Annotated in this window: 169 protein-coding genes, 13 tRNA genes, 1 rRNA gene, 2 pseudogenes and 1 riboswitch; of the genes and pseudogenes, 152 read left to right on the top strand and 33 right to left on the bottom strand. The window is 52.2% G+C overall.

The features are described 5' to 3' along the window. From B5E77_RS06845 to B5E77_RS06830, 4 genes are all read left to right on the top strand, one after another. Nucleotides 1-96: ribosomal RNA gene (locus B5E77_RS06845) — 23S ribosomal RNA — on the top strand; the annotation flags it as partial. Nucleotides 97-210: 114 nt separating this feature from the next. Beyond that, nucleotides 211-282: transfer RNA gene (locus B5E77_RS06840), tRNA-Asn, on the top strand. A gap of 253 nt (nucleotides 283-535) precedes the next feature. Next, nucleotides 536-1,042: a MarR family winged helix-turn-helix transcriptional regulator gene (locus B5E77_RS06835; RefSeq protein WP_087164614.1), complete on the top strand. Its 507-nt coding sequence runs from the start codon at nucleotides 536-538 to the stop codon at nucleotides 1,040-1,042. After that, a complete protein-coding gene (locus tag B5E77_RS06830; protein ID WP_087164613.1) occupies nucleotides 1,043-1,567 on the top strand; it encodes a flavodoxin domain-containing protein in 525 nt (174 codons plus the stop codon). A gap of 132 nt (nucleotides 1,568-1,699) precedes the next feature. Here the strand turns inward: B5E77_RS06830 and B5E77_RS06825 are convergent, their stop codons facing one another. From B5E77_RS06825 to B5E77_RS06800, 6 genes are all read right to left on the bottom strand, one after another. Next, on the bottom strand, nucleotides 1,700-2,125 hold the full coding sequence (locus B5E77_RS06825; RefSeq protein ID WP_087164612.1) for a GtrA family protein: 426 nt from the start codon (nucleotides 2,123-2,125) through the stop codon (nucleotides 1,700-1,702). Continuing rightward, complete coding sequence (locus tag B5E77_RS06820; protein WP_087164611.1) at nucleotides 2,122-3,726, bottom strand: xylulokinase; 1,605 nt, start codon at nucleotides 3,724-3,726, stop codon at nucleotides 2,122-2,124. The genes B5E77_RS06825 and B5E77_RS06820 overlap by 4 nt, the downstream gene beginning before the upstream one ends. A gap of 67 nt (nucleotides 3,727-3,793) precedes the next feature. Next, the gene (locus B5E77_RS06815; RefSeq protein ID WP_087164610.1) at nucleotides 3,794-4,435 is read right to left on the bottom strand and encodes a TetR/AcrR family transcriptional regulator; all 642 of its coding nucleotides are present in this window, start codon (nucleotides 4,433-4,435) and stop codon (nucleotides 3,794-3,796) included. Next, nucleotides 4,429-5,622: a class II aldolase/adducin family protein gene (locus B5E77_RS06810; RefSeq protein WP_087164609.1), complete on the bottom strand. Its 1,194-nt coding sequence runs from the start codon at nucleotides 5,620-5,622 to the stop codon at nucleotides 4,429-4,431. The genes B5E77_RS06815 and B5E77_RS06810 overlap by 7 nt, the downstream gene beginning before the upstream one ends. A 14-nt stretch (nucleotides 5,623-5,636) precedes the next feature. After that, complete coding sequence (locus tag B5E77_RS06805; RefSeq protein WP_087164608.1) at nucleotides 5,637-7,121, bottom strand: aspartate aminotransferase family protein; 1,485 nt, start codon at nucleotides 7,119-7,121, stop codon at nucleotides 5,637-5,639. A 261-nt stretch (nucleotides 7,122-7,382) separates the two neighbouring features. Beyond that, complete coding sequence (locus tag B5E77_RS06800; RefSeq protein WP_087164607.1) at nucleotides 7,383-8,276, bottom strand: helix-turn-helix domain-containing protein; 894 nt, start codon at nucleotides 8,274-8,276, stop codon at nucleotides 7,383-7,385. Nucleotides 8,277-8,388: 112 nt separating this feature from the next. On the opposite strand from B5E77_RS06800, the gene B5E77_RS06795 reads away from it, so the two are divergent. From B5E77_RS06795 to B5E77_RS06695, 22 genes are all read left to right on the top strand, one after another. Next, on the top strand, nucleotides 8,389-9,633 hold the full coding sequence (locus B5E77_RS06795; protein ID WP_087164606.1) for an MFS transporter: 1,245 nt from the start codon (nucleotides 8,389-8,391) through the stop codon (nucleotides 9,631-9,633). 202 nt (nucleotides 9,634-9,835) lie between these two features. Then, a tRNA-Glu gene (locus B5E77_RS06790) sits at nucleotides 9,836-9,907 on the top strand. Between the two features lie 4 nt (nucleotides 9,908-9,911). Next, nucleotides 9,912-9,985 (top strand) — tRNA-Ile (locus tag B5E77_RS06785). A 41-nt stretch (nucleotides 9,986-10,026) separates the two neighbouring features. Beyond that, nucleotides 10,027-10,100: transfer RNA gene (locus B5E77_RS06780), tRNA-Asp, on the top strand. A 20-nt stretch (nucleotides 10,101-10,120) separates the two neighbouring features. Further along, nucleotides 10,121-10,206, top strand: a tRNA-Leu gene (locus B5E77_RS06775). A gap of 148 nt (nucleotides 10,207-10,354) precedes the next feature. Beyond that, nucleotides 10,355-11,431 carry a tetratricopeptide repeat-containing glycosyltransferase family 2 protein gene (locus B5E77_RS06770; RefSeq protein ID WP_162609665.1) on the top strand — a complete coding sequence of 359 codons (1,077 nt, stop codon included), beginning with the start codon at nucleotides 10,355-10,357 and terminating at the stop codon, nucleotides 11,429-11,431. A 100-nt stretch (nucleotides 11,432-11,531) separates the two neighbouring features. Further along, entirely contained in the window at nucleotides 11,532-12,299 is a 768-nt protein-coding gene (locus tag B5E77_RS17070; protein WP_242963648.1) for a complement C1q tumor necrosis factor-related protein, read from the top strand. A gap of 249 nt (nucleotides 12,300-12,548) precedes the next feature. Beyond that, nucleotides 12,549-12,622, top strand: a tRNA-Arg gene (locus B5E77_RS06760). Between the two features lie 189 nt (nucleotides 12,623-12,811). Continuing rightward, a complete protein-coding gene (locus B5E77_RS06755) occupies nucleotides 12,812-13,306 on the top strand; it encodes a DUF1700 domain-containing protein (protein ID WP_087164604.1) in 495 nt (164 codons plus the stop codon). 146 nt (nucleotides 13,307-13,452) lie between these two features. After that, nucleotides 13,453-13,611, top strand: coding sequence for a hypothetical protein (locus B5E77_RS17065; protein ID WP_204248024.1), 159 nt, complete (start codon nucleotides 13,453-13,455; stop codon nucleotides 13,609-13,611). A gap of 153 nt (nucleotides 13,612-13,764) precedes the next feature. Next, entirely contained in the window at nucleotides 13,765-14,082 is a 318-nt protein-coding gene (locus B5E77_RS06750; protein WP_087164626.1) for a rhodanese-like domain-containing protein, read from the top strand. Between the two features lie 143 nt (nucleotides 14,083-14,225). Beyond that, nucleotides 14,226-15,383, top strand: coding sequence for a THUMP domain-containing class I SAM-dependent RNA methyltransferase (locus tag B5E77_RS06745; RefSeq protein ID WP_087164603.1), 1,158 nt, complete (start codon nucleotides 14,226-14,228; stop codon nucleotides 15,381-15,383). Then, nucleotides 15,380-16,759 carry a lectin like domain-containing protein gene (locus tag B5E77_RS06740; protein WP_087164602.1) on the top strand — a complete coding sequence of 460 codons (1,380 nt, stop codon included), beginning with the start codon at nucleotides 15,380-15,382 and terminating at the stop codon, nucleotides 16,757-16,759. Before B5E77_RS06745 ends, B5E77_RS06740 begins: the two co-directional genes overlap by 4 nt. Then, on the top strand, nucleotides 16,756-17,358 hold the full coding sequence (locus tag B5E77_RS06735; protein WP_087164601.1) for an XTP/dITP diphosphatase: 603 nt from the start codon (nucleotides 16,756-16,758) through the stop codon (nucleotides 17,356-17,358). The genes B5E77_RS06740 and B5E77_RS06735 overlap by 4 nt, the downstream gene beginning before the upstream one ends. 13 nt (nucleotides 17,359-17,371) lie before the next feature. After that, entirely contained in the window at nucleotides 17,372-17,854 is a 483-nt protein-coding gene (locus B5E77_RS06730; RefSeq protein ID WP_087164600.1) for a metallophosphoesterase family protein, read from the top strand. A gap of 163 nt (nucleotides 17,855-18,017) precedes the next feature. Continuing rightward, nucleotides 18,018-18,092: transfer RNA gene (locus B5E77_RS06725), tRNA-Pro, on the top strand. A 41-nt stretch (nucleotides 18,093-18,133) separates the two neighbouring features. Continuing rightward, nucleotides 18,134-18,204, top strand: a tRNA-Gly gene (locus B5E77_RS06720). A 48-nt stretch (nucleotides 18,205-18,252) separates the two neighbouring features. Beyond that, nucleotides 18,253-18,326: transfer RNA gene (locus B5E77_RS06715), tRNA-Arg, on the top strand. 56 nt (nucleotides 18,327-18,382) lie between these two features. Then, nucleotides 18,383-18,456, top strand: a tRNA-His gene (locus B5E77_RS06710). An 18-nt stretch (nucleotides 18,457-18,474) separates the two neighbouring features. Further along, nucleotides 18,475-18,546: transfer RNA gene (locus B5E77_RS06705), tRNA-Gln, on the top strand. A gap of 66 nt (nucleotides 18,547-18,612) precedes the next feature. Then, nucleotides 18,613-18,685: transfer RNA gene (locus B5E77_RS06700), tRNA-Lys, on the top strand. Between the two features lie 400 nt (nucleotides 18,686-19,085). Beyond that, nucleotides 19,086-19,787 (top strand): metallophosphoesterase, encoded by a 702-nt coding sequence (locus B5E77_RS06695; RefSeq protein ID WP_087164599.1) that lies wholly within the window; start codon nucleotides 19,086-19,088, stop codon nucleotides 19,785-19,787. Between the two features lie 10 nt (nucleotides 19,788-19,797). Here the strand turns inward: B5E77_RS06695 and B5E77_RS16800 are convergent, their stop codons facing one another. Then, on the bottom strand, nucleotides 19,798-20,076 hold the full coding sequence (locus B5E77_RS16800; protein WP_143468590.1) for a hypothetical protein: 279 nt from the start codon (nucleotides 20,074-20,076) through the stop codon (nucleotides 19,798-19,800). A gap of 220 nt (nucleotides 20,077-20,296) precedes the next feature. Here B5E77_RS16800 and B5E77_RS06690 point away from each other — a divergent pair, with 220 nt between their 5' ends. The 33 genes and pseudogenes from B5E77_RS06690 (at nucleotide 20,297) to B5E77_RS06530 (ending at nucleotide 55,503) form a co-directional block, all read left to right on the top strand. After that, nucleotides 20,297-20,875, top strand: a complete 579-nt coding sequence (locus tag B5E77_RS06690) for a hypothetical protein (RefSeq protein ID WP_143468589.1) — start codon at nucleotides 20,297-20,299, stop codon at nucleotides 20,873-20,875. 123 nt (nucleotides 20,876-20,998) lie between these two features. After that, entirely contained in the window at nucleotides 20,999-21,514 is a 516-nt protein-coding gene (locus tag B5E77_RS06685) for a metallophosphoesterase family protein (protein WP_087164597.1), read from the top strand. A gap of 170 nt (nucleotides 21,515-21,684) precedes the next feature. Continuing rightward, entirely contained in the window at nucleotides 21,685-22,809 is a 1,125-nt protein-coding gene (gene nadD / locus B5E77_RS06680; protein WP_162609664.1) for a nicotinate (nicotinamide) nucleotide adenylyltransferase, read from the top strand. Nucleotides 22,810-22,838: 29 nt separating this feature from the next. Then, a complete protein-coding gene (locus tag B5E77_RS06675; RefSeq protein ID WP_162609663.1) occupies nucleotides 22,839-23,543 on the top strand; it encodes a class I SAM-dependent methyltransferase in 705 nt (234 codons plus the stop codon). 75 nt (nucleotides 23,544-23,618) lie between these two features. Next, entirely contained in the window at nucleotides 23,619-24,431 is an 813-nt protein-coding gene (locus tag B5E77_RS06670; RefSeq protein ID WP_204248023.1) for an RNA ligase family protein, read from the top strand. Nucleotides 24,432-24,481: 50 nt separating this feature from the next. Beyond that, nucleotides 24,482-25,666 carry an AAA family ATPase gene (locus B5E77_RS06665; RefSeq protein ID WP_087164594.1) on the top strand — a complete coding sequence of 395 codons (1,185 nt, stop codon included), beginning with the start codon at nucleotides 24,482-24,484 and terminating at the stop codon, nucleotides 25,664-25,666. A gap of 72 nt (nucleotides 25,667-25,738) precedes the next feature. Continuing rightward, the gene (locus B5E77_RS06660) at nucleotides 25,739-27,886 is read left to right on the top strand and encodes an ADP-ribosylglycohydrolase family protein (RefSeq protein WP_087164593.1); all 2,148 of its coding nucleotides are present in this window, start codon (nucleotides 25,739-25,741) and stop codon (nucleotides 27,884-27,886) included. 885 nt (nucleotides 27,887-28,771) lie between these two features. Further along, nucleotides 28,772-29,653 carry a hypothetical protein gene (locus B5E77_RS06650; RefSeq protein WP_143468588.1) on the top strand — a complete coding sequence of 294 codons (882 nt, stop codon included), beginning with the start codon at nucleotides 28,772-28,774 and terminating at the stop codon, nucleotides 29,651-29,653. 465 nt (nucleotides 29,654-30,118) lie between these two features. Then, on the top strand, nucleotides 30,119-31,660 hold the full coding sequence (locus B5E77_RS06645; protein WP_242963646.1) for a sensor histidine kinase: 1,542 nt from the start codon (nucleotides 30,119-30,121) through the stop codon (nucleotides 31,658-31,660). Further along, nucleotides 31,653-32,288 carry a response regulator gene (locus B5E77_RS06640; RefSeq protein WP_087164590.1) on the top strand — a complete coding sequence of 212 codons (636 nt, stop codon included), beginning with the start codon at nucleotides 31,653-31,655 and terminating at the stop codon, nucleotides 32,286-32,288. The genes B5E77_RS06645 and B5E77_RS06640 overlap by 8 nt, the downstream gene beginning before the upstream one ends. Further along, nucleotides 32,263-32,925, top strand: coding sequence for a zinc ribbon domain-containing protein (locus B5E77_RS06635; protein ID WP_162609662.1), 663 nt, complete (start codon nucleotides 32,263-32,265; stop codon nucleotides 32,923-32,925). Before B5E77_RS06640 ends, B5E77_RS06635 begins: the two co-directional genes overlap by 26 nt. 88 nt (nucleotides 32,926-33,013) lie before the next feature. Further along, nucleotides 33,014-34,825 (top strand): dynamin family protein, encoded by a 1,812-nt coding sequence (locus tag B5E77_RS06630; protein WP_087164588.1) that lies wholly within the window; start codon nucleotides 33,014-33,016, stop codon nucleotides 34,823-34,825. Then, entirely contained in the window at nucleotides 34,818-36,890 is a 2,073-nt protein-coding gene (locus B5E77_RS06625; protein ID WP_087164587.1) for a dynamin family protein, read from the top strand. The genes B5E77_RS06630 and B5E77_RS06625 overlap by 8 nt, the downstream gene beginning before the upstream one ends. Then, the gene (locus B5E77_RS06620) at nucleotides 36,883-37,869 is read left to right on the top strand and encodes a M48 family metallopeptidase (RefSeq protein WP_087164586.1); all 987 of its coding nucleotides are present in this window, start codon (nucleotides 36,883-36,885) and stop codon (nucleotides 37,867-37,869) included. The genes B5E77_RS06625 and B5E77_RS06620 overlap by 8 nt, the downstream gene beginning before the upstream one ends. 12 nt (nucleotides 37,870-37,881) lie before the next feature. Next, nucleotides 37,882-39,648, top strand: coding sequence for a dynamin family protein (locus B5E77_RS06615; RefSeq protein ID WP_087164585.1), 1,767 nt, complete (start codon nucleotides 37,882-37,884; stop codon nucleotides 39,646-39,648). Next, a complete protein-coding gene (locus B5E77_RS06610) occupies nucleotides 39,648-40,337 on the top strand; it encodes a hypothetical protein (RefSeq protein WP_087164584.1) in 690 nt (229 codons plus the stop codon). The genes B5E77_RS06615 and B5E77_RS06610 overlap by 1 nt, the downstream gene beginning before the upstream one ends. Before the next feature lie 20 nt (nucleotides 40,338-40,357). Beyond that, entirely contained in the window at nucleotides 40,358-40,747 is a 390-nt protein-coding gene (locus tag B5E77_RS06605) for a zinc ribbon domain-containing protein (RefSeq protein ID WP_087164583.1), read from the top strand. Nucleotides 40,748-40,870: 123 nt separating this feature from the next. Continuing rightward, nucleotides 40,871-41,458 carry a zinc ribbon domain-containing protein gene (locus B5E77_RS06600; protein WP_087164582.1) on the top strand — a complete coding sequence of 196 codons (588 nt, stop codon included), beginning with the start codon at nucleotides 40,871-40,873 and terminating at the stop codon, nucleotides 41,456-41,458. Nucleotides 41,459-41,604: 146 nt separating this feature from the next. Then, nucleotides 41,605-42,159: a zinc ribbon domain-containing protein gene (locus B5E77_RS06595; protein ID WP_204248022.1), complete on the top strand. Its 555-nt coding sequence runs from the start codon at nucleotides 41,605-41,607 to the stop codon at nucleotides 42,157-42,159. A gap of 88 nt (nucleotides 42,160-42,247) precedes the next feature. Next, on the top strand, nucleotides 42,248-42,571 hold the full coding sequence (locus B5E77_RS06590) for a hypothetical protein (protein ID WP_087164580.1): 324 nt from the start codon (nucleotides 42,248-42,250) through the stop codon (nucleotides 42,569-42,571). 1 nt (nucleotide 42,572) lies between these two features. After that, nucleotides 42,573-42,728 (top strand): annotated as a pseudogene (locus B5E77_RS17780) (zinc-ribbon domain-containing protein); the annotation flags it as partial. 6 nt (nucleotides 42,729-42,734) lie between these two features. Next, nucleotides 42,735-43,100, top strand: coding sequence for a hypothetical protein (locus B5E77_RS06585; protein WP_242963644.1), 366 nt, complete (start codon nucleotides 42,735-42,737; stop codon nucleotides 43,098-43,100). 128 nt (nucleotides 43,101-43,228) lie between these two features. Then, on the top strand, nucleotides 43,229-43,846 hold the full coding sequence (locus B5E77_RS06580) for a zinc ribbon domain-containing protein (RefSeq protein WP_087164578.1): 618 nt from the start codon (nucleotides 43,229-43,231) through the stop codon (nucleotides 43,844-43,846). A gap of 202 nt (nucleotides 43,847-44,048) precedes the next feature. After that, nucleotides 44,049-46,754, top strand: coding sequence for a helicase HerA domain-containing protein (locus B5E77_RS06575; RefSeq protein ID WP_087164577.1), 2,706 nt, complete (start codon nucleotides 44,049-44,051; stop codon nucleotides 46,752-46,754). An 86-nt stretch (nucleotides 46,755-46,840) separates the two neighbouring features. Continuing rightward, entirely contained in the window at nucleotides 46,841-47,269 is a 429-nt protein-coding gene (locus B5E77_RS06570) for a hypothetical protein (protein WP_087164576.1), read from the top strand. A 57-nt stretch (nucleotides 47,270-47,326) separates the two neighbouring features. Next, nucleotides 47,327-48,013: a C39 family peptidase gene (locus tag B5E77_RS06565; RefSeq protein ID WP_087164575.1), complete on the top strand. Its 687-nt coding sequence runs from the start codon at nucleotides 47,327-47,329 to the stop codon at nucleotides 48,011-48,013. Between the two features lie 3 nt (nucleotides 48,014-48,016). Continuing rightward, nucleotides 48,017-48,490: a hypothetical protein gene (locus tag B5E77_RS06560; RefSeq protein WP_140393093.1), complete on the top strand. Its 474-nt coding sequence runs from the start codon at nucleotides 48,017-48,019 to the stop codon at nucleotides 48,488-48,490. Continuing rightward, complete coding sequence (locus B5E77_RS06555) at nucleotides 48,487-49,206, top strand: LytR/AlgR family response regulator transcription factor (protein ID WP_087164573.1); 720 nt, start codon at nucleotides 48,487-48,489, stop codon at nucleotides 49,204-49,206. The genes B5E77_RS06560 and B5E77_RS06555 overlap by 4 nt, the downstream gene beginning before the upstream one ends. An 18-nt stretch (nucleotides 49,207-49,224) precedes the next feature. Next, nucleotides 49,225-50,991 (top strand): Hsp70 family protein, encoded by a 1,767-nt coding sequence (locus B5E77_RS06550; protein WP_087164572.1) that lies wholly within the window; start codon nucleotides 49,225-49,227, stop codon nucleotides 50,989-50,991. 81 nt (nucleotides 50,992-51,072) lie between these two features. Then, the gene (locus tag B5E77_RS06545; RefSeq protein ID WP_087164571.1) at nucleotides 51,073-53,556 is read left to right on the top strand and encodes an Hsp70 family protein; all 2,484 of its coding nucleotides are present in this window, start codon (nucleotides 51,073-51,075) and stop codon (nucleotides 53,554-53,556) included. A gap of 188 nt (nucleotides 53,557-53,744) precedes the next feature. Further along, nucleotides 53,745-54,407 (top strand): vWA domain-containing protein, encoded by a 663-nt coding sequence (locus tag B5E77_RS06540; protein WP_087164570.1) that lies wholly within the window; start codon nucleotides 53,745-53,747, stop codon nucleotides 54,405-54,407. Continuing rightward, nucleotides 54,404-54,982 (top strand): O-acetyl-ADP-ribose deacetylase, encoded by a 579-nt coding sequence (locus B5E77_RS06535; protein ID WP_087164569.1) that lies wholly within the window; start codon nucleotides 54,404-54,406, stop codon nucleotides 54,980-54,982. Before B5E77_RS06540 ends, B5E77_RS06535 begins: the two co-directional genes overlap by 4 nt. 17 nt (nucleotides 54,983-54,999) lie before the next feature. Next, nucleotides 55,000-55,503, top strand: a complete 504-nt coding sequence (locus tag B5E77_RS06530; RefSeq protein WP_087164568.1) for a hypothetical protein — start codon at nucleotides 55,000-55,002, stop codon at nucleotides 55,501-55,503. Between the two features lie 358 nt (nucleotides 55,504-55,861). Here B5E77_RS06530 and B5E77_RS06525 read toward each other — a convergent pair whose 3' ends face one another. Beyond that, on the bottom strand, nucleotides 55,862-56,650 hold the full coding sequence (locus B5E77_RS06525; protein ID WP_087164567.1) for a hypothetical protein: 789 nt from the start codon (nucleotides 56,648-56,650) through the stop codon (nucleotides 55,862-55,864). A gap of 488 nt (nucleotides 56,651-57,138) precedes the next feature. On the opposite strand from B5E77_RS06525, the gene B5E77_RS17775 reads away from it, so the two are divergent. Continuing rightward, nucleotides 57,139-57,360: a hypothetical protein gene (locus B5E77_RS17775; protein ID WP_087164566.1), complete on the top strand. Its 222-nt coding sequence runs from the start codon at nucleotides 57,139-57,141 to the stop codon at nucleotides 57,358-57,360. Between the two features lie 46 nt (nucleotides 57,361-57,406). Here the strand turns inward: B5E77_RS17775 and B5E77_RS06515 are convergent, their stop codons facing one another. From B5E77_RS06515 to B5E77_RS06505, 3 genes are all read right to left on the bottom strand, one after another. After that, the gene (locus B5E77_RS06515; protein WP_162609661.1) at nucleotides 57,407-58,588 is read right to left on the bottom strand and encodes a DUF1266 domain-containing protein; all 1,182 of its coding nucleotides are present in this window, start codon (nucleotides 58,586-58,588) and stop codon (nucleotides 57,407-57,409) included. Nucleotides 58,589-58,769: 181 nt separating this feature from the next. Next, nucleotides 58,770-59,255, bottom strand: a complete 486-nt coding sequence (locus B5E77_RS06510) for a hypothetical protein (protein ID WP_087164564.1) — start codon at nucleotides 59,253-59,255, stop codon at nucleotides 58,770-58,772. Nucleotides 59,256-59,459: 204 nt separating this feature from the next. Beyond that, a complete protein-coding gene (locus tag B5E77_RS06505; protein ID WP_087164563.1) occupies nucleotides 59,460-60,080 on the bottom strand; it encodes a TetR/AcrR family transcriptional regulator in 621 nt (206 codons plus the stop codon). A 397-nt stretch (nucleotides 60,081-60,477) separates the two neighbouring features. On the opposite strand from B5E77_RS06505, the gene B5E77_RS06500 reads away from it, so the two are divergent. Further along, nucleotides 60,478-61,863: a radical SAM protein gene (locus B5E77_RS06500; RefSeq protein WP_087164562.1), complete on the top strand. Its 1,386-nt coding sequence runs from the start codon at nucleotides 60,478-60,480 to the stop codon at nucleotides 61,861-61,863. A 512-nt stretch (nucleotides 61,864-62,375) separates the two neighbouring features. Here B5E77_RS06500 and B5E77_RS06495 read toward each other — a convergent pair. Both B5E77_RS06495 and B5E77_RS06490 read right to left on the bottom strand, forming a co-directional pair. Beyond that, nucleotides 62,376-62,708, bottom strand: coding sequence for a CGGC domain-containing protein (locus B5E77_RS06495; protein ID WP_087164561.1), 333 nt, complete (start codon nucleotides 62,706-62,708; stop codon nucleotides 62,376-62,378). A gap of 45 nt (nucleotides 62,709-62,753) precedes the next feature. Further along, nucleotides 62,754-63,197, bottom strand: a complete 444-nt coding sequence (locus B5E77_RS06490) for an Rrf2 family transcriptional regulator (RefSeq protein WP_087164560.1) — start codon at nucleotides 63,195-63,197, stop codon at nucleotides 62,754-62,756. 148 nt (nucleotides 63,198-63,345) lie between these two features. Between B5E77_RS06490 and B5E77_RS06485 the strand changes: the two genes are divergently transcribed. From B5E77_RS06485 to B5E77_RS06450, 7 genes are all read left to right on the top strand, one after another. Then, on the top strand, nucleotides 63,346-64,335 hold the full coding sequence (locus B5E77_RS06485) for an NAD-dependent protein deacetylase (RefSeq protein ID WP_087164559.1): 990 nt from the start codon (nucleotides 63,346-63,348) through the stop codon (nucleotides 64,333-64,335). A gap of 16 nt (nucleotides 64,336-64,351) precedes the next feature. Beyond that, on the top strand, nucleotides 64,352-65,227 hold the full coding sequence (locus B5E77_RS06480; RefSeq protein ID WP_242963642.1) for an NAD-dependent protein deacetylase, SIR2 family: 876 nt from the start codon (nucleotides 64,352-64,354) through the stop codon (nucleotides 65,225-65,227). Further along, nucleotides 65,224-65,577 carry an FAD-binding protein gene (locus tag B5E77_RS06475; protein WP_087164558.1) on the top strand — a complete coding sequence of 118 codons (354 nt, stop codon included), beginning with the start codon at nucleotides 65,224-65,226 and terminating at the stop codon, nucleotides 65,575-65,577. The genes B5E77_RS06480 and B5E77_RS06475 overlap by 4 nt, the downstream gene beginning before the upstream one ends. Continuing rightward, nucleotides 65,505-66,461: an FAD-binding protein gene (locus B5E77_RS06470; protein WP_087164557.1), complete on the top strand. Its 957-nt coding sequence runs from the start codon at nucleotides 65,505-65,507 to the stop codon at nucleotides 66,459-66,461. The genes B5E77_RS06475 and B5E77_RS06470 overlap by 73 nt, the downstream gene beginning before the upstream one ends. Then, on the top strand, nucleotides 66,458-67,210 hold the full coding sequence (locus B5E77_RS06465) for a 2Fe-2S iron-sulfur cluster-binding protein (protein WP_087164556.1): 753 nt from the start codon (nucleotides 66,458-66,460) through the stop codon (nucleotides 67,208-67,210). The genes B5E77_RS06470 and B5E77_RS06465 overlap by 4 nt, the downstream gene beginning before the upstream one ends. Beyond that, nucleotides 67,176-67,841, top strand: a complete 666-nt coding sequence (locus tag B5E77_RS06460) for a DUF3786 domain-containing protein (protein WP_087164555.1) — start codon at nucleotides 67,176-67,178, stop codon at nucleotides 67,839-67,841. Before B5E77_RS06465 ends, B5E77_RS06460 begins: the two co-directional genes overlap by 35 nt. Before the next feature lie 331 nt (nucleotides 67,842-68,172). Beyond that, entirely contained in the window at nucleotides 68,173-68,823 is a 651-nt protein-coding gene (locus B5E77_RS06450) for a DUF3786 domain-containing protein (RefSeq protein WP_087164554.1), read from the top strand. On the opposite strand, the gene B5E77_RS06445 is transcribed toward B5E77_RS06450, so the two are convergent. Further along, nucleotides 68,795-69,388 (bottom strand): TetR/AcrR family transcriptional regulator, encoded by a 594-nt coding sequence (locus B5E77_RS06445; protein WP_087164553.1) that lies wholly within the window; start codon nucleotides 69,386-69,388, stop codon nucleotides 68,795-68,797. The genes B5E77_RS06450 and B5E77_RS06445 overlap by 29 nt on opposite strands. Nucleotides 69,389-69,683: 295 nt before the next feature. On the opposite strand from B5E77_RS06445, the gene B5E77_RS06440 reads away from it, so the two are divergent. From B5E77_RS06440 to B5E77_RS06390, 10 genes are all read left to right on the top strand, one after another. Further along, on the top strand, nucleotides 69,684-70,454 hold the full coding sequence (locus tag B5E77_RS06440; RefSeq protein WP_087164552.1) for an ATP-binding protein: 771 nt from the start codon (nucleotides 69,684-69,686) through the stop codon (nucleotides 70,452-70,454). Nucleotides 70,455-70,513: 59 nt separating this feature from the next. Then, nucleotides 70,514-70,990 carry a DUF3786 domain-containing protein gene (locus tag B5E77_RS06435; RefSeq protein ID WP_143468587.1) on the top strand — a complete coding sequence of 159 codons (477 nt, stop codon included), beginning with the start codon at nucleotides 70,514-70,516 and terminating at the stop codon, nucleotides 70,988-70,990. A 37-nt stretch (nucleotides 70,991-71,027) separates the two neighbouring features. Continuing rightward, a complete protein-coding gene (locus B5E77_RS06430; RefSeq protein ID WP_087164551.1) occupies nucleotides 71,028-71,228 on the top strand; it encodes a hypothetical protein in 201 nt (66 codons plus the stop codon). Next, on the top strand, nucleotides 71,225-71,980 hold the full coding sequence (locus tag B5E77_RS06425) for an ATP-binding protein (RefSeq protein WP_087164550.1): 756 nt from the start codon (nucleotides 71,225-71,227) through the stop codon (nucleotides 71,978-71,980). Before B5E77_RS06430 ends, B5E77_RS06425 begins: the two co-directional genes overlap by 4 nt. 830 nt (nucleotides 71,981-72,810) lie before the next feature. Next, on the top strand, nucleotides 72,811-74,328 hold the full coding sequence (locus B5E77_RS06415) for an RNA-binding domain-containing protein (RefSeq protein WP_087164548.1): 1,518 nt from the start codon (nucleotides 72,811-72,813) through the stop codon (nucleotides 74,326-74,328). A gap of 622 nt (nucleotides 74,329-74,950) precedes the next feature. Beyond that, a complete protein-coding gene (gene licT / locus B5E77_RS06410; RefSeq protein WP_162609660.1) occupies nucleotides 74,951-75,787 on the top strand; it encodes a BglG family transcription antiterminator LicT in 837 nt (278 codons plus the stop codon). A 156-nt stretch (nucleotides 75,788-75,943) separates the two neighbouring features. After that, nucleotides 75,944-77,794, top strand: coding sequence for a glucose PTS transporter subunit IIA (locus B5E77_RS06405; RefSeq protein ID WP_087164546.1), 1,851 nt, complete (start codon nucleotides 75,944-75,946; stop codon nucleotides 77,792-77,794). Nucleotides 77,795-77,807: 13 nt separating this feature from the next. After that, nucleotides 77,808-79,244, top strand: a complete 1,437-nt coding sequence (locus tag B5E77_RS06400) for a glycoside hydrolase family 1 protein (protein WP_087164545.1) — start codon at nucleotides 77,808-77,810, stop codon at nucleotides 79,242-79,244. 20 nt (nucleotides 79,245-79,264) lie between these two features. Next, nucleotides 79,265-80,119, top strand: a complete 855-nt coding sequence (locus tag B5E77_RS06395; protein WP_087164544.1) for an MBL fold metallo-hydrolase — start codon at nucleotides 79,265-79,267, stop codon at nucleotides 80,117-80,119. Nucleotides 80,120-80,205: 86 nt separating this feature from the next. Further along, nucleotides 80,206-80,955: a ChbG/HpnK family deacetylase gene (locus B5E77_RS06390; RefSeq protein WP_087164543.1), complete on the top strand. Its 750-nt coding sequence runs from the start codon at nucleotides 80,206-80,208 to the stop codon at nucleotides 80,953-80,955. A gap of 97 nt (nucleotides 80,956-81,052) precedes the next feature. Here B5E77_RS06390 and B5E77_RS06385 read toward each other — a convergent pair whose 3' ends face one another. The 3 genes from B5E77_RS06385 to B5E77_RS06375 are packed head-to-tail and all read right to left on the bottom strand — an operon-like array spanning nucleotide 81,053 to nucleotide 84,072. Further along, a complete protein-coding gene (locus B5E77_RS06385) occupies nucleotides 81,053-81,814 on the bottom strand; it encodes an SDR family oxidoreductase (protein WP_242963641.1) in 762 nt (253 codons plus the stop codon). A 41-nt stretch (nucleotides 81,815-81,855) separates the two neighbouring features. Next, nucleotides 81,856-82,851, bottom strand: a complete 996-nt coding sequence (locus B5E77_RS06380; RefSeq protein ID WP_087164541.1) for an aminomethyltransferase family protein — start codon at nucleotides 82,849-82,851, stop codon at nucleotides 81,856-81,858. 18 nt (nucleotides 82,852-82,869) lie between these two features. Beyond that, nucleotides 82,870-84,072 (bottom strand): hypothetical protein, encoded by a 1,203-nt coding sequence (locus B5E77_RS06375; protein ID WP_087164540.1) that lies wholly within the window; start codon nucleotides 84,070-84,072, stop codon nucleotides 82,870-82,872. 198 nt (nucleotides 84,073-84,270) lie between these two features. Between B5E77_RS06375 and B5E77_RS06370 the strand changes: the two genes are divergently transcribed. Further along, nucleotides 84,271-85,830, top strand: a complete 1,560-nt coding sequence (locus B5E77_RS06370; RefSeq protein ID WP_087164539.1) for a PucR family transcriptional regulator — start codon at nucleotides 84,271-84,273, stop codon at nucleotides 85,828-85,830. A gap of 94 nt (nucleotides 85,831-85,924) precedes the next feature. On the opposite strand, the gene B5E77_RS06365 is transcribed toward B5E77_RS06370, so the two are convergent. From B5E77_RS06365 to B5E77_RS06350, 4 genes are all read right to left on the bottom strand, one after another. Next, nucleotides 85,925-86,140 (bottom strand): hypothetical protein, encoded by a 216-nt coding sequence (locus tag B5E77_RS06365; RefSeq protein ID WP_087164538.1) that lies wholly within the window; start codon nucleotides 86,138-86,140, stop codon nucleotides 85,925-85,927. A 211-nt stretch (nucleotides 86,141-86,351) separates the two neighbouring features. Then, nucleotides 86,352-86,963, bottom strand: coding sequence for a metallophosphoesterase family protein (locus B5E77_RS06360; protein WP_087164537.1), 612 nt, complete (start codon nucleotides 86,961-86,963; stop codon nucleotides 86,352-86,354). After that, a complete protein-coding gene (locus B5E77_RS06355) occupies nucleotides 86,960-88,936 on the bottom strand; it encodes a BMP family ABC transporter substrate-binding protein (protein ID WP_087164536.1) in 1,977 nt (658 codons plus the stop codon). The genes B5E77_RS06360 and B5E77_RS06355 overlap by 4 nt, the downstream gene beginning before the upstream one ends. 13 nt (nucleotides 88,937-88,949) lie before the next feature. Next, nucleotides 88,950-89,810: an AraC family transcriptional regulator gene (locus tag B5E77_RS06350; RefSeq protein ID WP_087164535.1), complete on the bottom strand. Its 861-nt coding sequence runs from the start codon at nucleotides 89,808-89,810 to the stop codon at nucleotides 88,950-88,952. A 217-nt stretch (nucleotides 89,811-90,027) separates the two neighbouring features. On the opposite strand from B5E77_RS06350, the gene B5E77_RS06345 reads away from it, so the two are divergent. From B5E77_RS06345 to B5E77_RS06315, 7 genes are all read left to right on the top strand, one after another. Then, nucleotides 90,028-91,320: an ABC transporter substrate-binding protein gene (locus B5E77_RS06345; protein WP_330394631.1), complete on the top strand. Its 1,293-nt coding sequence runs from the start codon at nucleotides 90,028-90,030 to the stop codon at nucleotides 91,318-91,320. 11 nt (nucleotides 91,321-91,331) lie between these two features. After that, nucleotides 91,332-92,228, top strand: coding sequence for a carbohydrate ABC transporter permease (locus B5E77_RS06340; RefSeq protein WP_087164534.1), 897 nt, complete (start codon nucleotides 91,332-91,334; stop codon nucleotides 92,226-92,228). Between the two features lie 13 nt (nucleotides 92,229-92,241). After that, nucleotides 92,242-93,081, top strand: a complete 840-nt coding sequence (locus tag B5E77_RS06335; RefSeq protein ID WP_087164533.1) for a carbohydrate ABC transporter permease — start codon at nucleotides 92,242-92,244, stop codon at nucleotides 93,079-93,081. A gap of 32 nt (nucleotides 93,082-93,113) precedes the next feature. Beyond that, nucleotides 93,114-95,309, top strand: coding sequence for an alpha-galactosidase (locus tag B5E77_RS06330; RefSeq protein WP_087164532.1), 2,196 nt, complete (start codon nucleotides 93,114-93,116; stop codon nucleotides 95,307-95,309). Nucleotides 95,310-95,325: 16 nt separating this feature from the next. After that, nucleotides 95,326-95,784 carry a DUF6106 family protein gene (locus B5E77_RS06325; RefSeq protein ID WP_087164531.1) on the top strand — a complete coding sequence of 153 codons (459 nt, stop codon included), beginning with the start codon at nucleotides 95,326-95,328 and terminating at the stop codon, nucleotides 95,782-95,784. A 30-nt stretch (nucleotides 95,785-95,814) separates the two neighbouring features. Next, nucleotides 95,815-97,650, top strand: coding sequence for an amylosucrase (locus tag B5E77_RS06320; protein WP_087164530.1), 1,836 nt, complete (start codon nucleotides 95,815-95,817; stop codon nucleotides 97,648-97,650). A 134-nt stretch (nucleotides 97,651-97,784) separates the two neighbouring features. Next, nucleotides 97,785-98,897, top strand: coding sequence for an ABC transporter ATP-binding protein (locus B5E77_RS06315; protein ID WP_087164529.1), 1,113 nt, complete (start codon nucleotides 97,785-97,787; stop codon nucleotides 98,895-98,897). A 40-nt stretch (nucleotides 98,898-98,937) separates the two neighbouring features. Here B5E77_RS06315 and B5E77_RS06310 read toward each other — a convergent pair whose 3' ends face one another. Together B5E77_RS06310 and B5E77_RS06305 are read right to left on the bottom strand one after the other, a co-directional pair. After that, nucleotides 98,938-99,966 carry a hypothetical protein gene (locus B5E77_RS06310; RefSeq protein ID WP_087164528.1) on the bottom strand — a complete coding sequence of 343 codons (1,029 nt, stop codon included), beginning with the start codon at nucleotides 99,964-99,966 and terminating at the stop codon, nucleotides 98,938-98,940. Nucleotides 99,967-100,129: 163 nt separating this feature from the next. Next, nucleotides 100,130-100,357, bottom strand: coding sequence for a hypothetical protein (locus tag B5E77_RS06305; RefSeq protein ID WP_087164527.1), 228 nt, complete (start codon nucleotides 100,355-100,357; stop codon nucleotides 100,130-100,132). A gap of 454 nt (nucleotides 100,358-100,811) precedes the next feature. Between B5E77_RS06305 and B5E77_RS06300 the strand changes: the two genes are divergently transcribed. The 3 genes and pseudogenes from B5E77_RS06300 to B5E77_RS17770 all read left to right on the top strand — a co-directional run bounded on the left by B5E77_RS06300 (nucleotide 100,812) and on the right by B5E77_RS17770 (nucleotide 101,957). Further along, complete coding sequence (locus B5E77_RS06300; protein WP_242963640.1) at nucleotides 100,812-101,513, top strand: helix-turn-helix domain-containing protein; 702 nt, start codon at nucleotides 100,812-100,814, stop codon at nucleotides 101,511-101,513. After that, nucleotides 101,500-101,730 (top strand): annotated as a pseudogene (locus B5E77_RS06295) (EamA family transporter); the annotation flags it as partial. The gene B5E77_RS06300 and the pseudogene B5E77_RS06295, both read left to right, overlap by 14 nt. Beyond that, nucleotides 101,721-101,957 (top strand): tyrosine-type recombinase/integrase, encoded by a 237-nt coding sequence (locus B5E77_RS17770; RefSeq protein WP_087164526.1) that lies wholly within the window; start codon nucleotides 101,721-101,723, stop codon nucleotides 101,955-101,957. The pseudogene B5E77_RS06295 and the gene B5E77_RS17770, both read left to right, overlap by 10 nt. A 121-nt stretch (nucleotides 101,958-102,078) precedes the next feature. Here B5E77_RS17770 and B5E77_RS06285 read toward each other — a convergent pair. Both B5E77_RS06285 and B5E77_RS06280 read right to left on the bottom strand, forming a co-directional pair. Beyond that, nucleotides 102,079-102,149 (bottom strand) — tRNA-Gly (locus tag B5E77_RS06285). A 169-nt stretch (nucleotides 102,150-102,318) separates the two neighbouring features. Next, nucleotides 102,319-103,347 carry a LacI family DNA-binding transcriptional regulator gene (locus B5E77_RS06280; RefSeq protein ID WP_087164525.1) on the bottom strand — a complete coding sequence of 343 codons (1,029 nt, stop codon included), beginning with the start codon at nucleotides 103,345-103,347 and terminating at the stop codon, nucleotides 102,319-102,321. 316 nt (nucleotides 103,348-103,663) lie between these two features. Between B5E77_RS06280 and B5E77_RS06275 the strand changes: the two genes are divergently transcribed. From B5E77_RS06275 to B5E77_RS06185, 19 genes are all read left to right on the top strand, one after another. After that, entirely contained in the window at nucleotides 103,664-105,892 is a 2,229-nt protein-coding gene (locus B5E77_RS06275) for a PTS transporter subunit IIBC (protein ID WP_087164524.1), read from the top strand. A gap of 14 nt (nucleotides 105,893-105,906) precedes the next feature. Further along, nucleotides 105,907-106,803 carry an endonuclease/exonuclease/phosphatase family protein gene (locus B5E77_RS06270; protein WP_087164523.1) on the top strand — a complete coding sequence of 299 codons (897 nt, stop codon included), beginning with the start codon at nucleotides 105,907-105,909 and terminating at the stop codon, nucleotides 106,801-106,803. Then, complete coding sequence (gene malQ / locus B5E77_RS06265) at nucleotides 106,800-108,302, top strand: 4-alpha-glucanotransferase (RefSeq protein WP_087164522.1); 1,503 nt, start codon at nucleotides 106,800-106,802, stop codon at nucleotides 108,300-108,302. Before B5E77_RS06270 ends, malQ begins: the two co-directional genes overlap by 4 nt. 285 nt (nucleotides 108,303-108,587) lie before the next feature. Next, on the top strand, nucleotides 108,588-109,466 hold the full coding sequence (locus B5E77_RS06260; protein WP_087164521.1) for an aldose 1-epimerase family protein: 879 nt from the start codon (nucleotides 108,588-108,590) through the stop codon (nucleotides 109,464-109,466). 2 nt (nucleotides 109,467-109,468) lie between these two features. Beyond that, entirely contained in the window at nucleotides 109,469-110,938 is a 1,470-nt protein-coding gene (locus B5E77_RS06255; RefSeq protein ID WP_087164520.1) for a UDP-N-acetylmuramoyl-L-alanyl-D-glutamate--2,6-diaminopimelate ligase, read from the top strand. Next, nucleotides 110,935-113,265: a replication restart helicase PriA gene (gene priA / locus B5E77_RS06250; protein ID WP_087164519.1), complete on the top strand. Its 2,331-nt coding sequence runs from the start codon at nucleotides 110,935-110,937 to the stop codon at nucleotides 113,263-113,265. The genes B5E77_RS06255 and priA overlap by 4 nt, the downstream gene beginning before the upstream one ends. 16 nt (nucleotides 113,266-113,281) lie before the next feature. Next, complete coding sequence (gene def / locus B5E77_RS06245; RefSeq protein ID WP_087164518.1) at nucleotides 113,282-113,761, top strand: peptide deformylase; 480 nt, start codon at nucleotides 113,282-113,284, stop codon at nucleotides 113,759-113,761. 4 nt (nucleotides 113,762-113,765) lie between these two features. Next, complete coding sequence (fmt, locus tag B5E77_RS06240) at nucleotides 113,766-114,719, top strand: methionyl-tRNA formyltransferase (protein WP_087164517.1); 954 nt, start codon at nucleotides 113,766-113,768, stop codon at nucleotides 114,717-114,719. A 77-nt stretch (nucleotides 114,720-114,796) separates the two neighbouring features. Then, a complete protein-coding gene (locus B5E77_RS06235) occupies nucleotides 114,797-115,504 on the top strand; it encodes a zinc metallopeptidase (protein ID WP_087164516.1) in 708 nt (235 codons plus the stop codon). Then, the gene (gene rsmB / locus B5E77_RS06230) at nucleotides 115,497-116,888 is read left to right on the top strand and encodes a 16S rRNA (cytosine(967)-C(5))-methyltransferase RsmB (RefSeq protein ID WP_087164515.1); all 1,392 of its coding nucleotides are present in this window, start codon (nucleotides 115,497-115,499) and stop codon (nucleotides 116,886-116,888) included. The genes B5E77_RS06235 and rsmB overlap by 8 nt, the downstream gene beginning before the upstream one ends. A 6-nt stretch (nucleotides 116,889-116,894) precedes the next feature. Continuing rightward, nucleotides 116,895-117,947 carry a 23S rRNA (adenine(2503)-C(2))-methyltransferase RlmN gene (rlmN, locus tag B5E77_RS06225; RefSeq protein ID WP_087164514.1) on the top strand — a complete coding sequence of 351 codons (1,053 nt, stop codon included), beginning with the start codon at nucleotides 116,895-116,897 and terminating at the stop codon, nucleotides 117,945-117,947. Nucleotides 117,948-118,025: 78 nt separating this feature from the next. Then, entirely contained in the window at nucleotides 118,026-118,751 is a 726-nt protein-coding gene (locus B5E77_RS06220; protein WP_087164620.1) for a Stp1/IreP family PP2C-type Ser/Thr phosphatase, read from the top strand. 72 nt (nucleotides 118,752-118,823) lie between these two features. Next, a complete protein-coding gene (gene pknB / locus B5E77_RS06215; protein WP_087164513.1) occupies nucleotides 118,824-121,268 on the top strand; it encodes a Stk1 family PASTA domain-containing Ser/Thr kinase in 2,445 nt (814 codons plus the stop codon). Nucleotides 121,269-121,280: 12 nt separating this feature from the next. Next, the gene (gene rsgA / locus B5E77_RS06210) at nucleotides 121,281-122,159 is read left to right on the top strand and encodes a ribosome small subunit-dependent GTPase A (RefSeq protein ID WP_087164512.1); all 879 of its coding nucleotides are present in this window, start codon (nucleotides 121,281-121,283) and stop codon (nucleotides 122,157-122,159) included. 1 nt (nucleotide 122,160) lies between these two features. Beyond that, the gene (gene rpe, locus B5E77_RS06205; RefSeq protein ID WP_087164511.1) at nucleotides 122,161-122,817 is read left to right on the top strand and encodes a ribulose-phosphate 3-epimerase; all 657 of its coding nucleotides are present in this window, start codon (nucleotides 122,161-122,163) and stop codon (nucleotides 122,815-122,817) included. Beyond that, a complete protein-coding gene (locus B5E77_RS06200) occupies nucleotides 122,814-123,467 on the top strand; it encodes a thiamine diphosphokinase (protein ID WP_087164510.1) in 654 nt (217 codons plus the stop codon). The genes rpe and B5E77_RS06200 overlap by 4 nt, the downstream gene beginning before the upstream one ends. Nucleotides 123,468-123,809: 342 nt before the next feature. Beyond that, nucleotides 123,810-124,037, top strand: coding sequence for an HPr family phosphocarrier protein (locus tag B5E77_RS06195; protein ID WP_087164509.1), 228 nt, complete (start codon nucleotides 123,810-123,812; stop codon nucleotides 124,035-124,037). Nucleotides 124,038-124,519: 482 nt separating this feature from the next. Then, the gene (gene tyrS, locus B5E77_RS06190; RefSeq protein ID WP_087164619.1) at nucleotides 124,520-125,749 is read left to right on the top strand and encodes a tyrosine--tRNA ligase; all 1,230 of its coding nucleotides are present in this window, start codon (nucleotides 124,520-124,522) and stop codon (nucleotides 125,747-125,749) included. Between the two features lie 82 nt (nucleotides 125,750-125,831). Continuing rightward, complete coding sequence (locus B5E77_RS06185) at nucleotides 125,832-126,920, top strand: S-methyl thiohydantoin desulfurase domain-containing protein (protein WP_087164508.1); 1,089 nt, start codon at nucleotides 125,832-125,834, stop codon at nucleotides 126,918-126,920. 343 nt (nucleotides 126,921-127,263) lie between these two features. Here B5E77_RS06185 and B5E77_RS06180 read toward each other — a convergent pair whose 3' ends face one another. Genes B5E77_RS06180 through B5E77_RS06170 form a run of 3 tightly spaced genes read right to left on the bottom strand, consistent with a single transcriptional unit; the run spans nucleotide 127,264 to nucleotide 129,760 of the window. Continuing rightward, nucleotides 127,264-127,533: a DUF6092 family protein gene (locus tag B5E77_RS06180; protein WP_087164507.1), complete on the bottom strand. Its 270-nt coding sequence runs from the start codon at nucleotides 127,531-127,533 to the stop codon at nucleotides 127,264-127,266. Continuing rightward, nucleotides 127,530-128,057, bottom strand: a complete 528-nt coding sequence (locus B5E77_RS06175) for a nitroreductase family protein (protein ID WP_087164506.1) — start codon at nucleotides 128,055-128,057, stop codon at nucleotides 127,530-127,532. The genes B5E77_RS06180 and B5E77_RS06175 overlap by 4 nt, the downstream gene beginning before the upstream one ends. A 14-nt stretch (nucleotides 128,058-128,071) precedes the next feature. After that, nucleotides 128,072-129,760, bottom strand: a complete 1,689-nt coding sequence (locus tag B5E77_RS06170; protein WP_087164505.1) for an OPT/YSL family transporter — start codon at nucleotides 129,758-129,760, stop codon at nucleotides 128,072-128,074. Nucleotides 129,761-130,012: 252 nt separating this feature from the next. Between B5E77_RS06170 and B5E77_RS06165 the strand changes: the two genes are divergently transcribed. The 6 genes from B5E77_RS06165 (at nucleotide 130,013) to B5E77_RS06140 (ending at nucleotide 136,549) form a co-directional block, all read left to right on the top strand. Further along, the gene (locus B5E77_RS06165; protein ID WP_087164504.1) at nucleotides 130,013-130,957 is read left to right on the top strand and encodes a DUF1177 domain-containing protein; all 945 of its coding nucleotides are present in this window, start codon (nucleotides 130,013-130,015) and stop codon (nucleotides 130,955-130,957) included. Between the two features lie 12 nt (nucleotides 130,958-130,969). Beyond that, on the top strand, nucleotides 130,970-131,644 hold the full coding sequence (locus B5E77_RS06160) for an AroM family protein (protein WP_087164503.1): 675 nt from the start codon (nucleotides 130,970-130,972) through the stop codon (nucleotides 131,642-131,644). A 10-nt stretch (nucleotides 131,645-131,654) separates the two neighbouring features. Then, a complete protein-coding gene (locus B5E77_RS06155) occupies nucleotides 131,655-132,596 on the top strand; it encodes an aminopeptidase (protein WP_087164502.1) in 942 nt (313 codons plus the stop codon). A 104-nt stretch (nucleotides 132,597-132,700) separates the two neighbouring features. Continuing rightward, on the top strand, nucleotides 132,701-133,363 hold the full coding sequence (locus B5E77_RS06150; RefSeq protein WP_087164501.1) for an aspartate/glutamate racemase family protein: 663 nt from the start codon (nucleotides 132,701-132,703) through the stop codon (nucleotides 133,361-133,363). A gap of 193 nt (nucleotides 133,364-133,556) precedes the next feature. Further along, nucleotides 133,557-135,911, top strand: coding sequence for an ATP-dependent DNA helicase (locus B5E77_RS06145; RefSeq protein WP_087164618.1), 2,355 nt, complete (start codon nucleotides 133,557-133,559; stop codon nucleotides 135,909-135,911). Next, nucleotides 135,911-136,549 carry a hypothetical protein gene (locus B5E77_RS06140; RefSeq protein WP_087164500.1) on the top strand — a complete coding sequence of 213 codons (639 nt, stop codon included), beginning with the start codon at nucleotides 135,911-135,913 and terminating at the stop codon, nucleotides 136,547-136,549. The genes B5E77_RS06145 and B5E77_RS06140 overlap by 1 nt, the downstream gene beginning before the upstream one ends. 51 nt (nucleotides 136,550-136,600) lie before the next feature. Here B5E77_RS06140 and B5E77_RS06135 read toward each other — a convergent pair whose 3' ends face one another. Together B5E77_RS06135 and B5E77_RS06130 are read right to left on the bottom strand one after the other, a co-directional pair. Beyond that, nucleotides 136,601-137,479, bottom strand: a complete 879-nt coding sequence (locus B5E77_RS06135) for a LysR family transcriptional regulator (protein ID WP_087164499.1) — start codon at nucleotides 137,477-137,479, stop codon at nucleotides 136,601-136,603. Between the two features lie 2 nt (nucleotides 137,480-137,481). Further along, entirely contained in the window at nucleotides 137,482-139,737 is a 2,256-nt protein-coding gene (locus tag B5E77_RS06130; protein WP_087164498.1) for an LPXTG cell wall anchor domain-containing protein, read from the bottom strand. Nucleotides 139,738-140,000: 263 nt separating this feature from the next. Between B5E77_RS06130 and B5E77_RS06125 the strand changes: the two genes are divergently transcribed. The 6 genes from B5E77_RS06125 to B5E77_RS06100 all read left to right on the top strand — a co-directional run bounded on the left by B5E77_RS06125 (nucleotide 140,001) and on the right by B5E77_RS06100 (nucleotide 152,772). Continuing rightward, entirely contained in the window at nucleotides 140,001-143,750 is a 3,750-nt protein-coding gene (locus tag B5E77_RS06125; protein ID WP_087164497.1) for a phosphoribosylformylglycinamidine synthase, read from the top strand. 73 nt (nucleotides 143,751-143,823) lie between these two features. Further along, the gene (locus tag B5E77_RS06120) at nucleotides 143,824-146,931 is read left to right on the top strand and encodes a glycosyltransferase family 39 protein (protein ID WP_087164496.1); all 3,108 of its coding nucleotides are present in this window, start codon (nucleotides 143,824-143,826) and stop codon (nucleotides 146,929-146,931) included. Next, the gene (locus B5E77_RS06115; RefSeq protein WP_087164495.1) at nucleotides 146,918-148,465 is read left to right on the top strand and encodes an ArnT family glycosyltransferase; all 1,548 of its coding nucleotides are present in this window, start codon (nucleotides 146,918-146,920) and stop codon (nucleotides 148,463-148,465) included. Before B5E77_RS06120 ends, B5E77_RS06115 begins: the two co-directional genes overlap by 14 nt. Then, nucleotides 148,443-150,011, top strand: coding sequence for an ArnT family glycosyltransferase (locus tag B5E77_RS06110; RefSeq protein ID WP_087164494.1), 1,569 nt, complete (start codon nucleotides 148,443-148,445; stop codon nucleotides 150,009-150,011). Before B5E77_RS06115 ends, B5E77_RS06110 begins: the two co-directional genes overlap by 23 nt. A 37-nt stretch (nucleotides 150,012-150,048) precedes the next feature. Continuing rightward, a complete protein-coding gene (locus tag B5E77_RS06105) occupies nucleotides 150,049-152,361 on the top strand; it encodes a hypothetical protein (protein ID WP_087164493.1) in 2,313 nt (770 codons plus the stop codon). A gap of 90 nt (nucleotides 152,362-152,451) precedes the next feature. Then, nucleotides 152,452-152,772, top strand: a complete 321-nt coding sequence (locus tag B5E77_RS06100) for a DUF1540 domain-containing protein (RefSeq protein ID WP_087164492.1) — start codon at nucleotides 152,452-152,454, stop codon at nucleotides 152,770-152,772. An 8-nt stretch (nucleotides 152,773-152,780) separates the two neighbouring features. Here B5E77_RS06100 and B5E77_RS06095 read toward each other — a convergent pair whose 3' ends face one another. Next, nucleotides 152,781-153,155: a TIGR04086 family membrane protein gene (locus tag B5E77_RS06095; protein ID WP_087164491.1), complete on the bottom strand. Its 375-nt coding sequence runs from the start codon at nucleotides 153,153-153,155 to the stop codon at nucleotides 152,781-152,783. Between the two features lie 228 nt (nucleotides 153,156-153,383). Here B5E77_RS06095 and scfA point away from each other — a divergent pair, with 228 nt between their 5' ends. The 32 genes from scfA (at nucleotide 153,384) to B5E77_RS05935 (ending at nucleotide 189,201) form a co-directional block, all read left to right on the top strand. Next, entirely contained in the window at nucleotides 153,384-153,527 is a 144-nt protein-coding gene (gene scfA / locus B5E77_RS06090) for a six-cysteine ranthipeptide SCIFF (protein WP_087164490.1), read from the top strand. A gap of 144 nt (nucleotides 153,528-153,671) precedes the next feature. Then, on the top strand, nucleotides 153,672-155,105 hold the full coding sequence (gene scfB, locus B5E77_RS06085) for a thioether cross-link-forming SCIFF peptide maturase (protein ID WP_087164489.1): 1,434 nt from the start codon (nucleotides 153,672-153,674) through the stop codon (nucleotides 155,103-155,105). Continuing rightward, the gene (gene recJ / locus B5E77_RS06080; RefSeq protein ID WP_087164488.1) at nucleotides 155,102-156,820 is read left to right on the top strand and encodes a single-stranded-DNA-specific exonuclease RecJ; all 1,719 of its coding nucleotides are present in this window, start codon (nucleotides 155,102-155,104) and stop codon (nucleotides 156,818-156,820) included. The genes scfB and recJ overlap by 4 nt, the downstream gene beginning before the upstream one ends. 338 nt (nucleotides 156,821-157,158) lie before the next feature. Further along, complete coding sequence (locus B5E77_RS06075; RefSeq protein WP_087164487.1) at nucleotides 157,159-157,683, top strand: adenine phosphoribosyltransferase; 525 nt, start codon at nucleotides 157,159-157,161, stop codon at nucleotides 157,681-157,683. Between the two features lie 48 nt (nucleotides 157,684-157,731). Next, nucleotides 157,732-160,029, top strand: a complete 2,298-nt coding sequence (locus B5E77_RS06070) for a RelA/SpoT family protein (RefSeq protein WP_242963649.1) — start codon at nucleotides 157,732-157,734, stop codon at nucleotides 160,027-160,029. A 28-nt stretch (nucleotides 160,030-160,057) separates the two neighbouring features. Further along, nucleotides 160,058-160,756 carry an MBL fold metallo-hydrolase gene (locus B5E77_RS06065; RefSeq protein WP_330394628.1) on the top strand — a complete coding sequence of 233 codons (699 nt, stop codon included), beginning with the start codon at nucleotides 160,058-160,060 and terminating at the stop codon, nucleotides 160,754-160,756. A gap of 3 nt (nucleotides 160,757-160,759) precedes the next feature. Then, nucleotides 160,760-162,229, top strand: a complete 1,470-nt coding sequence (gene hemZ, locus B5E77_RS06060) for a coproporphyrinogen dehydrogenase HemZ (protein ID WP_330394627.1) — start codon at nucleotides 160,760-160,762, stop codon at nucleotides 162,227-162,229. An 8-nt stretch (nucleotides 162,230-162,237) separates the two neighbouring features. Next, nucleotides 162,238-162,855 (top strand): HD-GYP domain-containing protein, encoded by a 618-nt coding sequence (locus tag B5E77_RS06055; RefSeq protein WP_087164485.1) that lies wholly within the window; start codon nucleotides 162,238-162,240, stop codon nucleotides 162,853-162,855. Beyond that, on the top strand, nucleotides 162,852-164,093 hold the full coding sequence (gene hisS / locus B5E77_RS06050; RefSeq protein WP_087164484.1) for a histidine--tRNA ligase: 1,242 nt from the start codon (nucleotides 162,852-162,854) through the stop codon (nucleotides 164,091-164,093). Before B5E77_RS06055 ends, hisS begins: the two co-directional genes overlap by 4 nt. Nucleotides 164,094-164,233: 140 nt before the next feature. Further along, complete coding sequence (aspS, locus tag B5E77_RS06045) at nucleotides 164,234-166,006, top strand: aspartate--tRNA ligase (RefSeq protein WP_087164483.1); 1,773 nt, start codon at nucleotides 164,234-164,236, stop codon at nucleotides 166,004-166,006. A 131-nt stretch (nucleotides 166,007-166,137) separates the two neighbouring features. Next, nucleotides 166,138-166,366, top strand: a riboswitch (cobalamin riboswitch). 183 nt (nucleotides 166,367-166,549) lie between these two features. Continuing rightward, on the top strand, nucleotides 166,550-167,287 hold the full coding sequence (locus tag B5E77_RS06040; RefSeq protein WP_087164482.1) for a tRNA threonylcarbamoyladenosine dehydratase: 738 nt from the start codon (nucleotides 166,550-166,552) through the stop codon (nucleotides 167,285-167,287). A 122-nt stretch (nucleotides 167,288-167,409) separates the two neighbouring features. Next, the gene (cobI, locus tag B5E77_RS06035; protein WP_087164481.1) at nucleotides 167,410-168,102 is read left to right on the top strand and encodes a precorrin-2 C(20)-methyltransferase; all 693 of its coding nucleotides are present in this window, start codon (nucleotides 167,410-167,412) and stop codon (nucleotides 168,100-168,102) included. A gap of 97 nt (nucleotides 168,103-168,199) precedes the next feature. Then, complete coding sequence (gene cobM / locus B5E77_RS06030) at nucleotides 168,200-168,958, top strand: precorrin-4 C(11)-methyltransferase (RefSeq protein WP_087164480.1); 759 nt, start codon at nucleotides 168,200-168,202, stop codon at nucleotides 168,956-168,958. Further along, nucleotides 168,955-170,142 carry a glutamyl-tRNA reductase gene (gene hemA / locus B5E77_RS06025; protein ID WP_087164479.1) on the top strand — a complete coding sequence of 396 codons (1,188 nt, stop codon included), beginning with the start codon at nucleotides 168,955-168,957 and terminating at the stop codon, nucleotides 170,140-170,142. The genes cobM and hemA overlap by 4 nt, the downstream gene beginning before the upstream one ends. Before the next feature lie 15 nt (nucleotides 170,143-170,157). Next, entirely contained in the window at nucleotides 170,158-170,895 is a 738-nt protein-coding gene (cobJ, locus tag B5E77_RS06020; protein WP_087164478.1) for a precorrin-3B C(17)-methyltransferase, read from the top strand. 49 nt (nucleotides 170,896-170,944) lie between these two features. Next, nucleotides 170,945-173,365, top strand: a complete 2,421-nt coding sequence (gene hemC / locus B5E77_RS06015) for a hydroxymethylbilane synthase (RefSeq protein ID WP_087164477.1) — start codon at nucleotides 170,945-170,947, stop codon at nucleotides 173,363-173,365. After that, complete coding sequence (cobD, locus tag B5E77_RS06010) at nucleotides 173,352-174,455, top strand: threonine-phosphate decarboxylase CobD (RefSeq protein WP_087164476.1); 1,104 nt, start codon at nucleotides 173,352-173,354, stop codon at nucleotides 174,453-174,455. Before hemC ends, cobD begins: the two co-directional genes overlap by 14 nt. Then, on the top strand, nucleotides 174,448-175,965 hold the full coding sequence (locus tag B5E77_RS06005) for a cobyric acid synthase (protein WP_087164475.1): 1,518 nt from the start codon (nucleotides 174,448-174,450) through the stop codon (nucleotides 175,963-175,965). Before cobD ends, B5E77_RS06005 begins: the two co-directional genes overlap by 8 nt. Further along, nucleotides 175,959-176,591: a precorrin-8X methylmutase gene (locus tag B5E77_RS06000; protein ID WP_087164474.1), complete on the top strand. Its 633-nt coding sequence runs from the start codon at nucleotides 175,959-175,961 to the stop codon at nucleotides 176,589-176,591. Before B5E77_RS06005 ends, B5E77_RS06000 begins: the two co-directional genes overlap by 7 nt. A 75-nt stretch (nucleotides 176,592-176,666) precedes the next feature. Then, the gene (cobT, locus tag B5E77_RS05995; protein ID WP_087164473.1) at nucleotides 176,667-177,725 is read left to right on the top strand and encodes a nicotinate-nucleotide--dimethylbenzimidazole phosphoribosyltransferase; all 1,059 of its coding nucleotides are present in this window, start codon (nucleotides 176,667-176,669) and stop codon (nucleotides 177,723-177,725) included. 251 nt (nucleotides 177,726-177,976) lie between these two features. Then, nucleotides 177,977-178,813, top strand: coding sequence for an alpha/beta fold hydrolase (locus B5E77_RS05990; protein ID WP_087164472.1), 837 nt, complete (start codon nucleotides 177,977-177,979; stop codon nucleotides 178,811-178,813). 162 nt (nucleotides 178,814-178,975) lie between these two features. Further along, the gene (gene cbiD, locus B5E77_RS05985; RefSeq protein WP_087164471.1) at nucleotides 178,976-180,106 is read left to right on the top strand and encodes a cobalt-precorrin-5B (C(1))-methyltransferase CbiD; all 1,131 of its coding nucleotides are present in this window, start codon (nucleotides 178,976-178,978) and stop codon (nucleotides 180,104-180,106) included. Nucleotides 180,107-180,143: 37 nt separating this feature from the next. After that, nucleotides 180,144-181,190 carry a cobalt-precorrin 5A hydrolase gene (locus B5E77_RS05980; RefSeq protein ID WP_087164470.1) on the top strand — a complete coding sequence of 349 codons (1,047 nt, stop codon included), beginning with the start codon at nucleotides 180,144-180,146 and terminating at the stop codon, nucleotides 181,188-181,190. Between the two features lie 15 nt (nucleotides 181,191-181,205). Continuing rightward, nucleotides 181,206-183,317 (top strand): precorrin-6A reductase, encoded by a 2,112-nt coding sequence (gene cobK, locus B5E77_RS05975; protein ID WP_087164469.1) that lies wholly within the window; start codon nucleotides 181,206-181,208, stop codon nucleotides 183,315-183,317. Between the two features lies 1 nt (nucleotide 183,318). After that, nucleotides 183,319-184,683, top strand: a complete 1,365-nt coding sequence (locus B5E77_RS05970; protein ID WP_087164468.1) for a cobyrinate a,c-diamide synthase — start codon at nucleotides 183,319-183,321, stop codon at nucleotides 184,681-184,683. Beyond that, a complete protein-coding gene (locus B5E77_RS05965) occupies nucleotides 184,677-185,216 on the top strand; it encodes a bifunctional adenosylcobinamide kinase/adenosylcobinamide-phosphate guanylyltransferase (protein ID WP_087164467.1) in 540 nt (179 codons plus the stop codon). Before B5E77_RS05970 ends, B5E77_RS05965 begins: the two co-directional genes overlap by 7 nt. Continuing rightward, nucleotides 185,213-185,974: an adenosylcobinamide-GDP ribazoletransferase gene (gene cobS / locus B5E77_RS05960; protein ID WP_087164466.1), complete on the top strand. Its 762-nt coding sequence runs from the start codon at nucleotides 185,213-185,215 to the stop codon at nucleotides 185,972-185,974. The genes B5E77_RS05965 and cobS overlap by 4 nt, the downstream gene beginning before the upstream one ends. Before the next feature lie 11 nt (nucleotides 185,975-185,985). Then, complete coding sequence (locus B5E77_RS05955; RefSeq protein WP_087164465.1) at nucleotides 185,986-186,369, top strand: bifunctional adenosylcobinamide kinase/adenosylcobinamide-phosphate guanylyltransferase; 384 nt, start codon at nucleotides 185,986-185,988, stop codon at nucleotides 186,367-186,369. After that, the gene (locus tag B5E77_RS05950) at nucleotides 186,366-187,040 is read left to right on the top strand and encodes a histidine phosphatase family protein (RefSeq protein WP_087164464.1); all 675 of its coding nucleotides are present in this window, start codon (nucleotides 186,366-186,368) and stop codon (nucleotides 187,038-187,040) included. The genes B5E77_RS05955 and B5E77_RS05950 overlap by 4 nt, the downstream gene beginning before the upstream one ends. Then, the gene (cbiB, locus tag B5E77_RS05945) at nucleotides 186,997-187,965 is read left to right on the top strand and encodes an adenosylcobinamide-phosphate synthase CbiB (RefSeq protein WP_087164463.1); all 969 of its coding nucleotides are present in this window, start codon (nucleotides 186,997-186,999) and stop codon (nucleotides 187,963-187,965) included. The genes B5E77_RS05950 and cbiB overlap by 44 nt, the downstream gene beginning before the upstream one ends. A 94-nt stretch (nucleotides 187,966-188,059) precedes the next feature. Then, a complete protein-coding gene (locus B5E77_RS05940; protein WP_087164462.1) occupies nucleotides 188,060-188,587 on the top strand; it encodes a cob(I)yrinic acid a,c-diamide adenosyltransferase in 528 nt (175 codons plus the stop codon). 161 nt (nucleotides 188,588-188,748) lie between these two features. Continuing rightward, the gene (locus B5E77_RS05935) at nucleotides 188,749-189,201 is read left to right on the top strand and encodes a DUF342 domain-containing protein (RefSeq protein ID WP_143468586.1); all 453 of its coding nucleotides are present in this window, start codon (nucleotides 188,749-188,751) and stop codon (nucleotides 189,199-189,201) included. A 208-nt stretch (nucleotides 189,202-189,409) separates the two neighbouring features. On the opposite strand, the gene B5E77_RS05930 is transcribed toward B5E77_RS05935, so the two are convergent. After that, nucleotides 189,410-191,767, bottom strand: coding sequence for an ABC transporter permease (locus B5E77_RS05930; RefSeq protein ID WP_087164460.1), 2,358 nt, complete (start codon nucleotides 191,765-191,767; stop codon nucleotides 189,410-189,412). A 12-nt stretch (nucleotides 191,768-191,779) separates the two neighbouring features. Continuing rightward, nucleotides 191,780-194,188, bottom strand: coding sequence for an ABC transporter permease (locus B5E77_RS05925; protein WP_242963638.1), 2,409 nt, complete (start codon nucleotides 194,186-194,188; stop codon nucleotides 191,780-191,782). Nucleotides 194,189-194,286: the final 98 nt, after the last annotated feature.

Genomic DNA, 194,286 nt, shown 5'->3' with positions numbered 1-194,286 from the left:
TAAGACCCCTTGAAGACGACAAGGTAGATAGGGCAGAGGTGGAAGCACGGTAACGTGTGGAGCTGACTGTTACTAATAGGTCGAGGGCTTGACCAAAAAGCGAAGAAAGCGAAAGCACTTTGCAAAGCGTCATAGGATAGAAAAAAGTCTTAAAAATGGATTGACAGTATATAGTTTTGAAGGTATAAGGGAAGAACTTATGCCAGATAATCCTCGATAGCTCAATGGTAGAGCACACGGCTGTTAACCGTGGGGTTGTAGGTTCGAGCCCTACTCGGGGAGCTTCAGAGGAGAGAGACCTGTGAGCAGAATGCTTGCAGGTCTTTTTATTGTGGGTTGCGGCTCATAGTTTTTATGTACAATATGGTAAAGTGTTGCTTCTCTTTTTATTGACAGATTAAAGCAATCCTGCTATTCTAAAATAGGAAACTAGTTACCTAATCAACTGCCAAACGGCCGGCTGCTGTCTGTTTAAGAGCAGAAACAGTATCCGGACAGAAACAGGCAGGAGAAAGCAGAATTTCAGAAAACAGATATGAAAGATTTAAGAATACAGGAACTGATTACGCGGTTTTCTGATACCAGGGAAAATCAGGAGAAAGCAGTATTCAGCACTCTGTTCATTGCTGGAAACAGGCTGCAGACTGTTTTTGACAATCATATCCCGGAGATATCCTTGAAGCAGTTTATGCTGCTGTCGATAGTCAGACAGTTGCCAGAGCAGCTGACGTTTACGCAGCTGGGTGATATTCTGGGCTGTTCCCGCCAGAATATAAAGAAGCTGGCGGACGCACTGGAGAAAAAGGGATTTATTACGATTCAGCAGAGTTCCTCTGACGCAAGAGCTATGTGCATCTGTCCTGCGAAGAAAGCAGAGGAATATTTTCAAGAGGAGTTTTCTGTGTATCAGAAAGAATTGAAATATCTTTTTGAGGTGTATACGGAAAAAGAATTGGAGCAGTTTTTCCGGCTTTTGATGAGGCTGTACGCAGGAATAGAAAATCTGCAGAGGAGCATAAGAGAAGAGGAGAGGGAAAAATAGATGAAAACGGCAGTCATTTATCATTCACAGACAGGTTTTACGAAACGCTATGCTCAGTGGACAGCGGAGGCGGTAAAAGCGGATTGTTTTGAATTGTCAGAAGCCAGGGAAAAAGATTTGTCCGGGTATGAAGCAGTTGTGTTTGGGAGCTGGGTGTGCGCCGGAAGTCTCAGCAAGTTCGGCTGGTTTAAAAGCAATATGGACAAATGGAAGGATAAAAAGCTTGCGGTTTTTTGCGTCGGAGCAAGTCCGGCGGATAATCCGGAGGTCCAGGATTTCCTGAAGCAGAATTTTGGAGGACCGGAATTTGCAGGAGTCAGGGTATTTTACTGCCCAGGCGGCTTTTGCTATGAGAAGATGGGGATGAAGTCGAAGTTTATGATGAAGGTGTTTATGAAAGCGCTGAAGGCGAAAAAGGAGAAGACAGAAGCAGAGAAAGAGATGATAAGATGGATTTCTTCTTCTTATGACATTTCTAACAGAAAGTATATTGAGCCTGTGCTGGAATATCTGAAGGAATTATAAGAATGGCTATAAAGAAAAGACTGAATGGATGGGAGCTTTCAGTTTTGCCCCTGCCATTCAGTCTTAATATAGGAATGACCAAAATGGATTGACTGTTAAAGAACCGTCATAGCGGTGTAAGGGAACGAGAAATCAACATTCGTTCTCTTTTTTCTGCGTTTCTCTCGTATCGATGGAATCCCGGAAGACATAGAAACGGTCGTACAGGAATTCCAGAGTCAGGTTGCAGACCATGTTCAGCGCAGTTACCAGATATTCGTTCCAGTGGAGTGTATCGGCCAGATAGCTGCCCGCAATGGTGGAGACCGGGGTGAACACGCAGTAGAAGGCGAAGACCTTCAGCATGGCCACGGGCACGTTGCTGGCGGACTGGAAGGTGTACCGGCGGTTTAGTGTGAAGTTCCAGAGAACCGACAGGATCAGGGCTATCAGGTAACAGGGCCAGTAGCTCCAGCCGGTCAGTTCGTTCAGCAGGGAGAAAGCAATGATTTCGATGAGCCCTGCTGAAATGGAAAACAGTACGAATTTCAGGGTGCGGAGCAGTTCTTTATGCTTCATGCGTGAGCCTCCCCTCTTCGGCGCAGGAGCCGGAAGTTGTCTTTATTGGCTGCGTACAGCTTCTTGAAAATTTCATAGGAATGATTGTAGAGGGCATGTTCTGCCGGATTCGGCGCATAGCGGCTGTGGATGGGGATGAAGTCCCGTATCCTGTCCAGGTCGGGAATCAGGCCCAGACCGACGGCTGCCACAGCCGCGGCGCCTACGGAGCCCACATTCTGCGGACTTTCTACCACCTCAATCGGATGTCCCGTGATATCGGCCAGAATCTGTGAGGTGACAGGGGAAAGGGCGCCTCCCCCCACGAAGCGGATGGTGTCGGAGACGCTTATCTTTCGGGCCTGACATTCCAGCATCCAGCGCAGGTGATAGCAGATACCCTCCAGAACCGCGCGGATAAGCTCTGTCTTTCCGGTCTCCAGGCGGATGCCGAAGAACATGCCGGCGGCTGCGGGGTCTTCAAAGGGACAGCGGTTGCCATGAAGCCATGGAGTGAAGATGACGCCTCCGGAACCTGCGGGAGCATTTTTCACAGTCTCTGTCATATAATCGTACAGGCTGCGGGCGACGGCCTCGGGACCTTCCGAGATGTCCTTCTTTTCCAGATAAATGCCGATTTCATCCAGAGCGAGATGATCCCGGACCCATTCCAGACATTTTCCGGCTGTCTCCATTTCCGCAAAGTAGTTGTAGCGGCTGCGCTGGGCGCCGACGATGGCCGCGATCATGGCGGATACGTCCACCAGCTGCCGGTCGGTCACGGTGCTGACCCAGCCGGAGGTGCCGCAGTAGATATGAGTGTCTCCCACGCGTGTGCAGCCGGAGCCCACGCCGATGAGGGAAGCGTCTCCGCCTCCGCCGAAGACGGGCGTGCCCGGGACAAGCCCCAGTTCAGACGCGGCCTGTTCGGTCAGGACGCCTGCCTGTTCGGAAGAAGAGATGATTTCCGGAAGATGTTCCATGCGGATGCCGAAGGTTCTGCATAAGGGCTCACTCCACATATGTTTTCTGGTATCGTAGAGCAGCGTGGCGAAGGCGGAATCTTCAGTCATCACAAAACGGCCCGTACAGCGGTGTATCAGATACTCTTTTACATCCAGCCATTTGTGGGCGCGGGCAAAATTTTCCGGCTCATGGGCTTCTATCCATTTGTATTTCCACATGGGGTCCTTGACGCTTGTGGAGACAGCTCCGGTGATCCGCAGGCTTTTCAGAAGCTTGAAGATGTTAGCCCCGGCAATTTGGATGCCGTAGGCGATACCTTTCCGGATTTCTTCCACGGCCCGCTGGTCCATATAGCTCATGGGACGGTGGACGGGAACGCCGTTTTCGTCTGTCAGCACAAGTCCCTGCATCTGGGAGCAGAAGGAGATTCCGGCTATCTGCTCCGGGGCGGTGCCTGTTCTTTTAAGAAGTCTTTCTGTGGTGCAGCACATGGCAGTCCACCATTCATCGGCGTCCTGTTCGGCTCCTCCGTCTTCTAAAATGTAGAGATTGTATCCTTCACTCTCTCCGGCCAGCAGAGTGATGCTGCTGCCGATCTCAAAAAGACAGGTTTTTACGCCTGTGGTTCCAATGTCGTAAGCAAGCACATATGTCATATTTCATTCCCCCTGTATGTAAATGTATATCATATCCCTCCGGCGATTCAGTACAGGCTGAATCAAATCACTTGTCCTGTTCTTCAAAAGTAAATGCAGACTCCAGAAATTTCAGCATTTCCTTTCTTATCGATGAATTCATGTCTTCGGGTTCTGCTCCGCAGTAGATGCGGAAACGTTCTCTGTAGTAATCGCAGCAGTAGGTAAACTGCAGCATCATCAGCAGATTGTCAAAGAAAAAAGCGAAGAGCCCTGGATCGGCGTCCCGGCGTATTTTTCCTTCCCGCTGGGCACGTTCTGTCATACTGGTGTATAGACGGGCGCTCAAGGATTCGATCTCCTGAGTCAGGGCGGGAACAAAGCGCGCGGCGCTTCCGCAGGTCAGTTCGTGGTACATACGGATATGGCTGGGATGTTCCCGGCAGTGCTGCTGGAGCGCCTGAATCAGGCGCTCCGCGTACTGCAGAAGCTTTTCCTCCCGGCTGGTGGTTTCAGACAGGGTGCGTTCCAGCTCCTGCATGCTTTTTTTCACGCAGGCCAGAAAAAATCCATCTTTGTCTCCGTAATATTTATAGAGTACGCCGACGCTGATTCCGGCCCGTCCCGCAACCCTGCTCATACTGGTTTTCTCAAAGCCCTGCTCGCCGAATTCTGTAATGCCGGCCTCCAGAATCTCCTCCAGTTTTTCTTCAGTCAGGCGTTTCAGCAAATCTCATCCTCCTCTTGACCGGAAGCTTCCCGGGACTGTGCCTGCCCTTCCTTTTTTCGGGAGTATTTGGTCTGATAAATCAGTCTCTGCAGCCGGGCGTCCACAGGATTCAGCGGCTCGCAGTCGCTCAGAAGCTTTGCGTACAGAGCGGCTTCACAGCCTTTTTCCAGAAGAAGGGCGGCCGCGGCCACATCATCAGCTGTTTTTCCGGTACAGAAGCCGCCGCAGTCTTCCAGAAGCGCAGCGTTCCGGCCTGTGAGCGCTTTCGCGATGGCCGCGGGCTGCCGCCGATTCTCCCAGTGCCTTGCGCAGCGGATGTCCGGTCCGGCGATCTGGGCCAGATCATCCAGATAGGGATAGACGGTTTTGCCCAGGATACTCATAGCCATAGTGGAGGCGGAGCGTACATGCAGAATAAACCGGGCGCCGCTGCGCCGGTAAATGGCTGCGTGGACGGCAGCCGGACGGTCAGAATCCTCCGGAACAAGCCGCAGATCGTAGATGCGGGTGACAGAGCCGGTCTTCAGTTTAAAATAATGGCCGCTGCGCTGGCTTCTGCCGTAGTCTGGCATGGGCCAGAGGGCGCGCTGCTCTGTGTACATCTTAAGTTCCTCGTCCAGTACCGCGCCGATCCGCTCTGCGCAGATTCTTTCCAGGGCTTCGGCAGCCTGGAAAGCGGTGTCACAGTCTGTCCCGAGACAGAGCGCGCCGTGGCCGCGCATGAGAATGGCCTGGGCGGATGGATTGGAGGAAAGCTGGTCCGCCACTGCCTGGCGGAGCTTATCCGTGGAAGGAAGCCCGTAGGCGGCGCAGGGAACCCGTTTTCCAAGGACGGGGTCGGAAAAGCCGCTTAAGGCCCAGCCGCGGATACCGTAGACGGAGGCTTTGTCCTGGTGGGTGTGAATCACGAAGTTTACCTCCGGCCTCAGCCGGTAGGCATCCGCATGGATGCCCTTTTCGCTGGAGGGCTTACGCTCTCCCTCATAACTTAAATCGGAAATATTTACAAGAACCAGATCCTCCGGCTGCATATGCTCATAGCCCAGGCCGCTGGGTGTAATGACAAATTGTTCCTCAGATACCCGGGCGCTTACGTTGCCCCAGGTACGGGCCACAAGGCCGGCCTCCGTCAGTCTGTGCACGGCGGAGATTATGAGTTCTCTGGCTTCTGTCTCTTTATAGGCCATAGGTCTGAACCTCCTTATACGTCGATTCTTCCGCAGTTTGCAAATACGCGGTCAAAGCGGGAGAGCACGTCGTCGATCATTTCCTCCGTGTAAGCGGCGCTGGTGTAGAGTCTGGAGCCGGCCAGAGTGACGATGCCCTCTGCCATATAAGCGGCGCCGATATGCTCCATCTCTTTCTGACGGATTCCGGTTTCTTTCAGCACGTGGGGAATCGTCCAGGGTTTTGACCAGTCTACAATGAAATGCATGGTTCCTACGCTGTCCAGGTGGCAGATGGAACCCTGGTTGAAGGCCACGAAGGGCAGGTCGTATTTTTTGATCAGCTTCTGAAGGCCCTTTGTCAGACGGTCGCCCATGCGTCCTGCTTTTTCGCAGGCATTCGTCCGCTCAATCTCACAGAGTGTGTAGTAACCTGCTACACAGGAAATAGGAGTCGCAGCCAGGGTGCCGCCGCACATGGCTTTGGAAACCTTCTTTCCGGAGGAATCAAGACCTGCTCCCAGATAAGCCATGCAGTCCTCATGGCCGCCGACTCCGCCTGCTCCCGGATAGCCGCCGGCGATGATCTTTCCGAAGATAGTCAGATCCGGATCTACGCCGAAATAGCTCTGGGCTCCGCCCGGTCCGATACGGAATCCGGTTACCACTTCATCGAAGACGAGAAGCGCTCCATATTTGTGGGCCAGCCATTCAGCACCTTTGATGAATTTTTTGGATACGGGACGGGTGCCGCTTTCCGGTCCTACCGGCTCGATATAGATGGCCGCTGTGCCGCCTGTGAGCTCGTTCATTTTCAGCTTCCGTTCCAGATCATCCAGATCACCCGGGAAAAATTCATTGGTATGCTTAAATACAAAGTTCGGAACGCCTTTGGACATCAGGCCCTTTGTTCCGGGTACACGGATGCCGTAGGCCAGCTGGTCGGACCAGCCATGGTAGGCGCCGCCCATCTTCAGAATGTTTTTCTTTTTCGTTTTCAGCCGGGCGATTCTGGCCGCGACCATGCAGGCCTCGGTTCCGGAGCCCAGCATACGGAACTTCTGGACAGAGGGAACCATCTCCGTGATCTTCTTTGCCAGCTTGTATTCATACTCGTGAAACAGGCCGGTGGAAGGGCCGCAGGTATTCAGAAGCTCGATGACCTTTTCCCGCACTTCCGGCATGTTGCTTCCGAGAATGGTGGGTCCGCCTGCCTGCAGCAGGTCATAGTAGCAGTTCCCGTCGATGTCGTAGAGCCTGGCGCCTTCCGCCTTTTCAATAACGATGGGGAACGGGTAATTGAAAGCCAGATTGTGCTGTACGCCTCCGGGAATGACCTTCTTTGCCTCGGTGATCATTGCCTTGGACTTACTGCACTTTTTTTCGAAATATTCTTCCTCGTACATTTTCAGCTTATCCGGACGCACGGAATAAACCGGTTTTTTGATCAGCTCATCCAGCTGTCTGGTGACTTCTGCCGCGTTCAGATACTTGTCGATTGCAAATCCATTGTATGCCATACCTTTTCCTCCTGTTCTGCTGGCTCATGGAAGCGCCGCTTCCGGTTTTGGGAAATCCGGTGCCGGCGCAGATGTAGGGTTCGCCTTGTGAATCTATGTTCACGTCTTGCCTCCATTTTACCATTCCGACAGGAAAGCTGTCAACGAAGGCGGAGAGAATTTTTCCCGTATATGGAGCGGCAGCTGCCGCTCAGGCCGGTTTCAGACATCTGCCCTTTTAAGACGCAGGGACAGGACTTGAGAACAGAACCGCGCAGGCTGTCAGCGGTATCTCCGCCGGTATTCGGAGGGAGTGCACCCTTTCTGCTCCCGAAAGATTTTCGTAAAATAGCTGGCGTCCTCAAAGCCGCACAAAGCGCCGATTTCTGCGACGCTTCGGGAGTCTGAAATCAGGAGAGAAGCTGCCTGGCGGATGCGGTACTGTCTCAGATAGTGGACAGGAGGGACGCCGATGGTGGCGCGGAAGCAGCGGAGCGCTTCACTTTCACTGACACCTGCGCTGGCGGCGATGTGGGAGACAGTCAGCGCCTCGGGGAAATGTTCCTGGATGTACTGCAGCATCTGCTTGGCTCTCCGGGTGTCTCTTAACGCTTTTTCCGAAGGCGGGAAGGCGTCTGCCGGCCTGTGGGAAAAGAGGAGAAAGAGCAGGCGTGACAGGGAGGAACGCACCTGAAACTCATAGCCGGGGGGCTCCAGAAAGCAGGCTTCCCAGGCATCTTTGACATTTTGAAGGGCTTCCCGGTGCCAGGAGAGAGAGCCGTCCAGAGGAGTATATTTCAGGGCCTCGTTCTGAATAAGCGGATGGACATAATTTTGCCAGAAAATACTGTCCAGGCTTCCTCCGATGAGCCTCGGGTGAAAAACCAGAGAGCGGAGACGGCAGCAGCTGTCTCCTGCGGCGCGGACGGCATGGAGAATGCCGGCGTTGATAAAAAAGCCCTGCCCTTGGGAGAGGGAAAAGCGGTCCGATCCGGCACTGAGAAGGGCGTTTCCTTCTGTGATAATGAGAACCTCCAGGTCTTCATGCCAGTGCCATGCTACCGGACTTAAACGCAGATCTTCATCATGACAGGAGACGGGGAAGAGGGAGGTTCCATGCTCGGTAAGTTCTTTTCCCTGCGGATCTGTCTGTACGGCGCAAAATGATATTGCCATAAGCCTGTTTCCTCCTGTTGGTGGAAATATTATAGAAAAAAGATGGTTTTCTTCTATCTGATAGTGATTTCTGATGATATAATTATACCAGTTTACGAGGAGGAATACCAGAATGTTTCATTTGCTTTTAGCTGTTATCTATCTGTCATTTATCAGCCTGGGACTGCCCGATTCTCTGCTCGGCTCAGCCTGGCCTTCCATGTATGGCGGGTTTGGAGTCCCGGTTTCTTACGCAAGCATTATTTTTATGATTATCTCGGCAGGCACAATTGTGTCCAGCCTGCAGAGCGACCGGCTTACAAGAAAGCTGGGAACGGGCAGGGTGACGGCCCTGAGCGTGGCGGTGACCGCGGCGGCTCTGTTTGGTTTTTCATTCAGCAGTTCTTTCTGGATGCTCTGTCTGTGGGCAGTTCCCTATGGACTGGGCGCGGGAAGCGTGGACGCGTCCCTGAATAATTATGTGGCGCTTCATTATGCCAGCCGCCACATGAGCTGGCTTCATTGTATGTGGGGGATTGGCGCTTCCATAGGGCCCTATATTCTGTCCTTTGCCATGACAGGAGGACAGGGCTGGAATATGGGGTACCGGTATATTGGCTTTCTGCAGGTAGCGCTGACAGTGATCCTTTTTCTGAGCCTGCCGCTCTGGAAAAACGGAAAAGCAGAGGCGGCAGCGCAGAAGAAAACTCCCTCCGGGCCGGAGAAAAGCCCGGCCGTACAGGAAAAGCCGGGCCGGGATAAGGCCTTAAGCCTGCCGGAAATCCTGAGGCTTCCGGCTGCAAAGGAAGCCATGCTGACATTTTTCTGCTATTGCGCGCTGGAACAGACCACAAGTCTGTGGGGGAGCAGCTATCTTGTTCTGCACTGCGGCATTTCCGCGGAAGCGGCTGCCCGGTTTGCCAGCTGGTTTTTCCTTGGTGTAACAGCCGGCCGTTTCGCCAGCGGTTTTCTGACTATGGCGCTTAACGATACCCGTATGGTGAGGCTTGGCCAGGGGATTATTTTTCTCGGATTTATCACGCTGACGATCGCGGGAACCAGTGCGGCGGCGCCTTTCGGCCTGATTCTCATAGGACTTGGCTGTGCGCCGATCTACCCCTGTCTTCTCCACTCTACGCCGGAACACTTTGGAAAGGAGCGCTCTCAGGCCGTCTTTGGAGTCCAGATGGCGAGCGCTTATGTGGGAACCTGTCTGATGCCGCCGCTGTTTGGGCTGATTGCGGAGCATGTGGCTATTCGTCTGTTCCCGTTTTATCTTCTGGGGCTCCTGGCGTTGATGGCGGTCATGCATGAAAGAGTGGTCCGGAAGACAAAGGGAGATGCTGCCGGCCGGCAAGACAGACAGGAAGCGGCATAGCAGAGAATGCTCCGGGAAGCAGGCGCGGAGCGGGGGTGAACAGAGGGGATTTTTTCTTGAGAGGATTCGGGATTCGGGGCAGAAAATCTGCAGATAAAAATAGAAAATCCCCTCTTGCCAAATTGGAAAAAATGTGATAGCATATCTAATGTTCAGGTTATCTCTGCGCAGATAACGGCCCCAAGGGGCAAAAAGAGAACAGGGCTCCTTGGTCAAGCGGTTAAGACATCGCCCTTTCACGGCGGTAACACGGGTTCGATTCCCGTAGGAGTCATTTTGGACCCATAGCTCAGTTGGTTAGAGCAACCGGCTCATAACCGGTCGGTCCTGGGTTCGAGTCCCCGTGGGTCCACTTTTTCATTTATTATTTTATTATCTTATCATTTTATTTTTGGCCCGATGGCTCAGTTGGTTAGAGCGCCGCCCTGTCACGGCGGAGGTCGTGGGTTCGAGTCCCATTCGGGTCGCTTATGCGCCAGGCGCATTTGCCGGCATGGCGGAACTGGCAGACGCACAGGACTTAAAATCCTGCGGGACTAATCTCCCGTACCGGTTCGATTCCGGTTGCCGGCAGATATTGAGAATTTCTTACATTTGTGAGAGATTCTCTTTTTTTATTCCCGCGGGCAGTGAGCCAGGCGGACGCGTTCCAGGCTGCCTCTATGTAAAACATTTCTGTGCTGCATATCATATAGGGATGAAACAGGAAAAGAGTCAGTCAATGATAGAAATCAGTCTCTGCATGATTGTGAAAAATGAGGAGGAAACTCTGGGCAGATGTCTGGAGAGTATGGAAGGGCTTGTGGATGAAATCGTAATTGTGGATACCGGTTCCTCGGACAGAACCAGGGAAGTCGCAGGCAGATATACGAAGAAACTTTATCACTATGTCTGGAGGGATGATTTTTCAGCAGCCAGAAACTTTGCCTTTGACAAAGCGGGAAAAGCTTACTGCATGTGGCTGGACGCAGACGATGTAATGAGCCTGGCCGGGCGGGAAGAGTTTCAGAATATGAAAAGGGAACTGACGGACAGCGCAGATATGGTCCTGCTGCCTTATCATACCGGTTTTGACGAGATGGGAAGACCCTCCATTACGTATTACCGGGAACGGATTATGAGAAACGCTGCCGGCTTCCGGTTTCAGGGCAGGGTGCATGAAGCGGTTGCTTTGAGCGGGAGCGTGGTGAAGGGAACGGCAGTGATTGAGCACCGAAAGGAAAGGAAGGGAGACAGATTTCGCAATCTGCGGATTTACCAGGATATGGAGAAGCGTAATGAAGAGTTTCTTCCCCGTGATCTTTATTATTATGGAAGAGAGCTGGTCTCACACAGACTGTATGAGAAAGGCAGGCAGGTTTTGCAGGCTTTTCTGCGGGACAGGGAGGGCTGGAAAGAAAATAAGATAGATGCCGCAAGACAGCTTGCCGTCTGCTGCTATGGGCTGGGGCAGGAAGAGGAAGCGCTTTTGGCTCTGCTTCAGAGCTTTGTCTATGATATGCCAAGAGGGGAAATCTGCTGTGATTTGGGAAGACATTTTCTGGACAGAGGGAGATATCGGGAAGCGGTATTCTGGTATGAGCAGGCGCTGGGATTGAAACCGGAAAGAGACAGCGGGGCATTTATACAGGAGGAATGTTATGATTTCCTTCCGGCTATTTCTCTGTGTGTCTGCTATGACAGGCTGGGAGAATGGGATAAGGCGGAAACATATAACAGACTGGCGGGCAGTTTCCGGCCGGATTCCCCCTGTTATCTTCAAAATCTGGAGTATTTTAAGAAACTCTGGCGGCCGTAGCCCGATGGAAGCTTTCTGGAAGCGCATGCTCATATTTTTTACAGCAGAAGGAATGCGGGAACATATAATAAAAGGAAAATGAAAAAGAAGGATGTATTTTATGTTCTGGTTTCAAAATCATCGTCAGGGAAACAGTGAACAGGGTGCCTGCGGGCAGGAGAAGGGATGCGGCTGCTCCTGCGGCCGTCCCTGCCCGCCGCCCTGTCCGGAAGGAGTTACGGGGCCTACAGGTCCGGCGGGAGCGACAGGCCCGGCGGGAGCGACAGGTCCGGCGGGAGCGACAGGTCCGGCGGGAGCGACAGGTCCGGCGGGAGCGACAGGCCCGGCGGGAGCAACAGGTCCGGCGGGAGCGACAGGTCCGGCGGGAGCGACAGGCCCGGCGGGAGCAACAGGCCCGGCGGGAGCAACGGGTCCCAGAGGAGCGACAGGTCCGGCGGGAACAGAGGTACGGGAAGCGCTGTCTGCATATTCTACGCCCGCGCAGGCAGGAAGCGATGGGCAGGGGCTGATATTTGACAGAAACGGAGTGATAGCCGGAACTGTGATTTCGCACACGGCGAATTCTGCTGTTTTTACGGTGAATCAGCCGGGAATTTATTATGCCGCTTTTCATGGCACCTTTGCTCCGGTCAGCAATTCTGCCTTTCCCATGGGGTTGTCCGTTTATCTTCAGCAGAATGGAGCAGCTGTGCCGGGGGCGGGAGCCCAGTATACATTCCAATCCGCATCAGGAATGGAAAACCTGTCATTTTCTCAAATGATTGAGATTACGGCAGTCCCGGCAGCGCTGCAGGTGACAGGAAGCGGTGGAAGATTTCTTTATGCAGATGTGGGGCTGACAATTCAAAGACTTGGCAGCGCATCCTGAAAATGCCTGGAAGCAGACGGGTTCAGGATGAACACAAAGAAAGCCTGAGATGGTAAGGGAAGTCCCCGGCCTGCAGCGGGAAGCTTCAGCCCGGGGATTTCCTGGAGAAAAGCCGTAAATAGAGTAAAACGCAAAAAAAGCAGCCTGTTTTATATTTTTGAAAAAAGTTCTTGATTTCTGTGAATGAATGTGCTATTATAATCAGGCAGTCAAAAACAGGATGTTTTGGACTGAAAGAAAATCATATGTGTGGGCATAGCTCAGCTGGATAGAGCGTTTGGCTACGGACCAAAAGGTCGGGGGTTCGAATCCTCTTGCCCACGTTGAAAAATAAGAGAAACCTTAGTTTGACAGGGTTTCTCTTATTTTTTATCATACATATGGAAGCTGTTGAAAATGAGCAGAAGCGATTGGCTATATTGACAAGCTGAAAGCAGATAAGCTATGATATAGGCATTATCTGGCGGATATGCGTTCTGCGGACGCTGCAGTATATTCGAAAGGAAGGAAGAATGGACAGAAATGAATTCGTAAGCACGCTCCGGGCAGTGCTTTCCGGAGAGGTGCCTGCCTCTGTGGTGGAGGAGAATGTATGTTATTACAATACCTATATTTCTCAGGAGATAGCTGCGGGAAAAAGCGAGAAAGAGGTGATGGACAGTCTGGGGGATCCAAGGCTGATTGCCAGAACGATCATCGATACCCAGGGACAGGCGGGCTGGCAGGCGCAGGATTACGGAAGCCATGAGGCGTACGGCGCAGATGAGGAGCCGGAACGGGAAAAGGGGTTTCACGCGGAATTCCGTGACGACGGAGGTGTGGATATCAAGTATAAGCGCTTCAATTTTAATACCTGGTATGGAAGGCTTCTGATTACAGCGGTGATTATTCTGGCGCTGGTTCTGATTGTTCTGATTGTAGGCGGTATTCTGTCCTGGGTGCTTCCGGTTCTGGTTCCGGTTCTCCTGATTGTCTGGCTGCTTAAGATGATTTTCGGAAATCGATGAAAGCTCCGGAGCGCCATGCGGAGGCATAGTAAAAAAGAAAGAGTTTGTTTTGATAAGCTTTCAAAAAATGGAAAAATATTTTGCGGGATGCGTGCCATACTATGACTGTAATAAGTTACACATCTTCAATACAGGAGGCAGTCATTATGGCAAACAATGCAAACAATGCTAACAGCGACAGCAAGAATTACAGCAATTCCAGCAAGAATTCCAATATGAAGAATTCTTCCAATGCGAAAAATTCTTCCAACGCGAAGAATTCTTCCAAAAACGCGAAGAACGAGTCTGAGAACTGCAACTACTAAGCGGGAAAAAGAAGGCGGCGCAGGTGCGCCGCTTTCTTTTTTTGCGGTACAGGCGCACTGCGGAACCTGTCACATATGAGGCTGAAATACATATCATATCTTATACCTGGCTCTGTCGGGCAGGGCAGGAAAACAAAAAAATCAGGTGAGGATATGGAGTTTGAAACTATTTCTCCACGGGAGATCGATGCCTTCCTGTTCAGGGAAGGGTACAGCGTTATCGATATACGGGAACCGCGGGATTTCAGAAGGCTCCATCTGAAGGGAGCAGTCTGTATTCCCTATGGACAGCTTGAGGAACGGGTCCGGTTTCTGAAGAATCAGACTCTGGTGCTTTACTGTGAGCGGGGAGGCGCAAGCCTTATGGCTGCCAGGGAGCTTGCGGATAAGGGCTACAGGGTAAAAACCATGATTGGCGGGATTCGGGCCTACAGGGGGAAAAACCTGGAAAGCTATGTAGATAAAAGATAAGGATTGACAGGGGGGGACCTGCCATATTAAGATAAAATAAGAAAAGGGGCCGGGTGAATTTCAAAGCCCGGTCTTTCTTTGCTTTCTTGTGAAGCAAAAGAAATTCCTGTAAGCGGCCCCCGGTTGTTGGAGAGAATCAGAGTATGGAAACATATACATTTCTTGCGCCCTGTCATTTTGGGCTGGAATCAGTATTGAAAAGAGAGCTTCAGGATCTGGGCTGTGAGATCAGTCTGGTGGAAGATGGACGTGTGACCTTTAAAGGAGACATGCAGACCCTGTGCAGGGCCAATATTTTTCTGCGGACTGCCGAGAGGGTACTGCTGCAGACAGGGAGATTTCAGGCAGAGAGCTTTGACGAGCTTTTTGAGAGGATCAAGGAGATTCCCTGGGAAGAGTATATTCCGGAGAATGGGAAATTCTGGGTGACTAAGGCGACTTCGGTGAAAAGCAGGCTGTTCAGCCCCTCAGATATTCAGTCTATTGTGAAAAAGGCAATGGTGGAGCGTTTGAAGCAGCACTATGGCGTGAGCTGGTTTCCGGAGGATGGCGCGGCCTATCCGGTGCGCATTACCTTTCTGAAGGACGAGGCGGTCGTAGGAATCGATACTTCCGGTGTTTCACTGCATAAGCGGGGGTATAGAAGGCTGGCAAGCAAAGCCCCGATTACGGAGACGCTGGCTGCCGCGCTTTTGATGCTGACTCCGTGGAAGAGCGATCGGATCCTGGTAGATCCGTTCTGCGGCTGCGGCACATTCCCGATCGAGGCGGCGATGATGGCGGCTAACATGGCTCCCGGTGTAAATCGGAGCTTTGCGGCAGAGGAATGGAAGAATCTTGTGGAGCGGAAGCTCTGGTATGAAGCTGTGACAGAAGCGAATGATCTGCTGGATGATGGGATTGAAACGGATATTCAGGGGTACGATATTGATCCGGCTATGGTGAAGGCCGCCAGGGAGAATGCCAGGGAAGCAGGAGTGGATCACCTGATTCATTTTCAGGCCCGTCCGGTCAGTGAGCTGCGTCATCCGAAAAAATATGGATTTGTGGTTACAAATCCTCCCTATGGAGAGCGGCTGGAGGAGAAGGAGGCTTTGCCGGCGCTTTACCGGGAAATCGGGGAGGCGTTTGAACGGCTGGACAGCTGGTCCATGTATCTGATTACAGGCTATGAGGATGCGGAGCGTTATATCGGGCGCAGGGCAGACCGCAACAGGAAAATTTATAACGGAATGCTGAAGACCTATTTTTATCAGTTTTTGGGGCCGAGACCGCCCAGGAGACAAAAACAGGAAATATGAAAAAAGGATTGAAGGTGCTGTTTATCACAGCTTTGGCCGTGGTGAGTGCGGCGGCAGCTCTGGATTTTGGCTGGAAGGTGGGGGAAGAAGGCGTGCAGGTTTCCGGCACGGCGTTTGACTCCGCTTTGTGCAGCAGGATTGAGCAGATTACGGAGACATACGCCATTGTTCCGGTGAAGGAAGAGGTACAGCTTCCGTCCTTCTATGATTACAGGGAGAACGGACGCAGTGTTCCTGTCAGGGATCAGGGCCAGTATGGAACCTGCTGGGCTTTTGCGGCCCTGACTGCGCTGGAAACATCCCTGATGCCAGAGAACCAGTATGATTTTTCCAGGGATCATTTAAATTTTCATAACGCATATCAGATGGAGACAGAAGAGGGAGGCTCTTACATCCTGTCTGTTTCTTATCTGACATCATGGGGAGGGCCTGTCCTGGAAGAGGAGGATCCTTATGGTGACAACATTTCTCCGGACGGGCTGCAGCCTGTGCTTCATGTGCAGGAGGTTCGGATGCCGGGCGACAGGGATTTTGAGGCGATTAAGCAGACGGTTTATCTGTATGGAGGAGTGGAGAGCTCCCTGTATATGGATCTTTCTGACCCGCGTCAGGATTCGGTATATTATAACAGGGAAAACGCCAGCTACTGCTATACGGGAGAAAATCTTCCCAATCATGATGTGGTAATCATCGGCTGGGATGACGACTATCCTGCGGAAAGCTTTAATGAGCAGCCGGAAGGAGATGGAGCCTTTATCTGCCAGAACAGCTGGGGAACGGGCTTTGGCGATGCGGGCGTGTTTTATGTCTCTTATTATGATGTAAACATTGGCCAGTATAATGTGGCGTATACAAGGGCGGAGTCAAACGATAATTACGACATTCTGTATCAGTCAGATCTTCTGGGCTGGTGCGGACAGCTGGGTTATAACTCTGAATATGCATATTTTGCAAATGTTTACGAGGCAGAAGATGCTCAGGAGCTCAAAGCGGCAGGCTTTTATGCCACCGGGGAGGATACGGAATACCGGCTGGCGGTGATTCCGGATTTTCATGACGCGCAGGATCTGAGCGACGCGCAGTTTACACAGTCGGGATACCTGCAGTATGCAGGATACTATACGATAGAGCTTGATACGCCGGTAAAAGTGGAAGCGGGCGACAGGTTTGCAGTGCTTGTGCAGATAAAGACGCCAGGGAGCCAGTATCCTATCGCGGTAGAATTTGCTTCCGATGAGCTGGCGGACAGAGTGGTGCTGGACGATGGTGAGGGGTATATCAGCTCGGATGGCGGAATGTTCTGGGAACGTGTGGAGACTGCCCAGAGCAGTAACCTCTGTCTGAAGGTCTATGCGGATCAGGAGGGAACAGAATGAAGAGAAAACTGGTATTTGCAACCGGAAATGAAGGAAAGATGAGAGAAATCCGGGAAATTCTGAAGGAACTGGATGTGGAAATCTATTCTCTGAAGGAAGCAGGCATCCAGCTGGATGCAGAGGAAAATGGAACGACCTTTGAGGAAAACGCGCTGATTAAGGCCCGTGCAGCGGCGGAGCATACAGATGCTATTGTTCTCGCGGACGATTCCGGTTTGGAGATCGATTATCTGGGAGGAGAGCCAGGTGTGTATTCTGCCCGTTATCTGGGCGAGGATACTTCCTACAGAATTAAAAATCAGAACTTGATAGACCGGCTTGAGGGAGTTCCGGAGGAAAAACGGACGGCACGCTTTGTCTGTGTGATTGCCGCTGTGCTGCCGGATGGAAGGACATTGACCTCCCGCGGAACCATAGAGGGAATCATTGGAACGGAAGAGCGGGGGGAAGGAGGCTTTGGCTACGATCCTATTTTCTTCCTGCCTGAATATGGCTGTTCGACGGCAGAGCTTTCCATGGAACAGAAAAATGAGATCAGCCACAGAGGCAGAGCGCTTTGTGAGATGAAGGAGATGCTTCGGAGAGAACTTCAGCTTTGAAGGAGGAACACAGATGAGAATACTGATAGTCAGTGACACACATGGGAAAAACAGAAACCTGGAGGAGCTGATGGAGCAGTTAAGGCCCATCGATATGCTGATTCACTGCGGGGACTCTGAGGGAAGCGAGGATTACATCCGCAGGCTGGCGGACTGTCCGGTTCATATTGTGGCAGGAAACAATGATTTCTTTTCCGAGCTGCCAAAAGAGGACGAGTTCTGCATCGGAAACTATCATGTGCTGATTACGCATGGACATTACTACTATATTTCCATGGGGACGGAGATGCTGAAGGAGGATGCCCGTGCCCGCGGCTTCAACCTGGTTATGTTCGGTCATACCCACCGTCCTTATCTGGAGCAGGATCAGGATATCACGATTCTGAATCCGGGGAGCCTGTCCTATCCCCGCCAGGAAGGACGCAAGCCCAGCTACATCCTGATGGATATCGACAAGCATGGAGAGGCGCATTTTGCAATCAATTATCTGAGCTGACGTCAGTATGCAGGAGCTGCTGGAGGATATTAGACCAGAAGAGAGCAGTTTTTTGGTTTGGATTTTGGAATTGGACAAATTTTTGAAAAAAGTGATTGACATTTAAACTTCCTTATAGTAGAATATGATGTGCGTCACGAAAGGATACAGAGGTGGACGGCTTCGGGGTGTGGCTCAGCTTGGCTAGAGCGCCTGGTTTGGGACCAGGAGGCCGCAGGTTCGAATCCTGTCACCCCGATGAAGCTTTTCGGTATCTGACAGAGCGGCACAGCAGAATATGCGGGTGTAGTTCAATGGTAGAACACCAGCCTTCCAAGCTGGACACGTGGGTTCGATTCCCATCACCCGCTGTCTTAAACAGATGCCTGTTCTGAATAGACGCACACAGAGAGATTCATGTGTTCGTAGCTCAGTTGGATAGAGCAACGGCCTTCTAAGCCGTGGGTCGGGGGTTCGAATCCCTTCGAGCACATTTGCGGAAGCCTGTTGGACAGGTGCCGCGTATGCCGGTTACTTGGCAGTATTATGGTGGGTATAGCGCAGCTGGTTAGCGCGCCAGATTGTGGCTCTGGAGGCCAAGGGTTCGAATCCCTTTATCCACCCTTGCGAGAGCAATCTTTTGGGCTATCGCCAAGCGGTAAGGCACAGGACTTTGACTCCTGCATTCGCTGGTTCGAATCCAGCTAGCCCAGTTAGGGCGGCTGCAGGAGAGCTTAAAACAGGAAGCTGTCTTTCCGAATCAGAATGATATGTTATATGGAGCATTAGCTCAGTCGGTAGAGCACTTGACTTTTAATCAAGTTGTCCGGGGTTCGAATCCCCGATGCTTCAGGAAAGAAAAGGCTGGAAACCTTGAACTGATAAGGTTTTCAGTTTTTTTGCGCTTAAAAATTTTATTTTGGTATGTTCATGGAACGTTAATTGTTGTGTTATTAAACAATTATTTCCAGGCATTGATTTCGGACGGTGTATCAGAGAGAGGAAGCGGAGACTTCGGGATTTACAGGGAAAGTATTTGTTGAAACGGCTGGCTTCCGAACTGTAGGGTGTCCGATATGGATTTCAAAAAAGAAAGGATTTCCAATGCCAATACAGGATTATATGAAACGAAAAGCATTTAGAGGCTATATACAGGAGATGATTCTTCCGGTAATGGAAACCCGGCCCGGTTCTTAAACAGTGGAATCCGGTTAAAATCAAAACCTGAAATTTATTGGGGGGATGTATCATTATGATTTATGCGATGAGCGACATACATGGCGATTATGCAAATTTTCGCCGAATCTTGAAAAAAGTCAGATTTTGTGATGCCGATACAATGTATATATTGGGCGATGTGTTTGATAAAGGGGACGAAAACCTCCGCCTGTATTACTGGATCTGTGGTCATTCCAATGCTTTCTGGATAAAAGGAAACCATGAATATCTGTGCGAAAGATATTTGAACGGAACAATAGACGCTCAATTGTGGGATGCCTGCGGAGGTATCAATACAAGAATGGAAGTAGACCGTCTGGATAAGGAAGAAAAAGAGAAACTGCTGGGCTGCCTGAAAGCGCTTCCGGTGTATCTGACAGTAAAGGTAAATGAGAGCGAATACTTTTTGACCCATTCAGGATATGATGCCGACTGCTGTGTCATGTCTCCTGAAAAAACGTCCGTGGATATTGCTGCTTCGGTCGAAAAGGCGGTCGCAATGAACCAGGAAAAGTATTTGTTTTCCAATGATATTCATTACATACCGGCAAATCTGTTTTTTGACAAAGAAATAATCGTAGGGCATTATCCAACGATCCTGCTGCCCGAATATCAGAAGGCTGAAATATACAAAGGCAGGAAATATATCAATATTGATACGGGAAATGACTGCAGAAGCCGGGGCGGCAGGCTTGCCTGCGTCAGACTTGATGACGGGGAGGCGTTTTACGTTTAAGAATCTATGTTTATTTCCTGGTCCATGATTCAGCAAGGGCTGCGGGAGTATTGCCGTGTTCAGCCGCCGGTACCATAACCGCCGGATTGGTGGATTTTAAAGATGTGCATTTGACAGACTGGTTTGGAAGCTGTTTAGCAAAATCCTTATTTAACTGGAAGCGAAATAATGGAGAGGCAAAATGCCAGAACTGTCCGTAAAACAGAGGATAGAAAATATCAGTGAGACGGATATCAGTGAGACGGATATCAGTGAGACGTGGTGTTTCGCAGATATCCGTTTTTTTCACAATACATCCGGCAGGCAGCCGCTGGCCTACATTAGCGGATATTTCCCATAAATTATGGGAAGCTGTTTTATTGTCTGACAGAATTCGAGTATGTTATCCTGAAAATTAGAAAATACCGTTCTGAGGGGGAAAAATACTCTTTGTGATTTGGACAGAAACGGACGAGAGATAATAAGAGCAGTATAATACTGACATTTGCCGGAAGAAATGAGGTGGCTTTTTGAAGAGTCTTGTAATGAAGGAAATGATTTACAGACGATGGGAAAAAATTTGCGGCTGGCTGGCTCTCCGTTTCCGGAAATTCCGAAAAGGAACGCCGGAAAACCAGAAGGCTTCACTGGAGAAGCAGTTTGTAGAGCGCTGGACTTTGGCACTGGCGGAAAAGGCAGACATATTCAACGGACTGTATGGAGCGCTTTTCAGAATCCAGGCCGGGACTGCCAAAAAGAAGGGGAAGGTATTGAGCGAATGGTGGAGCCGGACCCGGTATCAGTGGGAGGGGAAAGAGCTGGCTGCGTTCTGCCGGCCAGTATTTGAAAAGCTCCTGGCAGAAGATTCGGACGTGGAATACCGGAAATACGCGCGGCTGCTTCTTGAGGCCGCGTCAGCCGCAGGCATTACCCGGGACATGCCGGGAAAGGCCGTGCTGGATGAGCTTACAACAAATGCTTATATGGAATGGGAAGGTAAGCAGCTTTATCTGGGAGATCATGTGGAAATTCTGTTTCCAGCCTGGTATCAGAAAGGATGCGTAGTCGAACAGGGGAACTGCAGAAGTCTGGAGATGCAGGAGGGATAGACAGGATGTATTCGACAGTGCCACGGTGATTCAGAGTGAAGGAGGCTATCTGGGAGAACTGGGCGTTCAGGAAAAGACGCTCATCAGCTATCCAGTGAAATGGAGTGAGGAGACGAAAAATTTATGATACAGGCAGGCTCCGCAGAGCTCTCGAGTGGGCGGCAGAGGCTTGACTGGCAGCAGGACGAAAGCGGCGCCTATTCCGTCAGGCTGGGCCTGGTGGAAATTATTGGCCTGAACGCGGCGGGCCACTGGCGTAAGTTTCTGTTTCCGGAGGGAAGACAGCTCAGATTTCTGGAGGAACGCCTGCAAAAAGAAGAAGCGGAGCGCGGCAGAGACTGGAGAATGATTCTCTGCCATGCGCCGCTTCTGGCGCATAATCCACAGCGGAAGTCGGGCGGTACGCCCTATCTGAACCGGGACCGGGAGCTGCAGAGAATTATGGATGGACAGGAACAAGTCATTTTTATCAGCGGACACACACATTTTTCGCCAAATGTTCCTGAGGGCTGCGTGGAATACGAACCGGAAGCCAGGCGTCTGTATCTGAATGCCGGAAGCGTACGGCCCACTGAGATGGGAACGGGAAGGCCGCGCGCCGCCGCAGGGGATATTACTGTTTTTCGTGAGGAAGCTTGAAGGCAGGTATGCTTTTCCTCTGACAAAAATGCAGTTTTGGACGGTAAAACGGAAGGAAAAAGCCTGCAGGTTTTTGAACATGATATGCTTTCAGCAGGATGAAAGTCCGGGAATACGTTGAACAGATTTTTGAAGGCTTGCTGAAGCAGAAAGAAGAGGTGAAAGTAAGAATGAATGAGCCAAATAAGAAGATTCCATTTGCGGAGCCGAAGCCGGGAAGCAGACGGGTCGTGGTGATGGGAGGTTCCTTCAATCCTCCGACGCTGGCCCATCTGAGGCTGATGAGGGCCGCTGTGGATGCCCTCGGCGCGGAAAAGGGGATTTTCGTTCCCTCAAACCATGCTTACGTTGAAAGGAAGATGCGGCGCCAGCGGCTGGAAAAGGAGGTACTGCCGGAGGATACGCGCCTGGAAATGCTCGCCGCCATGTGTAAAGAGGACAGCAGACTGGCTGTGGATACCTGTGAGTATGGCCGGGACCTGAGCGCGAAGACATTTGAGACTATGGAAACGATTCAGGAAAAGTATCCGGAGACTGAGCTCTATTTTGTGGCGGGAGGAGATAAGCTGGCAGTCATCCCGCGCTGGCACAGAAAAGAAGAATTTCTCCAGAGATTCAGGCTTCTGGTAACCAGAAGAGAGGGAACCTCGCCGGAGAGCGTGATAGAGAAGCAGCCGTTTCTGAAGCAGCACGCAGATGCGTTTGTGCTTCTCGCGGAACCGGAAGGAATAGAAAATATCAGCTCTACGAGAGTCCGCAGCCTTCTGAGGGCCGGCGATGAGAGGGCGGCGGAACAGCTGCATCCACTTGTCTGGGAAATCCTGCTGAGAGAAGGAAGGCTGAACAGGAACGCTGATATCACAAGCTTTCGCGGCGCTTATGATTTCCTGAGTAATTTTTACGCCGCGCCTGTAGAATATGAAGGACTGGTTTATCAGAATGCGGAAGCCGCCTTCCAGGCGCAGAAATGTCTGGACCGCCCGGAGAGGGAAAGCTTCTGTGAGCTTCCGGCGAACAGGGCCAAAAGGCTGGGACGCCAGGTAAAGCTCCGCGGTGACTGGGAAGAAATCAAGACAGAGCTGATGCTGGAGATTGTCCGGGCCAAGTTCACGCAGAATGAGGAGCTTGCCGCGCGGCTGCTTGCCACAAGGGACCGCAGGCTGGTGGAGGGAAACACCTGGCATGACGTCTTCTGGGGCGTGGATCAGAAGACCGGGCAGGGCGAAAACCATCTGGGCCGGATTCTGATGCAGGTAAGGAACGAACTGAAAGAAAAAGCGGCCGGAGAAAAATGAGGGCAGAAAACTCACAGGAATCGGCAGAAATGCAGCGAAGGAAACTCACAGGAATCGGCAGAAATGTGGTGAAGAAAATCACAGGAAGAGAGGAAGCAGGGATGGATGAAAGAGAATATTATGAGCGCCTGGCAGCCGCCTATCTGAGAGGCAGAGCCGGACGGATTGGACAGAGTTCCACGGAAGAGGAGGAGCCGAAGCTGTATCCGTTCAAGCGCGGCCACAGAGAGCTTCCCCGGGTGAGAAAGGTCCTTGGCTTCCTGCATGCCGTCCAGCCGGAGAGCCTGCTGGATGTGGGAAGCGGAAGAGGAGTTTTCCTGTTTCCCTTTCTGGAAGAGTTTCCGGAGACAGAGACCGTGTCCATCGATGTGCTGCCGCGCCGGGTGGAATTTCTGCAGGATGTAAACCGGGGCGGAATCACGAGACTTCGGGCAGTGCAGGCAGATCTCTGCGGACAGCCGTTTCCGGACGGTTCCTTTGACGTGGTGACGGCGCTGGAGGTGCTGGAGCACATTCCCGATGTGGAAAGCGCGGTGCGGGCGGCGGTGCGGATGGCCAGACGGTATGTGGTGGTGACGGTGCCTTCAAAGCCGGACGACAATCCGGAGCACATTCATCTGCTGACAAAAGAGAGACTGACGGAGCTTTTTGAGGCGGCGGGCTGCCGCCGCCTGCATTTTGACGGAGTGCCGGGACACCTGTTTGTGGCTGCGCCGCTGGGAAAGGAAGGATGACGGAAGGATCTGCGGCCGGAAAGAAGAACTGCAGAAAACAGGAAGAGTATGGAGAAGGCAGGGAAAGGAGAGCATATGGAAAGACAGACGCAGTCAATGATCAAATATCCCCGGACGCCTCATCTGGAAGGCTCCCGGCTGCAGCCGGGAGACGAGGATCTGTCTCAGATTCCGTTTTCGGAGATTGCGGGGCGGAATCTGGCAGTGGAAGAAAAATGTGACGGAGCGAATTCCGCGGTTTCCTTTTCGGCGGATGGAGAACTGCTGCTCCAGAGCAGAGGCCATTATCTGACGGGAGGATACCGGGAGAGACATTATGCGCTGATGAAGCAGTGGGCCGCCGTCCACAGGGACGCTTTTTATCAGGTCCTGGGCAGCCGTTACATCATGTACGGCGAATGGATGTATGCGAAGCATTCGGTCTTTTATGACGCCCTGCCCCACTATTTTCTGGAGTTTGACGTGCTGGACAGGCAGACCGGGCGTTTTCTGGATACGTCTTCGAGACAGCGGCTTCTGGCAGGGCTTCCGGTGGTGTCGGTTCCGGTGCTGGCACAGAAAAGCTTTGCCAGGCGGGAGGAGCTGATGGGGCTTTTGGGCGTTTCCCGTTTTATTACTTCCGGCCACAGAGAAAGGCTGCGGGAAGTAAGCGGACGCCTTGGCCTTGACCCGGAGCTGCAGTGCCGGGAGACAGATCCCTCCGGGCTGATGGAGGGCCTGTATCTGAAGGTGGAGGAAAATGGGCAGGTGGCAGTGCGGCTGAAATATGTGCGGGCGTCCTTCGCCCAGTGCGTGGATGAGTCAGGCACACACTGGCTGGAGCGTCCCATTGTGCCAAATCAGCTCTGTGTGCCGCCTGAAAAGCTGTTTGAATCCTGCGGACAATGAGCAGCGGAGAGCTGGCAGACAGAAAGAAAGACAGGAGGAGGTGAGCGGCTGTGAAGAGCAGAGAGGAGCTCTTCCGGTGTTTTCCGGAAGGACCGGACTGGGACACAGGCTGGGAAGGGGTGGAGCGGCATTTCTGTATTCAGAAGTTTGCGGAGGGTATGAGGGGGACGCCTCAGGATCCTGTCTGGCACGGGGAAGGGGATGTGTGGACGCATACGAAAATGGTCTGCGAAGCCTTAAGCGCCATGGAAGCGTTCCGGGCGCTGCCCCGGCGGCAGAGGCAGGAGCTTTTTCTGGCTGCCCTGCTCCATGATGCGGGAAAGATACGCTGTACCAGGGTGGAAGACGGGCGCCTGAGAGCTCCCCGCCACGGGGCGGCCGGAGCGCATATGGCCAGGGAGCTGCTCTGGAGGGAACTCGGCATGGCCGGCACGCCGGAGCTTCAGAATTTCCGCGAAACGGTCTGTACGCTGATCCGGTATCACATGGAGCCCATACACCTGGGGGAGAATGAGGACAGACGGAAACTGATCCAGATCGCTGCGGCCGGAGAGCTGGCGGAAGATTTCCGGATCTCTCTGCTCTGCCTGCTCTCCAGGGCGGACGCCATGGGGCGGCTGGCAGAGGACACGGCGGAGCTGGCCGAACGGGCCGCCTTTACGGAGATTCTGGCCGAAGAGCTGGGATGCCTGGAAGGTCCGAAGGCTTTTTCCTCCCCATACGCCCAGAGAGCCTACCTGAAAGGAAAGCTTGCCTGGCCGGAGGGGGAGCTCTATGACGATACCTGGGGCGAAGTGGTTCTGATGTGCGGCCTGCCCGGCACAGGGAAGGACACCTGGATCCGAGAGCATTATCCGGGGCTGCCTGTGGTGTCGCTGGATGAGATCCGCCGGGAAATGAAGATCTCCCCTGCAGAGTCTCAGGGGCCGGTGGCGGCTGAGGCCCGGGAGCGGGCGCGGGCATATCTGCGGGCGCGGCAGCCCTTTGTGTGGAACGCCACCAGCCTGACGCCGGAGCTCCGCAGAAAGAATACGGAGCTTTTCGAGGCTTATAAAGCATCAGTGCGGATTGTATTTCTGGAGACAGGCTGGAAAGAAGGCCTGCGGCGCAACCGGGAGAGGGGACATGCAGACTCTTCCCAAACGGTGCCGGAGGGCAGTATCGTGAGGGTGCTGGAGAAGCTGACGCCGCCGGAGCGCCAGGAGGCGCAGCAGGTAGAGTGGAGAAGTACTTGACATCTTTGGATTTTCTGACCTGAAAGGACGCCTTTTAAAAATGGGATGTGCGTCAGAAAGGAGGAGCAGCGGATGACAGATAGAATAGATATGATTCGCAGCGGAATTTACGGAGTATGTGTGGGAGACGCGCTGGGAGTGCCTGTAGAATTTCGCAGCAGGGAGAGCCTAAAGCGGAAGCCGATCTCGGAGATGTCTGGCGGAGGGACATATGGACAGCCGGAAGGGACATGGTCGGACGATGGCAGCCTGACCCTGTGCCTGGCTCAGAGTATCGGGGAAACAGGGGGCGTCCATGCCCATGATATCATGGAGCGTTTCCTGGACTGGTATGAGAATGGGAAATACTCTCCGTGGGGGGAACGGTTCGACTGCGGAATTACAACGGCGCAGGCGCTGTTCCGGTATAAAGAAGGGGTGGAGCCTGTTCTGTGCGGTGGGAATAAGGTGTCCTCCAACGGAAATGGTTCTCTGATGAGAATACTTCCCGCAGCGTATTACCTTTATTCCAGATTCGGCGCGGATCTTACGAAGTCCCGGAAGGCGATGGACATTGTCCATAAAGCTTCCGCACTGACGCACCGCCATGCCATTGCGCTGTCTGCCTGCGGAATCTATGCCAATATCGCGGTTCGCCTGATGGAAGGCGTGGATCGGGAGACGGCTGTCAGAGATGGGGCTGGGGCAGCCCTCGGCTGGTACAGGCGGCATGAAAAATTTGCGGAGGCGCTGCCGATCTGGGAGCGGATCCGGGATACGGACAGCCTGGCGGAACTGCCGGAGACGGAGATAAAAAGCGGCGGCTATGTGGCGGATACGCTGACGGCGGCTCTCTGGTGCTTTCTTACCACGGGCAGCTACCGGGACTGCGTGCTGACGGCGGTTAATCTTGGAGAAGATACGGACACTACCGCCGCCGTAGCGGGAGGGCTGGCTGGGCTGGCCTACGGATATGGAGATATCCCAAAGAGCTGGCTGGCTGCGCTGAAGGGAAAGCCGGTCATCGAGGAAGCGTGCACTTCGCTGCTGCGGGGGATGGAGGGAAAGACTCCAGAAAACGGCGCCTGCGGCGTAAATACGGAGAAGGAAGCGCAGGCTGCTTATATGCTGAGAGAGAATCTGAAGGAGGCAAAGGCAGACAGGACAAGAGAAAAGATCATCGTGATGGGAGGTTCTTTCCATCCGCCTACCATCGCTCATTTTAAGCTGCTTCAGGCTGCTGCAGACGCAGTAGGGGCGGACAAGGGCATCTTCGCTCCGGCGTCAGGGAAATACATAGAACGCAAGCTGAAAAGGAGCGAGCCATCCTGTAAGCTCATGACGGATGAGCTGAGGATTCAGATGCTGGAGGCGGTGTGCAGGGAAGATCCCCGGTTTTCCGTAGAAACAGGAGAGATGGGGGAAGATGCAGGCAATCATGCGTATGATACTCTCTGCAGAGTACAGAAAAAATATCCAAATGCCAGGATTTTTTATCTGGCTGGCTGCGATAAACTGCAGATCATGCCGCGCTGGAGACATATCCGGGAGCTGCTGGAGCATTTTCAGGTTCTGACAGCGGCCAGAAGCGGGCAAAAGCCGGAAACGGTGATTGCGCGCAGCCGCTTCCTGTATGAAAACTGCGCAGGCTTTCTCTTCTTCCAGATGCCGGACGGCACGGAAGGGATCAGCTCATCCCGGCTGCGCAGATGCCTCCGCGATCATGACGAGCAGGCCAGGGACATGGTGACAGAGGAGGTTTGGGAGATCCTTGTGGAAAAGGGTTACGCAGATCTGGACTGTATCAGCCGATTTACAGGCAGATACGCGTTCCTTGGCAACTTTTATGACGCGCCTGTAGAATTTGGAGGAATCCGGTACAGGAACAGTGAGGCGGCTTTCCAGGCGCAGAAGTGTGAGGATGAGGAAAAGCGCCTCTGGTTCGCCGGACTGGCGCCGGGCAGGGCAAAGTCCCTCGGCGGCAGGGTCAGGCTCCGGGAGGATTGGGAAGAGGTTAAGACAGGCCTGATGTTGGAGATTGTCCGGGCAAAATTCACGCAGAACCCGGAGCTTGCCGAAAAGCTTCTGGCTACCGGCGGGAAAAGGCTGGTGGAAGGCACCGCATGGAATGATACCTGCTGGGGAATCGACATCCATACAGGAAAAGGGGAAAATCGGCTTGGGAAAATTCTGATGCAGGTGCGGGACGAGCTGAAGGAAAATCAATACTTTAGCTCATAAAATAGCCTACAGGCAGCATTGAAACCACATGTTAGGGCGTCCCGCATATATTGGGGCAGTTTCTGAATAAATCTGGCTGCCAAACAGCATGTATTTTGCAGGTTTTGGATATATACAGCATTTTCTCGTTCTGATATCCAAAAGTACCGTTATCATAGCTGAATATTGCTTTTCTTCCTCGATATCAGCTGCGGATTATACATATGGAGAAAAAGCAGCCTGCTATGTCCAAAATAAGTTCAATTGTTGGATATACACGACATATTTTCTCGTATATGTAAATAAGGGCGCTGCGCCAATGAATCTCCGGGAAATGCTTGCCATCTCACGCGGAAATTGGATGGCAGACACAATTTTTTATTGCATATATCCAAACGCCAGATCCGCAGCAGGTAGAATGGAGAATCACTTGACGTTTTTTTACATTTTTGCTATCTTTTCATTGTTCCGGAGCTGCCGGTTTTATGTTCTGGCAGCTCTGGCATATTTGTACATTTTGGACGACAGTGCAGAAGCTGTCCTGTTTTACCGGAAGCTTTGCTTCCATGCCGATCGGCAGAAGAGTGTAAAGATCTGATTTTCACAGCCCATATCGGGCAGCAAATCCAGGGATAACAAAAATAATACCCTCAGTTGACAAGAACACACACGGTCAGGACAGGGCTGTTTCAGCGTCCTGCTGCGTTGCTTTTCTCTCCGCGTACGTCCAGTACGCGTCGTTCAAGCGCCTTGCAGGGCACTGAAACAGCCGCTGGAGGCGAGTGTGTCCTTGTCAACTGAGGGTAGGAAAGGGGAAGCAGAAACTTTAAATCCGCTGTTGTCTGGCTGATGTAATTTATTTATAATATAGGTAGCTTCTGAAATATGTTTCTGCGAAGCATGTATATGGAGCAAAGAAACGCTTCCGGCAATTCCGGTAAGCATGGCAGCTACCCGCGGGAAGATCGCGCGCTGAAAGCGGCGGCTCAGCTGATGGGAGAGGAGCTGCTGGCCCTGATGGGGCTGGAAGGAAAAATCAAGAGAACCCTTCCGACAGAGCAGGTGCAGCTTAAAACAGAAGATTTTTTTGAGGATTTCAATTATGAGATGGAAGACGGAAAAATCCTGCATCTGGAATTTGAAAGCGACAGTATTACGAAGGATGATCTGAGACGGTTTCGCGTCTATGAAGCGATACTCAGTTACCAGTACAAAAGAGAAGTGACTACCTGTGTGCTCTGCACAGCCGACACAAGAAAACCTATGGAGCAGCTGGTAAATGGCATGAGCTGCTACCATGTCAGAGTTGTCTGCCTGAAGGATTGGGATGCAGATACGCTCATTCGAGACCTGGAAGAAAAACAGAAGATAAAGCGCCTGGAACGTGAGGAACTGTTGAAGGTGATTCTGACACCTTTGATGAGTGGAAAGCTGCCTCAGTCCGAACGTATCCGGCGGAGCCTTTTCCTTCTCCGGGGAGAGCAGGAAAATCAGGAGAAATCTGAACTGTTAAAAATGCAGGCAGTGCTTTACACGCTTGCGGAAAAATTTGTCCAGAAAGAGGAACTGGAGAAAGTGAAGGAGGAGTTTTATATGACGCGTCTGGGACAAATGATATTTGATGATGGAGTAAAGAAGGGAATGGAAAAAGGAATAGAAAAAGGAAGGGAGAGCGGCCTGGAGCTGGCCAAACAGATTCTCCGTCTGGCAGGAGAAAACGTTCCTGTGCAGGAAATTGCCAGACGGCTTTCTGCTACAGAAGAAGAGGTCAGGCAGATACTGAACTGAACATCGGAGATTTAGTGGGCGGAACGTTACGATTCACAGCCACCCGCCCGCATGCGCACTCGTCGCCTCTTTGAGGCTCCAGTTTCGCTCCTTATGGAGCTAAGACTGCTTATGTGGGCGGGGTGACTGCTTCACAGTCCTGATTCAGACATGGAAACAGATGCTTACGTGCCAGCACGACACATCTGTTTCCATGTCTGAATCGGCTGTGAATCGTAACGGCGGAACAGATTGAAAATACAGGAAAGACCCCGGGAGATATCCGTGTGTACGGATGTTTCCCGGGGTCTTTGCGTGTCAGTATATGAAATTGCACGGAAAAATACTTTCAGGTCAGGCAAAAATGCCTGGAGCCGTTTCGGACCCTGCGGACGGGTCATAATAGGGACATGACAGGAAGTCAACAGATTATTTTCCCATAAAATATGGGAATCCATTCCGTTGCCTGACAAAAGGTCCTATGTTATGCTGAAAATTAGAGAAATGTTGCTTTTTGGCGGCCAGAGCCGGCGCAGAAGCGCGGCGGAGCGGCTGAAGAGAGGGGAAGTCCTGAAAATCGAGGGAGAACGGAAGATGTTTGAGAATGGACTGCCGAATGTGGCACTGCTTTTATTTACAATGCTGATATGGGGACTTTACTTTATGATTCTGGTCTCAAGTCCCAGAAATAAAGTAAACCAGTGGTGCTTTATCGCAGGCTTTCTGCTCAGCGTGGGCGTGCTGAAGGAATACATCTATTACGGGGGCTTTCTGGCCGGCCGCCAGGTGGCGCTGCTGGGAGTCGTCTATGAGGCAGATGAGCTGCTGAATTCGATTCTGACGGCGGTTCTTTATTATATGGCCATGCCCTGCGCGGTGATCTGCGGCCTGTATTTTGCAAGGCTGGATCAGCGTTTTCCCAGGCTTTTCCACCTGGCGGAGCTGGCCCTCTTTCTTCCCATGCTGTGCTTCTGCATCGTCTATCCCTGGAGCCAGACAAGGGTGATTCCCCTTACGAATGACAGCGCTTATACCATCGTGGCTGTCTACAATCTGATATACGGAGTGCTGGCGACGATTCCCATTGCCTGTACGCTTGCCAGGGAAAGAAACAGCTATTCCTTCCGGCAGAGGCGTCTTGTGTCGGTCATTGTGCTTCTGCCGCTCTGGTACTGGCTGATCACTATCTTCGGGTTCCATCTGCTGGGACTGGAGGACCTTTACAAGGTCTGGCAGGGGAATGTGGTCATTATTCTCTGTCTGTTTGTCTATTATCTGTATCATCTGTTCCACGAAGGAATCTGGGGAATGCGGCTGAGCCGGGAACATTTTGACTGGTCTGAGGAGCCTGTAAAGATGCCGGAGAACACCAGATACATGGTGCATATGCTGAAAAATGAGATGGCGAAGCAGAGGCTCAGCGTGCAGTTCATCCGCGAGCTGGAGATTCCGGAGACGAGGGATGAGCTGAATATTATTGAGAGATCCATTGAGCATATTGAAAAGTTTGCGCAGAAGAGCACCGCCTACACAGGGGAAATTCATATAGAGGCGGAGCCTGTCAATATTCCGGAACTTCTGCGGACCGTGGCGGACGAGCAGACGGGGGCCTGGAGGGGGCAGGTGAAAATCGAAGCAGACGAGAGATACCCGGAGCTTATCTGCGATCCGGTACATATGCGGGAGGCCCTGGGGAATCTGGTGAGCAACGCGCTGGACGCCATGGGAGAGCAGGGAACGCTGACGCTTTCCTACCGGACGCCGAAGCGGGATGTGGCGCTGATTCGTGTGGCGGATACAGGGCGCGGGATTCCGGAGCAGGAGATAGGGAAGATATTTGAAATGTATTACAGCGGCTATTCTGATATGCAGCATTTCGGTCTGGGACTTTCCTACTGCCGAAATGTGGTAAAGGCCCACGGAGGCTATATTCAGATTCGCAGCAGTACGGAGCCGGAGCGGCATGGGACCGAGTTTACTCTGTGTCTTCCGCGGAGGAAAAGGGGAAGGAGGAAGCCAAATGAGTGAGGAATTCCGGAAAGGGCCTGTAAAGGTGCTGATTGTGGAGGATGACGGGGACTTTGCCTTTCTGATCCGGAAGCTCCTGAGAAAGCAGGAGGATATCCTTGTGGCCGGATACTGCGCGGAGCCGGAAAAGGTGATGAGGATGGTGCTGGAGACTGAGCCGGATGTGGTGCTGATGGATCTGAATCTGGGAAAGTCTTCCGCGGACGGGATCGGTCTTTCCAGAGAGATTCGGATTCAGACGGACGCCAAGGTCCTGATCCTGACAGCCATCAATACACCGGACATGATCATGCGGGCTGCCAGAGACGCTTTTGCGTCAGGCTATGTATTTAAGAATCAGCTTTCCCTTCTGGTGGAAAACATCCGTGCTGTCGCAAAGGAGTATACGGCGCAGGAATACCTGATCGCTTCCTCGGCCCTGTCCGTGCTCTCGGACGCGGAGATGGCCGTATTTCAGATCATGATGGGAAAGGAAAATGACTTCCACTCGTCGGCGAAGACGCTGGCGAACCAGAAGGGAAGAGTGATAAAAAAGCTGGGACTGAAGAATCAGAAAGAGGTTCTGCATGTGTTCCGGATGTTTCAGGAAAGGGGAGAAGAGCATGAGATGCCAGTATTGCGGAAATGAAATGAGAGAAGGGGCGCTGTTTTGCAGCCAGTGTGGAAACAGGGCGGTCTCCCAGGCCGCGCCTGTGAAAAAGATATGCCCGAACTGCGGAGAGGAGGGCGCGCCGGATATGCTCTTCTGTGAATACTGCGGGACGCGGCTTACAGAAAAGAGGATGCCGGAGCAGCAGCCCACGCCGCGGCCGGTACCGACACCGCAGCCTGTTCCGGTTCCACAGCCGGTTCCGGAGCCGGTTCCCGCGCCGCAGCCGGTTCCGGCTCCCAGGGGCCGCTTCCTGATGGAGCTGAATCTGATGTCTTACTATAAGGGGGAGCCTACTCTGGGAATCGCAAAGGCGACGGGCACTGTGAAGATCTATGACGACAGGCTGGAATTTCATAAAAAGATGGGGAACAGCGCTGCGTCCATGTTCGGAGCTGTGGGTATGCTGGCGGCGGCAAAGCAGGCGAAGAAGGACGGAGCTGTGGATGTCTACCGCTACCGGGATATGCAGAGCGCCAGGGAAGGAAGATACGGCGGTCTCTACCACACCATAGTCCTTGTCATGAAGGACGGACAGACACATTCCTTTGCCGGAACCCTGAACAGCGGGAAGATTCAGGAGGCAGTGGTGCAGATTGCCCGGAATCTGGGCTGACCGGCCGGGAAAGTCCGGCGTCTGGAAGAAAAGATCTTTCGGAAAAAGCCGGAAGAGACAGTACGAATGAGAGGAGCAGTCCGGAGCTATGGCAATCGATTATCAGTATTATGAATTTCAATCCTATGAATATCTGGTGAGGCTCGGACAGCTCTGGGAGGGAATGGAAGAGCTGACAGGAGTGCAGGAGCTTCTGGCGCAGATTCGTAAGGAGCAGGAGCTGATCCGCACACGGAAATTCCGGGTGGCAGTGGTGGGAGAATTCCGGAGAGGAAAGAGCACCTTCGTCAACGCGCTGCTGGGAAGGGAGATCCTTCCCACAGACGCGCTTCCCACGACAGCGACTCTGAACCGGATTACCTATGGAGCTGTGCCGAAGGCATATCTCTGCTACAGGGATGGAAGACGGGAGGACGTCAGAATCGAGGAGCTGTCCCGGTATGTGACGAAGCTTACCAGGGAATCGGAGAACGCGGCCGCCCAGATAGAGGAAGCCGTCGTGGAATACCCCTCGATCTTCTGCCAGAATCACGTGGACCTCATCGACACGCCCGGCATGAATGACGATATGGCGATGAACGACGTGACCCTGTCCCAGCTGGAGCACATCGACCTGGCCGTCGTGACCCTGTCGCCGGGAAGCCCGTTCAGCGAGACAGAAAGCCGGTTCATGGCAAAGCTTCTGGAGAGCGAAGAGATCTGTCAGATCATAGTGGTGGTGACGAAGATCGATGAGATACGCGGGGAGGAGCCGAGAAAGAAATTTCTCTCCTACCTGTCCTCACAGATTCCCGAAAAGACGTATGCGCGGCTGCAGGAGACCCATGGGGAAAACGAGCCTGTATTTGAAAAATTCCGCCGGATTTTAAAAGAGCCCATCCTGTTCGGCGTCTGCTCTCTGGACGCTCTGGAGGCGCGGCAGTACGGGGATGAGGAGCTGCTGGAAAGAAGCGGCTTTGCGGGGCTGAACAGCCGGCTGCCTCAGATTATCCTGGCCAGCCAGAATAACAATACGGTTCTGAGAGCGGTCCATACCGTCCGGAAAATTGCAGAGGACTATGAAAAATGGCTGCCGGCTCTGAGGGCAGAGTGCGAAGACCGAAAGGAAGGGCTGAAGGCGGGGAGAAAGGAATTTGCGGAGGCCTGCTATACGCTGGCAGACATAAAGACTCTGGACGCCCTGAAACAGAAGCTCTGGCAGATGACAGATGAATTTTCCCAAATACGGAATGAGACAGGGAAGGGCTTTGTCAGATGCCTGTCCACGGTGCGGGTGTTGGACGCAGATGTGATTGACCGGACGCTCCAGGCTCAGGCCGTAAAAAGTATGAAGGACCTGAACGCGCGAATCCAGGAAAGCTTTAGGCCGGAGCTGCAGAAGCTCTGTGCGCAGGCGCTCACAGTCTGGTATCAGGGACTGATGGATCAGATCTGCAGTCTTCCCATACTTCAGGAAAGCAGGCTGGAAAAGGTCAGAGAGATGGCGGAGGAGCTGCGCGGCTCACAGCCATTTTCCACAGAGCTTCCGATAAATCGCTTCAGCTGGACGAAAAGTCCGGTTCCCGCCAGAGCTCTGCTGCTGGCCCCGGATCTGATCGTCTATGTCCGGCAGGCAGTCTCCGACTCGGTGAATATCTGGTGTGTCGGGATGAAGATCCAGATCACGGAGAGCCTGAAGCAGGCCTCCTCTCAGGTCTCAAAAGATCTGAATAAGCTTGTGATGGCCCTGTACCAGGCGGAGAATGCCCGGATCGCGCAGTGGGAAGCCAGGGAAAAGAGGCTTCAGAGCCCGGAGCTTCTGGAGCGTCTCAGGAAGCTTGCCCAGGAAAACAGCCGCCTGGAGGCGGATTTTATAAAGGAGCTTTCAAATACTATGGAAGGGGAGAAAGGTTATGAATAATGACGCAAGATACACAAGCTATCAGAATATGGTGACGCAGGTAAATACCGGCCTGGTCCAGATGCAGAAAGCGGCCGCCAGAATGAATCTGGAGGAGACGGCAAAGCAGTTGGAGGCCAGCCGGGAAAAGCTGGAGAGGCGCAAGTTCGCGGTGGGGATTCTCGGAGAGTTTAAGAGGGGCAAGAGCACGGTGATCAATTCCCTTCTGGAGAAGGAAATCATGCCGGCGGATATTCTTCCCACATCAGCCACCATGAACCGGGTGACCTATGATATGACGCCCCATGTAATGCTTCAGATGAGGGATGGAAGCGAGATGGAAATCGGGATCGATCAGCTGCCGGATTATGTGACGAAGCTGGATGAGGAAAAGGAGGCCCAGGCGGCAAAGGTGGAGGAAGCCGTGGTGTATTACCCCTGCAAATTCTGCCAGAACGGCGTGGATATTGTGGATACGCCGGGGCTCAACGATGACGAGCGGATGAGCCGTATCACGGAGGAGATCATTCCGAAGCTGGACGTGGTCATCATGGTGCTGGTTCCGGACAATCCCTTCAGCATGAGCGAGGCGGATTTCGTGCTGAACAAGCTGATGACAAGCGATCTGGGGAGGCTTCTGTTCCTGGTCAACAAGATTGATACAGTCCGCCCGGCGTCGCGCCGGGAGGCCGCCGTGGAAAATATCAAAGAACGGATTCAGGAAAAGGTTCTGGAAAGCATAGAGAGAAACTATGGAGCCGGTTCTGATGAGTATGAGGATGCGAAGAGAAAGCTGGGCAATATCAAGGTCTTTCCGTTTTCGGCTCTGGACGCTCTGGAGGGAAAGATGGACGGCGATCTGAAGCTGATAGAGAAGAGCGGCACGCTGGCCTTTGAGCAGGAGCTGACGCGGATGCTGACCGAAGAGAGGGGAGCCCTGGAGCTTCAGATTCCCTTAAGCGTCATGGGACGCGGCGCCCAGGAGATCCTGAAGGCCATCGAGACGAGAAAGAACGCCCTCCAGATGAGCAGCCAGGAGTTCGAGCAGCAGCAGAAGGAGGCTCTCGAGCAGATCGAGACAATACGCGCCCAGAAGACGGAAGAAAAGAAGAGGCTCCGGAACAATGCCATTGCGGCCAGGGATCAGCTGACAGGGCAGGTGGCGGACTTTTATCCGACTCTTCGGGAGAGGCTTCTGGATACGCTGGACAATACTTATATAGACACGGGCACGCTTGGTACAAAGGGCGGGCAGGACGCTGCCGTGGCAGAGCTGCAGAAGGCAGTCAGCACGGAAATGGAAGCGTCCATGAGCGCTTTTTCGGAAAAGATAGAAATGCAGCTTCGTGATATCGCAGGAAAGGAGGCGGCCCGTCTGGGCAGCTTCGCCCAGGAGGTATCCAGCCGTCTGGATTCCCTGCGTTCGGGCATTGGAACGGGAGCTTCCTGGAAGACAGGAGATTCCTTGAGCATCGCGGCCGAGTATGCGCTGGCCATGACAGTAGGTGGCTTCGGCCTGGGCGGTATCATCGAGGGCTATAAGGAGGCAGGCTTCAAGGGCGCGGCTCTCGGAGGCGCGGCCGGTCTCGCGGCCCAGCTCGCCACTGCAGCGGCTCTGATGGCGATCTCCCTTCCTGCTCTTCCGCTGTCCCTGATCGCGCTGGCGGCAGGCCCTGTAGCCAGTAAATTCCTTGTGAAAAAAGTGTTTAAGCGGGATGTGGGAGAAAAGAAGCTGGCGGAGATCCGCGCCGCGATGAAGAAGAATCTGGACGACATGATCGCGGATATGGAAGCCAGAGGCGAGCTGGAGCAGTGGGTGCGCCAGAGAGTGTCCGGCGTATTTGAAAGCCTTACCGCGGCCCTGGAAGAGGAATGCGAGGTTATGCTGAAGGATACCCAGGGAACCATCGACGCCATCAAGGAGGATCTGCTCCAGAACGAGATGCAGCGCCAGAAGCTTCAGGAGGATTACGAGGAAAACCAGAGAACGGTAAAGCAGATTCTGGAGAAGCTGGAACCGGTATCCGCCAAGGTAGGAAAGGTGCTGAAGGGCGGCCGGATGGAGGAAGGAGAAGCCTATGCTTAGAGAAAATTACGCGGATCAGGAGAATCCGTCTCCGCTCCGCAGCATGGAGCACAGCTTCCGCGCCTACACGGCGAGGAGAAAGGCTGTGGAAGAGAGAAGAATGTCGGGAAACGGCCTTCCGGATTATGCCTTTTCCTCAGACTATGAGTACCGGAAACGGCTGGATGCGATTCCTCATTTTTACAGTGTGGCGAAGAAGATATGCGGGACCTACGCCAGCCGGACGCTGCAGGAGATCAACATATCGGGGCTGCTGGTAGGGCCGGAGCAGTATCCGGATGTCTACCAGATGGGCTGCGACTGTGCCAGAATCCTGGGAATCGGCATCCCCAATATTTATATCATCAATGATCAGACGCTGAATGCCCTTACGATATGTACAGATGATATCGAGCCGTTGATTATCATTCACAGCGGCCTGTATGAGAGAATGACGCCGGGAGAGCTGCGCTGCGTCATCGGCCATGAATGCGGCCATATTCAGAATCAGCATGGTATTTACGATATACTGAGACAGATTCTGGTGGCTGCGGGGACCTCTGCCGCGGGCCTGCTCTCCGTTCAGCTGATGAATCTGATGACCCAGGGCGTTCAGTTTCTTCTGAACGCATGGGACCGGGCGGCGGAGGTGACCTGCGACCGGGCAGGCATGATCTGCAGCGAGCGGGTGGAGGACGCTTACAGCGTAAACGCAAAGCTGCTCTACGGCGCGGCCATAGGCGATAAAGAAACGGTGAATCTGGAGGCCCTGAAAAAGCAGCTGGAGATGCAGATGGGCACGCTGGTGCGCCTGGAGGAGCTGTTCGCGGATCATCCTGCTGCTGTACGGCGGATCATGGCAGAGATGGAATTTGCCCGGTGCGAGGTATTTTACCGCTGGAGGCCGGAGCTGAAGGAAGCAGGACAGAGCGTCTGCACGAAGGAGGAGACGGACGAGCGCTGCCGCCGTTATGTGGACGTAATACGGAAAGGAAAGTAGAGGGGGAAGAGTATGGGAGCAGGAATAGAGAATCGAATTACATACGATCCGGATGAGATCACCCGGCTTCTGGAGAACCAGCTGGATAAGCTGAAGGTGTTCCGATTCGACAGCCGTTACCGCAGTCTTCTGGGAGAGAGCTTCATAAATCTGGCCGCCCGCTGGGAGAAGGACATTCTGAGCCGCCGGAACGACCCCTTTACCCTGGTGGTCTGCGGAGAGTTCAAGAGGGGGAAATCCTCTCTGATCAATGCCCTTCTCGGAGAGGACGTGACACCTGTCAATGTGACGCCGGAGACCGTGGCCCTGAACCGGATCATCTATGGCCCTCATTCCAATGAGGCGGTGCTTCCGGGAGGAAAGAAGCTGCAGCTGTCCGATGAGGAGATGCAGAGAGAAAATCTGGAAGCCCTGATGCGCCAGACAGGCTTTTCCTTCCGGCAGATAGAGCTCCAGAGACCCGTCGATTTTCTGAAGCAGACGGCTGTGGTGGACACGCCGGGTCTGGGAGACTCCATGCAGGATTTCGGCGGGCTGGTGGAGGAGGCTCTGGCCCAGGCAGACGCGGTGGTCTATGTGTTTTCTGTCAATTATCCGCTGTCCCAGACAGAACAGCTGTTTCTGAAGACCATGATTGTCCCGCAGAAGTACACGGATCTGCTTCTGGTGGGAAATTATCTGGATGTGCTGAACAGCGAAGAGGATTACGAGAGAATGAGAAGTCTTCTGGTTTCCCGGATTCAGAACCTGCTTCCGGGCCAGGAACCCTGGCTCTTAAGCGCCCTGGATGAGCGGTGCAGGCAGCTGAGAGAGGAGAGGCCTAATCCTCAGATGGAGGCGCAGCTGGGGGAGCGTTTTGACCGGTTCCGGGAGGAGCTGAACCGGCTGGTGGAGGCGAAGAAGGAGACGATTCTGCCGGATCGGATGCAGCGGCTGGCCCGGGGCATGATCGCGGAGCTCTCGGAGAGTCTGACGGCGCTGGAGGACGGGCTTTCCATGAGCAGCCAGGACGTGAAGGCTGCCATGGAGCGCGTTCAGGAGCAGAAGGAAAGCCAGATCCGGACGCAGGAGGAGACCGGACGCAGGATCGACCGTCTCATAGATTCCATGAAGGCTGAGAGCCGGATGTGGATGGGAGAGCTGCTGGACGATATGCAGCAGGAGGCAGGAACGCTCACAGACATACCGGCTGCGGAGCTGAGCAAATATTACACCTTTTACTGCATCGATACGATTCAGGAGGGAATGAACCGCTGTATCGAGCAGCATACCCTGTATCTCTACGATCTATTGGAAGAGATTTCGGCGGAACTGTCCGCAAAGCTTTCTAAAACCACGGTGAACAGCTCCTATGGTTTCCGTTTTACTCTGGACAACCGGACCTGGACGAAAGGCGACAACGTGAGCTATGTGGTGTCCAAGGTGGGAAGCCTTGCCCTTTTGAGCCTGGTGGCGGACGGCGTGGCAGGAGCCATGCGCCAGAAGGAGATGGCGGACAAGGCGCCGGATATCCTGCGTTCCATCGGCAGGCAGTATCCGGGGCTGCGGGCCTCTGTAAATCAGGCCATTGACTCTGTCTATGGAAAGCTGGGGGAAAACGCAAAGAAGCAGCTGGCAGAATATTACGGGGATAAGATCCGCACGGCTCAGGAGCAGGTGGAACAGTCCGCGATGGTAGCCCGCCAGGATGAGGAACGAAAAGCGGAGATCCGGACGGCAGTCTCTGAAATCCGGGAGATTCTGAGCCAGATTCAGACAGAACTGGAGGGAATGGCGTAATGGGTGGATTTACGGTAAACGGCTTTGGAGCGACAGACCGGTTCGTTCCCATCAGAAATCTGGGAACCTTCCAGTGTCCGCACTGTAAGCAGGAGCGCATGCTTCAGCTGATGGAGGTACAGAGGAAGGTAAGCCTTCTCTACATTCAGACAGTGACGATCAACACAAAGTACGCAATCGCCTGCGCGTCCTGTCAGAACGGCTATTACATAGAAGAACAGCAGAAGGACGATATCCTTTACGGCCGCGCGATAGCCACGATCACGGAGCAGGGCGCGGTTCTGTTAAAAAAAGAGAAGATCATAGACGCTCCGGAAAAGCAGGAAAAGCCGTCTCTGCTCCAAAACAGCCAGGCGGAGCGGCAGACTCAGTCTGCGCAGCAGAATACTCAGCAGGATACTCAGCAGGATACGCTGGCGGGGCAGCAGGCCCAGGCGGAGCGGCCCCGGCGCAGATTCTGCGGCCGGTGCGGCAGCTCCCTGGACGGACAGACCGGGCGATGCCCGGTCTGTGATGGCGCGGAAAACAAAAGCACAGCGGCGGATACCGGTGCGGCCGCAAATGCGGGCGTGGCGCAGAGTCTTGCCGGAAAGCTGAGCCGGAAGATCTGCCCGGTCTGCGGCTTGCTTTTTTCTAGTGATAAAACAACCTGCCCGGTGTGCGGAAGCGGTCTGGAAGACCGGAAATAGAATGAAGAGGGAGAAAACATATGACATATTGTGAAAACTGCGGCGCGCCGCTGGGAGAGAACGTAAAGTTCTGCGGTCAGTGCGGTGCGCCGGTGAATACCGGGACGAAAACGAGAAAGTATTGTAAGAATTGCCATACAGAGCTGGAGCCGGGGGCGATCTTCTGCCCGGAATGTGGTTACCGGGTGGTGTCGGACCCTGAGCCGGCGCCGGCTCCAAAACCAGATCCAAAGCCGGAACCAAAGCCAGATCCAAAACCAGATCCGAAACCTGAGCCGAAGCCGAATCCGGTGCCAGCCCCGGCTCCCCGGGGCAAGAAAACAGGATGTCTGGGGACGATTGTCAAATGGATATTCTGGTTTCTGATTTTTATGTTTATACTTTGGCTTGTGACAATGGCAGGTAAGTAAAGTGCTGTTGTGAAAGAATGGAAATATGCCTCGTATGGAGAAAAATCCCTGAAGAGCTGCGGCGGATGGTGCATTTTACGGATGCAGCTCTTCAAGGATTGACGCGGCAGAAAAGAGGAGTATATGGCATATTGTGAAAACTGCGGAGCGCCGCTGCCGGAAAATATCCGCTTCTGCGGAAGGTGCGGCGCTCCGGTAAATGTGGGAGCAGAAGTAAAAAGGTACTGTAAGAACTGCCATGCGGAGCTGGAGCCGGGAGCGGTATTCTGCTCAGAGTGCGGCTACCGGGCAGAACCGGAGCCGGGGCCAAATCCGGGCCCCACGCCGAATCCCGGTCCGGAACCGGAGCCTGTACCAGATCCGGAGCAGCAGCCATCCGGGGAACCGAGACTGATAGGGGAAGCGGCAGGGCCTTTCTTATATTTAAAAACAATAAACGGCTCGGGATTTTACAACAGGTATTTACTGATCTATGAGGACAGACTGGAGCTTCGTGACTGCAGAAAAAAGCAGAGGCTGGAGCCTGTGATCCTGTACATGCGTGACATCGGACTGGTGCAGGATGAGGAAAAAAGCTTCCGGAGGAATGGATATATTATGCTGGTTATGAAGAATGGGGAGCGCAGGTTTCTGTACATTGCAGACAGAACGAAGAAAGCAAGTCAGCAGATCCGGGAAACTGCTTCCCTGATCCGCAGCCTGCTGTCATAACGAGCCGTTCATGGAATGGAGTATTTTTGTCTGAGTCGAAGGAATAGGGAGATAGGTATGATAGAGATTAAGAGGAATACTTATGGATACCATAGAGAAGCAGGGGATCTCCCTGGAAGTACAGAGCATCGAGGTGAAGCATCAGAGTGAAACGTGAAATGTGCTGTAAAAACTGCGGCGCGTCATTGGGAGCTGGGGCAAAATTCTGCAGTCAGTGCGGCGCTCCGGTAAACGCAGGGGCAGAAACGAAGAAATACTGCAGAAACTGTCATTCAGAGCTGGAGCCGGGAGCGCTGTTCTGTCCGGAGTGCGGATATAGGGTGGTGGAAGAACCGGAACCGTCCAATCCAGACTCTTCCATATTGGAGCCGCAGAATGAGGCAAAGCTGCTGGGGCAGGCGGAAGGGCCGTTTGCATGCCGTATGCAAGGAACAGAAAATCTTTCGGAATTTGGCTTGAGTCTTTTGATTTATGAGGAACGGCTGGAACTCTGGAAAGGGATAAGAGAACAAAATCCGCGGCTCATTATTCAGATGCGCGATATCAGCCTTGTTCAGAACAGAAAAGTAAATGCCCTGACAAACGGCTGTATTCTGCTTCTTATGAAGAACGGAGAGAAAATCTCTCTCAATTATACGTCAGGAAGCACAAATCTACAGGCGGAGAATGCCGCGGCGCTGATTCGCAGTTGTCTTGGTTAGAAATCAGGATGGCATACTTAAAACCTGAATACAACTACAGTAAATCATGGAATATTTTTGTTTGAACCAAAGGAATGAGGAGGCAGGTATGATAGAGATTAAGATGAAGGTCGATGAAGTAGATTATGAAAGGGCGCTGGAGACATTGCTTCCTCTGCTGGCAGAGCATTTCTCCTCAAAGACGGATAACGCGTTGATTTCAGGAATCTTATCCAAGACGAAAGGGCTGCCCGTAGCGGCGGTAAAGGCGATGCTGAAGACGTTTCCCCAGGAGACAAAAGATGAGCTGGCCGTATTCTGCCTGAATTATTATGGGGAGAACATTTCCCATATGCTTACAGACACCTTAGAGAAGCAGGGGATTTCTCTGAAAGTGCAGAGTGTCGAGGTGAAGTATCAGGGGGAATCGTGATATGTACTGTGAAAACTGTGGGGCATCGTTGAGAGAAAACGCGAAATTCTGCGATCAGTGCGGTACGCAGGTGGATGCCGGAGCAGAGACAAAAAAATACTGCAGCAACTGCCATGCAGAACTGGAGCCGAGGGCGCTGTTCTGCCTGGAATGCGGATACAGGGTGGAGCCAGAACCGAGACCTGACCCAGAACCGCAGCCCTCGCCGAATCCCATTCCAGATTCAGAACTGCAGAAAGAAGAACGGCCTCTGAAAATCATAGCGGCTTCAACGGTGAGGCCTGTCTGGATTTTTAAAGATCGAATTGAAGTGCGGCATGCAAAAGGGAAAGAGCCTGACCGGGTAGTTGCCCGTATGAGGGACATTGCTTATGTTCAGTTTCAGAAAGGCTCTGTCTGGAAAAATCCCTGTATAAATTTGTTTATGAAAGATGGGAAAAAGATTCCTCTTATTTATGCAATGTATTCAAGCAAAGCAAAGCGGGAACTGGAGGAAATCGCGGCGCTGATCCAGAGCTGTCTTGGTTAGAAATCAGGACGGAATATTCAGAAAGAAGAGATCCTGAAAGAACTGCGCGAAGGCTGGTGGAGCGCTGCGAGAATAGACGCCGTCAGGTCAGCGCTTGCAGATACGTTGGAAAAGGAGACAGAGAGATTATGCAATATTGTGAAAACTGTGGGGCATCGTTGAGAGAAAACGCGAAATTCTGTGACCAGTGCGGCGCTCTGGTACATATCGGAGAAAAAGAATACTGCCAGCACTGTCATGCGGAGCTGGAGCCAGGAGCGCTGTTTTGTCCGGAGTGCGGCTACCGGGTGGTGGAGGAACCAGCCCCAGAGCCTGAACCTGTGCCTGATCCGACGCCCCCGCCAGCTCCAAAGACAGACTCAAAACCAGACCCAAAACCAGATCCGCTGGAACAGCAGAGCAGTACTTCGCTGCAGCCATTGCTGAATATTGGCGCGAATGCGTTCTTTGCGGCGGTGATAGCGGCGGGTATGTCCGCCTTGGGCGCTCTCTGGATGGCGGAAGAAAGCAGCTGGATGTATTTTGGAGAGGCATTTTTACTTATTGGAATAATGGGGCTTGTGGGCTGGCTGATAGCTGTAGGCTCTTTTGCAATTGCAAGAAATTACCAGAAGGCAGCCCAGAGGGAAAGTGATCCGCAGAGGCAGCGTCTTTTGAAAAGACAGGTAAATTTTTTGGTGTATCTGGGTTATCTTTTGGTGGTTCTTGCACCGTATGTGCTGGCTTTTGCATGTATATATTTGTGACAGGACAAGCCGGGGAAAGAGATTCTTCCATTTCGCCCCGCAAAAAAGCAGAACAGCCCCCGGATAACCGCAGGCCGGGTATGATATAGACAGTTCAGAGGCCGGAGCAGAGAACCGGAGCAGCGGATCAGAGCAGCGTGCCGCCCGGCGCGGGCAGAACAGCAGCAGCTTCCGAAAGGGAAGGAGGACACAGGAAACTATCATGGCAAAATTAAAAGAAGACATTTTGATGGACGTCAGGCCCCGGGATCTTCTGAAGAAGCTGAGCCTTCAGGATCAGAAGGTGGAGCTGGATATCCAGGTGCCGGATAATTTTTATCAGACCATGCTGGAGCAGCTTCTGGAACGGGATTACCTGAATTATACTTCTGAAAAAATATTTCAGCCGGAGACTTCCAGGCGGGCGAAGAAGATCCACTGGCTTCAGATCACCCGGCTGCCCATCCATCCCAACGAAAACGAGAGCTACGATCTGCTCTCACGCTGGCAGGGCGTTCTGTCCAGCCTGCACGCCTGGGATTACCGCCTGATTTTCCTTCTGCTGAGAAATCAGGGCGAGACGAAGCTCTTTCTGGGCACGGTGTCTTCCCGGCAGGAGGTGGCGGCAGAGGAGGCTATCGAGCAGATCCGGGAGGCGGCTTTTGGCTCCATGCCGGGCATGGGGCTGCGGACCCTGGATGAGAAAAAGGCTGTGGATGAGGTGAATCTGCCGCTGCTGGACATGAATTACATTGGCGCGGTGACGGGTATTCCCTCCTTCCGGGAAAATGAGAAAAAGGGTATGCTGCAGACTCTGGATCAGCTGGCTTTCGGCATCCGTGACATGTACGGCACGGAAAAGGATTACGCCATGCTGGTGATCGCGGACCCGATTCGGGATCAGGAGATTTCCGATATCATTTCCCGTTACCGGAGGCTGGGAAGCCAGATCCATACGGGAGTCCGGCTGACAGCGGGCCAGTCCCTCTCCAGGGGCGAGTCCATGTCGGAGCAGGGAGGCATCGGAATGGGGATTTCCATTCTGAGTACGGTGCTGGGGGCCATCGGCGGTTCGATGCTGGGCGGTATCATGGGAAGAAGCATCGGCATGATGATGGGCAGCCAGATCGGAGGAATGCTGAATAAGCAGAAGCAGGCTTCTGTCAGCGGCTCCGCCTCCACCAATCAGGAATATCTGGATAAATTTGCAGAATACGCGGAAGTGGTCACGGATCATCATGTGGCCCGCCTGAATGAGGGCAGAAATTTAGGATTCTGGAACACAGGCGTTTATGTGCTGGGCACCTCTCCCAGAGATGTGGTGACGGTTACGGGTATGCTCCGGTCGGTCTATTCCGGCGATACCACTTATTTCGAGCCCATCCGGCTCCATCTGTTCCGGCCTGATTCCAATGCCCTGCAGATCGTCCGCAACCGGTTCGAGCTGCTTCCGATGGCGGAACGGGCCTCCCGGCCTTCAGAGACAGAAAAGGAAAAAGGGACGGGCCGGGAAGAACAGAGGGCAGAGGAAAACTGGCATATTTTCGGAAGAGTGTACCAGTATCTGAGCACTCCCATCAATACCCGGGAGCTGAGCCTGGCTACCTCCCTTCCCCGCAGAGATGTGCCGGGCCTCCGGTTCGTGAAGACGGCTGTCCGATTTGCCAACAATCCTGCGGTGATCCGCGGGGACCGGATTACGCTGGGAAATATCGTGGACACCGGTATCATCCAGAATACGACCTACGACATCGACGTCAATTCCCTGGTGCGCCACGCGCTGGTGGCAGGCGGAACCGGAAGCGGAAAATCCACCACCTGCAAGCGGATTCTCTCGGAGGTGATCCGCCGGGATATTCCGGTCATGGTCATCGAGCCGGCCAAGGACGACTATGTGCGCTGGGCCATCGAGCAGAACAGGCATCTGCCGGACGAGAAGAAATTTACGATTTACATGCCGGGAGTCAGCGAGGTGGACGGAACGCCTGTGGAGGAGCTGCGCATCAATCCCTACGAGCCCGCGGCGGCTCCGGGGGCGAAGGTGGATCTGCTGCAGCACTGTGAAAATTTCGTGACCCTGCTGAACGCCTGCCTGCCTTCCGAGGAGGTCGTGCCGATTCTGATCGAAGAGGTGGTGGACGAAACGATCCGGGACTTTGCGGAACGCAATGACTGCGATTATGACGCCGGGATCACGGAGCCTCTGCCGAAATATCCGGACATCGACAGGATGCTGGAGAAGGCACGGGATGTGATGAAGCACAAGTCCTACGCGAATATGAACCGGGACAATCTGACCGAGGTGCTGCTCACCCGTTTCAAATCCCTGCGCAGGGGGATGCGGGGCCGGATTCTGAACGTGCCCAAATCAACGGATTACCATAAGCTGTTTTCCGGAAACGCCGTGATCAACATCAGCCGGCTGGCGGGCAGCAAGGATAAATCCCTTGTCATGTCGCTTCTGATGCAGGCCCTTTACGAGTACCGGATGTCACGCTACACCAACGATCCGGAATACAGGGCCAGGGCCCAGAAAAACAGTCTCTGCCACCTGACCCTTGTGGAGGAGGCCCACAACGTGCTTCTGAAGCCTCAGGTACAGAAGAGCAGCGGAAGCCCCCAGCAGGCGGCGGCCGACCTGTTCGACAACCTGCTTTCAGAGGTCCGGGAATACGGACAGGGGCTGGTGGTCGTGGATCAGGTACCCACGCGGCTCATCGAGGGAGCTGTCAAAAACACCAATTACAAGATTGTGCACCGGCTGACCGCGCCGGACGATCAGGAAATCATGGCCTCCTGCATGGCGCTCAGGGATGATCAGAAATATATTATCCCCGCGCTGGAGAAAGGAAACGCCATCATCTGCGGAGACGAGGACGACGCGGCGGCCTGGGTGAAGATGCCCGCGCCGGGCCAGGATGTGAGATAGAAACCTGCCGCAGGAAAAAGCCGGCGCAGGAATCCCCGGCAGGACCTGATGTATACAAAAGCGGACAGGGAAAGGAGGAAAGAGACATGAGCATGGAATGGATGGATTATGAGGAATACGAGAACGAAAAATATGAGAATGAAAAATATGAGAATGAAAAGACAGAAGAAGTTTCAGAACTGGCAGAAAACAGTCTGGAAGAGGCGGGGTGCACGCTGGGAAGCGGCGAGATGACGGAACAGGAGCTTCTGGAGGAGCAGAGACGCCAGGAACAGCTGGAGAAGCTTTACGACGAACGCAGCTATCTGCAGAGAAAGCTGAACGCGGCAAAAGACAATCTGGAGCATTCTGAAAAAGCGCTGGAACAGCTGGAATCGAATAAAGAGCAGGGTATGGAGGGCGTGGATTCAGCTATTTCCAGACGTGAATTCCAGGTAAAGGTATACACAAAAGAAGTGGCGGATCTGGAACGGGAGATCTGGTTCCTGGATGGAAAGATAGCGCTTCTGGAGTGATTTGGCCGGTGTTTTAAAGGGGCAGAGGGATAAAAAGGATTTTATGGAGGTGAAGCAATGTCACTGGAGATTTGGGATGACGATATGGCGGAGGCCATGGAGCAGGCGGAAGGACAGCAGGAGCTGGAAGAAGGCGTGCTGATGGAGAACATCGGGGAGATGCAGCAGGAGCTGGGCGGCCTGATGGAAAGTTTTAAGGATTTTTTTGAGGGAGATGATATTTCCGGCGATCCGGAGAAGGACATGGAGAACTGGCATCACCAGACAGAGCAGAATTCCTGTGCGGTGGCCTGCCAGGAGTTCGTGGCGGAGCAGCTGCTGGACCGGGAGTTCTCCGAGCAGGAGCTGATTCAGCTGGCCACGGAGCGGGGCTGGTACGATCCGGCCACGGGAACGCCCGTAGCGGATGTAGGCAACATTCTGGAGGAGCTGGGACTGGAGGTAGAACGGCAGAATGGGGTTACCCTTGCGGAGCTGGCCGAAATGCTGGATAATGGAGAAAAGGTGATCGTAGGGGTAAACAATATGGTTCTGGCCAATCCGGCCATGGCGAACCTTCCGGGCATGTCGGCCAATCATGCCGTACAGGTCATCGGAATCGACGGCACAGATCCGGACAACATTCAGATCATTCTGAATGATCCGGGGGTGGAGAACGGGCAGGGAATCCGCCATGATCTGAGTACCTTTATGACAGCCTGGAGCACCAGCGGAAATTATACAGTGTCCGCAGATAAGGAGTAAGCTATGATGAATTCAGAAAATATTGTAAAGGAACTGATGAACCATCCCGTAATCCGGACGGAGCTGCCCATGCAGATGCTGCTGGGGCTTCCCTGTCTGGAGAAAAAGGCAGGACGGCTCTGCATGAGCTTTAAACCCCACAGGGAGGAATATCAGGACGGTAAGGTAATTTATTATCCCCAGCAGTTTGAATTGAGCTTTGTATATCCCTTTAAGAGGCTGGTCTGCTTCCGCAATCTGATGTTCGAGCGGAAAATCGATATCACAGAGCCGGTCTGCAGCGTGGAGGCTGCGTGGCTTACAGAACGGGGCGCAGAGCTGATGAAAGAGCTGTACGCCGCCTGCGACAGAGTTCTGTCCTTCCAGGAGCAGGACGGCCGGGTCTCTGATATGAGCGTAGACAAATACCAGAAGACATACCGGGAGACAGTGGAAAAGCTGGGTCTTACGGGCCTGTACGGAGGAACGGAAGCATGATCTGCGCGGCAGTTTTTGAGACGGATGAAAGAGTGAGAGATCTTCTCCGGGAATGGACGGTGGAGTATCTGATCCGGGAGAACCGGGAGCTGAATCTGCTCTGGTTTACCCAGGAGGTGACGGAGCAGAAGCTGGAAAAGTACGCGAAAAGAATCAGCTTTGCGCTGATTTCCCTAGACCGGGACGCAGGGCGCAGGGCAGGAGAGCTGCTGTACCGCCTCAATCCGGAATGCAGGATTGCCTACTACCGCTGGGAGCCCTGCGCTCTGGAGCCGCTTCTTCCCACCCGCCCAGCGGCCTTCTTCCTCCGAAAGGACGACAGAGGAAAGGAAGAGCTGCAGAAAATCCTGGACAGGATTCTGGAGGAGCTCTCCGGCGCGGAGGACATCTTTTTCTACGAAGGGAGAAAGGGGATGTACTGCATTCCCCTTTCCCATATCCGGTATCTGCAGAGCGATCTGAAATATGTGGAGATTCATACGGCTTCCGGGGAAGGGCTGCGGCTCTTTTCCCGGTTATCGCCGCTGGAGCCCCAGCTGGACGGGCGGTTTGTGCGGATACATAAAAGCTATATTGTAAACAGCCGCTATGTGGAGACCCTGGACAAGGGGGCTCATCTGGTGCGGCTGTCAGGCGGAGAGACCCTTCCGATCTCGGACGCCTGGTACGGAAGAGCGCTGGAACGGCTGCGGGAGCTGAAAGCACAGAATAACTGACAGAGAGGGGATGGTGTTATGGCGGCGGAGCGTGTGATTGGGGTCGATTTCGGCACAAGCACCTCGGTGATCCGGGTGAAACGGTACCGCGGCGGGGAACCCGTAAGCCAGGAACGGCTGGTGGCAGAGGCCGTCGTATTCAATAACGGGATTCCCATGGTTCCGACTCTGATACAGAGGCTGGGAGAGAACGCCTATTTTGGCTGCGATGCGCAGACAGCCAAAAGGGGAGCTGTCCTGTATCACAGCTTTAAGGTGGATCTGGAAAGCCCGGACCCGGAAAAGCGGCAGAAGGCCCGGGAACTGACGCAGGAATTCCTGAAATATCTGGCGGGGGTATATAAAAGCCAGAGCGAGGGCGGCCATCTGGGAGAGGCGGACGACCGGGAACGGACGATCATCAGCTATCCGGTAAAATGGGGCAGCGGGACGAAAAAGTTCATGCTGGAGGCGGCCGGCCAGGCGGGCTTTCCCAATGTAGAGGGCATGGATGAGGCCCAGGCCGCCATCCATGCCGTGACTCTGCAGAGCGAAAGCTATCTGAAAAAAGAAGGCTATCTGAGGGAGGGACGGCCCTGCACCGTTCTTCTCATTGATATGGGCGCGGGGACGACGGACCTGGCCCTGTGCCGGTATATGCCCGGAGACAGTCCCGTGACAGAGACGCTTGTTTCCTGGCCTGTGGGAGGAAATGTGCTTTTCGGAGGCCGCGAGGCCGACGAGCTTCTGCGGGATTACGCCAGAACAAAGCTGCCTGAGGACATGGCAGAAAAGATCCTCTCAAAATGCAGCGCAGACAAGTTCAAGGCCTGGAAGGAAAACACCGTGTCGCCGGGACTTTTAAGAAATGATACGGTAGAAAATTTCCCGGATCTGGATATGATCGCAGAGCTCTATGACGTGGAGATGGAACCCTGGCATCTGACCCGGCAGACCTTCGAGGAGAAGGCAGAAGCCTACCTGAAAAAATTTCCTGCTCTCATCCGGGGCTGCATCGCCGCGTCCGGCGTAAAGGACGCGGACATCGAGCTGGTGATTCTGACCGGCGGCCACAGCCAATGGTATTTTGTAAAAGAGATTCTGACCGGCAGGCTGCCCGCGGTCTGCGGCAGCCTTCTGCCTCAGATCACAGAGGACCCGAACCGCATTCTCTCTGTGACGAGGCCCCAGGAGACGGTGGCGCTGGGCCTTGTCTACGCGCCGATGGCTTCCTTTTCAGGCTCTCCGGCCGGCCTGGCAGACGCGGAGGACATCACAGAGAATGTGTATGTTATGGATGCGGAGGGCTTCGGAGGTGCTTCGAAGTCTGCAGCCAGTCCGGTGGTTCTGCCGGAGTCTGCAGGCAGCTCTTCCAGTCTGCCGGAGCCTGCAGCCAGCTCTTTCAGCCTGTCAGAGCTGGCGGAGAAATTCACGGCAGGACAGGATTTTGTGCATCCCGGCCGGGGTGATTTCGCAGTGAAGAATATGACCCTGCTGCGGGAATATCTGGGGATTTCAGCAGGCGAAAAGGTTTATCTGGCCTGCGACACGACGCTTCTGGGAACCTGTAAATACGGCTATGCTTTCGCGGAAAGCGGAGTCTACAGCAGAAGATACGGGGGCATGGAATTCATTTCCTGGGAGATTTTTGCAGACAGCGGTTTCCGGCCCTTTGACATCGGGGAGTTTGGAATCGGCATCGGCCCTCTCACTCTCTGCCATACAAAGACCGGGGAGCCCGGGAACGCCCTGCGGTTCATTGAGGAGCTTCAGAAGTACCTGCGGCAGAACAGGAAACAGGGATAACACAGGCTGACAGGAACGGCCGTCCGCGCAGCTTCAGGGGAATCAGGGGAAAAAGAAATATCAGAAAGCGAGTGAAAGAAAATGGCGGCAGAACGTATCATAGGAATTGATTTTGGAACAAGCACCTCTGTCGTGCGCGTAAAACGGTACAAAGACGGGATGCCTGTGGAAGGCGGAAGTGTTCTGGATACGAATTCCGTCATTTTCAACGGGACATACCCGACTGTGCCTACGCTGATTCAGCGGACCGGGGACACTGCATATTATGGTTATGACGCGCAGGTGGCGAAGAAAAAGGCTATATTGTTTCACGGCTTCAAGACAGATCTGGAGAGCCCGGATGAGAAAAGGAGACAGGAAGCCCGGGAACTGACGCAGGAATTCCTGGTTTATCTTGCGGCAGTCTACAGAGCTCAGAGCGAGGGCGGTCATCTGGGAGACGCGGACGATCAGGAGCGTACTCTGATCAGCTATCCGGTCAAATGGAGTGCGGATACAAAAAGGTTTATGGTGGAAGCGGCGGAAAAGGCGGGTTTTCCCAGGGTAGAGGGGATGGACGAGGCACAGGCGGCGATCCATGCGGTGACGCTTCAGAGCCAGGATTACCTGCAGAAAAGGGGATATTTGAAAGATGGAAAATCCTGTACGGTTCTTTTGATTGATATGGGAGCGGGTACGACCGATCTGGTGCTCTGCCGCTACACGCCAGGGGAACGGGCAGAGACGGAGATTCTGTCCACATGGCCCGTAAGCGGTGATATCCTGTTCGGCGGCCAGGAGGTGGAAATGCTTCTGCAGGATTATATCCGGGAAAAGCTGCCGGAGAACATGGCCGGCATGGTTCTGAAGCGGTGCGGTTTCGACAAGTTCAAGACCTGGAAGGAGATGGTCGTTTCGCCGGCCCTGGCCCGAAACGAGCGGGTGGAGGGCTTTGCCGATCTGGATTTGATCACAGAACTTCTGGATCTGGAGATGGAGCCCTATGGACTGACGCGCAGTGTTTTTGAAGAAAACGCGGCAGAATATCTGAAAAAGTTTCCGGAGCTGGTGAACGGATGCGTCAATGCGGCCGGCGCCGCCGCCCGGGACATCGAGCTGGTGCTCCTGACCGGCGGCCACAGCCAGTGGTATTTTGTAAAGGAGATGCTGACAGGGAGGATGCCTGAGATCTGCGGGGAGCTGCTTCCGAAGATTGCAGAGAATCCAGAGCGGGTGATTCCTGTGACGAGGCCCCAGGAGACGGTGGCGCTGGGCCTGGTGTATACGCCCTTATCAGCAGAACTGAAGCCGGATGGAAAAAGCGTTTCATCAGTAAAGGCCGGATTGGATGAAAAAAACACTTCATCAGTAAAGGATGGCTCAGATGGGAAAGATATTTTTTCTGCGAAAGCCGGGCCGGATTCAGAAGAGCTGGGGAAGCGGTTTGATATTTATGAAAGCCGCCGGGCCGGAAGAAGCGGTATTCAGATTGTGGCTGTGGACGCAAAGGGAATACTGCAGAAGGCAGAGCTGAAAATGAACGGATCTGAGATTGCGGAAGATACTCAGATATTGGCAGATAACCGGGACAGGTATCATATGTGCAGCAGCGTTTCAGGAGAAGCCGTCCCGAAGGCAGTCAAAGAAATTGCAGCGCGCAGCCGGGCCGGAAGGTTTCAGCTCAGAGGCCAGGAACTCTGGTCAGACATTGTGAAGGTAGTGAATTATGATTATGGAGCAGAGGTGCTGGCGCGGCCGTTTGGCCTCAGAAAAGACGGTACTGTGGTGACAGTGAAATATTATGAGAAGGACAGTCTCGGAAATCTGAGTCAGCAGCAGAAAGACAGAGGACTCTGGAATATGCTCAGTCAGTGGGAAGGAATCACAGACCTTGATTATAAGAATAACTGGCTGATTGGATGGAGAAAAGACAGCTCCTGTGTGCTTCTGAATGATAACGGAGAGGGATGGAAACACGAAAATACCCTTGCACATGAAAAAGTGCGGTCAATAGATGCCAGTCTCAGCATGGCGGCGGCCATTCTGGAAGACGGAACAGTAAAAATCATACCGTCAGGCGGGCGTTTCGCGGACAGGGAGCTCATTCAGAAACTTATTGCACAGACAGCATACTGGAGAAATATAGAAAAGATATTCTGTACCCAGCATACGGTGGCGGGTATCCGCAGAAATGGAACTGTGGTTATAGCCGGCTGGAGAACAGCTGAGGTTGAGAGGGAGCTGTGTCTGTGGAAAGAAATTTCATCGATTGCAGTCAGCCCGGGAGGAGGCCAGATGCTTGGGCTGCGGAAGGATGGAAGAGTGGAAGGCACAGGTATTTTGAAAGAACTGACCAGAGAATGGCGGGATATTCTGTCGGTAAAGCTGTATCAGCATGCAGGCGCTGGCAAAGAGACTCTCTGTGCAGCAGGCGTCAGAAAGAATGGTGGTTTGATATATTCCATATGTGTGATCAGCTATCATACCGGAGAGAAGAAAACAAAAGGTCTCTTTTTCCGAAAAGCAGAGCCAATGCCTCCATCAGTCATGAAGAAAAATGGACTGATAAAATGGAAGATGCTTTAGAGCATACCAGAGATATTTTCGGAAAACTTCCTTCCTGCAGCTTAAAAATACCAGGATATCCGCATCAGGCTTTTTACGTGTTAAGCTTATTTCATCAGCAGACAGGAAGAGAAGAAAACCGGAAGAGCAGGAAACCGGAAGTCTGGCTGAGCAGAGTATAATCACAGAACGCAGGGAGGGAAAGAAAAATGAGAAAAGATTTGACAGAGCTTGTATTTATTCTGGATAAGAGCGGTTCCATGCAGGGACTGGAGGCGGATACTGTCGGCGGCTACAACAGCATGCTGGAAAAGCAGAAGAAAGAGCCAGGCAGCGCCAATGTGACTACGGTGCTGTTCAGCAGCGATATCAGCCTGCTTCATGACAGAGTGCCGATTGAAGAAGTAAGGGCGCTGACGGACCGTGAATACAGGGTCGGCGGCATGACGGCTCTTCTGGATGCCATCGGAGATACGGTGAACCGGATAGCTGCCGTACAGAAAGCGCTTACAGAGGATCAGAAGGCCGGAAAAGTGATCGTGGTCATCATTACAGACGGTTATGAAAATTCCAGCAGGGAATACAGCTATGACAAGGTAAAAGGACTGATAGAGCGCCTGAAGGCAGAGCGGGACTGGGAATTCCTGTTTCTGGGAGCAAATATGGACGCGGTGAAGGAAGCCCGGCGCTTTGGCATCGGGGCAGACAGGGCGTCGTCTTATGTCAATGACAGCAAGGGAATTGCCAGAAGCTTCGGGGCAGTCGGAGGAGCAGTTTCCAGCTTGCGGAACGCGCCCGGAGGATCGGCGGTCGGTGCAGAATGGAAGAGGGAGCTCGAGAAAGATGTAAAGGAAAGAGGAGGAGACTCATGAGAACTGCTGCAGAGGAAATCAAAAGGTTCGGACCGGTAAAGGGAATTCTGCTTACAAATGAAGATATCACCCGTCTGGAGGTGGACTGCATTGTAAACGCCGCCAACAAGACCCTGCTGGGCGGAGGCGGCGTGGACGGTGCGATTCACAGGGCGGCAGGACCGGGGCTGCTGGAGGAGTGCAGGACGCTGGGCGGCTGCGATACGGGACAGGCGAAGCTCACCGGAGGCTACAGGCTTCCGGCCAGATATGTCATCCATACGGTGGGCCCTGTCTATGGGCGGGACGATGAGGGATTGCTGGCTGTCTGCTACAAAAACTGTCTGGAGCTGGCGAAGGAGCATGGGATTCGTTCTATTGCCTTTCCGGCTGTCTCTACAGGAATTTACCATTTTCCGAAAAAAGAAGCGGCGGAAATTGCCGTGAGAACAGTGCAGAGATGGCTGAAGGCTAATCCGGATCAGCGGCTGGAAGTGGTGTTTTCCTGCGTGGACCGGCGCGTATACGATTGTGTTCTGGAAGAACTGGAAAAGTCCGGGGCGGTAGCCGAGGACGCTCCTGCTGCTGAAGACTGACAGAGAGGAGGGAGCTTATGGGTTTTTCACATTCTTACAGCTATGGTTTGAGGGAGAATCCGGAAATTATCTTTACCAGCGACCGGACTGGCCGGCAAAAAGCGATTACGGATAAGACGGGACGATTTGTCGGTTTCCCGGGGATCGTGAAGGAGAAAGAATGGACGTCGCATCTTACTGAAGAGGGCTGCCTGGAGCCTGTGATCCGCTACCGGACAGAATTTGGGAGGTTTGACGAGCACAGCTATATCATTCGATGGCAGGTTCAGCCGGACGGAATGTACTGGGCGGATGAAGACGGCTTCGGTATGACTTCGGATGAAGAAATTGTGTTATATGCCCTGCTGGATCTGGACGGAAATTATATTGGACCCTTCCGTGTATATAAGGTAGGCATAAAACGTTATCTGGAACCGCCTGCAAAGAGAGAACCGGTAAGACATCTGCAGCCGGAGAAAGAGGTGAAAGAAAAACCGGAAGGAAAAAGTAGATTTTGGCTTGGAAAATGGCGGAAGAGATAGGATATGAGGAGTAAAAATATAGATATGTTTCAGGACAAACCTCGTATATGGGAGAAGGAAACCTAACAGAAAAGCGGCAGTACAGTCATTGAGAAGCTCTTGACAAGAATCAGAGATAGATACAGATGAGCTGGCGTCAAGAGGCGTCCGCAAATACACTGTAAGAATCTGAGAGCAAAGAAAATGAAATGGCATGAGTGAATGGTATCCATTTGGTACTTTGTTTGGAAAAAGAATGAAACTATGCGAGTGGACTTGTGTGGAAGATAAAGGCAGCCGCTAGCTGGCCTTGAGCTTTCGACAGCCTTCATCTTCCACCACATAGCCGGTTGAGGCAAGGTAGATATACCGTTCTTGCCTACTCTCTCCCGTTCAGCAATTTTTTCATGGCTGAGTCAATATTCTTCTGCATGAATTCTTTCTGTTGAGAATCTGTGAACAGGGGATAGGACCGGGTCAAAATGGCGACGGCCCGGCTGGGATCATAGGGGATGTTTCCTTGCGAATCACGCACATCGTGGGTGTAATACATATAATAAAAACCATAGGCCGTGCGGATGATATCTTCTTCAAACAGTTGCAGCGGCGGCTTTGTGAATCGTTCATCCATCATTTGGAAGGAAGTAAATGCTGTGTAAAATTCGTTTATCCCCTTCTCCATAGTCAGCCGTAAAAGAACGGTTGCTGTCAATGCAAGATCTGTCACGCTTGCCCGCTCGGCGGGAATTTTCTTCAGCCACTCCCATGCTCCCCATAATTCGTCATTTGAATAGTCGCAATATGCGCAAATCAGCCAGACATTTTGCAGAAAGGTCATTGCTGTCTGCTGCTGGGCCGGATCTCTGCGCACAGCCTCAGAATTTAAATATTCCCGAAATGCTTGTTCCGATGCACGGGCATAGACGTAGGCTTCGCTGGGGCAGAAGTACTCATTGACATTCCACAGTGCCAATATGTGCGCATGCGTAGCTAAAACGCCCTCATAGGCATTGCAATGCTGCTGATAATATTCCATTGTTTTACTGTATAAAGACTCCAGTGCCTCTGCTGCTTCTTCAGAGTGCTCAGACAAATATTTCCCGGCCAGCTCTGTCACCTGCCGAGTGTGCTGCGCTGCCTGTGCCTCCAGTGAAGAGTATTCTGTCATTTCAATTCCCCCTTTTCCGTATTTCATTTGTTCAATAATTTAGGCTTCTACTGCTATCGAAAAACTGTCCTTACTCCACTCTTTCATAATTTTAGCCATGAAACTCACATCTGCTGTTATTCAAACGCTATATTTAAAGTAATTCAAAAGCCGTTTAACGTCATCTTTCTCTCCATAGGCTCGTCCCCCCTGTCATAAAAATGTACATTTCTGCAAATGTAAACATTTCCTTATAAATAACAATTATACACTTTAATGTGACAAAAATCCAGTGCCATCGATAGCTTCAGCAGAATGACAACTGGTGACTTGACATTCTATTTGCAAATGGGCGTTGATGATTGGTAAAAGGTTGATTTAGCGAAGCCGGCCGGGCTGGCTGGCCGCTCAAGATAAAGGGCGTATCTTCTTGAAAAATTAAAAAAAGTCTAGTATAAACAATATTTGTTAGATTAAACTAACTAATAAAGCATAAAGAAGGAAGCTCTATGTCTCTCATCAATAAAGAAATCGGAGAGTTTACTGTACAGGCTTACCATGAAGGCGCCTTCAAGACCGTTTCCAAGGCGGATGTACTTGGGAAAAGGATTGTTCAGACGGGAAAGAGCGGTGAGGTGTTGTCAAGTGAAATGAGACGGGAATTTTTTGCTGGTGTCGGTGTACCAAGGGCGCATTGCCCCTTGTACACCGATGTCAACATAGAGATATGAAAAAACAATTAGCGGCTGGTGAATAGCAGCAAATATTCAAAAAGATTTATAATGTGAAGCCAATTTTTCTCTGTGCAGGCCAGGGGCAGTCGCGCCATTGTCCGCTATCCTGCTCCGCTTTTCCGGTCAACAGGTCTGTGGCGGCGTCTGCAAGATAACCCAGGTAACTTCCTGCGGAGCTGTCACCGCACAGCAATTTCCACATCAGGCCGCCAAAAAGATAAGATTGAGCAAATTCGCGCCAGCTGTGCAGCTCCTCGACAACTTTTTGGGAGAGATCCCACAGAATACCAACAGCCTCGCTTTCCGTGATCCAGCCTAAATAGCATCCCCAGCGTGTCAGCATCGCTGCCCGGCCAATATCCCATCCAGCCATAAAACCGGGGGCATATTGAGCCTTATACCGCTGCGCAAACCTCCATGCCCGGCAAACGGACTCACGGTCATCTTCGTCCATAGTTTCGTCCATCAGTTCCTCCGGTGAAGACGCCTCACTATAAAGCTGGTACCGCAGGATATATCCCTCTTGAGCCAGATAGCGGATCATATCCAGCAGATCGCTCCGGCCATCGATTCCCCATGAGCGGCGCACAAGAGACACGATTTTCTGTTCCATAACAGGAATATGCTCCTCCACATCCATGTCATCCAAATCGTGGCTGTTGAGGGTCGATAAGATACCAGACAGCAGGATGCCAAAGCGTTTCCATTTTCCATCCTCTTTTTGATAGGGGAGCGGTTCTGGTTCGGGCATGGCCTCAATCCGGGCCATAGCCTCTTCCAATGTAATATAAAGGTTTTCTTCCAGTTCCAGATCAAATGAGCGTTCTTCTTCATCATCCGCATCTTCCATTTCCAGCGTTTCCAGAGCCGCCGCAAGAATCCCCATATCTTCTCCGAAAAGCTGCTCCATTAGGCCTCCGGCAGCAGCTGAAGCCGCTTCGGCGGCTTTATCATTTACCATCTTTTGCAGCAATTCCTCATTCGCAGCCATTTGAGCCATACTGTCCGGTCCAAATATCTGTCCGAGAATTTCTACTTGACGCTGAGTATTAGCGGCAATCTGTTCTTCTACTTCATCGGCAGATGCAGCTGTGTCCTTTTCAGAGCTGGAAACCTGGATTTTACTGATCCGTTCCTCGTTCTTTTCCATAGTTTCTTTCACAGAAGCGAGCGCCTGCTCTTTTGCCTGCCGTGCCTGTTTCAAAATCTCGTCTATATCTAACATTTTCAATCCTCCCTGTCCGGGGGGAGCGGATGCCATGCCGGAGGTTTTTTGTGACGTGTAAACGGCTTTTTAATCTGCCGCAGGATTGCTTCTACAAAATGAAACCATAAATTGCCGATTATAAACACGATCACAAGAAACAGCAGGAACGCTCCGATTTCTCCAATAGGCATCTTTTACCTCACTTTGTTGCAAAACGGTTTATAAAGAAGTCAGTAAAAGCGGCCAATTCATCTTCCTGTGATACATAAACATACAGCTTTTCATCTTCCAGCCAGTCGTAGGCATTGATGCCAATGTATCCTTTTTTATCCGGGTAAATAATGAAAGCATCGGTAGGGTATTTATTCCGATAGGCTTTCAGAATTTCAGAGCGGCGATAGTAAGTCGGATCACCGCAGCCGGAAAGATCGGGTACTGTGGGAACAACCACAATCGTCTGGCTGTTTTCGTTCCAGCCGACAATCAGATTGCCAATTTTGGTTTTACTTCCATGAACAAAGCCATAGTTAAAACGGCTCACATCTTCGGTATATCCGAAAATCAGTCTGTAATTGTCTCCGTTTTCTACCACCTGGTTAAATAGAGCGCGCATTTTCTTTGAGTTTGCATTGCTCTTTTCCATGTCAATTTCAGGCTCCTTAAATAACTTGCTGAAAAATCCCATAATCTTTTTTCCTCCTAAATGTTTGAATGTTCATTAGAAAAATCAAATACTTTCAGCGCATGCTCTTCTTTGCGGTTTATTCCGGGTTTTATTTCTTAAAATAAGAGCAAAAATCAAAATTTGTTTTTATTCTGGCTAAAATACAATCCGTCTGAATATATGGCCGAAACATGATATTCGGACGGATTATCTCATTCCAATCACTCAAACGGCAGGCACTGCTTTTAATTTCTCCAGGGCATCTACAATGGCGTTTATTTGAAAGTCAACTGTTTCATCGGCAGCTTCGGGAACAAACAGAGGTAACGTATCAGGGATTGCTCTGCGTACAACCATCGCTGTCAGACTCAAATTCGTAAATAAATTGATTCTTGCCGTGTCTGCCTTTATGCCAAAGCTTTCTAAAATTTCTCCAAAAAGGCGGCGCTGCTTTTGACGGAACAGTTGATAGCTTTCCTTTGACAAACGTTTGAAAATAAGCTGCTGTTCTTCAATCGTTAAAACAGCGATACCATTTTTCTCTCCGTAACAGCAGGCATAGAGAAATTGTTTCACGGCATCACGCCAGCTTAAAGCAGGATCGGCCATCAGTCTTTGCGCCTGTTCAATAATTTTAGGCTGCTGCAGGTACAGCGTTTCAACGATCAAATCTTCTTTCGTTGCAAAGAAAGAGTAAAAGAAAGTTCGTGAGATACCAACTTTTTTATATATTTGCTCCACAGTAGTATGCTGTATGCCCTGTTTTGCCATCAGTTCAAGACCAACTGCAACAAGTTCCATTCTAATGCGCTCTCTATCTTCCTCAGAATAAGCTACCCTTGGCATCCTGTCACCTCCTTCCCATAAAATAAAAACAAATTTTAAAATCTGACCTTATTCTAACATATCCAATAGTACAACACAAGAGTGAACTTGGGGGGGCGCCTATCCAGCAGCTCAGTCATTTGGAGGATTATTGGGAAGTGTCAGCATTAAGAAAAGCAAGCCTGAATCAAGCTCCGTCATGGACTGCCGCCGATAGAGATACAGTTTGATGAATTTTATGAGATCTGTGAGAAAAGGGCACAAATTCATATCTTAATAATTTTCAAACAAAACTGGAACATAAATAAAAAAATACGGCGGTAAAATCCCTGTATCATCATCAAACATAAAGGAGGACAATCAGAGACTAAAAACAGCAGGGATAAAAATATAAACTACAAAAGGGAAAGGAAAAATAATGACATTAAAAGAAAACGTAAGCGCATTTGCAGTAAAACAAATACTCTCTTATATGGACAAGGACCCGGAGAAGAATCTTCCAAAGCTTCTGGACTGGTTTGACAGATTCGACCGGAAGGACACCTTGAAGGCTCAGCGGGAAGCCATTCGCAAGGCAGTGATGGACAAGGACAACAACTGGCGCCAGCTCGTCATAAGCCTGTGGACGGATATCGATCCGGGCGTGCGGAACCGTCTGTTTGAAAACTTCATTCTCAATGGCTGCCTGCTCGGATATCAGAGACAGAATGAATACAAAAAGAAATATAACTGCAATATCCCCTGGGCGATTCTTCTCGATCCCACCAGCGCCTGCAATCTGAAATGCACCGGCTGCTGGGCGGCGGAATATGGAAATCATATGAATCTGGCTTATGAGGAGATGGACGACATCGTAAACCAGGGCGTCGAAATGGGTACATATGTGTATCTCTTTACCGGCGGTGAGCCGATGGTGAGAAAGAAAGACATCATCCGTCTCTGCGAGGATCATCCGGACTGTGTATTTTCCACGTTTACGAACGGAACGCTGATTGACGAGGCCTTTGCGGAGGAGATGCTCCGAGTGCAGAACTTCGTGCCTGCCATCAGCATCGAGGGGTTTGAGGAGGCTACAGATTCCAGAAGAGGAAACGGAACCTATCAGAAGATTATCCGCGCCATGAATATCCTGAGGGAGAAGAAGCTGCCCTTTGGAATTTCCTGCTGTTACACCTCGGCCAATGCAGAGGTAATCGGAAGCGAAGCGTATTTTGATCAGATGATCGATATGGGCGCGAAATTCGCCTGGTTCTTCACTTACATGCCGGTAGGCAAGGCCGCGGTGCCGGAGCTGATGGCGACAGCTGAGCAGCGTGAGATGATGTACCACAAGATCCGGGAGTACTGCCAGACGAAGCCGCTGTTTACTGTAGACTTCTGGAACGATGGAGAGTATGTGGGCGGCTGCATCGCAGGAGGACGGAGCTACTGCCACATTAACGCAAATGGAGATATCGAGCCCTGCGCTTTCATTCACTATTCCGATTCCAATATCAGGGAGAAGACTCTTCTGGAGGCTTACCGCTCTCCGCTGTTCATGGGCTATCACGACAACCAGCCCTGGAATGAGAACATGCTTCGCCCCTGTCCGGTACTGGACAATCCGGGAAGGCTGACGGAGATCGTGGAAAAGAGCCATGCCAGGAGCACGGACTATCAGAATCTGGAGACTGCAAAGGAGTTTTCCGACAAATGCGTGGATGTGGCTGCGAAATGGGCGCCGGTGGCAGACAGGCTCTGGGAGGAGTCTCACGGCGGCTGTGCTGCCTGCGGCGGGTGCAGAAGGGCCTCGGGAGAATCATAACAGGAAAAGGAGGGAGTTCTTCCGTACCTGAGGCCGGATGGAAAAGCGCAGGTAGATAGAAAAAGCCATGCCGGCCTGGTTGTTCTGCTGTGCCTGATACCACTGGCCAGAGGGCCCGCACAAAGACGAAGGGAAAGGAGGAGACAAAAGTGCTTAAAGTAGTCGCAGCTGCCATTGTGGTGGCAGTCGCAGCAGTTGTTGCTGCAGTTATAAGAAAAAAGAATTAAGGAATACATATTCCTTTCGAAGAAGAGGCCGTTTTGGACACAGGGAGCAGACAGGTGTTCAGAACGGCTTTTTTATGATCTCCCTCCATCTGCCGATACGTCAGACTGCTCGGCCAGCTCATCTTGGGTCAATGCGCGAATTACACGCAGGACACAACATGGAATTTCATGCAGATAAAACACCATTTGACTTGCGCGTGTCCGTCGGTCAAATGGTGTCTGAATATTATTGCAGAATCTAAGCGGCCCCTTTCTCCTTTTGAGCAATATTCCTGCAAAACACTGTTAATGAGTATACTCCAAAATCTGAACAGAAGCTCCAGCATTTTTTTCCGCAAGCTCTTTTATACGTTTCGCAAAGGGACAGGGATAGCCTATGGGTGTGCCCTTTTGAATACAAGAGGCGAAAGCGATAGTATCTGCTCCCCTTTTGATCAGCTCTCGTACACGCAAGGGAACCTTTTTTCCGGGACATCCACCGCAGTTGATAAATCCAATCAGTTCAATCTCTTCTTTTACTTGTTCAAAAGCGCCGGTTTTATTGCGGATTGCCATGAAATCCGTGGTCCCCGGACAATAATCTTCAGTCTGCATACAGCGGATAATTCCTACTTTCATCCCGCACTCTCCTTTCTGATTAAAGTAAATGGCAGTATCGCCTATTCAGCCGGTATGTCCGTCTGAATGCAATAGCTTTTCCTGATACCGCTCCAGAATTTCCTGAAGCGTTATCTTTTCCATCTCTTCTTCCGCGGTCCTCTGCACCTGATCGAAATAGTCCCGAAGCGACAGCTGAATATGGATGCCTACGCCGCATTCCGGGTTGGTGTGGGTATCCAGATGGAGCAGGGGCTTCTCGCCCTCTACGGCTTTATAGACGTCCAGCAGGGTGATGGCAGAGGGAACTTTGCTCAAAGACGGCTTTGGATGCCCTTTGACACTGAGCAGAAGCCCGGCCCTGCGCAGGGCGGACATGAGCTGGCGGACGCATCCTGGATTGGTATGCAGGCTTTCTGCAATGCTGTCGCTGGACAGAGAGCCCCTGGGATTCAAGACGATAAAGGCCAGGATATGAACGGCGTCGCTGACCTTTGTGGAATATTTCATGAAAGCTGGCCTCCTTTGGTGACTGCTGATAAAATTTAATGTTAATTTAATTATAACAGCATATTGACAGATGTGCAAGGGGATGATAGACTGATGATGTTAAAATAATATTTACAGCAATACCGGAAAGAGAGGACGCGAGAAAACTATGAGCTTTTATGAAAATCTTGTAATGCAGACACAGCTGAACTATTCCAGATATTATGGAGTATATGCCGCAGGAAAGACACCCTATGAGCTTGCGGATAAAAAAGCGCTGACTTACGAAAAGCAGATAGAGGCTCTGCTGCAGGAGCTGGAAGAGGCGGACTGCGTGGTAGTAGGGGGAGCTTCCGGTCTCTCCGCAGCGGGCGGTGGAGATTTTTACTATGGAAATACGCCGTCTTTTCAGAAATATTTTGGAAAATTTGCAAAAAAGTATGGATTTGAAGGAGCCTTTGCCGGTATGCAGTTCTCCTTTGCGGCGCGCGAGGAACGCTGGGGTTATATCGCCACTTTTTTGAATACCACTCAGAAGGCCCCGGTAAGGGAACCCTATCTGGATTTGGACAGGCTCCTCCAGGGAAAGGACTTTCACATCCTGACGACCAACCAGGACACCCAGTTCGTAAAGCTGTATCCGGAGGAGAAGGTCAGTGAGATCCAGGGAGATCACAGGTTTTTTCAGTGCTCCCGGTGTTGTGAGGACGACACCTGGGACGCGGTAAAGCCGGTAGAAGAGATGATCCAGGCTATGGGGGAAGGGACCTTCGTTCCCACAGAGCTGATTCCCAGATGTCCCCATTGCGGAGCGGAGGCATTTCCCTGGGTGCGTGGGTACGGGAACTTTCTCCAGGGCAAAAAGTATGACGGGGAATATCAGAAGATTTCAGAATATATCCAGAAGAACCGGGACAAAAAGATACTGTTTCTGGAGCTTGGCGTGGGGCGCATGACTCCGATGTTCATTCAGGAACCCTTCTGGAATCTGACTCTGAATCTGCCAAAGGCCCGGTATATTGCTGTGAACGACCGGTATGATTTTCTGCCAAAGGAGATAGAGGACAGAGGTATGGTGATCATGGGAGATATTGCCAGGGTGCTGAAAGACGCGGCAGAGTCTGTACCGGTGAAAAATGCGGGAAAAAAGCGGGCATAAGGAATGGAGGAAGAACATGTTGAAAGCAGCAGAAAAAAGGTCGGACATGTATGAGGACATTAAAAAGGTATGGAAATGGATAGATGGCGCGGATGCGGTTCTGATTGGAGCCAGCAACGGACTGTCTATCACAGAAGGCCTGCATCTTTTCGCTGATAATCAGGTGTTCGAGGAACTGTTTGGGGATCTGAAACGAAAATACGGGCTTCGCTGTATTCTTCAGGGCATGGGAGCCCGGTGGCCCACGGAAGAAGAAAAATGGGGCTTCTGGAGCCGCCTGGTACACCATTACTGCGGAAAATACCAGGAGACGCAGGTAATGTCAGATCTGAAAACGGTGATAGGGGACAAAGACTATTTTGTAGTTACTTCCAACGGAGAGTGCCATTTTGAGCTGTGCGGCTTTGCGCCGGAAAAGATTTATGAGGTGGAAGGAAACTGGCTGACCATGCAGTGCGCTGCCCGGTGCCATGACCGGGTTTACCCCTGGGGAGAGCTGGCGGAGAATATGGCGGCGGCAGAGCAGGGGGGAAGAGTTCCGTCCGGGCTGGTCCCCCGCTGTCCGGCCTGCGGCGGTCCCATGCAGGTTCACATGGAATTTGAAAACTTTATTCCGGAGACTGAAAGCCAGGAACGGCTGGAGGCTTTTCTGAAACAGTATCATGGGAAAAGGCTGGTGATTCTGGAGCTTGGCATCGGCTGGAGAAACCAGCTGATCAAGGCTCCCCTGATGCGGCTGGCGGCGGCAGAGCCTGAAGCCAGATACGTGACCGTGAATCTGGGAGAAATCTATATTCCCGGAGAAATCCGGGAAAAATCCTGCGGTCTGGACGGAGACCTGGCAGAAATTCTTCACAGGCTGGCGAAAGAGCGGATGGGAGAGACGGGATGAAGGAAAAACTGATCATTATCGGCTCCGGGCTGGCCGGACTGGCTGCGGCTCTTGCCGCAGCAGAGCAGGGACAGTCTTCTGTTCTGGTATCTGAACTGCCGCCAGAGCGTTCACAGTCGGTACTGGCAGAAGGCGGCATTAACGGAGAGCTGTCCGGGAAAACAGAGGATGTATTGCCCCACTGGGCAGATACGGTCCAGGCCGGGGCAGGACTGTCAGATCCTAACGCAGTCCGGGGAATGGTGGAAGCGCCGCGGCAGCGGTCTTCAGCCAGGGAGTGGAGTTTGGGAATCTGGAGTTTATTCAGTACCATCCCACCATGGTTCCGGTTTCGGGGAAAAATCTGCTGATTAGTGAAGCAGCCAGGAGTGAAGGAGGGCGGCTATACATAGAGAGGAACGGGGTCCCCTGGTATTTCCTTGAGGAACTCTGCGGACCGGAAGGAAATCTGGTGTCCCGCAACCTGGCTGTAAGAAAGATGTACGAGGTGTGTTCCAGGCCGGACTGCAGGCCGCCGGTGTATCTGGATATGAGAGAAATTCCTGAAGTTGCATGGCAGAAACGGCTGGAGGGAATAAAGGAAGAATGCGGGAAATTTTTGAACATAAACCCGGAAAAGACTCCAGTTCCGATAGAGCCGGCTGTCCACTATTTCATGGGCGGGATTCTGGTTGATGAACGGCACCGCGCCAATAAAAACTTTCTGTATGCCGTCGGAGAATGTGCCTGCCAATATCATGGAGCAAACCGGCTGGGAGGCAACTCCATGCTGGGAGCCCTGTATGGCGGGAAAGTGGCAGCCCGGACTGCTGTCGAAGAATTGGAAAAATACCGTGCCGCGGCATGCGGTTTTCAGGAAAAGGGGAATATTCCGGAGAAAAACTTTGAAACGCAGAGAGAGGACGGGGCTCTCAGGAGAAGGACAGAGGAGATTCTGTCCGGCTGCATGGGGACTGTCAGAGAAGAAACGGAGCTTCAGAAAGCAGTCAGAGAGCTTGAAAAAATGTGGAAGAGGGAACATCTGGCTCCGGAAGAAAGAAACCGAATCCTGCTGGTCTCCGCAATGGTGATGTCTGCACTGGAGCGGAGGGAGAGCCGGGGCGCTCATATCCGTTCGGATTATCCGGATGCAAGGCCGGAATTTCAAAAGAGTACAGCCGCATACTTTGATGGAAAGCAGGTAAGGATTCGATTCAGGGATATTCCGGCTGACAAAGAGGCAGGAAATGTATGAGGAAAACTATAAAAATACTTCGACAGCGAAAAGGTGAGAAGGAATCTTTCTGGCAGACCTTCCTCTATGAGTCCGAACAGGAGAATGTTACGGCAGCTCAGGCGTTATCAGAACTGAACCAGAGAAATCCTCTTCTGGACAGGGAAGGAAAAGCGGCTGCGCCTGTACAATGGGAGTGCAATTGCCTTCAGGGAAAGTGCGGAGCCTGCGCGATGCTGATTGACGGGTTCCCTGCCTTAGCCTGCGAAGAGAAGCTGAAAGATCATAAGGATACGATCGAACTGATGCCACTGCAGAAATTTCCGGTGATAGAAGATCTGGTGGCAGACAGAAGGGTGCTCTTTGAGCATTTGAAGGAAATGAAGGTGTGGACAGAACAGAAGCAGACTGCTGCGCCGGAAGACCAGGAAAAGGCATTTACTGCTTCCAGGTGTCTGCAGTGCGGATGCTGTCTGGAAATATGTACAAGCTACACAGATGGGAGAGATTTTTTTGGAATGGCGGCTTTGGTACCGGCTGCAAGAATTGTGACAGTGGGGAAAAGCTCTGCGAAAAAGGAACAGATTTTGGAGGAATACAGGAAGCACTTTTATGAATGCTGTGATGAGTTCCATGCCTGCGAGCATGTATGTCCGGCGAAGCTGCCCCTGACAGATTTAATGTCATATATGAACATGGAAATGAAAAAAGCGGGAGAGACAGGAGGAAAGAAGGATGTTTGGGGAAATCAATCTGGAAGAAAACAATAATTATGAAAAATGGTGCGAAGAGTGGAGAAAAAAATTCCTGAAGCTTAACCAGGAGGAACTGAAAAAGAAGCTTCCGGAATTAGAAGAGGAAGGAGACTGGCTGCTTATCCGTCATTTTGGGAGAAAGCTGGGTGTTCATAAGGAAGACGGGACAATTGAGGCCTTGGAGGATCAGGAGCCGCTGACCTGCTACGAAAGGTTAAATGTCTACACTCTTTTCGGGTACGTGTCTCCGCTGGCACACTATAAAAATGAATGGGTAAAGTTCGACAAGCTGAAGGATACCGCGCCATTTGCAGGGGCTTTTCGGAAGGGAATCATCGAACCGTTTTCCAGAATGTTTGTCTGCCATACGAAAGAGCTGGCAGAAGCATGCGAGAAGCTGGGCGGAACCAGGCTTCCCTGGTCAGACACAGGCTACGAGCTGAAAGCCTTTGAATGCATCCCGGTGCGTTTTCTGTTTTGGGAAGGAGATGAGGAGTTTCCGGCTCAGGGAAATATCCTTTTCGATGCCAGCGCGACAGACTTTATACATGGAGAAAGCGTAGTAACCATTGCGGTAATAGGACTTATGCGCCTTGCGAATCTGGCGGGAATTGCCATGGACCGCAGCGCGTTTCCTGTTTTTTGAATGAGGATAAGAACGCTTCCTTAATCAATCATTATTTTCACAGGGGAGCATTTTCCGCTGTTGCATCTGCTTTCGGAAACGCTGCCGTCCACGTTGATTTTCGTGTGCATGAACAAATTCACGGACGTAATGATGGAACGATGCTCTCCAAGCGCATGATTGATATTGTCGAGGCAGTTGGTGCCCTTTGCCGTTGCGATAGAAAAAGTCATATTCTATCACACAGGCCGCAGTAAGGCAACCAGTCGTCCGTAGGAATGATGAACTGATGATATTAAAATAATATTTACAACAACCAGAAAAGAGAAAAATAAAAGCGGAGGGCTCAGAGATGCAAAAGGAAAGAAAAAGCGACGCCTTTCAGGAAATGCTGGCGGTAGCGAAGGGCTGGCTTGCAGGGCGCAGCTCGGAAGAACTTGCGGAACTGGCCGGAGCGGAGTGGGAGCCGGAAACAAAGCATTTGAGCCTGCAAAGCCTGAATCAGCGGCTGGAGCTGAACGCAGGGGACTGGTCTGTGAGTCCGCAGCTGGAGAACTGGCATTATCTGATCCTGCTGCATTATCTTTCTATCGCTGATGGAACGCCGCTGTCTGATGAAATGACAACATTCGGAAATCTGAAGGATGGCCTCATCCGGGGGACAAAGTTCGACCGCACGGCAGACACGGCTCTTGCTGGATTTCTGAAGGGCAGAGAGCCGGAACAACTGAAAGAAGTCTGCAGATCCCTTGGCGCCGTGTTTCGAGACAGTAATGCAGATCTGTGTGCAGTATTTCCCTTTTTACCGCGTTATCCAGTCATAGTGAAGATGTGGTTTGCGGACGAGGAATTTCCAGCCTCTGGAAAGATGCTCGTATCAGGCAGCGCGGATCATTATCTGACGATAGAAGACGCAGTGACTGTGGGAGAGGTGATGCTTGGGAGGCTGGAGGAGACATGGAGAGGACTTTATGCTACAGCTCATCTCTCTGATCCCGAATGAGGAAGGATTCCAGCCCCGCGCGGATAAACTGATCGATGGCCCGCTGTATCTTTTCCCAATCGGAGCAGTGATTGCGCAGCATGACTTTATTGATGGCCAGGCAGCCGTTCATCTGAAAATAAAAGATGGCTTCGGCCTCTTCAAAGGTAAGGAGACTGTGTGACATCAGCCAGGTCACGTAGTCTTCTTTCGTCGTCTCCGCCATTTTTTCTATGACCTGCGCGGATATTGTGTCGTCGAGAAAGAGCGCCTGATAGTGGTCGCTGCTGTGCAGGTGATCGCAGAAGGGATAGGAGCAGCTCCCGGAGGTTCTTGCAGGGCAGAATACGTGATCGATGACGCTGGTGGTTTCTTTCAGAATCTCATTCAGGATATCGTCCAGCACATCAGCAGTATCGTAATAGTGCAGATAAAAGGTTCCCCGGTTGATTTCCGCAAGCCTGCAGATCTCTGTGACCGTAATTTTGGGATATTCCTTTTCTTCCAGGAGCTTTAAAAATGCTTCTTTTATGACCTGGCGGGTGTAACGCGTCCTCCGGTCTTCCTTTTGCGTCTTTTCTGACATATGAATTTTCCTCATCTTTCTATTGGATTTTCTGAACAGAACACGAAAAACTGTTCAGAAACATACAGACAGCTTTGGATTGATGATTGTATTTTCTGATACTTTTATTATAATCAATTTGAAAAGAAAATCAACATATTGTTCATAAAAAGAACACCGTGTATAAGGATGGCTGTCTGCACTGCGGCTGTGGAGCTATGACGCTGTGGAGTCTTGGAAGCCGGTACGGACGGCGGCCTGATTATTGCCGGAAGCACGGAAATGCAGATTTGGCACAGGAAAGGATGAAGGATGTATGGGACATGTGATTGCGGTAGCCGGAAAGGGCGGTGTGGGAAAGACTACACTGACAGGCCTTTTGATTCAGTATCTCTGTCAGAGCGGGAAGAAGCCGGTTCTGGCCGTGGACGCGGACGCCAACTCAAATCTCAATGAGGTTCTTGGCGTGGAAGCGGGCATCACCCTGGGGGAGCTCCGGGAGGAGATCGAGCGCGCAGGGGCTGACAGTCGCTACAAGATTCCCGCCGGCGTGACGAAAAAGGATTATCTGGAAGCGCGCCTGACGGACGCTCTTACAGAAGAGGATGACTTTGATTTGATGGCTATGGGGCGCAGCCAGGGGCAGGGCTGCTACTGCTTCGTAAACGGCCTGGTTCAGACGCAGATTCAGAAGCTGCAGAGCCATTATCCCTATGTGGTCGTAGACAATGAGGCTGGAATGGAGCATGTGAGCCGCGGGATTTTGCCGATGATGGAGATCGCGATTCTGGTCAGCGACTGTTCCCGGAGGGGCGTGCAGGCGGCCGGCCGGATCGCCGCTCTGATGAAGGAACTGAATTTTAAGCCGAAGAAGGTGGGACTGATCATCAACCGGGCTCCGGATGGAAAGCTAGACGCCGGAACGCTGGAAGAGATACAAAATCAGAACCTGGAGCTTCTTGGAGTAGTTCCCCACGACGATATGATTTACCGATTTGACTGCGATGGAAAGCCCATTGTACAGCTTCCTGCAGATTCTCCGGTGCGGAAAGCCCTTCAGGAGATTGTGGAAAAGCTGGGGCTGTAATTTGGAGGGACAGCCAAAAGAACTAAACTGGAAAGAAAAAAGGAAAGGTGGTATCAAACATGAAACTGGAATATGCGAAGGATAACCTGACACAGCAGCCATACCGTCATTACCTGAAGCGGTATCAGGAAACCTCTCCCAAGGTAATAAGCGAAAGCTCCGGTCTTACCTTTCATGAGAAGGAGCAGGCATTCCTGATTCGGTTTATGGGAGTGCTCTATCAGGTGACACATCCGGGATTTCAAATCAGCCACCAGGAGCAGGGAAACGGCATCTATATGCTGGAGGAAAACATAGACGCTCAGATTCTGCTGCTCCGGTATCTTCTGGACGGGAACCCGGTGATGAGCTCCGGGAAGCTGATTTCCTACCATGACCTCCCCTGGGGCGAGGTATATTACCGTCAGTTTCAGGGCAGATGTATTTCCCGGCTGGCGAGAAGCTTCGGGACCCGCCTTCCGCCCAGATTCTCTTTTCGGATAATTTCCCTGCGGCATTTTCCGCAGAGGATGTGGCTTATGTGGGAGACATTGTAATGGATTATATGAAAAAGGTTGGAAAGCAGGTGCAAAAATGAGTGATATTTTATCCGGATGCCAGGAAGCGCGCGGCATGACGACGATTGAAGAGATTGACTGCCCAAAGTGCGGGGGCGTGATAGAAGTATTTGAGAGGGACGGACTGACTGTGGGAGACAGCGTCTGTGAGCAGTGCGGCTGTGTGATTCCGGGCGATGTACATCTGTCCCTGTATCTTGAGGAGGTGTCAAAGTGAAAATATCTGTTTGTGGAAAAGGCGGAAGCGGGAAGAGCACTATTGTAGCGCTGCTGGCGGAAAGGCTTGCAGCGGCCGGAAAAGAGGTTCTGATCATCGATTCTGATGAATCCAATTACGGGCTGCACCGTCATCTTGGCATGGAAAATCCGGAGGAATTTACCGGGTTTTTTGGAGGAAAAGAGGAAGTCCTGAATAATATGATGATTTCTAATTTTACACATCAGTTTTTTGAGGGGCAGTGGAGGATCGGTGATATTCCGGAGGATTATTACACGGAGAAGCATGGGATAAAGCTGATGGTAAGCGGGAAGATTCATCAGGCGAACGAAGGCTGCGCCTGTGCCATGGGGACGGTGATGAAGCAGTTTGTCAGTAATCTGCGGCTTGAGGAAAACCAGATCGCCATTCTGGACATGGAGGCCGGAATTGAACATTTCGGGCGCGGTCTGGACGATGAGGTGGATTTGATTCTGATGGTCTGCGATCCTTCCTATGAATCAGTCCAGCTTGCGGCAAAGATCCGGGAGCTGGGGGAGAAGCTTCAGAAGCCGGTATATTATGTGCTGAACAAGACTGATGAAACAAGCAGGGAGGTGCTGACGCAGGCAATCCAGAATTCTCAAAGGATTCTTGCGGTTCTGCCTGCAGAGCCGGAACTTACGGCGGCAGCGCTGCTTGGCCGGAAGCTGGTTTGGGAGAGCAGTGTGATGGACCGGGCGGCAGAGAAAATCTGCGGGATGCAGGCATAGATTTGATATAGACAAAAGCATTCATTTTATTATCTGTTATAAAGATAGTTCTTCTCCTTTAAAGCCGGAACAGAGGCGGTCAGGTCTTTGTTCTGGCTGATTTTTATCTGCCGCTGGAGACTTGCTATCTGGCGGTTAATGCTCCTGATGCTGTCCGCAGGTGCATAATTGCAGATTCTTTTCTGGAATTCTTCAGTGATTAGTTTCTTCATGGTATTTTATTCATAGTTGGTTCCTTTCTGTTGCATCTGTGTAGCTAAAATTGTCCGGCGTCTTTGTTGGAACAACAGTGTCTTAATACATTTGAAGCTTTCCTGGGATAAAGTGGGGATCAGCATGAAAAAATTCAGCCTTGTTCTGACCGAATATGCCCTTGCCAATTAAGGGTAAAAATAAGAAAGAACCCCGTAAATACGGGATTCTTTAAAAGTAGTTCAAAGCAGATAACGGGAATCGAACCCGCCTCTGAAACGCTAAAAACCCAGTAAAATCAAGGGCTCTGGCGATTTCTATTTGATTACGTTTGATTACCTTTGGCAAAAAGGTAATCAAAACTAAAAATTATAGGAGGAAGTCCTGAACACGGGATTTACCTCGTTTAAAAATATTGATAAATGCTGTGGTACATTAATGCCGCATCTGTATATCTTTGCAGACATTTCTGTGCAGAAGTATTAAAGGAGAGGATGTGAAAAGCAAGATCTTCTTGCTGAGGTTCCGAATTCTGAATATAATATGAGCAGAAAGAGAAAGATGCTACAGATATGAAATAGAACAAATATACTGAAGCTTAACATAAAGGTAATGCCGAATAATGAGGAGGTAATGGAATGGCGGTGCCAACCAATATAAAGACCCTGCTTTCTGGAAATGTAGTAGAGTGGGCAAGAATTGAATTTAAAGAAACATGGGATGCAGATGCTTCGTTGAAAACCATCTGCGCTTTTGCAAATGATATAGATAACTGGGGCGGCGGTTACCTTGTAATCGGTGTCCGGGAGAAGAATGGACGGCCTGAGTATCCGCTGCAGGGTGTGCCGGCAGAAAAAATTGATGGTTATCTTAAGGACATGCTCAATAAATGTAAACTGCTTCAGCCGGAGTACCTTCCTATTGTGGAAGTGGCAGATTATGAGGGGAAAAAGTTTATTGTGGTGTGGGCGCCAGGGGGAAATTCCAGACCGTATTCCGCGCCAAAGAATATGAGTAAGGATAATAGAGAAAGAATTTATTATATTCGCAAAATGGCCAGCACTATCGTTCCGTCTGAAGCAGAAAAGAGGGATTTGTATAACCTGGCTAACAATATTCCCTTTGATGATCGTGTCAACCACGAGGCAGAGCTGGCGGACCTGAATATCACACTGATTCAAAGTTATCTGAAGGAAATCGGAAGCTCTTTATATCAGGAGTCGGAGAGTATGGATTTTGTGGATCTGTGCAAAAGCATGAATATCATCAGTGCCCTGCCGGAATATACAAAACCCAAAAACGTAGGTTTAATGTTCTTCAGCCTGGAACCGGAACGCTTCTTCCCCTATGCTCAGATTGATGTGGTAGAGTTTCCAGACGATACTGGAGATCGGATTCGGGAAAAGACGTTCAAAGGACCGCTTCATCAACAGCTTCGGGAAGCGCTGTTATATATCAAGAACAGTATCATACAGGAGCAGGTCATCAAAGTAGACGGCATAGCGGAAGCCAGAAGATTTTTCAATATTCCGTTTGCGGCTGTGGAGGAAGCTCTCTCGAACGCTGTCTATCATAAGGGATATGACGTACGGGAACCGATCGAGGTACGAGTAGAGCCGGATCGAATGATTATTGTCAGTCATCCTGGTGCGGACCGGTCCATTAGTCAGGAAGGACTGAGGGAGTATCGCGTGTTCAGCCGTCGGTACCGTAACCGCCGGATTGGTGAATTTTTGAAGGAAATGCATTTAACAGAAGGACGCAATACCGGATTCCGTAAGATTTGCAATGCACTGCACAATAATGGCTCCCCGGAGCCGTTATTTGAAACGGATGAGGAGCGTACGTACTTTGCGACTACTCTTTTCTTCCATCCGGATTTTGTGAAGAAAGAGTTGGATGATAGTCAAAATGACAGGATAAATGACAGGATAAATGACAGGATAAGCGACGGGAATATAGGAAAATTCAATGCGAATGACAGGATGGTTTTAGAAGCCATTCAGCAAAAGCCTTATTTAACCGTGGCACAACTGGTTTCACAGTTAGGTATTTCTGAGTCTACCATTCGCCGGGCAATTAGAAAACTGAAAACAAACGGTTTTATACGGCGCGAAGGAGCAAATAAAAATGGTATATGGATGATCTTGAAGTAAAGGGGCGGCATGGATGATCTTATGGACGATACAGCATTGAGAAGCGTATAAGAAAATGATGGAGGCAGGGAGTCTCCGCTCAAATTTTCAGAAGATGGCAGAAGAGAAAAGTGTTCCGAGACGCAGAAACTGAAAAGCTGGGAAAAGATATTTGATATGACCTATCGGATTGAGGGTGATGAAGATTCGCCAGTGAGCACACAGGCAGTCCAAAAGAGCTGAAATGAGCCAGAAAAACGATACAAAATTTTCATGATAAGAGGACATGGGCACAGTTGGAGTAATTATTATTCACAGTCCTGATTCAGACATGGAAACAGATGCTTACGTGCCAGCACGACATATCTGTTCCCATGCCTGAATCGGATGCGAATCGTAACTTGGAGTAAAGAAATAGCTGAAAATAAACAAAAAACAGGTTGACAATGCATACCTGAATGTGTTTTAATAAGTGCAAAAAAACTATATAATTATATGTAAGTACGACGGATAGATTGTTACTTTTCGGAGGCAAAACTGAGTTGTATATCTGGCATATGGAGATTCCGTATGTCATGATATTATGATTCAGTTTTTTTATTTTCGGAAATGTAAGACGCAACTTTTTTGGAGGGTGGCTGTCGTGAAGATTACAAAAGTAATCAATAATAATGTTGCCAGCTCTGTTGATAATAACGGCATAGAGATTGTGGTTATGGGGCGGGGAATCGGATTTCGAAAAAGAGAAAATGATGAACTCGAAGAAGAAAAGATTCAAAAGATATTTCGGTTCTCCGGCAGTGCAGGCAGCAAATTTGAAAAGCTGGTCGAGGATATGTCCTATGAGACGATTCTGACTGCGGAAAAAATTATTACCTATGCGCAGGAGCAGCTCCACTGCGAACTGGGAAAGAATATTTACATTACGCTGACAGATCATCTGAATTACGCGTTGGAAAGGCAGAAAAAAGGGTATACGTTTGAGAACGCTTTTCTGTGGGAAATCAAAAATTTCTATCCTCAGGAATATTCGGTTGGGAGAAAGGGACTTGAGATAGTCTGGAAGGAGCTGGGCGTGCAGCTTCCAGAGGATGAAGCAGGGTTTCTGGCACTGCATGTAATTAATGCGGAAATAGACGGAAATCTGACAGATACCATGGATGCTCCGGTGATGCTGAAAAATATGCTGAATATTATCCGTTATACGTTTGATGTGCAGTTCGATGAAGATTCTCTCTCCTATGAGCGTCTGGTGACCCATCTGAAATTTTTTCTGCACCGTCTGATCAGGGGAGAGTGTTACGAGACAGAGGATGAAAACTTTAACCATGTGCTCAAAGAACGCTATCCCAGAGAATACAGATGCGCAAAGCAGATTGCGGCGTACGTCGAGGAGAAGCAGGGAGTCCCGGTTAGTGATGAGGAGCTGATATATCTGACGATTCATATTTACCGTGTGACAAAACGGGAAAAAAAATAAAGAGACGGAAGGATTGTTACGTTTCAGGCGGCAAAACCCGAACGGTCAGGAAACTGTAAGCACAGGCTGCTTATCGTGTTTCCTCATGGCCGTCCGGGTTTTTTATAAAAAAGAGGGCAGCATTGACACTGCCTTAATTTTAAAGGAGGTAAAGCTATGGCAAACAAGTATGACGGATTATCGAGAATCATAATCCAAAATGTAGGAGGAAAGAGCAATATTGTCAGTCTGGAGCACTGTATTACAAGACTTCGTTTTGTTCTGAAGGATGAGACAAAAGCGAATACGGATGTGCTCAAGGACACGGATGGGATTGTCACGGTCATACAGGCCGGCGGAGAAGAAGCACAAAAGGCGAAGGGAAGCCTTCTGGACCGCTTTACGGATCTGGTTTCCGGCGTGTTCACTCCGGTTATCGGCCTGCTTGGTGCGGCTGGTATTCTGAAAGGACTTCTGACGCTGTGGGCGTCTCTCGACGGAGGAGCCTCTGCATCAGGCGCATATGCAATCTGGTACGCTGTTTCAGACGGCCTGTTCTATTTCCTGCCCGTACTTCTGGGGTATGGAACGGCTAAAAAGTTCAAGATTCATGAAGGACTGGGGATGGCGCTGGGATTTATGCTGGTATATCCGAGTATGGTAAACCTTACCTCTACAGCAGAGGTGCTCGGGACGATATTTGCCGGGATATCCTTTGAGATGAACTATTATAACACCTTTTTTGGCATCCCGATTATCATGCCGTCGGGAGGCTATACCTCAACAGTTGTACCGGTTATTATTGCCGTTGCGGCAGCAGCCTGGCTGTACAGACGGATCGATAAAGTGTATCCGGCCTATGTCAGAGGATTCCTGACGCCGGTAACGATTTTTGTTATAGTCGCGCCGCTTACCTATCTGGTAATCGGACCGGTTTCTACGATTTTATGCAATGCAATTGCAGTGGTGTTTACAACAGTTTACGGCCTACCGGTGATAGGAGGACTGCTCTGCGGTCTGCTGCTGGGCGGAGTATATCAGATACTGGTTATTTTTGGACTGCATTGGGGACTTATGCCGCTTTGCATGATCAATTATGCGACGCTGGGCTATGATATGCTGCTGACACCTATTTTTGTTCCCACTTTTGCGCAGGCAGGCGCGGTACTGGCATCTTATATGCGTTCAGACAGAAGTGAGAAAAATGCATCTCTGATGATTCCTGCGTTCTTTTCCGCAATGTTTGGCATTTCAGAGCCCGCAATTTACGGTGTTACTCTGCCAAGAAAAAAGCCGTTTGTGATTACGTGTATTATGTCGGCCATCGGCGGCGCGGTAACGGGATTTTTTGGAGTATCGACTTTTACGCTGAGCGGAGGTTCCTTTTTTGCGCTTCCCGCATTTATCAATACTGAGAACGGAGATATGACAGGAATGTTTATTATGGCCACGTGCATGGCCGGAGGATTTGTTCTCAGCTATCTGATGACCTATACTTTCTGTAAAGATGAATCGGGAGAAGGGAAACAGAAGGAAAAGGCTCTTCCGGAAAAGCAGGTGCAGACTGACGGCAGAATTATTTCTGTTTTTGCGCCGGTGGAAGGCGAGGCAGTCGAACTCAGTGAAGTGGAAGACGAGGTGTTCTCACGGGAGGTACTCGGAAAGGGAATCGCCATAAAACCTGTAAACGGCAGGGTATATGCTCCGGCAGACGGAGTGATCTCTACATTTTTTGCTACCGGCCATGCGGTGGGAATAACAACGGACAGTGGAGCAGAGCTTTTGATCCATGTAGGCATGGATACGGTAAAGCTGGAGGGAAAGGGATTTTATCCGAAGAAAAAAGAAGGAGACAGAGTGAAAAAAGGCGAGCTGCTGCTGGAATTTGATCTGGAGATGATCACAAAAGAAGGGTTTTCCACGACGACTCCGATCATTGTAACGAATACAGACGCGTATGTGGACGTCGTTCCGGCGCTTTTCGGCAGAGTGAAGCCGGGTGATATGCTGCTGAAAATTCTGAGATAAAGAGGGGAACGGTATGAGTGTTTTAAGAGAAGATTTTTTGTGGGGCGGCGCGACTGCCGCCAATCAGTATGAAGGCGCCTGGGATGCGGACGGAAAGGGAATATCCGTTTCGGATGTGTGCACGGAAGGTTCGGCTGAAATACCAAGAAGAGTAACACAGGGAATTGTACCGGGGAAGCGGTATCCGAGCCATGAAGCAGTGGACGCATATCATCATTATAAAGAGGATATTGCTCTGTTCGCGGAGATGGGATTTAAATGCTACAGGCTGTCGATTGCCTGGACGCGGATATTTCCGACAGGTATGGAGACAGAGCCGAATGAAAAGGGACTGGCATTTTATGATCGTGTATTTGATGAATTGGAAAAGTATGGAATCGAGCCGATTGTAACGATTTCTCATTATGAGATGCCGTTTGCGCTTGTAGAAAAGTGCAACGGATGGGAGGGCAGAGAGTGCATTGATTATTATATCCGGTTTTGTGAAGCCATATTTGAGCGCTACCAGAATCGCGTCCGGTACTGGCTGACGTTTAACGAAATTAATTCAGGAACCGTGGCTCTAGGAAGTATTCAGGCGCTTGGAACCTTCCGGGGATACAGCGGACCGCTTGCTTCTGCGCCCGATAAACCGCAGGAACGTTTTCAGGCTTTGCATCATCAGTTTGTGGCGAGCGCCAGAGCAGTCAGACTGGCGCATGAGAAATATCCCCGGTTCCGGATGGGAAACATGTGCCTGCAGGCGATGATGTATCCGTTTTCGTCCAACCCGGACGATATACTGGAAACGGAAAAGCGCAATCAGATCATTAACTTTTTCTGCGGCGATGTGCAGGTCAGAGGAAAATATCCCGGATATATTCAAAGGTATTTTGAGGAGAATGGTATCACAATCCGCATGGAAGAAAGGGACCTTGAAGATATCCAAAAAGGCGTGGTAGACTTCTATACGTTCAGTTATTATATGACTACCTGTGTTTCTGCCGATGAGAACAAAGAAAAAACGGGCGGAAATTTCATGGGTGGAGTGAAAAATCCCTATCTGGAAACAAGCGCATGGGGATGGCAGATTGATCCAAAGGGCCTGCGGTATAATCTGAATGTGCTGTATGATCGGTATCAGATTCCAATTATGATAGTGGAGAATGGTCTGGGAGCATATGACCAGCCGGAGGAAGATGGATGTATCCATGATACATACCGGATAGAGTATATGAAAAAGCATATCGAGCAGATGAAGGAAGCGGTGAAGGATGGCGTAGACCTGATTGGATATACTCCGTGGGGCTGCGTGGATCTGATCAGTGCATCCACAGGGGAGATGGCGAAGCGGTATGGAATGATTTATGTGGACAAATACGACGACGGAACCGGGACGCTTGCCCGAAGAAAGAAGGATTCCTTTTACTGGTATCAGAAAGTGATTGCCTCTAACGGTGAGGATCTGTAACGCAGACACAGGAGGGCGCGATGAATTTTTTTACGCACGAACAGGTATCGGAAAGAATTTTGCGTATCAGAGATATATCAGGAACCGCCGTTTATCTGCTGAGTGGAGATCAGAAAACGGCTCTTCTGGATACAGGGATAGGTATTGGAAGCCTGAAGGAATATATTTACACCTCGTTTTTAAAAACTGCCGATCTGATTATCCTGACGCACGGCCACCTGGATCATGTGAATGGAGCCGCTGAATTTTATGGCGTTCCTGTATATCTGCATCCTGCGGATCGGCCGCTGATGCGCAGGCATACGGATGCCGGGAAGCGCCTGCAGTATGTCAGGCAGAATGCGGCATATACAGGCGCAGAGATTTCTGCGGTAAGCAGGGATGAGATGATCCCTGCGTTTGACCCGGAAGAGACTCTTCCGCTGAGCGATGGACAGATTTTTGATCTGGGAGGACTGACTGTGGAGGCAATCCATACGCCGGGTCATACACAGGGAATGTCTATGCTGCTGCTCCGTGAGGAGAGAACGATTTTATTTGGGGATGGATGCGGCGTCGGAGTTCTTCTGATCGAGGACTGTGCCAGCACAGTGACGGAATACAGGAGAAGCTTAAAAAAGGTCAAAACGTACGAAGCATGTTATGACAGGATTCTCCGCAACCATGGAACATGCTCCAGCTCTAAAGAATTGCTTGATAACGTCATAGACGTATGTGAAGAGATCCTGGCAGGTAAGGATGATCACATTCCTGTAAAAGAGGCGCCGCTTGCCTGCAGGGAACAGATTTACCTTGCGAAAGCTGTCCGTCCTGGAACACAGCTTAGACTTGACGGCAAAGAAGGAAATGTTATGTATATTAAAAGCAAAATATGACAGCAGCAATACAAATGGCGGGCTTTTCCCTGTTCTGTCTGATGAGAAATAAAGCGCATTTATAACCAATCGGAAAGGAAAAGGATATGAAACGACTGTTGATTCGGGCGGATGATCTTGGTTTTTCTGAGGGTATTAATTATGGCATACAGAAATCTGTAAAAGACGGCATTATACGAAGTGTTGGACTGATGCCGAATATGCCGGCTGCCGCGCATGGCGTAAGCCTGCTTGCGGGGCTGCCGGTCTGCTTCGGTCAGCATACGAATATCAGTGTGGGAAGACCGCTGACAGATCCTGAGCGCATACCAAGCATCACGAAAGAGAATGGCGAGTTTAAATCCAGCAGAGAGTACCGCGTTGCAAAGCAGGATTTTGTTGTACTGGACGAGGTTGTTCTGGAGATTGAAGCACAGTATCGCCGGTTTATGGAACTGACCGGGCAGAAACCACACTATTTCGAAGGGCATGCAGTCGCCAGCAGGAACTTCTTCCGTGGACTTCAGATTGTCGCAGAGCGGCATGGACTGGACTATTTTGAACTGAATCCCGGAGGAATGGTGTGTTTCAGGAACACCCGCCTGTATATTCACATGGAAAGCATGACGCCGGGCTATGATCCGAAAAGATGCCTGATGAATCTGGAATTCCATGAGGGGGAGCGCGAGGCGGATCTTTTCGTGTGTCATCCGGGTTATCTGGACGCATATGTTCTAAAAGAGTCATCGCTTACGGTGCCAAGAGCCATGGAGGTGGAAGCAGTATGCAGTAAAGAGGTGAGAGAATGGACAGCGGCCCGGCAGATCCGCCTGATTTCATATGATGACATATTGTAACAGCTAAGGAATCCCATTTCCTTTTGATGGACAGGCTTTGGCCAGAGACTTATTTTATTTCAAAAGGGAAGGGGATTCCTTATATTTTGGAGAATTATCAAAATGCAGTCCAGCCTCCGTCGCAGGTGAGGATGGTACCGTTTACGAAACGGGACTCGTCACTGGCCAGAAAGAGAGCGGCCTCTGCTATGTCTTCCGGCATACCCAGTTCCGGTGCGTGGGTCAGAAGAGCACTGCTTCTTCCAAAGCCGAATTCATCCGGCGTGGGCATGACGAGAGGAATCTCAGTTACTACTCCGCCCGGGGCAATGGCGTTGCAGCGGATGCCCTTTTCCAGATACATATATGCCGTATTTTTGGTAGCGGCGGTCAGCGCGGCCTTGGAAGCGCAGTAGGCGACTCCGGCAGTCTGATGGGCGGCGCCTACAGAGGTTACGTTGATGATATTGCCGGATTCATCGTTCTGGCTTAAGAATACCTGCACAGCTTTTCGCATGGCATAAAGGGGGCCCAGCGTATTGATGCGGAACAGCCTGTCCAGCATTTCATCAGACACGTCTCCCACGGCTGTATTGTCGTCCATGATGCCTGCCACGTTCAGAAGTACATCCAGACGTCCGAATTCCTGAACAGCCAGGTCTATCATCCTGGAACTGGTATTCTCATCTCCGATATCGCCGGTGCAGATCACGATTTTACCCGGCTCATCCTTCAGGGATTCCGCCAGCTCCTCCAGACGCTCTCTGCGGCGGGCGACGGCTGTTACCAGGGCGCCTTCCTTCACGAAGCGTTCCACGATGGCGTGTCCCATGCCTGCGGAGGCTCCTGTTACTACGATTGATTTTCCACTCAGTCTCATTATGTTACCCTCCTGTTATCTGTCTGTGGCCAGCCGTCAGCTTACAGCCAGCATTTGTCCGTGATTACAGCCGGCGAGTGGTTGCTTCCCACGGTTACCTTTTCGCCGATGACTGCCTTGCCGGCTTTGATGACTGCGAAACCGATGTTTTTGTCTACGGTGTATCCGTAAATGGCGGCGCGCACAAAGCCGCAGGGAACTCCATAGGAATATACGATTTCCTTCTGGGCGATGTCCTCATAGGATTCTGCCAGGTATTCCAGACCCACCAGCTTATACTGAGGCCCCTCTTCCTGTGCCTTTTGGAGAGCTTCCTTTCCTATGAAATCCTTCTCCATATGTACGGACCAGTCCAGACCGCACTCAAAGGGAGTCAGGCCATACATGTCCTGGCGAAGGGCGAAACCCTTCTCTACGGGAAGGCTGCGCACGTATACCTCCAGAATGGTAAGCTCCGGCGCGTCAAAGGCTGCGCAGCCGGACCGGATGACTTCCTCTGCTGCGGCAGTCTGTTCCATGTCACAGTAGATTTCGTATCCCAGCTCTCCGGTGAAGCCGGAACGGTGGACTTTGACCGGAATGCCGGACAGGGTATTGTCTTTTATCTGAAAGCGTTTCAGTTCATCTGCGGGCTCTTCCAGCATGCTGTTCAGAATTTTGAGGGAATCGGGACCTTGTACTGCGTACATGTCGATCTTCTTTGTGATATCTTCACAGGATACCTCCATGGCTCCTTTTTGCTTTTCGGCCCACTGGAGAAACTGGGGCGCGTACAGCGTAGATACCCAGTACTCGTTTTCACCCATATGCATGACGATGGTATCGTCGATGATTTTTCCTTCTTCATTCAGAAGAGTGGTATATTTTGTTCTGCCTACGGCGGCGTTCCCGATGGTATTTACGCATAAGCGTTCCAGAAATGAGGCGGCGTCCGCGCCCTTTACCTCCACCAGATCATGGGTCCAGCGATACCAGCCCGCATGTTCTCTTACCGCCTGATGCTGCGCTCTCGCAGCCGCGTCTTCTTTAAATAACATGATGTATTTCCCCCTTCCTTATACCATGCGCTTGTCAATTCTGCGTCCGACCTTAATCGTCATAGTTTCGTCGTCCTTTCCTTCAAACCAGCAGGACCATTCCGGGCTTACCATGGTCTTCACCATGTTGTGCCAGAGCGTCTCGTAGCCCAGAGTCAGCTCATCCACCGGAGCCATGGGGAATCTGCCGTTGAAGGTTTCCGTATCGACTTTGATCCAGACCTCGTCTTCTGTGAAGCGCTCCAGTTCGCAGGGAACCAGCTGCGTGTCGATGACAGCCTTGATGTAGCCGCCCATGAGCCGGGGATCGTTTTTACCGATCTCATGCGGCACACCCAGCCAGGTGCGCAGGCCTTCTACAGCGAAGGGCTCTATAAAAGCATTTTTTCCGGCCGTTGCAAATACGATTTTGAAAATGCGCTCAAATTCTTCCTCTGATTCTGCCATATCGCGAATGGCAATGAGCGGGAAAGCAACGCACCATACCCAGCCTTTTTCCATACACCAGCGATAGGCCCATTCAAAGGATTTCTCCTCTCCGAAAGCGTTGGAGTAGCAGCCGTTCCGCAGGATCTGTCCTTCCTTTACGCTCCGCTCCTTCGGCGTGTCATGTACAGGCATCTTTGGCTGGTTCATGTGGTCCAGCCAGCCCTGCTTTTCCAGTCCGAATACGTCCCGGCGCTCCGCGACCACGCGGCAGTGGCGGTCGCCGCAGCCTCTGGCCTCGCACATGTTCAGAGATACTTCATTTTCTCCATTGGGGCTGTTCAGATCAAAGTTCGCGGTAAACATGGCTGTGGTCATGTTGCAGAGTTCCGCGCCTACGATGTCCCAGGGGCAGGTATCCAGCTCTTTTTCTACCCGGTCATGGGTAAACTGAATGACGCGTCCCGCCATATTCTCATATTCGTCTCCTGAATCTCCGAAGATGGCGCCCAGCCAGGAATCCTTTTTGCAGAATTCGGGAATGTTCCATTCGTTAAAGAATTCCTGCATATACAGATCGCTGGATGCGGACATGTTCATCATATAGGAGATGTCACAGATGGCGGCCGTGCGCTTCTCAAAATCAGGCTCCAGGATTCTCATGACCTGGAACAGGTTCGCGCAGAAGCCTGCGATCTGGCGTACCGCGTAATCATAGGCTTCCTTTTCCGGAATCAGTTTTCCCCATACGGTCTGTACGCATTTTGTCTGTTCAAGCTTGTCCAATAATGGCATATCAGTTCCCCCTTTACCTTATATGAAATATTTGTCTGTACTCTTATTTTAAATATCCTGAATATTGCAAGAAAGACGGCAGACTGGCAGTATTTTTTCGACAGAAATCAGCATTTTTGGGGGGTCTGAGGTATTCCTTTTACATGGTTTTGCGTTATAATAGAGACGGGTTTTACAAACAGGAGAGAGGTGTTTGCCATGAAACTGAACGCGGACATTCTTTACGATAATCTGAAAGAAGATTACGCGGTGGAGCTGAAGGGGAAAAGAAGTGAAAAGCTTCTGCTGGGCCGGCCGGAATATTTTCTGGAGCCTGGGGAAGGGTTTCGGGAGAATCATGTATATGTCCTGAAAGGAGAACAGCTTCCGAAGCGGGTTCCTGTATCCGAAAATGTGCTGCTTCTCTGTATTGGGAACAGCATGTACCTCCCCTATTATCTGGAGCGCTGCGGCGTGCTCCTTTTTCGGGATGCCGTCAGCATGAGCGGAATCTTTAACCGTCTGACAGAGATCTACAACAAATATGACGCCTGGGATGAGAAGCTTCATGAGCTTCTTTATACCAGTAATGACATCGGTGAAATGATAAACTGCAGCCAGGACATTTTCGGGAATCCTCTCTTTGTGCTGGATTCGGATTTTCATTATATCGCCCAATCGGATTATTCCGGTATCCCGGAGGCAGACTGGGAAAAGCTCGTTTCCAGAGAGCCTGAGGGGGACAATCTGGATCTTCCTGTCCTGAGTAAATTTCTGGAGTTTCAGAATCTTTCCATGGAAGAGAGAAAACCGATTCTGTTCAACATGCTGGACAGCAGTACCTTAAGTGTAAATCTTTTTGAAGAAGAGGATTATATCGGCTGTCTGACGGTGGATTACCGCTGCCGGAAGCACCGCTCAAGCGACAGAGCGCTTGCGGTCTATCTGGCGCGCATGCTGGAGCGGGCGCTTGTAAAATATGCAGGGTCCCCGCGGATGAGCCGGCATACGCTCCGGCAGATCTTTTACGATTTGACTGCGGATGTTCATCTTTCTTCGGAGGAGCGCTGGCTTCTGGAGACGGCAAACCACGGACACAGCTATATTTGTGCCAGAATCCAGGTTGGAAGCAGACTGAGCGGGATGCCGAACGGGTATCTGTGCAGTACCGTAGAGAAGGCTTTTCCCAAGAGCATGGCCTTTGAATTTGATGGAGGGATTACCGCCTTTTTTGACATGGACAGCATACATTGTGATGAGGCTTCTTTCTATGGGCTCCTGAAAAAGCATTTCATATCGCTGGCAGGCACGAATGGCTTCGATGTGGGAGCAAGCGATTCTTTTCGTGATATTTATGACGCCAGGCTTTATTATCTGCAGGCCTGTTCTGCGCTGGAGCATGGAAAGGTGCTTGCGCCGGAGGAGCATTTTTATCTGTTTCAGACTTATGCCCTGACAGAGCTGATTGAAAATGCGCTGGGAAAGCTGCCGCTGCGGGCCTGCTTCCCGTCAGGGCTCAAAAGGCTTGTGGAGCATGACGCCGGTTCTGCGGTCAGTTATCTGGAAACGCTTAAGATTTACCTGGAACAGAATATGAGCATCACCAGAACCGCTTCCAGGCTGTTTCTGAACCGCAGTACGCTGCTGGAACGCATGAACCGGATCAAAAATCTTCTGGATTCGGATCTGCAGGATGCGGAGGAGCGGCTTCTGCTGCAGATCCTGCTGAAGGCCATGGAGGTTCAGAAAAAGCTGGAACTTTCTTCTGAACAGATATAGGAATAAAAAATAAGGACGCCCAGGCATGAAAAACATGTCTCCGGAACGTCCTTATTTTCTTTACTCCAGTATCGCAGAATCCCGGCTGAGCAGCCTATTCGCCGAGAGCTTTCAAAGCTGCGTCGATCTCCTCCAGCTTTTCCGGAGAGATTCCTGCTTGGGGGAAGGAAGCGAGCTTGCGGAAGGTAAGCGCGCCTACCAGCTTCATCTGAGGATTTGTCTTAAATCCCGGAGCGAATTTCTCCAGAAGCTCCGCTGCCGCGTCATTTTTCATGAGCTCTTTTACTTTGGAATCTACGCTGAGTGCCATATAAACCCCTCCTGTTCAGTAATGGTGTTATTTTTTTCTGCTTTTATTTTAGCTTTCTGTATTTTACCTGAAAAGACAGCAAAAAGTCTGTTTTTTTCCTCGAAAAACCCTTTAAAAAGATGGGCGGAGATCAGAAAATTGTATGTATTGCAGTAGATTATTCTGATTTTTTAGAACGGAATCGGACCTTGATTTCTGATATCCCGGAGGTTTACTCCGCCTTTCTCTCAGACAAAAACTCAAATTCATACCGCTCATAGGCGTTGATAATCGTCGTGTCCTCATACTGCCGGACACGCTTTGCCGCCGGGTCGTAATTCAGATGCACATGTCCATGAAGGAAATAGGCGGGGCGGTACCGCTCCATAAGTGTGCGGAAGGCCTGGAATCCCGTGTGGGTCAGGCTCTTTCCGTCGCCCAGGCCCCGGGCCGGGGCGTGGGTGACCAGCACGTCGAAGCCCCGGCGCCGCAGGAGCTGGAACCAGAGACGCAGGATTCTCAGGCGCATCTGCTTTTCCGTGTACTGATGAGGGCCGGGCTTGTAGCGCATGGAACCGCCCAGGCCCAGAAAACGGACGCCCCGGTAGACATAGACCCGATCCTCGATGCAGATACAGCCCTCCGGCGGCGTGTTCTCATAGCAGGCGTCATGGTTCCCGTGGACGTAAAGGACGGGACCGTGGAAAAAGGTAGCCAGAAAGGAGAGGTAATGGGGATCGAGATCGCCGCAGGAGATGATCACATCGATGCCCTTCAGCCGTTCCGGTTTGAAGAAGTCCCAGAGAGCGGGAGATTCTGTGTCTGAGAGAGCAAGGATTCTCATGGGGAACCTTCCTTTCCCAGAAAGATTTCCTGAGCCGCCATCATCTGGGCCGCTTCTTCTGTCAGATCCTCAGGCCGGGGCATGCGGCCCTCTACGTTGGCGGCCAGCCAGTCCATGCGGACGATCTGGGGCGGCGAGAGGGGAATGCCGCCGGGGGTGCGCAAAACATTCTGCTGATCCCGGATATCTCCGGAGAAGATATGGAAACTCTCATTTATAATCTGATTTTTTACCATTTCCATCAACTGAACAGAGCGGGCAGGCACAGACTTAGATACGATCACATCGATGAGTCCCGAAGAGAGGCCCCACCAGTAGTTGATGGAATCTCCGGATATCTCCGAGGCGGTCCGGCCCCAGTTGCCGTTTAAGATGGTCTGGAGAATGCGCTGATAGAACTTTCCCCAGTGCCAGATGGAGGAAGCCAGATTGACACCGCCGCATTCACCCTTTGGACGGTAGAGGCCATAGGGACGGGGAGAGTGGGAAGGCGCCAGCATATCGGCTCCGGCGATCAGATCCACGCCGGCTTCCACAAGGCGTTTCTGGGGATTCCCCTCTTTTTCGGAGGACCAGGCGAGCAGCACCTTTGCGTCCGGACAGACCATCTGCACGCCCAGAGAAAAGGCGTTGATGGAGGCAGTGGAGCCTGGGAACGGGAAGTCGGCGATGTAGCCGATGCGTCCGCTGTCTGAGAGGATGCCCGCCAGAAGGCCCACCAGGAACTTGGCCTCATAGAGACGGCCGTAGTAGGTGCGCAGATGCCCGCTGTAGGTATTGAGGGAGCAGTTCAGGATACGGATTTCCGGATGGCGGATGCAGGCCCGGATACTGGCTTCCAGAAAGCGGGCCGAGGTGGTGAAGATAACCTGGCAGCCCTCCCCGATGGCCTGCTCTATGGCGGCCAGGCTGTCTTCCGTGTTTTTCAGGCCGTCATAGACTTTGACAGACACCTGTTCTTTCAGGCTTTCCTCCAGATAGAGACGGCCCAAGTCGTGGGCGTAGGTCCAGCCGGAAGTGTAGATGGTTCCGTAGTGGATAAAGCCTGCGGTCAGCCGTGGCCTGGCGGAGGGGAGAATCTTTCCCAGGAGAGCGCTGCCGCTCTCGGCGGGCTGGACGATCAGTTTTTTTACGAGAGAGGCGCCGCTGTCTTCCTCGCCGGGCCGGGTGATGAGGCGCACAGAGCCGGCAGAGGCCAGAGCCTCCAGATCCGGCCAGAGCAGAGAGACTTCTCTCCGGAGCCTGTCCATGGATTTGTCCAGCATGCCGCCAAAGCCATAGATGTTCAGATACAGAAGGAACCCATCGCCCGGTGTGACCGGGAGCTTTTCTCCACCCTTTTCCTCATAGATTTCTGAAAAACGGGAAAAAGCCGAGGTAAAGGCCTTTCTCTCGTCCTCGTTCCAGGCCTCGCCCGGTTCCTTCCCCAGCAGCCGGCAGAGCCGGTCGAAGCTTCCTTCTCTGGAGAAATAGATGGAATTGATCCGGGAAGCCTTGTAGAAATCCATATATTCATAATAGATTTTCAGCTCCGGGCTGTCACCCGGGGCGGGGATGATCCGGGTGACGTAGCCGGGCAGACTGACGGCCCCGGAGAATTTCAGAACGCTGACCCGCTTGTTTCCCTCGATGATATAGTAGCAGTTCAGAAACTCGCAGGCGATGACGGGCTCCCGGATGCCTTCTTCCAGATGGGAACGGTAAAGAGCCGACCATTTTTCCGCAAATTCGGAATTTTCGGGCAGAAGAGGCATAAAGTTTCCTGCGAAGGCTCTGGTGCGGCCCACGGTCTTTGTTCCCACGATTTGTGAGATGGGGATCTCTATCAGTCCCAGGTCGGTTTCACCCATGATGTCCCACATGGAAAGGATTTCGTCCAGCACCTGGAGATAAGGATTGCGTCTGGCCACCATATCCTGGCGGTAAGCTTTCTGCGCCATCCGGCGGGCTTTGGAATATTCTGGAACAGCCATAAAATTCTCCTTTCTATGCCCGGGGCAGCGGGCGGTTCTGCTCCCGCCAGTGATTGGGGGAGATGCCGAAAATGGTTTTGTAGGCCCGGGAAAAATGAAGCTGGTTCGGGTAACCGCACATTCTTCCTACTTCCCCGACGCTCATGTCGGAAAATTTCAGAAGCTCCGAGGCCCGGTTCATCCGGTAATACATGAGAAAATGTTGAAGTGTCTGGTTCGTGCCTTCCCGGAACACCTTTCCCAGATAATTGCGGTTCAGGTTGCAGAAGGCGGCGATATCCTCCACGGTGATGGGACGACTGTAGTTCTGCTCGATGAAGGAGATCGCTTCCTTAATATAAAAGTCCTTCATCCGGCCCGCCGGGGCGGATTTGGCTGTGGAGGAACAGCGGATCAGGCAGTCGAACAGCAGGTACAGATGGCCGATCTGGTAGATGGGGGATTTTCCCGGATTGTCCACGATATCCATAAGCTCATTCCGGATAAGAGCTGCATACTCCCTCTTTTTGGGCGTATAGACAGGCTTGTCATAGCTTAATCCCATCATTTCCAGAAATTCCAGGGCCTTCATGCCGTCGAATTCCACCCAGGCGTACTCCCAGGGCAGATGTTCATCAGCATAATAGGTATTCACCTGCCCCGGGCAGATAAGGAAGCCTTGGCAGGCTTCCAGCCGGTGCAGGTGGGTAACACCGGAAGAATCGTTGGAGCTTAAATACCCTTTCCCGGAAAAAATATAGTGAAAAAGATAGTGGTTTCTTTTGGCCGGACCATAGGAATGCAGGGGCACGCACTGCTCCCAGCCATATTGAAAAATGGTCAGGTCAATGTTTTTGTCATTCTGAAAAATGCCGAATTTGAAATTCTTTTCCATGTTCCCCTCCTTATATCCCGGCGGGAGTCCGGGGCCGGGACCGCGCTCCTGTGTTTTATATACCAAAATAATAGCATATTATAAAAAACTTGTACAGATCTTACATTTTGATATATAAAAGCGATACTTATTCATATCAGCAAATTTCGTGAATTGATATAATTTATCCATGGACTGAAGTTTAGTTTCTGTATAAAATGACAAAGGAGGGAAAGGTGTGAAGAAACTAAAAAAGGCAGTTTTGCTGACGTTCCTGTGCGCGGCGGTTCTTGCCGTTTCCGGCTGCAGCGGGGCTTCTGCCGACGGCAAGACTCATCTGACGTTCCAGATCTGGGATATCGCCCAGAGGGACGGCATGCAGGCTATGTGCGATGCCTATACGGCACAGCATCCGGATGTGGTCATTGAAGTGCAGGTAACCAGCTGGAGCGAGTACTGGACCAAATTGGAGGCTGCGGCTATCTCCAACCAAATGCCGGACATCTTCTGGATGCACACCAACGAGATCCTCAAATACGCGGATTACGGGAAGATCGCGGATCTGACTGATCTGTACGATGAGACGGACCCGGGTTACTTTGAGGAGCACTTCTCGGAGGTGTCCTTAAGCAATGTCCAGGGAAGTGACGGACGCTATTACGGCGTACCCAAGGATAAGGATACCGTAGGACTGGTGTACAATAAGGAGATGTTTGATGCGGCGGGCGTGTCCTACCCGGATGAGACCTGGACCTGGGACGATCTCTGCGAAGCGTCTCAGAAGATTTATGACGCTACAGGCAAGTATGGTTACATGGCCTACGCGGACGACCAGCTTGGCTACTGGAATTTTGTATATCAGAATGGCGGATACATACTGGCGGAGGATGGTGTGACGGGCGGCTTTGACAATCAGGCCACGAGAGACGCCATGGAGTTCTACATCAATCTTCAGAAAGAAGAATGGTGTCCGGATCAGAATTATTTTGCGGAAACCTCTCCCGGAACAGCGTTTTTCTCCGAGCAGGGAGCCATGTTCCTGGAAGGAAACTGGAACATCCTTTCTGAGATGCAGAATTATCCTGACATGGAAGGAAAATGGGACGTGGCGGTGCTTCCGGCCTGTCCGGACCCGGCGGAGGGCGGCGGACGTGCGACCATCTCCAACGGCCTGTGCTACGCCACCTCTCCGAAGAACAAAAACCTGGACATCGTAAAGGATGTGCTGCGTTTTTTCGGTTCCGAAGAGGGACAGCGGATTCAGGGAGAATCCGGAGCGGCGATTCCGGCCTACGAGGGTCTGGAGCAGACCTGGATCGATGTGTTTGACCAGTTTGATTACCGCCTGAATGTGGAGTGCTTCGTGGATATGTTCGACTACAGCGTACAGTCGGTAAACAACAAGTACCGTTCTGTATGGAAGACGGATGTGTCCGATCTGCTGCTGAAAATCTATTCCGGGGAGATATCCTTTGAAGAAGGCATGGACGGCATGCAGGAAGCCCTGAGGGCGGCAGCCGAAGATGACTGAGGAGGGAGACTATGGCAAATCTAAGTGCAAAAGCAAGCAGGCGTTCCAAATCGGAGAGCCGCTGGGCCTACCTGATGGTGGCGCCCACGATCATCGGCCTGCTGGTGCTGAATATTTATCCGTTTCTGGATACCATCAAGCTGAGCTTTTCCAAGACCATGCCCTTTGGTCTGTATGAGCTTCAGGGATTGGACAACTACATAGAAATGTTCACCAGCGCTGAATTCTGGAGAGCAAACTTAAATACCCTGTATTTTTGTATACTGACGGTGCCCCTGGGACTGTTCCTGTCCCTTATCGTGGCCGTCATGCTGAATGCCAAGATCAAAGGAAGGACAGCTTTCCGTGCCGTATTCTTCCTGCCGATGGTGGTGGCTCCCGCAGCCGTGGCCATGGTGTGGAAGTGGATGTTCAACACAGAGTACGGTATCATCAACACGATTCTGCACAGCAAGGTCAACTGGATCACAGATCCCAATATCGTTATGGTGACCTGCGCTATCGTGGCGATCTGGTCTGCCATCGGCTACGACGCGGTGCTGCTTCTGTCGGGACTTCAGAATATCTCCAAGTCCTACTACGAGGCGGCCAGCCTGGACGGCGCCACGAAGCTGCAGCAGTTTTTCCATATCACGCTGCCTATGGTATCGCCGACCCTGTTCGTGGTTATGATTATGAGACTGATGTCCTCCATCAAGGTGTATGATCTGATCTACATGCTGGTGGAGGAAGGAAACCCTGCCCTGACCAAAGCACAGTCGCTGATGTATCTGTTCTACCGGGAGTCCTTCGTGACAGGCAACCGGGGACTGGGCTCTGCGGTGGTCATCTGGACCGTGGCCCTTATCGGCGTTGTGACGGCGGTTCAGTTCTGGGGACAGAAAAAATGGGTAAATTACGAGGTATAGAAAGGAGGAGCGTATGAATAATTCATCATTGGAAAGATCCAGAAAGCTTCGTACTGCCGGGATCTATGCCTTTTTCATCATCGGCTGCATTATCATGATCTTCCCCTTCGTGTGGATGTTCCTTACCAGCTTCAAGACGGTGGAGGAAAGCATGATGATTCCGCCGGACATTCTGCCGGAAAGCTGGCAGTTAGACAATTTTAAAGACGCCATGGCTTCCCTGCCTTTCCTGGCCCTCTACAAGAATACTGCACTGATGGTATTCTGGCGGGTAGTCTGCGCGGTGCTGTTTTCATCCATGGCGGGCTACGCGTTCGCAAAGCTGAAATTCAAGGGAAAGAACCTGCTCTTTTCACTGGTTCTGGTCCAGATGATGCTTCCGTCCCAGATTTTCATTACGCCCCAGTATCAGATGCTGGCCAGGCTGGGACTGACGAACACCGTCTTTGCGCTGGTGTTCCCTGGCATCGTCAGCGCTTTCGGAACCTTTTTCTTAAGGCAGGCGTATCTGGGAATCCCGGATGAGATCGCCGAGGCGGCTTATCTGGACGGCTGCAACCAGTGGCAGACTTTCGTGAAGGTCATGGCGCCGCTGACGAAGGCTTCCATGGCGGCGCTGGCTGTGTTCACAGCGGTGTTTGCCTACGGAGATCTGATGTGGCCCCTGATTGTAAACACAGATTTGAATATGATGACTCTTTCCTCCGGACTGGCGACCTTAAGAGGACAGTTCAGCACCAATTTCCCGGTGATGATGGCCGGCTCCCTGCTGGCGATGATTCCCATGGTGGTTCTGTACCTGTTCTTCCAGAAGCAGTTCATCGAGGGCGTAGCCATGACGGGAGGAAAGTAATACCGAAAAAAAGACAGACAGGATGATGCGAGATGGCAGCAAGATATAATGCAGAAACAAAAACCTTTATACTGGAGACGGCACACAGCTCCTATATGATGAAGGTCAGCAGATACGGAAATCTGCTGCACATGTATTATGGAAGCAGGATTCCCGATGAGGATCTGGATTACCTTCTCACCTTTTCCGACCGGGGCTTTTCCCCGAATCCCTATGAGGCAGGAAACGACAGGACCTTTTCTCTGGACTTCCTGCCCCAGGAGTTCTCCGGCAGCCGCAGCGGCGACTACCGGAGTCCCAGCCTGGAGCTTGTCTGGGGAGAGGGAGGCTCTGCGTTTGGCGGAAAGGTGGCTGGATACGAGATCAGAAAGGGCGCCTGCAGGATAGACGGGATGCCGGGGCTTTGGGCCGAACCCCAGGAACAGGCGGAGACCTTGACCATCTGCCTGGCAGATCCGGTGAGCAAAGTGGAGGCGGAGCTGTCCTATACCGTATTTGCGGAAAAGGATGTGATCGCCCGCTCGGTGAAGCTGGTGAACCGGGGAAAGGATGTGGTCAGGCTGGAAAAGCTTATGTCCGCCACCATTGACTTTCGGGATTCCGATTATGATTTGATTTATTTTTCCGGGAGGCATACCATGGAACGGGAGTTCCGGCGGATCGCCGCTGCGGACGGCGTTCATGCCATCGGCAGCAGCCGGGGAGCATCCTCCCATCAGTACAATCCCTTTGCTATCGTCTGTGAAAAGGACTGCGGGGAGGACCGGGGGCAGTGCTGGGGAATCTCTCTGGTGTACAGCGGAGGCTTTCTGATCGAGGCGGAGCGGGACCAGTATAAGCAGCTTCGGCTGAACGCGGGGCTCAATCCTTCCGGCTTTTCCTTTTTGGTGGAGCCTGGCGGGGACTTTCAGGCGCCCCAGGCGGTGCTGGCCTGGTCAGACCAGGGCTTTACAGGTTTAAGCCATATTTATCACCGGATTTTCCGGGAAAACCTCTGCCGCTCACCCTTTCGCAAAAAGATGCGTCCGGTGCTCCTGAACAGCTGGGAGGCGGCGTATTTCGATTTTGATGATGAAAAGATTCTGGCTATCGCCAGAGAGGCGGCGGATCTGGGCGTGGAGCTTTTCGTGCTGGATGACGGCTGGTTTGGAAAACGGGATGACGACGTTTCAGGCCTGGGCGACTGGACGGTGAATCAGGAGAAGCTTAAGATAGGAATTTCGGAGCTGTCCCGGCAGATTCATGAGATGGGGATGCAGTTTGGCATCTGGGTGGAGCCGGAGATGGTTTCTGAGGACAGCGATCTCTACCGGAAGCATCCGGACTGGTGCCTGCGGGAGCCGGGACGGCCTCCGGTAAGAGGAAGATACCAGCTGGCGCTGGATCTTTCCCGGCGGGACGTGTGCGAGTATCTGATAGAAGCCATGAACAGCCTGCTGGAGTCGGCTCATATCGAATATGTAAAATGGGATATGAACCGCAGCCTTGCGGAAGCCTGGTCCGCCCTTCTTGGGACCGGACGCCAGGGGGAGGTGCTCCACCGGTACGTGCTGGGACTCTACTACGTGATGGATCAGGTAATCCTGAAGCATCCGGACGTACTTTTCTGCGGCTGCTGCGGAGGCGGAGGCCGGTTTGACCCGGCGATGCTTTACTATCAGCCCCAGATCTGGTGCAGCGACAACACAGACGCGGTGAACCGGCTGAAAATCCAGTACGGAACTTCTTTCGCCTATCCGGTGAGCTCCATGGAGGCCCATGTTTCCGTCTGCCCCAATCATATCACGGGCAGGACCGTTCCTTTCGGAACCCGCGGTATCGTGGCGATGGATGGAATCTTCGGCTATGAGCTGGACCCGCTGAAGATGACGGAGGAGGAGAAGGATGCCTGCAGAAAGCAGATACAGTTTTACAAGAAGTATTACAAGGTGATCGTGGACGGAGATTACTACCGGCTGGCGAGTCCTTATGAAAATCCGTATTTTACAGCTTGGCAGCAGGTGTCCCAGGATAAGAAAAAATCCCTGGTCAGCATCGTAATCACAGATCGGGAGGGAAATGACGCCCAGAGATTTGTGCGGCTGAAAGGTCTTCTGGAGGACGGATATTACCGGATTGAGGGACTGAAAGGAAAATACTCCGGAAAGCTTCTGATGAGCGCCGGAATCCCGGTGCCCGGCAGTCTTGGAGAATACGAAGGCATACAGCTGGTGCTGAAAATGGCGTGAAAGGTGAGAAAAAGCGATGAGAGACGTGGTATTTGAGTGGTATGTGCCCTATATTCTGAACAGGAGACAGCAGCTTGTCAAGGCGCTGATGGTATCAGCCGCGCTGGTGTTCTTTGTGGACGCGGTGTTTTTCGCGGCGGCCATGCTGATTCCGTCGGTGATTCTGGCGGTCACGGGCTTCTTTCTGTTCCGGAGCTGGAGATACGAGTACGAATACGTGTATGTGAACGGCGACTTTACCATTTCAAAAATTATCCGGAAGGCAAAAAGAAAGGATGTCTATCACGCGTACCGTGCCGATTTTCAGGAGATTCTTCCGGGACGGAAGACAGCGGAGGGCCTGAAAACCAGAGACTTTACCTCCGGACGGGCGAAGGCTCCCGTGTATACGGTGCGCTGCCATGGCGAGCTGGTGTACATAGAGGCGGAAGAGAACTTTATTGGCGAGATGAAAAAATATTATGCGATTGCGTAAAAAGAGCGATAAAACAGGCAGGTGAGGAGAATGGGGAGAGAGACGCTGTTCAGCCGGAGAATGGGCCGGCATTATGACGAACTGAAATGGCTGTACTGTGAGCTGTACGAGGGTGGAATCGAAAAATTTCAGGAACTCTGCGGGCTGATGGAACAGCGAAGCCGGGAGCGGGACGAAAAGTTCAGACGGCTGGATCGGAAAAGAGAGGAAAATCCGGACTGGTACAAGCGCAGCGATATGGTGGGAATGATGATGTACACCGACGCCTTTGCCGGTACCCTGAAAGGAGTAAAGGAGAAACTGGGTTATATTACGGAGTGCGGAGTGCGCTGCCTGCACCTGATGCCGCTCCTGGATTCCCCGGTGGTAAACAACGACGGCGGCTATGCGGTGTCAGATTTTACGAAGGTGAAAGAAAGCCTGGGAACGATGGCAGACTTAAAGGAGCTGGCGGAGGAGTGCCACAGGCGGAGCATCAGTCTGTGCCTGGATTTCGTCATGAACCATACCTCGGAGGAGCACGAATGGGCCAGGCGGGCCAGGGCGGGAGAAAAGGAGTATCAGGATCGGTATTTCTTCTTTGACAGCTACGATATACCCGCTCAGTATGAAAAGACCTGCCCCCAGGTGTTCCCCACCACAGCTCCCGGCAACTTTACCTGGCTGGAGGATGTCCGGAAATACGTGATGACGACATTCTATCCTTATCAGTGGGATCTGAATTACGCGAATCCGGATGTATTTAACATCATGGTGGACAATCTGCTTAATCTGGCCAATCACGGGGTAGATGTGCTGCGGATCGACGCGGTGCCCTATATCTGGAAGGAGCTTGGCACAAGCTGCCGGAATCTGCCGCAGGTACATACCATTGTGCGGATGCTGCGGATGATTTGCGAGGTGGTCTGTCCGGGTGTTCTGCTGCTGGGCGAGGTGGTTATGGAGCCGGCCAGAGTGGTGCCTTATTTCGGGACCGTGGAAAAGCCTGAATGCCATATGCTTTACAATGTGACGACCATGGCTTCTATCTGGCATACGCTGGCCACCGGAAAGGTATCCCTTTTAAAGCATCAGCTGGATGTGATAAACGGGCTTCCGGGAGAGTACGTATTTCTCAACTATCTCCGGTGCCATGACGATATTGGCTGGGGCCTGGAATACTCCTGGCTTCAGAAGGAAGAAATGGAGGAGGTCCCCCACAAGAAATTCCTGAACGCCTACTTCACCGGAAACTGGCCCGGTTCTATGGCGAGGGGAGAGCTCTACAATGACGACCCCGCATCGGGAGACGCAAGACTCTGCGGCACCACAGCCTCCCTGTGCGGCCTGGAAGCGGCAGAAGAAAGCGGCAATCCGGAGGCTCTGAATCAGGCTCTGGCCTGCGACCTGATGCTCCATGCCTGTATGATGACTCTGTCCGGCATCCCTATGCTTTACAGCGGCGACGAGATCGGGGAGCTCAACGATTACAGCTATAAGTCGGACCCGGCGAAGGCTGCGGATTCCCGTTATGTACACAGAGGGAAATTCCACTGGGAGGCGGCAGAACGGCGGAAAGAACAGGGCGCTGTGGAGCAGGTGCTGTTCGATGGCATCGGAAAGCTGGAGCGGCTCCGTAGAGACAGCAGGGCATTCCTCAGCACGGCTTCCGTGCGGACGGCGGAAACGCACGACCCGGCTCTTCTGTGCCTGGTACGGGAACTGGAAGGAGAGAAGCTGACGGCAGTCTTCAATTTCAGCAGAGAGCCGCGGACGGCCTGGATCAGAGAGGGCGGAGACTGCCGGGATCTTTTGTCAGGAGAGAGACTGGAGGCGGAGAATGTGGCTATGGGACCCTTCCAGGCGAGATGGCTGCTGCAGAAATAGCAGGAGACAGAGGCGCGTGCCGGACGCTGCGCTTTCAGGAGCCGATGGAACTCAGAAAAAAACAGAGAGCAGTTTTAACATAGAAATATGAGAAAAGACAGGGCCTGCAGACAGGTCCCGGACAGGAGGAAATTATGGCAAGTGTTCAGCTGAAAAATGTATGCAAGAAATATCCCAACGGATATGAGGCGGTAAAGGATTTTAATCTGGATATCGCGGACAAGGAATTTATCATTTTCGTAGGCCCATCCGGCTGCGGAAAATCCACGACCCTGCGCATGGTGGCAGGTCTGGAGGATATCACTTCCGGAGAACTTATTATCGATGGAAAGGTCATGAACGATGTAGAGCCCAAGGATCGGGATATCGCCATGGTATTCCAGAGCTACGCTCTGTATCCCCACATGACCGTGTATGACAATATGGCATTTTCCTTAAAGCTTAAGAAGACGCCCAAGGACGAGATCGACCGGGCAGTCCGGGAGGCAGCCCGCATTTTGGATCTGGAGCAGCTTCTGGATCGGAAGCCCAGAGCTTTGTCCGGCGGCCAGAGACAGAGAGTAGCCATGGGCCGTGCCATTGTGCGCAACCCCAAGGTCTTCCTCATGGATGAGCCCCTGTCTAACCTTGACGCCAAGCTGCGGGGTCAGATGCGCGTGGAGATCTCCAAGCTCCATCAGAGACTGGGAAGCACGATCATCTACGTAACCCATGATCAGACCGAGGCGATGACCCTGGGAACCAGAATCGTCGTCATGAAAGACGGAGTCGTGCAGCAGATTGATACGCCCCAGAATCTCTACGATCATCCCTGCAACAAGTTCGTGGCGGGCTTCATCGGCTCCCCCCAGATGAATATGATTCTGGCGGACGCTGTAGAGGAGAACGGCGAGGTAGTGCTGAAATTTGCCGGACAGCAGATTGCCCTGAATGCAGATCGGGCGGCGGCTCTCAGAAAAGGCGGCTATGTGGGACAGAAGGTAGTTCTGGGCATCCGTCCCTCCGACATCCATGGAGATCCGGAGAGCCTGCAGAAGTTCAGTAAATCCTGCTTCGACGCCGAGGTCCGCGTGTATGAGATGCTGGGCTCTGAGGCCCTGGTGTACTTCGATATCGAGGAGGCCGGCTGGGTCGCTTCCCTGGATACCTCCCAGAAAGCAGGCGTAGGCGACAGAATCCGACTGGCTATGGACACCAGCAAGATTCACATCTTTGACAACACCACAGAGCAGACAATTGTAGACTGATTTCTCTGCTTTTTGTTTCACTATTTGGGCATGTTTTCCCTTATCTAACACATACAGAGCTGTCTGGCTGAGTCATTCCGGCCGGGCGGCTCTGTGTGTTTTTGCATTTTTCTGTACTGGAAACAATTACGGTTTCATATCCCGTCCAACGGAATACCTTATAAAGTCGTCCGCCTTGCAGATAGCAGATGTAGTTCCCGTCTACGACAAAGGATGTAATAGAGCCTGCATCTGCCAGCAGTTCATCCACCGTTGGTTCATGGTCAAGCAGTCCCCAAAAGGTTGCCGTGTTATCAGAGCCGGTGCTGAAGTAAAGCCGTGTAGAGAAATCTTTGAAGTCGATTCGGTAAATCTGAAAACCATCGCCCACCTCGCCGCTGGAGGCGTAATAACAGGCGTCCTCATCAACGTAGATGCTGGAGATCGCCCCGGATTGTCCAAAGGGATCATAGGTCAGCAGGATGGCCTCACCTGTGGCCTTGCTGGTTGCAGTGATGGCGCTCTCCACCATATCAAGCTCTACCGTGTAGGCGTTGTTTTCTTCCTTGGACGCATCGGCCAAAAAATCATGCGTAATCTCACTGGAATTGCTGTGCCCGCAGCCAGTCAATGAAACGGTCATGTAGAGTATGAGCACCGCTGTTAGGAGCGGGCGGGCAGGAATGGCCTTCCGCCTGCCGACATAAAATCTGAGACAAAGCAGACATACGATAGCCAAGAACAGGACTATCAAAAAGCCGAACTGCTCCGGTGTGATACCCGGAAAGGTTACTATATCAATCAAGTTCCAGTCCTCGTCATATCCAACCTCTGTCAGTGTTCCCCACACATAGCCGGTTCCGGCCAGCAGACCTGCCGGGAGCGGAAGGACATATTTGAGAAAGCTGCCGCCGATCAAATGTGGCAGGATAGAAACCGTGATGCCGGAAAATGTAGTCAGCACCGTCTGCCGGAACAGGATGGAGAGCAGTGTAATCAGGATAGCAAACCAACCGGCTCCGGCCGTTTCTGCAAGAGTGAAGGATCTGCGCCATCCCGCACTGGTACTCCCCGCAGAATATCGGAACACAGAGCGCCAGCAGAAATAGTAACAGGATTACATTCACGCCATTGTGGGTCAGCAATGTGTCCCATCCCCGTTCATCCATCAGGAAACGATGGGCGGGGGCTTCTTTTGCATAGTAATACTGGTTATAGATGGTCAAAAAGACGGCTTTTCTGCCGTCATCGGATCAGGTGGCTTCTGCGTACTCCGCCTCCATCTCCTGCGCCTTTTCCTCTGTTATCTCGCCTTGCCAGCGTTCCATGTAGGTCAGGTAGATATCTTCATTCCGGTCAATCACATAACTGCTGTCGCAGCCGCTGCCGACGCAAAAGACTGCATAAGCCGCCAGAGCAATCAGAAGAAGTAAAAGCCCCTTATGATGAAATAATATCTTTTTTAATTCTACTTGCAGCATGATTTCCTCCTGATTGCTATGACCAGCAGACACGCGATTACAGCCTGTACGACCAGAACCACAAAAAGCCGGAGCAGATATACCAGATATCCAATACAGGTCAATGGGAAAGAGACTAACTTTGAAGTGATACCGGAAGTTTATACTTCGCTGAGACTGTCTTTGGATGGTGATAACCTGACTTTAAGTTCATACAATGTCACGGGCTACGATATGGCTGTTATGGATGCGGTTTGTACCATGTACGAGCATGGATGCACTATTTTCACTCCTGCAATGCTGCTACGAATGATGACAGGGAAAGACAGTTAACGAAAAATCTGTTAAGGATATTTCAGACAGTCTGAACAAATTAATATGTATTGTGGCAACCGTTGACACATCCAAGGAGTACATAGAGCGAAATCTGGTACCGCCAAACAGCACAGTAATGAAGCAGGGGCATCTTCTTCAAATGAATTGTATACAGGTAACGATTCCTTTTCATAAAGGTGTTTTTTACGGATATGAGCTTTTGGATGCTTGTGTCCAGGCAGATGAAGGGACAATGGACTATCGGGGCTTTAATATCACAAAGGAAATCATGCTGGATCTGGCAGAAGAAGTTACCGGTAAGCGTTCCCTTCCGGGGTTTTCGCAGACCGTGATCTATGATGAAGAAATCACCTGTTACCTGCGGCCACTCCATGAGCTTGTAATGAGTGGCTCACCCGAATTTGACAAAGAAGAAAATCTTCTCTTGCTTTTATCATTGCTGATCCAGCGTTATGGACAGCCCTTTGAAGAATGTATTCCAGAATGTCGGGAGGAAATTGAAAGAGCTTGTACTTTTATGGAGCAGCACTACACCGAGCGCATTTATTTGGATCGGATTTGCCGCTGTGCAAATCTGAGCAAATCCACGCTGTTACGGGCGTTTGTCAAATCCAAAGGTGTTACTCCTTACCGCTATCTTGAAAATGTTCGCATTGGTGCGGCAAAGAAATTGTTAGAACAGGGCGTTGCCCCCATAGATGCCGCCATGCAAACGGGCTTCTCCGACCAAAGCCATTTTACTAACTATTTCAACAGTTTTATCGGTCTGTCCCCCGGAGCCTACCGAGAGATATTCTTGAGAAAAGAGGAAACGGGAGGCGATCAACATGGAACAAAATAAAACAATCGGCCATTTATCGGCCTTATTGACAATTCTTATTTGGGGAACAACTTTTATTTCCACAAAGGTATTGCTGGTAGACTTTCAACCAGTAGAAATTTTGTTTTTTCGCTTTGTGATGGGGCTTCTTGCTCTGCTGGTTGTCTATCCCCACCGAATGAAAGGTACAATGAGAAAGCAGGAGCTTACCTTTGTTGTTGCGGGCTTATGCGGGGTATGAGGGTTTGCCTTTATCTATACGATTTATGTGATGAACTAGAAATACCGAGGAAAGGTTCTCATAAAATTCGCAAGACGTTTGCTACACAGTTAGTTACAAGCGGGATGCCGATTAACACGGCGAGAGAGCTTTTGGGACATGAAAGTGAAATCACAACATTGAGAAACTACTGTTTTGACCGGAACGGCAGCAGGGAAACTGAACAATTACTGGATAGTATATAAAACGTAAATATTGAGATTTCGATAAAGTGTAAACATGTGTAAACAATATTATGATAGATTCCCTAAAAGAAAAAATGCCTGAACTCCTTGAAAATATAAGGAATTCAGGCTGATAACAGGAAGCAGATAACGGGAATCGAACCCGCCTCTCCAGCTTGGGAAGCTGGCGTTCTACCGATGAACTATATCTGCAAAACCGGGACACTTTCCTGCGCCGGTATCGGGGCATGCCATCTGGGAAATACCCTTGGCGCGGCAATGCGTCTATCGGTATTATAGCACACCGGACGGAGAAATCAAGAGTAAAAAAATTTACCGCGCCAGCCCCTTGGATGCCCACTGGCGCCTGCCGTTCCTGCGTTTATGCGCTGGCTGGAGGAGCGCAGCTATCCCGCTCGACCATCACATGGGGCACGATAATCTTGGTAGCCGGAAGGCCGGGGTTTTCAATATGGCTGATCATCTGAGCTGCCGCCTCGATTCCAAGCTGCCGCGCGTTGACGTCCACGGAGGTCAGCTGCGGATAGCTGAGCTGAGCGAACAGCGAATTGTTGAAGGAAAGGATGGAAAGATCGCCGGGGACAGAGAGTCTCAAGCCCCCGCAGGCGCCTGCCACAAACATGGCGAGAATGTCGTCGCTGACCAGGACTGCGGTGGGGCGGCCGGAGGAGGAGAGAAGCTCTTTTAGCATGGCGCTTCTTTTTTCCGGCGGGCAGTTCATTTCAATGCAGTATTCCGGGCGGACCGGGAGCTGGTGCTCCAGAAGAGCGGCTATATAGCCTGTCTTTCGATCCTCTGCGAAAAGCAGGGAGTTGTCCGGGGAAATGTAGGCAATTCTCTGATGCCCCATGCGGATGAGATAGGAGGCGGCCTCCTTCCCGGCCAGAACATTATCATTGTCTACATAGATGGTCTGATTGGCATTGTGATAGGCCTTGCCGATCAGGACGTAGAGCAGGCCCTCGCCGCTGAGATATTCCACGATGGGGTCATGGGTTCTGGAGTACAGGACGATAAAGCCTTCCGCCTGGCCGCTGCGGGCCATGGTACGGATTCCCTGAAGAATCTCTTCTTCATTTTCTCCTGTAATGACAGTGTTGATATATTGCTTCTGGTTGCAGAGCTGGCTGATGCCGCGGATTGTTTCCAGATAAAAGGAATTCTGGTATGCCTCCTGTTCTGAGGCGGGCAGGATGATGCCGATGGTCCTGGAGCTCTGGGAAGCCAGATTGCTTGCCTGGAAGTTAGGCTCATAGCCAAGCTGAGCCATGGCGCGGCGTACCTTTTCTTTGGTCTGCCGGCTGATCGATGGATGATCCTTACAGGTACGTGATACGGTGGAAGGGGATACGCCCGCCAGGGCAGCTACATCTTTAATGGTCACAGGCATAAAATCGCTCCTTACTTTCAATATATATGATTGGCGCTGGCGCACAGGGCAGCTTTTTCTGCCTGGTCCGCCGGCGTCATCTTTATTTTATATAGATCGGGAAGGTCTGTCAATGAAATAATGCAAATTGACGCAAACGATTGCGATAATATAACGCAAAATTGCACAAAATTACCGGATTAAATTTATGCAAAACGGAGAAATACAAATAAAATAACAAAAGGTATTGAGAAAACAGGAAAGATTGCTTATAGTTAATGCAAGCGATTGCGCTACAAACGCAAAAGATAATGATAAAAGTGGGAGGTAGAGCGTTATGAACGTGAAAGAGGACGGATGTATGGGAATCCGGATTCTGTCTCCGGTGACCGGGCAGGCTGTGAAGCTGGATGATGTGCCGGATCCGGTATTTTCGGGAAAAATTCTGGGAGATGGAGCGGCGGTTATCCCGTCGGAAGGGAAAATCGTAAGTCCTGTGGACGGAGAAGTAGTTTCGGTGGCGGAGACTCTGCATGCATATGGGCTGAGAACTGCAGAAGGATTGGAGCTTTTGATTCATGTGGGACTGGACACGGTGAAGCTGAAGGGCTCCTGCTTTCAGGTGCATGTAAAGGAGGGAGAGCAGGTCAAGGCAGGCGATCTGCTGGCCGAGGTGGACCTGGAGGCGCTGAAGGCGGAGGGACTTAACCCTGTTACTCCGGTGCTGGTGTGCGACGGCCTCCAGAACCGGACGCTGAACACGGTGGAAGGAGAGATGAAGGCCGGAGAGAGCGAGCTCCTTCTGGTGCTGGATGAGTGCTGTGCGGCTGAAATGCCGGAAGCTGCCGGAGAAGCTGCTGCAGAGGCTGCTGATGAAAAAAAAGGCGGGGATTCCGTTTCTGCTCCGAAAAAGGAAAAAAAGAAATTCCCGATTAATTTTGACTTCCTTCAAAAGCTGGGCAAGGTGCTTATGACCGTAATCGCCGTAATGCCTGCGGCAGGCCTGATGATCAGTATCGGAAAGCTGGTACAGATGGCAGGTGTGGACGTGAATGTGATTGTCACGATCGGGAGCACGATGGAAAATATCGGATGGGCGATCATCAACAATCTGCATATCCTTTTTGCTGCTGCAATCGGCGGCTCCTGGGCAAAGGAGAGGGCAGGCGGAGCCTTTGCGGCTGTGATTGCATTTATTTTGATTAATACCATTACAGGAGCGATCTTCGGGGTGACCTCAGAGATGCTGGCTACGGAAGGGGCTGTGACTCATACCCTGTTTGGCCAGGAGATCCTGGTGGATGGTTATTTTACGTCAGTGCTGGGAGCTCCCGCTCTGAATATGGGCGTCTTTGTCGGGATTATCTCCGGTTTTGTGGGAGGCGTAGTTTACAATAAGTATTACAATTACAGAAAGCTTCCGGATGCGCTGGCATTCTTCAATGGAAAGCGTTTTGTTCCTTTGATGGTAATCTGGTATTCTGTGATTGTCTCCGTGGTTCTGGCTGTGGTATGGCCGGTGGTGCAGACAGGGATCAATTCCTTTGGCGTCTGGATTGCCAATTCGTCAGATACCTCTCCTGTGCTGGCGCCGTTCATATACGGCACGCTGGAGCGTCTGCTGCTGCCCTTCGGTCTGCATCATATGCTGACGATTCCGATGAATTACACGTCCTTTGGCGGAACCTACACGATTCTGACCGGAGCGAACGCCGGAACCCAGGTGTTTGGGCAGGATCCGCTGTGGCTTGCCTGGGTGACTGACCTGATCAACCTGAAAAATGCAGGAGATATGGCCGGATATCAGGAGCTTTTGACAACGGTTACACCGGCAAGATTTAAGGTGGGCCAGATGATTGGAGCGACAGGCCTTCTTCTGGGAATTGCGTTGGCAATGTACCGCCGTGTGGATGCAGACAAGAGGAAGAATTACCGTTCCATGTTCATTTCTACGGGCCTGGCAGTGTTCCTTACCGGTGTGACGGAGCCGCTGGAGTTTATGTTTATGTTCTGCGCGCTGCCGCTGTATTTGGTATATGCGGTTCTGCAGGGATGTGCGTTTGCCCTGGCCGGAATTTTCGATCTCAGGCTGCATTCCTTTGGAAATCTGGAGTTTTTGACTCGAATTCCCATGTCTGTGAATGCCGGGCTGATCGGAGATATCATTAATTTTGTGATTGCAGTGGTTGTATTCTTCGTGATAGGCTATTTTGTGGCTTATTATATGATCGGAAAATTTAAGTTCGCGACGCCCGGACGCCTCGGCAATTATACGGATGAAAATGCAGAGGGCGCAGAGGCTGGAGCGGGAGCGAAGAGTGCAGCAGGTGGAAACGGGCAGGCAGAGCGGATCATCAGCCTGCTGGGCGGAAGAGAGAACATAGTGCTGGTAGATGCCTGTATGACTCGGCTGAGAGTGACGGTAAAGGATCTGGAAAAGGTAGCTGAGCTTCCGGAATGGAAGGCAGAAGGAGCTATGGGGCTCATCAAGAAGGACGGAGGAATACAGGCGGTTTACGGTCCCAAGGCCGATGTGCTGAAATCTGATATTAACGATATTCTTTAAGGCAGGCGGTAGGAATGAAGCTGATTACGTTAAACAGCCACAGTATCATAGAACCGGATTACGAAGAAAAGCTGCTTGGCTTCTGTGGGGTTGTTCGGAAGGAACAGCCCCAGATCATGGCTCTCCAGGAGGTGAATCAGACGATAAGCGCCAAGCCGGCGCCGGAATCCTGTCTGGAGGAGACGGGATATCTTCCCTGTGCGGGAAGAGAGGATATGGATACGGCGGTGGTGCGCGTGGACAATCATGCATTCCGGCTGGCCTGGCTTTTGAAAAAGGGCGGATATCCCATGAGCTGGACCTGGATTCCTGCCAAGGTAGGCTATGAGCGGTACGACGAGGGCCTGGCGCTCTTTACCGTGTGGCCGGTGGATGATACAGATCAGTTTTTTATATCAAAGACACACGATTATCACAACTGGAAGACCCGCCGGGCGCTGGGGATGAGAATCCGTACGCCTGAGGGGCCGCAGTGGTTCGGCTGTGTCCACATGGGCTGGTGGCAGGATGAAGAGGAGCCTTTCCAGGAGCAGTGGAGCAGGCTGTCTGCCGCAGTCAGCCAGACCTGGCTGAAAGACAGCCAGGGGCCAGCGTGGCTGATGGGTGACTGCAATTCCAGAGCGGACATCCGCGGAGAAGGGTACGACCTGATCCGCTCCTCCGGCTGGCATGATATGTATGAAACGGCCCGGACGAAGGACCGGGGCGATACGGCTGGCGGCGCTATCGACGGCTGGAAGGAAGGCGGTGCGGACCAGGGCATGCGGATTGATTATATCTGGTGCAGCCAGAGGATTTCGCCTTCTGTGTCCAGAGTGATCTGCGACGGGACAAACGGGCCTCTGGTATCAGATCATTACGGGGTTGTGATGGAATTTCAAAATAACGGCAAAGAGAGGGAAGAAAATTGAGACGGGAAAGTGGAATCCTGCTGTCTGTTACCAGCCTGCCGTCACGATATGGCATCGGCTGCTTTTCAAAGGAAGCCTACGAATTTGTAGACCGGCTGGAGGCCTGCGGACAGAGCTATTGGCAGATTCTGCCTCTTGGACCAACCAGCTATGGAGATTCTCCGTACCAGTCCTTTTCTACCTTTGCAGGAAATCCCTATCTCATCAGCCTGGAAAGGCTGGTAGAGGAGGGAGTGCTGACAGAAGAGGAATGCGGGGCGGAGGATTTTGGGAAAAAGCCGGATTCTGTGGATTATGAGAAAATATACCGGTCACGGTATCGGCTGCTGCGCAAAGCCTATGAACGCAGCCAGATTGCAAAGGATTCGGAATTTCAGAGATTTCGATATGAAAACAGCTGGTGGCTGCGGGATTATGCGATTTTCATGGCGGTCAAGGGGGTGTTCGGCGGCCAGGAATGGACGAAATGGGCCGAGGACATCCGGCTTCGCTGGAACAATGCCATGGAATATTATCAGCGGGAATATTATTTTGACATAGAATTTCAGGAGTATCTGCAGTATCAGTTTATCCGGCAGTGGAGAGAGCTGAAAGCTTATGCCAATGGAAAGGGAATCCGGATCATCGGTGATATCCCGATTTATGTGGCGATGGACAGCGCAGATACCTGGGCGCATCCGGAGCTGTTTCAGCTGGATGGGAACAATATGCCGACGGCTGTGGCGGGCTGCCCGCCGGACGGTTTTTCCGCCACAGGGCAGCTGTGGGGAAATCCGCTGTACCGGTGGGACTATCACCGCCAGACCGGATATCAGTGGTGGATTCAGAGGCTGGCTTACTGTTATCAGCTTTATGATGTGGTGCGGATCGACCATTTTAGGGGATTTGACGAGTATTACTCTATTCCCTTCGGAGATCAGGATGCCACAAACGGGCACTGGGAGAAGGGGCCGGGGATGGAGCTGTTCCATACGGTGAACTCTGCGTTGGGAGAAAAGGCGATTATTGCGGAGGACCTGGGGTATATCACAGACTCTGTCCGACGGTTGGTGTGGGAGAGCGGTTATCCTGGCATGAAGGTGCTGGAATTTGCTTTTGATTCCCGTGATTCCGGGTGTGCCAGCGATTATCTGCCCCATAATTACCCGGAAAACAGCGTGGCATACACAGGAACTCACGACAATGAGACGATTGCCGGGTGGTTTGACAGTATTACAGAAGAGGAAAGGATTCTTGCCAGGGAATATCTCTGTGATATGCGTACGGGAAAGAAGAACCTGTATCTTTCCTTTATCAGCCTGATTATGCGCAGCGCAGCGCGGATCTGCATTGTGCCGATGCAGGATTACCTCGGTCTGGACAACAGGAGCAGAATGAACACTCCGTCCACGGTAGGAACAAACTGGAAGTGGAGGCTGCTTCCGGGACAAATGTCTGATGAGGTGACAGAGCTGATTGCGTCCATCACGAAGCGTTATGGACGATGGAATTGGAAATAATGTGTGTGAATCCCAGATCTGGGAAAAGCAGAAAAGAAAAACCGTCCGGCTGCCCGGACGGTTTTTCTTTTCTTATGAGGGGGGAGATAGTGATGTCTTATCAACTATCTGTGCTTTATTATAATGCCCAAATGTGTTCAAAGTATGTCCATTTTCTAAATTAACCATAAAAAAATGGCGCAAAACTTAAAAAAGACTTAAGAGAATCGAAAATCAGCCATTTGGAATTGGAAAAAAAGGACAGGCATGATATAATACCTTCAGTTAACAGAAGGAGGAACGGATATGGCGCAGATGCGGGTGTTGGAAAATGAAGAGCTGAAAATTCAGGTGAGCGATGAGGGGGCGGAGCTTTGCAGCGTCTATGACAAAAGGAAGGACCGTGAGGCCTTGTGGACGGCGGATCCGCTGTATTGGGCGCGCCACGCGCCGGTACTGTTTCCGTTTGTGGGAAAGGTAAACGGCGGGTATTATACATATGAAGGAAAGAAATATCCGATGGGCCAGCATGGTTTTGCCAGAGATAGAAGGTTTGAATGCGTGGAGCTGGGAGAGTCCCATGTGACGCACCGCCTGAAATCAGATGAAGAGAGCTGGAAGGTCTATCCCTTTGATTTTGTGCTGGAGATCACGCATAAAATAGAAGGAAACTGTGTAACAGTAGAATGGAAGGTGGAAAATCCGGGGAAAAAGAGAATGTATTTTTCCATCGGAGGCCATCCGGGCTTCTGCGTGACGCAGCAGACAGGCTGCACTCTCGTCTTTGACGGGCAGGAGAGCCTGGAACGCGTATCGATCAATCTGGAAGCGGCGGCTGTGGACGCGGAGCACCCGGAGATCTTGAAGCTTGATAACGGAGCCTGCTCTGTGGATGCCCACACCTTTGATAAGGATGCGCTGATTTTTGATCACGGACAGGTGAAAAAGGTGAGCCTGGTGGATTCGGATGGGACGAAGCTTGTGACTATGCGGTGTCCGGATGCTTTGAGCGTCGGAATCTGGGCGCCGGCGGGAGGAGAAGCGCCGTTTATCTGCCTGGAGCCCTGGATTGGCAGATGCGATAATATGGGCTTTGACGGGGAGCTGAAGGATAAGTTTGACGAGCAGAGCCTGCAGCCGGGAGAGTGCTTCCGGTCGTCTTATGATATTTTGATTGGAGAATAGGGATGAGAGCAGCAAGAGAACTGCTGAAGGACCTGGAATACGAGGTCATAAGCGGCAGCATTGACGTAAATGTAAATGAACTGGTCTATAATACGAAGATGGTTTCGAAGGAATGCATGTTTGTCTGCATCAAAGGAGCGGTCTTTGACAGCCATGACGCGGCGGCAGACGCTGCCCGGAACGGAGCTGTGGTTATCGTGGCGGAGCGTCCGGTGCAGGTTCCGGAAGGAACCTGTGTGGTTCTGGTGAAGGACACCCGCTATGCGCTGGCCCTCATATCAGCGGCTTATTTTGGATATCCGGCCAGAAGGCTGAAGGTCATCGGCATCACCGGGACGAAGGGAAAGACTACGACGACCTTCATGATCCGTTCGATCCTGGAGCATGCGGGAATCCGTACAGGCCTGATTGGAACCATAGAGACGATTATCGGAGAGAAGCATATTCCGGCCAGCAATACGACGCCGGAATCTTATACGATTCAGCAGTATTTTGCGGCTATGGTGGAAGCAGGCTGCCAGGTGGCAGTCATGGAGGTCTCCTCTCAGGGGCTGAAGCTGCACCGGACAGCAGGGATTCTGTTTGATATCGGAATCTTTACGAACCTGGCGCCCGATCACATCGGGCCGAATGAGCATGAGAGCTTTGAGGAATATCTGGAGTGTAAAAGCCGTCTGTTCCGCCAGTGCCGCACAGGTATTGTGAATCTGGACGACCAGTACTGCAGCCGGATTCTGGAAGGACACAGCTGTGAGGTGGAGACCTATGGATTTTCAGAAAAGGCGGATCTGTGTGCTTCCGATGTAAAGCTGGTGAGCCGTCCAGGGTTCCTGGGAGTGGCTTATCATGTGGCAGGGCTCATGAACATGGATGTGGAAATCGATATGCCCGGCCGGTTCAGCGTCTACAACTCGCTGGTGGCGATTGCGGTATGCCGTCATTTTGATATTTCAAAGGAGGATATTCTGGCAGCTCTTGAGGTGGCGCAGACCAAGGGGCGCATTGAAAAGGTGAAGGTGTCGGACGACTTTACGCTGATGATTGACTATGCGCACAATGCGATGAGCCTGGAGAGCCTTTTGACCACCTTAAAGGAATATCACCCGAAGCGGCTGGTGTGCCTGTTTGGCTGCGGAGGAAACCGCTCCCGGATGCGGCGGTTTGAGATGGGAGAGGTGTCAGGACGGCTTGCGGATCTGACGGTGATTACCTCGGATAATCCAAGGTTTGAGGAGCCGCAGGCGATTATCGACGATATCCGGACCGGAATTGAGAAAACAGATGGGAAATATGTGGAGATTATCGATCGCAAAGAAGCGATCCGCTATGTGATAGAGCACGGACAGCCTGGAGATGTGATTGTGCTGGCCGGAAAAGGACATGAGGATTACCAGGAAATCAAAGGAGTCAAATATCCGATGGATGAGCGGGTGCTGATTCAGGAGGTCCTGGAGGAGCTTGGAAGAAAGTGAAATACGCCAATGTAATCGTGGACATTTCCCTGGAAAAGCTGGATCGAACCTTTCAGTACCGGGTGCCGGAGGAGCTGGAGGATGCTTTGAGCGTCGGCATGCAGGTTCTTGTCCCTTTTGGAAACGGCAGCCGCAGGCTGACCGCTTATGTGGTGGAGCTGACGGAGGAATGTGAATGGGATCCTGAGCGCGTAAAGGAGATCATCGGGATCGCGGAAAAGGGAATCCGGCTGGAAGGGCAGCTGATCGCGCTGGCCTCCTGGATGCGCCGTTTCTACGGCTCTACCATGAATCAGGCCCTTAAGACGGTGCTTCCTGTGCGGCGGGCCGTACAGGAAAAGGTGAAGCGGAGGATTGTACTGGCTGTATCCGGAAAAGAGGCAGAAGAATACCGGGAAATTCTGAAAAGAAAAAATCAGAAAGCCAGGCTCCGGCTTCTGGAGGCGCTGCTGGCAGAAGAGAACCAGGAAGAAGGGCTGGATTACGGAAGCGCTCTGAAATCACTTCACATCACAGCCCAGACAGTCAAGGTCCTTGAGGAGGCAGGGATCCTGCGGGTGGAGACGGATACGGTATTCCGGAATCCGGTCAGGCCCTCCGAAGTGCAGCACCATCCCGTAGAGCTGTATCCGCAGCAGCGGGCAGCGGCAGCTGGGATCCTTGCGCGGGCGGCGGCAGGCGACAAAAGGCCTTCGCTGATTTACGGCGTAACCGGCAGCGGCAAGACGGAGATTTATATGGAGCTGATTGCGGCTGTCCTGGAAGAAGGAAAGCAGGCGATCGTTCTGATTCCGGAAATTGCGCTGACGTTTCAGACGGTGCTGCGGTTTTACAGACGCTTTGGCGATCAGGTATCGATTCTTCATTCCCGGCTTTCGGCCGGGGAGCGCTACGATCAGTTCGAGCGTGCCAGGACAGGGCAGGTGCGGGTGATGATTGGGCCGCGCTCGGCTCTGTTTACGCCTTTTGACAGACTTGGAATTATTGTCATAGATGAGGAGCATGAGGGCAGCTACAAAAGCGAGACTGCGCCGCGCTACCATGCACGCGAGACGGCTGTCGAGCGGGCCCGTATGAGTGGAGCCTTTGTAGTGCTGGGCTCAGCCACGCCGTCTGTGGATTCGTATGAAAAGGCGAGAACCGGAGAATACCAGTTATATGAGCTTCCGGCGCGCGTGCCGGGACGGGAGCTTCCGGAGACGGAGATCGTGGATCTGCGGGAGGAGCTGCGGCTGGGCAACCGTTCGATTTTCAGCGCGAGGCTGAAAGAGCTGATGGAAGACAGGCTGGCAAAGGGGCAGCAGGTGATGCTGTTTCTGAACCGGCGGGGCTATGCAGGCTTTGTTTCTTGCAGAGCCTGCGGACATGTGATAAAATGTCCACATTGCGATATTGCTTTATCTCTGCATGGAGGGGGGCGCATGCTCTGCCATTACTGCGGATATCAGCAGGAGGCGGTGAAAAAATGCCCTTCCTGCGGCTCAGCGTATATCGGTGCGTTCCGGGCGGGAACCCAGCAGGTGGCAGAACAGGTTCAGAGAGAATTTCCGGGGGCCAGGGTGCTGCGGATGGATTATGACACGACCAGGCAGAAGGGCGGACATGAGAAAATTCTTGAGGCCTTTTCCCGCGGAGAAGCAGATATCCTGGTGGGAACCCAGATGATTGTAAAGGGACATGATTTTCCGGGAGTGACGCTGGTAGGAATTCTGGCGGCGGATCTTTCGCTTTACGCGGGAGATTACCGGGCATCTGAGCGGACCTTTCAGCTTTTAACCCAGGCAGCCGGAAGAGCAGGCCGGGGAAGGGAAAAGGGCGTCGCTGTTATTCAGACCTACAGTCCGGAGCATTACAGCATCCGGACGGCGGCAGCACAGGATTATGAGGAATTTTTCCGGCAGGAGATGGCCTACCGGAGCCTGATGCATTATCCGCCGGCAGCCCATCTGATGGCTCTTTATCTGACATCCGAGGATCAGGAGGAGCTGGAAGCAGGAGCTGTGATTTTAAGAAGGCTGGCGCCTGAGGCTGTGCGCAGGGTGGCGGTTCCCCGGAATGAAGGGCTCGGCTCTGCAGGGGAAAGGCAGCGGACGGATGAAGGACTGCGCGGAGAACCGGGAGAGAATGGCGGAATTCAGGTGATTGGCCCTGCAGACGCAGGGCTTACAAAGCTGAAGGATATGTACCGCAAGGTGCTGTACCTGAAATGCAAAAGCCTTGCGGCGCTGCTGTCCTGGAAAGAGAATATCGAGCCGGAGCTTGCCCGGGAAAGCGGGCTTCAGGCTTTGAATATACAATTTGATATGGATCCGGTAAATCCATTCTGACAGGGAGGAAGAAAAAATGGCGATCAGAAATATCAGAGAACTGGGAGATGAAATTCTCAGGAAAAATTGCCGGGAGGTGAAGGAGGTTACTCCGCGGATACGGGAGCTGATTCAGGATATGTACGATACGATGTATGAGGCTCAGGGTGTGGGGCTTGCGGCGCCCCAGGTGGGAATCCTGAAAAGAATCGTAGTGATTGACGTGGACGGCACGCCCTATACGATGATCAATCCGCAGATTTTGGAAAAAAGCGGGGAGCAGACAGGCAGCGAGGGATGCTTAAGCGTGCCTGGCAAGGCAGGTATTGTGACGCGGCCGAATTATGTAAAGGCAGAGGCCTGGAATGAAGAGATGGAGCGCTATGAGGTGGAGGCCGAGGGGCTGCTGGCCCGTGCTATCTGCCATGAGCTGGATCATCTGGACGGCGTGATGTATGTGGATCTGGTAGAAGGCGATATCTATGACGTGACTGCGGAGGACGAAGACGAGGAGTGAGAATATGAAGCTGATTTTTATGGGAACGCCGGATTTTTCGGTGGGAACCCTGGAGGCGCTGATCGGGGCGGGGCATGAGATTACTCTGGTGGTTTCGCAGCCGGATAAGCCGAAAGGGCGGGGCCATGAGCTGGCGCCGACCCCGGTAAAGGAAGTGGCTCTGAAGCATGGCCTGAAGGTTTTTCAGCCGAAGAAGCTCCGGGATCCGGAGACGGTAAAGGTGCTGGAGAATACACCGGCAGATGCGATTGTCGTGATTGCGTTTGGGCAGATTGTGCCGCCGGAGATTCTTCATATGAAGAAATACGGCTGCATCAATGTTCACGGCTCTCTGCTTCCGAAATACCGCGGAGCGGCTCCGATTCAGTGGGCGGTCATCGACGGTGAAAAGGAAAGCGGCGTGACGATCATGCAGATGGATGAAGGCCTGGATACCGGCGACATGCTGCTGAAGGGCTCTGTGCCTTTGGACGAAAAAGAAACCAGCGGAAGCCTGTTTGATAAGCTGTCTGCTCTCGGGGCGTCATTGTGTGTCGAAGCCCTGGAAAAGCTGGAAAAGGGAGAGCTGAAGCCGGAAAAGCAGGGTGAGACCACGACGGAGTATGCGAGGATGCTCACGAAGGAGATGGGAGAGCTGGATTTTTCGAAGGATGCAGCTGTATTGGAGCGGCTGATCCGAGGACTGAATCCCTGGCCCAGCGCCTATACGAGGCTTGGAGATAAGACTCTGAAGATTTGGTCCGCGGATGTGTGTGGGAGAGAGGACCAGGGAGCGGCCTGCGGGGAGATCACGAAGGTGGAAAAGGATGCTTTTTACGTGGCCTGCGGAAAAGGAAGCTTAAAGGTGACAGAGCTTCAGCTTCAGGGGAAAAAGAGAATGGACACGGCGGCCTTCCTTCGGGGATATCACCTGGAGTCAGGCGTAAGGCTTGGCCAGGCGCCGGAGCAGGAAAGGTGAAACGGTACACAAAAAAACAACACAGAGGCAGAAGCTGCGGGCGGCAGTTCTGCATAAAAGCAAGGAGATGACGTTTTATGCCATATGGTTACTATTATGGGATGTTCGATCCGACTTATATTCTGATTCTGATCGGTGTAATTATTTCACTGTGGGCTTCCGCAAAGGTAAAGACGACGTATTCAAAATACAGCCGTGTGCGCAGCATGTCCGGGATGACAGGAGCTCAGACTGCGGAGCGGATTCTGAATTCCGCAGGAATTTTTGATGTGCGGATTGAGCGTGTGGCCGGAAACCTGACCGATCATTACGATCCGAAGAACCGGGTGCTCCGCCTGTCGGATTCCGTATATGGTTCCACTTCCGTGGCGGCCATCGGCGTAGCGGCCCACGAGTGTGGTCATGCGGTTCAGGATCAGAAGGATTATGCGCCTTTACGCATTCGCAATTCCCTGGTGCCGGTGGCAAACTTCGGGACTGCGGCGGCCTGGCCGATTATCATTGTAGGACTGATTTTTGGAACAAGCAGCTTTCTGATTAATCTGGGAATCCTGCTGTTTTCCCTGGGCGTACTGTTTCAGCTGGTGACGCTGCCGGTGGAATTTGACGCGTCCAACAGAGCGGTTCAGATGCTGGGAAGCCAGGGCATTCTCTATGGAGACGAGGTAAGGCAGACCAGGAAGGTCTTAAACGCTGCAGCTATGACCTATGTAGCAGCGGCGGCAGCTTCTATTCTGTCTCTGCTCCGTCTGATAATTCTCTTCGGAGGAAGGGATCGTGACTAAGGGGACAGACATCCGGGAGCTGGCCCTGGGAATCCTGCTGGAGGTATCAGAAGGCTCGGAATACAGTCATATCGCGCTCCGCAATGTGCTGGAAAAATATCAGTATCTGGAGAAGCAGGAACGCTCTTTTCTGACAAGGCTGGTGGAAGGAACCCTGGAACGGCGGATCTGGCTCGATTATGTCATTGACCAGTTTTCCAGTGTAAAGGTCAGAAAGCAGAAGCCTGTGATACGGGAGATTCTGCGCCTGTCTGTATATCAGCTGCGATTCATGGACAGTGTGCCGGATTCGGCGGTCTGCAATGAGGCTGTGAAGCTGGCACAGAAAAAAGGGTTTCGCCAGCTGAAAGGGTTTGTAAATGGAGTGCTGCGCAATATCGCGAGACATCTGCCGGAAATTGTGTATCCTCCGGAGAATCAGCCTGTTCCGTATCTGTCGGTCCGCTATTCCACGCCGGAATGGATTGTAGAGGATTGGCTGAAACAATACGGAAGAGAGCTGGCAGAGCGGATTCTGGCAGCTTTTTATGAAGAGCGCCCGGCGACGATCCGGGTAAACCAGAGCCGTATTACGCCGGATGCGCTGGCGGAGCGGCTTGAGAAAAGAGGCATTGCCGTAAAGAAAGCGCCCTATCTGTCCTGTGCGCTTCAGATAGAAGGCTATGATTATCTGGCAGCCCTGCCGGAATTTCAGGAAGGCCTGTTTCAGGTGCAGGACGTAAGCTCCATGCTGGCTGTAGAAGCGGCAGGCGTAAAGCCGGGGGATTCCTGCATGGACGTGTGCGCGGCGCCCGGAGGGAAGAGCCTTTTTCTGGCTGAGAAGACCGGGCCAAAGGGACAGGTGGACGCCAGGGATCTGACAGGATACAAAGCAGCGCTGATCCGGGATAATGCAGGACGCCTGGGAGCAGAAAATATAACGGTATCAGTCCGGGACGCCTGTGTGCCGGATCCGGGCTCAGAAGAGAAGGCAGACGTACTGATTGCGGATCTGCCGTGCTCCGGTCTGGGCGTGCTGGGGAAAAAGACAGATTTGAAATACAGAATGAGCCGGGAGCAGCAGGAGGAGCTTGCAGCTCTGCAGCGGAAAATGCTGGATACAGTACAGGCCTATGTAAAACCAGGCGGTACGCTGCTTTACAGCACCTGTACGATCAGCAGCGCAGAGAATGAAGAAAATGTCCGCTGGTTTCTGGAACGCTATCCCTATGAGGCAGAGTCTCTGGAAAACTGCTTGCCGAAAGAGCTTGCGGAACAGTCCTCGGGAGTGTCAGGAGAGTCTCCGGAGGAGATGCTGCGCAGGGGATATCTGCAGCTTCTGCCGGGAGTGCACGCCTGCGACGGTTTCTTTATTGCAAAATTCAGAAAGAAAATGAAACAGTAAATCGTTATGGAAGATAGAGACATCAAATCTCTTACAAGGGAAGAGCTGCGGGAAGCGCTTCTTGCCCGGGGAGAGAAAGCCTTTCGCGCCGATCAGGTCTACAGCTGGATGCACGAACGTCTGGCTTCCGGCTTCTGTGAGATGACGAATCTCTCAAAGGCTTTAAGGGAAGCGCTGGAAGAGGAATATGATTATACAAATCTGGAGATCGTAGAAGTACAGCGGTCACGGCTGGACGGTACCTGCAAGTATCTGTTCCGCCTGGCGGACGGAAATGTGATAGAGAGCGTTCTGATGCGCTATCATCACGGGAACTCTGTATGTATTTCGTCGCAGGCAGGCTGCCGGATGGGCTGCCGCTTCTGTGCGTCCACAATCGGCGGGCTTGTGAGAAACCTGAAAGCGTCGGAGATGCTGGATCAGATTTACCGGATCCAGAAGGACACCGGAGAACGGGTGTCCAATGTGGTGGTCATGGGAACCGGGGAGCCTCTGGATAATTATGAGAATCTGCTGCGGTTTATCCGGATTCTTTCGGAGGAGCATGGGCTTCATATCAGCCAGCGCAATATCACCGTATCGACCTGCGGAATCGCGCCCCGGATCCGGGAGCTGGCGGATGAGGATTTGTCGATTACTCTGGCCCTCTCTCTGCATGCAGCCACGCAGGAAAAGCGGGAGGAGCTGATGCCGATTGCCCGGAAATACCAGCTTCCCGAGGTTCTGGAGGCCTGCGCCTATTATTTTAAGAAGACGGGGCGGAGACTGACCTTTGAATACAGCCTGGTAGGAGGAGTGAACGATCATCCTGAGGACGCCAGGCGTCTGGCAGAGCTTGCAAGGCCTGTTCACAGCCATGTAAACCTGATTCCGGTGAACCCAGTGACCGAGCGGAGCTTTGTGCAGCCGGACAAAAAAGTTATCGGCAATTTCAAAAAGGAACTTGAAAAATACGGAATTAATGTTACTATTAGAAGAGAAATGGGCCGGGATATCGACGGTGCGTGCGGGCAGCTGCGCAGGAGATATCTGGATGGCGCGGAGAACGCGCCAAATTAAGGAAATCCCTTTCAGGGATACCTGTATGGCGTGAAAAGCACGCCAGATCAAGGAAATCAGGGAAGGAGGAGACGAATGCTGAAAGCCTGGGGCATAAAAGATGTAGGCCGGTGCCGGAAAATCAATCAGGATTATATCTTTGTATCAGAAAAGCCTGTAGGAAATCTGCCAAATCTGTTTCTTGTGGCAGATGGAATGGGCGGTCATAAGGCAGGCGATCTGGCCTCCGAGTATACAGTTTCGCGGGTCTGCGAAGCAGTCACAAAAAGTATGCAGAAGATTCCATTCCAGATTTTAAAGGGCGCATTTCAGTATGCAAATCAGAAGCTGATTGAGAAAGCAGGGGAATCTCCGGCTTACACAGGCATGGGGACCACGCTGGTGGCCGTCACGGTAAAGGACGATGGCGCCGTATATGTGGCGAATGTAGGAGACAGCCGTCTGTATAAGATTGGTAAAAAAATTGAACAAATCACAGAGGATCATTCTCTGGTGGAAGAGATGGTCCGCATGGGAGAGATTTCAAAAGAGGAAGCCAGGAATCATCCCGAGAGAAATATTATTACAAGGGCGATCGGAGTATCTGAGACGGTAGAGCCGGATTATTTCGATACAAAGCTTGAAAAGGGCGAATGCCTGCTGCTGTGTTCAGACGGGCTGAGCAATATGATAGAGGATGCACAGATCCAGGAGATTCTGGAGCGGAGAGCAGATCTCCAATCCGGGGCCAAGGAGCTGGTGGAGATGGCAAACCGAAACGGTGGAAAGGATAATATTTCCGTCGTTCTGGTTGAACGGGCATAGAGAGACGGAAGAAGAGCCGTTTGGCCAGCTATCGTGTGAATAAAACAGAATCAGGGATGATGAGGTGTAAAAATGGTTAGAATCGGAATGTTTTTAGGAGACCGCTATGAAATTCTGGAGAAGATAGGAACCGGAGGCATGGCAGAGGTCTTTAAGGGAAAGGATCACAAGCTGAACCGCTTTGTGGCTGTGAAGGTGCTGAAGGATGAATTTGCGGAAGATAAAAATTTCGTCCGTAAGTTCAAGGAAGAGGCGCAGGCAGCAGCGGCTCTGGCGCATCCGAATATCGTGAATGTTTATGACGTAGGTGACGAGCAGAATATCAACTACATTGTCATGGAGCTGGTGGAAGGCATCACGCTGAAGACCTATATCGAGAAGAAGGGCAGGCTGACAGTCAAAGAGGCTACCAGCATCGCTATTCAGGTGGCCTCCGGCCTGGAGGTTGCGCACAACAATCAGATTGTGCATCGGGACATCAAGCCTCAGAATATCATTATTTCCCGTGAGGGCAAGGTGAAGGTGACGGATTTTGGAATTGCGAAATCTGTTTCCTCTAATACGAATACAGCGGATACAATGGGGTCCGTTCATTATACGTCTCCTGAGCAGGCCAGGGGTGGATACAGCGATGCCAGAAGTGATATCTATTCTCTGGGAATCGTGATGTATGAGATGGTGACAGGGCGCGTGCCTTTTGACGGGGAGACGACCGTGGTCGTGGCTGTGAAGCACCTGCAGGAGGATATCGTATCCCCGCGCGTCTATGCGTCTGACGTTCCTGTAAGCCTGGAGCATATTATTCTGAAATGTACGGAAAAAAGTGCGGACCGCCGCTATCAGAACGTGACGGAGCTTGTTGCGGATCTGAAGCAGTCTCTGCTGACGCCTGATGTAAATTTTGTCAAGGACATCGTTCCGGACGGGGCAAAGACTGTGGCAATCACCAGAGACGAAATTTCGAAAATCAAAAAGGAGACGGGAAGAATCCCGCAGAGTGAGGATGACGCTGAATCCCGTTATGCATATCTGGATCGTCTGAATGAAGAAAACGAGGATGACGAAGATTACGATGACGACGATGAAGATTATGACGACGAAGATTACGATGATGAAGATTACGATGAGGATGAATACGACGAGGATGACGACGAAGATTCTGAGGATGACGAGGATGACGACGGAGGAGTCCTTGATCCAAAGCTGGAAAAGATCATGATGATCGGCGGCATTGCGGCTGCGGTGATTATCGTAATTATTGTGATTGTGATTCTTGTTCAGATTTTTGGAGGCGGTTCCGGAAGCAGCAACAATAAGGAAAATGAGGTAGAGATCGAGGATGTCAAAGAAGAAAAGGTAAAGGTTCCGAAGCTTCTGGGCAAGAGCTATTCTGAGGCCAAGGAGGAGCTGAACGCGCTGGGCCTGGGGATCAAGCTGGGGGAAACCCGCTCTTCTGACGAATATGAGGCAGGCCAGATCATTGAGCAGAGTGAGGATGCAGGAACAGAGGTAGATGTGAATACTACCATTGTAGTTGATATCTGCGGCGACGGTTCTCAGGTAGAGGTGCCGGAGGATCTGGAAGGAAAAACCCGGACACAGGTAGAGAATGCGCTGAAAGCTCTGGGACTCAGTGTGGATATTACGGAGGAATTCAGCGATACCGTCGATAAGGGCTATGTCATTTCTACCTCGCCTAAAGCTGGTAGCAAGGTGGACAAGGGCGGCATCGTCCAGGTTGTGGTGAGCAAGGGCAGCGAAGAGGATGCCATGGTGGCGGTTCCTGACCTGAGAAACCGCAGCGAGTCTACAGCAAAGCAGCTTTTGAGCTCAGCGGGACTGAGCTCCGGCAGTGTGACGCAGGAATACAGCGATACAGTGGAGGAAGGAAACATCATTTCACAGAGTCCTTCTGCTGGAAGCCAGGTAGAGAAGGGAACGAGCGTCAGCTACGTAGTCAGCAGGGGAAAGGAGAATACAGACGTATATATCGGAAATGCCATGAAGGACGGCAGTAGCGAAAGCGCAGTGACTGCTTATCTGACTGGAAAGGGACTGAAGGTATCCCGTTCTGAGGAATACAGTGATACGGTGGCGGCTGGAGACGTCATTTCTTATAATCCAGGCAACGGCAGTACGGTAGCGGCCGGCAGTACGGTGAATATCGTGGTCAGCAGGGGACCGAAGCCGGTGGAGACGGTTGCTATTCCGGGAGTTATGGGACTGACCGAAAAAGAGGCGATGCAAAAGCTGTCGGCAGCAGGCTTTGGCACCAGTGTGAATACGGCATACAGCTCAGCTTCTGAAAAGGGAAAGGTGATAGCCCAGGACACAGGATCGGCAAAGCCGGGAAGCCTGGTTAATATCACAGTGAGCCTTGGACAGAATCCGGATACCTGCAATCATACGCCGGACGCGAGTGGCACGTGTACGATATGTGGAAAGACGGGGCTGGCCACAGAACCCTCCACACCGTCTGACGGAACTGGCTCTGGTTCAGAACAGCCTACAGCCTGAGAGTAAAGGCTCATGCAGGGAAAGATTATAAAAGGGATTGCCGGATTCTACTATGTTCACGCAGGAGAATCCGGCATCTATGAATGTAAGGCAAAGGGAATTTTCCGAAATCAGAAAATAAAGCCTCTTGTGGGAGACAACGTAAGGATGACTGTTCTGGATGAGCAGGACAAGGAAGGAAATATCGAGAAAATCCTTTCCAGGAAGAACGAGCTGATCCGGCCGGCAGTGGCGAATGTGGATCAGGCGCTTGTCATCTTTGCGGCAGCAAAGCCGAGGCCAAACTTTAATCTGCTGGACCGGTTTCTGATATTGATGCAGTATCAGGATGTCCCGGCAGTGCTCTGCTTTAACAAGCAGGACATTGTGACGGAGCAGGAGCTTCAGCTGCTGAAGGATACTTACATAAGCGCCGGGTATGAGGTGCATTTTACCAGTGCCAAAGAGCAAAGCGGGATAGATGAGATCCGAAGGATCCTGAAGGGCAAGACTACGGCGGTGGCAGGTCCCTCCGGGGTCGGAAAATCATCCTTGATCAATCTTTTGTCCCCGGAGGCGTCGATGGAGACTGGAGATATCAGCAGAAAGATAGAAAGAGGGCGTCATACTACCCGCCATTCAGAGCTTTTTGCCCTGGATGAGGACAGCTACATCTGCGACACACCGGGCTTCAGCTCCATTTATCTGCCTGATATGGAGAAGGAAGAGCTGGGAAGCTATTTTCCGGAATTTGCGGAGTATGAAGAAGACTGCCGCTTTCAAGGCTGCGCTCATATTCATGAGCCGGACTGCGCAGTGCAGAAGGCCCTTGCGGAGGGACGGATCAGCCCGATACGGTATGAGAACTATAAGCTTCTATATAATGAACTGAAAGAAAAGAGGAGGTATTGACATGAATAAGCTGGCACCATCAATTCTTGCAGCAGATTTTGCGGCGCTTGGTGAAGAGGTAAAACGGGTGGAAAATGCCGGAGCCCAGTATCTTCACATTGACGTGATGGACGGAAGCTTCGTGCCCAGTCTGTCTCTGGGGTTTCCGGTGATTGAAGCTATCCGAAAAAATTCTGTCATGGTATTTGACGTCCATCTGATGATCAACGATCCGGATCGCTATATCCAGGCCTTTGTGGATGCGGGCGCGGATATTATCACTGTGCACGCAGAGGCCTGTACACATTTGAACCGGACCGTCGCGGCCATCAGGGAGACGGGGGTGAAGGCAGGCGTGGCCCTGAATCCGGCTACACCGCTGACAGAGCTGGATTATATCCTTGAGGATGTGGATATGGTTCTTTTGATGACAGTAAATCCGGGCTTCGGCGGACAGAAGTATATTGAGAGCTGTACGCGCAAGATTCGTGAGCTTCGGAAGATGATTGACGAGCGCGGTCTGGAGACAGATATCGAAGTGGACGGAGGCATCAAGCTGAACAATGTAAAAACAGTTCTGGATGCAGGGGCAAATATTATCGTGGCAGGATCTGCAGTCTTTTCCGGCGATGCAAAAAAGAATGTGCAGGACTTCCTGAAGGCTTTAGGTGAAGCATGAGAACATTGATTGTAAGCGGGGGCAGAATCGACAGAGATTTTGCCCTGTCCTTTTTAAAACAACAGAGCTTTGAGCGGATCATCGGCGTAGACAACGGACTGCGCTTTCTTTTTGACAACAGGATAGAACCGACTCATGTGGTAGGGGATTTTGACACGGCGGCGCCGGAGCTGGTGGATTATTACCGTTGCCGGAAGGATATCGAGGTGCGGACCTTCAATCCGGTGAAGGATTCCACGGATACCCAGATTGCCATAGAGCTGGCTTTGGATCTTGGAAGCGCGGAGATAGCGATTCTGGGAGGCACCGGAAGCCGCATTGATCATGTGCTGGGAAATATTCAGAGTATGATGCTGGCAAAAAAGAAAGGCGTGCTCTGCGAACTGCTGGATGAAAAAAACAGAATCCGTCTGATTGACGGAGAGACTGTGATTTTGAAGGAAGAGCAGTATGGAGATTATGTGTCCCTGATTCCGTTGACTACGGAGGTCACTGGCGTCGATCTGATTGGATTTAAATATCCCCTGACAGATCATACGTTTACCAGCACAGGAAGCGCGGGCTTTGGCGTCAGCAATGAAATTGTGGAGGAGAAAGCGCTGATCCGGATAAAGTCCGGCATTTTTATTCTGATCGAGGCCAGAGATTAAAAGAAGCATCTGCTTGAAAGGAGCAGGCAGGTTTGTCAACGAATTAGAAAAATAGACGTAAATACGCAAAGTATTTACGTTTTTTATACTCATGGGAGATACAGAAATTTCCATGTACTGATAAATTTGAGCCTTTTTCAGAGCGCATGGCATGAAAAATTGTATGAAACCCATAAATGCAGTTCAAAATATTCATGGGAATGGACGAATCAGAATGGATTGACAAAAGATGGGCGGGCTGTCATAATAGCCTGCGTGACGGAAATTGTAGAAGCCGTCTTTGATTTATATGGAAACATCCACAATAACAGTATATTTTTAACCTTTAAGGAGTGTATGTAAATGCAGGAAAGAAAGATTAAACTGAATGCTGCTGAAGACGTGAAAGAATTTGTGCGCGGCGCGAGCCAGTGTGACTTTGACGTGGATATCTGCTATAATCGGATTATGATTGATGCAAAGTCTCTGCTGGGCGTGCTGAGCATGGACCTGAACCGGGAATTGACTGTGAAATGCCATGGCGAAGATCAGGAGTTTGACCGTGTGCTGTCCAAATTTGCAGTAGCTTAAGCAGAAATCGAGATAGGAAGACAGGATGGATAGCCGGGGCTTGACAAATATTTTCCCAGCCGATATAATGAACCCAGATTTATATAAATCCAACATACCAGAAAGGCTTTGACGGGAACAAGTAGAGCTTAAGGAGAGCCGTACAGAAAGCAGCCGGAGGATGAGAGGCGCACGGAGTACTTCAGCTTGAATACCTCCCTGAGCTGCGCACCCAAAGCAGGAGTCTTCGGACGGCGAGTAGGCTGCGACGTAAGAGACGAACGTTACAGCGTCAGGGTATTCGGCTGTTCGGATACCGACAGAGGCAGCTGTCGTGAGGCAGCTGTGAAGTAAGGTGGTAACACGGGAGAATGTACACTCTCGTCCTTTCAGTGAAAGGGCGGGAGTTTTTTTTACAGGAAGCGCGCTGCTTCCCGCGGGAGCATTCAGACTCATCGCCCTGTACAAATACGGAAAAGAAAACCAAAGGAGAGAAAAGAACAATGAAAATCTATGATGAACTGACAGCCCGCGGCCTGATTGCCCAGGTGACGGACGAAAAGGAGATCCGGGAACTGATTGACAACGGAAAGGCGACCTTCTACATTGGATTTGACCCGACTGCGGATTCCCTTCATGTGGGCCATTTCATGGCCCTGTGCCTGATGAAGCGCCTGCAGGAGGCTGGCAACCGGCCCATCGCCCTGCTGGGAGGCGGAACAGGAATGGTGGGAGATCCTTCCGGACGTTCCGATATGCGTCAGATGATGACGGTGGAGACTATCCAGCACAACTGCGACTGCTTCAAAAAGCAGATGAGCCGTTTCATCGATTTTTCAGAAGGCAAGGCTCTGATGGTAAACAACGCGGACTGGCTGCTGAATCTGAACTATGTGGATTTCCTGCGTGAGATAGGTCCCCATTTCTCTGTAAACAGGATGCTGACCGCAGAGTGCTACAAGCAGAGAATGGAGAAGGGCTTAAGCTTCCTGGAATTCAACTACATGCTGATGCAGAGCTATGACTTCTACGAGCTGTACTTAAGATACGGCTGCAATATGCAGTTTGGCGGAGACGACCAGTGGAGCAATATGCTGGGCGGTACGGAACTGATCCGCCGGAAGCTGGGCAAGGACGCCTACGCTATGACCATCACTCTGCTTCTGAATTCTGAGGGAAAGAAGATGGGCAAGACCCAGTCCGGCGCCGTGTGGCTTGATCCGGACAAGACCTCACCGTTTGATTTTTACCAGTACTGGAGAAATATCGCGGACGCTGACGTACTGAAATGCCTGCGGATGCTGACCTTCCTGCCTCTGGAGCAGATCGATGAGATGGACAAATGGGAAGGAAGCCAGCTGAACCGCGCGAAGGAGATTCTGGCCTATGAGCTGACGGCTCTGGTTCACGGCGAGGATGAGGCGAAAAAGGCTGAGGGAGCGGCCAAGGCCCTTTTTGTCAGCGGAGGCAAGACGGACGATATGCCGACGACAGCGGTTCCGAAGGCTGATATGGAGGCAGGAAAAGACATTCTCTCCCTTCTGGTGGAGACGAAGCTTGCGCCTACCCGTTCTGAGGCCAGACGCCTGGTGCAGCAGGGCGGCGTAACGGTTAATGACGTGAAAGTGACGGATGTGTATAAGACCTTTACGGCAGACGATCTGGATGAAGACGGAGCTCTGATTATCCGTAAGGGCAAAAAGGTATATCATAAAGTAAAGTGTGAGGATTAATGCCGGTGCAGCAGGGAGCGGAACGCTTCTTGCTGCATTGCGCAGAAAAATAGAAAATAAAAGCAGATGGAGGGTTAGTTCTATGATGAAAATGACGAAAGAAAACTGTATGCAGGCTCTCTATGGAGGTCTTTTCCTCGGAGGAGGCGGAGGAGGAAGCCTTCAGATGGGAATTGACGCCATGGAGGAAGCCTTCCGCCATACAGACGCGATCACGCTGATGTCCGTGGATGAACTGAAGCCAGAGGATATCATTGTGAATGTGTCTATGGTGGGCGCGCCTTCCGCGAAGGATACCTGCTGTACGGTAGAGCACTGGAAGACCGTATTAAAGAACTTTGAGAATGCCAGCGGAACTTCGATTGCCGGCTTTACTTCCTGTGAAAACGGCGGTGTATCCACCTCGAACGGCTGGGTGATATCCGCTCTGACAGGAGTTCCTGTCATTGACGCTCCCAGCAACGGACGGGCACATCCCTCAGGACCTATGGGCAGCATCGGCCTGAATGCCATTCCGGATTACAAGACTGTTCAGGCGGCGTGCGGAGGCAAGGGAGACAAGTATGTGGAGACAATCACAAAGGGAACCATGAATGCCACCTCCCATATGATCCGCCAGACAGCTGTGGCTTCCGGCGGCCTGTGCTGCGTACTGCGCAATCCTGTCACAGCAGAGTACACGAAAACCCACGCGGCTGTGGGGGCCATTTCCCAGGCAATGGATATCGGAAAAGCCTACATGGAGAACAAAGATAATGTGGAAGGGTTTCTGGCATTCCTGCAGAAGAACTATGAAGCTCAGGTCATCTGCCGGGGCGTGACCAGCGGGTACAATCTCTGCATGGACGGCGGCTATGATGTGGGCGAGGTTCATATCAAGGATGGCGGCAGTGATTATGAGCTGACTTATTGGAACGAGTATATGACTCTGGAAAAGAACGGAGAGCGTGTGGGAACCTTCCCGGATCTGCTCTGCACCCTTGACGCGAAGACAGGTCTGGCTTTATCCAGCGCGGAGATCGGAGACAATATGGACGTGATTATTGTGAAGATCCCGAAGGAAAAGCTGCTTCTGGGCGCAGGTATGCATCAGAGAGTACTGTTTGAGGAAGCGGAAGCGGTGATTGGCAAGAAGCTGGTATCCTATGACGAGGGACTGTTTGAGGATTAAGCGGAAGAGTCTTTCGGGAGAGAAGAGAAATCCTGTCAGGCAGGAGATATCGGAAAAATCAGAAAACAGAAAAGGGAGTGTCGCAAAATCATCAATAACAGATGATTGAGCGGCACTTCCGCTCGTTACATTCAAAAATCCGGCGCCTTCTCTGTTTTCAGAGTAGGACACCGGATTTTTGCCGTACTTTAATAAGACCTTTCGGATTTCCTGTTTTTAGGCATAAAAAGGGAGCCGTTGCTCCATAGATGATTTCTCATCTATTTTGCAACGCCCCCTGGTCTTATGCGCCGGCCGGCGCACGTTTCTTATTCAATTTTTTTGTGTAAATTCAGATAAAACCTCAGACCATATCTACCAGCTTTGCAGCCGCATCCTGGAGCATCTGATAGAAGCCTTCCTCATCGGATGTGGTTTTCTGCTTTCCGGTCTCAATGATTTCCCGGAGTTCTTTCAGATCCGGATTATCCGGATCTTCCTTCAGCATCAGGCTGCACAGGCGCTCGGATGCTTCAATCATGCGGAGAGGCCCGTAGATTTTCGGCTCGCCTTTCAGGCCTGCGGCACTGGTAATCATGTAAACAAGCAGTTCAAAATAATCTTCCTGTCTCATACTTCCTCCTGCCATGCGTTGAAATGAAGGATTTCCTCCATCGGACGAAGCCGTCTGGGCCTGGGTTCTCCTTCCGGATAGCCCAGGGAAATCAGAAGTTCAATCCGGTAATTCTCCGGAAGCTTTAAGAGCTTTCGGACTACCGCGTCATTGTAGGACTTGATGGCACAGGTGCCGAGTCCCAGGTCTGCGGCTTTCAGCATGATGTTTTCCGCAGCCATGGCGGCGTCCATGATGCAGCCGTAGCGTTCGGAATTGGGAGAACCGTGTACTGCGGCGTATCCCATATCAGAACAGATGGCCAGGATGACCGGCGGATGGCCGCTTAAGCCCGGGCTGAAAAGGTCTACCTTTTTCACCAGCTCCGGATCTGTCAGAAAGAAAAACTGCCAGGCCTGAAGGTTGCTGGCGCTGGGCGCCAGGCGTCCTGCCCGGGCCAGCTCCAGCAGAAGTTCTTCAGAAACCGGTTTGGAACTGAAGTTTCGAATGCTCCGTCTTTTTTCCAGAGCTTCCGAGATAGTCATATCTGTTTCCCTCTTTATGAATCGCTTCTGTTAAACAATCCAAGCGTAGCGGTGAAGAAACTGCACAGAGCAGCTCCGGCCAGAGCGCCTGCGCCCAGAATATTCAGGGTCTGCTCATGCTCAGCGTTGCGCTTCAGCAGGATGTGGCGGATTAGAAGACCAATCAGAATGGTGACGCCGTTCATGGTGGTTCCTACCAGAAGACCGGTAGCGAACAGGATACCGATCTGACGCTCGCCGCCGATCAGCTGAATGATTGCGCCCGGGATAGCCCAGATAAAGAGCCATTTTGCGATTTCAGCATTGGTTCCCGCGTCAATGGTAGCAGCAAAGGTGGCACTTACAGGAGCAAAAAGTCCCTGATCGAAGTAGCGGTTTGCCATAAAGATGACGATAATCAGAGCAACGGCGAAGGAGAAAATGTTCGCGCGGTACTGCTGTTTTCTTCCTTCCATCTCCAGCTCCGGATCTACGCCTGAACCTCTTAAGATGTAACCGGACTTCAGGTCATAAGCCATATCTGAGAAGGCGGGACCGGTAGCGGAAGTGTAGCCTACCATCAGAGCCAGCGGAATCGGCGGGAAGCCGATCAGCATACCTACCAGCAGGAAGATCAGAGCGGTAGCGAATCCCGGGAACCAGCCGGAATGCATAGCGGAAATTCCTACGATCAGCTCAGACGCGATAGCAGCAAAGGCTGTGTAAATCAGCCAGATGATCAGCTTGACCGGAGACATATCGGTAAGGATACCGCATCCGAGAGCCAGGATAAAAGCTCCGATCAGATACACGCCGTAGCCGCCCACAAGAGTCTTCTTTAAGCTGTTCATGCTGCGGGTATATTTTCTTCCGGTAGCGGAAGTATCGGTGCCATTCTTGCCTTTTTTCATCAGCATGACTGCGCACTGAATCAGGGAGACGGCGCCTGCGCCGATCATAACGCCGTGGGGCATGTAGGTGATCATGGCGCTGGAAGAAAAGCCTTCCGGGAAAATGCCTGAGAACAGAGACGCGCTGTGGCCGAACAGGGACAGAACGAATCCATTGTCATTGATCACGCCGATGACGATAGAACCTACGCCCAGAGCCAGCATGGCAAAGAAATCGCCGAACCAGGATACGCCCAGCAGGTCCGTGGGAATTCCGGCAAGCTTGCCGACCCAGCCGATTACAATACCGACAATCATAAGGAAAGCTTTCTTTCCTTTTTCTACTACAGCCAGGATGGACTCGGCAGAAGCTACTCCCGGCGGCCATGCGCCGTCAGCCGGGAACATTTCAGAGTCAAAGCTGCGGTAAAGGATTGTGGCATCGATGACAGTGGCGATAAATACGCCGATCAGCATCGGAAATACCAGATCCGGGCGTCCCATAACCACCGGAATACCAATGGGCAGAAGCAGGCAGTTGGCCGCGGAAAAAGTTGCGCCCGAGATAGAGGTAGCAATCAGATTCTGACGGTGCACGCTGCGGAACTTCTGACAGAATGCGACGGGAATCCGGGACAGAACGATGGCGAACAAAGCTCCGATGATAGAGGTGTTCGGCGTCACGCCTGTACGGACGATGAGCTCAAGACCGATGATGGCTCCCAGAGCACACATAATAATATTCAATATCAGTGTAGGGCCTTCAAATGCCTTGGGGTGTTCGGAAGCAGGAATGATTAATTCCTTTGGCACTTCGTACTTGGGTTTCTCCATAAACTCACACTCCTTTTAAAAAATAACTTCGCTCAATTTTCTCATTAAAATTAAGAAATGTCAAATAAAAATGAAAGAATCTAAAGAATTTATAAAAAAACGAAAAAAATTTCATTAAATTTTACATATTATTACAGGAATGAAGCGGCAGACCGCCTTTCCGTATCCGGGGAAAGAAATGTCAAAAAATTCGTTGCGTATTCAGAATAAAAGACTTATAATCAAAAAAAACGATATAGGAGGTAGATCATTATGCTGATTAAACAGATTATGGAAGTGTTTGACGTGCTGGACAGCAGTACGGTGACGGGTAAATCCGTGGAGGAATATCTCCGCAGTATTAAGGCTGATGCCAATATCGAAGTCTATGCTCTGAAAGGTCCCAAGGGAGAAAGCACAGATATGGTTAAAGTGCGCATCCCCGGAACAAAAGGAAAGATGTCAGGCGGAGAAGCGCCCACCATCGGCCTTCTGGGACGTCTCGGCGGTATCGGCGCGCGTCCGGAGATGATTGGCTTCGTATCAGACGGTGACGGAGCCCTGGCTGCAATCGCTATCGCTGCGAAGCTGCTGGATATGCAGAATAAGGGAGATTATCTGGAGGGCGACGTATTTATTTCCACACAGATCTGCCCCCATGCGCCCACAGCGCCCCATAAGCCGGTTCCCTTCATGGGATCTCCGGTAGAGATGTCACAGGTGAACAGAGAAGAGGTATCTCCGGATCTGGACGCTATCCTGTCTGTGGATACCACAAAGGGCAACCGGGTAATCAATACGAGGGGCTTCGCCATTTCCCCGACTGTAAAGGAAGGATGGATCTTACGTACCTCTGAGGATCTGCTGGAGAAGATGCAGATCACCACGGGACGTCTTCCCTATGTATTCCCGCTGACCATGCAGGATATTACTCCATATGGAAATGACGTATATCATCTGAACAGTGTTCTGCAGCCCTGTACGGCTACGGACGCTCCGGTGGTAGGCGTGGCAATCACCGCGGAAGTGATGGTTCCGGGCTGCGCGACAGGAGCGACCCATTTTGCGGATGTGGAAGAGGCTGCCCGTTTCATGCTGGAGGTAGCCAAGGACTTCGGCAGGGGCGAACTGAAATTCTACGATGAGGAAGAGTATGCGCGTCTTCAGAAGCTGTATGGCTCCATGAAGCATCTGCAGACACTGGGCAAAGAAGACTAAGGAGGGAATGCCATGAAAATCGGAGCGATTACCATCGGACAGGCTCCCAGAACAGATGTGACGGCAGATATCATGCGGCTTTTTGACGGCAAAGTAGAGCTTCTCCAGAGAGGAGGACTGGACGGGCTGACAAAGGAAGAGATCGCCCGTTTCGCTCCTGAGGAAGGGGATTACGTTCTGGTTTCCCGCCTGACGGACGGTTCTTCCGTGACCTTTGCGGAGCGCCACATTCTGCCGAGGCTTCAGGAATGCATTCATGAGCTGGAGGACGAAGGCGTACGCCTGATTATGTTTTTCTGTACCGGAGATTTTCCGGACAGCCTTACTTCCAAGGTCCCCCTGGTGTATCCCTGCCACATCCTGAACCGCGTGGCTCCTCTGCTTACCAAGAAATCCAGCATCATTACGATTACGCCGTCTCCGCTTCAGGTGGAGCAGTGTGAGAAGAAATGGTCTCAGTTCGTGGATCATGTAAAGGCAGTGCCTGCCTCACCCTATGGGGACTGGGAGACACTTGAAAAAGCCGCCCGCCAGGTAAAGGATATGGACGGCGACCTGGTAATTCTGGACTGTATCGGATTTACCCAGGAGATGAAAAATATGTTTGCCAGAGAGACCGGAAAGCTGGTGGTTCTGCCGAGGACCCTGCTGGCCCGCGTGATCTCTGAGCTGACAGACGTGGAATAGGAGACGGAACATGGATTTAGTAACGATTTCTGAAAATGTGTTAAGAGACTGCCTGGGCGCGAAAGCCGGGGAAGAGGTCTTTATCGTCACGGATGACACAAGAGTTTCTATCGCGCAGGCCCTGTACGAGGGCGCGAAGAATCTGGGCTGCGAGGCCATGCTGACCGTGATGAAAGAGCGGGAGCTCAACGGCGAAGAGCCGCCGAAGGCGATTGCGGAAGCCATGAAAGCGGCGGATATCGTGATCTGCCCCACAGCCAAGTCCCTGACCCATACCAATGCTAGAATTCAGGCAGTGGCGGCGGGCACCAGAGTGGCTACCATGCCGGGCATCACGGAGGAGATGTTCTCCCAGGGAGCCATGACGGCAGATTACAGCGCTGTGGAAAAGCTGACTGCAAAGATTACAGAGATGCTGACGGAATGCAAGACAGCCAGAATCGAAAAGGACGGCTGCGTGCTGACTCTGGATCTGGAAGGACGCAAAGGAATTCCCAGCCCCGGTGTATACAGGGAAGCCGGACAGAGCGGAAACCTGCCTTCCGGCGAGGCTTATATCGCGCCCCTGGAGGACGGCGTCAATGGTGAGATGATCATTGACGGTTCCATGGTGGGCATCGGCAAGCTGGATGCTCCGCTGAAGGTCACCATCCGGGGCGGAAAGCTTCAGAAGATCGAGGGCGATAAGGACGGAAAACTGGATGTCCTCCTGGCCAATGAGCGCAACGCCACGGTAGGCGAGCTGGGTATCGGCACAAATGAGGCCGCCATTCTGAACGGCATTATTCTGGAAGATGAAAAGGTGTACGGAACCGTGCATATCGCTTTCGGAACCAATACCTCTTTCGGAGGCACCAATAAGGCGGACTGCCATATGGATGGAATTATCCTTGAGCCGACGCTGTATTTTGATGACAAACTGATTATTGATAAGGGAAAATTTGTGGTTTAAGATTTTCCGTGCGCGGCAGCAGAAGGTATCGGCATAGAAGGGCTGCGTATAGATTACATGGAATATTGTGTATAAGGAATAAGGAATAAGGAAGGAAATAGATCATGGATAAAAAATTTACTGTGGGAGTCATCCGTGTTCTGACCTCTGACGATCCGGAATTTGTGGGTATGCATGGGCGGTTTATCGAGGAGCATTATCCCGGAATCCGCTGTGTTTCCAAATGTATTCCGGATCAGCCGGAAGGAATTCACAGCCATGAACTGGAGCGGATTGCGGTGCCAAAGGTTGTGGAGACGGCAAAATCCTTTGAAGATGTGGATATGATTATTGTCAGCTGCGCTGATGATCCGGGTGTGCCAGAGGTGCGTAAGGCGCTTCCCGGCATTCCGGTAACAGGAGGCGGAGAGACCACAGCAGCGCTGGCGCTCCGTTACGGGGAAAAGATCGCGGTTCTGGGAATTGTGGATTATGCTCCCAAGGCCTACCTGCGGATGATTCCGCCGGAAAAACTGGTGGCTGTGGGAAGACCCGAGGGAGTAAACAGCACACTCGATCTGATGACGCCGGAAGGAAGAGAATCCTGTTTCCGGAAAGCGAGGGAGCTGAAAGAAATGGGCGCGGAGGTAATTGCTCTTGGCTGCACAGGTCTGGCAACCATCGGCATCGCCCGGGATCTGGAGAAGGATCTGGGAATTCCGGTGATCGACCCGGTTCTGGCGGAGGGGCTCTTTGCCTATTTTGAAGCTGTGCGCAGGCAGGGCTGAGCGGTATTTCATTTCCACGCGCATAAGACTGCGGAATAAATACGCAAAATAAGTACACAAAACAAAAAACGTGAAATAAAAAACGTGAAATAAAAAACGGGGGATTTTTTCCGGACCGGATGCTCAGGAACTTACTTCATCACAGGAAAAGGGGCTGGTTTACCAGTTCCTTTTTTTGTGCTACAATGAGCCTATGGATGAGATGAGAACTGAGATTCGGATTTCCGTCAGGTCGCTTGTGGAATTTATTCTGCGGGAGGGAGATCTGGACAACAGGATAACGGGAAAAGCGGATCCTCTTGCCATGCAGGCTGGAAGCCGCCTTCACAGAAAAATACAGAAACGGATGGGGGCTGGCTATGCAGCCGAGGTTCCGCTGAAAATCAAGGTGCCGATGGGAGAGTTTGACTGTGTGGTCGAGGGGCGTGCCGACGGGATTTTTTCCGAAGACGGGATGAGCTGGATCGATGAGATTAAAGGCGTCTACCGGGATTTGGGGCTGATTGAGAAACCGCTGGGAGTGCATCTGGCTCAGGCCCTCTGCTACGCTTTTATCTATGCAAGCCAGCAGGAGCTGCCGGAGATCGGAGTGCAGCTCACCTACGGGAATCTGGAGACGGAAGAGCTGAAAGCTTTTCGGGAGACCAGAACCAGGGAGGAGCTGGAGGAATGGTTTTCCGGGCTTCTGGAGGAATACAGAAAATGGGCGGGATTTCAGTTCGAGTGGAAGAGGACACGGAAAGAAAGTATCCGCCCACTTGAATTTCCGTTTCCCTACCGGGAAGGGCAGTATGACCTGGCGGCAGGCGTTTACCGGACGATTGCCCGGAAGAAGCGGCTGTTTATTCAGGCGCCCACAGGAGTCGGCAAGACAATATCGACCGTATTTCCGGCGGTAAAGGCTGTGGGGGAGGGGCTGGGAGACCGGATTTTTTATCTGACGGCAAAGACAGTTACACGCACGGTGGCGGAGGAGACCTTTCGTATCCTGCGGGAGAAGGGGCTGCGCATGAAAACCGTGACGCTGACGGCCAAGGAAAAGCTCTGTATCTGCGAAGAGGTTCAATGCAATCCGGAAGCCTGTCCGTATGCGAAGGGGCATTTTGACCGGGTAAATGCAGCAGTCTTTGAGCTTCTGACAGAAGGGCCGGATGAGCTGAGCCGGGAGGTCCTTCTGAAGCAGGCGCATAAGCACCAGGTCTGCCCTTTTGAACTGAGCCTGGATACGGCGTCCTGGACGGACGCGGTGATATGCGATTACAATTATGTCTTTGATCCCGGCGTTCGCCTGAAGCGGTTTTTTGCCGAGGGCGTGAAGGGAGAATATCTCTTCCTGATCGATGAGGCTCACAATCTGGTGGAGAGAGGACGGGAAATGTTCAGCGCCTCTCTCTGCAAGGAGGATTTTCTGGAGCTGAAACGGAAGGTAAAGGGACGGTATAAAAAAGCTGAGAGATGTCTGGAGCGCTGCAATAAATATCTGCTGGGATTGAAAAAGGAATGCGATACGTACCAGCTTCATGAGGATGTGGGGGCATTCGTGCTTCAGCTTCTGTCTCTTTCTACCGAGCTTGACCGGATTCGGGAGGAGGGGGCGGACCCGGAGCTGCAGAAGGAGGTTCTGGACTTCTGGTTTCAGGTCCGGGATTTCCTGAACACGGCAGACCGGCTCGATGAAAATTATGTGATATATAGTGAAATAGGGGAGGACGGACATTTCCGCCTGAAGCTGTACTGTGTGGAGACTGCCAAAAGCTTAAGGGAATGCCTTGACAAAGGGAACGCTGCGATATTTTTTTCGGCTACCCTGCTTCCAATGCCTTACTATAAGCATCTTCTTGGCGATGAGAATGATTACGCGGTTTATGCCCGCTCGCCGTTTTCCGCAGAAAAGCGTCTTCTTCTGCTGGGACAGGATGTGAGCAGCCGGTATACGAGGCGGAACCGGACGGAATATGAGAGAATTGCAGATTATCTGGCGGCAATGACAGAGGGAAGGAAGGGAAATTATCTGGCGTTTTTTCCTTCCTACCGGATGATGCAGGAGGTTTTTGAAGTATTTCAGGACAAATATGGAGGACTGGCAGAATGTGCGATACAGCGGTCCGGAATGAAGGAGGAGGAGCGGGAGGCCTTCCTCGGGCAGTTTGAAGCCGGGGGAAGAAAAAGCCTGCTGGGCTTTTGCGTGCTGGGAGGAATTTTTTCCGAGGGAATCGATCTGAAGCGTGAGGCCCTGATAGGGGCGGCTGTGGTCGGAACCGGCCTCCCCCAGGTCTGCCATGAGAGGGAGATTCTGCGCCAGTATTATGAAGAGAAGGGAATGGACGGCTTTGCCTATGCATACCGGTATCCCGGTATGAATAAGGTTCTGCAGGCCGCCGGCCGCGTAATTCGTACAGACGAAGACCGGGGAGTGATTCTGCTTCTCGACAACCGGTTCCTGGGCAGCGATTACAGGGGGCTGTTTCCTCTGGAGTGGGGGGACTGCCAGGTTTGCCGCCTGAAGGATGCCGGAAAAAGGATCGGGGAGTTCTGGGAGGGAATATAATGCTTTTGTCTGAACGGGAATATGCCCATGCGGCTGATATTCTGGCTGGACACACAGAAAAGGAACCGCTTCTGAAGGAGCTTGGCGGGTGGTTCAAGGATACATTTGGCATGGAAGTATATGATTATTTCTGTGGCTTTACAAATGCGGGGCGAATCCGCCTGAAACTAGTACTGTGGGACGGTGCCAGCAGAAGGAAGATGATGAAAGGAGCAAATCCGGATTTCAGAAAACAGGAGAGAATTGGAAGAAAATTTTCCGAGCTGTGCAGAAAATATCAAATTCACGAAGAATATTGCGGAGCAGCTGATATGCTCGTCTGCTACGATACGCTGCAGGACGAGATTGGTAAAAGAATTCTGCAGCGGGCATCGGCCCGCATAAAAGCTGTTGAGGCTCGGGATGTCGGCAGAGTAGAGATTCTTTTCAGCAGTGTTCATGTATTTTTTGAGACAGAGAAACAGAGAGAATGGCATATGCAGGATGGGCTCTGTGAGGAAATAGAACGTCAAATCAGCAGCATTGTAAAGGAGTATGACAGCCTGGGTGCATTTCCGGACGGAATTCAGTGTGTGTTTACCAGCCTGCAGACTCTGAATGAAAAATATAAGGGAAGCATGTTCTATTATACGAGGTAGGGCCAGGGAAGCCAAACGGCATTGCGGAGCATGACACGATAGGCCGGCGAGTCAGTCAAAATATTCCATAAACTTTTTGGCGGCCGGACTTAAGGGCAGCTGCTCGCTGTGTACGATCATGAGCTGGCGGGGCGGAAGCTCTTCCGCCAGCGTGATCTGAAAGAGATCTGGCGAGGTTCCCGGCAGGCAGTAGTCCGGGACAAAGGCGATTCCAAGTCCGATGGAAGCCAGATCCAGCAGAAGATCGTTGCTGCTCAGCTCGATTTCAGGAACCAGATCGAGCTGGTGCTGCTGAAACAGATTGTGCAGGTACTCGCTGGTAGTGCTCTGGCGCGTCAGCATCAGGATCGGATAATTCAGGAGCTCCCGGAAGGTCAGCTTTTGATTTTCCAGGCTGAAATAGTGCCGGTTTGCAATGAATACGTCCTGGAAGCTGCGGACCTTTCGCAGGTGGCCGGAGTTGCCCAGGCGGGAATTCGGGTAATTGGTAAAGATGAGATCTACCTGCCCGTTTTCCAGCAGATCCACACAGCCGATGGAGGTCTGGTTTGTGACCTTAATGTGGATTCCCGGAAATTCCTTGTGAAAACGGCTTAAATAGGGAACAAGAAAATAGCGGCAGATCGTATCGCTGGCTCCGATGCGGAGCTGGCCGCCGCCTAAGGAACCAGCCTCCATGAGCTGGTTTTCTCCTCTTTGAATCAGATGAATCGCAGGCTCAATATGGCGCAGCAGGATCTCCCCTTCGGGAGTCAGCTGCACCTTTTTTGTGCTGCGGATAAAAAGGTTCTGATTCAGCTTTTTCTCCAGTACCTTGACAGATTGGCTGACGGCTGACTGAGAGATGAAGAGCTGCTTGGACGCCTCCGAAAAGCTTAGGGAGACAGCCACATGGTAGAACACCTTGTAAAGTTCGTAATTAATATCCATACTTAAGCCTCTTTTCTTTTCCGCCATGACAGAACAGCGAGAGCGGCAAGGCCGCAGATCGCAATGAGAGAAACCGCGTCGCCCACACGCCACAGGGACGGAGTTTCAAAACGGATTGTGACGCTGCCTGAAGAATCCTCCGGCAGCAGCACGCGCAGGCGGAGGTCTACATTGATATCTGTGTCGAGCTCATTCCCCTGCTCGTCCACTGCATGGTAATAGGGATAGTAATTTAAGGATACGTCCACGTAGGCGTCGGTATCAGAGGAGTCCTTTTCGTAAGTAAAGGCAGCGTTCGTGCCGTCTCTGGACACCTCGGACAGAGTCACGCCGTCAGATGCGGTAAATGCCACATCCTGGGAAAGAATAGTCCGGTAGCTGTAATATGCCCAGTCATCTGTGACAAGATACAGGTTGTCCGTATCGTTTACGTGGTCCATCTGCGTGTTCCAGGTCACAAAGCTTTCCGCTTCGTTTGAAAAATCGCCGAAATAGGTGCCTGCGGACCAGGTCAGGAAAAAGGCGCAGCCAAGAAAGACGAGCTTTCTGGATGCCTGCTCCCGGAAGAGGTCATAGACGGCGATAGCAGAGGTGACACACAGAAACAAGGTGGCAAAGGGCAGAAAACGGAAAGCAAACTGAATTGCGCCTGCGGCCCGGTTCAAAATTTCAATCCTCTGAATGGCGTCCCAGGGGAAGTAAATGCTGGATGCATAGACAGACAGCGCGCCAAGTCCCAGGCACCAGCTGCCCAGCTTCTTGTGCCAGGCGGGGAGCTTCTGGTTTTTGCGGAAGCAGAGCGCCAGGAAGAGCAGGCTTCCTGCCAGCAGGAGAATACCGATGGAATAAGGCATCTCTCCGGAAATGGAGCTCGGTCCGAGGGCATCGCCTGTCGTAGTGTTGAAGGTCGGATCAAAAATCTGCAGCGGATAGAGGGCGTAGCCCGACAGAGCTCTTGCGTCCCGTGACACCTCCAGAGGGTACCGGAGCAGATCGAGAATCGGGATGATGGACCAGAGATTCACAAGGATTGTCGTTCCTGCCGCGAGCAAAAGGTGGGTAAGCCTCTTTTTATCCTTCAGCCGCCGGATATTGAGGATTCCAAAGAGCGCGCAGAAGCCAAGAGACAGCTCGGTGGAAATCATATGGGACTGAAACAGGCAGGTAAAAGCGATGACAGCCGTGATCCATCTTCTGGAATCCCCGTAGAAAAGCTGATAGATGCCAAGAAGCAGCAGGGGCAGGAAAATGGCGGCCAGAACCTCCCCGACGGCAGCTCTGGTATAGAGATTGATCAGCCGGTAGGAGGCAAGCATATAAAAGAAGGAGGTGATAAGTCCAAGCCTTCTGGAGCGGCACAGCCGGGAAAATGCATAGTAGGACAGACCCGCGGTCGCAAAGTTAATGCACAGGATCAGAAGCTTGTAGCAGCCTATGGGGGACATTCCCATGCGGATCAGCAGCGCGAAGGGATAGAGAAAGGTCTCCGCGTAGAAGGTAGGGCTCATATAGCCGAACCCTCTGAAGATAGACGGGTGGATGCGCACAGGAAGGGAGCCGGAGAATATGTCCTGGGAAAGATTGAACAGCCTTCCGTAATGGAAATACAGATCGTGTCCCTTCTGAATCCAGGGGAAGCAGAGGGGAATAGAGGTCCAGATGGCGGCAAAGGAGAGCAGCATCAGGATCTCGGGACGGATTTTCCGTTTTCTGCGGTACAGAAGCAGCAGGGCGGAGCCCAGAAGAACCAGGCCCGCGTAGAGATAGGGATCGCTGTAAAGCCCTCTCTGGGAGAGCAGGTGAACGCCTGTAAAGGTAAGAGCGCTGTCTGTCTGAACACGGAACTGGACACAGGATACATAGTCCTCTACCGTGAATGAGAAGGAGACAGATTCTTCGCCGGGCGCTGCCTCGGCCTGGGCAAGGACGCGCCCTGAGGTATTGTCTTCGTTCAGGTAGAGAGGATCGTAAATTTCCACAGTGTTTCCTTCCGCAGAAGAGCTGACGAAGAAAACGACCTGGTAGGTGCCCTTTTTAAAATAATAGTCATCGCTGTAGAGCGTTATGTGTCCGGCGCCGTCAGGAACCGTAAAAATGCCGTCACCCTCTTCGACGATGCCGAGAAAGTCCTCTGAATAATTCATATCCTGCGTCCCAAAATCCCGTTCCGTATAATCCCGGAAGGGCATGGCCAGAATAGCAAGAAACAGAAACAAAGTCAGCAGAAGCTGCCCTTTGCAGGTTCGTATCAGATTCATAAACAGGTACTCCTTTTATTCGAATATCAAAAATGTATTCCTATTATATCACAGGAGGCTGATAAAAACCATCGGTAAGAAAGAAGTATTGCAAAATAATTAGACAGAGTTATAAATTACTTTAAATTTATTAATTATACTTATGGAAACATTTATGCTATCATAAAGGCAGGAATTGTTACATGAGGAATTGTATGGTATAATGGTAACACTTTAATTGCGGGACTGCTGGCTTGCGGGCCAGGGAATTTGGGAGGTCAGATATGGGCGATGTAAGACGAATTTATGTGGAAAAGAAGCAGGACTTTGCGGTAAAGGCCCGGGAGCTTCAGGAAGAGATCCGGAGTTATCTGGGAATCGAGGGCGTGACAGGCGTGCGCGTGCTGATACGCTATGACGTGGAGAATATCTCAGACGAGGTGTTTGAGCGGGCCTGCCGTACCGTATTTTCCGAGCCGCCTGTAGATATGCTTTATCAGGAGAAATTTGAGACAAAGCCGGGAGACCGGGTGTTCAGCGTGGAATATCTGCCGGGACAGTTTGACCAGAGAGCGGATTCGGCGGTGCAGTGCGTGCGTTTCCTGCGGGAGGACGAGGAGCCGGTGATCCGCACAGCGACTACCTATGTGATCGAGGGGGCTGTTTCGGAGGAAGAGTTTAAGGCGATTAAGAGCTTCTGTATCAATCCGGTGGACTCCCGCCAGTCAGACGAGGCGAAGCCGGATACTTTGGTGACGGTATTTGAGGATCCTGCAGACATCAAGATCTTTGAGGGCTTCTGCAGCATGGGCGAGGCGGAGCTGAAAGCGCTGTATGACTCTTTGAATCTGGCTATGACGTTCCGTGATTTTCTGCATATTCAGAATTATTTCCGGAACGAAGAGAAACGGGATCCGTCCATGACGGAGATCCGGGTGCTGGATACCTACTGGTCTGACCACTGCCGGCATACGACCTTTTCCACAGAGCTTACGGATGTAAGCTTTGCGGACGGCTATTACCGGAAGCCGATTGAGGAGACCTACCAGCAGTACCTGGCAGATCGGACGGAGATTTTGAAAGGCCGCAAGGATAAATTTGTCTGCCTGATGGATCTGGCTTTGATGGCCATGCGGAAGCTGAAGGCAGAGGGAAAGCTGGAGGATCAGGAGGAATCTGAGGAAATCAATGCCTGCTCTATTGTGGTGCCCGTGGAGATAGACGGACAGACCGAGGAGTGGCTGGTGAATTTTAAAAACGAGACCCACAATCATCCGACGGAGATTGAGCCCTTCGGAGGCGCGGCGACCTGCCTGGGCGGAGCGATCCGCGATCCGCTGTCGGGAAGAACCTATGTATATCAGGCCATGCGCGTGACGGGAGCGGCGGATCCGACAGTGTCTGTAAAAGAGACCTTGAAGGGCAAGCTGCCCCAGAAAAAGCTGGTGCGCGGAGCGGCCCAGGGGTACAGCTCCTACGGAAACCAGATTGGACTGGCTACCGGCTACGTAAAAGAAATCTATCATCCGGACTATGTGGCAAAGCGCATGGAGATCGGCGCTGTTCTCGGCGCGGCTCCCCGGAAGGATGTGATCCGCGAGACCTCCGATCCCGGTGATCTGATCATTCTGCTGGGCGGAAGAACAGGCCGTGACGGCTGCGGCGGAGCGACCGGTTCCTCCAAGGTTCATACAGAGGCGTCGATCGAGACCTGCGGCGCCGAGGTACAGAAGGGAAATGCGCCCACAGAGCGCAAGATCCAGAGACTGTTCCGTCGTCCGGAGGTGACCCGCCTTATCAAGAAGTGTAACGATTTTGGAGCAGGCGGCGTGTCGGTAGCCATCGGAGAGCTGGCTGCGGGCCTTCGGGTAAACCTTGACCTGGTTCCGAAAAAATATGCCGGCCTGGACGGAACGGAGATCGCAATCTCTGAGTCCCAGGAGCGTATGGCGGTCGTTGTGGACAAGAAGGATGAAGAGGCATTTCTGAAGTATGCGGCAGAGGAAAATCTGGAGGCTACGACGGTAGCCGTGGTGACAGAGAGTCCGAGGCTGGTGCTCCTCTGGAGAGGAAAGGAGATCGTCAATATCTCCAGAGCCTTCCTGGATACGAATGGAGCCCACCAGGAGACGGCGGTGGCTGTGGACATGCCGGATGAGAATCAGAAATATTTTGTGAGAAATGAAGTGGGCGATGTCCGCGGGAAGTGGATGGAGACCCTGAAGGATTTAAATGTGTGCTCCCAGAAGGGACTGGTGGAGATGTTCGACAGCTCCATCGGAGCCGGCAGCGTGCTGATGCCTTACGGCGGAAAGTATCAGCTGACTGAGACCCAGGCCATGGTGGCGAAGCTGCCGGTGCTGAAGGGAAAGACAGATACCGTGACGATGATGAGCTACGGCTTCGATCCGTATCTGTCCAGCTGGAGCCCCTACCATGGAGCTGTCTATGCGGTGATTGAATCGGTGGCAAGGATCGTGGCCTCCGGCGGAGATTACAGGAAGATCCGCTTTACCTTCCAGGAGTATTTCCGCCGCATGACAGAGGATCCGCACCGCTGGAGCCAGCCCTTTGCAGCGCTGCTTGGCGCGTACAGTGCGCAGCTGGGGTTTGGCCTGCCGTCCATCGGAGGAAAGGACAGTATGTCCGGTACCTTCAACGATATCGATGTGCCGCCTACACTGGTTTCCTTCGCGGTAGATATCGGAAGCAGCCAGAATATCATTACGCCTGAGCTTAAGAAGGCGGGAAATAAGCTGGTTCTTCTTACAATCGACAGAGATGCCTACGATCTGCCGGATTATGGACAGATTACAGATCTGTATGGAAAATTCTTTGAGGATGTGAAGGCGGGCCGTATCGTTTCCGCTTATGCGCTGGATGGCTCAGGTCTTGCAGCTGCCGTCAGCAAAATGTCCTTTGGAAATAAGCTTGGCGTAAAAATTGAGCATAATGTAGACCCGAGAGACCTGTTTACCGCAGGCTTCGGAAACATTGTGGCTGAGGTTCCTGACGGAAAGGTAGGCGAACTGGCTGTCACCTATACGCTGATAGGAGAGGTGACAGAGAGCGGCATTTCCTATGGAAATATGCACATCGATACGGAAGAAGCCCTGACTGCCTGGGAAGAGCCCCTGGAGAAGGTATTCCCGACCGTGGCGGTTCCGGGAGCGGAGAAGGTCGAGAGCCCGCTGTACCATGCGGACAAGGTCTATGTGTGCCGGCATAAGGTGGCAAGACCGACGGTATTTATTCCGGTGTTCCCCGGCACAAACTGTGAGTACGACAGTGCAAAGGCCTTCCGGCGGGCAGGAGCAGATGTGGTTACGAAGGTGTTCCGGAACCTGACGGCTTCCGATATCCGTGAGTCTGTGGAGGAATTTGAAAAGGCCATCAGCCAGGCACAGATTATCATGTTCCCGGGCGGCTTTTCCGCAGGCGATGAGCCCGACGGCTCTGCGAAGTTCTTTGCGACAGCCTTCCAGAACGCTCATATCAAAGAAGCGGTTATGAAGCTCCTTCAGGAGCGTGACGGCCTGGCGCTTGGAATCTGCAACGGCTTCCAGGCACTGATTAAGCTCGGCCTTGTGCCCTACGGGGAGATTGTGGGACAGAAGCCCGATTCTCCGACCCTGACCTTCAACACCATCAACCGCCATGTGTCCAAGATGGTTTACACGAAGGTAATGACAGACAAATCCCCGTGGCTTGCCATGGCTGAGGTAGGAAAGACTTATGTAAATCCGGCCTCTCACGGCGAGGGACGTTTTGTGGCAGACAAGAGGTGGATTGAGGAGCTCTTTGCGAACGGCCAGGTGGCGACTCAGTATGTGACGCCGGAAGGCGAGGCCAGCATGGACGAGTACTGGAATGTGAACGGTTCCTATGCGGCTATCGAAGGCATCACGAGCCCTGATGGAAGAGTTCTTGGAAAGATGGCTCATTCTGAGCGGCGGGATGACGCTGTGGCCATCAATATCTATGGCGAGCAGGATATGAAGATCTTTGAATCCGGCGTAGCATATTTTAAATAAAATTCCGGGCGGCAGGCTTTCTGCCTGAACACGCGTAAAACTGAGGGATAAAAGCGGGAGATACGAAACGGCAATGAAGTTGAAAGACCTGGATACAAAAAAGCTTGAATATTTTTGCAGCCGGGCGGCAGCAGGGATAGGGATCCTGATACTGGGATTCCTGTCCCTGTATTGTCTGTTTTATACGGAAGAGTTTATAGCAAACCATACGGAAGAGATGCAGCTGGTCAAGGATACACCTGTGCTTACCGTGATCCTGATGATACTTGCAGTCGTGTTTCTTTTCTGGGCGGCCCGGCATATTCTGAGGGATGAAAATCACAAAAAGCGCAATATCCGTATACTTCTGATTTTTACCTGCATTTTTGTGGCTGTTCTGGGATTTGTCTGGGCGGTTCTGTGCAAATATACACTGGCTATGTTCTGGGATTCCCAGATAGTCTCCCGTTTTGCGAATATATTGGCGACGGGGGCGGATGAGTTCAGCCAGAGAGATCTGGATTATATATCTGCTTATCCCCATCAGCTCGGGCTGATCGCGCTGCTGGAGCAGATTTACCGGTTTTTTGGCTGGGAGAATTATCGGGCGTTCCAGGCGCTGAATGTCCTGGGCGCTGCGGGAATCGTGTTTGTGGGGCACAGGCTTGTGAAAGAGATTTCCGGCAGGGAAGAGCCGGGAGTCTATTTTTTGATTCTAATGCTGTGCTGCTGGCCCTTGATTATCTACGTCGCGTTTGTCTATGGAGAAATTTTGTCAATTTTCTTTTCCCTGCTGGCCCTTTATATCTTAATGATCTATTTCAAAAAGAGAAGAAAACGGGATATTCTGTACATGGCGCTTTCCATTACGGCGGCCTGCCTGATACGGAGCAACTGCTATATTGTTCTGGCGGCTATGGGCTGTGTGGCGGCAGTGAAATCTGTAAGTGAAAAGACGCTTCGGCACGTATTGGCGGTTCTGGCCTGCGCGGTGCTCTTTTTTCTGGCGCATACAGCTCTGGTAAAGGTCTATGAACAGCGGCTGGGCATAGAGCTTAACCAGGGGATGCCGGCTATTTTGTGGATTGCCATGGGCACACAGGAGGGAGAAGGAGGAAAGGAAGCAGGCTGGTATAATAATCTTTTTTCCTGGAACATTTTTGTGGAGGAGACAGGAAGAGACCGGGAAGAGACGGTGGAGCGGGCAAAAGAGCTGCTCGCGGACGAAGCCGCAAAGTACCGGAAGGATCCCTCTTATATGCTGGATTTTTATGGACGAAAAATTGTCAGTCAGTGGTGTGAACCAACTTATGCCTGTCAGGTGGAGACAAATCACAGGGATGAGGAGAGGGGGCCTCTGATGGAGAGCATTTATAAGGGCAGCCTCTGGAAGCCCTTTGTCCAGCTGATGGACGTCTATCAGTCCCTGATTTACTGCGGGGCCCTTGCGTTTCTGCTGCTTATCATTCGAAAGAGAATTCCGGTGGAGCACTTAGGACTGCTGATTACTGTCATAGGTGGTTTCATTTTTTATATATTCTGGGAAGCAAAATCACGTTATGTCTTTCCATATTTTGTGATGATGATTCCCATGGCGGCCTGCGGCCTTGACATGCTGGTACAGAAAGCGGCCTTCTGGCGGCAGAAGCAAAGAGAAAAACGGCTGGCAGCCGGCAAGCCTCTAAAGAGTATTCCTGTAGAGAAGCTGGAGCCCCTGGCCGGAAAGCTGATTCTGATCGGGGCAGGAGTGCCATCTGTATTCCTGTTTCTCTACAGCCTGCTTTTTACAACAATCTATGAAAGCAATGATTTTGAAACGCCTTCTCAGGTGCTCGATCCGGTGCCGCTGATTCTTTTGTTTGTGGCGGCAGGGTTTTTGCTTTTATGCCTGGCAGGCAGGCTGCTTCTGCGCGACGAGCAGAAGCGGAGGAGAAATCTGAATCTGCTGCTGGGGGCTGTGCTTTTGCACTGTGCAGTCTTCTGTACGGCATGGAATCTTCTGGCCCAGAGCGCGCTTCGGGCAGATCCTCTGTATGTTCATGTGATTGCAGGGGGCTTTGCGACAGGGGATATTTCGGCAGGAGGAATGGATTACCTGTATACCTATCCGCATCAGGCGGGACAGGCTCTGCTGTTGGAGCTTGTATACCGGATATTCGGCTATGAAAATCTGCTGGCCTTCCGGCTTTTGAATACGCTGGGAGTCCTCGTCTTTGTGTACAGCGGATACCGGATTACAGGGCTTCTTTACGAAAAGGATGCGGTAAAGGTGAATTTCCTGCTTATGAGCGCAGGCTGTGTGCCGCTTCTGATTTACACGAATGTGATTTATGGAGAAGTGTTTGCCGTGGCGGCGGTGGCGTTTGCGATCTGGATGCTGCTGCTCTGGCTGAGGCAGGAAAAGCTCTGGCAGTTTATTCTGCTTGCTTTGTCTCTGGTCTTTGCAGTCTACATGAAAAATAATGCCCTGATCGCCGTGGTAGCCATTGTCTGCGTGATGCTTTGCAAGGCTGTCTCAGAGCGCAGAGGAAGGCTGGCGGCCTTCGTCATTCCGCTGGCGACAGTGGTTCTGCTTGCGCAGCCGGTAATGACGAAATTCTATGAGTACCGGAGCGGCTGGACCTTCGACCAGGCCATGCCGAAAAACCTTTGGGTGGCTATGGGGCTCCAGGGAGAAGGAATGACCTCAGGCTGGTGGAATGAATTTCCGGTCAGAGTTTATAAGGAACAGGCAGGCTATGACGCGCAGTACGCCGAGGCGCTGGGAAACGCGGCGATCGAATTGTCTCTTCATGAGATGGCGCAGAATCCGAAAGCGGCAGCGGTATTCTTCGCGCGGAAGTTTGTAAGCCAGTGGAATGACGCCAGCTATGGCTGCCAGGTTTCCTCAGGAAGCCAGGATACGCCGGTGCTGGAGTTCTGGATGAATGGCTTCCATTCCCTGGTGTTTCTGGGAGCGGCAGGCTTTGTCCTGCTCCGCTTCAAAAAACAGAAAAAGGTGGAGGAGTGTCTTCCGCTTCTGATTCTGCTGGGAGGATATATTTTCCATATGGCCTGGGAAGTGAAAGGAAGATACGGGCTGTTTTACTACGCGCTGCTGCTGCCTTCTGCGGCGGCAGGACTGGAGGAGCTGCGGGTATTCCTGGAGCGGCTCTGGGATAAGAGAAAGAAGAAAAGGGAGGTTACAGATGCAGAAGCTTGAAAATATATCGGTTCGTGTGCTTCAGGTGCTGGGAATTGTTCTTTTTGCGCTGCTTACTGTTACAAGCCTGATATTTACCCGCTTTTTTCAGTTAGATTACCAAAGTGAGATCCCTTATAATCAGGTGGATTTTTTCCTTCTTACCCTTCTGGGTACACTGATCCTTGCAGGACTTTCCATATGGATAGGTTCCTGTGTGGTATCCGGAGAGGAGAAAGCAGAAAGAAACCTGAAGCTTTTGCTGGCTGTGGTGCTGTGCTGGATGCTGGCGGCAGGCCTTATCTGGATCGGGCTGGCAAACAGCACACCTGTCTCAGACCAGAACATGATTTATACGAGCGCCCAGCGGTTTAATCACGGCAATTTCGAGCGGCTGACTTATGGAAAATATCTATATTATTATCCGTTCCAGCTGGGACTTACGGCCTGGGAGTCTGTGATACTGCGTATATTTGGGGAAGAGAACTGCCAGGCGCTCCAGGTATTTAACGTTCTGGGAATCATGCTTTGTGTATATGCAGGATATAGAATTACCCGGATGCTTTCAGAGAAGAAGCAGGCGGCTGCGGCATACCTCCTTTTTATGGCAGGGTGCTTTCCTCTTATCGTTTACAGTGTTTACGTTTACAGTGATGTGCTTTCTCTGGCCCTGTGCATGACGGCTGTCTGGCAATTCCTGCGCTATGTGCGGGGAGGAAAACGGAGCGGGGCAGTGCTGATGGTTTGCTGCCTTGCAGCGGCAGTGCTTCTGCGGAACAACAGCCTGATCGTGATGATTGCTGTTTTGTGCGTGCTCCTGGTTCAGGCGGTCACCCGGAAGCGCTGGCAGTACCTTGTCTGCGCGGCAGTGCTTCTAATCGCATGCCTTGGGAGCGGGCCGTTGCTCAAACAGTACTATGAGAAAAAGACAGGGATAGAAATCAACGATGGGATGCCTTCTATTTTGTGGATTGCCATGGGTATGCAGGAGGGGGACAAAGAGGCAGGCTGGTACAATGGGTATTCCATTTATATTTACCAGGATGTATGCAAGTACCATTCAGGGACAGCCGCCAAGCTGGGGCTGGCGGAGGTAAAAGCCCGGGCGAAGGAGTTCCTGAAGGATCCTCTCTATGCGGCTGATTTCTATTTCCGCAAGTTTTCAAGCCAGTGGGCGGAGCCGACCTATGGCTGTTTTATTATGACCTATGCCACAGACCAGGAGAGAAGTGATTTTGCCGAGAGCTTTTATACCGGATGGCCCAACAGAATTCTGCAGAAGTATATGGACTCTTACCAGATTCTGATTTACGGGCTGACCTTGTTCCTGCTGGTTTATAAAATGAAAAAGAAGGAAAAGGACACTCTGGAATGGTATGTGCTTCTGATCGCAGTCATTGGCGGCGTGCTGTTCCATGAGCTCTGGGAGGCAAAATCCAGATATGTATTCCCGTATTTTATCATGATGATTCCTATGGCGGCAGGCGGACTTACGGAGCTCGCCGGCTGTCTTGGAAGATGGAGGACGAAAGATGAAGCTTCTGAAAGCGGCTGACAGGACGGTGTCCGTTCTTGGCCTGGTGTTGTTTGGAGTTTTGACAGGCTTCAGTCTGTTCACTACCGTGTATTTTAAAACCACCTATGAGGAAATTCCCTATCAGACCGGGGACATTCTTCCGCTGGTGCTGGCAGTCTGTGCGCTGGCGGTCTGGCTGATGTATCAGGTGTCCAGCTGGATTTTGAAGAAGGAGGAAGGGCAGGAGAAAAGGATACGGATCCTTTTGGCGGCGGTACTGCTGTGGACGCTTTTCTTTACCATTTGGTGGGTTTTTGCAGCCAAATGCATTCCTGTGGGAGATCAGGCATCTGTGTGCAAGTCTGCAGAAGGGTTTCGAAACGGGGATTACTCCATGCTGACGATGGAATCCTATGAGAGATATCTGTATATCCATCCGCACCAGCTGGGGCTCACTGCTCTGATTGAACTGATCTTTGCAATCTTCGGCAATGGCAACCACATGGCCTTTCAGCTTCTGAACTGTGTGGGAGCGGCGGTCTGCGTCTACAGCGGATATCGGATTACGAGGCTTTTGACGGAGGACAGGAGAGCCTGGACTTATTATTTATTTCTGGCTGCGGCCTGCTTCCCGATGTTTTTCTATGTGACCTTTGTGTACGGAGAGATCCCGTCGATTACATATTCGCTTCTGGCGGTCTGGTGCTTTATGGAGTACCGCAAGAAGGGAGGGGCTCTGTGGCTTGCGGGCTGCTGCATTGCCTGCGCGCTTGCCTGCCTGATCCGCAATAACAGCCTGATACTTCTGATTGCATTTGTGCTGGTTCTGGCGGTGACTGCTCTGGGTGAGAAAAGGTTGCGCCCGATTCTGGCTGCGGCGCTTCTCGTGGCGGTATTTGTGGGTTCCCGTTTTGGCCTCTACACTGTGTATGAGCAGCGTTCCGGCGTGGAGATTAACGATGGAGCGCCCATGATCCTTTATGTGGCAATGGGAATGCAGAAGGGAGAGGGCGCGCCGGGATGGTCTAACGGCTACATTCTCCACAATTACTGGGGCGAATCCGATTTTGATGCGGAAGCTTCTACAGCCATGGCCATCCAGGATATCGGAGCGTCAGTGGATGGCTTTGTGCAGGATCCGCTCTATGCCGTCCGTTTTTACACTGAAAAATTCACAAGCCAGTGGAATGATCCGACCTACGAATGCTTTGCCATGACCCACATCAACGGCTCTGCCAGAGGGCCTGTGGCGAACAGTATGTTTGACGGAAAGCTTCATACGCTGATGACCTGGTTTATGAATGAATACCAGAGTCTGATTTTTATCGGCGTGTTTTTCTGGCTGCTCTTTAGCTTTTGGCTGAAAAAGGGCCTGGAGGATCACACGCTTTTGATTACGATTATCGGCGGCTTCCTGTTTCATATGCTCTGGGAGGCGAAGGGACGCTATATTCTGCCGTACTTTGTGATGATGCTTCCGATGGCTGGCGTCGGGCTTTCGCAGCTTACCCTGCGCGTGCGCGTATGGCTTGACGCAAAGGGAGTATTGAAAAAGAATCTGGAAAAGGGGAGCTCCGCGGACTGAAAAAAGAGGCGGGGACAACGAGGGTGAAAATAGGATTATGAGGAAAATTTGGAAGTTCCTGAAAGCATATCGGCTTCATTTGGGCGTCACGGTGATTCTTCTGGCCGCTGCAGCCCTGATGCCATTTAATTCGTATTATCAGAGGGATTTTTCAGCTTCTGATCTGGAGATACGTGAGGAAGCTCTCCAGATGACAGTGCTTACGGAGGACGATCCGCCTGTGCTGCTGGCCGGCGTAGGAGAAGGCTATACGGGAATCGTGGCAGAGACCGGAGGAGTGACGCTCCAGGATGGAACCTATCGGATCCAGGTTGTGTCGCTTTCAGAGGGAAGCGGAAATTATCTTGAGATTTATAATACCGGAAAACTGAATGAGGATAATACGCAGGGCGAGCTCATAGGAAAGATGGAGCTGACTCCGGGGCAGGAGCTGACAGAATTTACGTTTACTACAGAAGAATCCCTGGAGGATGTGAATTTCCGGATTGTATATGGCGGAGACGGACTTTTGAATGTCAGCAGTCTCTATCTGGTCTCTACAGAGCCGATGTATACGGATATCCTTTGGCTGATGGGTGCGATCCTGCTGATATCAGCTCTGCTTCTTGCAAGAAGGGTCAGAGGAAAACAGCTTACGCCGGAGGGAAGGACGGCTTCCCTGCTTCTTCTGGCTGCGGTGCTTCTGGCATCTCTTCCCCTGGGCTTCGATACAGTATTGGATGGCAATGATTTGTATTACCAGTTCAACCGGATTACCGGCATCCAGGAGGCCCTGAAAAGCGGGCAGCTTCCGGTGAAAATTCACAGTACGCTCCTGCATGGATATGGGTATGGATCGCCGATTTTTTATCCGGAATATTTTCTGTATATCCCGGCTCTGCTGGGCTGCGCGGGAGTCTCACTGGTCAACTGCTATAAGGTGCTGGTGCTGATGATCAACGCAGGAACCGCAGCGGTGGCCTATGTTTCGTTCTCTGGTGTACTTCGTTCTAAAAGAACAGGGCTTGCGGCATCGCTGCTTTATACCTTATCTGTATACAGGCTGATTGACATTTATACCAGGTCGGCAATTGGCGAGGCTCTGGCGATGGTATTTCTTCCCCTGGTGATCTGGGGAATGTATGAACTGTTTCTTGGAGACAGGAGAAAATGGTATCTCTCAGCGCTGGGTCTGACCGGAATCATGCAGTCGCATGTGCTGACCACAGAGATGACCCTGCTTTTCGGCGGCATTTTCGGGCTCTGCTTTATTACCCGCCTGAGAGAGAAGGGGCGTATCCCGGCTCTTCTGAAGGCGGCTGGTGCGACGGTTCTTCTGAATCTGGGCAGGATAGCGCTGCTGCTGCAGCATATGGGATATCCATTCAAGGTATTTTCTGTGGAAAGCGTCCTGAGCTGGTGGACTGTAACGCTGCCAAAGGTATTCGATCTGCTGTTGTTCAATACGAACGAGCGGACTTACCCGGGAGTTCAGAATGGAGGCGAGATGCCGTGCTCCCTGGGATTTGTACTGCTTGTGGGAATCCTTGCTTTTCTGTACTCCTATATCCGGAGCAGTGAAAAAAGCAGGCTGCAGAAATCATGTATGTTTGCGCTTGTGCTGAGTGTCCTGGGCATCTATCTGTCAAGCAATCTCTTCCCATGGGACAGAGTGCAGGCGGTCCCGTTTTTATACAAACTGGTGACGCCGATCCAGCTGCCATGGAGATTTCTGGCGCTTTCCTCAGCGCTGCTCTGCCCCGTCTGCGCAGTGGGATTTGAACAGCTGTTCCAGGATAAGGAAGAGAGTGCAGGATCCCGGAAAGCGGTGATGGCAGGCGTCTATGTGCTGGCGTTTCTCTGTGCGGGTATCTATGTCGGACGGTATTCGGAAGAGGCACTTGGCCGTTATACGTCAGAGAATCAATACCAGAGAGAGCAGTCTCAGGTAGATGCGCTTTACTTTATGAATGTAGATCACGCGAACAGCTACCGAATCTGGAACCGGGACAATACCTTTGTGCCAGCGGAAGGCGTAGAGGTAGACGAGGTGTTCCGGAATGAGAATCTGACCGCAGGCTTTTCCTATCAGATGACAGGAGAAGCGGCAGGTACAGAAGAGCTGTGGGTAGAGGTTCCCTTTACCTACTATCCGAATTATCGCGCCTGCATGGAAGATGGAACAAAGCTCAAGACAACAGTGGGAGACCAGGGCGTAGTGCGGGTATATCTGCCGGATGAGGAAAGCGGGACCGTGCGCATCTATTATCAGGAGCCATGGTATGTGACAGGAGCGCGGCTGATCTCCGCGGCAGCCCTGCTGGGATTTGCAGCTGCGTACCTGTTTCAAAAATACAAAAAAGAGAAATAAGGAAGCAAAATGAGAGCTGAAGGCAGCGTATAAAAATAGCCGCAGTACGCATACTACCTCTGACATTAAGATTATGGAGGTAAATGCAAAATGACAAGATTGGACTGTACGGTGACGAGCTGCCTGTACAATAAAGAACGCTGCTGCTGCAAGGATAACATTGAGGTTGGGGCAGAAGGAGCGTCACGCCATTCCAGAGATACCTGCTGCGCCAGCTTCCGGGAGCGCGGGGAGGGCGTGAGAAGCTCCGTCGATATTCCTACGAAAAACACAGATGTAGCCTGCCAGGCTGTGGAGTGTACGTTCAACGAAAACTGCCACTGCCAGGCAAAGCATATCGGTATCGCGGGAGGGGCGGCCTGTGACTGCCGCGAGACGGAGTGCGCTACGTTTCGGTGCAAGTGCGAATAGGGCTGAAATCAAGACACCATTCCGCCTAAGGTTCCGCCGGCCATGCAGAGAATCAGCGTGGTCACAAAGTGAGAGGAGCTTCCGGAAAAGCCCTGGCCTGCAGCCAGAGAGATGACAGCCAGTACTACAAAGTAGAGAAGGCCGAAGGCGCCGCCCCAGAGAAATTTCCGGGTTTTCATCATTTTTCCTTCCAGGAAGCCGCCAAGAAAGCAGGAGATCACGTAGATGGCGATGATGCCGATGTTGACTATGGATTCTGAAAGCTGCAGCTTATACAGCAGAAGTGCCAGTACAAGCAGAAAGGCTCCGGTGACAATATAAGAAGCAAGCAGAGCTTTTATCATCCGTATAACGGCATCCTGACAGGCTTTTCCTTTTTCCATAACGATTCCTCCCGGTCTCTGAACTTACGCAGCTGCAGTCTGAATCGCCGTGAACGGCGTCCGGCGCAGCTATGTGGCAGTTACTATTCATAGTAACATGTGATATCAATATATGAACAGGCACAGAAAAAAATACTTTTAAATCTGCCGGGGATATGCTATACTCATTTAAAGACAGGAGCGCGCTTAACAGGCGTTCCCAAGATAAGAGACAGGAGGGAAGTTATTATGAAGCATATTCAGACACTGAATACACAGATTCTGCAGAATACCGTGAAGAAGGGCGGCTGCGGAGAGTGCCAGACGTCCTGCCAGTCTGCCTGCAAGACATCCTGCACCGTAGGCAATCAGACGTGCGAGCATCATAAGTAAAAACAAAGATAGAAACCAAAAGTAGCAAGGATGTCTCAAAAGCCTTTAAAATCTGTGGCTTTTGGGGCATCCTTGTTCTGATGTAATATTCCTGTCTCAGAATGCATACGGAAAAGAAAAAATATTTACATAAGGAGTAAAAAAATGATTCATCGCTATTATAATAATGGTTACTATATTGTCTTGGATGTGAACAGCGGAGCCGTCCATGTGGTGGACGAGCTGGCCTATGAGGTAATTGGTCTCTATGAAACCTGCACGCCGGAGGAGATCACGGCACGGCTGAAAGACAGATGGCCGGAGGAAGAGATCCGGGAAGTGCTGGATGATGTGGAGATTCTGAAAAATCAGGGAACTCTTTTTACTGAAGACACATATAAGGACAGAGTCATTGATTTCAAGAAGCGTTCCACTGTGGTAAAGGCCCTGTGCCTGCATATTGCCCACGACTGCAATCTGGCCTGCCGCTACTGCTTTGCAGAGGAGGGCGAATACCATGGCCGCCGGGCGCTGATGAGCTACGAGGTAGGGAAGCAGGCGCTGGATTTCCTGATTGCTAACTCCGGAAACAGGAGGAACCTGGAGGTGGACTTTTTCGGCGGCGAACCGTTGATGAACTGGCAGGTCGTCAAGGATCTGGTGGCATATGGCCGGGAGCAGGAAAAGCTTCATGACAAAAGGTTCCGGTTCACACTGACGACCAACGGCGTCCTTCTGAATGATGAGGTGCAGGAGTTTGTCAACCGGGAAATGAGCAATGTTGTCTTAAGCATCGATGGACGGAAAGAGGTAAACGATAAGATGCGCCCCTTCCGGAATGGCCACGGAAGCTATGATCTGATTGTACCGAAGTTTCAGAAGCTGGCAGAAAGCCGGAATCAGGACAACTATTATGTGCGCGGTACCTTTACCCGCAATAACCTGGATTTCTCAGAGGATGTACTTCATCTGGCAGATCTGGGCTTTAAGCAGATTTCTGTGGAGCCTGTGGTGGCGGATCCGAAGGAAGCTTACGCGCTGCGGGAGGAGGATATCCCCGCGCTCTGCGAACAGTATGATAAGCTTGCGGCAGAGATGGTGCGCCGTCACGGAAAGGAAAATGATTTTAATTTCTTCCATTTTATGATTGATCTGACTGGGGGCCCCTGCGTCTACAAGCGGCTGTCAGGCTGCGGTTCCGGAACAGAGTATCTGGCTGTGACGCCCTGGGGCGACCTCTATCCCTGCCACCAGTTTGTGGGAAATGAGAAATTTTTGATGGGCAATGTCTTTGACGGGGTGACGAACACGGAGCTCCGTGACGAATTTAAGTGCTGCAATGTGTATGCGAAGGAAAAATGCCAGAAATGCTTTGCAAAATTTTACTGCAGCGGCGGCTGCGCAGCGAACTCCTATAATTTCCATGGCTCCATCAATGACGCCTATGATATCGGCTGCGAACTGCAGAAGAAGCGTGTGGAGTGTGCCATCATGATTAAGGCAGCCACTGCAGGCGCACAGAGAGCAGAAGAAGGCGCCGGGGAAGCCGGGGCTGATATGCAGGGAGCTTCCTCAGACGCCCGGGAATCAATGCAATGAGAGAAAAGTGGGTGGAAGCGCCGAGGATCACGGGGAATGAGGAGCTGGCACGAAAATTTTCAGTCAGTCCCATGGCTATGCGGCTGATTCGGAGCCGGGCAGGAATGAGTGAAGAAGAGGTGCGGGAATATCTCTGCGGGACGATAGATGAGCTGGCGGATCCGTATCTGATGAAAGGGATGAGAGACGCAGTATCTCTGCTGCAGGAAAAGATACGCCAGGGCTCCCGTATCCGGATTATCGGCGACTATGATATAGACGGCGTAAATGCCACGCACATTTTGATAACGGCGCTGCGGCGCATCGGCGCCGCAGCGGATACGGTGATTCCAGACCGCCTGAAGGACGGCTATGGCGTCAACGAGCATCTGATTCAGGATGCGAAGGATGCAGGGGTCGACACGATAGTCACCTGCGACAACGGCATTGCGGCTGCAAAGGAAATTGCCTTTGCAAAGGAGCTTGGAATGACTGTGATCGTGACAGATCATCATGACATTCCATACCGGGAAGAGGAGGATGGAAGCCGCACTGTGATATTGCCCCCGGCGGATGTGATTATCAATCCCAAGCAGGAGGACTGCCCATACCCATTCAAGAAGCTCTGCGGCGCGGCGGTAGCCTGGCGGCTGGCAGAGGCTCTTTACATAGAAGCGGGGATCTCCAGAGAGGAATTTCTCGATTTGGCCGAGTTCGCGGCGGTGGCCACTGTGGGCGATATTATGGATCTGACCGGAGAAAACCGGATTCTTGTGAAATATGGCTTAAGAAGGCTGGAACAGACGAAAAATCCCGGTTATCGGGCGCTGATTGCGGTCAATGGACTGGAGGGAAAAAAGCTGACAGCCTATCACATCGGTTTTGTCATCGGCCCCTGTATCAACGCAAGCGGCCGGCTGGACACTGCGAAACGGGCCTTAAGGCTTTTGAGCGCGGAGTCGAAGGCAGAGGCAGAAGAGCTGGCGGGAGACCTGAAGGCTCTCAATGACAGCCGTAAGGATTTGACCGTGAAGGGGACAAGAGAAGCGATAGAGCTTATTGAGGAGACGGATTTAAAGCAGGACCGGGTTCTGGTAGTTTATCTTCCAGACTGCCATGAGAGTCTGGCGGGAATCATCGCGGGCCGCATCCGGGAAAGATATTACAAGCCCTGCTTCGTGCTGACAGATGCAGAGGACGGGGTCAAAGGCTCAGGCCGTTCAATACCCGGTTATCATATGTTTGATGAGATGACGAAGGTGCGGGAGCTTTTTACGAAATACGGCGGTCATCCTATGGCGGCAGGCCTTTCTCTGAAGTCTGAGAATGTGGAACCCTTCCGGCAGGCCATCAACGAGAACTGCAGGCTGACAGAGGAGGAGCTGACGCCAAGATTGAGCTATGACGCGGTTCTTCCGCTTTGTTATGCGGGTGAGCAGATTATCCGGGAGCTGGAGCTTCTGGAGCCGTTTGGAAAGGCGAATGAGAAGCCGCTGTTTGCCGCTGCGAATCTCAAGGTCAGAAGTGCGCGCATTATCGGGAAAAACCAGAATGTGCTAAAAGCGGTTCTGGAGGGACCGGATGGAACCCGGCTGGATACTATCAGCTTTGGGGATGTTCAGGAGAATCTCGCGTACATCGAAGGAAAGAAGGATGTATGCATTCTTTATTACCCTGAGATCAATGAGTATCAGGGCAGGCGGAGCGTGCAGCTGGTGGTGGAAAGCTGGCGGTGACGGCTTGCCTGCAGGTTCGATTGGAAAGAAGCGGTAGAGATAAAACAGTAATTGTGGAAGTGTGATATTCGATGTTTTTCTGCGTTCGGGTCAATAGAAGCCCCGGGCGCAGTTTTTTGTAGGGGCGGGGAAAATAGAAGGCGTGTAAATTGAAGAGGGCACTGCCTGTCTGGCCTTCCAAAATGCGAAAATCTTGTCAAACCGTCTGAAGCATGCTATAATGGGCGCGTATGCAATGGACCGTGCGTGCGGGAAAAGAGTCCCCTGGCGCTGGCCCCGGTTTACCGCGGTGAAAAATCGCCCGGATACAAAACCTTAGAAAAGGGGAAAGATAGGTTATGAAAAAGATAGAAGATTATGTAAGAAGCATTCCGGATTTTCCGGAGCCGGGAATTATTTTCCGGGATATTACCTCAGTGCTGCAGGATGCGGACGGTCTGCATCTGGCGATTGACTCCATGCAGGAGCTTCTGAAGGACGTAGACTTTGATGTGGTTGTGGGAGCGGAGTCCAGAGGCTTTGTGTTCGGAGCACCGATTGCTTATAATCTTCATAAGCCCTTCGTGCTGATCCGCAAAAAAGGCAAGCTGCCCTGTGAGACGGTGTCGAAGGAATATGATCTGGAATATGGAAGCGCTGAGATTGAGATGCATAAGGATTCTATCAAGCCGGGACAGAAGGTGGTTCTTGTGGATGATCTGATTGCCACTGGCGGAACGATACAGGCGGCAGCGGAGCTGGTAGAGTCCCTGGGCGGTGAAGTGGTAAAGATTATCTTTCTGATGGAGCTTGCAGGCTTGAAAGGACGGGAGCTCCTGAAAAAATACGATGTAGCTTCCGTGATCCGGTACGAGGGGAAATAGGAAGAAGCAGTAAAACGCAGCAAAAGGCAGGTGTTGACAATGGCAGAGATGAAGATTGGCGTGAAAAACCGGGATATGGAAGTAAATCACGATGATGAAAATGTAAAGGCCATGCAGGATTTTACAAGCCCTGATGTGCTTTACAAAGAGCTGATCGACAGCGTGCTGAAGTATCATCCGTCTACCGATATCAGCATGATTGAGAAGGCTTATAAGATTGCGTCGGCGGCTCATAAGGGGCAGCTTCGCAAGTCGGGGGAGCCTTATATCATTCATCCGCTCTGTGTCGCCATTATCCTGGCGGATCTGGAGCTTGATAAGGAGACCATTGTCGCGGGCCTTCTGCACGATGCGGTAGAGGATACCGTGATGACCGAGGAGGAAATTGCGGCAGAATTTGGCGATGAGGTCGCCCTTCTGGTGGATGGCGTCACAAAGCTGGGCCAGCTCTCCTATTCTGCGGATAAGATCGAGGTTCAGGCAGAGAACCTGCGCAAGATGTTTCTGGCTATGGCAAAGGATATCCGCGTGATTCTGATAAAGCTTGCCGACCGCCTTCACAATATGCGGACGCTTCAGTACATGAAGCCGGAGAAGCAGAAGGAGAAGGCCCGGGAGACGATGGATATCTATGCGCCCATCGCCCAGAGGCTTGGTATTTCCAAGGTCAAGAACGAGCTGGATGACCTGTCACTGAAATATCTGGAGCCGGAGGTCTATTATGATCTGAAGGAACAGATTGCCGAGAAGAGGAGCGATCGGGAGGCCTTTGTACAGAAGATTGTGACAGAGGTACAGCAGCATATGAAAAACGCGGGCATTGAGGCCCACGTGGACGGGCGTGTTAAGCATTTTTTTAGCATCTACAAGAAGATGGTGAATCAGCACAAGACGCTGGATCAGATCTATGATCTCTTTGCGGTCCGCATCATCGTAGAGACCGTCAAGGACTGTTATGCGGCTCTGGGCGTGATTCATGAAATGTATAAGCCGATTCCGGGCCGGTTTAAGGACTATATCGCCATGCCGAAGGCGAATATGTACCAGTCCCTGCACACGACCCTGATCGGGCCCAACGGGCAGCCCTTTGAGATTCAGATCCGTACCTATGAGATGCATAAGACCGCGGAATATGGTATCGCGGCGCATTGGAAATACAAGGAAAGCAGCGACGGAAAGAAGACCGTCGATCAGCAGGAAGCAGAGAAGATGACCTGGCTGCGCCAGATTCTGGAGTGGCAGCGGGACATGTCCGATAACAAGGAGTTTATGAATCTGCTGAAAAGCGATCTGGATCTGTTTTCTGAGAGCGTCTACTGCTTTACGCCGACTGGAGAGGTCAAGGCGCTTCCCAGCGGATCGACGCCTATCGACTTTGCCTACAGTGTACACAGCGCCGTAGGAAACAAGATGATCGGCGCGCGGGTAAACGGAAAGCTGGTGACCATTGATTATAAGATCCAGAATGGCGACCGGATCGAGATCATTACCTCCCAGAATTCCAGAGGCCCCAGCCGCGACTGGCTGAACGTGGTCAAGAGTACCCAGGCCAAGAATAAAATCAACCAATGGTTTAAGAACGAATTCAAGGAAGAAAATATTCTGAAGGGCAAGGAAATGCTTGCCCAGTATTGCAAGCTGAAATCTATCAACACCATCAACATCATGAAGCCGGAATTCCAGGCTGCGGTGATGCGCAAATATGGCTTCAAGGACTGGGATTCTGTCCTGGCTGCCATCGGTCATGGCGGCCTGAAGGAAGGCCAGGTCATCAACAAGATGGTGGAGGAGTACGAGAAGATCCACAAGAAGGAAGTCACCGATGAAAAGGTGATGGAGGCGGTGACCGAGAACAAGAACAACAAGCTGAAGCTGACCAAGTCCAAGAGCGGAATCGTGGTCAAGGGGCTTTCGGATGTGTCTGTCCGGTTCTCCAAGTGCTGCAATCCGGTTCCCGGCGATGAGATTGTGGGCTTTGTGACAAGAGGCCGGGGCGTATCGATTCACCGTACCGACTGTATCAATGTCATCAATCTGCAGGAGTCTGAGCGCCAGAGGCTGATAGACGCAGAGTGGCAGGATATGGGCCAGTCCTCATCCAAAGAGAAATATGCTACGGAGATTAAGATATATGCCAATAACCGGACAGGGCTTCTGGTGGATATCTCCCGTATCTTTACGGAGCGAGGGATCGATATGACCAGCATGAATGTGCGGACCAGCAAGCAGGGAACGGCGACGATCTCCGTGACCTTTGATATTGCCGGAAAGGATGAGCTTCAGAAGATTGCGGAGAAGCTGTATCAGGTGGAGAGCGTGCTGGACGTAGAGCGGGCTACGGGCTGATCTGGCTGGATTTGACGGAAAAGAAGATATGGAAGTCTGCAAGGGACATCTGCCGGGGACGGCAGATGTGCCCGCAGACAGGAGGATAAATGCTGTGAAGATCGAGAGCATGGTGCTGGGCGCTGTGGCGACCAACTGCTATTTTGTGATAAATGAAGAGACGAAAGAGGCGATTGTCATAGATCCGGCGGATCGGGCAGACAGAATTCTTAAAAAAGCCGCAGAGGAAGGGCTGACGCTTGCGGCTGTCCTTCTGACACACGGTCACGGAGATCATATCATGGCTGTGCCGGAGCTTCGGGAGAAAACCGGAATTCCGGTCTATGCCTGCAAGGCAGAGGAGGAGCTGCTTGCGGATCCGAACCAGAATCTGTCTGCGATGCTTTTTGGAAAGCCGTTGTCACTGAAGGCGGACGTCTGGACCTGTGATGAGCAGGAGCTCACCGTGGCCGGTATGAAATTCCGCGTGCTGTTTACTCCGGGGCATACGCCGGGAGGCTGCTGTTATTACAGCCGGGAGGCAGGAGTGCTGTTTTCCGGTGACACGCTGTTCTGCGGTTCGGTAGGACGGACAGATTTTCCGGGAGGAAGCATGGGAACTCTGACGCGTTCTATCTGGGAGAAGCTGATGCCTCTGCCAGATGAGACGGCAGTTTATCCGGGGCATCAGGATGAGACGACGGTAGGCGCTGAACGCAGGTACAATCCATTTCTCGGGGATTTTTGATATATGATGATAGAAGTAAAGATCAATGACGAAAGCTTTGCCTATGATATTCATTCTCTGATTCAGGCCTTTTATCCGGGCGTGGAGGTCCAGGTCCGGGCAAAAGAAAGCTTTACGGAGGATACGCCGCTGAAAATGGAAGCGGCAGTGAATGAAAAAGAGATTCTTTTTCGGATTCTGGAGAACGGGGAATGCCGTCAGGAGGGCTGTGTCTTCGTGGAAGATCCAGATCGGAAGGCGGTAAAAAACCAGATGAAAAGGCTTCTCTACGAAAAGCTCTGCGCGTTTACGGGCAGGAGGCTGCCCTGGGGCACGCTGACCGGAATCCGTCCGGTGAAGATTCCCATGGCTATGTTGGAGGAAGGCCATTCTAATCTGGAGATTGCCCGGTATATGTGGGAGACCTATGACTGCAGCAAGGAGAAGGCGGCTCTGGCTATCTCCATCGCAAACCGGGAGAGAGAGGTTCTTGACGGCCTTGACTATGAAAATGGCTACAGCCTTTATGTGGGAATTCCCTTCTGCCCGAGTATCTGCCTTTACTGCTCTTTTTCTTCTTCTCCGATTAAGCTCTGGGAAAAGCGGGTCGAGGATTATCTGGATGCTCTTTTTAAGGAGCTGGAATTTATCGGGAAGGCCTGCGCCGGCAGAAGGCTGAATACTGTGTACGTGGGAGGAGGGACTCCTACGACGCTGAACGCTTCTCAGCTTGACAGGCTTTTGTCCTGCATAGAAGAAAATTTTGATTTTTCGGATCTGAAGGAGCTGACGGTAGAGGCCGGACGCCCGGACAGCGTGAGTCCGGAGAAGTTCCGCGTCCTGAAGGAGCATGAGGTGACAAGGATCTCGATCAATCCTCAGACGATGAACCAGAAAACCCTGGATCTGATAGGAAGAAAGCATACGGCAGATCAGATAAAGGAAGCGTTTCATATGGCCCGGGAGGCCGGGTTCGATAATATCAATATGGACTTGATTGTCGGGCTGCCCGGAGAAGGGATTGAGGACGTCCGCCATACGATGGAAGAGCTGCGGCTTCTCGATCCGGACAGCATCACGGTTCACTCTCTGGCAGTCAAGCGGGCTGCAAGGCTGAAGCTGTTCCGTGACACCTATGAGGAGATGGGCTTTCAGAACAGCCAGGAGATCATGGATCTCACTTACCAGTACTGTGTGGAGCAGGGAGCTTATCCCTATTATCTGTACCGGCAGAAAAATATGGCCGGCAATTTTGAAAATGTGGGCTATGCAAAGGCCCGCAAAGCAGGGATTTACAATATACTGATAATGGAAGAAAAACAGACGATTCTGGCCGCGGGAGCAGGCGCTTCTTCCAAGTTCGTCTTTGCCGCAGATCATATCGAGCGCGTGGAAAACGTAAAGGATGTGACGCAGTACATAGGGCGGATTGACGAGATGATTGAAAGGAAGCGAAGCTTTATGGAGGCTCATGGTCTGTTGACGCAAGGTTAAAGGCAGGGATGAATGAAGTGACGGAAGTGACGCCCCTCTCCTTTTTCGAGGAGGATATCACCGAAGAAATCAATCATGGCATCCGGGTCAGCAATCTGGCCTATTATGTGGCGAAGAGCCTGGGACTGTATGAGGTTCAGTGCCATGAGCTGGCGGTGGCCGGCATGGTACACGATATCGGAAAGCTCCGGGTGTCGGCTTATCTGTATGGCCGTCATGAGGATACGCTGAAGATAGAGGAGATGAAGTACATCCGGATGCATCCGAGGCTCGGCTATGAGCTGCTGATGCGCCATGACTATTCCGATTTTGTCGTAGAGAGCATTTTATACCACCATGAAAACTACGACGGCTCGGGCTATCCGGAAAATCTGGCCGGGGCACAGATCCCGCTGGGAGCCCGGATTTTAAGGGTCTGTGACGTATATGCGGCATTGACTTCGGATCGTCCCTACAGGAAGGCCTTCGATCCGGAGACGGCTGTAGAGCTGATGATTGAAGAGGTAAAAAATTTTGATATGAAAGTATTTCTGGCCTTTCAGAGAACCATTCACGAGGAAGCGCTCCAGAATAAATGGGAGATTCCTCATATCAAGGTCCGGATTACAGAGGAGGAAGAGTTATGATTACACAAGCGCCAAGAGGAGTGGAAGACTGGTACGGCGAGCGTATGCACAGACGCGCATGGGTGGAGCGCCAGGCAAGAGAGCTGGCCCGCACCTATAATATGACAGAGATTATCACGCCGATGTTCGAGCATACCGTGCTGTTTCAGCGCGGTGTCGGAGAGACGACCGACGTGGTTCAGAAGGAGATGTATACCTTCAAGGATAAAGGGGATCGGAGCATTACCCTGAAGCCGGAGGGGACGGCGGGAACCATGCGTGCTTATCTGGAGCATAATATGTATGCCAATCCGGCCCCCACAAAGCTGTACTATGTGACGCAGGCTTTCCGTTATGAGAAGCCCCAGAGCGGGCGTCTCCGCCAGCATCACCAGTTCGGCGTGGAGTTTGTGGGTTCCAAAAGCCCTCTGGCTGAGGTGGAGGTGATTTCACTGGCAGCCGCCCTTATCCGGAAGCTGGGCCTGAAGGATGTCAGACTTCATATCAACAGCATCGGCTGTCCGAACTGTAAGAAGGATTACAATGAAGCGCTGCTTTCCTATCTGAGAAAGCATGAAGAGAGCTTATGTCCCACCTGCCGGGAAAGAATGCAGAAGAATCCCATGCGTGTCATCGACTGCAAGGTGCCTGAGTGCAAGGAGATTATCAAGGATGCGCCCCGGACCATTGACTATCTGGACGAGGAGTGCCGGACGCATTTTGAGGAGCTTCAGAAGCTTCTGACAGAGCTGGAGATACCCTTTGAGGTGGATACAGGCATTGTGCGCGGCCTGGATTATTATACAAAGACGGTGTTTGAGTTCGTGAATTCCGAGGGCTTTACCCTCTGCGGAGGCGGACGCTACGACGGTCTCATTCACGAGATTGATGAAAAGCACGATATTCCTTCTGTAGGCTTCGGCATGGGAATCGAGAGAATTCTCTATTTTCTGGAGAAGGAGGGCGTGGAGCTGCCTGCTATGGATACGCCGGATCTCTACGTGGGAATCCTGGGTGAGGAAGCGAAGGCGAAGGCTTATAAGCTGGTCAATGAGATCAGAGGCCATGGCCTGATTGTGGAGACGGACTATATGGACCGCAGCGTAAAAGCTCAGATGAAATACGCCAACAAAATCGGCGCAAAGAAGGTAGTCATCATCGGTGCAGACGAGCTTTCAAAGGGCGCGGCCAATGTAAAGGATATGGCGACAGGCGAGCAGACGGAGGTCGCTTTAAGCGAGCTGCCGGCCCTGTTTTGAGACGGCCTGGTTCCATCAGTGAAAAATCGAGAAAATTGAAGGACTGCAGGATGTGCGGCGGGTAAAGGCGCCGCCTGCAGGTGGGAGCTGTCACTCCCGCCTGGAAGGTCCTGTCAGAGATATCTAGGAGGAGAAAAGAAATGTTTCAGTCAAGAACACACACCTGCAATGAGCTGCGGCTTTCCGATGCAGGAAAAACCGTAACCCTTGTGGGCTGGTATGAAAATATGCGTAAGGTCAGCAAGAATCTGGGCTTTTTGATTCTGCGCGATTTTTACGGAACCACTCAGGCCGTGATCGAGACGGAGGAGATGATGGCGCGGCTGTCCGGCGTCAATACAGAATCCACGCTGTCCATTACCGGCGTGGTGCGCGAGCGTTCCAGCAAAAATCCGAATCTGCCTACCGGAGAGATTGAGGTAGTGCCCACAGATATTCAGGTGCTGGGCCGCTGCCGCTACAACGAGCTTCCCTTTGAGATCAACCGTTCCAAGGAAGCGGATGAGAATACAAGATTAAAATACCGGTATCTGGATCTGCGCAATCCGGCAGTGAAGGACCGCATTATTCTGCGCTGTAATGTGGTGGCGGAGCTTCGAAAGAGCATGACAGAGCACGGCTTTCTGGAGATCACGACGCCGATACTGACCTGCTCTTCTCCGGAAGGGGCAAGAGATTATCTGGTTCCATCCAGAAATCATCCGGGCAAATTTTATGCCCTGCCTCAGGCTCCCCAGCAGTTTAAGCAGCTTCTGATGACCTCCGGCTTTGACCGCTATTTCCAGATTGCTCCCTGCTTCCGTGACGAGGATGCGAGAGCAGACCGTTCTCCGGGAGAATTCTATCAGCTGGATATGGAGATGGCTTTCGCGAGCCAGGATGATGTGTTTGCCGTCCTTGAGGATGTGCTGCCGCCTATTTTCGCAAAATACGGCGTCTATAAGACAGCTTCCAGTGCTCCCTTTCAGCGTATTTCCTATCACGACGCCATGGAGATTTATGGTTCGGACAAGCCGGATCTGAGAATCGATCTGACAGTGCAGGATGCGACTGCCTGCATGGAAGGCTGCGGCTTCGGGCCCTTTGAGGGACAGACCGTCAAGGCTGTGGTGTTCAGCGATTTCAAGGCTACCCGCAAGGTGATTGACAAGATCTGCGCCGATGTGGAGGTGCAGACTGGAAACAAGGCTTACTGGTTCCGTCTTGATGAGAACGGCGAGCTGGTAGGCGGTATTTCCAAGTTCCTGGCAGACCGGAAGGAGGCTGTTGTCGAGGCGCTGTCCCTGAAGCCTGGCGATTTCGTGGGCCTGGCTGCAGGAAAGAAGCTGGCGGCTCAGAAGACCGCAGGTGTGATCCGCAAGATTCTCGGCAATACAGTGGAAGGCCATATGAATAAGGAGTGCTATGAATTCTGCTGGATCGTAGATTTCCCGATGTATGAGATTGGAGAGGAATCCGGCGAACTGGAATTCTGCCATAATCCGTTTTCCATGCCTCAGGGAGGAATGAAGGATCTGGAGGAAAAGGATCCGCTTGATATCTACGCTTACCAGTATGATCTGGTCTGCAACGGTGTGGAGCTGTCCTCCGGCGCTGTCCGGAACCACGATCCGGAGATTATGGTGAAGGCCTTCGAGCTGGTCGGCCTTGGTGAGGACGATGTGAAGGCAAAATTCCCGGCTATGTATAACGCATTCTGCTACGGCGCTCCGCCTCACGCAGGTATCGCTCCGGGTGTAGACCGCATGGTGATGCTGATTGCAGGTGAGGAGAGCATCCGTGAGATCATCCCGTTCCCGATGAACAAGACGGCCCAGGATGTGATGATGGGCGCTCCGGCTGAGGTAGATCCCCAGCAGCTGAAGGATGTGCACATTCAGGTCGTGATGCCGGAGAAGGAAGAAAAGGGCTGAGGATAACTCAGAAAGCAGGCGGCTTTGCAGGAGCGTATTGTTTCGTGTACACTGGTGCTAAAAAGAGACCGGGAATATTTGACGAAAGCCTGCCCGTGTGCTAAACTAAAATGCAGAATTAAAAATAATGATAAAATCAGGTGAGAGAGTGCGCGCCCGTGGGCGCGGAAGAGGGAATCAGGTGAGACGCCTGAGCGATCCGGTCACTGTATGCAGAAGAATTTGCCCGATGGCCATTGCGTGGATTACGTGAGAAGGCGGGCAAATAAGGCGTGGAGGTTTGAAGTCCGCAGGAGAAAAAAGCGGAGGAAAGCGCCGGAAGCTGCGAGCCAGGAAACCTGCTCTTTTGCAGCGGCTGGACAGGCTTCCGAGAAAAGCGGTTCCGAGAGAATGATGATCAAGGAGGGATCTGTCTTGTACAGATCCCTTTTTTACGCGATACGCTTGACGGGCGGCAGACAGCGAACGGCGTATGCTGTGAGCTGTCCTGATATCTCGGCGGATAGCGGAGAAAATCCAGAATTCATAGTTTGAGAGGTTTCTATGACGGCAGAACAGTTTTCAAGAACAGAGCTTCTTCTGGGAAGAGAAGCCATGGAGCTATTAAAAGGAGCCAGGGTGGCGGTCTTCGGCATCGGCGGCGTAGGCGGGTACGTGGCGGAGGCGCTGGCGCGAAGCGGCGTGGGCTCCCTGGATTTGATTGACAGGGATAAGGTCTGCCTGTCCAATCTGAACCGTCAGATTATCGCACTGCACAGCAGTATCGGGCGGTATAAGACAGAGGTCATGCGGGAGCGGATTCTGGATATCAATCCGGAGGCTCGGGTAGAGACACATAACTGCTTTTATCTGCCAGAGACGAAAGACGAGTTTGATTTTTCTTCCTATTCTTATGTGGTGGATGCGGTAGATACCGTGACGGCAAAGCTTTCTCTGGCTGAGGAGGCGCAGAAGGCGGGAACGCCGATCATCAGCAGTATGGGAGCGGGAAACAAGCTGAATCCATTTCTGTTTGAAACGGCTGATATTTATGAGACCTCCGTGTGTCCGCTGGCCCGGGTGATGCGCCGGGAGCTTCGCAAACGGGGGATCGAGCATCTGAAGGTTGTGTACTCAAAGGAGGTGCCCCTCCGCCCCCTGGAGGAGACGGATGCGCCGGGCTCCACAGCCTTTGTGCCGTCGGTAGCGGGCCTTTTGATTGCCTCTGAGGTGATCCGGGATCTGACAGAGGATGCAGTGAGGCGGGCCCGGGAGGCGGAAGAAACAGGGCAGCAGCCCTGATATGGCTGGACAGGAGAGAGGCAGCAGATTTGACATGGACAGACTGGGAAAAAGAGCAGCGGTACTGCTGTCAGAAAAAGCAAATAGAAGGAACAAGAGTGAAATAAGGGGAGAATAAAAGAATGAAAGGAAAATTATACGGGATCGGCGTAGGGCCGGGAGATCCGGAGCTTTTGACATTGAAGGCAAAACGGATTCTGGAAGAAGCAGATGTGATCGCCGTGCCAGTGAAGGAAGAGGGAGAAAGAAGCACGGCTCTGGAGATCATCCGTCCGGTGGTGAGCCTTCAGAAGAAAGCACTTATGGAAGTCGTTTTCCGGATGGCAAAGGACAAAGAGGAGAGAAAGCGCTGCCGGGAAGCCGCCGGAAAGCAGCTGACAGAGGTCCTGGATCAGGGAAAAAATGTAGCAATGATCACGCTGGGAGATGTGGCGGTCTACAGCACCTATATGTATGTGAATCAGTATGCGGCAGAGCACGGCTATGAGACGGAGATTATTCCGGGCATTCCTTCCTTCTGCAGCGGAGCGGCAGCGGCTGGGCTTCCGCTGATGGAGGGGAATGAGTCTCTGGTGATCGTGCCTTCTGTGAAGGCGGGAAAGGCGCTGGAGGACGCCATAGCAGGCTTTGACAATGTGGTGGTGATGAAGGCGGGCAGCAGCATTGAAAGGATCGGAGAGCTGCTGGATCAGTATAACCGTCCCCGGAGCTGTGCGACAGTCTTAAGCTGCGTGGGCATGAAGGATGAGTATATCGGTCCCCTGGATCCGGGGCGGGAATACAGCTATTTTACGACTGTCATGATAAAAAGATAGGAGCAGCGTACCAAGAGTGCATGATCCTTATGACACAGACGATACGGACGCTGAGGATTCTGAATTGTTATAGAAGAAGAGAGAAGAGGAAAAAGAAATGGTATCATTTATCGGAGCGGGGCCGGGAGATCCGGAGCTTCTGACGATTAAGGGGAAAAAGCTGATTGACAGCGCGGATATAATTATTTACGCGGGTTCACTGGTGAACCCGGAGGTTTTGAGAGACGCGAAGCCGGACGCGGTCATTTATAACAGCGCAGGCATGACGCTGGAAGAGGTACTGGCAGTTATGAAGGACGGAGAGGAAAAGGGGCTGAAGGTGGTAAGAGTCCATACGGGCGATCCGGCAGTATTCGGAGCGCACCGGGAGCAGATGGACGCGCTGGAGCGTATGGGAATTGAGTACGAGGTGATTCCAGGTGTCAGCTCCTTCCTTGCGACAGCGGCAGTATTGAAGAAGGAGTACACGCTGCCTGGCGTCAGTCAGACCGTGATTCTCACAAGGATGGAGGGGCGTACTCCCATGCCGGAAGGAGAAAAGCTGCGCGACCTGGCAAAGCATCACGCGACGATGGTGATTTTCCTGAGTGTGGGAATGATGGACGAGCTTTCTGCGACGCTGCGGGAGGAATACCGGCCGGATACGCCGGTGGCTGTGGTCTATAAGGCGACCTGGGAGGACCAGAAAATCGTAAGAGGCACGCTGCTTGATATCGCCGACAAGGTACGCGAGGCAGGAATCCGGAAGACTGCGCTGACGGTAGTCGGAGATTTCCTTGGAGACGAATATGAGCTGTCAAAGCTTTATGATAAGACCTTTACACATGAGTTCAGAAAGGGAGTAGACGCATCATGAGCATTCGGCTTGTCAGCATCAGCCATAAGACCGCGCCGCTGGAGATCCGGGAGCTGTTTGCCTTTACGAAGGAGCAGCAGGAGGAATTGATGAAGCTTCTGATCTCTGAGGGAGGCGCCGCGGAGAGCGTGGTGATTGCGACCTGCAATCGGACGGAGATCTATACCTATTATGGAGATCAGGAGGGACAGAGGAAAAACCTGTTCACGCTTCAGCAGCAGCTGATCCTGCGGGAGGCCGGGGCCGGAGACCGCCAGGACGTGGCGGATTATCTGCGGTTTTACCAGGATGAGAAGGCAGTCTGTCACCTGTTTTCGGTAACGGCGGGACTGGACTCCATGGTGGTAGGTGAGGATCAGATTCTCGGACAGGTGAAAAAGGCCCAGGAGCAGGCTCTGGAGACAGGGACTGCAGGAAAATACCTGAACACTCTGTTTCGTTATGCGATTACCTGCGCAAAGAAAATCAAGACAGAAACCGATCTTTCCAAGACCTCTGTGTCTACGGCCACACTGGCGGTCAAGGCAGCGGACGAGGCGCTGGGCGGCCTGTCAGGAAAAAATGTGATGGTTATCGGAGGAACAGGCCAGATTGGAAGCATTGTGCTGAAGAACCTTTACAGTATGAAGGGCCTGCATATTTACAGCACAATCCGCAATGTGACTCTGACTCACGACGCGCATATCAAGAGTGAGTCCAATACGCTGATTGACTATAAGGAACGGTATGAATACCTGGATCAGATGGATGTCGTGATCAGCGCAACAGCCAGTCCGCATTATACGCTGACCTGCGCCAGGGTAAAGGAAAAGCTGAAGACGGACAAGCCCAGAGTATTTGTGGATCTGGCGGTTCCCGTAGATATCGAGGAAAGCATTGCGGGCCTGTCTCGGACCTTCTTTTATAATATGGATGATTTTGAGGAGCTTGCGCGGGCCAACAACCAGGCAAAGAAGCAGGCAGTCCGCCAGGCAGGAGAGATTTTGGACGAGTATCAGGAGGACTTTATGCGCTGGATGATTTTCCAGCAGGCTGTGCCGCAGATTCAGGCCACGAAGGCATGGATCGAGGAGGAGGCAGAGCGCAAAGGACTTGACAGGGCGATTGACAAGCTGTTTTACCGGATTCGGGAGAATGCAGATCCGGAAGAGCTTCGGGCTTTTTTCCGCTGTCTGCAGCCTTAAACAGGAGGATGAAGAATGGGAAAGTTGTACGTGGTGGGCTTCGGCCCGGGCGGTTACGAGCATATGACTGCGAAATGCATCGATGTGATTGAAAAGGCAGATATAGTCACAGGCTACACTACCTATGTGGAAATGCTGAAGGAGTTTTTCCCGGATAAGAAATATCTGGCGACGCCGATGATGCAGGAGGTGAAGCGCTGCCGGATGGCTGTAGAGGAAGCCATGAAGGATCAGACGGTGGCGATGGTGAGCTCCGGCGACAGCGGGATATACGGAATGGCCGGCATCATTTATCAGGTTGCTGATGAGATGGATGCAGAGATTGAGATTGAGACGGTGCCGGGTGTGACGGCGGCCAGCGCGGCGGCTTCGATTCTTGGCGCTCCGCTGATGCATGATTTTGCAGTCATCAGCTTAAGTGATCTGATGACGCCGCTGGATTTAATTATGAAGAGGATCGACTGTGCGGGACAGAGTGACCTGATCGTCTGCCTTTACAATCCCAAGAGTAAAAAGAGAACGGGATATGTAGAGCAGGCAGCAGATATTCTGATGAAGTATCGGAAGCCTGAGACCCCGGTGGGAATCGTGCGCCATGCAGGACGAAAAGGTGAGCAAAGCCAGGTTACGACTCTTGCAGAGCTGAAAAATGCTGAGATCGACATGTTCAGCGTGGTTCTGATTGGAAATTCCCAGACTTACGTGAGCAAGGGGCGTATGATTACGCCGCGGGGATACAAGCTGGAGCGGTAAGGAAAGCCGGAGCAGGCCCGGGAAGGGCGGCCGGGCGTCAGGAGGAAAGATGAAAATTCGGATAGGAACGAGAAAAAGCAGGCTGGCCCTGGTTCAGACGGATTTGGTGCGGCAGAGGATAGAAGCGACGTTTCCAGAGGCTGAAATAGAGATTGTGGAAATGTCTACCAAGGGAGATGAGCAGCTGGACCGCGCCCTTACCTCCTTTGGAGGAAAGGGCGTATTTACACGGGAGCTGGAGGAAGCCCTCCTCCGGGAGGACATTGATCTGGCAGTGCACAGCGCCAAGGATATGCCCATGGAGTTTCCGGAGGGGCTTGGGATCGGAGCCGTGCTCTCCCGTGCGGATGTGCGGGATGTGCTTGTGACGACGAGCGGAATCCGGGCGGCAGAGCTTGCTCCGGGCAGCGTTGTGGGCACCAGCTCTCTGCGCCGGGAGCTGCAGATCCGGGAGTTGAATCCCCTGGTGCAGATCAAGCTTCTGCGGGGCAATGTGCAGACACGGATACGGAAGCTGAAGGAGGGGCAGTATGACGCGATCCTTCTGGCAGCGGCGGGACTGGAGCGTCTTGGGATCATGGAAGGGGACGGAATTCATCTGGAGTACCTGGAGCCGGATGCTTTCCTTCCGGCAGCAGGCCAGGGGATTCTGGCGGTGGAAGCAAAGGAAGGACGTCTGACGGAGGTGCTTGAGGCGATTCATTGTCCGGAGGCGGCGCTGGAGCTCGAGGCGGAGCGGAGCTTTCTGAAGGCAATCGGCGGGAGCTGCAATGCTCCGGCAGCCGGATTGTGCCGGCTGAAGGATGGAGGCCTCCATATGAGTGTACTGTATGCGCCGGACGGAGTAAGGCTTCGAAAAGCGGAAGAAAGCATTTCTCTGCCTGAAAGGAATGAGGGAAAGAGGCTGGAGAGGGCACAGGCTCTTGGCGAAGGCCTGGCCCGGAAGGTGAAGCAGGGAAAGGTCTGGCTTCTGGGAGCGGGCCCCGGAGATATGGGACTGCTCACGGTGAAAGCACTTGACTGTATCCGGAAGGCGGATGTTCTGGTTTATGACAATCTGGCTTCCGCTGCCGTCTTAAACGAGGCCAGAGAGGATGCAGAACTGATTTATGCGGGCAAGCGGGCGGACAGGCACCATCTCCGGCAGGAGGAGACGAACGCTCTTCTGGTGGAAAAGGCTCTGGAAGGAAAGAACGTGGCCCGGGTCAAGGGCGGAGATCCCTTTATCTTCGGCCGCGGCGGCGAGGAAGCCCAGGAGCTGTTAAAGGCAGGCGTGGAATTTGAGATTGTTCCCGGCGTATCATCCTCCTATGCAGCTCCCGCCTATGCGGGCATCCCTGTGACGCACCGGGACTACGCGTCGTCCTTCCATGTGATCACAGGACATGAGAGCGCAGACAAGGAAGGAAGCGTGCTGGATTACGCGACGCTTGCAAAGGAAGAGGGGACGCTGGTATTCCTTATGGGCCTTAGAAATCTTCCAAATATTGCGTCTCAGCTGATTGCAAACGGAAAGGATCCGAAGACTCCGGCTGCGGTGATTCAGGAGGGAACGACCGCACGTCAGAGAGCTGTTACGGGTACTCTGGAGAATATTGCAGCCCGGGCGGAGGAAGCAGGAATCCAGACGCCGGCGATTACAGTGGCAGGCGGCGTGGCAGGGCTTTCGGAAGAGCTGTCCTGGTACGGAAGAGGGCCGCTGTCCGGTGTGCGGGTGCTTCTCACAGGGACGCCGTCCATGTGTGAAAAGCAGAAGCACGTCTTTTCTGAGGATGGGGCAGAAGTGATTCCCCTCAGCCTGATTGGTACAAAGGAGCTGGAGGCCTCCTCCCTTCTGCAGGCGGTAGAGGAGCTGGCCCTGGGCCAGGAAATTCCTTATACCTGGGCAGTTTTCACAAGCAGAAACGGCGTAGAACTGTTCCGGAAGGCTCTGAAGAAGCACCGGATCGATATCAGAAGGCTCTCTTCCCTTCGTTTTGCAGTGATTGGCGAGGGAACAAAGACAGCTTTGGAGGAAGCAGGAATCTATGCGGATTTTGTGCCATCCTGCTACTCCAGCGCCGATTTGGCATCTGAATGGATCCCAGGCCTGACCGCGGAAGACAGAGTTCTCCTTCTGCGCGCAAGAGAGGCTTCGGACGAGCTGCCGAAGGCGCTTTCAGAAGCAGGCATAGCATATACAGACGTGGCACTTTACAAGACCGAAAGGGATTACCGCAAAGCAGACGAGCTGAACAGGCTGCTGTCTCAGGTGGATTATGTGACCTTTGCCAGCGCTTCTGCGGTAAAGGCCTTCGCAGCTATGGTACCGGAACCGGCAAAGCTTTCTGTCAGGGTAATTTGTATCGGCCCTGTGACGGAAAGGGCTGCGGTGAAGGCAGGGATTCCCGTGTACGCCAGCGCTGTGGAATACACAGCAGAGGGAATGCGGGATGTGCTGAGGAAGGATCGGAAATATGGCAGAGTGTAGGAAGAGGAAAGAGACGGAGGCTGCCGGCTTCCTCCATGGAGGCGATCTGGAGGGCGCTGCGGAAAAAAGCGGGTTTGCCCCGTCGGACCTTCTTGATTTTTCTGCAAACATCAATCCTTTGGGAATGCCGCCAGGCGTCCGTGAGGCAATTGTGGAAAGCATGGATCGGGCGCTTTTTTATCCGGATCCCTTCTGCAGAAAATTGAGGAAAGCGCTGGCGGAGCATACAGGGCAGAAAACAGAGTACATTCTGTGCGGGAATGGAGGCGCAGATTTAATATACCGATTGGTATATGCCCTTCGTCCGAAAAAAGCTCTTGTGACAGCGCCTGCGTTTGCGGAGTATGAGGAAGCTCTGGTACAGACAGGGACAGAGCTCCTGTTTCATGAGCTGGGCGAAGCTCCAGTGACGGACTCCTTCCTCGAAAAGCTGTCCCCGGAGCTTGATTTGGTATTCCTGTGCAATCCCAACAACCCGACGGGGCTTCTTACAGAAAAACCACTGATCCAAAAGCTGCTTGACCGCTCCCGGGAACTGGGAGTCCGGGTGCTTCTGGACGAATGCTTTCTGGATTTTGTGCCGGAGAAGGAAGAGTATTCCCTCGCCGATCTTCTGGAGGAGTATCCCGGTCTGGTGATATTGAAGTCATTTACGAAGCTTTATGCAATTCCCGGACTTCGGCTTGGGTACGTGCTTTCTTCAGATACAGAGCTTCTTGAGCGGATGCGCAGGGCTGGACAGCCCTGGGCGGTGTCGGAGGCGGCCCAGGCAGCGGGAATCGCAGCTTTGCAGGCAGAGGGCTTTCGGGAGCGGACCATCCGCCTTGTCACAGAAGAACGTGCCTTCCTGAAAAAATCTCTGGAAGATATGGGCTTTCACGTGCTGGATGGACAGGCCAATTACCTGTGCTTCCGGGCGCAGGGAGACAAAAAGCTGACAGAGCGCCTGCTGAAAGAGGGAATTCTCCTCCGCTCCTGCGCAAACTACCGGGGACTTGGAGCAGATTATTACCGGACGGCAGTCCGTGGCAGGGCAGAAAACGAGAGGCTGCAGGCTGCGCTTGGAAAGGTTGTGGGCAGACATGAGTGAAAAGAAACAAAAAGCAAAGGTTATCATGGTGCAGGGTACCATGTCCAATGCGGGAAAAAGCTTTCTCGTGGCAGGGCTCTGCCGGGTTTTCATGCAGGACGGCTACAGGACAGCCCCCTTTAAATCCCAGAACATGGCTCTGAATTCTTATATTACGAAGGATGGGCTGGAGATAGGGCGTGCTCAGGCCATGCAGGCGGAGGCAGCGGGAATCGAGCCCACAGTGGAGATGAATCCGATTCTCTTAAAACCCACCAGCAATGTGGGAAGCCAGGTGATTGTCAATGGCGAGGTTCTTGGGAATATGAAGGCTATGGATTATTATGCAAACAAAAGGCAGCTGATTCCCGAGATTGAGAAGGCCTTTGGCAAGCTGTCGGACGAATACGACATTATCGTCATAGAGGGAGCCGGCAGCCCCGCAGAAATCAATCTGAAGGAAAACGACATCGTTAATATGGGAATGGCCCGGATTGCGGAAGCGCCAGTGCTGCTCTGCGGAGATATTGACCGGGGCGGCGTATTTGCCTCCCTGTACGGCACCGTGAAGCTTCTGGAGCCGGAAGAGCAGGCCATGATCAAAGGCCTGATTATCAACAAGTTCCGAGGAGATGTGGAGATCCTGAAGCCGGGGCTTCAGATGATTGAGGAGAAGACAGGGATTCCGGTCGTAGGCGTGGTTCCCATGACCCCGCTGGATATTGACGATGAGGACAGCCTCTCAGACCGCCTGACCCACACGGAGCGGAAGGGCGTCATTGATCTGGCGGTCGTCCGTCTGCCTCACATCTCCAATTTCACAGATTTTAATGTATTTGAGCGCATGGACGGCGTGTCCCTTCGGTACGCAGGCAGCGCCGGGGAGCTTGGAGCCCCGGATCTGATTTTCCTTCCGGGAACGAAGAATACCATGGACGATCTGGCCTGGCTCCGGGAATCCGGGATGGAAGCAGCCATTTTACGTCTGTCTGAGCAGAAGGTTCCTGTGGTGGGAATCTGCGGAGGCTACCAGATGCTGGGAGAGCTTCTGGAGGATCCGGACAGCGTGGAGCATGGAGGAAGCATGCGGGGCATGGGGCTTCTTCACACAAAAACCGTATTTTCCAGGGCCAAAACCAGAACGCAGATTCAGGGCCGCATAAACCCGGATTCCACCTGCGGAGAGTTTGCCGGACTTGAGGTCCAGGGCTATGAAATCCACATGGGACGGACTGAAAAGACAGGGGACTGCCAGGAAACCATTTATCTGGAGGACGGTCGTCTGGATGGGATTTCCAATCCGGAAGGAACCGTGTTTGGGACCTATCTCCACGGCATTTTCGACTATGGAGATCTGGCGGCTATGACAGTCAGCCGTCTGATGCGCAAAAAGGGAATCGATCCTCGAAACTGGCATTTTGATCCCGAAGAGCACAAACGCCGGGAATATGACAAGCTGGCGGATTTGGTACGAAGCTCATTGGACATGGATCGTATATATGAGATATTAGAGGCAGGGATAACATGTTAGAAAAAATAGAAATTGTGAAACCCATGGAAATCGAAAAACGGAGCATGGAAATCATTACGAGGGAACTGGGCGGCCGTACCTGGCCGGAGCCGGAGTTTTCTGTGATCAAACGCTGCATCCACACATCAGCGGATTTTGACTATGCAGACAACCTCTGCTTTTCCGAGCATGCGGTGCAGAAGGGAATTGACGCCTTAAATGCAGGAGCTTCCATTGTCACCGACACGAAAATGGCGGCTTCCGGTATCAGCAAAAGGCGTATGGCAGAATGCGGCGGGGAAGTCTACTGCTTTATGTCCGATCCGGACGTGGCAGAAACCGCAAAAGAAAAGGGCTGTACCCGGGCAGCGGTCTGCATGGAGAAAGCGGCGGAGCTTTCCGGTCCGCTGATTATCGCCGTTGGCAACGCTCCCACAGCCCTGATCCGTCTTTATGAGTTGATACAGGAAGGGAAAATAGAGCCGGCCCTGATTATTGGTGCGCCGGTAGGCTTTGTCAATGTAGTGGAGGCAAAAGAATTAATTATGACGGCAGGCGTGCCTTATATTGTTCCCAGAGGACGAAAGGGCGGCAGCAATATTGCAGCTGCCATCTGCAACGCCATGCTGTATCAGGGAGGACGCTGACACCGCCGTGTGCAGGAGAATACCGCCCCTGCACACCGGCGCAGAGATAGAATTTTGGAAAGGACGGCGGAAACAATGGAACTGGAAGAATATCTTGCACAAATCAAGCCCTTTGACCAGAAGGCTGCAGATGCATCCTGGGCTTACTGGGATTCTCTGTGCAAGCCCTTAAGGGGCATGGGAATGCTGGAAGAGATGGTAGTCCAGCTGGCAGGTATTTACGGAACAGTAAAGGTGGAAAACCCCAATCCCGTAGTTGTGATTATGGGAGCGGACAATGGTGTAGTAGCCGAGGGCGTCAGCCAGACGGGCAGCGAGGTGACGGCCCAGGTGTTGGAAAATATGGGAGAGCGCATTTCTTCCGTCTGTATCCTGGCCCGCCAGGAGGGAATCGAGGTGATTCCTGTCAATATCGGCATGCTGACAGACGGAAAGCATCCCCGGATTTGGAACCGCGCCGTGCGCTACGGCACCGGGAATATTGCGAAGGAGCCTGCCATGACCAGGGAAGAGGCCATTCAGGCTGTTATTACCGGAATTGAAACTGTCCGGGAGCTCTGTGATCAGGGCTACCGCATGATCATCACCGGGGAAATGGGAATTGGCAACACGACCCCCAGCTCCGCCATGGCTTCCGTACTTCTTTCTAAGGATCCGGCTGAAGTGACGGGACGGGGCGCAGGCCTCTCCACTGCCGGACTGGAGCACAAGATCGAAGTGATCCGCCAGGCTATCGCTGTAAACAAACCCGATCCCAACGACATCCTCGATGTTCTGTCCAAAATCGGAAGTCTGGATATTGCAGGTATGATCGGCTGCTATATCGGAGGCGCGATCGCCGGAGTGCCCGTACTGATCGACGGCTTTATTTCTTCCGTTTCCGCCTACTGCGCCGCGAAGCTGGCGCCGGCCTGCAAAGCATATATGGTCGCCACGCACTGCTCCGCAGAGCCGGCAGGCCGGATGATGCTGGATGCGCTCGAAATGAAAGCGCCGATCCACGCAGGGATGCACCTGGGCGAGGGTACGGGGGCGGTAACGGCCTATATCCTGTATAAATACGCCCTTGCTCTCTATAACGGACTTCCGAGTTTTGCGGAGGGGAATGTAGAACAGTACGAGCATTTGCAGTAAGGGAGCTGCGGTCCCTGTCAAAACACGCTCGCGCTCCGCTCAAACGCAGCGGATGCGTAAGGCGCCCGGGAAAACCGCCCCGGCCGCCTAAGCACCGGCGTTCTCACAGGGTTTTTCCAGAGACCGCAGTTCCCCTGGTATTGCTGCGGACGAAAGGGAGCGTCCTGCCGTAACAACCTGTGTGCATCACAGGAGTGGAAAGGGAACTCCCCAGTAAGAGTGGCTGACTGGAAGACGATGGAGACAGAAAAATGAAATTTCATGAATTTGGAGACAGAAAAAGGCCACATATTATGCTGATTCACGGCGGCGGGAATGCCTGGTGGAATTATCTGCGGCAGGCGCGGGTATTGTCGGAGCATTATCATGTGATTCTGCCGACACTGGACGGTCATGGGGAGGAATGGGGGATTCCTTATGTCTCCACAGAAAGCTCTGCAGACAAGCTGATGGAATATATAGAAACATATTGCGAAGGGCATTTGTCTGCGCTTTGCGGCGTGTCACTGGGTGGGCAGATCGTGATGGAGCTTTTGTCCAGGAAGCCCGATCTGACAGATAAGGCAATTATTGATGGAAGCCTGTGCTGTCCCAAGCCTCTTATGGCTTGTTTCTGTATTGCTGCCGTGCGGCTTTTCGGCAGTCTGATGTTCAGTGAAAGAGCCTGCCGACTGCAGCTTAAGCTGATGGATCGCATGCTTCCGGAAAAGATGCGTTATCCAAAGGAACTCCAAGAGTATTATCTTCAGGATATGCCAAGGATGCCGAGAAAGACACTGTACACGATGTACCGCACTTATATGATGAAATACCGTCTGAAAGAAGAAGTGGGCAGGAGCCGCGCAGAAGTCATGTACTGGTATGGAGAAAAGGAAATGAAATGCGTGAAAAAGTCGGCGCGTCTGTTTCAGACTCTGCTTCCTTCCTGTGAATTGTACGAGGCAAAGGGATACGGGCACGGGTATCTGGCAGTTTACCTTCCGGATGAATGGCTGGACCGGGCGCTTCCGTTTTTCAACAGAGAGCAAACACTTGCTGATCAGGCATGCTTATACCTTTCGAGGAGACAACACGAAGCCGGATTATGAGGAATTATCGGAGGAATTTGCACACAGCGCACTCCTTTCTTGAAGGAACCCTTTGAGGACGTCGGTGCTTAGGCGGCCGGGGCGGTCTTCCCCGGGCGTCTTACGCATCCGTTACGTCCGAGAGGAGCGCAAGCGAGTTCCTGAGAGAAAGGAGTGCACTGCATGTACATTTTCAAAAATAATAAAAAACTGCGCATGGGCTACACCACCGGTTCCTGCGCGGCCGCGGCCGCTAAGGCCGCGGCCTGCATGCTCCTTGGCGGAAAGACAGTGCCGGAGGTAGAGCTGATGACCCCGAAGGGGATCAGGCTGAACCTGGAGGTGCTGGATGCGAGGGTGACAGCAGAAGAGGCGTCCTGCGCCATCCGGAAGGATGCAGGAGATGATCCGGATGTGACAGATGGACTGAGGATCTATGCGGCAGTCAGGAAGAAGGAAACAGCTGGCGTGGAGATCGACGGAGGAGAGGGCGTGGGCCGCATTACAAGGCCGGGCCTTGAGCAGCCTGTAGGCGCCGCAGCAATTAATAAGGTGCCAAGGCAGATGATCCGGGAAGGTGTGGAGGAGATCTGCCGGAGGATGGGTTATGAGGGAGGTATGTCGGTGACAATTTCCATTCCCGGAGGAGACAGGCTGGCAGAAAAGACCTTTAATCCCCGCCTGGGAATTGTGGGAGGCATTTCCGTATTGGGTACCAGCGGCATCGTGGAGCCTATGAGCGAGGAAGCTCTGATTGAGACGGTTCGGATTGATGTAAGGATGCAGCTGGCGCAGAGGCGGAAGTATCTGGTTCTGGTGCCGGGCAATTATGGCTTGGATTATCTCAATGAATTTCACCCGGAGCTGCTGAAGAATTCCGTAAAGTACAGCAATTTTCTTGGAGAAGCGATCGATGCGGCAGTGGAATTCGGGGCGAAGGGAATTCTTCTGGCAGGCCATATCGGAAAGCTGGTCAAGCTGGCCGGAGGAATCATGAACACCCATTCCCGGAACGCGGACAGCCGTATGGAAATCCTGACGGCCCATGCGGCGGTCCTGGGAGCGGATCGGGAGACAGCTGCGGCTCTGATGAACTGCGTTACGACGGATGAGGCTCTGGATATTTTGAAGGAGAAGGGGCTTTTGGAGGGCGTCATGGAACGGCTTCTGGAGCGGATGGAGTTCTATGTGGATCACAGAAGTGGGCGGAGCCTGGAGAGAGGAATCGTTATCTTTTCCCAGGAGCATGGGACACTGGGAGAATCCCGGGACGCCAGGAGAATTCTCGGCTGTCTGCAAAGCGAGATGTCTTAAGGCAGACGGTCTGGGCAGATAAAACGGAGGACGGGAAATGAAGCTTGCAGTGATTGCATTTACCAGATCGGGAAGCAGGTATGCGCTTCGTATTGCGAAAGCGATGGAGGAGCGCGGTGTTTCCTGTGAGGCATATGGAAAGGGAAAAGAGGCAGAGAGCTGGGGAATCTGTCCGGTGCAGGAGCCGCTTAAGGACTGGACAGGGCGGGCCTTCTGCCAATGTGACGGCCTGGTTTTTGTAGGGGCGGCAGGAATCGCCGTCCGGGCAATTGCGCCCTTTGTGGCCAGTAAGGCTTCCGATCCCGCAGTGCTCTGTATGGATGAGCAGGGGCATTTTGTGATTTCTCTCCTGTCCGGCCACTTGGGAGGTGCGAATGCTCTGACAAGGGAGATCGCGGCGCTCTGCGGAGCAGTTCCGGTGATTACGACGGCGACAGATGCAGGAGGAAGGTTTTCAGTGGATGACTTTGCCCGCCGTGGAAATCTGTATCTGGATAATCTGAAGCTGGCGAAGGAGATCGCGGCGGATGTGCTGGAGCAGCGTACTATCGGTCTGTACAGCGACTTTGAATTGTGCGGCCAGATTCCTCCGGAGCTGTCCTGCCAGAAAAGGGACGGCGTCGGAATCAGTATTTCCCTGGATGAAGCCTACGATCCCTTTCCCAGAACGCTTCATCTGGTGCCCAGAATTACAGTACTTGGGATTGGCTGCAGAAAGGGTACGTCTGCGGAGCAGATAGAGGCTCTGGTCAGAGAGACTCTGGAAAAGAATCAGATTTCCATGCACAGCATTGCAAGGGCGGCCTCTGTCGATTTGAAAAAGGATGAACCAGGCCTCCTGGAATTCTGCCGGAAATGGAGGATTCCGTTTCTGACCTATACTGCAGAGGAGCTGCAGGCCGTGGAGCATGAGGAGGAGCTGGCAGAATCAGAGTTTGTGAAAAGAACGGCCGGGGTAGGAAATGTCTGTGAACGCAGCGCTTTGAAGGCTTCCGGCAGAAGAAGGCTTTTGCAGGGAAAGACAGCGAAGGACGGCGTGACGCTGGCAGTGGCGCTGCAGGAATATGCGGTAAATTTTGAGTGAGATGGAAGGAAAGCAATGAAACAGGTAATCGTATTTGCAGGGACGACAGAGGGAAGGATAATCGGAGAATGGCTGGCGGCTGAGGGAGTGGAGACGCTCTGCTGCGTAGCCACCGAATATGGAAAAGAACTGATGAAGCCGGAACCGGGGCTGGATGTACGCCAGGGACGCCTGTCTGCGGAAGAGATGCAGGAGCTTTTTGAAGAGGAAGGAAGGCCCCTGGTTTTGGATGTGACGCATCCGTATGCCTCTGTGGTTTCTGAAAATATTCACGCTGCCTGTGAGAAGGCCTCCTGCAGATATCTGCGCCTGATCCGCCCTTTGGCGTCTTCCGGGCAGCGCATGGGAGATGCAGAGAGCGAAGCTGTCGTAACGGTGGACAGTGTGGAGGAGGCTGTGAGCTGGCTGTCCCATACGGAGGGACCGGTATTTGTCACGACAGGGAGTAAGGAGCTTTCGAAGTTCACGGCTCTTCCGGATTTTCAGAACCGGGTCTATGCCCGTGTCCTTGCGACGCCGGAGGTGGTGCGCCAGTGTACGGAGCTTGGGTTGACGGGGACTCATCTGATCTGCATGCAGGGGCCCTTTTCCAGAGAACTGAATCTGGCGATGCTGCGGCAGACCGGCGCAAAATATATGGTGACCAAGGAGTCCGGCAGGGCGGGAGGCTTTCCTGAAAAGCTGGAAGCGGCGAAGGAAGCCGGAGTCCGGCTGGTTCTGATCGGACGGCCGCCGGAGCAGGAGGGGCTGTCCATAGAAGAGGGAATCCGTTTCCTGGCGGAAGAATTTTCGCTGGAGAAAAGACCGGAGCTTCCGGAGTACGCAGATACGGAATGTGAAATGCCGGGAAGCAGTCTGGCAGATGGGAAGGGGCGCCTGGCAGAGAAGGAAGGCGGACTGGAAGCTGCAGGCGGGCGGAAGGCCTTCCTGGTGGGGATCGGAATGGGTGTCCTGGAAAATATGACAGGAGAAGCGCTTTCTGCTTTCCGGGAGGCAGACTGTATCCTGGGCTCAGGAAGAATGCTGGACGCCTTCCGGGACTGGGGAAAGCCGCTCTTTGACGCTTATGCCCCGGAAAAAATGATTGATTTTGTGAGAGAAAAGCCGCAGTGGAGGAGGATTGCGGTAGCGCTGTCTGGCGACGTGGGATTTTACAGCGGTGCGAAAAGGCTGATTGCGGCCTTTGAGAGGGAAGGAATTGAGACGGAGCTGATTCCTGGCGTTTCCTCTGTGGCCTATTTCTGCAGCCGGCTGAAAATAGCCTGGGAGGATGTGAAGCTGATGAGCATCCATGGGCGCAGCCAGAATCTGATTGCGGCAGTCAGAAGGCATTTTCGGACGTTTACGCTGCTCGGAGGACGGGATAACGTAGAAGCCCTCTGTGACAGGCTGCTGGAATATGGGCTTTCAGAGGTAAGGATTTTTATTGGCGAGAGGCTGCATTATCCGGAGGAGCGGATTACCGAGGGAAAACCGGAGCAGCTGAAGGGGAAGAGCTTTGACGGCCTCTGTGTGGCCCTGATTGAAAATCCGGATTTCAGGAACGGGCTCCGCGGCTGTATCCCGGATGAGGAATTTCTGCGGGGAGACGCGCCTATGACGAAATGTGAGGTTCGGGGACTTTCTGTGGAGAAGCTGGGCCTGCAGGAGGATTCTGTGGCCTGGGATATCGGCGCGGGCACAGGGTCTGTGACTGTGGAGATGGCTCTGAGGGCCTTTGACGGAGAGGTCTGGGCGGTGGAAAAGAAGCCTGCGGCTGCAGAGCTGATTCAGGAAAACTGCCGGAGATTCGGGGCGCCGAACGTCCAGGTAGTGGAGGGAACGGCTCCGGAGGCCCTGAAAGAGCTGCCCGCACCGACCCATGTATTTATCGGCGGATCCTCTGGCAGCCTGAGGGAGATCCTGGAGCTGGCGCTGGCGAAAAATCCGGCTGTCCGTGTGGTGATCAACGCAATTACGCTGGAGACGGTAGGAGAAGCAAACGCCTGCCTGAAGGAGCTGCCCTTCACAGACACAGAGATTGTGCAGCTGCAGACTGCAAAGGCAAGGAAGGCCGGCCCCTATCAGCTGATGATGGGCCAGAATCCGGTCTATCTCTTCTCAGCCAGGGGAAAGGGGGAAGCGTGACATGAAGCTTCCGAGAATCATGCTGGCAGCCCCGGCAAGCGGCAGCGGAAAGACGCTTGTGACCTGCGGGATCCTGCAGGCCCTTGTAAACCGCGGATACCGGGTTGCCTCCTTTAAATGCGGGCCAGACTATATCGATCCGATGTTTCACAGCCGGGTGATCGGCACACGTTCCGGCAATCTGGATACCTTTTTTACGGATTATGAGACGACGCGCTTTCTCTTTGGGCGCGCCGCTTCGGATGCGGATCTCTCAGTGATTGAGGGAGTAATGGGCTATTATGACGGCCTGGGCGGCATCTCGAGAAAAGCCAGCTCCTCTGATGTGGCGGAGGCTCTGGAGGCTCCGGTCGTTCTGGTGGTGAACTGCAGGGGAATGAGCATGTCGGTTCTGCCTCTGATCAAGGGCTTTCTGGAATTTGAGGAGTCCCGGAATATCCGGGGAGTCATTTTGAATCAGATGCCGGCCTCCCTCTATCAGGATTTAAAAGGACAGATCGAAGAACAGCTTCCGGTAAAGGTGCTCGGCTATGTGCCAAAAGCGGAGGAGCTGGTGCTGGAAAGCCGCCATCTGGGCCTGGTGCTGCCTGGGGAGATCGAGCAGCTGAAGAAGAAGCTGAACCAGATGGCGGAGCTTCTGGAAAAGACGCTGGATCTGGATGCGCTGATTGCCATGGCCCGGGAGGCTGGGGAATTGTCCTGGAGAGCTCCGGAGCTTCCGGCGCTTTCAGAAGGAAAAGGAGTCCGGATCGGCGTGGCGCAGGACGAAGCCTTCTGCTTTACTTACCGGGACAATCTGCAGATGCTGGAGGATATGGGTGCTGAGCTTGTACCCTTTTCGCCTCTTTCGGACAGCCGGCTTCCGGAACGCCTGCAGGGACTGATATTAAGCGGCGGTTATCCGGAGCTGCATGCGCCGGCTCTTGCCGAAAACTCCTCTATGCGGGAGGAGATCCGGGAGGCAGTGAAGGCAGGCCTTCCCTGTATTGCGGAATGCGGAGGCTTTCTCTATCTGCACAGGACGCTGGAAGGAGAAGACGGGAAGGAGTATCCGATGGCAGGAGTGCTGGACGCGAGGGCGTTCCGCACGCCGAAGCTTTCACGGTTTGGATATATTACTTTGACGGCCCGGCAGGATCAGCTTCTGCTGCGGGAGGGAGAGCAGATCCGCGGCCATGAGTTCCACTACTGGGAAAGCGAGAGCTGCGGAGAGGCGATGCAGGCGAAAAAGCCTTTGAGGAAGCGGAGCTGGAGCTGTGTGCACGGAAATAGCACACTGTATGCCGGTTTCCCGCACCTGTTTTTCTACTCCAATCCGGAGGCTGCCTGGAATTTTCTGAAGAAATGTGAGGAACAGCCATGCTGATACTGGTGACTGGCGGAAGCGGCAGCGGAAAATCGGAGTATGCCGAGGGGATAGCCGTGTCCCTGGCGGAAAGGGACGGGCTTCCGCTCTATTATATTGCGGCGATGAAGCCCTATGGAGAAGAGGGAAAGCGGCGTGTGGAGCGCCACCGGAGGCTGCGGGCCGGGAAAGGCTTTCAGACCGTGGAGCGCTATGTGGCTCTGAAAGGTCAGGAGCTGCCGGAAGAGGGAGTTGTTCTCCTGGAGTGTCTGTCTAACCTGACAGCCAATGAAATGTTTGAGCCGGAAGGCGCAGGGGACGGGACGGAAGAAGCCGTGCTTGCGGGAGTGGAAGCCCTTTCGGGACGCAGCAGGCATCTGGTTGTGGTGACCAACGATATCTTTTCCGATGGAATCACATATGATGAAGTAACGGGGCTGTATCAGGAACGGCTTGGGCATATCAACAGGGAGCTGGCTGCGCGGGCAGAGCAGGTGACAGAGGTGGTATGCGGGATTCCTCTGCAGCTGAAAAAAGAAGGAAGTATGATATGAGACGGCTATGGAACAGTTTTAAGATTGCATTTGCGATGTACTCAAAGATACCGATGCCAAAGGCGGACTGGGAAAAGGAAAATATGCGATATATGATGTGCTTTTTCCCGCTGATCGGGATTGTCATTGGCGCGCTTCTGGCGGGCTGGTGCTGGCTGGCAGAGCGGCTGGAGGCAGGACAGATTTTAAGAAGCGCAGTCTATGTGCTGATTCCTGTGGCGGTGACAGGAGGAATTCATCTGGATGGACTTCTGGATACGGCAGATGCGCTGTCCTCCTATCAGTCAAGGGAGCGAAAGCTGGAGATTTTGAAGGACTCTCATGCAGGAGCCTTTGCGGTGATTACAGCCTGCTGTTATTTTCTGGCCTCCTTTGGAATCTGGAGTGAGCTTGACAGGCGTCAGGTTCTGGTGCTGGCCGGAGGCTTTGTGCTTTCCCGCGCCATGAGCGGCCTTGGCGTGGCGGCCTTTCCCTGTGCGAAGAAAACGGGAACGCTTGCCATGTTTTCTGACGCGCTTCAGGAACGGGTTGTGATGTTCTGCCTGTATGTGCTGCTGTTTCTGTCGGCTGCCTGGATGTGTATTCTGGATCCGAAGCTTGGCACGGCGGCAGTGGCAGGAGGCTGGCTGACATTTTTTTGGTACTTTCGGATGTCCATGAAACAGTTTGGCGGGATTACCGGCGATCTGGCAGGCTTTTTTGTGCAGATGTGCGAGCTTGTGATGGCGGTCTGTGTATGGGCAGCGGGAAGGCTTTAGAAGGAGAAGAAATGATACTGGTTATCGGAGGAGCGTTTCAGGGAAAAAAGGATTATGCAAAGGAGGCCTTTTTCCTGGCAGATGAGGACTTTACAGACGGCGCCTGCTGCAGCGAAGAGGAGCTGTATCAGGCAAAGGCTGTCGTACACCTTCATGAATATGTGCGCCGCTGCCTTCAGGAGGGCAGGGAGCTCACGGGGCTGGCTGACAGCCTTGTAAAGCAGAATCCGGATATCATCATTCTGGCAAATGAGCTGGGAAGCGGCGTCGTGCCTGTGGACGCCTTTGACCGGAGCTGGAGAGAGACGACCGGGCGCCTCTGCTGCGAGCTGGCAAAGAGGGCCGATGAGGTTCACCGGGTAGTCTGTGGAATCGGGACGGTGATTAAGGGATGACGGAGCTTTTTTTTATCCGGCATGGAAAGACGTACGGAAATACGCTTGGCCGTTATATCGGCACGACAGATGAGCCTCTCTGTGAAGAGGGCAGGACGGCGCTTGCAGAGAATGCGGAAAAAAGGCTGGCTGGTATCCGGCCGGACGCCGTATATGCAAGCCCCATGAAGCGTTGCCTGCAGACGGCGGAAATTCTCTTTCCGGGTGTTCCGGTGAGAGTATTCCAGGAGCTCAGGGAATGCGACTTTGGGGAATTTGAGAATCGGAATTATCAGGAGCTGTCCGGAAATGCGGCTTATCAGGCCTGGATAGACAGCGGCGGAGCTCTCCCGTTTCCGGGCGGTGAGAGCAGGGAGGGCTTTCAGGAACGCTGCGTGGAAGGCTTCCGGCAGGTTCTGGAGGATGTCAGACAGCGCTGCGAAGGAAGGACAGAAGAGCCTGGAGCGGCAGAGGGAACCGGAACGGAAGAAGGCTTCCGGGCGGCCCTTGTTGTACATGGGGGGACGATTATGAGCATTCTTTCTGCCTGTGCTTTTCCGCAGGAAGAGTACTATCACTGGCAGGTAAAGAATGGAGAAGGCTTCCGGGCGCTTTGGGATGAGACAGACAAAGGAGGAATTCGGCTTTATGAAATTTCACATATTGGCGCTGATTCTGGGGTTTCTGCTTGACCTGGCTTTTGGCGATCCGCGCTTTTTGTATCATCCGGTCCGGCTGATTGGGAATCTGATTGCCTGGGCGGAGAAACCATTCCGGGCTGTGTTTCCGAAGTCAGAAAAAGGGGAGCTGGCGGCAGGAGCCTTTTTCACGGTATTTGTGACGGCCGTGTCTACAGCCGTTCCTGCCTTGATTCTCTGGCTCGCTGCCAGAGCTTCCGTCTGGCTGGCATTTGGGCTGGAGGTGTTCTGGAGCTTTCAGATCCTGGCAGCCAAATCGCTGAAGTCGGAGAGCATGAAGGTTTATGAAGCACTGAAGGAAGGAAATCTGGAAAAGGCAAGAACGGCGGTATCCATGATTGTGGGGCGTGACACGCAGAGCCTGACGGAGGAGGGTGTGGCAAAGGCTGCAGTGGAAACCGTAGCGGAAAATTCCTCTGACGGAGTGGTAGCTCCTTTGATTTTCCTGGCTGTCGGCGGCCCTGTTCTGGGATTTTTTTACAAGGCGGTCAATACGCTGGATTCCATGGTGGGCTATAAGAATGACAGATATTTGTATTTCGGGCGTTTTTCGGCAAAGCTGGATGATGTGCTGAACTTCATTCCTTCCCGCTTAAGCGGTCTTTTGCTGGTGGCAGCCAGCTCTTTTGCAGGACTGGATTTCAAGGGGGCCTGGCGGATTTTTAAACGGGACCGGAAAAACCATGCAAGTCCGAATTCTGCTCAGACAGAGGCAGCGGCAGCAGGCGCGCTGGGCGTGCAGCTGGCAGGAGACGCTTACTATTTTGGGAAGCTTTACAAAAAGCCGACGATCGGCGACGCGCAGCGCCCGGTGGAATACGAGGATATCCGGCGGGTGAACCGGCTGATGTATGCGGCGGTCTGGCTGGCGCTTCTCATAGCGGCGGCAATTGCGGCAGCGCTGGAATTCTGTATATAATACCTTTGTTTGAGGCTTTGCCGCCTGCACAGCGGAGCAGCCAGATTTCGGGGAAACCCGGGTAGTTTTGTTTTAAGACTGGAGGAATAGGAAAATGAAGAAATCTTGTATCCATATTTACTGCGGAGACGGCAAGGGAAAATCTACCGCTGTTATGGGACTGGCTCTCAGGGCAGCCGGAAGCGGAAGGAAGGTGGTTCTGACCCAGTTTCTCAAGGATGGAAAATCTTCAGAATTGAATATCCTGAAAGGTCTGCCCCAGGTGACAGTGCTGACCTGCCAGAAGCAGTTCGGCTTTTTCTGGAATATGACGGAAGAACAGAAGACAGAGGCCCGGGCAGCCTATCAGGAGCTGTTTGATAAGGCGGTTCAGACAGCAGAGGAGGAAGACGCGTTTCTTTTGGTGATGGATGAATTTATGGCGGCCTATAACCATGGGATGATTGACAGGGAGAAGGCGTTGGAGTTCCTAAGAGAGCGGCCGGAGGCTCTGGAGGTAGCGCTGACTGGCCGGGATCCGGCCCCGGAGCTTATGGAGCTTGCGGATTATGTGTCTGAGGTACGGAAAATCAAGCATCCCTTTGACGAAGGGCTGAATGCGCGCCGGGGAATTGAAATGTAAAAAATTAGAAAAACGCTTTCCCGGCTGAGCGCATTTCCTGCTATTCGGCGGATCTGCTTCTGAGACAGTATTCCAGGCTCAGGGGAAAGGCAGGAAAGAGATTTACTTATGGAGACATTAAAAAGGTTTATGTGATTGTACTTTTTGAGGAAAGCCCTGCTGTGTTCCATAAATATCCGGGAGTTTATCTGCACTATGGGAAGACGAAGTTTGAGACCGGCCTGCCGCTGGAGCTTTTGCAGGAATTCTGCCTGATAGCCCTTGACGTCTTTTGTGAAATTCCGTATTCTAAAGATGAAAAGAGTGAACAGAAAGCATGGCTGTCGCTTCTGACGACAGAAGATCTGAAGAATGCGGAAAGATGGATTCAGGAATATCCCTGGCTGGAGGAGATTTATCAGGAGATTGCCATGCTGCGCCGGAAGCCGGAGGAGGTGCTGGGTATGTGGTCAGAGGCTCTGCGAATGCTGGATGAAAACAGTCTTAAATACTATGTGGATGAGCTGAAGGAAGAGGTTCAGAGAATTACAGAGGAGAAAAACGCGGAACTCAGAGAGAAAGACGCGGAGATAGAAGCCCTGAAGAAAGAGCTTGCCGAATTAAAAAATACATAGGAAAAAGCAAAAGAAAAAGTGCATTAGAAGTATGCCCTCAGTTAACAAGAGTCATTCTGTCAGCTGAGGGCGTTTTGCATATGGGTTTTAGTCTCTCACCCAGAAGACTCCCCCTTGCAAATGTCGATGATTCACTTGGTATCGTCCCGGCTCTTTGTCGTGGCTGTCCCGAATGGGAATCCACAGCCGGTGACATAAAGCGGTTCGGTTATTCCGTCCCAATCGTATCCACGATTGACAGGCTGCACAGCCGTTTCCAGGGGCCATACACCGCCAGGATCACAGAGAGCAGCATAAGCAGGACGATCAGTCCCAGCTCTGTCCAGGGAATTCTCCAGGGATCGCCCCAGTGGAAGGTGATGAGCTGTGAGAACAGAAGACGGTGGAGGAAAAGGCCCAGCGCAGTGCCAAGAACGCTTCCGGCGGCTGCGTATGCAGCCGCCTCGGCCGCCAGCATCCGGAGGAGCTGGCGGGCGCTTAAGCCCACAGCACGGAAGACACCGTACTGGCGTGTTCTTGCCGCAGCACTCATGGCAATGCTGTTGATTACATTGAAAATGGTAATCAGAGCAATGAGAATGAGAAAGCCGCAGACGAACAGCCAGAAGCAGTACCAGGAGCCGCGTGTGCTGGCATTGCTGATGCGCTCGTCGGAAAAAAGATACTGCGTGCCGGTAAGCTGGCGGATTGCGTTTACATCCTCCTTTGAAGCGTCAGGAGACAGCTGCAAATCGATGATGGTGTAGTCAGTGAGGCCGGTGATCTGCCGGAAGGTATCCTCGGAACAGATGACAATATCGGCGCCGTTTGTGGCGGTAAAGGGACAGCTGGAAAGCGTGCCTGCGATCTGGAGGGCAGACGTATTTCCTTTATAGGACAGTGCCAGAGTGTCTCCGGTCTGTATGATGTTGTCAGAGCTGTATACGGTCAGTGCAGCTCCTGGCTGATTCTGGACTGTTTGTACAGAGCCGTCCAGGAGATATTCCTCAGCCCATCCAAACTGCTTTTGTTCATAGGAGATCAGATCGACCTTTGTTTCCTTTCCGTTTACCATGGCAGGGATTTCATATGCAAACATCCGGCCATAGGCTTTCGAAACTGCCGGATTTTCCTGCAGGGTATCCAGATATGTTCTGTCTACGGAGCAGGTCTGTCCCGGGCTGATGATAGAAATATCCGCAGTCCATGGACGTAAGGGAGTCAGAGAATGCTTCAGAAAATCCACAGCCACGGAGAAGGACAGAAAAAGGACGATGCTCAGGGCAAAGGAGCCTGTCATAAGAAGCAGATTCTTCCGGCTGGCCCCTGCATGATGAAGGCCCAGGGCGGTGTCGATTCGGAACAGCTTTATACCAGCGGCTCTTTGGACAGGCCGGTAATCAGCTGCGCTTCCCGATACTGCAGCCAGCGGGGAGACCCGGGCCGCTTTTCTGGCCGGAGCGCGGGCAGCCAGAAGCACAGTCAGCAGCCCCACGACAGTTCCGGCAAGCAGGCTTGGGATGCTTATGGCAAATGCCGGCATGGCACCGAAATATTCCGGGCTTAAGAAACGCAGTATGGCGCAGAGGAGCCAGATCACTGCGACGCCTAAGCCCAGGCTGACCGGAATGGCAAGGCGGCACCAGGCAAGAGCCTCTCTCGTTACCAGCCGCATGACCTGTCTCGGCGTAGCGCCAATACAGCGCAGAAGACCGAAGAACTCGGTTCTCTGGGAGACGCTGCTGTTCAGGCTGCCTGCAATCATCAGAATTCCTGCAGCCAGGACCAGAAGAAAGAGCACCGCTGCCGAGGAATAGATGTATAGGACAAAGGAATTGGAGCTCTGTCCCAGCAGGGCCAGAAGCTGCGTGTTTTCAGACACCTGGCTGTCAGAGAGGCCGCATTGTTCCTTCAGGCTGGAAACAGCGTCTTGAACGTGAAAGGGATTGGAAAAGCGTACATACAGCACGGTGTTGTAATCTGTAAGCGTCTCATGCTTTTGGGCGGGATAAATGGAAAAGAAGCTGTCCATGGAAAGGATGATCCCATAGGAATCCTCGCTGGAGTTCTTTGACGCATTTCCGACGAAGCCGGTGATAGTATAGGTCAGGTCTGAGCCGTCAGGAGTATTTACAGTGATTGTATCACCGATTTGAAGCCTGAGAGCATCCCGGGCATTTGCCGTAAGTACAGCTTCTTTTTCAGTTTGCGGAAGCCTTCCTTCCTCGAAAAGGGACGGATTCATTTCCGAGATCCAGGCTTCGTCACAGCCCATCAGAATCGCAGTCTTGCCGGACAGAGTATATCCCTCATCGCCCCGGTAGTTCAGGACGCCGTAGCGGGCTGTTGTGAGTCCGGGGCGTCTGGCGATCAGACCGGCTTCTGCACTTGTGATATCGCGGATACTGATATGAAAGTCGCCGAAATCTCTCCGGGCCTGAAGAAGCTGGCTTCGGATATACATATCAGCCATGCCGAAGATCGTGGTTACCAGAAATACAGACAGAATAATGCAGAATACAGAGAGCCGGTTCTGCCTCCGGCGTACTTTGGCTGATATGGATGCGAGTTCAAGATAATGCTTCATGGACAGTTCCTCCTATTGTATGCTGATTGTCTTGACAATCGGCATGGAACGGATTCGTTTTGCAGGCTCTCGGACGGAAAGCAGCGCCGTAAGCAGTATGACGCCGGTGATGAAGCCAAGCGCCGGGTAAGGAACGCTCCAGGGCAGTCCCCAGAAATTTGTAATAAGGCTTACGTAAACGGCCCAGTGTACGGGAATTCCCAAAAAACAGCCAAGGAATATGCCGCTGGCCGCGTAGGTGAGCGCCTCTGAAAGGAGCATTTTTGTAAGCTGGCGGCTGCTCATGCCGGCGGCCCGCATCATGCCGTACTGCCTCATGCGTGAGGAAACGCCCATGCGGATAGCGTTCATGATATGAAAGACGGTAATGGCTGTGATGATAGTAAGAAAGCCATAGACAAGCAGGGCGAAGGCGTGGTAGAGGTTCCGCTGCTGGCGGACTCGGCTCAGGCTGTCGGTAAAGACTGCGCCATCGGAAAACAGGGCTTTGACAGAAGCAGCATCCTCATCAGAGGCGCTGTTTTGAAACTGTACGTCGATAATCGTGTATCCGGTTTCTCCAGTCAGGGCCGTGAAGGTAGCCTCTGAACAGATTATAGTCTCTGTGCCTTCTTCCCGGGCAAGAGGACTGTCAGAAAGAATGCCTGCCACAGTCACAGCATGCTCTTTCCCGCCTATGGAAAGCGTAATAATGTCGCCTGGCATGATACCGCTGGGTGTGGCGCTGCCGGATGTGACACTGTCAGTTGTGACACCGCCGGACTCTGTGCCGGATACGACCAGAACCTGGTACAGCTCATTAGCTGCGGCGTCCACAGAACCCTCAGTCAGAGAGGCTTTAGCCCAGTGGAACTGGTTTTCTTCATAGGAAATGAGATTGCTGCTGCGGAGCGTTCCACCGATTACGGCAGGAACGTCATAGGCAAACATGCGCCCATAGGCCCGTTTCACGGAGTCAGACTGAGACGCCTCCTCCAAAAGCGAGGGGGAGAGGGAGCAGGTATTGTCTTCGCTTACAATGGAGAGCTCCGGGGTCCAGGCCTTGGGCATCATGGCGTTTTCCATGAAATCCACAAGCGTAGAAAAGGCCAGGAAAAGGCAGATGCAGACTGCAAAAGCGCCCGTCATCAGGAGATAGCTTTTCTTCCGGGCTCTGGCGTGATGAATGCCAAGGGCAGTTTCAATCCGGAAAAACCGCGTATCCGCCCCGCGGCGAAAGGAAGCGGTCTGATATGCGTTTCCGGATACGGCTTCCAGCGGAGAAGCCTTGGAGGCCAGCTTCGCAGGAGAACGGGCGGCCAGAAGGACGGTGATGAGGCCGAGCAGAACGCCTGCGGCAATGCCAGGCCAGCTGATGCCAAATTTCGGCATATAGGCGAACCACTGAGGGCTGACGGCCTGCATGGCGGCAGACAGGATCCAGACGACCAGAACGGACAGGAGAATTCCCGCAGGCATGGAGGACCGGCACCAGTACAGAGCCTCTCTTCGCACAAAGCGCAGAATCTGTTTCCTGGAAGCGCCCAGGCAGCGCAGCAGGCCGAAAAATTCAGTGCGCTGGGAGACGCTGCTGTTCAGGCTGCTGGAAATCATCAGGATGCAGGCGAGCATCACAAGGATAGAAAGAAAAAACGCGACCTGGTAAATCTGAGAGACGCTGTTTCCCCGAAGCTGCCCTTCGATGCTCAGCAGGCTGGTATGGGCATGGAGCTGCCCGTCTGCGAGCTGATACTGCCGCTGAATATCCGCAATGATATCCGGTATTGCGCAGAAACGGGAAAATTGGATGACAAAGCTCCAGGCTCCGTCTGCAGGCGGGAGCAGAGAAAAGCCGTCTTCTGAAAGGACTGCGGTGTGCGCTGTACCGGAGCCTGTTCCGGAGGAAAGGCGGGAGCACCCGCTGTCGTCCAGAAAGCCCGTTACAGTAAAATGCAGGGACTCTCCGCCGGATTCGGAAAGGATGGCGGTATCCCCGATGGAAAGAGACAGGCTTTTTGCAAGCGTCTCCGGGAGAGCGAGCTCATCTGCAGCCTCAGGATAATTTCCTTCCAGGAGCCTGCCAAGATAGATATCCTGAAATACCTGCTCTGACAGTCCGCTGAGGGCCACAGGCTGGCCGTTCAGTGTATACCCGGCCTCTGCAGGAAGCGTGCCCTGCCATCCGGAGAAAGTCACCTCCGGTCTGGCAGCGATCAGCTCAGCCGTACCGGAATCAACAGAGGTAATTTTATAATGCCAGCTTCCGCCTTCCTGCATTTCCTTTTGAGCCGCGCCCTGCAGGTACATATCGGCAAGGCCGAACATGACAGATACCAGAAATACGGCCAGGACAATGCAGATGCGGGTCATCCGGCTCTGCCTGCGGTGAAGCCTGGCAGAAATGGGAATAAGGTCAAGATAATGCTTCATCTTTATATCCATTCCTTTCGCTTTGCTCAGGCACAAAACGTTATGAAAATGTTTTTCCTGAGCTTAGTTTTTCTTTATAATTCTTCTTGTAGGGAGCTCGGTATACTACA

Source organism: Lachnoclostridium sp. An131 (assembly GCF_002160825.1).
Taxonomy (GTDB): domain Bacteria; phylum Bacillota; class Clostridia; order Lachnospirales; family Lachnospiraceae; genus Laedolimicola.
The sequence above is the reverse complement of the archived record's forward strand: the minus strand, read 5'-3'. Positions and strand labels throughout refer to the sequence as shown.

Excerpts from the sequence above, each read along its gene's own strand:
- B5E77_RS06835 (WP_087164614.1), top strand. The coding sequence starts at position 536 with ATGAAAGATTTAAGAATACAGGAACTGATTACGCGGTTTTCTGATACC.
- B5E77_RS06830 (WP_087164613.1), top strand. The coding sequence starts at position 1,043 with ATGAAAACGGCAGTCATTTATCATTCACAGACAGGTTTTACGAAACGC.
- B5E77_RS06825 (WP_087164612.1), bottom strand. The coding sequence starts at position 2,125 with ATGAAGCATAAAGAACTGCTCCGCACCCTGAAATTCGTACTGTTTTCC.
- B5E77_RS06820 (WP_087164611.1), bottom strand. The coding sequence starts at position 3,726 with ATGACATATGTGCTTGCTTACGACATTGGAACCACAGGCGTAAAAACC.
- B5E77_RS06810 (WP_087164609.1), bottom strand. The coding sequence starts at position 5,622 with ATGGCCTATAAAGAGACAGAAGCCAGAGAACTCATAATCTCCGCCGTG.
- B5E77_RS06805 (WP_087164608.1), bottom strand. The coding sequence starts at position 7,121 with ATGGCATACAATGGATTTGCAATCGACAAGTATCTGAACGCGGCAGAA.
- B5E77_RS06800 (WP_087164607.1), bottom strand. The coding sequence starts at position 8,276 with ATGGCAATATCATTTTGCGCCGTACAGACAGATCCGCAGGGAAAAGAA.
- B5E77_RS06795 (WP_087164606.1), top strand. The coding sequence starts at position 8,389 with ATGTTTCATTTGCTTTTAGCTGTTATCTATCTGTCATTTATCAGCCTG.
- B5E77_RS06770 (WP_162609665.1), top strand. The coding sequence starts at position 10,355 with ATGATAGAAATCAGTCTCTGCATGATTGTGAAAAATGAGGAGGAAACT.
- B5E77_RS17070 (WP_242963648.1), top strand. The coding sequence starts at position 11,532 with ATGTTCTGGTTTCAAAATCATCGTCAGGGAAACAGTGAACAGGGTGCC.
- B5E77_RS06755 (WP_087164604.1), top strand. The coding sequence starts at position 12,812 with ATGGACAGAAATGAATTCGTAAGCACGCTCCGGGCAGTGCTTTCCGGA.
- B5E77_RS17065 (WP_204248024.1), top strand. The coding sequence starts at position 13,453 with ATGGCAAACAATGCAAACAATGCTAACAGCGACAGCAAGAATTACAGC.
- B5E77_RS06750 (WP_087164626.1), top strand. The coding sequence starts at position 13,765 with ATGGAGTTTGAAACTATTTCTCCACGGGAGATCGATGCCTTCCTGTTC.
- B5E77_RS06745 (WP_087164603.1), top strand. The coding sequence starts at position 14,226 with ATGGAAACATATACATTTCTTGCGCCCTGTCATTTTGGGCTGGAATCA.
- B5E77_RS06740 (WP_087164602.1), top strand. The coding sequence starts at position 15,380 with ATGAAAAAAGGATTGAAGGTGCTGTTTATCACAGCTTTGGCCGTGGTG.
- B5E77_RS06735 (WP_087164601.1), top strand. The coding sequence starts at position 16,756 with ATGAAGAGAAAACTGGTATTTGCAACCGGAAATGAAGGAAAGATGAGA.
- B5E77_RS06730 (WP_087164600.1), top strand. The coding sequence starts at position 17,372 with ATGAGAATACTGATAGTCAGTGACACACATGGGAAAAACAGAAACCTG.
- B5E77_RS06695 (WP_087164599.1), top strand. The coding sequence starts at position 19,086 with ATGATTTATGCGATGAGCGACATACATGGCGATTATGCAAATTTTCGC.
- B5E77_RS06685 (WP_087164597.1), top strand. The coding sequence starts at position 20,999 with ATGATACAGGCAGGCTCCGCAGAGCTCTCGAGTGGGCGGCAGAGGCTT.
- nadD (WP_162609664.1), top strand. The coding sequence starts at position 21,685 with ATGAATGAGCCAAATAAGAAGATTCCATTTGCGGAGCCGAAGCCGGGA.
- B5E77_RS06675 (WP_162609663.1), top strand. The coding sequence starts at position 22,839 with ATGCAGCGAAGGAAACTCACAGGAATCGGCAGAAATGTGGTGAAGAAA.
- B5E77_RS06670 (WP_204248023.1), top strand. The coding sequence starts at position 23,619 with ATGGAAAGACAGACGCAGTCAATGATCAAATATCCCCGGACGCCTCAT.
- B5E77_RS06660 (WP_087164593.1), top strand. The coding sequence starts at position 25,739 with ATGACAGATAGAATAGATATGATTCGCAGCGGAATTTACGGAGTATGT.
- B5E77_RS06650 (WP_143468588.1), top strand. The coding sequence starts at position 28,772 with ATGGAGCAAAGAAACGCTTCCGGCAATTCCGGTAAGCATGGCAGCTAC.
- B5E77_RS06645 (WP_242963646.1), top strand. The coding sequence starts at position 30,119 with ATGCTGAAAATTAGAGAAATGTTGCTTTTTGGCGGCCAGAGCCGGCGC.
- B5E77_RS06640 (WP_087164590.1), top strand. The coding sequence starts at position 31,653 with ATGAGTGAGGAATTCCGGAAAGGGCCTGTAAAGGTGCTGATTGTGGAG.
- B5E77_RS06635 (WP_162609662.1), top strand. The coding sequence starts at position 32,263 with ATGAGATGCCAGTATTGCGGAAATGAAATGAGAGAAGGGGCGCTGTTT.
- B5E77_RS06630 (WP_087164588.1), top strand. The coding sequence starts at position 33,014 with ATGGCAATCGATTATCAGTATTATGAATTTCAATCCTATGAATATCTG.
- B5E77_RS06625 (WP_087164587.1), top strand. The coding sequence starts at position 34,818 with ATGAATAATGACGCAAGATACACAAGCTATCAGAATATGGTGACGCAG.
- B5E77_RS06620 (WP_087164586.1), top strand. The coding sequence starts at position 36,883 with ATGCTTAGAGAAAATTACGCGGATCAGGAGAATCCGTCTCCGCTCCGC.
- B5E77_RS06615 (WP_087164585.1), top strand. The coding sequence starts at position 37,882 with ATGGGAGCAGGAATAGAGAATCGAATTACATACGATCCGGATGAGATC.
- B5E77_RS06610 (WP_087164584.1), top strand. The coding sequence starts at position 39,648 with ATGGGTGGATTTACGGTAAACGGCTTTGGAGCGACAGACCGGTTCGTT.
- B5E77_RS06605 (WP_087164583.1), top strand. The coding sequence starts at position 40,358 with ATGACATATTGTGAAAACTGCGGCGCGCCGCTGGGAGAGAACGTAAAG.
- B5E77_RS06600 (WP_087164582.1), top strand. The coding sequence starts at position 40,871 with ATGGCATATTGTGAAAACTGCGGAGCGCCGCTGCCGGAAAATATCCGC.
- B5E77_RS06590 (WP_087164580.1), top strand. The coding sequence starts at position 42,248 with ATGATAGAGATTAAGATGAAGGTCGATGAAGTAGATTATGAAAGGGCG.
- B5E77_RS06580 (WP_087164578.1), top strand. The coding sequence starts at position 43,229 with ATGCAATATTGTGAAAACTGTGGGGCATCGTTGAGAGAAAACGCGAAA.
- B5E77_RS06575 (WP_087164577.1), top strand. The coding sequence starts at position 44,049 with ATGGCAAAATTAAAAGAAGACATTTTGATGGACGTCAGGCCCCGGGAT.
- B5E77_RS06570 (WP_087164576.1), top strand. The coding sequence starts at position 46,841 with ATGAGCATGGAATGGATGGATTATGAGGAATACGAGAACGAAAAATAT.
- B5E77_RS06565 (WP_087164575.1), top strand. The coding sequence starts at position 47,327 with ATGTCACTGGAGATTTGGGATGACGATATGGCGGAGGCCATGGAGCAG.
- B5E77_RS06560 (WP_140393093.1), top strand. The coding sequence starts at position 48,017 with ATGATGAATTCAGAAAATATTGTAAAGGAACTGATGAACCATCCCGTA.
- B5E77_RS06555 (WP_087164573.1), top strand. The coding sequence starts at position 48,487 with ATGATCTGCGCGGCAGTTTTTGAGACGGATGAAAGAGTGAGAGATCTT.
- B5E77_RS06550 (WP_087164572.1), top strand. The coding sequence starts at position 49,225 with ATGGCGGCGGAGCGTGTGATTGGGGTCGATTTCGGCACAAGCACCTCG.
- B5E77_RS06545 (WP_087164571.1), top strand. The coding sequence starts at position 51,073 with ATGGCGGCAGAACGTATCATAGGAATTGATTTTGGAACAAGCACCTCT.
- B5E77_RS06540 (WP_087164570.1), top strand. The coding sequence starts at position 53,745 with ATGAGAAAAGATTTGACAGAGCTTGTATTTATTCTGGATAAGAGCGGT.
- B5E77_RS06535 (WP_087164569.1), top strand. The coding sequence starts at position 54,404 with ATGAGAACTGCTGCAGAGGAAATCAAAAGGTTCGGACCGGTAAAGGGA.
- B5E77_RS06530 (WP_087164568.1), top strand. The coding sequence starts at position 55,000 with ATGGGTTTTTCACATTCTTACAGCTATGGTTTGAGGGAGAATCCGGAA.
- B5E77_RS06525 (WP_087164567.1), bottom strand. The coding sequence starts at position 56,650 with ATGACAGAATACTCTTCACTGGAGGCACAGGCAGCGCAGCACACTCGG.
- B5E77_RS17775 (WP_087164566.1), top strand. The coding sequence starts at position 57,139 with ATGTCTCTCATCAATAAAGAAATCGGAGAGTTTACTGTACAGGCTTAC.
- B5E77_RS06515 (WP_162609661.1), bottom strand. The coding sequence starts at position 58,588 with ATGTTAGATATAGACGAGATTTTGAAACAGGCACGGCAGGCAAAAGAG.
- B5E77_RS06510 (WP_087164564.1), bottom strand. The coding sequence starts at position 59,255 with ATGGGATTTTTCAGCAAGTTATTTAAGGAGCCTGAAATTGACATGGAA.
- B5E77_RS06505 (WP_087164563.1), bottom strand. The coding sequence starts at position 60,080 with ATGCCAAGGGTAGCTTATTCTGAGGAAGATAGAGAGCGCATTAGAATG.
- B5E77_RS06500 (WP_087164562.1), top strand. The coding sequence starts at position 60,478 with ATGACATTAAAAGAAAACGTAAGCGCATTTGCAGTAAAACAAATACTC.
- B5E77_RS06495 (WP_087164561.1), bottom strand. The coding sequence starts at position 62,708 with ATGAAAGTAGGAATTATCCGCTGTATGCAGACTGAAGATTATTGTCCG.
- B5E77_RS06490 (WP_087164560.1), bottom strand. The coding sequence starts at position 63,197 with ATGAAATATTCCACAAAGGTCAGCGACGCCGTTCATATCCTGGCCTTT.
- B5E77_RS06485 (WP_087164559.1), top strand. The coding sequence starts at position 63,346 with ATGAGCTTTTATGAAAATCTTGTAATGCAGACACAGCTGAACTATTCC.
- B5E77_RS06480 (WP_242963642.1), top strand. The coding sequence starts at position 64,352 with ATGTTGAAAGCAGCAGAAAAAAGGTCGGACATGTATGAGGACATTAAA.
- B5E77_RS06475 (WP_087164558.1), top strand. The coding sequence starts at position 65,224 with ATGAAGGAAAAACTGATCATTATCGGCTCCGGGCTGGCCGGACTGGCT.
- B5E77_RS06465 (WP_087164556.1), top strand. The coding sequence starts at position 66,458 with ATGAGGAAAACTATAAAAATACTTCGACAGCGAAAAGGTGAGAAGGAA.
- B5E77_RS06460 (WP_087164555.1), top strand. The coding sequence starts at position 67,176 with ATGTTTGGGGAAATCAATCTGGAAGAAAACAATAATTATGAAAAATGG.
- B5E77_RS06450 (WP_087164554.1), top strand. The coding sequence starts at position 68,173 with ATGCAAAAGGAAAGAAAAAGCGACGCCTTTCAGGAAATGCTGGCGGTA.
- B5E77_RS06445 (WP_087164553.1), bottom strand. The coding sequence starts at position 69,388 with ATGTCAGAAAAGACGCAAAAGGAAGACCGGAGGACGCGTTACACCCGC.
- B5E77_RS06440 (WP_087164552.1), top strand. The coding sequence starts at position 69,684 with ATGGGACATGTGATTGCGGTAGCCGGAAAGGGCGGTGTGGGAAAGACT.
- B5E77_RS06435 (WP_143468587.1), top strand. The coding sequence starts at position 70,514 with ATGAAACTGGAATATGCGAAGGATAACCTGACACAGCAGCCATACCGT.
- B5E77_RS06430 (WP_087164551.1), top strand. The coding sequence starts at position 71,028 with ATGAGTGATATTTTATCCGGATGCCAGGAAGCGCGCGGCATGACGACG.
- B5E77_RS06415 (WP_087164548.1), top strand. The coding sequence starts at position 72,811 with ATGGCGGTGCCAACCAATATAAAGACCCTGCTTTCTGGAAATGTAGTA.
- B5E77_RS06405 (WP_087164546.1), top strand. The coding sequence starts at position 75,944 with ATGGCAAACAAGTATGACGGATTATCGAGAATCATAATCCAAAATGTA.
- B5E77_RS06400 (WP_087164545.1), top strand. The coding sequence starts at position 77,808 with ATGAGTGTTTTAAGAGAAGATTTTTTGTGGGGCGGCGCGACTGCCGCC.
- B5E77_RS06395 (WP_087164544.1), top strand. The coding sequence starts at position 79,265 with ATGAATTTTTTTACGCACGAACAGGTATCGGAAAGAATTTTGCGTATC.
- B5E77_RS06390 (WP_087164543.1), top strand. The coding sequence starts at position 80,206 with ATGAAACGACTGTTGATTCGGGCGGATGATCTTGGTTTTTCTGAGGGT.
- B5E77_RS06385 (WP_242963641.1), bottom strand. The coding sequence starts at position 81,814 with ATGAGACTGAGTGGAAAATCAATCGTAGTAACAGGAGCCTCCGCAGGC.
- B5E77_RS06380 (WP_087164541.1), bottom strand. The coding sequence starts at position 82,851 with ATGTTATTTAAAGAAGACGCGGCTGCGAGAGCGCAGCATCAGGCGGTA.
- B5E77_RS06375 (WP_087164540.1), bottom strand. The coding sequence starts at position 84,072 with ATGCCATTATTGGACAAGCTTGAACAGACAAAATGCGTACAGACCGTA.
- B5E77_RS06370 (WP_087164539.1), top strand. The coding sequence starts at position 84,271 with ATGAAACTGAACGCGGACATTCTTTACGATAATCTGAAAGAAGATTAC.
- B5E77_RS06365 (WP_087164538.1), bottom strand. The coding sequence starts at position 86,140 with ATGGCACTCAGCGTAGATTCCAAAGTAAAAGAGCTCATGAAAAATGAC.
- B5E77_RS06360 (WP_087164537.1), bottom strand. The coding sequence starts at position 86,963 with ATGAGAATCCTTGCTCTCTCAGACACAGAATCTCCCGCTCTCTGGGAC.
- B5E77_RS06355 (WP_087164536.1), bottom strand. The coding sequence starts at position 88,936 with ATGGCTGTTCCAGAATATTCCAAAGCCCGCCGGATGGCGCAGAAAGCT.
- B5E77_RS06350 (WP_087164535.1), bottom strand. The coding sequence starts at position 89,810 with ATGGAAAAGAATTTCAAATTCGGCATTTTTCAGAATGACAAAAACATT.
- B5E77_RS06340 (WP_087164534.1), top strand. The coding sequence starts at position 91,332 with ATGGCAAATCTAAGTGCAAAAGCAAGCAGGCGTTCCAAATCGGAGAGC.
- B5E77_RS06335 (WP_087164533.1), top strand. The coding sequence starts at position 92,242 with ATGAATAATTCATCATTGGAAAGATCCAGAAAGCTTCGTACTGCCGGG.
- B5E77_RS06330 (WP_087164532.1), top strand. The coding sequence starts at position 93,114 with ATGGCAGCAAGATATAATGCAGAAACAAAAACCTTTATACTGGAGACG.
- B5E77_RS06325 (WP_087164531.1), top strand. The coding sequence starts at position 95,326 with ATGAGAGACGTGGTATTTGAGTGGTATGTGCCCTATATTCTGAACAGG.
- B5E77_RS06320 (WP_087164530.1), top strand. The coding sequence starts at position 95,815 with ATGGGGAGAGAGACGCTGTTCAGCCGGAGAATGGGCCGGCATTATGAC.
- B5E77_RS06315 (WP_087164529.1), top strand. The coding sequence starts at position 97,785 with ATGGCAAGTGTTCAGCTGAAAAATGTATGCAAGAAATATCCCAACGGA.
- B5E77_RS06305 (WP_087164527.1), bottom strand. The coding sequence starts at position 100,357 with ATGCTGCAAGTAGAATTAAAAAAGATATTATTTCATCATAAGGGGCTT.
- B5E77_RS06300 (WP_242963640.1), top strand. The coding sequence starts at position 100,812 with ATGAATTGTATACAGGTAACGATTCCTTTTCATAAAGGTGTTTTTTAC.
- B5E77_RS17770 (WP_087164526.1), top strand. The coding sequence starts at position 101,721 with ATGCGGGGTATGAGGGTTTGCCTTTATCTATACGATTTATGTGATGAA.
- B5E77_RS06280 (WP_087164525.1), bottom strand. The coding sequence starts at position 103,347 with ATGCCTGTGACCATTAAAGATGTAGCTGCCCTGGCGGGCGTATCCCCT.
- B5E77_RS06275 (WP_087164524.1), top strand. The coding sequence starts at position 103,664 with ATGAACGTGAAAGAGGACGGATGTATGGGAATCCGGATTCTGTCTCCG.
- B5E77_RS06270 (WP_087164523.1), top strand. The coding sequence starts at position 105,907 with ATGAAGCTGATTACGTTAAACAGCCACAGTATCATAGAACCGGATTAC.
- B5E77_RS06260 (WP_087164521.1), top strand. The coding sequence starts at position 108,588 with ATGGCGCAGATGCGGGTGTTGGAAAATGAAGAGCTGAAAATTCAGGTG.
- B5E77_RS06255 (WP_087164520.1), top strand. The coding sequence starts at position 109,469 with ATGAGAGCAGCAAGAGAACTGCTGAAGGACCTGGAATACGAGGTCATA.
- def (WP_087164518.1), top strand. The coding sequence starts at position 113,282 with ATGGCGATCAGAAATATCAGAGAACTGGGAGATGAAATTCTCAGGAAA.
- fmt (WP_087164517.1), top strand. The coding sequence starts at position 113,766 with ATGAAGCTGATTTTTATGGGAACGCCGGATTTTTCGGTGGGAACCCTG.
- B5E77_RS06235 (WP_087164516.1), top strand. The coding sequence starts at position 114,797 with ATGCCATATGGTTACTATTATGGGATGTTCGATCCGACTTATATTCTG.
- rlmN (WP_087164514.1), top strand. The coding sequence starts at position 116,895 with ATGGAAGATAGAGACATCAAATCTCTTACAAGGGAAGAGCTGCGGGAA.
- pknB (WP_087164513.1), top strand. The coding sequence starts at position 118,824 with ATGGTTAGAATCGGAATGTTTTTAGGAGACCGCTATGAAATTCTGGAG.
- rsgA (WP_087164512.1), top strand. The coding sequence starts at position 121,281 with ATGCAGGGAAAGATTATAAAAGGGATTGCCGGATTCTACTATGTTCAC.
- rpe (WP_087164511.1), top strand. The coding sequence starts at position 122,161 with ATGAATAAGCTGGCACCATCAATTCTTGCAGCAGATTTTGCGGCGCTT.
- B5E77_RS06200 (WP_087164510.1), top strand. The coding sequence starts at position 122,814 with ATGAGAACATTGATTGTAAGCGGGGGCAGAATCGACAGAGATTTTGCC.
- B5E77_RS06195 (WP_087164509.1), top strand. The coding sequence starts at position 123,810 with ATGCAGGAAAGAAAGATTAAACTGAATGCTGCTGAAGACGTGAAAGAA.
- tyrS (WP_087164619.1), top strand. The coding sequence starts at position 124,520 with ATGAAAATCTATGATGAACTGACAGCCCGCGGCCTGATTGCCCAGGTG.
- B5E77_RS06185 (WP_087164508.1), top strand. The coding sequence starts at position 125,832 with ATGATGAAAATGACGAAAGAAAACTGTATGCAGGCTCTCTATGGAGGT.
- B5E77_RS06180 (WP_087164507.1), bottom strand. The coding sequence starts at position 127,533 with ATGAGACAGGAAGATTATTTTGAACTGCTTGTTTACATGATTACCAGT.
- B5E77_RS06175 (WP_087164506.1), bottom strand. The coding sequence starts at position 128,057 with ATGACTATCTCGGAAGCTCTGGAAAAAAGACGGAGCATTCGAAACTTC.
- B5E77_RS06170 (WP_087164505.1), bottom strand. The coding sequence starts at position 129,760 with ATGGAGAAACCCAAGTACGAAGTGCCAAAGGAATTAATCATTCCTGCT.
- B5E77_RS06165 (WP_087164504.1), top strand. The coding sequence starts at position 130,013 with ATGCTGATTAAACAGATTATGGAAGTGTTTGACGTGCTGGACAGCAGT.
- B5E77_RS06160 (WP_087164503.1), top strand. The coding sequence starts at position 130,970 with ATGAAAATCGGAGCGATTACCATCGGACAGGCTCCCAGAACAGATGTG.
- B5E77_RS06155 (WP_087164502.1), top strand. The coding sequence starts at position 131,655 with ATGGATTTAGTAACGATTTCTGAAAATGTGTTAAGAGACTGCCTGGGC.
- B5E77_RS06150 (WP_087164501.1), top strand. The coding sequence starts at position 132,701 with ATGGATAAAAAATTTACTGTGGGAGTCATCCGTGTTCTGACCTCTGAC.
- B5E77_RS06145 (WP_087164618.1), top strand. The coding sequence starts at position 133,557 with ATGGATGAGATGAGAACTGAGATTCGGATTTCCGTCAGGTCGCTTGTG.
- B5E77_RS06140 (WP_087164500.1), top strand. The coding sequence starts at position 135,911 with ATGCTTTTGTCTGAACGGGAATATGCCCATGCGGCTGATATTCTGGCT.
- B5E77_RS06135 (WP_087164499.1), bottom strand. The coding sequence starts at position 137,479 with ATGGATATTAATTACGAACTTTACAAGGTGTTCTACCATGTGGCTGTC.
- B5E77_RS06130 (WP_087164498.1), bottom strand. The coding sequence starts at position 139,737 with ATGAATCTGATACGAACCTGCAAAGGGCAGCTTCTGCTGACTTTGTTT.
- B5E77_RS06125 (WP_087164497.1), top strand. The coding sequence starts at position 140,001 with ATGGGCGATGTAAGACGAATTTATGTGGAAAAGAAGCAGGACTTTGCG.
- B5E77_RS06120 (WP_087164496.1), top strand. The coding sequence starts at position 143,824 with ATGAAGTTGAAAGACCTGGATACAAAAAAGCTTGAATATTTTTGCAGC.
- B5E77_RS06115 (WP_087164495.1), top strand. The coding sequence starts at position 146,918 with ATGCAGAAGCTTGAAAATATATCGGTTCGTGTGCTTCAGGTGCTGGGA.
- B5E77_RS06110 (WP_087164494.1), top strand. The coding sequence starts at position 148,443 with ATGAAGCTTCTGAAAGCGGCTGACAGGACGGTGTCCGTTCTTGGCCTG.
- B5E77_RS06105 (WP_087164493.1), top strand. The coding sequence starts at position 150,049 with ATGAGGAAAATTTGGAAGTTCCTGAAAGCATATCGGCTTCATTTGGGC.
- B5E77_RS06100 (WP_087164492.1), top strand. The coding sequence starts at position 152,452 with ATGACAAGATTGGACTGTACGGTGACGAGCTGCCTGTACAATAAAGAA.
- B5E77_RS06095 (WP_087164491.1), bottom strand. The coding sequence starts at position 153,155 with ATGGAAAAAGGAAAAGCCTGTCAGGATGCCGTTATACGGATGATAAAA.
- scfA (WP_087164490.1), top strand. The coding sequence starts at position 153,384 with ATGAAGCATATTCAGACACTGAATACACAGATTCTGCAGAATACCGTG.
- scfB (WP_087164489.1), top strand. The coding sequence starts at position 153,672 with ATGATTCATCGCTATTATAATAATGGTTACTATATTGTCTTGGATGTG.
- recJ (WP_087164488.1), top strand. The coding sequence starts at position 155,102 with ATGAGAGAAAAGTGGGTGGAAGCGCCGAGGATCACGGGGAATGAGGAG.
- B5E77_RS06075 (WP_087164487.1), top strand. The coding sequence starts at position 157,159 with ATGAAAAAGATAGAAGATTATGTAAGAAGCATTCCGGATTTTCCGGAG.
- B5E77_RS06070 (WP_242963649.1), top strand. The coding sequence starts at position 157,732 with ATGAAGATTGGCGTGAAAAACCGGGATATGGAAGTAAATCACGATGAT.
- B5E77_RS06065 (WP_330394628.1), top strand. The coding sequence starts at position 160,058 with ATGGAAGTCTGCAAGGGACATCTGCCGGGGACGGCAGATGTGCCCGCA.
- hemZ (WP_330394627.1), top strand. The coding sequence starts at position 160,760 with ATGATGATAGAAGTAAAGATCAATGACGAAAGCTTTGCCTATGATATT.
- B5E77_RS06055 (WP_087164485.1), top strand. The coding sequence starts at position 162,238 with ATGAATGAAGTGACGGAAGTGACGCCCCTCTCCTTTTTCGAGGAGGAT.
- hisS (WP_087164484.1), top strand. The coding sequence starts at position 162,852 with ATGATTACACAAGCGCCAAGAGGAGTGGAAGACTGGTACGGCGAGCGT.
- aspS (WP_087164483.1), top strand. The coding sequence starts at position 164,234 with ATGTTTCAGTCAAGAACACACACCTGCAATGAGCTGCGGCTTTCCGAT.
- B5E77_RS06040 (WP_087164482.1), top strand. The coding sequence starts at position 166,550 with ATGACGGCAGAACAGTTTTCAAGAACAGAGCTTCTTCTGGGAAGAGAA.
- cobI (WP_087164481.1), top strand. The coding sequence starts at position 167,410 with ATGAAAGGAAAATTATACGGGATCGGCGTAGGGCCGGGAGATCCGGAG.
- cobM (WP_087164480.1), top strand. The coding sequence starts at position 168,200 with ATGGTATCATTTATCGGAGCGGGGCCGGGAGATCCGGAGCTTCTGACG.
- hemA (WP_087164479.1), top strand. The coding sequence starts at position 168,955 with ATGAGCATTCGGCTTGTCAGCATCAGCCATAAGACCGCGCCGCTGGAG.
- cobJ (WP_087164478.1), top strand. The coding sequence starts at position 170,158 with ATGGGAAAGTTGTACGTGGTGGGCTTCGGCCCGGGCGGTTACGAGCAT.
- hemC (WP_087164477.1), top strand. The coding sequence starts at position 170,945 with ATGAAAATTCGGATAGGAACGAGAAAAAGCAGGCTGGCCCTGGTTCAG.
- cobD (WP_087164476.1), top strand. The coding sequence starts at position 173,352 with ATGGCAGAGTGTAGGAAGAGGAAAGAGACGGAGGCTGCCGGCTTCCTC.
- B5E77_RS06005 (WP_087164475.1), top strand. The coding sequence starts at position 174,448 with ATGAGTGAAAAGAAACAAAAAGCAAAGGTTATCATGGTGCAGGGTACC.
- B5E77_RS06000 (WP_087164474.1), top strand. The coding sequence starts at position 175,959 with ATGTTAGAAAAAATAGAAATTGTGAAACCCATGGAAATCGAAAAACGG.
- cobT (WP_087164473.1), top strand. The coding sequence starts at position 176,667 with ATGGAACTGGAAGAATATCTTGCACAAATCAAGCCCTTTGACCAGAAG.
- B5E77_RS05990 (WP_087164472.1), top strand. The coding sequence starts at position 177,977 with ATGAAATTTCATGAATTTGGAGACAGAAAAAGGCCACATATTATGCTG.
- cbiD (WP_087164471.1), top strand. The coding sequence starts at position 178,976 with ATGTACATTTTCAAAAATAATAAAAAACTGCGCATGGGCTACACCACC.
- B5E77_RS05980 (WP_087164470.1), top strand. The coding sequence starts at position 180,144 with ATGAAGCTTGCAGTGATTGCATTTACCAGATCGGGAAGCAGGTATGCG.
- cobK (WP_087164469.1), top strand. The coding sequence starts at position 181,206 with ATGAAACAGGTAATCGTATTTGCAGGGACGACAGAGGGAAGGATAATC.
- B5E77_RS05970 (WP_087164468.1), top strand. The coding sequence starts at position 183,319 with ATGAAGCTTCCGAGAATCATGCTGGCAGCCCCGGCAAGCGGCAGCGGA.
- B5E77_RS05965 (WP_087164467.1), top strand. The coding sequence starts at position 184,677 with ATGCTGATACTGGTGACTGGCGGAAGCGGCAGCGGAAAATCGGAGTAT.
- cobS (WP_087164466.1), top strand. The coding sequence starts at position 185,213 with ATGAGACGGCTATGGAACAGTTTTAAGATTGCATTTGCGATGTACTCA.
- B5E77_RS05955 (WP_087164465.1), top strand. The coding sequence starts at position 185,986 with ATGATACTGGTTATCGGAGGAGCGTTTCAGGGAAAAAAGGATTATGCA.
- B5E77_RS05950 (WP_087164464.1), top strand. The coding sequence starts at position 186,366 with ATGACGGAGCTTTTTTTTATCCGGCATGGAAAGACGTACGGAAATACG.
- cbiB (WP_087164463.1), top strand. The coding sequence starts at position 186,997 with ATGAAATTTCACATATTGGCGCTGATTCTGGGGTTTCTGCTTGACCTG.
- B5E77_RS05940 (WP_087164462.1), top strand. The coding sequence starts at position 188,060 with ATGAAGAAATCTTGTATCCATATTTACTGCGGAGACGGCAAGGGAAAA.
- B5E77_RS05930 (WP_087164460.1), bottom strand. The coding sequence starts at position 191,767 with ATGAAGCATTATCTTGAACTCGCATCCATATCAGCCAAAGTACGCCGG.
- B5E77_RS05925 (WP_242963638.1), bottom strand. The coding sequence starts at position 194,188 with ATGGATATAAAGATGAAGCATTATCTTGACCTTATTCCCATTTCTGCC.